The following is a 223,447-nucleotide window of genomic DNA, read 5'->3' on the forward strand; positions in this document are numbered from 1 at the left end:
GAAGCTGTGCACCAACATGCGGGCCGAGGACGTGACCGACACGCTGGACCTGGCTCTGGCGGCTTCCGGCTGCGACAGCGCCACGGTGCTGCACAAGCCCAGGCTGCTCAGCGATAATGGTCCCAGCTACATCGCCGGCGAACTTGCGGAATACATTGAGGCCCGGAAAATGAGCCATGTGCGCGGCGCCCCGATGCATCCCCAGACCCAGGGCAAGATCGAACGCTGGCATCAGACCCTGAAGAACCGCATCCTATTGGAAAACTACTTCCTGCCCGGCGATCTCGAGGCCCAGATCGAGGCCTTCGTCGAACACTACAATCACCAGCGTTACCACGAGAGCCTGAACAATGTGACGCCCGCCGACACCTACTTCGGAAGGGCTCCGGCGGTCATCCAACAGCGTGAAAGGATCAAGCGACAGACCATCGAACATCGGCGCTTGCAGCACCGCAAGCTCGCCGCCTAACATCAACCCCCAGACGAGGCCCGCACTCCGCTAATTTACCCCGCGAGTTGCGCCAAATGTTCTGACGACGGACAGGGTGGCTCGCCAGCGACGACTGTCTTCACGGCCACGCGAACCTGCTCCGCTTCCGGCCCTTCCTCAGCCAGGCGACGGGCAAGAGCGCGTATCAGCTCGCGATCGGATTCGAGCGCCATGATCTCGAATCGAGTGAAGCCACGCTGCGTCAGACGCGCGCGGTAATTCTGGATTGCTCTCTTCTGTGCAGCATTGCCCATGGCCATCCTCCATTCTATATCTGGATATATATTCCAGATATAATGTGCAGGCAAGCGAAGACGCAATGGCGAAACGCGTTTCAGGCAGGCTTGGCCAGACAGCGGATCGCCGCGCTATCCGACGCCGGTATTTTCCGTCTGCAGCGATGCGCCTTTCTACGCCAGACGACGCTAGCATCGGCAACAATATGCTGAATGCCGTCGAATACTATCCGTTGATTTCCGTTGCTTATACTTCGATTCATAGCAACGGTGAAGCCGATCAACTTGCAATCGGCATCGAACGGCGCAACGATGGATCAGGGCAATCGCCAGCAGCAAAGGAGTACGCTTCGGCTCGTCGAGCCGGAACTGTCGCTCGTACGCAACGGCGATGGTCCCGATCCGCGCTTGATCGAGTTGGCTCGCCTGCTCGCCCGTCGTGCCGCGCGGGAGGTGTTCGAAGAGCAGATGAAGGAACGCAGCACGACGCGCTCCTGACACCTCAGGAGAGTGCGCTTTGAAAGTCGCGATCTACGCCCGCTATTCGTCCGACAATCAGCGCGACGCCTCCATCTCCGATCAGCTCCGCATCTGCCGCCTCCATGCCGAGAAGCAGGGTAGGCAGGTGGTCGAGGAATATACTGACCACGCAATTTCCGGCGCCTCGCTTCTCCGTCCCGGCATCCAAGCCCTAAATCTCGGACGCGTCGCGCGGCCGCTTCCAGTACGTGCTGGCCGAGGCGATGGATCGTCTGTCGCGCGATCAGGAGGACATCGCCGGCCTCTACAAGCGCATGGCCTATGCGGACGTGAAGATCGTCACGCTCTCCGAGGACGAAGTCACGCATCTGCATGTCGGCCTCAAGGGCACGATGAACGCCTTGTTCCTCAAGGATCTCGCCGACAAGACCCGCCGCGGCCAGCGCGGGCGCGTCGAGATGGGCAAGTCCGGCGGCGGCAACGCCTATGGCTATGATGTGGTGAAGAAGTTCGACGCCAGCGGCGAGCCGATACGGGGCGACCGGACCATCAACGAGTTCCAGGCCGGGGTCATCCGCCGCATCTTCCGTGACTATGCGGCCGGAAAGTCGGCAAAACGAATCGCCTTCGAGCTGAACAGGGAGAGCATCTCCGGGCCGAGCGGCGGAGAATGTGCGAAGCGCAACGTCGGCCCGCCCGCCGCCATTGATCAGTTTCAAACCGCCGATGGCGCGGCGCTCATCATAAGCGCGCAGCACGATGCGGCGGGAGACGCGATCCCGTACGATCCGCAGAGACAAGAAGCTGACGCGCTCTCTGCTTTCCTCGAACGCAAAGGGAGCCTGTTCTTCGCGGACGCCGGTCAGCAACACATCCGCATCCGTGCGCGGCAGCAGCAGCGTGCGATCATCTAGGCCGCGCGCAATGATGGGGTCAGAATCCCCCGGTAAAAGCGGTCGAACAACCCATCGTGCCCGTGCGGACATGCCTCCATCCTCGCCCGGAACGCCGCGTTCGGTGGCGCCATCGTCGTCGAAGGGAAAACGAACGACCATGACAGGTGTGACAGCGTCTTTGCCTATGCGCGCCATCGCGGCGCGCGATCGCGCGCTGCATGTCCTGGAAATCCGCCGCACCAAGCGACACTGGGACGTAATCGTCCGGCGCCATTCTTCGTGACGATTGAGGGAGTTACGTCGCCGGGGGATAGGAACCCCAAATAGCCTGTCGCCGCGGGCTCTAAGGAGGTAACAGGGTAGACATCCGCGACCGTTTCGGACAGACTGGTCCGAATATTGGCGCCCTTGGATGCGGCAAGCCTAATCATCGCCGGGAGGCTGCATGACTGCGGGTGAAGATTGCCGTCGTTCTTCCACTGGCGCGGCGTGCGGCAGAGCCGTCGAGCTGCATCGACGTGCGAGGTTCTCAGCCGTTGGGCGGCGCGCGACAGTGTCTCTCGGCGCTTTGATGGCGTCCATGCTGCCGGCCCTTGCCGGTGAGGTTATCGATGGCGGCGAGACGGTCACCGTGCCGAGTCCCTCGCAACCCTCGCCCTGGAACATCACGGGATCGCTCACTGTCGGCGACACCGGCGCGGGCACGCTCAACATTGAAGAAGGCGGCAAGGTCACGAGCGCGAATGGCTATCTCGGCGCTCAGACCGTTTCGTCCGGCACAGTGGTGGTCACCGGAGCCGATTCATCCTGGATCGGGACGGGAGAACTCGGCGTCGGCCAGGGCGGCCAGGGGACCTTCACGGTTTCCGCCGGTGCCGAGGCGAGCTTCGCCTACAGCTATGTCGGTGTCCTCGCCGACTCGAACGGCACGGCCACGGTAACGGGAACGGACTCTATCTGGACCAGCACCAGCGTCATTAATGTCGGCTACAGCGGCACGGGCGCGGTGACGGTCGAGGCTGGCGGCACCCTGACTGGATCGACGGGCATTGTCGGCGCCGGTTCGGATTCGACCGGAACGGTGACGGTGACGGGGGAAGGTTCCAGTTGGACCGCCACCACCGAGCTCGGCATCGGCCAGTCCGGCACCGGCACGCTGAATGTGGCGGCCGGCGGCGAGGTGAGCACCGGTATCGGCTATATCGCCGTCAACGAGGGCGCCATCGGCACCGCCACGGTGACGGGCAACGGTTCCACGTGGACCAACACGGCCGAACTCCATGTCGGCTATGGTGGCATCGGCTCGCTGACGGTTGAGGACACCGGCCACGTGTCCACCGTCAACGCCTATGTCGGCTCCAATAGCGGGTCAACCGGGACGCTCACCCTCAATAGCGGCGCCACGGCCTCCAGCAGCTACGCCTATATCGGCGTCAACACCGGCTCCAATGGCAGCGTCACGGTGACGGGCGCGGAGACGCTGTGGACCAACAGCAACGACTTCGTCGTCGGCGGCTCCGGCGTCGGCCAGATGACAGTGTCGGCGGGCGGCGCGGTGAGCAGCGGCAATGGCTATGTCGGCCTGAATGCCCTTTCCACCGGAACGGCGACGGTCACGGGCGCGGATTCCAGCTGGAGCACGGGCAGCTTCGGCCTTTTCATCGGGCTGAACGGCACTGGCACGCTGAATGTCGAGGCCGGCGGCAAGGTTACGAGCGGCGACAGCTTCATCGGCTACAACGCCGGTTCGGAAAGCACCGCGACGGTGACCGGCGAGAACTCGACCTGGGATCTTGGCAACCGCTCCCTCAGCGTCGGCTACTCCGGCACCGGCACGCTCAACATCGAGGACGGCGGCAAGGTCACGAGCGCGCAGGGCTATCTCGGCGTTCAGGCCGATTCATCTGGCACCGCGACCGTGACCGGCGAGAATTCCGTCTGGGATCTCGGGAGCAGCGCGCTGAGCGTCGGCTACTCCGGCACCGGCACGCTCAACATCGAGGACGGCGGATCGGTCAAGAGCGGCGAGGGCATTCTCGGCCAGAATGCTGATTCCATCGGCACCGCCATCGTGACCGGGGAGAACTCGACCTGGGACCTCGGCACCAACGCCCTTTATGTTGGCCTCTCCGGCGGCGGGACACTCAATGTCGAGGCGGGCGGCAAGGTCACGAGCGGCGACAGCTTCATCGGCTACCATACCGGATCGGACAGCACGGCGACCGTGACCGGGGAGAATTCGACCTGGGATCTTGGCTCCCGCTCCCTCAGCGTCGGCTACTCCGGCACCGGCACGCTCAACGTTGAGGACGGCGGCAAGATCACGAGCGGGTATAGCAATATCGCCGTTGGATCCGACTCGAGCGGCACAGCGACTGTGACCGGGCACGATTCGACCTGGAATCTCGGCGGCGAAATCTTGGGCGTGGGCTATGAGGGCAATGGCACGCTTAATATTGAAGACGGCGGCACCGTGGAAAGCGGCGCTGGGGTCATCGGCTACAACGCCGGCTCGACCGGCATAGCAACGGTGACGGGCGCGGACTCGAGCTGGAATACGGGGAGCGAATACCTCTATGTCGGCCAGTTTGGCAGCGGCACGCTCACCATCGAAGATGGCGGCGAGGTCAGCAGCGCGAAGACCTTCATCGGCAACGAGGCGAATTCATCCGGCACGCTGAATCTCGATGGCGATGAGGACGGGCGGGGCGCGCTTGCCACGGGCAAGATCGTCAAGGGAGCGGGTACCGCCACGCTCAATTTCGATGGCGGCGTGCTGAAGGCAACCGACGACGAGGTGGACTTCCTCTCCGGCTTCGCCGCAGGTGACATCCAGATTGAGGCCGGTGGCGCCTTCATCGATACCAATGGTCATGATGTCGATGTCGACGCGACCCTTCAGGGCGCTGGCGCTCTTACCAAACAGGGCGACGGCACGCTGACGCTCACGGGCACGAGTAGCTATTCTGGTTCTACTTTCGTGGAGGCAGGTACGCTCGCCATTACCGATGGTGGCTCGGTCACCAGTGGCTCAGGCTTTATCGGGAACAGCCTGGGCTCGGCCGGCGCCGTTGCGGTAACAGGGGAAGGCTCGAACTGGAATCTCGGATTCCAGAGCCTGACGGTTGGCAATTTCGGCACCGGAGCGCTCACCATTGCGGACGGCGGCACCGTCGTGAATCGACACGGCTATGTCGGCTTCGACTCCGATGCGATTGGGACGGCAACCGTGACGGGGATGGACTCAGCCTGGAATATCAACGGTAGCCTTTATGTCGGCTACGACGGGACAGGCACCGTGACCATCGAAGACGGTGGGGTGGTGGTCACCAGGGGGCTGACCTACATCGGCAATGGCGTGGGCTCGTCAGGTACGCTGAACCTTGACGGCACGACGGACGGACGCGGTGTGCTGGAGACCAGCCAGGTGGTCGCGGGATTGGGGACCGCGACGCTCAATTTCGACGGCGGTGTGTTGAGGGCGACTGGCGATCAGACAAACCTCCTGTCCGGCTTCACAGCAGGCGACATCCAGGTCATGGCAGGTGGCGCGTTCGTCGATACCAACAACTATGACGTCGGCATCGATATCGCCCTACAGGGCGAGGGCGGCCTCACCAAGCAGGGCGAGGGCACGCTGACACTCGCGGCCGTCAACAGCTACGCGGGTGCCACCATCATCGACGCCGGCACCCTTGCCCTCTCCGGCTCAGGCAGCATTGCCGCTTCAAACGGAGTGACGGTAAACGGCACGCTGGACATTTCGGGCACCACCGGCACCACTATCGCCAACCTGTCGGGCACCGATGCGACCGGCACCGTGGCTCTGGGAAGCCAGACCCTCATCGTGAGGGAGACGAACAATACCACATTCGCCGGCACGCTCGCCGGCACTGGCAGCCTCATCAAAGAGGGCCTTGGCACGCTCACCCTCACCGGCGACAGTAGCACGTTCGACGGCAGCACGCAGGTTCAGACCGGCATCCTGTCCGTGAGTTCGGAGAGCGACACCTCCGCTGGCGTTCTGGGTGGGTCTGTGAGCGTGTCGTCAGGGGGAACCCTTCTGGTGGAAGGTGGCACTCTCACCGGACTGGTCACCCTGGAGAATGGTGGCCTGCTCGGCGGAAACGGCACCCTAGGTGGTCTCGTGGTGGATACCGGTGGCGTGGTGGCGCCCGGAAACTCGCCCGGCACCATTGCCGTCAACGGTGCCGTGGCCTTCAACGATGGCGCCACCTACCAGGTGGACACCACCGCCGACGGCCAGCATGACCTCATCACCGCGACCGGCATGATTACCCTCTCGGGCGGCGCTTCCGTCGAGGTGCTGGCCTCGCCCGGTGCCTATGACTGGCACACTACCTATACCATCCTCTCCACCGAGGCGACGGTGGACGGCACCTTCGGCTCCGTTACCTCGGACTATGCGTTTCTCATTCCCTCGCTCAGCTACGATTCCCAGAATGTCTATCTGACCCTCGTCAACAGCGACGTGCCGTTCGCCTCCTTCGCCCAGACACCGAATCAGGCGGGCGTCGCCGTAGCGGCGCAGGCACTCGGGCTCGGCAACAAGGTCTATGACGCCATCCTCGGGCTTCCGGAGCGGGCGGTCGCCGGAGCGTTCGATACACTCTCCGGAGAGGCCTATGCCTCCGCCGCGACGGTCATCCAGCAGCAGTCGGTCTATGTGCGCGAAGCCGTGAGCGCGCGCCTGCGCCAGTCCGTGACCGCGTCGTCGGTCGAGCCGCTTGCCTATGCCGCCAAGGCGCCGGCCACGGCCCGGCTCGGCGTGGACTACACCCCCACGCTCTGGGCCCAGGGCTATGGCGGCTGGGGCAACACTTCCGGCAACAGCGACGTCGCCTCCCTCTCCAACACGATCGGTGGCTTTCTCATGGGCGCGGATGTGGCGGTGGCGGACAATGCCCGCGCCGGCCTATTCGGCGGCTACAGCCGATCCACCTTCGATGTCGACGCCCGGTCGTCGTCGGGCGACATGGACAATTACGACATCGGCCTTTACGCGGGTGCCCGTTTCGACGCGCTCGCAGTCAGCGGTGGCCTCGCCTATTCTTGGCATGACGCGACCGTCGACCGCACGGCGGCGTTTCCCGGCTTCGCCGAGGTACTGAACGCCGACTATTCCAATGGAAGCCTGCAGGTGTTCGGCGAACTCGGCTATGCTATGACCTTCGGGGCCGTTGACGTCGAACCCTTTGTCGGTGCGGCCTATCTCAACATCGATGGAGCGCGCTTCAGTGAGACCGGCGGCGCGGCGGCGCTCGTCATGTCCACGACATCCATGGAAACGACCTACACCACGGTTGGTCTGCGGGCGGCGACGACGATCGACGTCCAGGGTCATGTATTGACGCCGAACCTGACGCTCGGTTGGCAGCACGCGTTCGGGGACACGACACCGGCCGCCACCATGCTGTTCAGTGGCGGCACATTGCCGTTCCAGGTGTGGGGCGTTCCCATCGCGGAAGACGCTATGCTGCTGCAAGCAGGGATCGGTTACTCGCTGTCGGACATGGCAGTGCTGTCGGCCAGCTACTCCGGCCAGCTCGCCTCTTCGGCCTCGCAGAACGCCTTTACCGCCCAATTCGCCCTCAGATTCTGAGAAGGGGCTTGGCGCGTCCCCGCAGAAGCCCCGCCTCAGGGTCTTCACGGTTAGGCCCTTCAGCGTATGTTGACCTGGCGCTCCTTGCCCCGGCCGACTTTGTCGACGGCCGTTCGCATGTTGTCGTAAATCCCCCGCCGCGGCACGCCGCCCAGCACCCGGAAGGCGTGGTTGTGGGCGTCGAACAGCATCTCGTGAGTCTGCAGCAGGTAGGCTCGAAGCGTTAAGGCGCGGCTGTAGGACAGCTCCTCCGCCGTGAGGGTGTCCGCGCCGGTGGCGATCACCAGATCGCCGAACTGCTGCACCTTGCGGGCCTTGAGCTCTCGTGCCTTGTCTTCAAGTGCCTTCAGTTCCGCGTCGAAGTCGCGTGGTTTGCGCATGGTTCTCTCCATCAGCAATCGATGGACGGATGATAGTTGAGCGTGTTCGCCGTGGCTGTAATGTTGCCGGGACAGACTGGGATGGGCTCGTCGCTCCCGAGATTTTTTCGAGGGAGGGCGCGCTTATACGTCGTTCCGACGTGCGCTTCGCCGTGCTGATGTTCGGATCGCGATGGCGATCTATCATCTTCACGTCAAAATCATCGGCCGCAAGGCCGGCTCCAGTGCGGTGGCCTCCGCCGCCTACCGCTCGGCCTCACGGCTGCGCGATGCGCGGATCGATCGTGTCCAGGACTTCTCCGGTAAGCGCGGCGTCGTGCATTCCGAGGTTCTGCTGCCGGACGGGGCGCCCGAGGTGTGGGGCGACCGCGAGCGGCTCTGGAACGATGTCGAAGCCTTCGAACTGCGTAAGGACGCGCAGCTCGCCCGCGAGGTCGAGTTCGCCCTGTCGCGAGAGATGAGCCAGGCGCAGGGGATCGCTCTCGCTCGCGACTTCGTCCAGTCGGAGTTCGTCGATCTCGGGATGGTCGCCGATCTCAATGTGCATTGGGATGTCGGTGAGGACGGCATGGCCAAGCCCCATGCCCATGCCATGCTCACCATGCGGTCGGTCGACGAGGACGGCTTCGGCCCGAAGGTGCGGGAGTGGAACGCGACCGAGATGGTCGAGCGCTGGCGCGAACGCTGGGCCGCGCTCGCCAATGAGCGGCTGACTGAGCTCGACATCGACGCGCGCATCGATCATCGCAGCCTGGAAGCGCAGGGCATTGCGCTAGAACCACAGAGCCAGATCGGTGCACCCGCTCAACGCATCGAGGGAGAGAGGATCGGGGCCGCCGATCGGGCGGAGGTTCATCGCGAGATCGCGCGCGGCAATGGCGCACGCATCATCGCTGATCCGTCGCTGGCACTGGACGCCATCACCCATCAGCAATCGACCTTCACCCGGCGCGACATGGCGCGGTTCGCGCACCGCCACAGCGACGGGATCGAGCAGTTCAACGAGGTGATGGGCGCGATGAGCCGCGCACCCGATCTCGTTGAGCTCGGCAAGGATGGACGCGGCGAGGATCGCTTCACCACCAAAGCAATGATCGAGGCCGAGCAGCGCCTGCACAAAGCTGCCGGGCTCATGGCGGAACGCAAACGCCATGCCGTAAAGGATACAGAGAGGGAGGCGGCTCTTCAGCGTGCCGAGCAGCGCGGACTTGTGCTCTCTGCTGAGCAGTCCGACGCGCTGGCGCACATCACCGGCACGCGCGATCTCGGCATCGTCGTCGGTTATGCCGGGACGGGGAAGAGCGCGATGCTGGGTGTCGCGCGCGAGGCCTGGGAGGCGGCCGACCTGGAGGTTCGCGGCGTCGCCCTGTCCGGCATCGCCGCGGAGAATCTGGAGAGCGGATCGGGCATCACGTCGCGCACCATCGCCAGTCTCGAACATGGCTGGGGACAGGGCCGGGATCTGCTCACCTCACGCGATGTACTGGTGATCGACGAGGCCGGCATGGTCGGCACGCGCCAGCTGGAGCGCGTGTTGCCCCATGCAGCGGACGTCGGCGCCAAGGTCGTGCTGGTCGGCGATCCGCAGCAGTTGCAATCGATCGAGGCGGGCGCGGCCTTCCGCTCGCTCGTCGAGCGTTACGGTGGCGCAGAGATCGGCGAGGTGCGCCGCCAGCGCGCGGACTGGCAGCGTGACGCCACGCGCGATCTGGCGACCGGCTGGATCGGCAATGCGGTTGAAGCCTATGAGAGGAATGGCATGGTCCATGCCGCTCAAACGCGGGAGCAAGCGCGGGGCGAACTGATCGACCGTTGGGACCGTGACCGGCAGGCCGCGCCGGACCAGAGTCGTATCATTCTCACCCACACCAATGACGAGGTGCGCGCTCTCAACCAGGCCGCCCGCGAACGGATGCGGGAAGCCGGTGATCTCGGCGAGGAGGTCCGTGTCTCCGTGGAGCGCGGGGCGCGTTCCTTCGCCCGCGGCGACCGGGTCATGTTCCTGCAGAACGAGCGCGGGCTTGGGGTGAAGAACGGCACGCTCGGCACCATCGAGCAGGTCAGCGCGCAGTCTATGTCGGTGCGCACGGATGACGGCCGATCCGTCGCGTTCGACTTCAAGGATTATGACCGCATCGACCATGGCTATGCCGCCACCATCCACAAGGCGCAGGGCATGACGGTCGATCGGACCCATGTGCTGGCCACGCCCGGCTTGGACGCTCATTCCAGCTATGTCGCGCTGTCGCGCCACCGCGAAGGGATGGAGCTGCACTATGGCCGGGACGACTTCGCGGATCAGGACCGGCTGGTGCGTACGCTGTCACGCGACCGGGCCAAGGACATGGCCTCGGATTACGAGCGATCAGACCCGGCTCAGACCTATGCCGAGCGCCGCGGCATCACCTTCCGCCAGCGCGTCGTGGAGATGGTGCGCAAGGTCCCGGAGAAGCTGCGCGACCTCGTCGACACGCTAAGGCCATCCGTGGATATGGCGCGGGAATCTCCAGCCCTGCGCGAAGAGCTCGGGAACAAGGTCGAGCCGCTCGCACAGGAGGCTCCCGAGTATCCGGAGGCGGCACTGCGGCGGGCGCGAACCCGCGCGCTCATCCGGCATGCTCGCGCGTGGGACGCGCTCCTCACCACGGCCGATGCGACCGGCCAGGGGACGCCCGAGCAAATCCGCGAACTCACTGACGCCCGCAAGGCCTTCGAGGAGGTGCGTCCCCATGGTTGGCGCGATGCGGAGGCCGCCTATGAGAAGAACCCGGAGCTTGTGCTTGAGGCCGCCGACGGCAAACTCAATCGCGCCATCCGCGCCCTCCAGCTTGAAACCGAAATCCGCACCGATCCGGAGCGCCGCGCCGATCGCTTCGTCGAGCGCTGGCAGAAGCTCGACCGGCAGCACCAGCATCTGTACGCGCAAGGCGACTACGCGGGCTACAAAGCCACCCGCGTCCAGATGGGCGACATGGCGCGGAGCCTGGAGCGCGACCCGCAGCTCGAATCCCTGCTCGCCGTTCGCAGGAAGGAGCTCGGCATCAGCTTTGAAACCGGCCGCAGTCTGGGCCGCGAACTCGCCCATAGCCACGGCATCGACTTCGACCGGAGCCGTGGCCTCGGCCTGTGATCCGTCCGATGTGCCGCCGCCGCTTCGCCACGCCCCACCCGCGCTGTTCCTCCTCTTGCCGGCCAGCGGCTCCATGCCTTGTCTTGCGCAGGCGCCCTCGGGCGCATCCAGCAGGAGGCACCACCGCCATGCAGACACCAGAGCGCATCATTCGACTGAAGACTGTCCTCGCCCGCACCGGCCTGTCCCGCTCCACCATCTATCGCAAGATCGCAGAAGGGACCTTTCCCGCCCAGCTGAAGATCAGCACCAACGGCGCGGGATGGCGGGAAACCGACATCAACCGATGGGTCGCAGATCCGCCCCGGTGGCGCACCACCAATGACTGACAAAATGGATGGGGAAGAATATCGCTCAGAGATCATCATCCAATGCGTCATCGTGGACCTCGGCGGCGCGCTGTTTTGCGTCGGCAATCAGGTCCTTGGCGGACTCGCCGCGCACCCAGGCGTCGAGCATATCCGCCCAGCACTGAAGCATGATCTTCCGCTCGGCGAGGTAGCGGTTCACGTTGTAGACGGCCGCGATCCGGTTCCTGGGCGCGTGGGCCAAGCTCATCTCGATCCAGCGATCATCGAACTTGGCGCGGTTCAGGCCGGTTGAGAATGTGCGGCGCAGGTCGTGAACCCCAAAGGTCTGAAAATCCGGGTCTTCCTCGCGGATACGCTCCACGACGGTATCAATCACTCGGTTGAGCGTGGCGTTGCTGATGGGAGTGTCACCGTCGTAACGGCCGGGATGAAGGTATCGGCTAGCGCCGAACATGGTGCGGAATGCCGTCAGAATATCGAGCGCCTGATCACTCAGCGGGACGACATGCGCTTTACCAGCCTTCATGCGCTCAGCCGGGATCGTCCAGCGCGCGGCGGCGAAGTCGATTTCCTTCCACGTGGCGTCGATAAACTCCGACTTGCGGACGCCGGTCAGGAGCACAAATTTCACCGCTGAACGCAGCGTGGGCGCCGCCGCCACGTGATCCAGTGCCGTCAGAACCGCGCGGACTTCGGACGGCGATAATGCTCGCTCGCGCGGCTCAAAGGTGGCGATGGCGCTGGTGCGGATCGACTCGGCCGGGTTGCTCACGTCCAGCCCACATCCTTGGGCGTGGCGGAACACCAACAACACGACCTCGCGGACATGCACTGCAACCGCTGGGCCGCGCTTGTCTTTGACCTCATCGCACAGGCGCTTGAGGCGCTGCCGCGTCACTTCCCCGAGCTTGAGCTTCGACAATTCTCCCGCGATGGCGCGGTCATAGACGGACCGGCGCATTGCCAGAGTGCTATCGGCCAGTCTTTCAGCCCCCGACTTGGGATCGGCTTTGTGCTTGAAATAGGCCTCTGCCCACCCGCCGAACGTGAACGCTTCCGCTGACGCTGTCCGCTTCTCGACCTTGGCCTTCGACGGCGACTCGCCCCGCTCGACTTGACGCCGAGCGCGCGCCAGAAGTGCCCTCGCCTCCGCAAGCGACACCTCCATTCCGTATTCCAGCGCCTCGGGCGCCCGTGTCAGGCTGCGCGCCGCAGCGGCGCTGTAGCGGCCGATGGTCAAAACCTCCTCCCGCCCGTTCACCCTGTACTGATACCGGAACGAAATAACCCCGGTCGGTGTGACGGCCGCGTGCATCCCGTCGCGGTCCGTCACCTTGTACAGCTTGGCCTTCGGCTTCAGATTTTTCAGTTCTTTATCAGTGAGATCGCCCATAAATCCGCATCCGGTCCGGGGGCGAACGGATACCAACAAGGGGGGTGTTGGTAGCGAAAGCCCGCTTCTCGACCATCCTGCGCCATACCAACATCGCTACCAACAAAGTGGCTAGGTTGGGGTGACATGCAGCGATACGGGATAGGAAGAATTATCCTTACCAATCATAGGGATCGTGCGATATGTGGCACGGCGCGGGATGGTCTGAAACCACCCTAGATCATTCCCACTCGATGGTCCCCGGCGGCTTGGACGTCACGTCGTAGACGACGCGGTTGACGCCCTTTACCTCGTTGACGATGCGGGTCGCGACGCGGCCGAGGAAGGCCATGTCGAACGGGTAGAAATCCGCCGTCATGCCATCCACCGAGGTCACGGCGCGCAGGCCCACCACATAGTCATAGGTGCGGTAGTCGCCCATCACGCCCACCGTCTTCACCGGCAGGATGACCGCGAAGGCCTGCCAGATCTCGTCATAGAGGCCGTGGCGGCGGATCTCTTCGAGATAGATCTCGTCGGCGAGGCGCAGAATGTCGAGCTTCTCGCGCGTGATCTCGCCCGGGCAGCGAATGGCGAGGCCCGGCCCCGGGAAGGGGTGGCGACCGACGAACACTTCCGGCAGGCCGAGCTCGCGGCCAAGCACGCGCACCTCGTCCTTGAACAGCTCGCGCAGCGGTTCGACGAGCTTCATGTTCATGCGCTCGGGCAGGCCGCCGACATTATGGTGGCTCTTGATCGTCACCGAGGGGCCGCCGGTGAAGCTCACGCTCTCGATCACGTCGGGATAGAGCGTGCCCTGGGCAAGGAAGGCCGCGCCGCCGACCTTCTTCGCCTCGGCCTCGAACACCTCGATGAACAGCTTGCCGATGGTCTTGCGCTTCACCTCCGGGTCGGTGACGCCTTCCAGCGCGCCGAGGAACATCTCGGAGGCATCCACATGCACCAGCGGGATGTTGTAGGCGTCGCGGAACAGGGTGACGACCCTCTCCGCCTCGCCGAGGCGCAGCAGGCCGTGATCGACGAAGACGCAGGTGAGCTGGTCGCCGATCGCCTCGTGGATCAGCACGGCGGCGACGGAGGAATCGACGCCGCCGGAGAGGCCGCAGATCACCTTTTCGGAACCAACCTGCTCGCGGATGCGACGGATCGACTCCTCGCGATAGGCCTTCATGCCCCAGTCGCCACGCGCCCGGGCGATCTTGCGCACGAAATTGCGGATCAGCGCCGCGCCGTGCGGGGTGTGCACCACTTCCGGGTGGAACATGGTGGTGTAGATGCGCCGCTCCTCGTCCACCGCGATGGCGAAGGGCGCGTTCTCGGAGGTCGCCACCACCTCGAAGCCTTCCGGCAGGCGGGTGACGCGGTCGCCATGGCTCATCCAGACGGGATAGCGCCCGCCGATCTCCCACACGCCGTCATAGAGCGCGCTCGGCTTGTTCACCGTCACCTCGGCGCGGCCGAACTCGGCGGCGTGGCCACCCTCCACCTCGCCGCCGAGCTGCAGCGCACAGGTCTGCTGGCCGTAGCAGATGGCGAAGATCGGCACGCCGAGGTCGAACGCCTCCTGCGGCGCGCGCGGGCTGCCTTCGTCCTTCACCGAGGCCGGGCCGCCGGAGAAGATGATGCCGACCGGCTTCAGCCGACGCACCGCCTCGGCCGCGCTCTGGAACGGCACGATCTCCGAATAGACGCCCTCCTCGCGCACGCGGCGGGCGATGAGCTGCGTGACCTGCGAGCCGAAGTCGATGATCAGGATCGTGTCGTGATGGGCGGGGGCGTCGACGGCGGAAGGAATATCGGTCATGAGCGGCTCTATCGTCTGGCGGCGGCGGGATCGATTGGGTTCATATAAGGCTCATGCGTCGCGCACCATCACGCTGACGAAGAATCCGTCGGTGGCGGTGCGGTGCGGCGTCAGCAGAAGCCCCTCGGGCCGGTCCAGCGCCGCCTCGCGCAGCGCCATGCCGCGCTCGCCGAGCGCCAGCACGGTCTCGGCCGGGGGGACGACGCGGAATTCCGGGTGACGGTCGAGGAAGGCGCGGACCTGCCCGACATTCTCCTCGTCGAGCAGCGAGCAGGTGACATAGGCGAGGCGCCCGCCGGGCTTCACGAAGCGCGCGGCGGCGTCGAGGATCTCGGCCTGTTCCTTCACCCGCTCGGCGAGCGCGCCGGGGCGCATGCGCCATTTGGCGTCCGGGTTGCGGCGCCAGGTGCCGGTGCCGGTGCAGGGCGCGTCGACCAGCACGAGGTCCATACGGGCGGCGAGGTCTTCGAGCACGTCCGGCCGGTCGGGGCCGCGGCCCTTCGGCGAGCGCACCTGCACATTGTGCGCGCCGGCGCGCTGCACCCGCTCGTGGATCGGCGCGAGGCGGCGCAGGTCGTCGTCATAGGCGTAGAGCTGGCCGGCGCCGTCCATCAGCGCGGCGAGTTCCAGCGTCTTGCCGCCGCCGCCCGCGCACAGGTCCAGCACCTGCCCGCCGCGCGGCGGGGCGGCGAGGATGGCGGCGATCTGCGAGCCCTCGTCCTGGATCTCGACCAGCCCCTTGAGGAAGGCCGGCTCGACGGTGAGCGGCGGCGCCTTGCCGTCGGCCTCCAGCGCGATTCGCAGGGTCAGCGGCGACCATTGCCCCGGCACGGGATGGAGGTGGGAAAGCTGCTGCAGCGCCTTCTCGACATCGCCCTTCAGCGAATTGATGCGTAGGTCGAGCGGCGCCCGCTCGGCCAGCGCCGCGCCCTCTTCCGCCCGCGCCTCGCCGAACACGGCGGCAAGCGGTGCGTCGAGCCATTCGGGGTAGTCGCCGCGCACATGGGCCGGCGCATCGTCGAGCGTCGCCTCCGCGAGGCGCGTGCGCTCCTGCTCGCTCAGCGGCTCGGGGGCGAAGCGCGCGCCGTCGCACAGCGCGGCAATGGCCTCGACGTCGAGACCGCGGGTAAGCCTGAGCATGCCCAGAAGCAGCGCGCGCGGGCTTTCCTCGCCCATGGACTGGCCCATCAGCCAGGCGGCCGAGGCGCGGCGGCGCAGCGTGTCGTAGACCAGCGAGGACAGCGCGGCGCGGTCGCCGGAGCCGGCGAAGCGGTGGCTGCGGCCCCAATCCTTCAGCACGTCGGCGGCCGGGCGGCGTTCGGCGAGCAACGTGCCGATCACCTCAATGGCGGCGGAAAGCCTGGCAGCCGGCGTCATCTCATCTCCATCATCAAAAAAACGGTCACGGCATCGCCGGCGCGAACAGGATCGCCAGCGCGAAGAATATCCACATCACGAGCAGCACCACCGCTCCGAAGGCGAAGGCGGCGAAGCGCCACCTCACATCGTTGCTCGTCACATGCACGAGCGCCTGGACGATGCGGCTCAGCACGAAAAGCCAAGACAGCACGATGAACAGATCATCCGCCTGCCGCGTCACCAATGCGAGAATGACCAGCGCATAGAACAGCACCGGCAGTTCGAACTGGTTGCGGAAGCAGTTGCTCGCCTGCCGCACCTTGAGCGGCCACGCCGTATCGTCGATGGCGACCTGGTCGCGCACCACCCGGCCCTGCCGGATCGCCTCCAGCCGGACCCGACCAAGCCGCACCAGCACCACGAAGGTGAGCGCGACCTGAACGAAGACCGGCAGCAGAATCGCGGTGACGTGCACGGCGCGGCACTCCTCCCGTCAGCGGAAGCGTCAAGCCGTGCGGCTCACACGCCTCCCGGATAGTTCGGGCTCTCGCGGGTGATGGTGACGTCGTGCACATGGCTCTCGCGCAGCGAGGCGCCGGAGATGCGCACGAACGTCGCCTTCTCGCGGAAGTCGTCGAGCGTGGCGCCGCCGACATAGCCCATGGCGGCGCGCAGACCGCCGGCGAGCTGGTGCAGCACGCCGCCGACCGGGCCCTTATAGGCCACCTGACCCTCGATGCCTTCCGGCACCAGCTTCAGCGTGTCCTTGACCTCGGCCTGGAAATAGCGGTCGGCCGAGCCGCGCGCCATGGCGCCCACCGAGCCCATGCCGCGGTACGACTTATAGGAACGGCCCTGGTAGAGGTAGACCTCACCCGGGCTCTCGTCGGTGCCCGCGAGCAGCGAGCCGACCATGGCGCAATCGGCGCCGGCGGCCAGCGCCTTGGCGAGATCGCCCGAGAACTTGATGCCGCCATCGGCGATCACCGGCGTGTTGCTCTTCCGGGCAACCTCGACGGCGTCGAGGATGGCGGTGAGCTGGGGAACGCCGACGCCCGCCACGATGCGGGTGGTGCAGATGGAGCCGGGACCGATGCCGACCTTCACCGCGTCGGCGCCGGCGTCGATCAGCGCCTGCGCACCCTCGCCCGTGGCGACGTTGCCGGCGAGGATCTGCACGCTGTTGGACAGCGTCTTGATGCGGCTGACCTGATCGAGAACCTTGCGGGAGTGGCCGTGCGCGGTGTCGACGACCACGAGGTCGACGCCCGCATCGACCAGCAGCTCGGCGCGGCGGTAGCCATCCTCGCCGACCGTCGTCGCCGCGCCGACCCGCAGGCGGCCCTGCTCGTCCTTGGCGGCGTTCGGGTTGGTGACGGCCTTCTCCATGTCCTTCACGGTGATCAGGCCGACGCAGCGGCCCTCATCGTCCACCACGAGGAGCTTCTCGATGCGGAAATGATGCAGCAGCCGCTTGGCCTCGGCCTGTTCCACGCCCTCGCGGACGGTGATCAGCCGCTCCTTGGTCATCAGCTCGGAGATCGGCTGGTCGGGGTTGGTGGCGAAGCGCACGTCGCGGTTGGTGAGGATGCCGGCGAGCTTGCCGGGGCGCCCGTTCGGGCCGCGCTCGACCACCGGGATGCCGGAAATGCTGTGGTTCTTCATCAGCGCCAGCGCGTCGGCGAGCGGCTGGTCGGGATGGATGGTGACGGGGTTCACCACCATGCCGCTCTCGAACTTCTTCACCAGGCGCACATGCTCGGCCTGCACCTCGGGATCGAGGTTGCGGTGAATGACGCCGAGGCCGCCGGCCTGCGCCATGGCGATGGCGAGGCGCCATTCGGTGACGGTATCCATCGCCGAGGAGATGATGGGAAGGTTGAGCGAAATGGTGCGCGTGACACGCGAGCGGATATCGACCTCGCCCGGCATGACATCGGACAGGCCCGGCTTGAGCAGCACGTCGTCGAAGGTGAGCGCTTCCCGCGCGAGGCCGTCGTAAACCGACATCGCCAACTCCCGAATTGGGGCCCGCGGAGCACCGGCTCCGGGTATGCCCGATGGATGGATGGACGAAGCGAGGCGGGGCGCCTGAGATCGCCCACTCCCTTCGAGTTGGCGAGGGCTCATACCATGGCCCGTCACGCTTTCCTAGGCGTCAATCTCTGTGTCCCGCGCAATGGAGGTGCGCGCTTGGCAGCCCCTGCGTAACCTCGCCGTGATGACGGAATTTTGCGTGCGATCAGGATCGCCCGACTGGCCCCATGGCGTTATAGCCCGGGCAAGCCCTGCAATGCCAAGACCGCCGAAACCCTCCCCTCGCCGCCGAAACCGGATGGGCCCGTGCGCTCCGAACGTCTCGTCCCGCTCATCGTCGCCTGCGCGCTGTTCATGGAGCAGCTCGATTCGACCGTCATCGCCACCTCGCTGCCGGCCATCGCCACCGATCTGCACGAGGACCCGATCTCGCTCAAGCTGGCGCTGACCTCCTACCTGCTGAGCCTGGCGGTATTCATCCCCGCCAGCGGCTGGTTCGCCGACCGATTCGGCTCGCGCACGGTGTTCCGCGCCGCCATCGTCATCTTCACCGGTGGCTCGCTGCTGTGCGGCCTCGCCCACTCGCTGCCGGACTTCGTCGCCTTCCGCATCCTGCAGGGCATGGGCGGGGCGATGATGGTGCCGGTCGGGCGGCTGGTCATCCTGCGCACCGTGCCGAAGGACGAACTCGTCTCGGCCCTCGCCTGGCTCACCATTCCCGCGCTGCTCGGGCCGGTGCTCGGCCCGCCGCTCGGCGGCTTCATCACCACCTATTTCGACTGGCGCTACATCTTCTTCCTCAACCTGCCGATCGGGCTGCTCGGTGTCGCCCTCGCCACCCGCTTCATCCCGGACATTCGCGAGCCGGACGTGCCGCCCTTCGACCTGCGCGGCATGCTGCTCTCGGGCACCGGGCTCGCCGGCCTGGTCTTCGGTTTCGCGCTGCTCGGCCAGCATGCCGTGGCGCCGTCCATCGCCTTCGCCGTCATCGCCGTCGGGGCGGTGGCGATGACCTTCTATGTCCGCCACGCCCGGCGCACCGAGCGGGCGATCCTCGACCTGAACCTGCTGAAGATCCCGACCTTCTTCGCCGGGGTCATCGGCGCTTCGCTGTTCCGCATCGGTATCGGCGCCCTGCCCTTCCTGCTGCCGCTGATGCTGCAGCTCAGCTTCGGCCTCACGCCCTTCGCCTCCGGCCTCATCACCTTCGCCTCGGCGGCCGGGGCGATGACGATGAAGTTCACCGCCGCGCCGATCATCCGCGCCTTCGGCTTCCGCCGCGTGCTGGTGGTGAACTGCGTCATCGCCGCCGGCTTCATCGCCGTCGGCGCGCTGTTCCGGCCGGACACGCCCTATCTGCTGCTGGTCGGCGCGCTGCTGCTCGGCGGCTTCTTCCGCTCACTGCAGTTCACCAGCACCAACGCGCTGTCCTATGCCGACATCTCGAACGAGGCGATGAGCCGCGCCACCAGCTTCGCCAGCGTGGCGCAGCAGGTGTCGATCTCCACCGGCGTGGCGGTGGCCGCGCTGGTGCTCGACGGCATGCGCGGCTGGCGCAGCGACGGGACGCTGCAGCCCGAGGACTTCAGCGTCGCCTTCCTCGTCGTTGCCGCGACCGCGGTATGCTCGGTGTTCTTCTTCATCCGCCTGCCGGCCGACGCCGGTGCCGAACTCGCGCAGCGGCGGGTCAAGCCGGCAGTGCCCGCCGAAACGCCGGGCGAGATGGGGAGTGCCGCTTAGGGTTCCGGCCGCTTAAGAGCTCCAGCCGCTCAGGGCTCCGACTGGGGCCGCCGGCCGCGGAACCCCGTCGCTACGACATAGAGCTCGGCGGAATCCGCCCGGCTCGCCTGCGGCTTGATGTGGCGCACGCTGGCGAAGTCGCGCTTGAGATCGACGAGCAGCGAGCCCTCCGTGCCGCCCTGGAACACCTTGGCGACGAACGACCCGCCCGGCGCCAGCACCTGCCGGGCGAAGTCGATGGCCAACTCCACCAGGCCGACGATGCGCAGATGGTCGGTCGCCCGGTGGCCGGTGGTGTTGGCGGCCATGTCGGACATCACCAGGTCGGCCTCGCCGCCCAGCATCTCCTTCAGGCGATCGGGGGCGTCTTCCTTCAGGAAGTCCATCTGTTCGAAGTCGACGCCAGTGATGGGATCGACCTCGAGCAGATCGATCGCGACGATCTTGCCCTGCCCCTCTTCCGCCTTCACCGCCTTGGCCGCGACCTGGCTCCAGCCGCCGGGGGCGGCGCCGAGGTCGACCACGCGCAGGCCAGGCTTGAGCAGCTTCACCTTCTCGTCGATCTCGATCAGCTTGAAGGCGGCGCGCGAGCGCCAGCCCTCGCGCTTGGCGCGCGCGACATAGGGATCGTTGAGCTGGCGCTGCAGCCATTTCTGCGAGGAGGAGCTGAGCTTGCGGGCCTTTTTGAGCCTGACCTTCAGCGGCCGTGCCTCGCCCCCCTTCTGGGGTTGGGGCTTGTCGATCACGTCGGCACTCCGGCCCTTTGCCGCCACACGCCGTCGGCGCGCATCAGCTCCACGAGAATGCCCTCACGCAGGCCGCGGTCGGCGACCCGCAGCCGGTCGCACGGGAAGGCGCGGCGCACCGCTTCGAGAATCGCGCAGCCCGCCAGCACGAGGTCGGCGCGCTCCACGCCGATGCAGGGATTGGCGGCGCGCTCGGCGAACGGCATGTCCAGCAGGCGGTCGACCACCACCCGCACCTGCTCGGCGCCGAGCCAGGTGCCGTCGACCTGCGAGCGATCGTAGCGCGGCAGGTCGAGATGGACGCCGGCAATTGTCGTTACCGTGCCCGACGTACCGAGAAGATGCAGCCGGCCGCAATTATGCGGGCCCACCGCCTGCACGAAGCCGGTGAGATGCGGGCTGAACTCGTTGACCATGGCCTCGAAGTCGTCGCGCGTGACCTTCACGCCGCCGTGGCGTTCGGCCACGGTGACGACGCCAAGCGGCACCGACACCCAGGCACGGATCACCGCGGCGGGCGGGCCGCCGTCATGGGTCTCCACCCGGTCGAGCCAGACCACCTCGGTCGAGCCGCCGCCAATATCGAACAGAACCGCGCCGTCCGAATGGGGATCGACCAGAGGCGTGCAGCCGGCGGCGGCGAGGCGCGCCTCGGTCTCGCGGTCGACGATCTCCAGCGCGAGGCCGGTTTCCTGCGTGACGCGACGGATGAACGCCTCGCCATTGACCGCCGACCGGCACGCCTCGGTGGCGATGAGCCGGCGATCGACGATGTTGCGGGCCTCGATCTTGGCAGCGCAGACCTTCAGCGCCTCGACCGCGCGGTCCATCGCCGCCTCGCCGAGCCGGCCCGAACAGATCAGCCCCTCGCCGAGCCGCACGATGCGCGAGAAGGCGTCCACCACGCGGAAGCCGCTGCCGGTGGGGCGGGCGATCAGCAGGCGGCAATTATTCGTGCCGAGATCGAGGGCGGCGTAGGAGGGGTCGTTGTTGCGCGGCCGCGGGTTCTGGCTGCCATTGCCGGGGGCGTCGTCCGTGCGCGGCGCGCCATTCTCGCGGCCGCGCCACTGGCGCTGGCGGATGCGCGCATGCGGTCGCTCGTCACGGGTGGACCTCTCCGTCACCCGTTCGCCGGCCCGGATCTGGGTCTCGTCGACCATTTCAGCTTCCCCGGCCGAAGCCGTCGCCCCGACCACCAACGCTGGGCGATCAGGATCGAATTGTTCAACATCTCGCGTGAAATGTAACATTCGCCAGCGCAGGCGCAATCGACTTCATGCCAGCCCGGCGTCAGGGGCAGGGCTGGCGGGGAGGCATCATGCTCCGGCGCAGGCCGGAGACGCGGCGCGTGGGGTGCTGGAACGAGGCAATGCCGCCGGCATTGCCCGCTCCCCGAGGACCCGAAGCGGCGAATCAGCCCTTCAGCGCGGGCAGTGCCTTGTCGATGCCGGCGATCGGCAGCGTCACGTTGACCGTCTGTCCGTTCGCCAGGACGAAGCTGGCGACCGCTTCCTTGGCGCTGGCCAGTTCCTTGCCGAAGGCGTCCTCGAACGGCGCCGTCGCCGCGCAGCCATTCGTGCCGCAGGAGACGAAGTCGATCTTGCGCGGCTTGCCCTTGCCGATGGTGATTTGCACGCCGTCCTTCAGCCGGACGCCGAGCGGGGCCCGAACGAGATAGGTCGGGACGCCGGCGGCGTTCTGGCCGATCTGCCAGAGCAGCACGATCTTCTTGGACTTGCTCTCCGTCACCTTCAGCGTCGCCACGCACCGCTTCTTGCTGCCCTTTTCCAGGCGATCGCGGCAGGTCACGATCCAGTTGTCGAACACGACGGTCTCGGTACGCGCGGGAGCGGTGCTCTCCGCCGGCGCCTGCTGCGCCGAGGCCGCCGGCGCAGCGGCGAGAACGAACGGCGCGAGCAGGAGCAGCGACGCGGCCGCGTTGGTGAAGAAGCGCATGGAATTCCTCCGGCAGGTCTCTGGTGCCCTTCCGATCAGGTGGAATCACCTGATCGGAAGGGCACCAGATTCAATAATTCGGCGCATTTTCCAGGTGCGACAGTCGATCGACTTTCGCGGAAGACGCTCCAGGCGAGAGCCAGCCCGGCCAGCGATGCGGCGCGGCGCGTCAAACGACGCGGCGTCGGAAGTCGCGGGCCAGACCCAAGCTCGAACGAGCACGAACAGCGCGCCAAAGCAATGGGCCGACCGCGAGGTCGGCCCATCTTCATCGATGTGTGGCGGCGTCGGCGCGCCGCCGGCCGTTCCGAGGGACGACGATCACCAGCGGACCTTCACGCCGCCGAGACCGGCCCAACCCTCGACGTCGCCGAAATTGTATTCGGCGCTGCCGAACAGCGCGACGCTCTCATTGAGGTTGGCGGTGAAGCCGAGGCCGGCATTGTACCAGGTGCCGTTGATGTCGCTGGTCAGGACGGTGCCCGCGACATTGGTCGTGTTGTCGCCCATGAACTCCGACAGCACGTTGAAGGTCGCATAGGGCGTGATCGTCTGGCCGGTCGACATGACGAAGGTCGACTGGATCTGCACACCGAGGCGGCCGACCAGCGATTCCGCGTCACCCGGCGAGACGTAGGTGCCGACCGAGTCGAAATAGGCATCCTGATTGGCGCTGACATAGGCGAGCTGGGCCTGGGGCTGGATGACCCAGCCATTGGCCAGCTCGAAGCCGTAGCCCATCTCGATCGAACCACCCCAGACGGTCGCGTCGGTGCTCGCCGTGACGTTGCTGCTCGCCGCGATATCGAGATCGAGCACATCCACCTTGCCGACCATGTCGGTGTAGAAGCCGGCGCCCGGCGCCAGGCCGGCTTCGCGGATCGAGGCGTAAAGACCCGCGGACCAGCCGTCGATGTTCATCGTGGAATTGCCGTACCAGGTGTTCCACGCGCCATCGACGTCCACATCCGACCAGCCGTAGCCGCCGAAGGCACCGGCGGTGATGCGCCAGTTGTTGTAGTCGAAGGTGTAGTCGCCGCCGGCCTGCAGGCCCCAGGTCTGCTGCGAGAAGTCCCAGCCGCTGCTGACGTCGTAGCTGAGGTCGGAACCACCGCCGCGGCCCCACATCTGGAACTTCGGCGCCGGCACCGGCTGGAAGGCCTGCGCCTTGGTCGGCATTTCGAGGTCCGCATTGCGGCCTTCGAGCTGCTCCTGCTGGCGCATCTCGCCGAGGCGCTTATAGAGCGTGTCCATGCCGGCGTAGAAGTGGCGCTGCATGGCGGACGGGGCAGTCGCGTAGGCCGCCGCCTGGCTGGTGTAGTTCGACCGCAGGTACCAGTCGCCCGCGCCCGTGTCCTCGGCCGACTTGTAGAGGCCGCCCTCGTTGGCCGGATCGTGGAACAGGCGGTAGGAGAATGCGCCGGCCATGATTTCGCGCTGGCCGCTGACCTGGTTGCGGGCGAGCTGGAAGCCGTCGCCCGGAGACTCGGCATACTCGGCCACGTCAACCACCTTGATGCCGGCGCCGGCTCCCAGGCCGGTCAGCGTGCCCGGACCGCCATTGGTGTTGTTGACGTAGATGGTCGTGGTCGCGTCCGACGCCACATTGCCGTTGATGACCAGAACGTCGGTCGGGCTCGCGGCATTGTAGACATAGGTGTCGAGCAGCAGGTTGCCGCCGCCGACATAGTCGCCATTGATGGTGAAGCGGTCACCGGCAACGTCGGTCGAGTGGCCGAGATCGTCGACCAGGCCGCTGTGCAGGGCAATCGTGCCCTGGTTGATGAAGGTGGCGTCCGGCAGGTCTTCCGACGGTTCGCTGCCTTCGGTGTCGGACAGCTCGACCTGGGTGTAGGCGACGCCGGTGAGGGTGTTGCCGGAGACGTCGAGCACGCCGCCGGTGTTCGTCAGCAGGCCGCCATCCGTGCCGGTGAAGATCGAACGGTAGCCGGCCTCGCCGTCCGAACCTTCGAGAACGAAGGTGCCGGTATCGAGGTCGGCATCGGAGTCCGACAGGCGCAGATAGGAGGTGGGATCCACCACCACCAGGCCGTCCATGCCGTCGCGGCCGATGAAGTTCGCGTAGCGCTGCGTCAGCTCGAGATAGGAGGTCTCGCTGACGCCGAGCTGCTGGAAGTGCTGCACATCGTCGAGGGAAAGCGTGCTGCCGCCTTCGACGATCAGCGTGTCGAAGCCATGGCCGCCATCCACCGCGCCGGAAATGGCGAAGTTGGAGTTCATGTTGTCGAGGCCCGACAATATGACGAGGTCGTCGCCGTCGCCGCCGCGGATGTTGTCGAGGGAAATCATGCTTCCCTCGCTGGTCGCGCCGACGAAGATGTCGTCGTCGCCGTCGCCGCCGTCGATGTCGTCGATGCTGATCGACCCGCCATCGGCAAGCAGCACGATGTCGTCGTGGCCTTCATCGCCGTTGACGTCGTTGCCCGTGATCGAGCCGCCGAGCGTCGCGGCCAGAACGATCTCGTCGTCAAAATCTTCCGGCACCGGCATGTACGTCTTGGGCGGGCCGTCCCCGTTGTCACCGTAGAGATTGTCGAAGGCGATGGAGCCGCCGGCCGCGACCAGCGCGATGACGTCGTCGCCGTCGCCGCCCTTGATGTCGTCGACACGGATGTCGCCGCCGGCCGCCGCGCCGAGAACGATGGCGTCGTTGCCGTCATTGCCCTCGATGTCGTCGCCGCGAATGTCGCCACCATCGGCCGCGCCAAGAGCGATGATGTCGTCGCCGTAGCCGCCCCTGACATCGTCGAAGCGAACGTCGCCGCCCGTCTCGGCGACGAGGGCGATGGTATCGTCGCCCTGGTTGCCGTCGATATTGTCGCCGCGCACATCGCCGCCCAGGGTCGCGCCGACGATGATCACATCGTCATTGGTTTCCGGAACATACATCTTGGCCATGCTGCCGTCGTCATCGCCGGAGATGTCGTCGAGGCGGACATCGCCACCGAGCGTCGCAGCGACGATGATCGTGTCGTCGCCCTCCTCGCCGCGAATGTCATCGACTTGGATGTCGCCGTCGAGCGCGCTGACCAGCGCGATGACGTCATTGCCCCAGCCACCCTCGATGTCGTCGCCGCGCACATAGCCATCGAGCGCCGCGCCGACGATGATGATGTCGTCGCCCCATCCGCCCTCGATGTCGCCGAAGCGGATACGGCCGTCCAGCGCCGCGCCGAGGGCGATGATGTCGTCACCGTCGTTACCCTCGATGTCGTCGACCTTGATCTGGCCATCGAGCACGCTGATGAGGCCGATGATGTCGTCGCCCTCATTGCCGCGGACATCGTCGCCCTTCACCTCGCCGCCGAGCGCGGCACCGAGGATGATGATGTCGTCGTGGGTGACCGGAGCCGCATCGGGAATGTCGTCAGCGTCGCCGTCGATGTCGTGGAACGTCGTCTTGCCGTCGAGCGCCGCGCCGACGACGATGATGTCGTCACCGTCGCCACCCATGATGTTGTCGGCCTTGACCTTGCCGTCGATCGCACCGAGCACGATGATGTCGTCGCCGTCGCCGCCCTTGACGTCGTCGACCTTGACCTTGCCGCCCAGCGCCGCGGCGAGAACGATGACGTCGTCGCCGTCATTGCCCTCGACGTCGTGCGCCTTGACCTTGCCGTCGAGCGCCGCGCCGAGAACGATAATGTCGTTGCCCGTGCCGCCCTTGACGTCGTGCGCCTTCACCTTGCCGTCGATCGCCGCGAGCACGATGACATCGTCATCCGCGTCGCCCAGGACGTCGCGAACCTCGACCGTGCTGTGGAGCGCCGCGCCGAGCACGATGATGTCTTCACCCGTGCCACCGTCGACATCCTCGACGAGCGTGACCTCGGAGTGGTCGACAGCGAACAGGCCGATGAAGTCGTCGCCCTGATTGCCCTCGACGGAGATGCCGTTCACCTCGCTGTCGGCGATCGCCGCCAGCACGATGATGTCGTCATTGGTGACGGGCTCGGGAGGCAGGGCACCAATCGGGTGCCCCCCATCGCCGTAGATGTTGCCGAACTCGACCGAGCTGTGGCTCACCGCGCCGAGAGCGATGATGTCGTCGCCGTCATCGCCGGAGATGTCGTGCTCGATGTCGACGGTGCCATGGTCGTAGGCGAACAGACCGATGAAATCGTCGCCCTTGTCGCCGTCGATGAACTTGCCCTTCACCTCACCGCCGTCGATCGCCGCCAGCACGATGATGTCGTTATTGCTGATGGGCTCGATACCGAGCGCGGTCGGGGGCCCGCTGCTGTCGCCATTGATGGCGTCGAACTCGACCGTGCCGTCGTCCACGGCGCCGAGCACGATGATGTCGTCGCCGTCGCCGCCCCGGACGTCCTCGACAGCGACGGAGCCGCCATCGTCGGCGAAGAGGCCGATGAAGTCCTTGCCGGCATCGCCGTCGATGTCCTTGCCGCTCACCTGGCCGCCATCGTCGCCGACGAGCTGGATGCTGTCGTCGCCGAGCCCGCCGTCGATGTCGCCATAGAGCGTGACCTTGCTGCCGGTCCCATCGGCGAACAGGCGGATATCGTCCTCGCCGGCGCCGCCGAGCACGTCGCCGCCCTTGTCGCCGTCGATCAGATCGGTGGTGCCGAGCGTCACGGTGCCACCGCTCTGGGCTATGACCGTGATGTCGTCGTCGCCGGCATCGCCGCCGATGTTCCCGTTGATCGCGATACTGCCGGCGCTCTCGTTGCCGAGTTCGTCCGAACCGGCGACGATGTCGATCGTGTCGTTACCGTCCACGTCGGAGAGGCCGTCGCCGCCGAACACGTTCTCCTTGATGACGATCTCGGCGCCTTCCGTCGCGGCGACATTGATGTCGTCGCTGTCGGCACCACCCATCACCGAGCCTTCGATCGTGATGTCCTGCAGGGACGCGTTGGTGACGTTGATCTCGTCGTCACCGGCGCCGCCGAGCACGTTGCCGCCGTCGTCGCCGACCTTGTTGATCCCGGTCAGCATCTCGTCGGAGGCGGTGATGTTGATGGTGTCGTCACCTTCATCACCACGGACGTCGCCGTTGATGTTGACCCAGCCGAAATCATATTCGGAGAGCGAGCCGCCACCGATGGTGATGGTGTCGTCGCCTTCGCCACCGGAGATCGATCCATCGATGGCGATGGACGATTCCTTGTCGGCATCGGGGTCGGGCCGGATCGTGATCGTATCGTTGCCGCCGTTGCCGTTCACATCGGTGCTCGGATAATCGCCGAGCGTATAGGAACCGCCGATGATCTCGATCGTGTTGTTGTCGCCGTTGCCGTCGACGTCGCCGCCCTGCTCGCCGCCGCCGTCATTGTCGCAGAACCAGTTGCCCGAACCGGACGAGGACTCGGTGCAGCCGGCGGGGCTCAGCGGGAACGCCACCGCCGGACCGGGAACCATCGCGACGCCGACGCGCCAGCATGGCGGCGAGGGCGAACACGGAAGCCGAGCCATACAGGGCGCGCCGACGGTGATCGATCCCGACCGAAGGCACCGCCTCCGACCTGCGAAGGGCGCGCTTCTTCCGACCCGCGATAGTTCGCGCGCCAACAAATTTCCCAGTCATTTAGGTAAGCCCCCAATCCCCGCTACAGGGCGAACCCGCATTCGCCCGTCAATACTTTTACCAACACGCTTCGGACTACGAATCCGGGCTTTGGTCTGTCGGTAATAGTAGATCCCGGTCTTTGCCGGCAGCAAGCCGACGACGCATTATTATACCGTCGCGCAGCCGCTCGCATAAATGCCGAAGCCATTCCGTTGCGGAATGCCGACAAACATCATGGCTCATGGAATAGTGCAATTAAATCAATGAATTATCGCGCGCGATAATTTATCGTTAATTTTCAGTATTTGCTTCATAATGTTACCGCTTGGAATTGGCGCTTTGCCACCGTGGCGATTGCCTTCCCATGTGCTATTTTTGTAACTCACGACAGGGGGAGGCCGCGGGAACGGTCGGGAAGACACCGACCGCGCGTTCCCCTGCGGAGAACGCACGGCCTGCAGGAAAGATGCTCATCGGCTATTGTCTATTGGAACCTGACGGCCACGCCGCCGGCAGGGCAGCGGGCGATACGGCGCGGCGCGCGCGGTCCGATCCGCCGAGCGAAGGGCGGCGCCAGCTTCATCCGGAAGCGGACGCGCTCAAGAAGCTCGGCTGCGAGCGCGTCTTCACCGATATCGAGGACGACCGACGGGCGGAACGCGCCGGCCTGCGCGCTGCGCTGGAATTCGTGCGCACCGGCGACATGCTCATGGTGCCGTCGCTGGAGCAGCTGGGGCACGATCTCGATGCGGTGGTGCTGCAGATAACGCGGCTCAGTGAAAGAGGCGTCACGGTCCGCCTTGCCGGAATGGTGGTCGACATGATGATTCCATCCGGCGAGGCGCTGGCGTTCGCCTGCCGGGCGCTGGCGCGGCTCGCCCATCCTGCCGTTGACGCCGCCGAGGGTGGCCATGGCGACGGCCCGCGCCGGCGCGGGCGTCCGCAGGCACTGTCGACCAAGGACATCGCCAAGGCGCGCCGCCTGCTCACCGGCGGCTCCACCGTGCCGGACGTCGCCCGGGTGCTCGGCGTGTCTCCGGCCACGGTGTACCGCATCTTCCCGCGCCGGGAGCGCAAGTCCGCCGAGGCCGGGGACGGTGCCCACCCGGCATCGGACTCGCAGGACTAGAGCACATCCGGCGGGCTCCGGTTCACCGGACATACTCTCGTCTTCTGTTTCAACGCGCTTTCTTCACGCGAACCGATATCCGCTTCGCCCGCGAGCGCTCCGGCGGACCGGCGCGCCTTGACGGGCACTTTCCGCTGCGCGCGATGTCCTGCGGCTTGTCGAAAGAGCCCCGCTCGGGCAGAGATTCACCGGTTGGTTGCCGGCCCTCGCACCCCCGCGAGCGGGCGCACCCCAGGAAACGTGCCATGGACGACATGGACCTCTTCCAGCGCATGGCCCTGGCCATCGCGATCGGCGCGACGGTCGGGGTCGAGCGCCACTGGCGCGAGCGCGACGAGGACGACGGCGCGCGGACCGCGGGGATCCGCACCTACACGCTGATCGGCATGCTCGGCGGCGTCGCCGGGCTGATCGAGCGCCACCTCGCGCCTTCCGGCGCCCCGTCGGGCCTGGTGCTGGTCGGCTTCCTCGTGACTCTCACAGCCGTCTTCGCGCTGTTCCAGTATCGCGAGGAAGTGGCGGCCCACACCTTCAGCGCCACCTCGGTCGTCGTGGCCATGCTGACCTTCTCGCTCGGCGCCCTCGCCATCCTCGGTGACCTCACCCTGGCGTCGGCCGGCGGCGTCGTGCTGGTTACGATACTGGCCAGCCGTGAATTCCTGCACGAGGCGATCCGCCGGCTGCGCTGGGCCGAGCTGCGCTCCGCCCTGATCCTGCTCGCCCTCACCTTCGTCATCCTGCCGATCGTTCCCTCCGCGCCCATCGGCCCGTTCGGCGGCGTCTCGCCGTCGAAGATCATGCTGATGGCCATCGTCCTGGCGGCGATCTCGTTCTGCGGCTACATCGCCGTCCGCCTGCTGGGCGCCGCACGTGGCGAACTGGTCGCGGGAACGATCGGCGGGCTGGTCTCGTCGACGGCGACGACCATCACCAATGCCCGGCACTCGGCGACGAGCGAGGCGACGCTGCCGCTCGCCGCCGGCGCCATCAGCGCGGGCGGCGTGTCGCTGCTGCGCACCGGCTTCCTGGTGTTCACCCTGCTCCAACCGCTCGCCGGCATGCTGATGGTGCCGCTGCTCGCCGGCGCCGCCGTCATGTTCGCCTATGCGTTGCTGCTGGCGCGGCGCGGCACCGCGCAGCACGGCGAGCGCACTTTAAAGAACCCGTTCGATCTGGACGCGGTGTTCAAGATGGCGCTGCTGCTCGTCGGGGTGGCCTTCCTCGCCCGTGCCGCCAGCGAGACCTGGGGCGACAGCGGCCTCTACCTCGCCTCCGCGCTGTCAGGCCTCGCCGATGTCGACGCCGTAACGGTGACGGTGGCGGGCATGCTGTCCACCCTCGCCCCGCCGACCGCCGCGACGGCGGTCGGCCTCGCCGTGCTGAGCAACATGCTGGCCAAGGCGGCCTACGCCACGGCGCTCGGCGCGCGCGGCTTCAGCCTGAACCTGTGGAGCGCCTCCGCCCTCGCCATCGCCGCCGCGATCAGCGCGCATCTGGCGTTTCCCAGCTGGTGACGAGCGGCATGGCGCGACGGCGCGTGCCCAGCGCTGGCGCGCCGCGCGAGCCGATGCAGGCGCCGCAGTCTTCGTCCGAATGAACCTCCGCTCACGTCGCGGCGGCTGCCCTGAAGAGGGACGTCTGTCGGGAGGTTGGTCGTGAGGCCCACGCCATTGAACTCAATGGCTCACTTCAGGTGGCTGGGGGACCAGGACACTCCGATTCGACCTCTCAAAGCCATATTCCATAAGGAAATCATTGCATTGGTGTAGCCGATGGGTGTATTCGGCGGGTGTATTTTTCTTCCCCAGCCGCCCAATCGGAGCCCTCCATGCGCTATGACCGAACGCATCTTGAGCAGCATCGGCGGCAATGGCGCGTCCGCATCGCGGTGCCCAAGGACATCCGAGCGACCATCGGCAAGCCTCATATTGTGGTGTCCTTGGGCACGGAGAGTCTGTCTGAAGCCGCCCGGCTGAAACACGCGGTCATCGCTGAAATCAGGCAGACCTTCGAGGAAGCGAGGGGCGGAGTTGTGAAGGCTCGGGATAGCCGCTTGCAGGAGGCTCTCCGCTGGAAGACCGCTGAGGTGCTCGGGAGCGTGCCCGAGGAGGAACGTGAGGGCCTCCTGCGGGAACTCATTTACCAGCGCGCGGAGACGATTGAGGCGAGCGAGGGTGAGATTGCCGCTGTCGAGTTCGCTTCCGTCGCGACGGGTGCGGCCACGCCCTTCCTGCCGCTGGTCGATCCGTGGCTTGATGAGCGCATCAGCATGAAGCCCCGGCAGAAGCACGACTACCGGCGCGCCATCACCAAGTTCGCAGCCTTCTGCACAGCGATTGAGGACGTGACGCGCCGCAAAGCCGGGCAGTACGTCACGGAGCACTTCATTCAGAAAGGCGTGCACCCCAAGACGATCAACAAGGACGTGTCCTGCCTGTCCTCTTTCTGGAGATGGCTAGAGAAGCGCGGCTATGTGGAGGGGGACAATCCTTGGCGCGGACAGGGTGTGAACGACCGAGACCTGGAGGTGGTGGCGACCACCAAGCGCCCCTTCACGGACGATGAGATAACGACCCTCATCAAGGGCACGGAACCTGCGACGATGCTGGGGGACGCCATCCGCATCGCGGCGCTCTCGGGAATGCGCGTGTCCGAGATTGCCAAGCTGCGGGTGAAGGACGTGCGCGAAGGTCTCTTCCACGTGCTGGACGCGAAGACCAAGGCCGGAAACCGTGCCGTCCCGATTCACCCCCTTGTGGCTCCCCTTGTGGTCGCGCGGACGGACGGAAAATCACCCGAAGACCGCCTCTTCAGCGAGCTTCCGGCTATCAAGGAGGGCAGCTCTATCGAGCCCGGACAGGCCATCACGAAGCACTTCGGCCGCCTGCGGACGACCCTTAAGGTGGACGAGAAGGCGCCCGGCGCGCGCCAGAGCAATATCGACTTCCACTCCTTCCGCCGCTGGTTCATCACGAAGGCTGAGATGGCCGGCCAGCCCCCTCACATCATTTCCAGCGTGGTCGGACACGCCCGGCAGGGGATGACGTTGGGGACCTATTCAGGTGGCCCTAGCGTGGACCAGTTGCGGGCCTGCGTGGTGGCCGTGCAGTTCCCGAAGGAGAAGCCGAAGCCTGATCGCAGCGCGGCGGCGGCCTGATACGACGCGCTCAGCTCGTTTTCGATTGTCCATCGCGCCATTGTCGACACGCTATATTTGGCTCGATATATCAGTGTGGGCTGTGATGGGGGCAAGCGTTGAAGCAGAGCAAACTCGGGGCGTTCGGCAGCGGTGCCTTGATCGGCACCCTGGGCGGCCTCATTGGCCTCGGAGGTGCAGAGTTCCGCCTCCCCATTCTCATCAGCATCTTCCGCTTTGTGGCGCTTGAGGCCGTCATCCTCAACAAGGCCATGAGCCTGGTCGTCGTGGCCACGGCGCTGCCGTTTCGCATGTGGGCGGTGCCCTTCGATCAAGTGGCCTCGCATTGGCCGATCATTCTGAACTTGCTAGCTGGTAGCCTGCTCGGGGCGTGGGTCGGCGCTGGATGGGCCACCAAGCTGCGCTCCGAAAGCCTTTATAGGATTATCGCCGTGCTGCTGGTGGGCATCGCCCTCGTGCTGATCTTCGGGCACGACATGCACGGGGGAGCGGCCCTCGTGACAGGCCCGGCTCAAATCGTTGCGGGCGTTTTGGCTGGCTTCTGCATAGGGGTCGTGTCGTCGCTGTTAGGCGTGGCTGGAGGCGAGTTGCTCATCCCGACGCTCATCTTGCTTTTCGGCGCTGATGTGAAGCTAGCGGGCAGCCTCTCACTGACAGTCAGCCTTCCCACTATGATTGTAGGCTTTGCCCGCTACAGCCAAGATCAAACGTTCAGCGTGATAGGTCGGAACAAGGCGTTCCTTCTCATCATGGCCGCAGGGTCGATTGTGGGGACGTTCGTCGGCGGACTGCTACTGAACGTCGTGCCCGGCGCGGCCCTATTGCCGGCACTAGCGGCGTTGCTACTGCTATCGTCGGTAAAGGTGTGGCGGCACAAGTGAGGCTCTCATGCCGCGCGCCATGGGCTCATTTTTCTGCCTGTTGTGCTCATGGGTAATATACCTCGCCAAACGCAAGCTGCCACAACACGAGCCCATGAAGGCTATCTCCCGGTGTCCTTCCTGAGACATCACCTCCAGCTCGTCGCCTCCACCCACTCCCGAGCTTCCTTCCGCTGCTTCGCCTGAACGCCCCGATACCGGCTGACGAGCTGCTGGGTGACATCAAGGATGACGGCCATGTCCTCCTGCGTGAGCCTCGGGAAGTGGTCGGACAACCAGCACACGGCCTCCTGCACCGGCATGTTCTCCCGACCACGGGACACCTGAAACTCCCTGAGGGCCGCCCCGGCCACCGCTACGGGTCCCCGCCCTCCCCGGTGGTTCAGCTTCGCGAGGGCATCAGCCCACCGCACACGGAGCCATGCCTGCCCTGCCGGGCTGATGACATCGAAGGGCGCGACCCCCTTCCTCCGTGACTCGATCCGCCTCCCGAGCCCCTGCCGAACGGCCCAGGACGATATCAGGTGCCGCTGATGCGTCCCGCCGCCTTCGACACCCACGAAGTCCAGCTCTCGCAGGACGGAGCGGACCTTCCGAGGGCCAACGCCCATGGCCTGCCCAAACTCCGTGACCGTGATCCAGTCGCCCTTGTCGATGGTGATGAGTTCGCCCGTGCGGCGGTCGAGGATTTCTTCCGTGTAGATCAAGGCATGTGTCTCCGTTCCCGCGTCGCAGTGAGGGCGAGCGGGTGTAGGCGGCCGCAGGGGGCCGCACTGGTGGCTGTGATGGGTGGGGTGAAGGTGCCCGGAAGGCCGCGCGGAGGGGGGCCGTGAGGGGCTCGTGAAGGGGCCGTTAGGCTGCCTCAAAAATAGATAGACGCCCCCTCACACGTACACGAACGAATATCCCCGCGAGGCCCTTGGCGGGGTCCGGGTTGAGGTCGTCCATGTGGTGCGAGGGTGCGCCTAGGAGCGGCAGGGAGTCGCCTCCGCGCTGGCCTCAGCTCTTCCTATAGTGAGGGCTTAGCGGCCCTCCGTGAGGCCGCTGGGGGCTTCCTATAGTGGGGTGTTAGCTATTCCCTTTTGGGAATAGGAAGCGCCGCTCTCACTCCTCCCAAGGCAGCCCTTCAGCCGGTACTTCCGGGGCCACTTCCGGGGCCGGCTTGGGCTTCCGCTTCGGGGCGCCGTTCTCCATCACATCCGCCATCCACGGGCCGAAAGTCTTGACCTTCTTCGCGGCAGCATTCGCCACCAGCTCGTCCAGCCCCGCGCGGGTGAGGAAGGTGGCCTTGGAGAAGGTCGGCTCGGGGCGGCCCTCGCTGGTGCCGAAGTCCTCGCGGGTGAGCGTGACGCGGTTCGCATCGGAGACCTTGAGGCCCGCAAGGATGGGCCGGGCGCCATACGGCGGCTTCGGGGTGTAGCCGATGGCGAGAAGGACATCGTGGGCCATGAGCATGCGGCCATGCGCGGGGTGTCGGGTTGCTCGGATGGTCTTCTCTCCGAAGCGCAGCTTGTGGAGGATGGGGGATGCAGGGGCGTGCGTAGGGGTGGCATCGATCATGATGCGGTGGTTTCCTTGTTAGAGCTAGAGTGAGCGGATGTCAGACGGCCACCACCTTGTGGCCGGGAGCACGAATGATGGCGCTAACAGAATTCCCCGAAAATCTGGGCAGTCTCCACCTTCAGGAGGAGCGTCTGCGCGCACGTGCTATTGAGATAATCGCCGAAAACAGCCAGTTAATGCTTCATCTTCATATCGCCGAACAGGCGATGAACGTGTCCGAAGCATTCCGTCGTTACGTTACGACTGATGAGGACATCAAAGTCGTTCAGATTATGTCTATGAGAATGTTCAACGCACTCGGAACAGCTCTGAAGTTGGCGCTGTCGGGCTACTCTCAAACCGCAACATTAGTAATGCGGGACGTATTGGAAACCGTCTTCCTTGTCGACCTATTCGGCAGCGAGCGCACCTTGATAACCGTTTGGCGGAATGCAAACAAAGCTGAGCGATGGAAGCGATTTAAGCCCGTTGCCGTCAGAGAGGCGCTCGACAGGCGGGATGGGTTCACCAGCCAAAAGCGGCGGGAAGCCTACGACCTTTTCTCTGATCTCGCGGGTCATCCGAACATGACTAGCCACCTCATGTTACGGCCGACCCCCGATGGAGATGCCGTTATCGGCCCCTTCATGTCACCGCGGACGCTTGAGGCCGTTCTCTCGGAGATTGGCCGCCTAGCGGTTCAGGTCGGCAATTGCATCGCGCCATTTTTCCCGGCGGGCTGGGCTGAGGGCGACGCCACCCGACAGCAGTTTGCTCGCACCTGCAATACGTGGCTAGTCGCCTTTTACCCCGAAGCATACGGCGAATTGGCAACTGCGGTATTACAACGATATACCGTACCCTGAGGTATGCCCTAGCGTACAGCGTGGACGAGACCCCAAGCCATGACCGCAAGGGTTGACATCGAATCTGCGTACATATTACCTACGGACATCACCCTTGCCGACACCGGAGAGGCCGATGTCCGTCATTCTCTACGCCCGCGTCTCGACTGCCGACCAAACCCTAGCTCACCAGCGCACGCAGGCCGAAGCGGCCGGCTACACCTTCGACATGGTGATTGCCGATGACGGCGTGTCGGGGGTCTCCATCCCCCTCAGGGAGCGCCCCGAGGGCCGTCGACTATTCGACGTGCTGCGCTCCGGGGATACCCTCGTAGTCCGCTGGGTGGACCGCCTAGGGCGCAACTATGCCGATGTCACCGAGACTATCCGCGAGTTCATGCGCCGGGGCGTGGTGGTGAAGACCATCATCAACGCGATGACCTTCGACGGCGCCACCAAGGACCCCGTGCAGATGGCCGTGAGGGACGCCCTGATAGGCTTCATGGCGGCCACCGCTCAGGCGCAGGCTGAGGCGACCAAGGAGGCGCAGAAGGCCGGCATAGCCCACGCCAAGGCCGCCGAAGGGGCGACCAAGTACAGGGGCCGCAAGCCGACCTTCACCCGGAACCAGTTCACCCGCGTGGGTGAGATGCTGGCGCAGGGCGCGGGCGTGAGCGACGTGTCCAGGCACACCGGCCTCACCCGGCAGACGGTCTACCGGATCAAGGACGACCCGGCCGGACAGGCGAAGGCGCTGGAGGCGTGGGGGCTCTGAGGTGGGGTTGATGGTGGAGGCCACCCCAAAGAACACCCTCCGGCCTGCACCAGCGCCGCATAGGTGTGAACCTTCCCTCCCTATACTGGACCCGTAAGCCCTCGCTCGGGGGACGCGGAAGGGCTCTCTCTAGGGACGGCTCTGCTCCATCTACAGGAGGCATAACTTCCCCAGCATCCTCAGTAGGTTACAGGATTTGTCATTCCGGGGTTCGTTCTGTGGGCCTGATGGTGCCTCGCGGTTTGCTGAGGTCTATTACCCGCGCCCACAACACGGCTGGAAATGAACCTATGCCGGCGCCTGCCGCTCCAGCCATCCCCTCAGATACTCGGCAATGGCCGCGTTCTGCGTGGCGATGACGCCCGCATTGTCCTTCCGCTTGCCCTTCTTGCGGCGCCGCTCTCTGAGCTGCCTGCGGAGCTGGACATAGCCCTCATCCGCCTCAGCCGAGCCTTGCCGCCAGCGGTTCGCCATGTCCTCCACTTCCTGCGCCACGACCATGCGCGCCTCCTCCCGCGTCAGCCCCTCATTGCCGCCGTTGATCCGCAAGAGGCGCTCGTAGTCCGTGCATTCGTGCCGGACATAGTTGCTCACGAGGATGCCCGCGACTTCCCCGAGGCGGCCGTAATGCCCCTTGTTCCGGGCGCGTCTGAGTATCCTGCGGCGGGTCCTGTAGCCCGCTGAGGGGTACATGGCCGCGAGGTAGGTGCGGAGCTGATCGAGGAAAGCCTCCCGCTGCTCGGGGGTGGGCTCGGTCGGTGAGCGTTGGGGCTGAGGTTCGGCGGGCGTGTCGGGTGTCATGGTGCCCTTGAGGATGCCTTGCGAGGCGGCACCGAGGAAGGCGCTCAGGGCGAGTCAGATTGACTCACCAGCGGCCGGAAGCGGCGCCCGGCAAGGTGTGGAGCGGCGGGACTGAGCGGCTGTGTAGGGGGCTCGCAGGGGCGCCCCTGAAGGGTGTCGAATGCGGGGCTGGAGGCCCCCGAGGGGGGAATCGCGCGCTTCTTCTAATTTAGATGGGCGCACAAATTTTTCCCGCATTTTATCCGGGCCCCTCTCGGGAAGCCGGGGACCATCACGACACATGGCGCAATGGTCCCCTCCATCTTCGCGCCATGGTGTCGCAATGTTCGGCTGCCCTCAGTCCAGCTATTGGCGCTTCACGGCGCAGCGCCAAAAGGGACCCTAGAGAGGGTCGCCGGGGTTCCGGGTCTTCCGGCCCTGCGCCGCCCACCGGGACTGACGCTTCTGCGCGGCCTGCCTCTCCTCCCGCTGCTTCTCGAAGGTCGTCAGCTCCCGGAGAATGGGCGCGCCGTCCGGCTTGTGGCCGATGACAGAGCGCGAGGGCGACATGCTGAAGCCCTTCAGGATGCGGGAAAAGTCGTCCTTATCCTCCCGAATTAGGCGATGCCTCTCGGCAGCGCGCGCCGCTGCGGCGTCCAGCTCGGCTTGAGCGGCTTCATCCGCCGCCACCAGCTTGCCTTCCATGAGCATGGCGAAGGCTTCGGACACGAGGATGAGGGCGCTATCGGCCTCCTTCGTCCCCGCTTTGGCAATGAGGAAGGTCGCCTGAGCTTTCGAGAGGTGGAACTCCGTCACCTCGCGGGATGCCCCCTTGCCGGTCTCGATCATCGCGCCACGGTGTCGCAATGATCCAATGGCCTCCAAGCTCGTCCGATGGCGCTTGATGAGCTTTCGGATATCGGCAAGGCGCTTGTAGCCGAGACGCTCGGCAAGCTGAAGGTCCTGCATGGTGGTCTCCTCCGTGGCCGGGAGGGCGGCTTCCGAGGGGGCGTTGGTGATGTCGTTCATTTGGGAGGCTCCTTTGTGATTGAGGCAGGACTCTTCGCTCCCACGGGCACAGGCCCGCGAGGCGCAAGATGGTCATTGATTGAAACAGGGAAGGCAGGCCGCCGCGCGGCTATGGGGTGGGCTGAGTGGTGGGCAAAGCGAGCGCGAAGCTGTGCCGCGCGCCCTTACTGCACCTGATACGCGCCCTTCAGCGGCCCCTTGGAGGCCGCCCGGATGGCCTTGTTCACCTTCTCAAGGTCGATCCGCTCCGGGTCGAAGGACCGCCCCGCCCATTTGCGCATGGCGCCGTGCTCGGGATGCTTGGGGTTCTTCCACGCGGTCAGGAACGCTTCATAGCCGGGAGGCCCGCCGACATCTTCGGGAGGCGCATTTCGGGCTCCCCCAATGCAAAGCGACACCGCCCCGGCCTCCTCGGAGACAAGGCCGCCGTTTACGACGACGCGGTGCTGCCAGTCGTCCCCGAAGTCGTAGACATAATCGAAGCTGAGCGGCTCGCCGTATCGGATGCGCAAATCCCGGAGCATGATGCCCGTGGCGTCGAGCGTCTGCCGGCCGGACAGGCCCTCGTTGTCGAAAGCCGTACTGCCAATGCTCAGGCCTCCCACCACGAACTCGTGCAAGTGGCAGTCCTTCCACCCGAAGGCAGCTTGAAGGACCGCGTGGAGCCGGGCGAAGCTGGTCCCGAGGGGGACGTGAAGACGCCTCCATATGGGCGGCTCGATGCCAAGGAGGGTGACGGTGATGTCCAGATGAGTGTCAGGTTGCCAGCCGGTGCTCATGAGGTCCCCGTAAAATGGCCGCTGGAGGTTTCCGAGGTACATTACCCACGCGCACAACACGCTGGAAGGAAGACTTCGGCAGCCCCCAAGGCCGCGCCTTCACACCGCCTTGGGGTCTTGTTCATCCCGCCCTCACCTCGCCTTGGGCGCGAAGTCGGGAAGGTCGCGGGACATGGCCCCGAAGAGCATCACCATGGGCAAGGTGTTCTGCCAGATGAGCGGCCGGAGGATGTCCCGTATCTCGCCGCGCGACATGCGGCGGGCATTCGCGAACGCCGCCATCAGCGCCCGCATGGCCTTCGGGATGTCGTCCGCGAGGCCGGTAGTGGGATTGCCGAACCACAGGTCCGAAGTTTGGTCCGTGGACCGGCTGTTGAAGACGCCTTTCTGCCCGAACCCGCGTGCGAACGTGTCCACCAGAAGCGGCAGAAGGGCCGTCATTCCCGTCCGCTGAAGGCCACCCATGGCGATGCCCTGGAGGGACAGGCGTTCTTCAAGCTGCCTCTCGGAGAGCATCGGGGCGTTCGCTACCGTCTGCGCGATATGACCGAGCTGCCCCGCGACCATCGTGCCGAGGAACATGGACACGCTCTCGCGGTCCCTCCAGTGCATGGCGTGGAGCATCTGCTTGGAGTGGGCCGCCACGACGAAGGTGCGGAACTGGAGCACTGTCGCCGCCACCGGGTGAGACATCCACGGCGCGAGGAGGCCGGGGCTGTTCGTCATCACCATGCGGCTGCCCTGCATGTGCACCGCGCGCTCGAAGTGAGCGGCGGCCTCAAGGTCGTCCCAACTGTCGAGGTTGAGCCGCGCCAGCTTGAAGGAAGAGCCGTCCTTCAAGGTCCGGTGCTGCTTCATCTGATCCATGACACGTGCCGCCATGGCATCGGAAAGCCCCATCTTGCGGAGCCGCTCCACCGGCACCGTGATTTCCCCCGAGGCCGCGCGGGAGAACCAGTGCACCACCGCAGAGGTGGACCAGCGGTGCAGCCACGTGTTCATGGCATTGAGCCCGGATATCTCCATCGTGCCGCGCTTGGCGACCCCGAGGACTTTCTCCACGCGCACCATGAGGGGGCTCCGGTCGAAGGCCGTTCCGAACTCCCCTTCCGTGGATAGGTTCCAGTCGCCGGCCGTGCGGATGCGTTCGGCACCTCGCCCGAAAACCCCCTCCAGTTCCGCCGCGAACGCGTCCTTGAGCTTGCCCGTGCGGGCGTCGCGAACCAGCATGCGATAGCTCGGCATGCCCGTCATCGCGGCCTTGAAGCCGGAGGAGAAGATGGCGCCCACCTCGGGGAACTGAGCGAAGCCGAGCTGTCCGCCCACGCGCGCAAGGCCATATTCGCGCCAGAGCCGGAGCCACTGCGCATAGGTGGCGCTCTGGTCGTACAACGGCACGCCCGCCGCGCTCTTGTGCAGGTACTCGATGCGCTGCTGATCCTTCACCAAGGCGGCTTGCGGCTGGTCGATTTCATCCGCAACGGCGGCCATCTTCTGGAGATAGTGCTCCAGCTTCCCCGGCCCCGCGAGGCCGTCAATGAGCAGATTGCGCTGACCCTCCACGACCTTCTCCACGAGCACCTGAGACAGGGCGACATGTCCGGCCATCTGGTGGTTATAGGACGCCATCAGCTTGCCCATGTCCTCCTCAAGGAGCAGTTCCCCGATGGTGGTCTCAAGGCCATCCGGCATCTTGATCCGCAACCCCTCGTCCAGAAGCACGCGGTGCTTGGCGCGGGTGACGGCCCCCTTGTCCAGCGGCCGGGTCATCGTCGCCATGACGCTCTCGACCACCTCCGGGTCGATACCGGAGATGTCCTGAAGGGCCGCCCGGAGACCCTCAAGGTCATTCGAGAAGAGACCGTCCGACACCCGCGCCTCCATCCCACGGGCCACCCTGCGGTGCGTGGTGAGCCATCCCCGACTGATGGCGTGGAGAAGCTTCGGGTCGATATCGGGCTGCACTTGGCGCATCGCTGCGGCAACCACATCGGCCACCCCGCCGTGACCGTAGCGGCGCAAGGCGTCCGCCATCTTCGTGTGAGACACGACGCGGTTCACATAGTTGGGCAGGGGTGCCACGGTGGGGTCGAAGCCGGGGACCGGGCGGCGCTGTCCGGCGAGACCTATGGCGCGGCCGGGGTCCACCGCGAGGGTGTGATAGTCGTCATACCATTTGCCCACATCCTTCACTGCCTTCATCACCTCCGGGTCGAAGGTGCGGGTGGGGTCCTGATTGCGCCGGGCGCGGGTGATTTCCTTCTGGAACTCGACACGCGCCTTCTCGCGGGCGTAGGGATTGAGGCCGCGCGCATCCGCCCACGCCTTCAGATGCGGTTCGATGGCGAGCGCCCGGCGCGTGTCCATGACCTGCTGAAGACGCGCGCGCTCCTGCGTGGCGCTCCACAGGGCCGGCACGTCCTTGTCCAGATTGCCGGTCCCGTCTTCACCAAGTGCGTTGCCGAGCATGCGGGTAAGCTGGTTCTCGGAAGCCTTGGTCCGGCCGGTGGCGTCGAAGCGCAGAGGTGACATGCCGGTCTTCGGCGCGTTCGTTCCATCGGCAAGGCGGATGAAGTCGTTCGCATCCTGCGCAAGGGGCACCTGCTCGATGCCCTGAGCGGCGCCCACGGAGCTGTCCTTCGGCCGCAGCGGGACGGCCCCATAGGCCCCCTCCACTTCCTCTACGGTGTCCTTGGAGAACTGCCTCAGGGAAGCCGCCTCCTCGGCCATATGCGGCATCTTGGAGAGCGCCCCGAAGGCCGCCCCCATGAACGCCCCACCGGCCCCGGCGAGGAGCACCGCGTCCCACTCCGGGTTCGGCTTGAGGCTCTCTTCAGCCCCCGCGAGGCCGGCATTGATGGCCGCGCCTGCCGCCCCGGCGCTGAGGACACGCTGGAGCTTGTTGAGCTTGGTGCCCCACATGATGGCATTGCCGGTGCCCGCCGTGGCGATGCCCACGCCGATGCCGATGGGGTCCCCGAGCGAGGCCCCTACGGAGAGCAGAGCGCCCGTGATGCCGGCCTCGGAAAGGGTCCGCTGGCGGTCCATCTGAGCGATAAGCTCGTCCCGGATGGCGTTCGCTTGGTCGGCCGAATAGGCGTTCTCGAAGGCGCTCCAGCGGTCGCTCGGGATGCCCTTGGTGAGGGCCTTGAGGCGCTCATCGGTCATCTGGAAGTCGGGGTCATCGGGCAGGAGCCACGGCTTGGTGAGGAGCCACCCCGTGAAGGAGTGCTCGCGGGCCGCTGCCACGACCGTTTCCCCGATGCCCGGCCCCGGAGCCGCCTCTGCGGCCATCTGCTCGGGGACCGTGATGGGCCTCGTGGGGGAGCGGTCGGAAGGAACGATGTCCGGCACCCCAAGGAGGGCCGCCGCCTTACTCCGGTGGTCCGCCATCTGCTGCTCCACCTTGTCCCTCACGGTGCCTGGAGCGCCGCCTGCATGGGCGTCTGAGGCGTCGTAACGGCCCACCCCGCCCGCGTTGATGGCGCTGTAGATGTCGAGGAGACCCATGCCTTTCGTCATCCCGGCGTCCTTCAGGTAGCGTTCGACGGCCTCTACCTGCGCCGTGATGGGCATGTCCTGCGACACGCCGTACTTGGCGCGCTGCGGCTCGCCCCACTGGATCAGGCCGCGATGTTCGCCCCACTTCGTGGTGGGGCCTTTCTTCCACGGGTCGAAGGTGCCGGCCGTCTCATAGGACATGGCCGTGGCGAGGTGGATCGGGTCCACCCCGAGGCGTTCTGAGGACGCGCGAATGGCGTCTGCGAGTTCGTTGCTCATGATGATGGTAAGGGGCTCGTTAGGCGGTCGCGAGGGGGGACCGGCCGGACATAGAAAAGCCCCCGCTCAGGGGTGCTGAACGGGGGCGTGAAGGGGACTTGAAAGAGTCGTCGGGGTGGTAGAGAAGGGCGGCGGGCGCCCCCTCTCAGCTCACGGAATGCTCGCCCGTCTTAGGATGGGACACGCATACGCGTGGTCGTGGCTCCAAATCTGTAAGTTGAGGTATTTTGGACGTTCTATTGTCTGCCCTTTCGTTCGCTATGAACCCAGAGGGGATGTTCTATTTTGCCCAAGTCGGCTTCGCGCTCTTCTGGTCTTGCAAGGGTCTGAGAGAGCTGCTCGGCTTGTGTAAGGACTTCCGCAACGGGTAACTAGACTGGCGAGGAGGGGGCGCCCACCCTTAGACTGCGGCAACCGCCCGCTCCCCCTCAGTGGCCCCGCGCTCGGCCAAGGCGAGGATTTTCAGGGCGTATTCGGCGTCCTCTCGGGAGAACGTTGCGGCGGCTTCGGCCTTCTTGCGGTCGTTCTGCGCGGCCTTGGTTTCCCCGTAGAGGAACTCGCGGAGCGTCATTCCATCCGAGAGGAAGGTACGGACGTCCGTACCTTTTCCAGCCGCGCGCATGTACTCAGCGGCTGTGGTGTACGGCACTCCCGTTTGCGGCCCCACCCATTCCTTGAAGGTGGGCAACGAGGGGTCCAGCTTCCGCTTCGCCTTCAGCTCGACCTTCGCGCGCTCCAGTGCCTCCCCCGCCCGGATGGCCTCGGCCACCATGGACTTGCCGTGAAAGAGGACTTGGCGGTGGGCATCGGAGATTTCGCGGGCGAGGAAGGGGCGGTTAGCAGACTGCCTCAGGGGTCATCCCGAACCCATTCGCGAAGCTGGCGAGCTTGCTTGAGGCCGCCGCCTGTTCCCCTTCCGTGGCGCCTCGGGTGGCGAGGGCGAGGAATTTGAGGGCGCGTTCAGCGTCCTCTCGGGTGAACTCGCGGGGCTCGGCGGGTTCGGGCTTGTGCGCGCCGAGTTCGAGGAACTGACGGATGCTCATGTCCGCGAAGTCCTTGAGCACATCGTGATGTGCGGTAGCCGCCTTGCGCGCCACCGCCATGTACTGCGCAGCGGTGTTCTTGTGACCGATGCTGGTCGCCGTCGCGCGCCACTGGCCGAAGAGCTTGTCGCTAGGGAACTTCTTACGTGCCTCAAGCAGGGCCTCGCCGGCCCGCTTGGCCTCCATCAGCATGGACTTGCCGTGGAACTGCACCTGCCGGTGGGCGTCGTTGATCTCGCGGGCGAGGAACGGGAGGTCGATGACAGGCACCGGAACGGTGCTGGAGAGTTCGATGGTGGTGTTCATGGTGAGGGCCTCACGTGGGGATACTGGTGGCGGGGCGGGCTATTCGCGCGCTGCGGGGGTGAGCTTGGCGCCAGAACGGAAGACGCCCGCCACGACCACCGAAGGGTTCGGCAGAAGGGCGGGCGAATGATCCGTAATTGCGATAGTGGGGGGTTAGCCTCGACACGGCCGGCGAGGCGGGCGATTGATCCGTAATCGCGATAGTGAGGGGTTAGCCTCGACACGGCCGGCGAGGCGGGCGATTGATCCGTAATCGCGATAGTGAGGGGTTAGCCTCAAACCTTTGTCAGCGAACGATTTGCACGAGCACGCTCACGGCCCCGAACCACGGCAGGATGAGCGACAGCACGACGCCCAAGAGCCAGCCCTTCGCGCCCCAATAGATCATCCCGAGGGGCGCGCTGGCGATGTAGCCGAGCACGAGGATGCAGGCCCCGAAAGACCCGAGGCGTTCCATGAGGTCCCTCATGGGTCACGCTCCAGCAGCCGCGAGGCGTTCAGCGAGGCGGCGCTCTACCTCGGCTTCAAAGGCCGCTTCGCGCTTGGCCTCGCGAGCCGCCTCGGACGCCGCGTACCTGTCCTCCCGCGTGCGCATGTACTCCGCATACGCTTCCTGCTCCACGCACCACAGCGCGGCGTCGCGGTCCATCCGATCCGGCGCGACCATCCACGCAAGGTGCAGCCCAAGGCGCTTCAATCGCCATACAAGCGGGGCCGCGAGTGCCGCGACGATGACCCGCGCGGAGAGGGCAACGAGCAGAATCGGCAGGCCCACCACGAGCCACGGCACCGCCCCCGCGAGCCGCACGTTGCCTGACCACTCGAATGCACCGTCCGGCATGTCCGCTTGGATGTTCGCTCGCCCGGACCAAATCTCGATTGAGCCCGGCCGATCCATTTGGAGGGACAGCACGTCGCCCCACCTCGCGAAGGCGCGCGTGCGCAAGTGGTTCCAATCGAAGAAGGCTCCTCCGATGCAGGGAATGAAGACGCCCACGCCGAAGCTGGCATCAGGCTTGGCGGTGTCCGCAATGTACGCGGCGCGCTCTTCGCGAGAGACGGCGCGGCCCGGAGGGACGGTAACAGCGCCGACAAGCGCACGCACGGTGGAACGGGAAGACATCGGAGGAGCCCTTTATGGAGACGTGAGGGCACCTGAGTAAGGGTGTCGAGAATCTGCCGTCCAATGAGTTTTTGGAATCCATCCGCCGGTTGGATTCATGAAACTGATGGATCGACGTCAGCTCCCCGCCATGCTCCTCCCGCTGCCGCCGCCCTCGATCTGCTCCAGCACCCGCCTCCCCACCTTGGTAAGGTGTATCGCCACGGCCCGGCCGTCCTCATGGGGGAGTGCCGCCACGAGGTTCAGTCCTGGCCCCGTGTAGTCGCCACTCCCGAGACGCTGAAGCTGCCGGAAATACTGCCGTCCTACGCCCACCAGTCGGCCTATCTCGGAGGACGTGGCGCCCTCCCTCTCCGCGACCGTGAGGAGCATTATCGCCAGCGGCAAGGGCATCTCTGAGAAGGTGTCACGGATTTGGATGAGGGACCGGAGAAGGTCATCCGTGGCTATCTTCGGCATCCCCGAGCGGCTCCCCTAGCGTGCCCTAACTGTATGAATCCAAGGGGATTCGGGGTCAAGGCATCGGATTGGAGGAGTAGCCGCCAGTGTCCTCAATGGCGACCACCACTTCCCCGGCGAGCCACTCTCGGAACTCCCCCGCCTCCGGCTTGGTGGACGCCATGAGGAGTTGATGAACGCCCACGCGGGTAAGGAAGACACCGGCCGGGCCTTGGAAGCGCGTACCCTGTGGGATTAACAGGGTAGACCGCTTCACCAACACGCGCCTCTCCCGCCTGCCCGCCTGCCCCTACGGCAGAGATTTGACTTTGGCGAGGGCTGCCCCCAATCTCCGGGGATGACTATCGCACGCGTACAGCATCAACACTTTCGGGTGTGTCCCATCGCGGGACACTAGTCCCCGGCTGGGCCGCCCTGCGCCCTAGCACCGGGGCGCGCGGTCTCAGGCTGTAGACCGCGAAGCCGCCTTGAGCGGCACAAATCAACATTATCAGGCCCATGCACGTGAAGCGCCCTCACCGCGCTTTGCGTCTATCGCAATTGGAGACTTCAATGACGCTCGCGAGCCGCAAGCCGGCCATCCTCATCACCCGCGACGACCATGCACGATTGACGAAGCTCGCGGACAGCTATTCCTCCAGCCATCCGGACCTTGCTGAGGAACTGTACACCGAGTTGGACCGGGCGCGGGTTGTCGCCACGGAGAAGGCCGGCTCCCCGTTCGTGCGCCTCGGATCACGGTTCAGGTTCACCACGGACGACGGGGACGACCGCACCGTGACGCTCGTTCTCCCCGGCGAGGCCGATATCGCGACGGGGAAGGTGTCCGTGATGACGCCAATGGGGGTCGCGTTGATCGGGCTTTCAGGGGGGCAGTCGATGAAGTGGACGGCTCGTGATGGTGCTGTCCATACGCTCACGGTCGTCAGCGTGGAGGCTGTCAGCGGCGCTTTGGCTGGAGCGGGCTCCTGAGGCGCGGATGGCCGGCCTTCCGGGGCCATCTGGAGGATGCGGGGTTGTCGTTGATATTGGCGATGGCGAGGGCGTCGCCCTCAGGGACAACCTTCCCTCCCTCTACAGGACCCGTAAGCGTGCCCACACGTCCGGCATCTCGGCCACCGTGCCCTCCGCCCACGGCCGCCCGGTCGGCGCCCTGAAGGACGTAGCCGCCCGTCTTGCAGGCGCCTCCGGCGCTCGGGGATGGTCGGAAGAACCTCGCGCGTCGCCCACTCTTGGAAGGCGCGCGCCTGCGGTTTGTCGCTGCGCATGATGAGCTTGTAGAGGCCGCTCTCGGAGATGCACTGAGCGCCACGGTTCGGGAAGCTAATGTCGATCCGATCCACATTAGCCCGGCCAACGTAGCGCCGCTCGTCCGCGCCGAGGTACTTGAGATAGCCCAAGGCTCCGCCCTTCACTTCGGGATGGAGGACGGACAGAACGTCGCGCGCGAGGAACCACGGGTTCCCCTCCAGCGGCACCACGCGGATGCGATAGGTGGTCGTTGCGTTGCCGTTGCGGGTGGTGAAGTCGAAGGTGTCGGTCCACCCGCCGCGCGCCGATGCCGGCCACTACTACGTATTCTCTATGCACAGCAGCGCAATTTGCCGGTATGATAGTCTTGCTAACGTAGGGAGAAACTCGTGATCACCGCGACAGGTAACATCAACCAGCCGTACGATGTCATCGGCGTGGTTCACGCCACCGTTGCCCGAAAATCAAAGAAGACCGGATGCGGGGGGAGCGGTGGGTTGCCCGTACAAGAAGCCTACAGAGATGTAACCCGTTTTCTTGAAGAGGCCGCGCATAATTCTGGCGGAGATGCCGTCATCAACATCGGGTATGACTATCGCGTCACCAGCTCCCCCATAGGATGCGGCGGGTCAACAGAACCGTATTTCGAGGTATACGCTTGGGGAACGGCAGTAATACTGAGGTGAGCGCTATCTCCATCGCCTGCAAGGCACTAATTTCATGCGCCGCGAAGGTTCCGGCGCTTCCAAGGTCAATTGATGCTGGCCTCGCAAAGGTTAGCATTCTTGCCATAACGGCCTATCAGAAGGGCCTCTCGCGCCACTCGGGTAGACAGTGCATGTTCGAACCTTCTTGTTCCCAGCACTCCAAAAACGCCTTTCGCGCCAACGGTTTTCGTGGAGGGGCTATCGCTACTCTCGACCGTCTCGACCAATGTGGCGGCGCGTACTCGCTTTTTGTCGCTCTTGATGGCGATGTAGTGCTGGTTACTGAGGCCGGACATCGCTATCGGGGCAAAGAGTTAGCACCAGCATTTAGACGAGAATCGACGAGGGCCTTACAGGGCCCGAAGCTCTGAACTCGAATAGGCCGGCTGCACGGGCGCCTTCAACTGCGCCTCCATGCGGTTGAACTCCTCCACGTAGCGGACCTTGAAGGCGAGCGCCGTCTTCCCGTTGAAGCCCATCGCGAGGAGCGTGAAGCCGTCGCGGGTCATCTCGTAGGCGGGCTCGTCTCGGAAGCCGCCGCGCGGCATCGCCACCTTGACTGACGTGGGCTCAAAATTGAGCGCACATGACGGGGCGTCCTCGATCAGCACCCGAATGTCGCGGACGACGTTCTTGTGCTGCTTCCCGAAGAAGGCCGCAACGTCTCGGCTGGAGGCGTAGACGGTGCCGTTTCGGGTGTACACGGCGGGCGTGGAGGTGAGGGCAACGGCGCGGCTACTTCTGCTCTCTTGCGATAGCTCCCTCGATGTCAGCGAGCCGGGCCAATTCCGCCATGCGGCGCGTGGTCATGAACTCCCCACCAAAGCCCAGCACGTCGCTTCGCATGTCCTCCGATATCTGCCGCACAAGGCCGGTTCGGACGAGAGCAAATGCAGTCAGCTCAAAATCTTCTTCGTCAGACAGAACAGTCGGGACTAGTGACTGCCGTGCGTGGGCATCGCCCTTATCCGGTCCGTGCTTGCCGCACTCTCGATGCAATACCGCCAGCAAACGAATTTCAGTTTCTGACAGCGAGTCTATGAGGTCGGCCCAGCGCAGAAAGTCGCAAGCATGGAGAGGCGGCGCCCCGTCCCGGCCGGCAAGGATCGAAGCCATCAAACGCAGATTCAAGCGCGCGCTCCCCTCTTCTGCTGCTCGTTGATATCTCCAGAGTATCGCAACCATTTCGTCCGCAGCCGGCGCATCGAGTGGAACGACACCCCGCCCATGTCTGATTTCATCGAGGGCAATCTCGCGAGCAGCTTCTAGGCGACGCCGGAGGATGCCGCGCAGTGTCCCCTCAGCGATCCGTGTCCCCGCCTCATCAGCGGCCTTCTCCAAGAGCCACGCAGACGTAATGACCGCTGCGACATCAACAACCACTTCCCCCTCCAGTTCCCCGCCCGCGTGCCGCTGAAAGGCCACGGCATCGGCCCTGTCAGCAAAGCATATGAGCACCTCCCGCACACCCCTCCTCGTGCGCCCCACGCTCCGCACGGCATGGGAGCGATAGAACCCCGCGCCCCGCATGTGGTCGCTGTTCACTTCCGCCTCGGAGAACACCACGCACCACGGGTGCAGCGTCAGAATCATTCCGGGGCTCAGCTCACCCTTCCGGCGCATCCTTCACCCGCCGCGAAGGCCGCCCCCTCACGTACCCCCAAGACGCCTCCTTGCGGGCCTCTTCAAGCGCCGCCTCTAGGAACTGCTGGCCTACGAGAAGGGCGCGTATGGCCGCCCTAGGGTCCCCTGAGCAGGTCTCTATGACCGCATCAACATCCGACTCGGTGATATCGAAGGCGGGAGCTTCGGGGTCGTCAGGCTGCTCTTCGGGGGTGGCGTCGGGTTTCGTCTGCATGGCCGTCTCTCCTCGTGCCCGGATCGAAGCATGAGAACGAAAAGAGAACAAGAAGCGATGTGGAAAACGGATAGAGGACACCAGTCCCCTAGGCGACCGTGGAGGCAGCCTGAGTCGGCGCGACAGACGCGTGCCGAGCTTCACGATGGGTGTATTCGTGGGTGTATTTGGTGGGTGTAGCCGCAAAATAAAACCTTTGATTTCAAAGGCTTATCTTGGGTGGCTGGGGGACCAGGATTCGAACCTGGACTAACGGAGTCAGAGAGTTCGTGCGGACATTGATCCTGCACGAGGATTCCGCCCCATGTCGCGTCTATGTCGCGTGGACCGCCATCAGCCGACTTTCCGCATCCGCCAAAGCCTGCGCTTCATCGGCGGCAGGGAACAGGTGCCCATAGGTGTCGAACGTGACCTGAATGCTGGAGTGCCCCATGCGCGCCTGCACCGCCTTCGGTGACAGCTCGAGGCCGCCATCGGCCTTGGAGTTGATGCACCACGAGGCAAACCAGTGCCGCAGGGCGTGCAGGCCGGTGTACTTCGCCGCCATGATTGGCGCCCCCTCCCCGTCCAGCTTGCCCGTCGGCACCACGACGCCGGCCTTGATCATCGCCGGCCATAGCCCGCGCTTGATGATGTTCGCGTGCCAGTCGACGTTGCCCTCCCCGTTCGGGAAGACGAGGTTCATGTCGCCCTTTGGGCAGGCGAGCCGCCATTCCTTCAGGGTGCTCACCACCATCGGCGTCAGGGGGATCGTACGTTGCCCTGCGTCTGATTTCGGCATGCCGAGCACATGGTATTTGTCGGCGCGCTGCCGGACGTGCACCTGCGCCTTGCCGAAGTCGACATCAGACCATGACAGGCCGCGCAGCTCAGAAGCCCGCATGCCGGTGAAGATGGCCGTGATCAGGAACGGCCGATAGCGGCCTTCAGCAGCGCCGAGGATAGCCCTCACCTCTTCCATGGTCGGGATATCCACCCCGTAGCGCAGGCGGGCCTTCTGGCGCTTCTCGGTCTTGCCCGCGCTGCCGCCGCGCCGCTTCGACATCTCGTGCACCGCGTTGCGCACGACCAGGCCGCGTTCCTGCGCGTCGGACAGGATCGAGCCCAGGCTGACCGTCGCCCGCTTGATCATCGCCGGCGATCGGCCGTCGTCGCGAAGCTGCTCCTGAAACGCGCGCACCACCGGCACCGTGATCTTCGATAGCTTCGTGGCGCCGATCGTCGGCGCGATGTGCAGGCGGAGGTGCTGCGCGTACTGGTCGAGCGTCGAACGCTCCAGCCCGGCCGCGTCGCAGCTCTTGAGCCAGAGGTCGCCGGCTTCCTTCACCGTCACCGTCTCGCGATCGGCGACATGGATACCGTCGCGCACCTCGACGCTCGCCGTCGCAGCGAACGCGTCCGCCTGCTTCTTCAGCTTGAACGTCTTCTGCCGCCGCTTTCCCTTGCCGTCGACATAGTCACACACCCAAGCGGACTTTTCCTCGCCTTTGGGCGTCGTCCATATGCGCTTGCGGACTGACATGGTCAGTCTCGCTCACGCCGTCCCGGACGAAGAACTTCGTCATGATCGTCGACCTTCTTGGTCAACCTATCAATATCATTCCACACCTCTCTCATGACCTCTTCCAAGGTCCCGTATTCGTCTTCGAAACCAATCGACCTTTCTAAGCGCAGCACAATCTCTGCATTCATAGATCTATTGTTTCTGTCTGCGATTGCTTTGATGCGGTCGCGCAAGCCGTCCGGCATGCGGAGCACATACTTGTCCTGAAGCTGTTCGGTCTGCTTTGCCATCATGGCTAGAAGCCACAAATTCTCGCTTGACACAATGATGGCTGATAGCCATTTGTGATGATGGCTAACAGCCAGTTCACATTTAGCGAGGATGTCATGACGAGTGGAAATGCGACGGACGCCGCAGCCGACATCATCTGGGAGGTGTCTGAGATCGCGAAGTTCATCGGGCGCACCGAACGGCAGACATTTCACCTGCTGGCGTCGGGGAAGTTGCCCGCGAACAAGTTCGGGGCGCGCTGGGTGGCTTCGCGGCGGAAGCTGCTTGCCGCCGTGCTCGGCGAAGAAGCCGCGTAAGGGGGCCAATCATGAACAGCGCGATCCGAAAGCAGGTTCTCGAGCAGCTCATTGACGAGATGACGGCAGCGCACGAGCGCGGCCACCCCGACCCCATGAAAGCAGCCGGCGAGACATTCCCCGGAACTCCGGGCTCGGTCTTGGTCGATGCCTGGTGTGAATTCGACCGGCGCCGGGATGAAAAATGGTGGGATCAGGTCGAGCGCACGATCGAGGGCGAGGTCATTCGCCGGGCGCTGGTCACCGCTGGCGATGGGGGCGCATCATGAGCGCCATCGAAACGCAAGGCCCCGCGGCTGCTGGCACAGCGCGCGGGGCAAAGGCGAATGGGCATCGTCAGGAGAAGCGAACCAAAACTAATCGGTCTGACAACTTTTCGCAAGCTCCGCTTATCGGCGTTTATAGCGGCCGCCAGCGGCTCGGGTCTATCAGGCAGGACGGCGAGCACGCCTTTACGGCGTTCGACCTCGACGGCGTTGAACTGGGCCACGCGCGGACGCTGAAGGCGGCAAGCCGCGCCGTCTCCCACCACGGGGAGACAGCGCGATGAAGCCCGCAATTTACACCTGGAGCGACGCCGAGCGCTGGTACTGTCGGCCACACCTTCCCCCGCCCTACGGCATGCTGCCGCTCCACTCCACGCCGTTGGAGGATGACCTCCCGGACCACGCGGAGATCATCGACCTCTATCAGCCGGAGTCGGTGCCGGATCTGGTGAGCGCCTACGACGTCGCCCAACGTCTTGCCCAGTATTTCGGTGTGCCGGTCATCAACCTGGACGTATACCGAGATGTCCCTGCTGACCTCTTCGAGGCACTGAAGGGGCCGGCGGCGCCCATATTCGGGGCGATCAACGGCGCCCCCGCGGTCGAGCCGATGTCTCTTGCCACGCTCGAGGCAGGGTTTGCGGCGCTTTACACCAGCGATGGGGGCGCGGCATGAGCAACGTCATCCGCTTGCACAACGGCCCCTATGTCGAGTTGGACGGCGGCGTGGTGACCGCCGGCCCCAATGCTGGCCTGTCTTGGTACTTCGTCTCGCTCGTCGATAAGGACGGCGGTCTCGCCTGTACTTGGGACGGCCCCTCCTACGATGAGGCCTGCGCCGTCCTCGCGGAGTATCGAAAAGAGGGCGAGCGGACTGTCAATCTCTTGTGGGAGTGGCGCGCATGACCCCGCGCGAGCGTTTCCAGTGGATCGCCGCCGTGATGGCGGCACCGGACCTCACCGCAGGCACGCGGCTCCTCGCCGCCCGTCTGGCGATGCACGTCAACGGTGAGGACGGGCGCTGCGACCCGTCGGTCGCCACGCTGGCCCGCGAGGTGGCGATGTCCACCAGGTGGGCGGCGAAGTCCATCGCCGACCTGATCGAGGCCGGGTGGATTGAGCGGCGAAGCAGCCGAGGGCGGCATGCAAATAGCTACACGCTGCGCCTCGATCTCGTCACCGCAGGCTGCCCCGATGAAGAACCCGCAACCGACGAAACGCTGAACGTCAGTTCAGGGATGGGCGCTTCAACCACGAAGCAGAGTTCAGGGTTAACCCCGTCCTCTGGTTCAGGGTTCGCGGCTCCAACCCTGAACCAGAGTGTCGTGAACCCTGAAGAATTCGACATCGAACCCGGAAGTACAGTTCATCCTAATATAAAGAGAAGAAGAGAGAATAGAGAGGGGACTCTCCCCCTCCCCCCTCAAACTCGATCTCTGAGCCCGGCGAAGGCATCTTCCCTTCCGGGCGTCTCAGATGACTTTGCCCGGTGGTGGCGCGCCTATCCGCGACATGAGGGCAAGGCAGGTGCACGGCGGGAGTTCGAGCGCGTCGTTGGCAGCGGCGAGGCGACGGCGGAGCAGCTGATCAACGGTGCGGCCAGGTATGCTGCGAGCCGTCAGGGCGAGGCGGAGCGCTACACGAAGTTCGCGGAAAACTGGCTCAAGGGCGGGCATTGGGCAGATCAAACTCCGGAGGCCGGCCATGGCGCGCCGGCTAGGAATCGCCGCGCCGGAGGCTTCAACTTCACCGACTACGCCCGGGCCACAATCGACCCAGATGAGCTGGAGCGAGAGATTTCCATGTGGGGGAGGCAGTTAGGGTGAATCTGCCAGCCATTCACAGCTCGCCCGTCATCATTTTCGATCCCGAGCGCCCCGACCGGGCCCGGAAAGCGCTGGCGCCGCTGATCGCCAAATATTGTCGCTCCCCAGACGCCTGCCGGGACATTCATGAGGACGCCCGGCTAACCGCACCGAACTGGAACATCGACGATGCGCCGCAGTTGCGGCGTCTCGCACTCCAGCGAATCTCGGACCTGCCAGATTGCGGAACGCTTCGGCACATCGCCAAGCACTTCGACGCAATATGGCGCGGCGGCCCGGCCGAAAACTTCACGCGATTGATCTTGGCTCGAATGCTCGACGCGATCCCGAACGCGCGACCGTCCTTCCCGGAAGCCTACGTCGAAGCTGTGATTGACGTGCTCGCTGATGTTGACGAGGTGCCTCCCTATCGGGGCTTCTCTCCGCCGGTTGTCGCCGCCGCAGTGCGCCAGGCGCTCCGGACGATCAAGTTCTGTCCATCGATTGCGGAACTCCACGAACTTTGCGTAGAGGCCCGGGTCACATACCGGTGGGCGGCCCGAGACGTGGACACGCTCGCCAATCTCCGCTGCGACGCCGAGTTGGTGCTCATCGAATTAGGTCTCTGGCCGAGCGACGGGCTGGACGACACCATCCCAGACCTCGGAGAGGGAGCGCCGCCATGAGCGCCATGCCCGCCGGCGGCGCCGCGCGCCGCGCCGCCACGACCTACGGAGACCAGCATCAGCCGGAGAGACCAGCCGTGACCGACACCGCGCCCAGCCGCGACTATCCTCCACGCACCCCGGTGAAATATCAGCCGGCGACGGTGATCGCGCGCGAGATCATCAACACCCACCTCGTGCGCTCCGGCCGTGACCCGATCCCGGTTGACGTCAGTGATCGAACCTTCGCCCTTGTGCTGGACGCCATGGGCGTGGCGAACGCCGCCACCCTCGGGTTCGTCTGGTCTGTGAAAGGCGCGTTCCTGACCAACCGAGCCGAGGGCGCCAAGGGCGAGAAGGTTGAGACCGGGCAATTCCTCGAAGGCGTTGCGCGCATCCTGAAAGAGAGAGATCGGCACGCGCGGCACAACCGCCAGCCGCTGCCGTCCGTCTTCCCGTCAGCCCCTCCGGCCGTCACCGAGGGCGCCAGCCCGACCGACCTCGAGACCGAGGGGGCAGAGTGATGCCGAAGGGCAACACCACGGCGGCAGGGTCCTTCCCGGGGAGATCAAGGGGGGGGGAACGCCGCCCCCGGAATACGCCCCGCCAAACGAAAGCCTGAGGGGGCTCCGCCGCCGTTTGGGGCGCCGCTGACAGCGGACGAGATGGGCGTTTTGCTGGGAATCGCTCCGCGCACGGTGCGGGAACTGGCGGGCCGTGGCGTCGTCCTGCGGGCCGGCAGAGGGCGATACGATGCGGCCGCGTCGGTGGCCACGTATTGCCAGCACCTGCGGGAACAGGCAGCCGGCCGCGCCGGCGATGCGCAGGCAGGCCTCACCGTGGAGAGGGCCCGGCGAGAGCGGGAGGCCGCCGACAATCTCGCGCTGCGCAATGCGGAGATCCGCCGCGAGCTCCTGCCGGCCGCCGAGGTCGAAAGGGCGTGGACTTCGGTGCTGCGCGACATCCGTTCCCGAATGCTCGCAGTCCCTGCGCGCTGCCTGGCCAGGCTGGGCCGGCTGTCTCCCTCCGAAGGCGCGATCTTGGAAGAGGAAGTACGCGACGCGCTGAAGGGTGCTGCTGATGCTACGTGAACTGGAACGCCGCGCCCGCGCCGCCCTCCGGCCGCCTCCGCGACTGCCGCTCTCCGAGTGGATCGAGAAGAACGTCGTGCTTCCGGCCGATGTCTCGGCGCTGCCCGGCCCAGTGCGGCTCTATCCGTTTCAGCGCGGAATCGCCGACGCGATCGGTGATCCAGCCATTGAGCGCGTAACGCTCGTCAAGGCGGTCCGCGTCGGCCTGTCCACGCTCATGGCCGGAGGGCTGGCGTCGTTCGTGGCGAATGAACCCGCGCCCATTTTGATGCTGCTGCCGACCGAGGGGGATGCGAGAGACGCCATGGTGAGCCAAATCGAACCCCTGTTCGACGCTAGTCCCGGCCTCACCGGCCTCCTCGCCCCTGATGGGGACCGCAACACGCTGCTGTCGCGCCGGTTCGCCGGTGGCTCGCTCAAGATCGTCGCAGCGAAATCGCCCCGCAACCTGCGCCGGCACAACGTCCGGGTGCTCATGATCGACGAGGCCGACGCGATGCTGCCGGGCCCGGAAGGCTCCCCGATCCTTCTCGCGGAGAAGCGGACGATCTCGTTCGGGAACCGCAAAATCATCATCGGGTCGACCCCGCTCCACGAAGAGACCAGCAACGTCCTGCGGGCCTACGCGGCCAGCGATCGGCGCGTTTTCGAGGTCCCATGCCCGCACTGCGGTCATCGCTTCGAGCTGCTGTGGCGGCAGATCCAATGGCCGGATGGCAAGCCGGCGGAGGCGCACGCGGTGTGCCCGGAGAGCGGCTGTGTGATCGACGAGGCCGATAAGCCGGCAATGGTCGAGGGCGGCACCTGGCGCGCCACGGCGCCGGAGATCCACGCCCACGCCGGCTTCCGCATCAACGCACTGGTTTCGCTCCTTCCGAACGCTTCATGGCCCAAGCTGGCCGCCGAATTCCTTGCCGCGAAAGGCGATCCCGAGACTCTGCAGGTGTTTGTAAACACGATCCTTGCCGAAGGTTGGAAGGATGGCGGCGACGAGGTAGACGATGCTGCGCTTCTAGCGCGCGCCGAGCCTTTCGGGCTCAATGCCATCCCTGCCGCGGTGCTGGCGATCACGGCCGGCGTCGACGTCCAGGACGACCGCCTCGAGGTGACGCTGGCCGGCTGGTCAGAAGCCGAAACATACATCTTGGGGCACGTCGTGATCTGGGGTAGCCCGGCCGATGACCTGACATGGGCCGAGCTCGACGCGCTGCTGAAATCGCGCTGGAAGCATCCCTTGGGCGGAAGCCTCAAGGTGGACGCGGCCGTCGTCGACGCCGGCGATGGCGACTGGACGGAACGGGTTTACTCGTTCTGTTTTCCTCGCGCCGTCCGGCGGATCATCGCGGGCAAGGGCGCCGCAGGCGGCCGCCCTCCCATCGCGGCGTCGAAGTCAAAGGTCCGCGGCGGGCGGATCTGGATCATCGGCGTCGACGGGGTCAAGGCCACTCTCGCCGCCAGGCTGGCGCGGGGGACCTCGATAAGATTCTCGAGCGATCTTGAGGCCGTCTGGTTTGAGCAGCTCGTCGCCGAGCGCCGGATCACCCGCTATTTTAAGGGCACGCCGATCCGGCGTTTCGAGCGCATCCCCGGCCGCCGCGCCGAGGCCTTGGATTGCGTGGTCTACGCCATCGCAGCGCGCCATGCGCTGCAACTGAACTGGGGGCAGCGGGCCGACGATCTCCGCGGCGCCAGCCCTGCGCCGGTGGCCAAGCCCACCGTCTACCGATCAAAGTTCATGGAACGTTAAAATTCGGGGCGCTTGACACCGAATTAAATCTCTGACTCATTGTATCCGGTATCGACGACACCGAAATGAGCAGGGCGCCAGATGATCTCCAAGTTCACGACCAGCACCGCCGGTGCCACCGAAGTTCTTGATGTCGGCTACGAGGCTTTCCGCTCGTGGATCAAGAAAGGCTTGTATGCGCCTGCGGATGAACTTGCGGCGATGACTTCGCCGTTGGCTCCGCAGAAGGTCCGCACTCCCGGTTGGAACACTTTTGATTTCGGCGCGCTCTGTCTCTTCGGCGTCGTCAAGCGCCTTCTCGACCTCGGCCTATCGATCGACACCGTCAAGGGGTTGTTCGATCACGGCGCCGGCCATGCGGCGCGCCGCGCCGCGCTTTCCGACCAAGCGCACGACGACCTCCATTCGGATGGCTCTGTCGCGGCCCGCAAGCCCGCGCCGGAACGCTTCATTCTGGTCGGTGCCGTCGCCGAGGCGCGGTGGTCTTCGCTCTGGACCGCGGACGACGTGGCGGGCCTCGCCGAGAAGCTCACCGGTTCCGATCCGGTGATCGTCGTGAACCTGTCGGCCATCCGCCGCGAGATCGCCGCGCGCATCGCCGAGCGGGCGGAGTGATCTGACGTGGCCCCTGGCATCCTCACCCGCATCGCCGGCCGCCTCCTCGGCCGCAGCTACGAAGCGGCCGGCGGTGGCCGTCGCTGGCGCGGCTTTCGGGGTATGCCGGACCTGCGCTCGGCGCAGCTTGCGGCGCGGGGACCGATCTCGATCCGAGCGCGGGCGTTGGTCGCAAATAACGCCCTCGCGGCATCCGGAGCGGAGGCTTGGACGAGCGCTCTTGTCGGCAGCGGCATCAAGCCCCAGAGCTCGCACCCCGATCCGGCCGTCCGGGCGGCGCTGAACGCCGCCTTCGAACGGTGGACGGACGAAGCCGACGCCGACGGGCTTACGGATTTCTACGCGCTGCAAGCCCTCGCTGCCCGGCGCCTGGTGGTGGATGGTGAAAGCTTCGGAGCCTTCACGATCGACGAGCGAGGCGCCCCCCGGGTCAGGCTTCTCGATGCTGAGCAGGTCGACGCCTCGCTGACGAGCTACAGCGCCGCAGGCGCCAGAATCGTCGCCGGTGTCGAATTCGATGCAACGGGGCGGCGGCGAGCCTACCACGTCCGCCGAGAGCGGCCGGGGATGCCGCTGGCCTCGCCGCTCGAGACGGTCCGCGTCGGCGCCGATGACGCCTTCCACCTGCTGCGACCCGAAGTTGCGGGACAGGTTCGGGGAGTGAGCTGGTTCGCACCGGTTCTCCTTCGCCTTGCCGACTATGACAGCGCCGCTGACGCACAGCTTACCCGCCAGAAAATCGGCGCGTTGTTGACCGGATTCGTCACCTCCACGGACGGCGAGGTGCCCTTCGAGGGCGAGGAGGCCGGCCCCGGGATGCTCGAGGGCGGGCTTGAGCCCGGCACGTTGAAGGTTCTCGCACCAGGGCAGGGCATTTCATTCTCCGACCCCGCTGAGATCGGTCAGGAGGCAATCGAGTTTATGAAAGTGACCGCGCGGGAGATCGCCGCTGGCCTGGGGGTGCCCTACGAAACCCTCACAGGCGACCTTTCCGGGGTGAACTACAGCAGCATCCGCGCGGGTTTGGTCGACTTCCGCCGGCGCGTCGAGGCGATCCAGTATGGCGTCCTCGTCTTCCAAATGTGCCGGCCGACGTGGCGCCACTTTGTGACCGCCGAGGTGCTGGCCGGCCGGCTGAACGCCCCCGGCTTCTTCACCGATCCGGCGCCGTATCTGGCGGCCAAATGGATCACGCCGAAGCGCGAGTGGGTCGATCCCAAAAAGGACGTGGAAGCGGAGATTTCGGCGATCGGGGCGGGGCTGATGAGCCGCCGCGAGGCCGTGGCCGCACGCGGCGCCGATATCGAAGCACTCGACGCCGAGATCGCCGGCGACAAGGCGCGTTCCGAGGCGCTGGGGCTGACCTTCACCGCGGGCCTCCCGCCTACCATAGAGGTTCCCGCCGATGTCGAATGAGATCGTCACGCGCTATGCCCCGCTCGCGGCGGCCGGCTCCACCACCTTCGATCCCCAGACACGGACCATGCGCGCCGTCATTGCCGCAGGCGCCGAGGTCGAGAGATACGACGCACGGGGGCGGTATGTGGAGGTGCTGGACCATCGCGGCATCGTCATCCCGCCGGGCGGCAGAGTGCCGCTGCTCAACTCCCACCGACGCTCCGATCTTGGCGATGTCCTCGGGAGCGCTACCGACATCGCCGCCGAGGGCGGCACGGTCGAAGCGACGCTGACCCTGTCCAGCCGCGACGACGTGGCGCCGATCGCCGCCGACATCGCGGCCGGGCACATCCGAGGTGTGAGCGTCGGGTATTTCGTCCTCGCACGCAACGAAACGACCGACGCGGCCGGCAGGCGCCGCGTGACGGCCACACGTTGGGAAATCTTCGAGATCTCCCTCGTCACTGTTCCTGCTGACCCGAAAGCCACCATACGAGAGGCACCGATGACGACGCCCACCGAAACGACCACGACCACGCCGATTGTCCCGGCCGTGATTCCGCCGCCCACCGAGACGGCGACGCGCGCGGCCATCAACCTCGAAATCCGCTCGATCGCCTCGGTCGCTGGCCTCGATCAGACGTGGATCGACAGCCAGGTCGACGCGAACGCGACCGCCGAGGCGGCCCGAGCCGCCGCCTTCGCCGCGATGCAGGCGCGCACCGCTCCGGCTGGCACCATCCGCACCGCCACCGTCGTGCATGACCACAACGATCCGGTAGCGGTTCGCGCGGCGATGTCTGACGCACTCGCGCACCGCATGTCGCCGAGCCTCTGCAAGCTCGAGGGCCGCGCCGCTGATTTTCGAGGCTTCCGGATCCTCGACATGGTCGGCGATCTCGCCCAGGCGCGAGGCGAACGCATAAACCTTCGCGATCAAGGCGCGCTGATGGAACGCGCGGTAGGCGCCCATTCGACTTCGGACTTTCCGCTGCTCCTCGCCGATGCGGCGAACAAGAGCCTCCTGGCCAATTACGAGGTCGCGGCGCCGACTTACCGACTTTGGGCGGCGCGGCGCACTTTCAACGATTTTAAGGATACGAGCTTCCTCCGCGTCGGCGATTTCCCCCGTTTCGAGGAGACGAACGAAGCCGGCGAGGTGAAGTTCGGCACGCTGTCCGAGAACCGTGAGAAAGTCCGGGCGAAGGAATTGAACGCGGGCCTCATCATCGGCCGCCGCGCGCTCCTGAATGATGACCTGGGCGCGCTGGCCGATTTCTCCAGCATGATCGCCCTGCGGGCAGCCGCCGACGAAAATAAGCGGGTGTACGACCTGCTCGCAGCGAATGCGGTCCTGTCCGATGGCGTCGCACTCTTCCACGCCACGCACGGAAACCTCGCGGGCTCGGCGGCGGCCATCAACGTTTCGTCGATCGGGGCGGCGGTGGCGGCGCTGCGGAAGCAGAAAAGCCTCGACGGCCTCCCGCTCAACCTCGCCCCCCGCTACCTGGTCACCGGCCCGGATAGCGAACTCGCCGCCCGCCAGGTGCTGGCGGCGATCACCGCCGCGAAATCTGGCGATGTGAACCCGTGGGCGGGCACGATGGAGCTGGTGGTCGACGCGAACATCGTCGCTACCGCATGGTATATTTTTGCGGACCCGGCGGCCGCACCGACGGCGGTCTATGGCTACATCAGCGGCGCCGAAGGCCCGCAGATCCGCACGGAAATCGACTTCGACACCCGCGCCGTAAAGGTCGCCGCGGGCCTCGACTTCGGCGCCGGCGTCATCGATTTCCGGGGCGCGCAGAAAAACGCGGGGGCCTGACATGGCGGGCTTCGACCCCTTCGCCTCCCATCAGGCCGACCTCACCGCGGTGGCGACGCACGCTGTCGAGGTCGCGCCCTCCGACACGGTCGACCTCGCCGTCATCCCCCGGGCCATCTGGCTCGGGACCGGTGGCAACCTCCGGGTGACCATGAAGGGCGGCGAGGTGGTGACCTTCAAGAACGCCGAGCCGACGTGGTTCGATATTCGCGTCACTCGGATTTGGGCCACCGGCACGACAGCCGCCGACCTTGTGGCGGTGTGGTGATGTCGGAGATCGTCGCCACGCTTCAGGCGCAGCTCGATGGCCTCCGCGAGGCGCGAGCCTCCGGGCTCCGCCGGGTGCGGTTCGATACCGAAGAGATTGAATATCGAAACGACGCCGACCTCGCCGCGGCCATCGCCGATCTTGAGCGCCGCATCGCCTCCTGTGGCGGCCGGCGCCTTCACACCGTGAAACTGTTTTCCAGCAAGGGTTTCTGACATGAAAAACTTCATTCAGCGCGGTGATGTCGTCACCGTCCCCGCCCCGACGGGCGGTATCCTCTCCGGTGCTGGCGTTCTCGTCGGCTCGCTTTTCGGCATCGCCTCCACCACGGCAGCCGAGGGCGCCGAGGTCGAGATCGACACCTCCGGCGTCTACGAGATGGCCAAGGCCTCGGCGCAGGCGTGGACCGTGGGCGCCAAGGTCTACTGGGATGCGGCCAACAAGTTGGCCACCACCACCGCCTCCGGCAACTCGCTGATCGGTGTCGCGATGGCAGCCGCCGCCAATCCGAGCGCCATCGGCCGGGTCCGGCTGAACGGTACGTCGATCTAACGAGCTTGGCGGGGCGAGGCATTGGGGGCTGTGGCCGGTCCTTAAAGCGCGCAGCGTGCCCCGCATCCGATGTTGCGCTGCGTGCTAGGCCAGACGGCGAGCGGGGGGGCCTGCTCAACGATCGGCGCCGTCGCGGGGTTTTCCTGGCCCTGCTCCTGCCGATCCCCGCCGGTCCGGGAACGAGCGCCTCGAGCGCCCCCGGGCCGGCCCTCGCATACAGCGGAGGAGCCCCGCATGATCTCGCTGAATCTCTCCGAGCCCCTCGATGTCGAGGGCGTTGCGATTTCCAGCGTCACCATCCGCGAGCCGAGCGGGCCAGCGATGATCGCGCTCTCGCTGCACGTCCCGGTTCTTCGAGCATGGGCGGGAGCGGATGCGGAAGCCAGAAAAGCCGGCGGGCGCGTCTTCCCGACCGCCGACGTGTTTCGGGCAATGGTCTATGCGGCCGGAGCCCTCACAGGCCTCGGCACCGAACGAGCGGGCAAGCTCCTATTCGCGGATATCGACCGCATCCTCGCCAAGGGCGCGCCCCTGATTGCCCAGGCCATGGCCGCAGAGCCGCCGCTGGCCCGGGCACCTCGTCACCCCACACCGCCCGCCGGCGCGGGCTGAGAGAGCCGCCATGACCGAACCCTTCCCGCCTGACGCTGCCGTAATCGACGAGCCCGCGCCGGTGGCGCCATCCGATGTTCCGCTGATGGACCAACTGCAGGCGGGCATCGCCCCCGGGACCGAAGCCGAAGCCCCGGAGCTGCACGGCGTGGTAGACCTGCCCCCCGACGATTCCCCGGCCATCACCTATTTGCGCCCTGCCGGCGTGACCGTTCGCTTGGCCCATCCCTTCAAAGTCGGCGACCGCTGGGTCGAAGAGATCATCCTCCCGCCGGTGGCGCTCGGCGTCGCGCTCGATGTGCAAGCAGGTCTCCATGAAACCTTGATGGACGTGCTCTGCGCCGCCACCGGCGAGCCTCTAGCCCTCTTCCGAGCCCTCCGCGGTGGCGACGAAGAAGCCGTGATCGGCGCCTTTCTCCCCATGCTGCCGGCATCGATCCGCGGCATCCTTGACGGGGCGCGCTGATGGCCTCGCTTACATCCATCCTCTCCGTCCGGCTCGTCGACGGAGTAACCGCCCCAGCTGCAAAAGCCGGTGCCTCCGTGCGGCGCCTTCAGGGCACGGTGGCCCGCGCCAGCGTGGCGACGGCTATGGCCGGCCGGGCAAGCGATGCAGCGGCGCTCGCCTCCACCCGCGTCCTCGGCGCCGTGGGCGGCATCGCTGGCGCCGCGATCGGCATGCGCGCTGCTATCACGTCGTTCGCCGAGTTGGAGCGCCAGATGACGAGGGTCGGCATCACGGCCGGCGCCAGCACCGGCGAGGTGAAGACCGCAACCACCGACATCGCGACCATCGCCGATAAGATCGGCGTCCCGCTCGACCAGGTGGTCAGCGGCCTCGAGGCGCTGGTTGCCGCCGGCCGGTCGCTGCCGGAGGCCATGGCGTTCTTGCCCGCGGTCGTCGCCACGGCCCACGCCGCCGGCGCCGAGACGAGCGACATCGCATCTACTGCAGATGCGCTTGCCACTTCCTTCAAGATTGCTGGGAGTGAAATGCAAAATGCATTCGACATTTTGGTTCAGGGCGGCAATCTCGGGAAATTCGAACTTAAGGACATGGCCCGCTATCTGCCAAGTCTTGCGGCCAATGCCGCTGCGGTCGGCCTGCGCGGGGAAGAGGGTGTCCGCAAGCTGGTGGCTATGCTCCAGGTTATGCGTTCGCAAATGGGCTCTTCCGAGGAAGCCGCGTCGTCGATGTCGAACATTTTTGCGAAAATGGAGAGCCAAGAGACCGCCAAACGCTTCATGAAGTTTGGCGTCAACCTGCGCAAAGAGATGGCGAACGCTCGGCGCGAGGGCAAAGACCTGCTCGAGGTCTTCGTCGATCTCGCGGCCAAGGCGACCAAAGGCGATCTTTCGAAGATTCCGCAGATATTTTCTGACATGGAGTTCGCCCGCGGCATGCGCGCCTTGCTGGCGCAGCGGGAGGAAGTCGGGCGGATCGAGGCGCAGCTCAACAATGCAACCGGCACCGTCGCCGGTGCGCTGAAGCAGTTGTCGATCGATTCGATGACGGAGCTCGATCGCCTTTCAAATAAGTGGGAAGAATTTGTGCGCGAGATCGGGGCGCTTACTGCTGCGCCAGGTGTCGGCCTCATGGAGGGAATACTTCAAGACATCCGCATGGCGAAAGGGGAAATGGAGGATTTTTCCAACTGGTTGAAATCCACCACCGGCATGTCGCTCAACGACATAATGACGGTTGCCCGCAAGGGTCTCGGGATCGCGACCCCGGACGAACAGAAGGCTGCAAACGACCGCCGCGACGCGGAGAGGGCCAATCCAGATTTAGCTCGAGCTCGGGAGATCGACGCACGAGATGCGGCACGTCAAAAGGAAATGGCCGCGATCGAGCAGAAGATTGCAGCGGCGCAAGCCGACTACGCCGCCCTCACTGCGACGGCGAGGGACCTCGGCTTCGGCGCCGAGATTGTCCGCGACATCGACAAGCTCAGCGAGGCGCTCAAGCGGCTGCGCGAGGCGTCGCAGTGGGACAAGATTGCCGCGGAAAACCTCCGCACCAAGCCGCCGCCGGTAGAGGTTCCGATCGACGCCGCTGCGGGCCGGGCATCGTTCCACAGCTGGCGGGCCCGTCAGGCTGAGAAGACGGCGCAGCCGGCGCCTTCGAACGTCCCCATGCCCGTTCCCAACCCGCTGCGCACCACCCCGGCCGTCACGGTGCCGCCGGCGGCGTTCGACGATCCGGCACCGCCGAAGCCTTCCGGCGATCGCTCCGACGCCTCACAGGGCGGCGCCGCGCTGCGCGAGCTCACCAACACCGCAGGCGAGGCGAAAGCCGCGCTGAACGATGTAGCGGCCACTCGCGTCGCACCGGCGATCGACAGCGGCTCGATCGACGCGGCTCTCGCCAAGATCCGCCTTCTCAAGTCCGAGATCAATTCGGTGAACTCCACCACCGTGGCGCCGCGCATGGGGCGCGGAGACCTCGGCCAGAACCTCCGCGGCATCCATGCTGACACGGGAATCGACTAGGCCTCCGCCTGGCCGGCCGCTCGCGCTCGGTCAGGGCACGCGGTGCAGGAACGACATCGGCCGGCGTCCATGTCGATTCAGACGGCGCGGGCTTCGGGTTGGCGCCGATGCGCGTCACGTTCATCTGCGCAACGGTGCCGTGCTTCGTCGTGTAGGTGCGGGCGGGTGGCTCACTTGCAACGGATGCAAGTGAGGGCGCGGGGCGAAGTTTGCTGACGAAGGTGTGCGATACTCCGCAGCGCCGCGATATTTCGTTGTCACTCCAAGCCGCCCATTCCTGATCGTCCAGCAGCCGGAGTACGGCGCGGCGCTTGTCCGCATTCGTGCGCCGCATGCCGTGGGAGGCATTGGCCACCCGCTCGACCTTTCCCTCAAATCTGAGGAATGTGCCTACACCGCAGCGCCCTTCTGCAGGGGCGAGGGCGCCGCCGCAGCGGCAGGCCTCAGGCGCGGTTGGCGTGCCCGCTGGGAGGCTTCGGCGGGGCGAGCACGCAAGGCGGCTGCAGAATCACGGACGGTAGCGAGCTTCGACCTTCACGCCCTTCAGCTGGCGGCGATCGACGATGAACTCTTGTTCCCCGAAGCTGTCGTCATCTTCTGGCACCATGGAGATGATCGCCTCCGCGGGGACATCTGCCGACAGTAGGACCGATCCCTCCTGATAGAGCGTGGATCGGGAGCGAGCAAAATCGTCGGCCACCGCTCGGTCTGAGCTCCAGCTCATTCCGTATGTCCGCCGCCGCCTGTTGGTGAACCCATCGCCCCGGAAAAGGCGAATCGATGGGCCCTCGTAGGGTGGCAACAGAACTCTCAACGCGTCTAGCAACACCAGATCGCTCGCTTCGGTGCGAAGCGCATCGCCGTCGTGCATCCAGACACCGAGAAACCATCGCCGGATTTCATCCGAGGCCGGAGGAAGCTGCGAGACTGCTCTCATGGCGGTGCGAAACTGGAAACGGTCGCAGGCCTGGCCAAACCCTTCGCTTGCGCGCTCGACATCGCCGGCGCGGACACCATCGGCGAAAAGACGGACGGCATCCCGATCCGCCTGCCGGTCCAGCTTGAGCAGGCGCCGAAATGCCTCAACGCTCATGCCCTCCGCCGCCATCGTCATCCCTCCTTCTTCAGCCTGACACCAGGCCCGCCGTCCTTCACGACCGGCGGTTCTGCTTCTTCGCCGCTTCGATCAATAGGTCGCGCACCCAATCGCTGAGGCTCGGGGCTCCGGCTGCGACTGCGGCCTTTGTGAAAGCTTCGTTCTCGGATTCGGTCAGCATCACGACGAGACGCTTTTCCCGCTTGAGATGCATCGGTACGGGCGGACGCCCCATGTCATGACCCTCGTTAGCATTTACCCGGAGGATAAACGGTAGCAGTTTTTACTTCAATAAATAAGGGCATCGATATTGACAGGGTTAATCGCTGGTGTTTTTATGCACATAGAAACATTCAACGAGGTGCCCAAGAATGTCGACCATTGTAGATGAAACCGCCCCTGAAGCCCCTGCCGTTCCCAAGAAGCTCCACGCGTATTCCTGCAGACAAGCGCGCCGGCACTTGGCGTGGACCCATGTGGAATTGGCCGGCAAGGCAGGCGTGCGCGTACAGATATTGAAGGATTTCGAGCGCCTGGATGAGATCACCGAAACCGATTGCACTGCCCTGCACGAGGCACTGCGGAAAGGCGGCCTTGAGAGGCTCCGGGAGCTCGCGGCTATGCTGGGATGCGAGTATCCCGAGATTGCCCCTGAGACGAACCGGAAGAACGTAGACGTTCAGCGCCTCACCCGCCTCACCGCCGCGATCGCCGCGACGATCAACCGCGAATTAGCCGGCCAATAGCGCCACCCATCCTACAATCTGGAGCTTCCCCATGTCGCGCACCACCGCGCCGGCAAACGCCGGAATCATGCCTACCGAACGCGAGATCCTCGAAGCCTACCGCGAATGGCTGCATTTCGAGGCTCAACTGCTGGGCGTCGAGCTCTACCCGAGCCTTCCGCCTGCGAACGCTGCGCGATGGGTGCCACAGGGCACGCTGGCAGCGGGCTTTCACTTCCCGCACTCCGACGCTGATGATCGGACCTGGCGCGACGTTCCCAAGCCGTCGACCCGCGCGGCGATGGTGCTGCGGGCGGTCGGCGTGCTGCCGTGACATGGCCGACCATGTCGCATTCCATGTCGCGTGGAGTTGCCGAGCCCCTCGGAAAACCGTTGGAAATCAACGAAACTGACTTGCAACACAAACGCGACATGAAACGGCAAAAGCGCCCCGCAGGGCGCCGCCTAACTGTCTGATTTTCTTGACTAATTGGGGTGGCTGGGGGACCTGGATTCGAACCAGGACTAACGGAGTCAGAGTCCGCAGTTCTACCGTTAAACTATCCCCCACCGAAGCGGCTGATTGCGCAGCGCTTTCCGGGGCCTTCCACGGCGACGCGGCAGCGTCGGCCGCGGGGGCGGCGGCAGTGGCGGGGTCTATAGCGCCTCCAGCCGGCGCGGTCTACCCCCCAGATGCGCAATCGGCGGACCATCCCCAGGCGTATCCTGCCCCAGGCGTATCCTGCCCCAGGTGTATCCGGCGCGCTCGCGCCGGCCATCCCGCCCGAGCGCCCCGCCGCCCGGGCAACGCCGCCGGCGCCCGCGTCCGCGGGAGGCCCCCGGCATCTCCCTCTTCCGCCGGCGTCCTCCCCTGCGCATCGCCGCGACGCTGCGCTAGGCTGGCGCGGTAGCGAGGGAGACGCCGATGATCACGCTGTATTCCTACCCCGAGCTTTTCGGGGTCGCCGACAATAATGGTTACGGGCTCAAGATCGTCGCTTTCCTCCGGCTGGCCGGCCTGCCGTTCGAGCACCGGCACGTCGTCGACACCTCCGCCGCGCCGCGCGGGCAGCTGCCCTATATCGACGACGATGGCGAGATCGTCGGCGACAGCGAGGCCATCATCGCCCACCTCACCCGCAAATACGGCGTGACGCTCGACGCCGGCCTGACGCCGGCCCAGCGGGACACCGCCCTGCTCGTCACGCGGATGCTGGACGATCTGTACTGGGTGATGTCGTATTCGCGCTGGAAGGACGCGGCGTACTGGCCGGCCTTCAGCACCGCGCTGCGCCGGGAGCACCCGGACATAACCGAGGAAACGCTCGGCAAGGCACAGGACTACAACGCCCAGCGCTACCACTTTCAGGGAATCGGGCGCTACGCGCCGGAGGCCGCCTATGCGCGCGGCCTGGCCGACCTGCAGGTGCTGGCCCATCTCGTGCCGGCGCAGGGCTATGTGTTCGGGCCCGCCCCGACCAGCCTCGATGCGGCGATCTACGGTTTCATCGCCAACATCCATTTCTACGCCATCGACACGCCGCTCCGGCTCTTCGTGGCCGAGCACGGCAATCTCGTGCGCCATTGCCGGGCGATCCACGAGGCGATCGCCCCCTCCCGCTGAGACGCGCCGGACCGCAGGAACTATCGCCGGTCGATTTGGACATGCCTTGAGCGAGAGCAAACGGCAAAACGGCGCACTTTTGGCCCCTTTTGAGGTAATTTAGCACCTTTTACCGCACCTTCATTCTTTTACCTTTCCCAGGATACCTCCCGCGAGCCATTGCCCCACCGAACTACCCATGCGTCATACTCAGTGCTGTCATGCAGCATTGGCGCTTTTGCAGTGCGAAAGATTCTCTATATTTCTGGCATACAGAATACCTTGGAGGCTCAGATGAGCACTGTCACCCTTACCCGCCATACCTCGCCGGACTTCTTCTCGCGCGTCGTCGATGGCTTCGCGAACTTCTTCGAAGCGGTCGGCGAAGGCCGTCGCATCGCCCAGCGCTACGAGGCCCTGTCCCGTCTTTCGGACGCCGCCCTCGCCAAGCGTGGCCTGACCCGTCAGGACATCGCCCGCGTCGCCGTCAACGGCCGCTGAGATGTCCGGCCGGAACGGCTGAGAGGCCGGCCGGCTCGCGAATACGCAAGGTGACGCTGTCGGACGATCCCGCGGCGTCCATCACGGTCAGGCGAACGAACCCCGCGCCCGCCGGCTGCCAGAAAAATGTGGCGGCACTGGCGGGCTCGCCGGCCGGAACGCCGTCGACGAATATGGTGAGCCGGCCGACGCCACCGCTCACCTTCAGCGCGAGCGGCTCCTCGCCGTCGCGCTCGAGACTCGCCCCGTCGGGCGGGAAGGCGATGTGCGGCCCCTCGCCCGTACCGGTCTGACCCGCCATCCGCCCGAAATATCGGAGCGGCGGCGGCAGCTCGGCATTTCGCGCTTCCAGCGCCTCGCGTGGCGCGGGGGCGAACGGCGCCGGCTTCGTCACCAGCCGCGCAAACGCCTCGAACAGGATCGGCGCCGCCGCCTCGCGGCCGATCATGCCCGGCACCGGCTGGCCGTCCGGCCGCCCCACCCATACCGCGATCGTCCGCCGCCCGTCGAAGCCGACCGCCCAGGCATCGCGGTAGCCGAACGACGTGCCGGTCTTGAAGGCGATCCGCCCTGCCCGCTCATTGCGCGGCGCCGGCGTGCCGGCCAGCGCCTGCGCGAGATACCAGGCCGCGACCGGGCTCATCAGCCGCCGCGCACCGTCGGCCTCGCGCGCGCCCTGCGTCGCCGCGTCGTCCAGTCGGTCGTGCAAGGCGTGCGCCTGCCCGCCATTGGCGACGCCGGCATAGAGCCCGGCCAGCGCGTCGAGGCTCATTCCCACCCCGCCGAGCCCCACCGCCAGCCCCGGCACCTCGCCGGGCGGCAGCTTGAGCGCGAAGCCGGACTGGCTCAGCCGGCTGGCGAGACGCTGCGGCCCGACCGCCTGCAGAAGCACCACCGCCGGCACGTTCAAGGACAGTTGCAGCGCCTGCCGGACCGCGACCGTGCCCTGATAGTCGCGGTCGAAATTGCGCGGGCGATAGGCGCCGAAGCGCGCCGGCCGGTCCTCGATCAGCGTCTCGGGATGGGCGACGCCGTCCTCGAAGGCGAGGCCGTAGATGAAAGGCTTCAGCGTCGAGCCGGGTGAGCGTATGGCGCGCGTCAGGTCCACCGCTCCGGCGCGCTCGGCGTCGAGCGGGTCGGCGCCGCTGACCCGCGCCAGCACCTCGCCGCTGGCATTGTCGACCATCACCAGAGCGAGCGAGACCCCTTTGCCGAGTTCGCGCACGCGCTCGCCCGCCAGTTCCTCCAGTCGCGCCTGCACGGAGGCGTCGATGGCGAGGCGGTGCTCGTGCGCCGCCGGCCGCTCGCGCCGCGCGGCCTCGGCCGCGTGGGCGGCGTGCATCGGCAGTGCGAGCCGGCGCGCGGGAATCGGCGCCCGCATCGCGAACTCCACCTCCGGCGCGCCGAACAACCCGGCCTCCTTCAGCCGCACCAGCACCGCCTCGCGCGCCCGGCCGGCGCGGGCCGGCTGGCGGTCGGGCCGGCGCGATTCCGGCGCCTGCGGCAGGGCGACGAGCAGCGCCGCCTCGGCCAGCGAGAGCCGCCGCGGCTCGCGGCCGAAATAGGCGAGGCTCGCGGCGCGCACGCCCTCGATATTGCCGCCATAGGGTGCCAGCGCGAGATAGAGGTCGAGGATTTCGCGCTTGGAGAGCCGGGCCTCCAGCTCGATGGCGCGGCGCATCTCGGAGAGCTTGGCGCCGAGCTTGGCGACCAGCCCCCGGCCCTCGCGCGGCTCCAGCAGCCGCGCCACCTGCATGGTCAGCGTCGAGCCGCCAGAGATGACGCGCCCGTGCAGCGCCATCTGCCCCGCCGCCCGCAGCAGCGCGACCGAATCGACCCCGCCATGGCGCCAGAAGCGCTTGTCCTCATAGGCGACCAGCATGTCGAGGAAGCGCCGATCGACCGTGCCGGCATCCGCCTTCAGCCGCCATCGCCCGTCGCCGAGCGCGAAGGGCCGCAGCAGCCGCCCCTCGCGGTCGAGCACCTCGACAGAGGTGGCAAGCCGGGGCGGCGGCGGCGCGGCGGCGCGCACGCCGGCGAGCCAGGCATAGGAACCGCCCGCCAGCAGCATGGCGCCGAGCAGCGCGATGCCCGCCCCGCGCCGCAGCCCGGCTTTCACCGCATCCCTCTCATCGCGCCGGACCCGTCACCTCGGTCCGGCCCGCCGCGGTGCGGGCGAAGCGGCCGGGGCGGTACATGTCCTCGATGATCGCCGGGGGGTGCGAATAGCTGCCCGGCGAGACCGCACGCACGATATAGGCGACGCGCAGCAGCTCCGGCTCCTCGGAACCTTCCGTGCGGTCGAAGGCGGCGGCGAAGAAGGCGTCGCGGAACTCGGCATGCGCCGGCTGGGTGGTGTCGCCCAGCCAGGACAGCGCGCCGACATCCGAGCCGACGGCAAGGGTCGGGTTGTCGATCTCGAACCCGGCCGGCAGATGGTCGACGAGCAGCACATGACTCGGCGCGGCATCGTCCTCCTGCGCCTCCAGCACCACGACGAGGCGCTGGTTCTGCGCCACCTTCGCCGGATCGGCCGGCGCGCCGCCCAGCGTGTAGTAGCTGCGCGTCAGCGAAAAGCCATTCGCCGAGGCCGGCTCGGGCGTGGTCGGCGGCCCGTCGATGGAGACCGCGACGTCGAGCGGAGCCGTGCCGCGATTGGTCAGCACGATGGGCTTGGCGAGTTCCTCCGGCGTCAGCGTACGCTCATAGATGCCGCTATGGGCGGCACCGTCGATGTCGAGCGCGATGCCGCGCCCCGCGCGCGCCGCGCGGGCGGCGAGCAGCAGCCAGGCATCCTCCTGCGTCGAGGTCGGGCCGGCATCGACAAAGGCCGTCGCCACCCGCAACCGCGCGGTGCGCGCGGTGCCGGTGAAGCCGGCCTCGGAGGCGAGCGTCGCCACGCCCGCCGCGTCGCGCAGGATCGAGCCGAAGTCCGGCCGGCCGGAGACGACCATCTCCGGCGCGTCCGGCAGCAGCTCCAGCGCCGCGCCGAACACCCGCTCGGCCCGGCCCTTGTCGCCCAGCATGGCCAGCGCGGCGGCGAGCTGGCCGCGCGCCATCGCGCTCTTCACCTCCTCGAGCTTGGCGTCGGCGACGTAGCGCAGGTCACCGAGCGGCGCCCGCCCGTTGCGCGCCAGCACATAGATCGCATAGGCCGCGCCGTCGTCGGTGGCGCCCTCGCCGGCATAGGAGAGCGCGTTGCGCAGCCGGTCAAGCGCCATGGTGAAGGGCTGTTCCGGCACCGCATGGCCGCGCTCGCGGGCCCGGGTGAGGAAGTCGGTCACATAGGCGTCGAGCCAGATGTCGTTGCCCCCGGCCTCCCACAGGCCGAAGGAGCCGTCCGCGCCCTGCCGGGCGACGAGCCGGGCAATGGCGCCGCTGATCGTCTCGGCCGGATCCTTGGTCAGCCGGAAGCGCGCGGGCGGGCCGAAATCGCTGAGATAGAGCAGCGGCAGGGCCCGGCTGGTCAGCTGCTCCGAGCAGGCGAAGGGATAGCGGTCGAGCGCCCCGATCAGCGCCGGCACGTCGAAGGCCGGATCGAGCCCGGCCGACACGCTGACGCCGCCGCGGCCCGGCACCAGATCGGCGACGAGGTCGCGGCTCAGGGTCAGGGCGGCGCCCGGCGCCAGCGTGTCGACGCTGCGGCGGGAAATCGCCGGATAGGCCGGGCGCACGTTCAGCGCATAGTCGCGCACGATGCCGAGGCCGCCGGGACCGGAGAGCCGCACCGAGACCTTGGCCGCGCCGATGCCGGTGCCGTTGATCTGCACGGCGAAGGACTGCCGTCCGGCCTTGGCGAGCGGCACGGTCCTGGGCGCGCTGGCGATCGCCACCGGCCCGTCCGTCACCAGTTCGAGCGCATAGTCGCCCGCCTCGCCGTCGACATTGGTCACGGCGAGGTTGAGCGTCGAGCGGTCGCCAGTGGCGAGGAAGCGCGGCAGGGTGGCGGTGATCACCACCGGGTCGCGAATGGTGACGTCGCTCTGCGCATGGCCCACCGCCGCGCCCGACCACGCCACCGCCATCAGGCGTCCCGTGCCGTCGAAGGGCGGGATGGCGAAATCGACGCTGCCCCGGCCCTGCGCGTCCAGCTTCACGAGGCCGGAGAACAGCGCGAGCGGCGGCTGGGTCGGCGGCTCGGCCTGCAGCCCGCCATCCATGGCGTCGCCGCCGGAGCGCAGGCGGCCGCGCGCGCCGAGCATGCCGTCGATGAGCTGGCCGTAGAAGTCGCGCACCTGCGTGCCCAATGCCCGCTGGCTCAGATAGAAGCCGTCCGGGTCGGGCGTCTTGAAGCCGGTCAGGTTGAGAATGCCGACATCGACCAACGCCAGCGTCACGAAGGCCTCGCCATTGCCGCTGCCCGACACGCTGACCGGCACCGACAGCGTCGTCTCCGGCCGCACCAGTTGCGGCGCCTCCAGCTTCACGTCGAGCACGCGCTGCGCGCGGTCGACACCGAACCAGGCAAGGCCGATGGCGCGGCCCGGATTGCGGCTCGCCGCCACGTCGAGCGGCCGGTGCAGGAAGGCGAGCGCATAGGCGCCCGGCGCCCAGGCGGACGTGGTCTTGAAGTCGACCGAGCTGTCGCCGGCCGGCACGTCGAGCGTTTTCGAGGCGAAGACACCGTCGCCGACGATCAGCACCGTGGCGGAGCCGGCATAGCGGCTGGTGAGGTTCACCTTCAGCGTCTCGCCGTCGGCGTACTGCGCCTTGTCGAGCCCGACCTCGAGGCGGTCGGGCGCGTCGGCGGTCGCCCCGCCGCCCCAGCCGGCCTCGAAGCCGACGGTGGTGGCGAGCGTCCCGCCGCTCACCTCCAGCCGGTAGCGGCCCCAGCCGACCGGCACGTCGAGCCGCGCGGCGGCACCGGCCGCCAGCTCCAGCTTTCCGTCGGCCACCTTGGCGATCGACTCGATCGGCTCGAAGTCCCAATTGCCGCCGAGCCGGTACCATTGGTAGCGCGTCTCGAGGCGGTAAAGCGCCCATTGCGCGCCCTGCAGCGCCACCGGCTTGCCGGCGGCATCGAAGGCCTGCACCTCGAAGCCGGCATTGGCGTTCTCGCCCGGCCCGGCCCCGTCGAACAGCGGCTTCACGCCGATGCCGTTGCCGGAAGGCCGCACCGGCAGGACCAGCGAGCGGCGCACCGCACGCCCGCCGCCCTCGTTCAGCGCGAGAAAGATCTCCGCCTCCAACGGCCGCGCGGTCGCCGGCAGCGACGGCAGCGCGACGGACAGCGCCGCCTTGCCCTGCGCATCGGTCAATGGCGCGTCGGCCAGCGGCTGGCGCACCGGAGTGAAGCCGTCATCGGCACGGCCGAAACGCCAGCCCGGCAGACCCGGCCGCGCGGTGGCGACGCGCACCTCGATCTCGCCGTCGACCTCCAGCCCGGCGGCCGGCGGGCCGAACAGCCAGCGCCCGTCCGCCGTGACGCTGACCGGCGCGCCGGGGGCAATCGCAGTGGCGGTGGTGGACAGGTCCAGCGCCAGCCGCTCCGGCACATAGTCCTCCAGCAGGAAAGTCGTCGCTCCGACCGGCGCCCCGCGCGGATCGACATAGGCCTCGACCCGCCAGGTGCCGGTCATGGCATCGCCCATCAGCGGATAGGCGACGGTGCGCCCTCCCGCCCCCTGGTCGTCGACGAGCACGCGGCGCTCCTCGACACCGTCGGGGCGCTTGAAGATGACGGTCAGCGGCACGCCGGTGACGGCCTTGACCTGCGGGTCGCGCAGCAGCGCGGTGACGTGCACGTCCTCACCGGAGCGGTAGACGCCGCGCTCGGTGGTCACGAAGGCGTCCATCCGTTCGGGCGCGGCGCGCCCGCCGACCCCGCGGTCGGTGAGGTCGAAGGCCTGGTCCTCCAGCGACAGGAAGGCGTAGTCGCCCTCCTTCGCCTGCGCCACGATCACCGCCGGCGCGAAGCCGTCCTTGCCGCGCATCACGCCGGCATCGAAGGTGGCGGCGCCGGAAGCGTCGGTGCGGGCTGTCGCCAGCACGTCGTTGGACTTGGCGAGCAGGCGCAGCTCGACGGCTTCCAGCGGCTGCGCCGTGCCCAGCGCGCGCACCAGTACGGTGAGCCCGTTGCTGCCCGACAGCGCGGTGAGGCCGAGGTCGGAGACGACGAACCACTGCGTCGAGCGCGTCGACCACTCGTCGTTCGGATCGGCGGCGTCGCCGCCCGGCCGCGCGGCAAGCACATAGACGCCCGGCGCCAGCGTGCCGACGGCCTCGTCGACCGGGAAGGAGGTGGTGACATCCTCGTTCAGCGGCGACGCCGTCTCCAGCTCGCCCTTGAACACCTGCTCGGCGCGGCCGTCCCTGAGCTGCTGCAGGTCGTAGCCGCCGAGGTCGCGGCGAAACTCGCCGTCGATGGCGGTCGGGATCAGGCTGCGGTCGCCGATGCGATAGAGCTCCACGCCGACGCGCGTGGTGTTCACCGACACCACCGGAATGCCGCGCGGGCCGGTGCGCGGCAGCACGTAGTTGCGCCCTGTGAAGCGCACGCCCGGCTTGCGGTCGCGCACATAGATGGTGAGTTCGGCGGTCTCGCGCAGCGGCTCCGCCGCGATGGAGGACGGCAGCCCCTGGCGAAGCGTGACGTCGTAGCTCTCGCCATGCTTCAGCCCCTCGACGCAGAGCTGGCTCCCCTCGGCCGTCACCGCCGGCTTGTCGACCGGTCCGCCCGGCCCGCGCAGCGTCACATAAGACGAATAGTCCCGCCCGCCGGTGGCCAGCGGCTCGGAGAACTGCACGCAGATGCGCGGATTGGAGGCGTCCGAATCGACGCTGTAGTCGAGGATGCGGAAGCCGCGCTCCTCGCGCAGCTTGTCGTAGAAGGCGCGCTGCTCCGGCACATTGGCATAGGTGAGCGCGGTGTCGAGCGTGTCGAGCGCGGGGCGCCAGAGCGAGCGCTGGTCGTAGAGATGGCCGATGGCGAACAGCGCCTCGGCCTGCTGCACCCGCGTGGTCGCGGCGCGATAGGCGAGGAAGGCGCTCGCCTGCGCCCGCTCAAGGAAGGTGTCGGCGCTCTCATTGTCGTTCGGCTTGATGCGCGAAAGCGCGCGCGAGAAGCGCTGCCAGGCCCCCGCGTCGGCGGGCGTGGCCTGCGCCAGCCGGCCGTAGATCTCGGCGGCGGTGCGTGCGTCGCCGGCCGCCAGCGCGGCGTCGGCATCCCTGCGCATCTGTGCAGCCGGTTTCGGCAGTGGCCCGCGCTCGCGAAGCAGCAGCGCCTGCAGCCGCCGCGCCGCCTCCACGAGGTCCTGCCGCGCGAAGGTCTTCGGCAGCGCATCCAGCACCGGCGCGGGTTTCGCGGCGGCCGGCTTCGGCGCCGGCGTGGGTGCGGGCTTGGCGATCTGCGCAGCGGCGGCAGCCGGATCGGCGGGTTTCGGACGAACCAATGTCTGCGCCAAACCGGGAGCGACGAGCCCTACCGCGAGTATCGGCACGGCAAGGCCGCGCCCAAGCCATGAAAAGGCCGAAGAAAACGGGACCATGGCACCTACTCCGAGACCGACGATACGTCCGAGCTGCGCACGATAGGACGAATTCGGCCACGGAGCCATGACGGTCCGTCAAGGCGAGCGCGCGTCGGGGCGCGGACGGCACGGATGTCACACAGGCGAGGATTGCCGCGCCGCCGCCATTGAATAGCCGTCCGCGCTTAGGTATACGGGCCGTCATCCATTTGGGGGCCTGCCGTCGTGGGAGCGCCGGGAGAACCCATTCAACCGTGGCCGGACGCGGCCGCCGAGACTAGAGGCATTTCATGTCGACCACGTTCGAGACCGTTGCCAACATCATTGCCGAGACGTGCGACATCCCGCGCGAGAACATCACGCCGGAAAGCCATGCGATTGACGATCTCGGCATCGACAGCCTGGACTTCCTCGACATCGCCTTCGCCATCGACAAGGCTTTCGGCATCAAGCTGCCGCTCGAGAGCTGGACGCAGGAAGTGAACGAGGGCAAGGCGACGACCGAGCAGTATTTCGTCCTCAAGAACCTCTGCGCGCGCATCGATGAGCTGATCGCCGCCAAGACCGCCTGATTGGCGGTACGGACGTCGTTTAAGCGGGACAGGTGATGCGGCTCGAATATTTTCAGATGATCGACAAGGTGATCGAGCTCGACCTCGACGCTCGCACCTTGAGAACGGCCAACACCGTCCCGGACGAGAGTCCGATCTTCGAAGGCCACTTCCCGGGGCACCCGCTGCTGCCGGGGGTGCTGCTGTTCGAGATCATGGCGCAGAGCTGCGGCATGCTGCTGCTGCGGCTGCACAATTACGACCGCATGGCGTTCCTCGCCTCGGTCGACAAGGGCAAGCTGCGTACCTTCGTGACGCCGGGACAGGTCATCGACGTGTTCGCGCGCATGGAACATGACGGCTCGGGCTTCGCCCGGCTGAAGGCCGAGGGGCGCGTCGAGGGCAAGCTCGTCTGCAACGCCGACGTGACGCTCAAGACGATGCCCTTCCCGGCTCCTGAGCTGCGCGGCTATCTGCTCTCCACCGCCGAGCGCATCGGCATGCCGATGGGCGACGCCGCCACGCCCAGTCTGGCGGAATGCGCAGGAAAACTCACGCATGTCTAATCGTCGCGACGTCTGGATCACCGGCATCGGGCTTGTCTCTTCGCTCGGTGAAGGCCTGGAGGCCCATTGGCAGGCGCTCTCCTCCGGCGCATACCCGGTGGTCGACGAGACCGGTTTCGCGCCGTACGTCGTGCATCCGCTGGCCAAGATCAGCTTCGACGAGCAGATCCCCAAGAAGGGCGACCAGCGCCAGATGGAGCCGTGGCAGCGCATCGGCACCTACGCGGCCGGTCTCGCGCTCGATTCAGCCGGCATCAAGGGCAACAGGGACATTCTCGGCACCACCGACATGGTGGTCGCGGCGGGCGGCGGCGAGCGCGACCAGTCGGTCGACGGCGCCATCCTCACCGAGATCGAGAAGCAGGCAAATCCCGAGGTCTTCCTCAACGAGCAGCTCCAGTCGAACCTGCGCCCGACGCTGTTCCTGGCCCAGCTCTCCAACCTGCTCGCCGGCAACATTTCCATCGTCCACGGCGTCACCGGTTCCTCGCGCACCTTCATGGGCGAGGAAAGCTCGGGCACCGACGCCGTGCGCGTCGGCTGGTCGCGCATTGCCGCCGGCACCAGCGAGATCGCCCTGGTGGGCGGCGCCTACAATGCCGAGCGGCGCGACATGCTGCTGCTGTTCGCACTCAAGCGTCTCGCCCGGCACGCCCCGTGGTCGCCGGTACTGGCCGATCCCAAGGGCGTGCCGACCGGCTCGGCCGGTGCCTTCCTGGTGCTGGAATCGCCCGAGCACGCCACTGCGCGCGGCGCCAAACCCATCGCCAAGCTGTCCGGTGTCTGGTCGGAACGGGCCCGGCGCAACGAGCCGGGCGCCGTCGAGGCCGTGCTGGAACAGCTCCTGAATACCGCTGAAGCCGGCATCACCGACAAGACCGCCATCTTCTCCGCCGCCACCGGCGCCCCCGACCCCACCGCCGCGGAAGCTGCCGTGCTCGCCCGCTCCGGTCTGCCGGTACGCTCCGTGACCGATCGCGTCGGCCATGGCCTGGAGGCGCAGATGCCGGTCGCGCTGGCGCTCGCGGCGCTTTCAGTCGCCGAGGGTCGGCTTTTCGCCCCGCTGGCCGGCGAACCGCTGGAAAAGCCTTTCGACGGCACGCTTTCCCGTGCCATCGTGACCGCAGTGGGGCATTGGCGTGGGGAAGGCGTCGCGCTGGTCGAGCGCGCCGACTGACCTTCACATGCGGAAGCGCCGCTTCCGAGGAGCAGATCATGGCTTCCTATACCGACAAGGCCGGCCGGCCGATCGTCGTCGTCACGGGCATGGGGCTCGTCACCTCGCTCGGACAGGGCAAAGAAGACAATTGGGCGAAGCTGACCGCCGGCACGTCCGGTATTCATCGCATCACCCGGTTCCCGATCGACGCGCTGAGGACCACGATCGCCGGCACCGTCGATTACCTTCCGAAGAGCAAGAGCACCGCTCCGGACCTCTCCGAGGAACTGGCGACGCTGGCGGCGGAGGAGGCCATCTCCGAATCCGGCATCGGCTCTCGGGGCAGTTTTCCCGGGCCGCTGTTCTGCGCCGTGCCGCCGATCGAGCTGGAGTGGCCGCAGCGCCGTATTCTCGCGCAGGAAGCCGCGCCCAACGCGCCCGTCTCCTATGACGACCTGCTGCGCGCCGCCGAGGCCAATGGCCACGACGCCTGGCACGAGCGCTTCCTCTATGGCTCCATCGCCGACCACCTCGCCGACCGCTTCGGCACGCGCGGGCAGCCGATCTCGCTGTCCACCGCCTGCGCCTCCGGCAACACCTCGATCCAGCTCGGCGTCGAGGCGATCCGGCGCGGCGACTGCGACGCGGCGCTCTCCATTGCCACCGACGGCTCGGTGACGGCCGAGGCGCTGATCCGCTTCTCGCTGCTCTCGGCGCTGTCGACCAACAACGAGTTCCCCGAGGCGGCCTCCCGGCCCTTCGCCAAGAACCGCGACGGCTTCATCATCGCCGAAGGCGCTGGCGCTCTGGTGCTGGAGAGCCTCGCCCACGCCATGGCGCGCGGGGCGCGGATCCTCGGCGTGCTCGAAGGCGTCGGCGAGATGGCCGACAGCTTCCACCGCACCCGTTCCTCACCGGACGCCAAGCCGGTGATCGGCTGCATGCGCGCGGCGCTCGCCGATGCCGGCATCACCCCAGAGGACATCGACTACATCAACGCCCACGGCACCTCGACGCCGGAGAACGACCGCATGGAATTCACCGGCATGAGCGCGGTGTTCGGCGAGCGGATCGGCTCGATCCCGCTCTCCTCGAACAAGTCGATGATCGGCCATACCCTGACAGCCGCCGGCGCCATCGAGGCGGTGATCTCGCTGCTGACCATGCAGAACGGCCGGATCCCGCCGACCATCAATTACGAGCTGCCCGACCCGGCGATCCCGCTCGACGTGGTGCCCAACGTGGCCCGCGATGCGACGGTCACGCGCGTCATGTCGAATTCCTTCGGCTTCGGCGGGCAGAATGTCTGCCTCATCCTGACCGGCGAGCCGGCGTGAGCGGGCGCGTCCTCGTCACCGGCGGCGGGCGCGGTGTCGGCGCGGCTATCGTGCGGGCACTGGCGCTGGCCGGCTTCGAGGTCGTCTTCACCGTCCGCACCGCCGAAGCCGAGGCCGAGGCGCTGATCGCCTCGATCCGGACGGAGAAGGCCGATGCCGTCGTCGAGGCACGTTCGCTCGATCTCGCCGACAAGGCCAGCGTGGACGCCTTCGCTGCCGTCCTCGCCGAGGAGCCGACCTATTTCGGCTTCGTCCACAATGCCGGCATGAGCTACGACACGCTCGCCGCCCTCGTCGACCAGGGCAAGGCCGAACAGCTCATGCAGGTCAATTACTGGTCCTTCGTGAAGCTGGTGGGGGCGCTGGTGCGGCCGATGACGCGCGCCCGCGCCGGCCGCATCATCGCCATCGGCTCGATCGCCGCCGACGTCGCCAATGCCGGCAACGCCATCTATGCCGGCTCGAAGGCGGCGCTCGCCGGCTATTGCCGCACGCTGGCGATCGAGAGCGCGCGGCGCGGCGTGACGGTCAACGTCGTCGCGCCCGGCTTCGTCGACACGGCGATGCTGGTGCCCTATGCCGCCTACCGTGCCAATGTCGAGAAGCAGATCCCGGCGGGGCGCTTCGCCCATCCCGAGGACGTCGCCTCCGTGGTGTCCTTCCTGCTGTCGCCCGGCGCGGCCTACATCACCGGCGCGACGCTGCCGGTGGATGGCGGGCTCACCGCCGCACTAGCCATACAGCGCTGATTTCGCTATCCACCCTCGTCCTTCCGCGGGCGGCATCCCTCCGCGCCTCTTCCCCGTACGCACATCGGGAATGAGGCCGGCCGACGCCGCCGCAGTTGCCCCGGAGTTGTTCATGCGCGCCCTTCAGCTGGTGTCCGACCGCGAACTGATCCTTACCGACCTGCCCGCCCCCGGCGCGCCGGAGCCCGGCGAGGTGAAGGTCAGCGTCAAGGCACTGGCGTTGAACCATATCGACGTCTGGGGCTGGCGCGGCATGGCCTTCGCCAAGCGCAAGATGCCGCTGGTCGTCGGCGCCGAGGCGGTCGGAGAGGTCACCGCCGTCGGCGAGGGCGTCACCCGCTTCAAGCCGGGCTCCAAGGTCGCCATGTATGGCGCGCTGACGTGCGGCCAGTGCAAGATGTGCCGGCAGGGCCGCGACAATCTCTGCGAAGAGGTCGCCGGCGTCATGGGCTTCCATGTCGACGGCTTCGCCCGCGAGGAGCTCAACATCAAGGAACGCCTGTGCGTGCCGATCCCGGAGGGCATCTCCTGGGTCGACGCCGCCTGCGCGCCCGTCACCTTCTCCACCGTCGAGCACATGCTGTTCGACAATGCCAAGCTCGAGCCGGGCGAGACCGTGCTGGTGCATGCCGCCGGCTCCGGCATCGGCACCGTGGCCATCCGCATGGCCAAGGAGATCGGCTGCACCGTCATCACCACCGCCGGCGACGACGAGAAATGCGCCAAGGCGCTGGCGCTCGGCGCCGACCATGTCATCAACTACAAGACCGATCGCTTCGAGCACGAGGTGCGCAAGATCACCAAGAAGAAGGGCGTCGACGTGGTGTTCGAACATGTCGGCGCGGAGACGTGGAACGGCTCGCTGCTGTCGATGAAGCCGGGCGCGCGTCTCGTCACCTGCGGCTCGACCTCAGGCGTCTCGGTCAACGTGAACCTGATGCAGCTCTTCCAGCGCCAGTACCGCATCATCGGCTCCTTCGGCGCGCCGATCCGCGCCATCGCCGACGGACTGAAGCGCATGGAGCGCGGCGTGCTGCCGGTCATCGATTCCGAATTCCCGCTGGAGTCCTTTGGCGCCGGACTGGAGCGGCTTGAAACCCGGCGCGTGTTCGGCAAGGTCGTCATCACCTTCTGAGAACGCCGGTGTCGCAGAGCCTCCCCCCTCATCCCGCTCCTCTCCCCGACGAGGAGGAGGAGCCGGCTGCGCGCAATCCTTCCCCGAAGGGAAAGACCAGCCGGATGGAGCGGGTGAAGGAGCCCTCCGCGCCCCGCCGTCCGTCCTGGACGATGCGGATGCGCGACGCTGCGCTTTCGGCCGGCGTCTGGGCGCTCATACGCGTCATGCGCCTGCAGCCGCCATGGTTCGCCTCCTGGCAGGGCGGCTTCTGGGCGCGCAAGATCGGCCCCTTGACCCCGATCCACCGCGTCGCGCTGCAGAACCTCAAGCACGCCTATCCGGAGAAGACGGACGCCGAGCGCCAGGCCATCGCCGTCGGCATGTGGGACAATCTCGGCCGCATGGCCGGCGAGTTCGTCCATCTCGACCGAATCTGGCAGTACAATATGTGGGAGCCGTCGAAGAGCCGGATCGAGACGACGGGCGTCTCCAACTTCGTCGCCATGCGGATCGACGGCAAGCCGGCCCTCGTCTTCACCGCCCATCTCGCCAACTGGGAGCTGCCGGCCATCGCCGCCGCGGCGCAGGGGCTCGACAGCGCGGTGCTGTTCCGTGCGCCCGACAACAGCTTCTTCGCCGATCTGCTGTTCGACATGCGCAGCAAGGTGATGGGCAATCTGGTGGCCGCCTCGCATGTGGCGGTGTTCGAGCTCGCCAGCGTGCTCGACCAGGGCAAGCATCTCGGGATTCTGGTCGATCAGGTGCGGCTCGGCGGGCCGAAGATGATGTTCTTCGGCCGCCCCTGCTCGGCCAATCCGACCATCGCCCGCCTCGCTCGGCTGTATGAGTGCCCGGTGCACGGCGTCAGGGTGATCCGGCTGCCGGGCGGACGCTTCCGCATCCAGTGCACGCCGCCCCTCGACCTGCCGCGCGACCCGAGCGGCAAGATCAACGTCAACAAGTCGATGCAGATGATCACCTCGGTGGTCGAGGACTGGGTGCGCGAATATCCCGAGCAGTGGACGTGGTTCTACAAGCGCTGGCGGCTGTGAAGCGGTGGCCTCGCCGCCGATGACCCGCTCAATGAAAAAGGCGCCCGGATGATCCGGGCGCCTTTCGTTTGTCCAGGCCTGTCGGCCCTGCCGGTTGCCGCTCACTTGCCGCGCTTGAAGTCGCTCCAGGTGCGGGTGACGACGCGCTGCACCTTCTGCGGATAGGTGGTGACGGTGAACAGCTTCTCCTGCGTCTCCTTGTCCGGGTAGATCGCCGGATTGTCGAGGATCGCCTTGTCGATGAACTTCTGCGACTCGAGGTTGCCGTTGGCATAGGAGATGTAGTTGGAGTTCTTCGCCGCGATCTCCGGCTTCATCATGAAGTTGATGAAGGCGAGTGCCTCGTCCGGGTGCGGGGCATCCTTCGGGATGGCGAAGTTGTCGAACCACATGAGCGCACCTTCCTTGGGGATGATGTACTCGATGTTGATCGGCGGCTTGCCGGTCTTCTCGGCGGCTTCCTCGGCGCGCGCCTTGGCCTGGAACACGTCGCCCGACCAGCCGGTGGCGAGGCAGATGTCGCCGCCCGCCAGCGCGTTGATGTAGCCCGACGAGTCGAACTTCTTGATGAAGGGGCGGATCTTGGCCAGCAGCTTGCCGGCGGCCTCGATCTCCTTCGGGTCCTTCGAGTTCGGATCCTTGCCGAGGTAGCGCAGCGCGGTCGGGATGATCTCTTCCGGACCGTCCAGCATGTAGACGCCGCAATCCTTCAGCTTGCCGAGGATCTCCGGCTTGAACACGATATCCCAGCTGTTGAGCGGGATGTCGCCGAGGCGCTCCTTGACCTTGTCGACATTCATGCCGATGCCGGTCGTGCCCCACATGTAGTTCACGGCGTATTCGTTGCCGGGATCGTAGACCGCGAGGCGGTCGGAGATCAGCGGCCACTGGTACTGCAGGTTCGGCAGCTTGGCCTTGTCCAGCTTCAGGAACACGCCGGCCTGAATTTGCCGCTGCAGGAAGGAGCCGGTCGGCACCACGACGTCATAGCCGGTTTTGCCGCCGAGGAGCTTGGTCTCGAGCACCTCGTTGGAGTCGAAGACGTCGTACCGGACCTTGATACCAGTTTCCTTGGTGAACTCCTCCAGCACCGACTCGTCGATATAGTCGGACCAGTTGTAAACGTTCACCACCTTGTCCTGCGCCGACGCCGGCGCGATGGCCAGCGCGGACAGAAGGCCTGCCGCGATTGTCGTAAGGAGGCGGGACATCCTATTCTCCTCGGGAAGTGGGTTTGTTTGAGTGCGGTGGGAAGCGTGTGGCGCCAAGGCTAAAGCGTCGGCGGTTTCTGCTCAAGCCATGACCGTGCTTACAAATAGGTCTCATACTCCAGCGGGTTGATACGCCGCTCGAAGGCGGCCAGCTCGGCCTCCTTCATGATCGCGAAGACGCGCTGATATTCCGCGCCGAAGGCCCGCGCCACGAAGTCGGAGCCGCCGAAGGAGCGGATCGCGTCGCCCATGTCGTAGGACAGGTGCGGCGCCTCCTGCTCATAGGCGTTGCCGGTCAGCGGCGGCGGCGGCTCAAGCCCGCGCTCGATGCCTTCCAGCATCCCCGCGAGGATCGCCGCCAGCACGAGATGGGGATGGGCGTCCGCCCCGGCGATGCGGTGCTCCAGCCGGCGCGCCTTGGGCGGGCCGTTCGGCACCCGCACCGCCACCGCCCGGTTGTCGTAGCCCCAGGAAATGCTGGTCGGCGCATAGCTCCCCGGCACCAGCCGGCGGAAGCCGTTATAGCTCGGCACGTAGAGCACGGCGGTGTCGGCCATGGTTTCCAGCAGCCCGGCCGCACACTGGCGCAGCAGCCGGTCGCCCGCCTCGCCGGAGCCGAAGGCATTGTGCCCCTCGCCATCGGTCAGGCTGACATGGACATGCATGCCCGAGCCGGCGAAGTCGAGGAACGGCTTGGCCATGAAGCTCGCGCGCACCCCGTGCTTGCGCGCCACGCCGTCGATCAGCCGGCGCAGCAGGATAGCGTCGTCCGCCGCCGCCATGGCGTCGCGGCGGTGATAGAGGTTCACCTCATACTGCCCCGGTGCCGCCTCGGAGATCACCGTGTCGGCCGGCAGCCCCTGGATGCGCGCGGCCTCGCGAATGTCGTGCAGCAGCGGCGCGTAGGCGTCGAGGTCGGACATGGAATACATGTTCTGCCGCGCCGGCCCGCCCGCCGAGGCGGGGAACACCGGCTCGGGCACGCCATTCGGCCCGGCCGCCGGCTTCAGCAGGTAGAATTCCAGCTCGAAGGCAACGCAGGGGTAAAGCCCGAGCGCGGCGAGGCGCCTGACCTGCGCTTCCAGCTTGTGGCGCGGGTCGAGTTCCCACGGCCGCTCGCCGCCGCGCGCGTCGGGCTCAAACATCGACAGCATCACCTGCGCCGCCGGGCGCGGCGACCACGGCACCGGCTTCAGCGTGCCCGGCACCGGCCGGCAGATGCCGTCACGGTCGCCGGTCTCGATATGGATGCCGGTCTCCTCGACTTCGCGCCCCCATATGTCGAGGCCGAAGATGGAAAGCGGAATGGCGACGCCGTCGCCCCAGATCTTGCCCCCCGCTCCACCGGGAATCCATTTGCCGCGCAGCACGCCATGGGTGTCTGGCAGCAGCACTTCGACGATTTCCGGCGCGCCATTTGCGGCGACATAGGAGCCGAATTCATCGATCAGCGGGACTGTTTCGCTCGCAGCGGCCGTGGCGTGTCCCACGGCTTCGGGCAATGGCATGATCCACCTGGTAAAAGTCGTCACGTCGATTTTGGCCACGGTGCCGGGGGGCAGGTCAAGCCGCTTCGTCAAGCCGCGTGCTCGCACCACCCCGGCGCGTACCTGACGCAGTTGTGCCATGTCGAATGGCTTGACGCACGCAAAATGTGATCACATTCTGCGCCACACCTCATCCCTCCCAGCCCGCGAGTGCGCCATGCCCCGTCCCCTTTCCACCGCTGAACTGCGTGCGCTCGATGCCGCCCATCACCTGCACCCCTTCAGCGACATGAAATCGCTCAACGCCGAAGGCTCGCGCGTCATCGTCAAGGCGGAGGGCGTGTGGCTGACGGATTCCGAAGGCAACCGCATCCTCGACGGCATGTCGGGCCTGTGGTGCGTGAATGTCGGCTATGGGCGGGAGGAAATCGTCGAGGCCGTCGCCGCCCAGATGCGCGAGCTGCCCTATTACAACACCTTCTTCAAGACCACCCACCGGCCGGCCATCGAGCTGGCCGCCAAGCTCGCGGAGCTGACGCCGCCGCAGTTCAACAAGGTGTTCTTCACCGGCTCGGGCTCGGAATCCAACGACACGGTCATCAAGCTGGTCCGCCGCTTCTTCCAGATCAAGGAGAAGCCGGAGAAGACGATCATCATCTCCCGCCGCAACGCCTATCACGGCTCCACCGTCGCCGCCGGCAGCCTCGGCGGCATGGCCCCGATGCACGGACAGAGCGCGCCGATCCCCGGCATCATGCACATCGCCCAGCCTTATTGGTGGGGCGAGGCACGCCAGGGCGAGACGCCGGAAGAGTTCGGCCTGCGCACCGCGCGCGCGCTCGAAGCCGCCATCGACGCGATGGGCGAGGACCGCATCGCCGCCTTCATCGCCGAGCCGATCCAGGGCGCCGGCGGCGTCATCATCCCGCCGGCCAGCTACTGGCCGGAGATCGCCCGCATCTGCCGTGAGCGCGACATCCTGTTCATCTCCGACGAGGTGATCTGCGGCTTCGGGCGCACCGGAAACTGGTTCGGCTGCGAGACCTTCGGTACCCAGCCAGACATTCTCGTCATGGCCAAGGGCATCACCTCAGGCTACATGCCGCTCGGCGGCGTGATGGTGGCCGACCGCGTTGCCGAGGTGCTGCTGGAAGGTGGCGACTTCAACCACGGCTACACCTATTCCGGCCATCCCGCCGCCTGCGCCGCCGCCATCGCCAATCTCGACATCATGCTGCGCGAGAAGCTGGTCGAGCGCGTCGCCAACGACGCCGGCCCCTATCTCAAGGCCCGCTGGAGCGCGCTGGCCGAGCACCCGCTCGTCGGCGAGGCGCCGATGGTCGGCCTCGTCGGCGCGCTGGAGCTGACGCCGGACAAGCGTGGGCGCACCAAGTTCCCCGATGTCGGCAAGGTCGGCACGCTGGCGCGCGATTTCTCGTTCGGAAACAACCTCGTCATGCGCGCGGTGCGCGACCGGCTGATCATCGCTCCGCCGCTCGTCATCTCGCATGAGGAGTGCGACGAGCTGATCGCCCGCGTCCGCAAGACGCTGGACGAGACCTCCGCCGAGATCAGGCGCCGGGGCTGGGTGAGCTGAGGCGTCGCTCGCCGAGGCGGGCGCGCGGCGTCATGGGCGGTGCCTCCGGCTGAAACGTGCTTATATGCGCATGAGAGCAGGAACGCGGGCGAGCCGGACATGAATGCCGTGACCTCGATCGTCGAAGGGCCGGGCGTCAGCCCCTCGCGCACCGTGGCGCTGCGCGCGGAGGCCGAGGCGCTTTATCTCGGCACCCGGCCCAACACCCGCGCCGCGGCCGGTGCCGCCGCCCACCTGCTGGACGGCGTGCCGATGCACTGGATGGTCGACTGGTCGACGCCGGTGCCGCTGGTCATCAGGGAGGCGACAGGCGCCCGGCTCGTCGATGTCGACGGCCACGCCTATGACGATTTCTGCCTCGGCGACACCGCCTCGCTGTTCGGCCACGGCCCCGCGCCGGTGGCCGACGCGCTCGCCCGGCAGGCGCGCCAGGGTCTCGCCACCATGCTGCCGAGCCCGGATGCCGCCATCGTCGGCGACCTGCTCAGCGCCCGCTTCGGCCTGCCCTACTGGCAGATCGCCACCACCGCGACCGACGCCAACCGCTTCGCCCTGCGTGCCGCCCGCGCCGCGACCGGCCGGCCCCGCATCCTCGTCTTCGACGGCGCCTATCACGGCGCGGTGGACGAGACCTTCGTCGAGATCGGCCCGGACGGGCGCGTCGGCAACCGGCCGGCGCTGATGGGCGAGCCGCGCGACCTCTCCCAGCTCACCCGCGTCGTGCCCTTCAATGATCTCGACGCGCTGGAGACGGCGCTCGCCGACAACACGGTGGCCTGTGTCATCGCCGAACCGGTGATGACCAACTGCGCCATGGTGCTGCCGCAGCCCGGCTTCCACGAGGGGCTGCGGGAGATCACCCGCCGGCACGGCACCTTGCTGCTGATCGACGAGACGCACACGCTTTCCACCGGGCCCGGCGGCTACACCCGCGCGCATGGACTGCAGCCGGACATGTTCGTCGCCGGAAAGGCGGTGGCCGGCGGCATTCCCGCCGCCGTCTGGGGCATGAACGAGGAAACCGCCGACCGCTTCCGCGCCGCCCGCAGCAACCGGCCGGACGGCCATTCCGGCATGGGCACCACCCTGTCGGGCAGCCCGCTCCAGCTCGCGGCGCTGCGCGCCAATCTGCAAGAGGTGGCGACCGACGACGCCTATGCGCGGATGAACCGCCTCGCCGACCGCATGGAGGTGGGGCTGGCCGAGGTGCTCGCGCAGGCGCGGCTGCCCTGGCATGTCGCGCGCTGCGGCGCCCGGGTGGAAGTGGTGCGCGCGCCCGCCCCGCTCACTGACGGCCGGCAGGCCAAGGCGGCGCACTACCCGGCTCTGGAGGCGACGATCCACCTCGCGCTGCTGGTGCGCGGCGTGCTGATTTCGCCCTTCCACGACATGATGCTGGCTTCGCCCGTCACCTCGCAGGCACAGGTCGATCGGCTGATCGAGGCCACGGCCCAGGTCGTCGGGCGGCTGACGGAGTAAGCCGGCGGCCTTGATGCCGCCTGGTCGCTCAGCCCTTGTCGGTCGGAAAGCCGGCTTCCTTCCAGGCAAGGATGCCGCCTGCCATGTGGCGGTGCAGGTCGAGCCCCGCGGCCTGCGCGGCGGCGGCCGCCTTCTGCGAGCGCTGGCCCGAGCGGCAGGAGAACACCAGCGTCCTGTCGCCGGGATCGGGCAGCGCCGCCGCGTCGAAGGTCGAGAGCGGGAACGCCACCGCGCCCGGAATGCGCTCGGCGTCGGTCTCGTTCGGCTCGCGGACGTCGACCAGAAGAAGGGTGCCGGCGTCGAGGCCGGCCTTGACCTCCTCGACCGTCAGATTCTCGATCACGCCACCGAAAGGATTGGGCTGCATTGTCGTGCTCCTTGGCTCCGGGGAGGAGGTAGTCCCACCACCCCGGCGGCGCAAGCACCATCGCGCGGAAAGCCTGCGGCCCCGGCCGGCAGCGGGCGAGGCTCAGCCCGGACCGCCCGGCCGGGCGGTAGCGACGCCGGCAACCACCAGCAGGCCACCGATGAACACCGTCAGGGACGGGATTTCGCCGAACAGCAGCGCCGCCAGCGCCACGCCCACCACGATCTGCAGCAGCAGGACCAGCGAGATCAGCCCGGCCTGCAGCCGGCCCAGCGCGAAGGTGGCAAGCCCCTGCCCGGTCGCGTGCGCGATCAGGCCGAGGCCGATCACCGCCAGCAGGCCTTGAAGGCTCTGCGGAATCAGCACTTCGCCCGTCGCCGCCGCCCAGCCGAGGCAGAGCGCGGCACCGGTCGAGGTGGCGATGAGCGAGGCCATACCGCCGCCGAGCGGCACGACATTGCCGCGCCCGGCACGGCGGACGGCGCGCGTCATCAGCATGTAGCCCGCATAGAACAGCGCCGCCGCAACGCATAGCATGTCGCCCATGACGCTGACCGGATGGCCACCGACGCCCTGCGTGCGCAAAGCGCTGGTGCCGATGATGAACAGCGTGCCGGTCAGGGCCATCACCAGCGCGATGACGAGCCCGCGCGTCGGGCGTTCGCGCAGGATCAGCCAGCCGAATATGAACACGAACACCACGGCGAGGTTGCCGAGCAGCACCGCATTGGCCGTGCTGGTCTGGGCGAGCCCCTTGTGGAACACGATGAGATCGCCGCCGAAGAACAGCCCCGCCAGCGCCACTAGGAGAACCTGTCGCAGCGACGGCAACGGTCGACGTCCGGTCGTGCCCGCCGCCATGCGGCGGGCGGCTGCGCGATACTCGGCATAGGCCCACACCGTGGTCGGCCCGAGGGCGAAGATGAGGCGCCAGAAGCCGATGGCGGCCGGGCCGGTATCGGCGAAGCGCACCAGCACCGGAGAGAAGCCGATGCACAGCGCCGCGACCACCACGGCCAGGAAGGCCTGGCGGCGCAACTGGGCTTCGGTCGCGACCGACGGCAGCGGTTCATGAACCGCCGTGAGCGGGGGGGCGATCACGGCGGCGGGAGGCGGAGACATTGCCGAACTCGACGAAAACGGGTGATACAGAAGATAGGTGATGCAGAAAGGAACAGTGCCGCGGCGGAGCCTCATGGAGCTCTCGCGGCCATGCGCGGTCAGGTCGCTGATCCTCGTATGGTCTCTCTACATCCGCATCTGACATCATGAAAGTGAATTTATTTTGTCAATTCATCGATAATTCTGATATGAAAACGCTCGGAGGCGCATGAGGCGCCACGATCCCACCCGGCGGGCCGGAGGCCGTGATGCGTCACCTCGACACCGAATCCCTTGGCATGCTGATCGCCATCGTCGATACGGGCGGCTTCACCGCCGCGGCCGATCGCGTGGGCCGCACGCAATCGGCTGTGTCGGCGCGGATCGCCCAGCTCGAGGACCATCTCGGCGTAAGGCTGCTGGAGCGTTCGCGGCGCGGCATCTCGCTCACCGAGACCGGCGAGCGCCTGGTCGCCCATGCGCGCCGTCTGCTCGCCTATGAGAGCGAGGCGCTGGCCGACCTCAAGGGCGGCACGCCGGAAGGCAGCGTCCGCGTCGGCATGCCGGACGACTATGTCGACGCCTATTTCACGCCCACCATCGCCCGCTTCGCCGCCGCCTATCCGCGAGTCGAGATTTCGATCCGCGCCGATCTGTCCAAGAACATCGAGCCCGAGGTCGATCGCGGCCACATCGACGTCGCCCTGCTCACCCGCGACATCTCGCGGCCGACCGGCGAACTGATCAAGCGCGAAAAGCTGCTATGGCTCGCGGCGCGCGGCTATAGGCCGGAGCGCAATTCGCCGCTTCCCCTCGCGCTGTTCCCCACCGGCTGCCGGGTGCGTCCGCACATCGCCAGCACGCTCGACAAGGCAGGCCTGGGTTGGCGCGTGGCCTGCACCTCCTCGTCGCAGGGCGGCATCCATGCCGCGGTCGAGACCGGCCTGTGCATCACCGCGCTGCCGGAATGCGCCGCGCCGTCGGACTGGCGCCGGCTGGGTCCCACTGAGGGCCTGCCGCCACTGCCGGATATCGAGGTCGCCCTGTTCCTCGCGCCGGCCGCCTCGTCCGCCGCGCGGCGGCTCGCCGACATGCTGCGCGCCGCCCTCGCCATGCCGTCGGCGGTCGCCGCCGCCTGAGCAAGCGCGACGACCCGGCCGTCATTGAAATTTCATATGCGATGGCACCGGCAAGAGGCTAAGGCTGGTCGCGCCATGACAGACGCGCATACTGATCCCGCCGCCTATCCCGGAACGCCGCGCGAAGTGTTCTTCGCCTTCCTGCGCCTGGGCCTCACCTCCTTCGGCGGGCCGGTCGCGCATCTCGGCTATTTCCGCGAGGAACTGGTGCGCCGCCGGCAATGGCTGAGCGAAGAGGCCTACGCCAATCTCGTCGCGCTGTGCCAGTTCCTGCCCGGCCCCGCCTCCAGCCAGGTCGGCATGGCCATCGGCCTGATGCGGGCCGGACCGACTGGAATGGCAGCGGCATGGCTCGCCTTCACCCTGCCCTCGGCGCTGCTCATGCTCGCCTTCGCCTATGGCGTGATGCACGCCGACGCGGCGGGCATCGGCGGCGGCTGGCTCGGTGGGCTCAAGGTCGCCGCGGCGGCCATCGTCGCCGACGCCGTGCTCGGCATGGCGAAGAACCTGTGCCCCGACAGGACGCGCCGCAGCCTTGCCCTCGTCGCGGCGGCGGTCGCGGCCCTGCTGCCGGGCGCCTTCGGCCAGATCGGCGTCATCGCCGGCGGGGCGCTGGCCGGGCTCGCCTTCATCCGGCTCGACGGCACGTCTGTTCAGGAGCCGGCCGGGCACCATCTGCCGGGCCGGGCCGCCTCGCTCGTCGCCTTCGCGCTCTTCGCCCTGTTGCTCGCCGGCCTGCCGGTGCTGGCGCAGGTGACCGGCAATGCCGGCCTTTCCCTGTTCGACACGCTCTACCGCGCCGGCGCTCTGGTTTTCGGCGGCGGTCACGTCGTGCTGCCGCTGATCGAGGCCGAACTGGTGCATCCCGGCGGCCTGACGCGCGAGGTCTTCCTCGCCGGCTATGGCGCGGCGCAGGCAATGCCCGGGCCGCTGTTCAGCTTCGCCGCCTATGTCGGCGCCATGATGCCAATGGCACCCAATGGCGCGCTCGGCGGCTCCATCGCCCTCATCGGCGCCTTCCTGCCCTCGGCACTGCTGGTCTATGCGGCGCTGCGCTTCTGGACCCGGCTCGCCGCCGACAGACGGGTGCGCGACGCCATGTCAGGCGTCAACGCCGCCGTCGTCGGGCTGCTCGGGGCGGCGTTCTGGGATCCGGTGGTGACGTCGAGCATCACCTCCGGCCAAGCCTTCGCGCTTGGCCTGCTCGCCTATCTGGCGCTGGCCCTGTGGCGCGTGCCGCCCTGGGCGGTGGTGATCGGCGCCGCGCTCGGCGGCGCCGTGCTGCTGTGACCCTCAGCCCCGCGAGACCTTGAAGGGCGAGAAGCTCTGGCAGGTCGCGAAGGCCTGGATGCGGTTGATGTTGACGCGCCGGGGCAGCGTGGCGGCGAAGAACACCTGTTCGGCGATATCCTCGGCCGTCATCGCCTGCGTGCCGGCATAGACACCTTCCGATTTCGCCGCGTCGCCGTGGAAGCGCACCAGCGAGAACTCGGTCTCCACCATGCCCGGCTCGATATTGGTCACACGCACTCCGGAGCCGGCGACGTCGGAGATCAGGTTGAGCGCAAATTGCTTCACGAAGGCCTTGGTGGCGCCGTAGGTGTTGCCGCCGGGATAGGGATAGTCGCCGGCCACCGAGCCGGTGAACAGGATATGGCCTTCCTTGCGCTCCACCATGGCGGGCAGCGTCGCCCGCACCGTGTAGAGCAACCCCTTGATGTTGGTCTCGACCATGTCGTCCCAGTCGTCGAGGCTGGCGGCCTGCGCCGGCTCCAGACCAAGCGCCAGACCGGCATTGGCGAACACCACGTTGAACGGCGCGAAAGCCTCCGGTACGCCGGCCAGCGCCGCGACCAGCGCGTCGTTGTCGCGCACGTCGACCTCAAGCGGATGGAAGTGGCCGCCCAGTTCGTCGCGCAGGGCGATCAGCCGATCGGCGCGGCGGCCAGTGCCGACAACCCGGGCGCCGGCCAGCGCGAAGCGCCGGGCGGTGGCCGCGCCGATGCCGGAGGTCGCTCCAGTGACAAGCACACGCAGGGTGGCGGGATCCAGCATCTGGTACATGGCACAGCTCCTCTTCGTTGCATCGCACATAGAACAGTTCGCGGCAAAACTGAACGGCCTTCGCGACATGCCCCCTTTTGGCGGTCGCTCCCCGGTCCGGCAATGACCGCATGTCGGCACTGCCACACTCTGTTAAGGTTTGATTGAGCATAAAGATGTCGGAGGCTGGCCGACGAGGTCTGCGCCATCAAGGGTGTCACGCTCATGCCATGTTCCTTGCGGAAACAGGGGTCTGTGCGGAACTTACGGGACATCCCGCCGCGTATTCTCGGTTAGACGCCCGGCGCCTTCGGCAAGTCGGGCGAGGAGTGCAGCGCCGATGAAGTTCCTGTCCATCGTGGCCACGACCGCCACCGCCCTGCTTCTGGGTGGCTGCAGCACCGTCCTCGATGGCTTCGGCAGCTCCGCCAGCGGTCCGGTCGAGACCAGCCAGATCACGCCGGCCCCCTCCGGCTCGGTCGAGAGTTCGCCCGTGTCCGCGCCGGGGGCTCCCTCCTACGGCGCCACCGCCACCACCGCCGCCGCCGCGGTCACTCCGCGCACGCAGGACACCCAGGTCTCCCTCGCTCCGCCGGCCGCCACCGCGCCGGGCGGCGTCGCCTACGCCGAGCCGGGTGCGGCCCGCACCCAGCTCGCCGGCACCTGGAAATACAGCTGGGACGACGGCCAGAAGAGCTGCAAGGTCACGCTATCGACCGAGCGCGGCATGTCCGGCTTCGCCGCCAATGCCGACGTCGACTGCCCGAACGACATCTTCATGACCAAGGGCTGGGACGTCTGGGGCAACGAGATTGTGCTGCAAAACCATGTCGGCAAGGTCACGGCCCGCCTCCAGCCGGCGGCCGACGGGCAGTATGACGGCGTTACCACCGGCGATGGCGCGAAGGTCACGCTGACCCGCTCCTGACGACATCCGGCCGAGAATGACTGGACCGATCCAGTCATTCAGCCAACATTTTGCCCGTTCGATACCCAAAACTCGCTTATTGAGCACCGACGCACCCCGTGCGATCGCGAAAATGCTGTTCGATATTCGAAATATCGACGGCTCGTCTTCGTATTGTCTCGGATGGCGACGACAGTGCGACTGTGAGAACTTCACCACATCGGCGTTCACAAGAACGGGAACGCAAAAATAGATCGTGCGTTACCGGATCATCCGCCTCATCTTATGCATGAGGAAAGGTGATTGATTCGCCCTGGCGATCGGAGGCTATTGTGATGCTGCAGGCAACGAGCGTGACAGTGAGTACCCCGTCCCCCGCCAAGCTGCGCGAGGGTGATGCCACGCGCATCGCCTATGCCCGGCGCGATCCGACCTCGGTCGCACAGCTCATGTCGCAGCATCTCGACAAGGCCCGGCCTGGCTCCGACGCCGAGGCCCTGCGCCTGTTGCGGCAGGCCTTTCCCGGCGCGTCGCTGACCGCACGCGTCGAGGCCATGGCCCACCGCGCACGCTGAGGCGCGCAGTTCCCCGATCATCAGGCAGCAGCAGCTTCGCCTTGCTCGGCGGACGCCGCCCCACCTCAGTTGAGGTGGCTCGGTCGATCGTCGTGGCTCTCGCCTGCCGGGCCGGCATGGACGTCGGCCCCTCCGGCCAATGCGTGCCGCTTCTCGTAATCGCGTGCCAGCTGGGCATAGCGCATCGCCGAGAAGGGCAGCGCCGCGAGATAGGCGGCGCAGACGATCGACAGCACCGTCCACGGCCACGTCACCAGCACGGCGACGAACAGCACCACGCAGACGAAGAGCGGCATCACCTGGTCGCGCGGAACGCGCGCGCCGAGCCGCTTGCCGGAGAAGGCGGGCACCTTGGAGACCATGAGCAGCGCCATGGCGAGGCAGTAGAACGCCGCCACCGCCGGCGAGGCGACGAGGCGCGGCAGCCCGATCAGTTCGAGATAGACCGGCAGCAGCACGCAGATCGCCCCCGCCGGCGCCGGAACGCCGGTGAAGAAGTCGGCGGCGAAGGGCGGCTTGTTGGGGTCTTCCAGCATCACGTTGAAGCGCGCCAGGCGCAGCGCCGCGCAGATGGCGAAGGCGAGCGCGGCGATCCAGCCGACCGAGCCCAGCGTCTCGAGGCCCCACATGTAGAGCACCAGCCCCGGCGCCACGCCGAAGCAGACGAAATCCGACAGGCTGTCGAGCTCCGCACCGAAGCGCGAGGTGCCTTGCAGCAGGCGCGCCAGCCGCCCGTCGAGACCGTCCAGCACGGCCGCGAGCACGATGGCGCCGAGCGCCAGTTCCAGCCGCCCCTCGATCGCCATGCGGATTCCGGTGAGCCCCGCACACAGCGCCAGCAGGGTCACGAGGTTCGGTAACAGCAGCCGCAGCGGCACCGCCTGGAAGCGGCGGCGGCGCGGTTCGGGCGCGTCGGGCTCGAAGGGAGGAAACAGGTCGGCCATCACTCGCTCGCTGCTTGTTGCTCAATCCACGCGGAAGGTAGGCTCCGCACCCTGCGCGGCAAGATCGGCCAGCACGGTCTCGCCTGCAACCGCCCGCTGACCCTCCGACACGGCCGGCCGGGCGCCGAGCGGCAGGTAGACGTCGACGCGCGAGCCGAAACGGATCAGGCCGAAGCGCTCGCCCGGCGCCAGGCTGTCGCCCTCGCGCACGAAGCTGACGATGCGCCGGGCGACGAGACCGGCGATCTGCACCACGCCGACCGGGCCGATGGCGGTGTCGAGCACCATGCCGCTGCGCTCATTGTCCTCGCTCGCCTTGTCGAGGTCGGCATTGAGGAACTTGCCCGGCCGATAGGCGATGCGGGTCACGCGGCCGGCCAGCGGCGCGCGGTTCACATGCACGTCGAACACGTTCATGAAGATGCATATGCGCGGCAGCGGCGCGTCGCCGAGGCCGAGTTCCGCCGGCGGCACGGCCGGGCCGACAAGGCAGACGCGCCCGTCGGCGGGCGAGACCACCAGCCCCTCGCGCACCGGCGTCACCCGCTCGGGATCGCGGAAGAAATAGCAGATCCAGGCCGTGACCAGCACGCAGATCCAGCCAAGCGGCGGGATCAGCCAGAGGAACAGCGCCGACGCCGCCGCCCCGATCAGGATGAACGGGTAGCCCTCGCGGTGAACCGGCGCGAGGCCGCTGCGGATCGAGTCGAACACGGACATCAAGGATTCCACGGTTGGTGACAGGCGAACATGGTTACGACATGCCGGTGTCGCGTGGCGGCGTCAAGGCACGCGTGGCGGCGTCACGGCGTGGCGAGGGCAAGCTCACGCCACGGCGTCGTCTTCCTCGACGAGTTGGCCGGGCTTGCGCGGTGGCTCGGCGTTCGGCTCCTGCGGCACCGGCACAGCCTCTTCGCCGACGGTGCGCAGCGTCTCGCGCGCCTGATCGGCCTCGCGCTGGCGCTCCCACATCGAGTGATAGAGGCCGCCGCGCTGCATCAGCTCGGCATGGGTGCCGCGCTCGGCGATGCGGCCGTGCTCCAGCACGATGATCTCGTCGGCGCCCACCACGGTGGAAAGACGGTGCGCGATGACCAGCGTGGTCCGCCCGCGCGAGACGCGCTCCAGCGCGTCCTGGATCTCGCCCTCGGTATGGCTGTCGAGCGCCGAGGTCGCCTCGTCGAGGATGAGGATAGGCGGATCCTTGAGGATGGTGCGGGCGATGGCGACGCGCTGCTTCTCGCCGCCGGAGAGCTTGAGCCCGCGCTCGCCGACTTCTGTGGCGTAGCCCTTGGGGGTACGCCGCACGAAGCCGTCGATCTGCGCAAGCTCGGCGGCACGGGCGACGTCTTCATCGGTCGCGCCGGTACGGCCGTAGCGGATATTGTAGCCGAGCGTGTCGTTGAACAGCACGGTATCCTGCGGAACCATGCCGATGGCGGCGCGCAGGCTCGCCTGCGTCATCTCGCGTACGTCCTGTCCGTCGACGAGGATGCGCCCGGCATTCACGTCATAGAACCGGTACAGCAGCCGCGAGATGGTCGACTTGCCGGCGCCCGAGGGGCCGACGATGGCGACCGTGCGCCCCCGCCGGCACTTCGAAGGACACGCCCTTGAGAATCTCCCGGTCGGGATCGTAGGAGAAGCGCACATCGTCGAAGCGCACCGCGCCGCCCTTGAGGTCGAGCGGCTGCGCGCCGGGCCGGTCCAGGATTTCCGGCGAACGGGCGAGGATGGCGAACATCGCCTCGATGTCGATCAGCGACTGCTTGATCTCGCGATAGATCATGCCGAGGAAGTTCAGCGGCTGGTAGAGCTGCACCATCATGGCGTTGACCATGACGAAGGAGCCGACCGACTGCCGTCCGGCGCGGATATCGAACACGCAGAGCACCATCACCGCCGTCAGGCCGAGGGTAAAAATCGTCGCCTGCCCGGCGTTCAGCCAGGCGAGGGAGGTGTGGGTGTGCACGGTGGCTTTCTCGTAGCGCGCCATGGAACGGTCGTAGCGCGCGGCCTCCCACTGCTCGGCGCCGAAATACTTCACCGTCTCGTAGTTCAGCAGGCTGTCGACCGCCTTGGCGTTGGCCTCGGTGTCGCTCTCGTTCATCGCCGCGCGGATGCCCATGCGGAACTCGGTCATCACGAAGGTGAAGACCGTGTAGGCGACGATCATGCCGACGGTGGCCGCCACATAGCGCCAGTCGAACTGCCAGAACAGCACGCCGATCACCATCGCGAATTCGAGAATGGTCGGCCCCAGATGCAGCACCAGCATGCGCACGATGGTCTCGATGCCCTCGCGCGAGCGTTCCAGCACGCGCGTCAGCCCACCAGTCTTGCGCTCCAGATGGAAGCGCAGCGACAAGGCGTGCATGTGCTCGAAGGTCTCCAGCGCGAGGCGCCGCACCGCATGGATCGCCACCTTCGCGAACAGGCCGTCGCGCCACTGCGTCAGTGCCGCCATGACGATGCGCGAGAAGCCATAGGCGAGCGTCAGCACCAGCGGCGCGGCGATCAGCAGGCTGATCGCGTCCGTCGAGATGCGGGCGCCCTCGCCCTCCGCCACCGCGTCCGTCGCCCATTTGAAGAAGAAGGGCGTCGACATGGTCGCGATCTTGGCGAGGACGAGCAGCAGCAGCCCCCAGACGACGCGGGCGCGCAGATCGGCCCGGTCGGCCGGCCAGAGATAGGGCCGGAGCCCCGTCAGGGCGACCAGCAGGCTGCCGCGCGGGTTGATCTCGGAGGCTTTGGAGGAACGCGCCTGCGCGGTTCCGCCCTCAGGTGCGGACATGCGACTTCCAGTTCATTTCTTACGCGGGCACCCGGCGCCCGTCAGTCGTCGTGCAAATGGTGACGGGTGGCGCTCAGACCAGTGCGCCCCCGCGCGTATCAGGGTTGCTTGGCTCGCCATCGCCGCTGGTCGCCATTGGCGTCGCGACAAGTAGCGAGAAGAGTGGCAGAAGCTCCCCCGCCAGGGTCGCAACCGTGTCTCGGTCGAGGCAGTAGCAGGAGCGCGGCCCCTCGATGGAGCCGGTGATGAGCCCCGCCTCCTTCAGCACCTTGAGGTGCTGCGAGACGGTGGACTGCGCCAAGGTGAGCCCGCGCACGATCTGCCCGCACTGGCAGCGATCGGTCCGCGCCAGTGCCCGCACGATGGCGAGCCGGGCGGGATGCGCCAGCGCGCGCAGGCGCAGGGCGAGCAGTTCGTCGGCGTCTATGGAGGACATAGCCGATCGCTTATCGTCGATCGACGATGATCGCAAGACAAATCCCCGCGATGCCGCCGTGAATTGCGGATCGACCCGCACGGCACGCCCGCGGCGATTTGCACCCGGCGCCGGGCAATGCCATCCATGTGGGTGAATCGAGAGTGCTTGAACCCGCCCGTGCTGCGGTGCAACATGGTATCCATGACAAAGATCAAGAGCATATGCGTCTATTGCGGCGCGGCTCCGGGAGCCGACGCCATCTACATGGAAAGCGCGATCGCGCTCGGCCGGACGCTCGCCGACGCGGGCATCCGCCTCGTCTATGGCGGCGGCGGCGTCGGGCTGATGGGCGCGGCCGCCCGTGCCTGCGCCGAAGCCGGTGGGAGAGTCACGGGCATCATCCCTGATTTCCTGATCGGCAAGGAGCAGGCGTTCGAGCACGCCCACGAGCTGATCGTCACCAAGGACATGCACGAGCGCAAACGGCTGATGTTCGAGCGGGCGGATGCCTTCGTCGCGTTGCCCGGCGGCATCGGCACGCTGGAGGAGCTGATCGAGCAGCTCACCTGGGTGCAGCTCAACCGGCATTCCAAGCCGGTAATGGCGCTCAACATCGCCGGCTTCTGGGACCCGCTGCTCACTTTGCTCGACCACATGCAGTCGACCGGCTTCGTCAACGTCGCCCGGCCGGTGAAGCTGCTGGTCGCGCACCATGTGCGCACCGTACTGCCGAAGCTGCAGGCCGCCGTCGTACATCTGAGCGAGGCGGAACTGCATGGCGAGGCCGAGGAACGCGTCCTCGACCGGATGTGAGGGCGAGCAGCCGTCGCGCCGGCGTTCGTCAAGCGGGAGAAATTCCTGCGTGCTTCGAGACCGGCCTCGGGGCCGGCACCTCAGCATGACGGAAGTGGCCATGGAGCGACGTCGTCCTGAGGTGCCGGCGCAGCCGGGCCTCGAAGGACAGCGCCAAGGATGCGACCGACCCCTCTCGCGAGAAGCTCCCGCCTCTTCCTCAGTGGGTAGTTTCCAGCGGGCCGAGTGGCTTTTCCAGCGTCGTGTTACCCAGCCACACCCCGCCGCGCGACACGGTGTTGCGCTGCTTGGGAACGAAGCCGCGCTTGCTGAAGAAGTCGAGCGCGGTGTCGCTGGCATCGACCGTCAGGCTCTTGGCGCCGCGCGCGCCGGCCAGCCGCTCGATGGCGTCATAGAGCAGTGAGGCCACGCCCTCGCCGGCCGCTTCCGGGCGGACATAGAGCATGTCGATCAGCTGGTTATCCACGAGCGAGATGAAGCCCACCGGTTCGCCGCCACGGGTGGCGACAAGGGTCAGCTGCTCGGTCAGCCGCGCCGCCAGCGCCTCCTCATCGGACGCGGCCGCCGCCCAGGCTTCCTGCTGGTCGGAATCATAATCCTCGCCGGTCAGTTCGAGAATAGCGGCCTCGGCAATGGCGGCGAGCATCGGCACGTCGCCCGGCAGCGCCGGGCGCAGCGCCGCGGCGGGCGCCCGATTCTCGCCCCCGCTCACCGCTTCGGCTCCCAGCTCGTGGTGCCGTCCTTGTTGTCCTTCAGCGCCACGCCGAGCGCCAGAAGCTCGTCGCGGATGCGGTCGGAGGCCGCCCAGTCGCGATTCTGCCGCGCGGCGATCCGCTCATTGATGCGCGCCTCGATCTCGGCTTCCGGAACCGACAGCTCCGGCACGCGCGCGGCGGCCCATTCCTGCAGCGGCGCCGCCTCGAAACCGAGAAAGGCGAGCGTTCCGGCCAGCGCCTTCTTGCCGGCGTGGTCCTTCAGGGCATGCATCTCGGCGATGGCCTTGGGGGTGTTGAGGTCGTCGGCCAGCGCCTCCAGTACCGCCGGGGCGGGACGCGGATAGGCGTCGATTGCTGCCGCGTCGAACCACTGTTCCAGCGTCTTGGCGCTCTCCTCCAGCCCCTTCACCGTCCAGTCGATGGGCTGGCGGTAATGGGTCTTGAGCATGTTGAGGCGCAGCACCGGGCCCGGCCAGTCCGCCAGCAGATCGCGGATGGTGACGAAGTTGCCGAGCGACTTCGACATCTTCTCGCCTTCCACCTGCAGGAAGCCGTTGTGCATCCAGACCTTGGCCATGATGCCGGTATGGAAGGCGCAGCGCGACTGCGCGACTTCGTTCTCATGGTGGGGGAAGACGAGATCGATGCCGCCGCCATGGATGTCGAAGGTCTCGCCGAGATGCTTCCACGACATGGCGGAGCACTCGATGTGCCAGCCCGGGCGCCCCGGCGCGGCGATTCCCGCCGGCGAGGGCCAGCCCGGCTCGCCGGGCTTGGACGGCTTCCACAGCACGAAGTCCATCGCGTCCTTCTTGTAGGGCGCGACGTCGACGCGGGCGCCGGCCAGCATGTCGTCCAGCGGCCGGTGCGAGAGCTTGCCGTAATCCGGCATCGAAGGCACCGAGAACAGCACATGATCCTCGGCAACATAGGCATGACCGGAGGCGACCAGCCGCTCGATGAGCTGGCGCATCTCGGCGATGTGCTCGGTGGCGCGCGGCTCGACGTCCGGGTGCAGCACGCCAAGCGCCTCGAGGTCGTCGTGGAACTGCGCCTCGGTGGTGAACGTCACCTTGGCAATCGCCGCGTTGAGGTCGAGACCGGGAAACTCGCTGGCGGCACGCGCGTTGATCTTGTCGTCCACGTCGGTGATGTTGCGCACGTATTTGACGTGGTCGGCGCCGTAGAGATGGCGCAGCAGCCGATAGAGCAGATCGAACACGATCACCGGACGCGCATTGCCGATATGGGCGAAGTCGTACACCGTCGGGCCGCACACATACATGCGCACATTCGACGGATCGAGGGGTGAGAACACCTCCTTGGCCCGTGACAGCGTGTTGTAGAGCTTCAGCTCGGGAATCGCCTGTGCGTTGGTGCCCGACATAAATTCTTGCCTTCCGGATCCTGCCGCCCGAAGTGAGGAACGGCGCCGCGTCTGTCGTCCGTTTGGCCCGCCGCGTCAAGCCGGCCGGCGGGAATGCGCCGGATAAGTACGCATTCGCACGCCGGCATGGGCAAACGCACGGCGGCATGCGCGACCATGGTTGACGCCGCACGCGGCGGCGCGTTATTTCCGCCGCGCCTCGCCAGTGTGCACCGGGGCGGAAACATTAAGGTTCGGTTCAAACCTTTTCGCCACATTCGCGTTGTCTTAACGCCATCAACCAACGACCCACGCCATGATCGCGATCCCGCGCGCCCGCCGCCGTCTCGGCGCGGCCATTCTCGCCCTCGCCCTATCGATGTCCCCCGGCCTCGCTTTTGCTGGGGAAGCCGATGGCAGGTTCCTGATCGACGCCTCCGACGGCTACGGCATCGACGCCTGCATCGCCTCCGGCGCAGCCTGCGGCCAGGCGATGGCGGATGCCTGGTGCCGCGTACACGATTATGAGCGCGCCATCGGCTTCGGCGCGGTGAAATCGGATGCGGTGCTCGGCATGGTCGGCGGCGCGCCGGTGCGCGCCGCCTGCTACGGCAGCAAGTGCCAGGACGCCGTCGCGATCACCTGCACGCGCTGACCGCACGCCTCCCGCCGCGTCGGCGTCACTTCAGATAATCGGCACATTTGGGCGCGTCGTTTGTCGCGCCCCACGGCATGATCGGCACGGTCGAGGTCGAGTTCTTCGGGCTGCCGTCGATCAGCTTGTCCGAATAGACCAGATAGACCAGCACGTTGCGCTTGGCGTCGCAGCCGCGCACGATCTGCATCTTCTTGAAGATCAGCGAGCGGCTCTCGCGATAGACCACGTCGCCCTGATCGAACTTGCCCTTGAAGGAGATCGGCCCGATCTGCCGGCAGGCGATGGAAATGTCCGACACTTCCTCGGCGACGCCGAGCATGCCCTTCACCCCGCCCCGCTCCGGCACGGTGTAGTGGCAGGCCACACCGTCGACCACCGGGTCGTCGATGCCGTAGGTGGCGAGCTTGTCGTCGGGGGTGAGGAAATTCCACACCGTCGATTTGCGGAAGATGAGATCCGGCTCCTCGGCCCGCGCCGTGCCGATGGCGAAGATGGCGGCGACGGTCAGGGCGATGAGCGGCAGGGCAATGGGCGGCAGGGCGCGCGTGGCGGATGTCATGCGACAGTGAACTCCGATCGTCTCCCACCGCATATGGGAACGCCACCTGCCACCGCAACGTCACCCGCAACGCCAATGACGGAGCGACCCGGTGCAGCACGGCCGCTCCGACGTCTCGGCTTGCATCGGCCGGCGAAAGCGGCTTCAAACTTTCGACAAGCTCACCGTGCTCATTGCGTCCAAGCGCTGATTCCGGCAAACCGCGCGTCAAGCGACGCCCGGCCCTCCGATTGCAGTTCCCATTGATGATGTTCCGACGCCCCCGTCTCGCCGCCAGCCTTCTCGCAACCGCAATGCTCGCCGGCTTTTGCGGCCTCGCGACCGCGCAGGACTATCCGCCCGGTAGCGTCGGCGGCGGTGGCGACCGCTCCGCCTGCATCAGACTCGAAGGCCAACTCGGCGCGCTCGACAGCGGACGGGGCGGCGGCCAAGCGGCTCTCGGCCCGGTCATCGCCCAGCAGCAGAAGGACGTCGCCGACCTCTCCGCGCAGGTCCGCCAGCTCGGCTGCGACAAGCGCGGCTTCCTGATCTTCCAGCCGCAATTGCCGCCGCAGTGCGACTCCCTCAACCGGCGCCTGACGCAGGCCCGCTCGGCGCTCGACCGCACCATGGTGCAGGCCCGTGGGCAGCAGAGCGGCACCAACGAGCAGCGTCGGCAACTCATCTACGCCCTCGCCCAGAACAATTGCGGCGCGCAGTATCAGGCCGCGCTCGGTCAGGGCGGCGGTCAGAGCGGCGTCTACGGCAACCTGAACCGCCGGCCGCGCAACTTCATCGAGCAGCTCTTCGGCGTGCCGCGCGAGGAGGCCGAGCCGCTCGACGTGCAGCCGCTGGAGATGCCCAAGGTTTCGACCTACCGCACCGTATGCGTGCGCACCTGCGACGGCTTCTTCTTCCCGGTCTCCTTCGCCGCCACGCCCGCCAAGTTCGGTTCGGACGAGGCGCAGTGCCAGCGCCAGTGCCCCGGCACCGAGGCGAAGCTGTTCGCCTATCGCAATCCGGGCGAGGACATCGCCCAGGCGGTCGGCATCAACGGCCAGTCCTACATGTCCCTGCCCAACGCGCTGCTGTTCAAGAAGCAGTTCGTCCCCGCCTGCACCTGCCGCCCGGCCGGCATGAACTGGGCGCAGGCGCTGAGCGGGCAGGAAGACCAGACGCTGCGCAAGGGCGACATCGTCGTCACCGAGGACGCCTCGCGCGAAATGGCGCAGCCCCGCCCGGCAACGCCGCCGCCCGCCAAGAAGCCCTGATCTTCTTCACCCGTCATCCCGGACGGCCAAAGGCCGATCCGGGAGCGTCGCCGCAATGGTGAGCGATCCCGGCTCGCCGCTGCGCTCCGGTCGGGACAGCGATGTTCGGGCCTACGCCCGCTCGCCCCGCAGCCGCGCGGCGGCCCGGGCGCGGCCAATCAGCGGCAGCAGCGCCTTCAGCTCCGGCCCGCTCTCGGCGCCGGTGAGCGCGAGGCGCAGCGGGTGGAACAGCGCCCGGCCCGCGCGGCCGCTCGCCGGCTTCACCGCCGCCATCCAGCGCTGATAGACCTCGCCGTCCCACGGCTCGCCGGGAAGCAGGGAGGCGGCGGCGGCAAGGAATTCCGCATCCTCGGGAGCGCGGACGGGATCGAGCGGCCCTTGCACGACCCGCCACCAGCCGGCCGCATCCGAGAGCCGCGCGAGATTGCCCCGCACGGCCAGCCAGAACGCCTCGCCTCCCCCGATGCCGAGCATGGCGAGGCGATCCGCCACCGCCGCGAAAGGCAGGTTGTGCAGCGTCAGGGCGGTCAGCGCGGACAGCTCCGCCGGGTCGAAGCGCGCCGGCGCGCGGGAGATCCTGGCGAAGTCGATCCGGGCGGCGAGCGCGTCCAGCGACGCCACCGGCTCGACCGCCATCGAGGTGCCGGTCAGCACGGCGAGCGACGCCACCGCCAGCGCCTCCTCCCCACCCTCGCGCAGCGCCCGCAGCGAAAGGTGGCCGAGGCGCTTGGACAGCCCCTCCCCGCTCGGCAGGGTCAGCAGGTTGTGGTGGCCGAAGATCGGCGGCGCGGCACCCATCGCCTCGATGATCTCGATCTGCACGCCGGTATTGGTGACGTGGTCCTCGCCGCGCACCACATGGGTGACGCCCATCTCGATGTCGTCCACCACCGAGGTCAGCGTGTAGAGATAGCTACCATCCTCGCGCACCAGCACGGGATCGGACAGCGTGGCGGTATCCACCGTCTGCCGGCCACGCACCATGTCGTCCCAGACCACCCGCCGGCCGTCGAGCCTGAAGCGCCAGTACGGCCGGCGTCCCTCCGCTTCCAGCCGCGCCCTGTCGGCGTCGGTGAGTTTCAGGGCCGCGCGGTCGTAGACCGGCGGCAGCCCGCGCCGGCGGAGGGACTGGCGCTTCGCCTCCAGTTCCTCCTCGGTCTCATAGGCGGGATAGAGGCGGCCGGCAGCCTTCAGGCTCTCCACCGCCGCATCATAGCGGGGCAGCCGCCGCGACTGGTGCTCTACCCGGTCCGGCACAATGCCGAGCCAGGCGACATCCTCGGCAATGGCCTCGGCGAAGGCCTGCGTCGAGCGCGCTGTGTCGGTGTCGTCATAGCGCAGGATGAAGCTGCCGCCCTCGCGCCGGGCATAGAGCGCGTTGTAGAGCGCCGTGCGCGCATTGCCGACATGGAGCAGGCCCGTCGGCGAGGGGGCGAAGCGGAGGACCGGCGCGCTCATCGCCGTCACTCCGTCTCGCGGAAGCGGTTGGTGATCGGGTAGCGCCGGTCGCGGCCGAAATTGCGTGCCGTCACCTTCACCCCAGGCGCCGCCTGCCGGCGCTTGTACTCGGCGATGTTGAGCAGGCGCTCGACCCGCGCCACCAGCGCCTTGTCGAACCCTTCGGCAACGATATCGGCGACCGGCAGCTCGCGCTCGACCAGCCGTTCGAGAATGGCGTCGAGCACCTCATAAGGCGGCAGGCTGTCCTGGTCCTTCTGGTTCTCGCGCAGCTCCGCCGTCGGCGGCTTGGTGATGATGTTCTCGGGGATCACCGCCCCGGCCGGACCGAGCGCATAGGCCGGTCTCCAGCGGTTGCGCAGCTCGCAGAGGCGGAAGACCTGCGTCTTGTAGAGATCCTTCAACGGATTGTAGCCGCCGTTCATGTCGCCATAGAGCGTGGCGTAGCCGGTCGACATCTCCGACTTGTTGCCGGTGGTGACGACCATGTCGCCGAACTTGTTGGAGATCGACATCAGCAGCGTGCCGCGCACGCGCGACTGCAGGTTCTCTTCCGTCACGTCGCGGGCGCGGCCGTCGAACATCGGCGCCAGCATGCGCTCGAGCGCCTCGACGCCCTCGGCGATCGGCACGATGTCGTAGCGCACGCCCAGCGCCTGCGCCACCGCCGCCGCGTCGGAGAGCGACTCGTTCGAGGTGTAGCGATAGGGCAGCATCACGCAATGCACGCGCTCCGGGCCCAGCGCATCCGCCGCCATGGCGGCCACGAGGGCGGAATCGATGCCGCCGGACAGGCCGAGCACCACGCCGGGGAAGCGGTTCTTCTCGACATAGTCGCGCAGGCCCATGACACAGGCGGCGTAGTCCGCCTCGTCGTCCAGCAGCAGCGGCGCCCTCGCCCCCTCCTCGCAGCGCCAGCCATCGGCCCAGCGCTCCCAGCGGGTGAGGCGCACGCGCTCCTGGAAGTTCGGCATCTGGATGGCGAGCGAGCGGTCGGCGTTGAGCACGAAGGAAGCGCCGTCGAACACCAGCTCGTCCTGCCCGCCCACCTGGTTGACATAGGCGAGCGGCAGGCCGCTCTCGACCACGCGCGCGACCGAGACGTTCATCCGCTCGTCATAGACGCTGCGGCGATAGGGCGAACCATTCGGAACGAGCAGCAGTTCCGCGCCGGTCTCGGCAAGGCACTCGATGACATCCTGCGACCAGACATCCTCGCATACCGGCACGCCGAGCCGCACGCCGCGAAACGCGATCGGCCCCGGCATCGGGCCCGGGGCGAAGACGCGCTTCTCGTCGAAGGGGCCGTAATTGGGCAGGTCCACCTTGTAGCGCGCCGCCGCGACCTTGCCGCCATCGAGCAGCAGCACGGCGTTGTAGAGCTTGCCGCCGTCGAGCCACGGCGTGCCGATCAGCAGCGCCGGACCACCGTCGGCCGTCTCGCCCGCCAGCTCCTCCACCGCCCTGCGGCAGGCCGCCTGGAAGGACGGCTTCAGCACCAGGTCCTCCGGCGGGTAGCCGGAGAGGAACAGCTCGGTGAAGACGACGAGTTCGGCGCCCTGCTCGGCCGCCTGAACCCGCGCCTCGCGCGCCTGGATCAGGTTGCCGGCGACATCGCCGACAATCGGGTTGAGCTGTGCGAGCGCGATGAGGAGCTGGTCGGCGGGTTCGGATGACATGGCGGTGGTTTAGCCTTCCCCTCGGGTCCCGGCAATCGGTCCGGGCGGCCGGTCGTTCGTCAGTCCCAGTCGGTGCCCGGCACCCGCACGGCGGCGACGCCGAAGCCCGCCTTGCGCACCGCCATCGGCAGGGTGCGCTCCAGCCCGTGCATGACGGTTCCATCGATCGGGATCGGCTCGACGGGATAATCGGGCCATTGCAGGTCCAGTGCCAGCACGGGCGCCAGCGCCGCCGGGCGGACGGCGAACATGTTGCCGACCGGGAAGTCGACATAGGCGCCGGGCAGTTCGGTCAATCCCATATCCTGCCGGAGTTCCTCGACCACGCGGGCATTGCGCGCCCAGTCGAGCAGATGGGTGTCCTCGGGGTAGACGAGCCCGACCTTCGGATTCGCCGCCATTTGGGCGAGCACCGCGTCGAGCATGGGATGCTCGCCGCCGATCAGGTTCTCCCACAGGAAGTTGCGCCAGGGATCGCCGATAGCGCGGCGCCGGCCCTTGGTCTTCTTGCCGTGCACATGGAAGAACACGTCATAGCCGCCGCCGGTGAGCGCATCGCGCAGGGCAGTGAGGAAAGGCCCGACGTCGCGGCCGATATTGGGCACCACGTCGATGCGCACCGCCGCGGGATAGGCCGCCGTCATCGCGCGCAGCTCCTCCGCCTTGGCCGGCGTGTCGGTGGTGAGGAAGAGGTCGGGACGGGACGTATTGACCTCAAGCCTTCCGAGCAGTTCCGGCAGCAGGTCGGGATAGAAGAAATGGCCGTGCAGCGCAGACCGGAGGCGGCTCGCCGCCGGCGCCTTCGGCGGCCCGACGACCGGCACCGCCCATGGTCCCTCGGGGCGCCCCTGCTCGATCCAGTGCGACAGCGGATAGCGCCGCTGGTCGAAGCAGGCGACCGGATGGTGTTCGGCATAGATCAGCGGGTGGAAGCCGGAATAGGGCCGGCGCAGCGGCGGACGATTGGGATGGCGCCTGAGCAGCGCCTTGCGCCGCCAGGCGGCGATGAGCGTGGCGAGCTTCGCCTCGACCGTGAGCTCGCCGGGCGGATCGTTCTCGCGCGGGATCGCCAGCACTTCCAGACGCTCGGGCTCGGTGGCGAGGACCAGTGCCAGCTCGTTGTCCAGCTCGTCGCCGATCTCCCGGCCGAGGGCGACAATCTGGGCGGATCCCTCGGCCAGCGGCGATGCGATGGCGACGCGGCGCCGGCGCCCGGCCAGATGCGGCAGGAGCGCCAGCGCGGCCTCCTTCGCGGCTGGCGAGGGAAACACCACCGCGCTCGCCCGATCCAGCGCCTGCTCCAGGGCCGCGCCCTGCGCGGAATAGCCGTCCGGCGCGCCGGCGAGGGCGACGACCGGGATGTTGCGCTGCTCCAGGAAATCGGCGGCGTCGGCCGTCTCCAAGCCGACGGCGATGGCGAAAAGCGGCCGGTAGTCGCACACGCGGAAGGCCAGCGCGTCGAGCAGCACCGCGCGCGGCGCGCGCGAACTGGCCACCTCGACGGCGACGACCGACGCCGGCAGGTCACGCGGCGCCGTACCATCGAGCTGCAGCAGGATCACCGCGTAGTCGCGTGCCAGCGCACGCACGAGCCCGGCGAGCGGGGCCGCGTCGCCCTCGGCCACGACAACGACATAGCGCCGGCCAGCCTCGGCCACGGCAGGAAACGGCAGATGCGCGACCAACGGCGGCAGCGTCTCGTCGGCATGGGAGAGCCAGCCGGCGAAGGGGCGCCGGGGGCGCCCCGGCTCCTTGAAAACCACGCCTTCGAGGCCGGGGCGCGGGCGCTGATAGGCATCGAACAGCAAGGCCCGCAGCCAGGGACGCGGCCGCCCTTCGGCATCGAACAGCAGGCGGCCCATGGAGCGGCCGGTCTTCTGGCTGGCGCCGGTGAGCCAGCGCCGCAGCCTGCTGCGCCGCCTGGGCTCGAAATAGCGCCGGCGCGCCGGCGCGCCATCGGCGACAGGCGGCTCCGGGTGGGTCTGCTCCGGGTGGGTCATGGCAATCCGAACGGACCGATGCGAAAACGGGCTCGCGCCGTTCCCGGACCAGCCTTCGACTCGAAGTGCTCATCCGCGATGCGACGCCATGCGGCGTTCTAATGAGCCGGACCGCCAATGGCCAGTCCGGGCGGGCGGAATGTCATTCTGCCGCGACATCGAAGGCCGGCCGGCGCCGGTTGCCCCAGCGGTGCAGTTCGAGCACCGCCGTCCGCAGCCGCTCGCCGTCGGCGGTGAGCTGGTAGCCGACCTGCGGCGGCACGGTGGGATAGACCGTGCGCGAGATCACGCCGTCCGCCTCCAGCTCGCGCAGCGCCTTGGCGAGAATGCGCGGAGTGACATTGGGCATCCGCCGGCGCAGCTCGCTGAAGCGCAATTCGCCGCTGAGCAGGTGATAGACGATGCCGCCCTTCCATTTGGCGCCGATGATCTCCAGCGCCGCCTCGACCGGGCAACCCTCGCCGCACGCATAATCCTGATGGCGCCTCGCCATGGCACGTCTCCGCTTCGGGCCGGGAGAATCTAGGTAGTTCGGGGCGTTCGCGAAAGGGACTTACATTTTCGATACCTGCCGACAATTTCGTGCGTTCTTGCACTTTCCGTCCGCATCGCGACATCTCCGGACAGATTGTCAACAAACGACGCAGGCGCCTCGGGCGCGGCGCGGGAGACCCATCATGAAGGCCATCGGCTACAGTCAGTCCCTGCCCATCGACGCGGAACGCGCGCTGTTCGATTTCGACACGCCGGCCCCCACGCCCGGTCCGCACGACCTGCTAGTGCGGGTGAAGGCCGTTTCGGTCAATCCGGTCGACACCAAAGTGCGCCGCCGCCGCGCCGGCACCGACGAGGCGCCGGTCATCCTCGGCTGGGACGCGGCCGGAATCGTCGAGGCGGTCGGTTCAGAGGTCACGCTCTTCAAGCCCGGCGAGGAGGTGTTCTATGCCGGCGACCTCAACCGACCGGGCACCAATGCCGAACTGCACCTCGTCGACGCGCGCATCGCCGGCCACAAGCCGGCATCCCTCGGCTTCGCGGAAGCCGCCGCGCTGCCGCTGACCTCGCTGACCGCCTGGGAGGGCCTGTTCGACCGGCTGCAGGTGCCGATGAAGGGTGGCGAGGGTGCCAGGCTGCTCATTGTGGGCGCGGCCGGCGGCGTCGGCTCGCTCGCCGTGCAGTTCGCCCGCCAGTTGACCCGTCTCACCGTCATCGGCACCGCCTCGCGCCCGGAAAGCCGCGCCTGGGTGGAGACCCTCGGCGCGCATGCGGTCATCGACCATTCCCGCCCGCTGAGCGAAGAACTCGGCGCCGCCGGCCTCGGACCGATCGACTATACCTACACCCTCACCAACACCGACAAGCACTGGACCGAGATCGTCAAGGCCGCGCGGCCGCAGGGCCGCATCGCCATCATCGACGACCCGGCGACGCTCGATGCCCTGCCGCTGAAGGGCAAGAGCCTGTCGCTGCACTGGGAACTCATGTTCACCCGCTCGCTGTTCCAGACCCCCGACATGATCCGCCAGCACGAGATCCTGGAAGAGGTGGCCCGCCTCGTCGACGCCGGCACGCTGCGCACCACGCTCGGCGCGAATTTCGGCACCATCACTGCGGCGAACCTCACGCGCGCCCATGCCGCCGTCGAAAGCGGCCGCTCGATCGGCAAGATCGTGCTGGAAGGCTGGAACTGACCCGCTCCCGCTCCGCCCCGGCGGAGCGGGTCTCAGACGGCGCTATCGGGCAGAAGACCGACCGGGTTCGACCGGTCCGCCGCGCCGAGGCGGCGCTCGAGCAGGCTCTCGATGAACATGTAGCGAAGGCGGCGGAAGATGCCGGTGCTCTTTCGCCGCCGGGTCTTCTGGTAGGTCGGCGATTGGACGCGCCGCTGCCACAGCCGGGTTTCAAAACGGGCGATGTCGAAGCGGTCTTCCGCGATGTCGAAGACCACGTTCTCCAGCATGCCGCACTCCTGCACATAGGCGATGGAAGCGTGGCCGCTGAAATAGATGCGCGTGAGTTCGAGATCGGCCTCGCGGCGCAGGCCGCGAATATGCCGCCGGTCCGTGTTCAGCGGATCATAGAAGACGTATTTCACCGCTTCCTTGCGCGGCAGCTCGCGGTCCCAGATCAGCGACGTGCTCTCCGAGCCCCAGCGCCGCTCCCACCAAACGCGCCAGCGGTCGATGCTGTATTGCGGCGAGAAGGCGATCACCACATCGGCGCGCAGCGGTTCGGAGAAGCGACAGGCCGCATAGGCGCCCATGCTCATGCCGTAGGTGATGAGCCGGACGCCGTCGGCGACATCGGCGCGCACGCTTGCCAGCGCCTCGGGCATTTCCGGGTACTGGTACCAGCAATTCCCGGTCGGCAGGAAATGATAGGCGGTGAAGCCGCGGCTCTCGAAGAACGGCTCGCCGAAGCCCTTTCGGCCCTCCGGGCGGTCCGGCCGCATCGATTCGAAAGTGACGAACGCAACGCCGTCTCGACGCCCCGGAACCTTGACGACCTGAAGGTTCTCGCTCTCGAAAATGACGTGACGCACTCTGCTGCTCCCGCGGGTCGCCAGTGGCGCGACGACCGTGAATTGCGCGAAACGCAGCCTAGCGAGGGGAGCACCCGGCGAGCAATCGGAATTTCCGAAGATTGCGGGAAAGAAACGGAAATGCGGCAAAAAGGCCGCACAAACATGCCCTTGGAAACACTCAGCCGAACCGGTCGATGAAGTCGGCCCGCAGCCGCCGGAGGAAGCGGTCGCGCTTGCGCGCCCGCTTGGCGAGATAGAGCGGGGAACGGTCGAGGCGGGTCTTGAGCTCGCGCTCGCAGGCCGCCGCGTCGAAGCGGTTTTCGGCGATGTCGAGCACCGCCTTGCCGAGCATGCCGGCTTCCATGAACACGGTGATGGTGGCGTGCCCGGCATAGGGCACGCGGATGCGCGTCACGTCCGCCTCGCGCGCCAGCAGGCGCACATGATGGCGGTCGCGGTTGTGCGGATCGTAGAAGAGATAGATCGGCACGCCGCGCGGTGTCGTCAGGTGTTCCCACAGGATCTGGCGCGGGCGGTCGAACAGCCGGTCCCAGCGCTTGTCCCAGGGGATCACCTTCTTGTCGATGCTGTATTGCGGCGAGAAGGCGATGACGCGCGCCGCCCCCAGCAATCCAGCGAAACGGAACGCCGCATAGCCGCCGATGCTGACACCGTAGACGACGATTTCAGGCCCCGGCCCGATATCGGCCCTCACGGCCGCCAGCACCTCTTCCATCTCGGGGTATTGGAACCAGAAATTATCGTTGGCCAGCAGGTGGTAGGCGGTGAAGCCGTTGTCCTGCAGGAATTTCTCGCCGAAGCCCTGGCGGTCGGGGGGACGCTTGAGCTGATGCGCCTCGAAGGTCACGAAGACCACATCGCGGCGCCGGCCGGGCGTGCGGACGACGCGAACATTCTGGCTCTCGAAGATGACCTGCCGCACTCGGCAGCCCCCCATATGAAAACACCGCGGCCGGCGGGCCGCGGTGCTTGATTATCGGAGGTGGCCTGGCGGGCAAAGGGCTTTCGCCCGGCCCGCCTGCGCTCACTCGGCGGCTTCGATCGCCGGACGCACGCGACCCGCCCGCTCCTGCTTGAGCAGCTCGGCGACGAGGAAGGCCATCTCGATGGCCTGCTCGGCATTGAGGCGCGGGTCGCAATAGGTGTGGTAGCGGTCCTTGAGGTCCGCATCCGAGATCGCGCGGGCGCCGCCGGTGCATTCGGTGACGTTCTTGCCGGTCATTTCCAGATGCACGCCGCCGGCATAGGTGCCCTCGGCCGCGTGGACGGCGAAGAAGTCCTTCACCTCGCTCAGGATCTTGTCGAACGGACGGGTCTTGTAGCCCGAACCGGCCTTGATGGTGTTGCCGTGCATGGGATCGCACGACCAAACCACGGTGCGGCCCTCGCGCTTCACCGCGCGCACCAGCGCCGGCATGTGGTCGGCTACCTTGTCGGCGCCGAAGCGGGCGATCAGCGTCAGCCGGCCCGGCTCGTTCTCCGGGTTCAGCGTGTCGATGAGACGGATGAGATCGTCCGGCTTCAGCGACGGGCCGCACTTCAGACCGAGCGGGTTCTTCACGCCGCGGCAATACTCGATATGGGCATGGTCCGCCTGACGGGTGCGGTCGCCGATCCAGATCATGTGGCCGGAGGTCGCGTACCAGTCGCCGGTGGTGGAATCCACCCGCGTCAGCGCCTGCTCGAAGCCGAGCAACAGCGCCTCGTGCGAGGTGAAGAACTCCGTCGAGCGCATTTCCGGATGATGCTCCGGATCGATGCCGATGGCGCGCATGAAGTCGAGCGCCTCGGTGATGCGGTCGGCGAGCGCCTGGTAGCGGCCGGACTGCGGGCTATCCTTGATGAAGCCGAGCATCCACTGATGCGCGTTGCCGAGGCTGGCATAGCCGCCATTGGCGAAGGCGCGCAGCAGGTTCAGCGTTGCCGCCGACTGGCGGTACGCCTCGATCTGACGGCGCGGATCGGGAATGCGCGCTTCCGGCGTGAACTCGATGTCGTTGACGATGTCGCCGCGGTAGGACGGCAGTTCCACCCCGTCCACGGTCTCCATCGGCGCCGAGCGCGGCTTGGCGAACTGCCCGGCGATGCGGCCGACCTTCACCACCGGCGAGGCGCCGGCATAGGTCAGCACCACCGCCATCTGCAGGAAGACGCGGAAGAAATCGCGGATGTTGTCGGCCGAATGCTCGGCGAAGCTCTCGGCGCAGTCGCCGCCCTGCAGCAGGAACGCCTCGCCGGTCGCCACCTTGGCGAGCTGGCGCTTCAGCCGGCGAGCCTCACCTGCAAAAACCAGCGGCGGAAAGGAGGCGAGCTGACGCTCCACCGAAGCCAGGGCTTCGGCGTCCGGATAATCCGGGACCTGCTGAACGGGCAGAGCCCTCCAGCTATCCGGCGTCCAGCGATCAGACATGACGGCCTCCAACAAAGATAACGCGCCGCCGGGGCTCGTCCCCGGCGGGAAAGGCGGGCCTTATACACCCAAGCATCCCGGCAAGACCAGAGGCTGGCGACGGTGCGTCATTGCACCTCCGCCCAAGCCTCCTTGCGGCTTAAAGCGCCGGCGTCGCCCCGGCGGAAGCCTCGGGAATCTGGTCGCTCGACGCGTGCTTGCTACGCAACGTCACCAGTTCCTCGGCGCTGGAGGGATGCAGCGCCATGGTGCGGTCGAAATCGGCCTTGGTGGCGCCGACATTCAGCGCGATCGCCGCCAGTTGCACCATCTCGCCGGAGCCCTCGCCGATGAGATGCACGCCGAGCACCCGGTCGTCGGCCTGGGCCACCACGATCTTCATGAAGACGCGCGAGGCCCGGCCGGAGAGGGTCGCCTTCAGCGGGCGGAAATCGGTCTTGTAGATGTCGATGCGCCGGCCCAGCGCCCGCGCCTCCTGCTCGGTGAGACCCACCGTGCCGATCTCCGGTTCGGTGAACACGGCGGTCGGGATGTTGTCGTAGGTCACGTGCCAGGGCCGCTTGCCGAACACCGTGTCGGCGAAGGCGTGGCCCTCGCGGATGGCGACCGGGGTGAGGTTCACCCGGTTGGTCACGTCGCCAACCGCATAGATGGAGGGAATGTTGGAGCGCGACAGGCCGTCCACCACGATGGCGCCGGCTTCGTCGAGATGCACGCCCACCGTGTCGAGGCCGAGCCCGATCGTGTTCGGCACCCTGCCGATGGCCAGCATCACCTCGTCGGCGAACAGGTCGCGCCCGTCATTGAGGCGCACGCGCTTGCCGGCGCCCGCCTCGTAGATGCCGTCGATGGTGACGCCAAAGGCGAAATCCACCCCGTTCTGCATCATCTCGTCGACGATGCGCGCGCGGATGTCCTCGTCGAAGCCGCGCAGCAGCTTGTCGCCGCGATGGACGACCGTGACCTTCGAGCCAAGACCGGCCAGCAGGCTGGCGAATTCGAGGGCGATATAGCCCGCGCCCTGGATGACGATGCGCTCGGGGAAGCGTTCGAGATGGAAGATCTCGTTCGAAGTAATGCCGAGTTCGCACCCCGGGAAGTCGAGGCCGTGATTGGGCCGCCCGCCAGTGGCAATGAGGATGAACCGCGCCGTCACCGACGTTCCGTCAGCGAGGCGCACCTCGTGCGCCCCCGCGATCGTTGCACGCTGCGGCACGATCTCGACGCCGGAGCGAAGGAGGTTGGCGCTGTAGGCGCCCTCCAGCCGGGCGATCTCCTTGTCCTTGTTGGCGATCAGCGTCGGCCAGTCGAAAGACGCACCCTCCACGCTCCAGCCGAAGCCAGCGGCATCCTCGAACTCATGGGCGAAGCGCGCGGCATAGACGAACAGCTTCTTGGGCACGCAGCCACGGATCACGCAGGTGCCGCCGACGCGGTACTCCTCGGCGATCTTCACCTTCGCCCCGTAGCCTGCCGCGATGCGCGCCGCGCGCACGCCGCCCGACCCTCCGCCGATGACAAACAGGTCGACGTCGAACTGGTCCATGAGAGGCTCCCCCCGCTGCGCGGCCGATGGTGACTGGCATGTCGCCCCGCCAGCCCCGCCCGTCAAGCCGGTGCATGGCAGCCTTGCGACTCCGGTGTGCGAAAACTCTCATCCTTCCGGGGAACTCGACATGGGGGGGGCCGCCGCTTTAGCTTCGTTCACCGCGTTGCAAGCGACGGCCAGCATCGAACGTGCCGCCGCCCTGTCCCTTGGAGGAAACCATGAAGCATCTGTTCAGCGGGGCGCTGCTCGCCGCCGCCGTCGCCGTCGCTCCCTTCGGCGCCGCCCATGCCGAGATCAAGGACCTGAAGATCATCGCCCCGGCGGCACCCGGCGGCGGCTGGGACCAGACCGCGCGTTCGATCCAGCATGTGCTGCAGTCCGACAAGCTGGTCGAGAACGTGCAGGTGCTCAACGTGCCGGGCGCCGGCGGCACCATCGGCCTCGCCCAGTTCGTGAATTCGAGCAAGGGCGACCCGAACGTGCTGATCGTCGGCGGCTACGTCATGGTCGGCGCCATCATCACCAACAAGTCACCGGTCAACCTCTCCATGGTCACGCCGATCGCCCGTCTCACCGGCGAGTATGAGGCCATTGCGGTGCCGGCCAATTCGCCGCTCAAGTCGCTGGCCGATCTCGTGGCCGCGCTGAAGGCGGACCCGCAGAAGGTGTCCTGGGCCGGCGGCTCGGCCGGCGGCACCGACCATATCGCCGCTGGGCTGTTCGCCAAGGCCATCGGCGTCGACCCGACCAAGGTGAACTACATCGCCTTCTCCGGCGGCGGCGAATCGCTTGCCTCGCTGCTCGGCGGCAAGGTCACCGTCGGCATCTCCAGCCTGTCCGAGTATGACGCCCAGGCGAAGGCCGGCAAGCTGCGCATACTCGGCGTGTCGAGCGCCGCCCGCCTGCCGGAAGCGCCCGACGTGCCGACCTTCAAGGAAGCCGGGGTCGACGTGGAGATCCAGAACTGGCGCATGATCGCCGCCGCCCCGGGCATCACGCCGGCGCAGAAGCAGGAGATCACCCAGACCATCGACAAGATGGTGAAGTCCAAAGCGTGGATCGACATGCTGGCGCAGAAGGGCTGGGCCAACACCTACCTGTCGGGCGAGGCGTTCGACACCCAGCTGGCCAAGGACATCGCCGCCACCCAGACCATCCTGAAGGACATCGGCCTCGCCCAGTAAGGGCGCGGTCCGCCGACCTCTCAGACGCTCCCCCGCGGCCAGCCGCGGGGGAGATTTTCGTTCCGACACCCCCGGAGCCCGCCGATGAGCGATTCCCGCCCCACCTCCGCCCAAGGGCCCGACAAAGCCCGCTTCGTCATCGCCTTCGCCCTCGCCGCCCTCGCCCTGGTGGTCGGCTGGGATGCCTGGCGGCTCTCCGGGATCAACACCTTTTCGGCCGTCGGGCCGGCGGCCTTTCCCACCATCATCGCCGGCGGCCTCGCCCTGCTGGCCTTCGCCAATGCCGTCGAGGCGATCCGCGAAGGTGCGCAGGAGCGCCCGCGCGACGAGATCGGCCCCATGGCCTGGGTACTGGCGGGGCTGATCGGCCAGATCGTCCTGCTGGGCTTCGGGGTCGGCTTCGCCCTCGCCACCGGATGGCTGTTCGCCGCCACCGCGAAGGGCTTCGGCAAGGGGCCGCTGTGGGGGCACTTCCTCGCCGGAGCCGTGCTCTGCTTCGTCATCTACGTGATCTTCGCGAAGGGACTGCAGCTCGCGCTGCCGGCCGGCCCGCTCGAACGCCTGATCTGAGGAGGCACCCATGGATACATTCGCCGCCCTCAGCCAGGGCGTGATGGTCGCCCTGCAGCCGATGAATCTCCTCTTCGCCTTCATCGGCGTCATGCTCGGCACCGCCGTCGGCGTGCTGCCCGGTATCGGCCCGGCGCTCACCGTCGCGCTGCTGCTGCCGATCACCTTCAAACTCGACCCGGCCGGCTCGCTGATCATGTTCGCCGGCATCTATTATGGCGGCATGTATGGCGGCTCGACCGCCTCCATCCTGCTCAATACGCCGGGCGAGAGCTCGTCCATCGTCACGGCGCTGGAAGGCAACAAGATGGCCCGCGCCGGGCGCGGCGGGCCCGCGCTCGCCACCGCCGCCATCGGCTCCTTCGTCGCCGGCACCATCGCCACGATCGGCCTCGCGCTGATCGCGCCGACCGTGGTCGACGTCGCCATCTCCTTCGGGCCGGAAGACTATTTCGCGCTGATGGTGCTAGCCTTCACCACCGTCTCGGCCGCCTTCGGCTCGTCGGTGACGCGCGGCCTCACCAGCCTGTTCATCGGCCTCGCGCTCGGCCTCATCGGCATCGACCTGCAGAGCGGACAGGCGCGCCTGTCCTTCTCCATCCCCGACCTGCTCGACGGCGTCGAGGTGACGACGCTGGCCGTCGCCCTGTTCGCCATCGGCGAGACGCTCTCGGTGGTCGCCGCCGGCAGCCGGGCGGAGGAAGTGATCGAGCCGGTGAAGGGCTCGGTGTTCATGAACAAGGAAGACTGGAAGCGCTCCTGGAAGCCGTGGCTGCGCGGGACGTTTCTTGGCTTCCCCATCGGCGCCATGCCGGCAGGCGGGGCGGAAATCCCGACCTTCCTGTCCTATGCGCTGGAAAAGCGACTGTGCAGGAAGCCGGACGAGTTCGGCAACGGCGCCATCGAGGGCGTCGCCGGCCCGGAGGCTGCCAACAACGCCGCCGCCGCCGGCGTGCTGGTGCCGCTGCTGACCCTCGGCCTGCCGACCTCGGCGACCGCCGCCATCATGCTCGCCGGCTTCCAGCAATACGGCCTCAACCCCGGCCCGCTGCTGTTCGCCACCGCGCCGGATCTGGTCTGGGGCCTGATCGCCAGCCTGTTCATCGCCAACGGCATGCTGCTGATCCTCAACCTGCCGCTGGTCGGGCTGTGGGTGCGCCTGCTCGCCATCCCCCGCCCCTGGCTCTATGGCGGCATCCTGGTGTTCGCCACCCTCGGCACGCTCGGCGCCAACCCCTCGCTCGTCGAGCTCGGCATGCTGCTGATCTTCGGCCTGCTGGGCTATGTGCTGCGCCGCTACGACTACCCGATCGCCCCGGTGGTGGTCGGGCTCATCCTCGGCCCGCTCGCCGAGCAGCAGCTGCGCCGGGCGCTGGCGATCAGCGTCGGCGATCCGGTGGTGCTGTTCCAGAGCCCCGTCGCGCTGACGCTCTACGCGCTTTCCGCCCTCGCCCTGTTCGGGCCGCTGCTGTTCTACGTCATCACCGGCCGCAAGGCGCCGGTCGGCGCCGACGAGGACTGACACCGCCGACAGCGAGCCGCCGCGACGACCGAAAACGAAAATGCCCGGCGCGAGCCGGGCATTTGTCTGTCGGGAGATCGCTCTCCGCCAGAAGATCGGGCGCGTCAGATGGTGAAGCCGCGCTTCTTCATTTCCTCGCGCACCCGGCCTTCCATCTCGCGCGCGAACACCGCGCTCCAGGCCTGGATGCTGCTGAAGCCAGCCTTGAGCAGTTCCTCTCGCTTGACCACCAGCTTGCGGCCGGCCTCCGAGCGGTAGAAGGCCAGCAAATCCTTCAACTCCTGCGTGGTGAACTCGGTCGCATAGATGCGGGCGAGTATCTGCACGATCTCGGACCGGCGGCTCTCATATTGCGCGGAGAGCTGCTTGGCCACCTCGCGCAGGTCGCGGATGAGGTCGGGATTGGCCTGCACGAAGCCGGCCGCCGTCTGCTCCACGACATTGGGAATGACGGCATCGAAGCTGCTCGCCTCGCCATTGGCGACGAGAAGCTCGTTCGCCAGCTTCATCTGCTCGGCGGTGGGCTCGGGCGCCTTGGCGGCGGCCTGGGCCATCTTGAACGGCGCGGTGTCCTGGGCGAGGGCGGGAACCGCTCCCGCGAGGAGGGACAGCGTCAGCGCCGTGCCGGCGAGCCGTCCTGCAATATCAAGCCGCATGAATGTCTCCCTGACGAACTTTGATCACGCGCGGTCGATGACCGTCACGCCGCCAGCGCCCGCGAGAATGACGCGGCTCGCCAGATTGATGAAGAGGCCATGCTCGACCACCCCGGCCACCTGGGAAAGCTCGGCAGCCAGCGCGGACGGGTCGGCGATGCTGTGATAGGCGGCATCGAGGATCAGGTGTCCCTGATCCGTGACGAAAACATGACCGTCGGGGCGGCGACGCAGTGTCAGCAGCCCCTGGCATCCGGCGGCGCGGGCCGCCCGGTCGATGCTGCGGCGAATCGCGGCGACGCCGAAATCCACCACTTCGATGGGCAGCGGGAAGGCGCCGAGCCGCTCGACCTTCTTCGTTGCGTCGGCGATCACGATCATCTGCCCGGCGGCCGTGGCGACGATCTTCTCGCGCAGCAGCGCGCCGCCGCCGCCCTTGATGAGGGCGAGGTCGGGGCCGATCTCGTCGGCGCCGTCTATGCACAGGTCGAGCACCGGATGCTCGTCCAGCGTGCCGAGCGGCACGCCCAGGCTTTCCGCCTGCGCCCGCGTCGCTTCGGAGGTCGGCACGCCGACGACCTCGAGCCCCTCGGCCACGCGCGCGGCCAGAAGCTCGACGAAATGCTTGGCGGTCGAGCCGGTACCGAGACCGAGCTTCATGCCGGAGCGGACATACTCCAGCGCCTGGGCGGCGGCCTGGCGTTTAAGGGTTTCGGCGTCGGACATGATGCTCGCTATGCTTCAGGCTTGAATTTTTCCAGTTCTCCAGCGTGCCTAGCGCCGTTGCGGTGCCGCGACAAGCCCGCGCTGGCCTTCGCCAGCGGACGTGTCACAGCGACGGCGCCGTGCAGACCACCGCGGGCTCGACGCCGCCGCCCTCCTTGGGCATGTCGCGCACGTAGCATACGCTCATCTTGCCGGTCAGCACGTTGACCCGGAAGATGCCGGTCTCGCCGGAATAGCGCGTCGACATCATGTCGTAGGTGCCCGGCTCGCCGGGACCGGCGCTGGCGTCGCGTCGGAAGCAGCGTGTGACGCCGACCAGGCTTCCCTCGGGACGCTCGAACTGGCAGGCGCTCACCTCGCCGGTGCGCACATTCACCGAGTAGATGCGGTTGGCCTGCGCCGAGGGCGGCGAACCGAACACATAGGGACCGGTGGCGGCGCTCGCCCCGCCCGTCGTGGCCGGAGCGGACGTCGAGGGAGTGGGCGTGGAGGGAGTGGCGGCCTCGGCGGCGGGCGGGCTCGTCGTCTCGCTCGTGCCCTGCGCGAGGGCCGGACCGCCCGCCACGAGACCGAGCATCAACGCGGCACCGGCCGCCATCGCCGTCGCACGCCGGATTCGCATAGTCAGCCTCATCGCAAAACACTCCCGAAACTTGGAACCAGTTACCACCGCCCCACCCCTTCCGCATGCGCCCGATGGACGCGGCACGCTGGACAGCAAAAGCGGCAGGATTGTAGGCCTAGCTATGTAAGCCCGTCTCGCGGCGGCGGGCAGCCACCGTTTACCGTAACAATCCACGGAAATCGTCATGACTGCATCCTCCCCTCCCGCCGTGATCGCCTTCGACCTCGACGGCACCCTCGTCGACACCGCCCCGGATCTGCTCGACACGCTCGACATCGTTCTCGACGAGGCCGGCGCCGCCCGCCTGCCGCGGGAGGACACCCGCAAGATGATCGGCGCCGGCGCCAAGGCGCTGGTCAATCGCGGCCTCAGCGCCGCCGGCATCGTCGTCGACCCGCCGGCCTTCGAGAAGCTGTATGAGCGCTTCCTCGCACATTACGCCGATCATATCGCCGATTCCTCGCGCCCCTTCCCGGGCCTCGTCGAGGCACTCGATGAACTTTCCGCGCGCGGCCATGTGCTGGCGGTGTGCACCAACAAGCTCGAATATCTCTCGCGCCTGCTGCTCGACCGGCTCGATCTCACCGACCGCTTCGCCGTCATCGCCGGGGCGGACACGTTCGCGGTCTCCAAGCCGGATGCCGGCCACCTGATCGGCACCATCGAGCGGGCCGGCGGCTCGCCCGCACGCGCCATCATGGTCGGCGACAGCATGACCGACGTGCTCACCGCCAGGAATGCCCGCATTCCCTCGATCGTCGTGCCCTTCGGCTATACCGAGACGCCGGCCGAGGAACTGGGCGGCGACGAGTTCATCGACCACTATGACCACCTGGTGGAAACGGTCGAGCGCCTTCTCATCCGTGGGTGACGGCGCGAGCGCGCTTGACACCTGGGAGGGCGGTACACTACATCCCGGCCGCGATGGACGCCGCCCACGGGGAAACCCGACGGGTCGACGGGCGATTAGCTCAGCGGGAGAGCACTCCCTTCACACGGGAGGGGTCGCAGGTTCAATCCCTGCATCGCCCACCATCGTCGCTTCCCTCCATGCGTTCTGTCTCGGTGCAAGATTCGCGTCGTGTGCGCGGTCGTCGTGGACGGCCGCCAGCGCGACGGTGAGCGGACTTCACGAAGCAGGCACGCCGCTCCATGGTGGGCGCATGTGCAACCTCTACAGCCACAACTCCAACGTTCAGGCGATCGCTGATCTCGTCGGCACGCTGACGAACCTCGCCGGCAACCTCCCGCCGCAGACCGGAATCTTTCCCGACCACCCCGCGCCCGTCGTGCGCATCGCCGAGGATGGCGTGCGCGAACTTGCCATGGCCCGCTGGGGCATGCCCTCGCCGCCGCAGGTCGGCGGGCCGCCGGTCACCAACATCCGCAACCTCGGCTCGCCGCATTGGCGCCGCTGGATCGGCCCGGCGCATCGCTGCCTCGTGCCCTTCACCAGCTTCTCGGAGTTCGCGCCCGAGCCTGATCCCGTCACCCGGCGCAAGGATGTCGTGTGGTTCGCGCTGTCCGAGAAACGCCCCCTCGCCTTCTTCGCCGGGCTGTGGACCCGCTGGAAGGGAACGCGCGGCACCAGGGCGAACCCGATCGAGGGCGAGCACGAGCTCTTCGGCTTCCTGACCTGCGAACCCAACGAGCTAGTGAAGCCGATCCACCCCAAGGCGATGCCGGTCATCCTGACCACCGCCGAGGAGCGCGAGCTGTGGCTGCGCGCGCCATGGGACGAGGCCCGCGCCCTGCAGCGCGCCCTGCCGGACGACGCGCTGTCGATCGTCGCGCGCGGCTCCGCCAGGGAAGATCCACCCGCCGCCTCTATGTCCGGCGGGCAACACCCCGGCGCAAACTGGACCCAGGGGAGCCTGTTCTAGCCCGCAGGCATGCCGCCGGCGTCGTCCACCGGTCATAATGGGCGGCATTTTCGCGTGAACGAGCCTACGGTCTGTCGTGCATCACTCTCTGCGTTATCGCGCCCATATCGACGGACTGCGCGCCGTCGCCGTCCTCGGCGTCGTGCTGTTCCATTTCGGCGCCACCTGGCTGCCCGGCGGTTTCGTCGGTGTCGACATCTTCTTCGTCATTTCCGGCTTCCTCATCTCGAAGTCGATCTATGCCGATGTCGTCGACGGCAGCTTCTCGATCTTCGGCTTCTATGAGCGGCGGATGCGGCGCATCGCGCCGGCCTTCTTCGTGGTGACGGCGCTCACCAGCGTCGCCACCTTCCTCATCCTGTTCCCGAACCAGCTGCTGTCCTATGCGCGCTCGCTGATCTGGTCGGTCCTCGCCTTCGGCAACGTCTATTTCTACCTGCGGGCGGATTATTTCGGCCCCTCGGCCGAAGAGCTGCCGCTGCTGCACTACTGGTCGCTCGGCGTCGAGGAGCAGTTCTATTTCCTGTTCCCGGCGCTCATCCTCGGCTGCCGCCGCTTTTTCCCCAAGGCGCTGCCCTGGGTCGTCCTCGCGCTTCTGGCGACGTCGCTGGCCGCCTGCGAGCTGATACGCCAGCACAACCCGGCGGCCGCCTTCTACCTGCTGCCCTTCCGCGCCTTCGAGCTGCTCATCGGCGCGGCGCTCGCCCTGCCCGGCGTGCGCTTCCCCGAGAACCGCTTCATCGGCAGCACGGCGGTCGTCGCGGGGTCGGCGCTGATCGCCGCCGCCATGCTGCGCATCACCTCGCACTCGCCCTTTCCGGGCCTGCTCGCGCTGCTGCCCTGCCTCGGCGTGGCACTGGTGATCTGGGGCGGCGAGCGCACCCAGGGCCTGCCGGCGCGGCTGCTCGGCCTGCGCCCGCTGCTGTTCTTCGGCGCCATCTCCTATTCGCTCTATCTGGTGCATTGGCCGATCGTGGTCTTCGCCCGACAGGTGGCGCCGGACCTGCCGGCGCCGGCCTTCCTCATTGGCGGCGTCGCGCTCTCGACCCTGCTCGGCTGGGCCTCCTGGCGCTTCGTGGAGCAGCCGGTGCGCTTCAACCGGGCCGTCTTCCCGCGCGCACTGATCTTTGGCGGCACCGCGGCCGGAGCGGCGGCGCTGCTCATCTTCGGCGCCGTCACCACAAGCAACCGGGGCTTTCCCGGCCGGCTCGATCCGGAGATCCAGCGCATTCTCGCCTACACCAACTATGCCTTCCGTTCCGTGGTGCGCGACGGACAGTGCTTCATCCGGCAGGGACAGAGCCCGGCCGATCTGGCGCCCGAATGCCTGCCGACGCACAGGCCCAGCATCGTGCTCTGGGGCAGCAGCCACGTCGCCCAGTTCGTCGGCGCCCTGCTGCCGATGGCGAAGGAACGCGGCTATGCGGTCGGCCAGATCACCGGCGCCGCCTGCCTGCCGCTGCTCGACTTCAAGAATCCGCACTCGCCGGTCTGCGACGAGCTGAACCGCTTCGCCTTCGACTGGCTGCTGAAGCACAAGCCCTCGATCGTCGTCATCGGCGGCGACGTCTTCGTGTCGCCCGATCATCTGACCCAGCTCGACAGCGCGATCGCGCAGCTCACCGCTGCCGGCATCAGGGTAGTCGTGCTCGGCCCGATCCCCATGTACAAGCGGCCGGTGCCGGAGATCCTCGCCGTGCGCATGTACCGGCAGAATGCCGATACGCGGGCGTCCGAGGACATGGACGAGGCGACCTTCCGCTCGGACCGCCTGCTGACCAAGCACTTCGCCAAGGACCCCAAGGTGCTCTACGTCTCGATCCTGCAGAACATGTGCCCGGACATGAACTGCCACATGCTGCTCGACGGCGAGCCGATGGAGTTCGACGCCACCCATTTCACCAAGAAGGGCGTGGCCTATTACGGAAGCCGGCTCGGCGACCTCATCTTCGGCACCGAGCCGCCCGCGACACCGGCCCCCTCGGCCGGTCCGTAGGATGGCGTCCCCTGTTGCCTTTGCGCCATAGCGCCCGGCAATCGCCATCCCTCACGCCTTAGTCAGTCTGCGCTTGACGAAATGCGCGGCATACTCGTGCCATCCGTCGATACCGACATGGCCTCGGCGGTTGTCCGGCACGGCTCCGCCAAGGGCACGGCAGGATGTATCTAACGATCGTATGGGGCTTACGATGCGACTGAAGACAATGGCGGCCACCATGCTGGCCGCACTGACGCTGGCGGGCACCGTTCCCGCCATGGCGCAGACCGCGACGCCTTCCTTCTTCAGCTTCTTTCCGCGTCCGTCGAATTTCGGCAACGGGCCGGTGAGAGGCGGCTCGTCGATCCGCCGGCAGGTCGTGCCATACGCGGCCAAATACGCACCGGGTACCGTCGTGGTGAACACCGCCGAACGGCGCCTTTACCTCGTGCAGGATAACGGCACGGCAGTGAAGTACGGCATCGGCGTCGGTCGCGACGGCTTCCGCTGGTCGGGCGTGAAGACCATTACCCGCAAGGCCGAGTGGCCGGGCTGGACGCCGCCGCCGCAGATGCTGCAGCGCCGCCCCGACCTGCCGCGCTATATGCCCGGCGGCATCGACAACCCGCTCGGCGCGCGCGCCTTGTATCTCGGCTCGACGCTCTACCGCATCCACGGCTCCAACGAGCCGGAGACCATCGGCCAGGCGGTATCCTCGGGCTGCTTCCGCATGACCAATGACGACGTCACCGACCTGTACAACCGCGTGCGCGTCGGTACCAAGGTGGTCGTGCTGAACTGACACCGACGCGCGAGCCCCCTTCGAGCGCCATCCCGGACGGTCGCAAGGCTGCCCGGAATCGGCGCCTCGGCCGGGGCGCGCCTACGCGCCGGACACGTCGCCTCGGCTTGGCTAAACGCCCGCGCAGGGCGCAAACCGCTCAGTGGCGGCGCACGGCGCCGGGGGCGTCGCGCGACAGGTTCTTGGCCGCCAGCTCCTGCAGATACCGCTTCCAGCGGTCGTCCTGCTCGCGACCGAGCTGGTGCAGCAGCTCCCACGTATAGATGCCGGTCGAATGCCGGTCGTCGAAGATCAGCCGTACCGCGTAGTTGCCGACCGGGATCGCCTCGTCGATCCGCACCTCGCGCTTGCCGGCGACGAGTTGGCGATCGGCCGGCGAATGGCCCTGCACTTCGGCGGACGGGCTCTCGACCCGCAGATACTCCGCCGGCAGGCTGAAGCTCGCCCCATCCTCGAAGGCGATGGTCAGCGCGCGGCGGTCCTTCTGGACCTTGATCTCGGTCGGCCAGGCGTCGGTCACGAGCATCTTCCCCTTCATGCGTCCGTCCCCACATAGAGAGGCGACGGGGTTTCGCCAAGCACCCCGAGCGTCGGGCATTCGTCCCCGGACACGGCGCGGCGGCCGCCGCGGACGCACGGCACCTTGCCGGAACGCACGTCACAAATGGTTTAGGCTATCGGTCGATAGGGGTCTGCGCCTTGGCACGGAGCTCGACCAACATTAGAAATGTCCTGAGCAAGTGGCGCCGCCCGGCGCATGGGAGCGAAAACGTGAGCAGCGACGAAGCCGTCATCGACCGGGTCCAGCGGGAAATTCCCCGCGCCCCGCTGGTCGACACGTTCGGCCGCGCGGTGACCTATCTGCGCGTCTCGGTGACGGATCGCTGCGACTTCCGCTGCGTGTACTGCATGGCGGAACATATGACGTTCCTGCCCAAGCCCGAATTGCTGACGCTGGAGGAACTCGACCGCCTGTGCTCGGCCTTCGTCGCGCGCGGCGTGAGGAAGCTGCGCCTGACCGGCGGCGAGCCGCTGGTGCGGCGCGACGTCATGACCCTGTTCCGCTCCATCGGTCGCCATCTCGATTCCGGCGCGCTGGACGAGCTGACGCTGACCACCAACGGCTCGCAGCTCGCCCGTTTCGCCCGGGAACTGGCCGATTGCGGCGTCAAGCGCATCAATGTCTCGCTCGACACGCTGGACCCGGCGAAATTCCGCGCGCTGACCCGCTGGGGCGACCTCTCCAAGGTGCTGGCCGGCATCGATGCCGCGCAGGAAGCCGGCATTCATGTGAAGCTCAACGCGGTGGCGCTCGCCGGCGAGAACGAGCACGAGATCCCCGGCCTGATCGAATGGGCGCATGGCCGCGGCATGGACGTCTCGCTCATCGAGGTCATGCCGTTGGGCGAGACCGGGGCGGAGCGCATCGACCAGTACCTGCCGCTCTCCACCGTGCGCGAGCGCCTCGCCCGTCACTGGACGCTGGAGGACATACCATTCCGCACCGGCGGCCCGGCGCGCTATGTCAGCATCCGCGAGACCGGCGGCAAGCTCGGCTTCATCACCCCGCTGACGCATAATTTCTGCGAGGGCTGCAACCGCGTGCGCGTCACCTGCACCGGCACGCTCTATATGTGCCTCGGCCAGGACGACGCGGCGGATCTGCGCAGCCCCCTGCGCGCCTCCGAGAGCGACGAGAAGCTGCACGCGGCGCTCGATGAGGCCATCTTCCGCAAGCCCAAGGGGCACGACTTCGTCATCGACCGCCCCGGCCAGCCCCCGGCACTGCGCCGCCACATGAGCGTCACCGGAGGCTGAGTCAGCCGGCCGGTCTCGCGCCGTTCCGTCTGCAGCGCATGCCTGCCACGCGCGGCCGTTTGTTGCTGCAATGCAACATAACGTGCATATGCTGCGTCGATTCACGCTGCTAATCCGTTAGCAATCCGAGCCCCTTCAAAAGCACGAGCCCTCCGATGCAGCTTCCGCTGTTGGCCCTCGCCATGGCCTCCTTCGGCATTGGCACCACCGAATTCGTCATCATGGGCCTGCTGCCGGAGGTTGCCACCGACCTCTCGGTGACGATTCCGGCCGCCGGACTTCTCGTCACCGGCTATGCGCTCGGCGTGGTCATCGGCGCGCCCATCGTCGCCATCATCACCAACTCCCTGCCGCGCAAGGCGACGCTGATCGGCCTCGCCAGCATGTTCGTCGTCGGCAATTTCCTGTGTGCCGTCGCGCCGGACTACTGGTTCCTGATGGGCGCGCGCGTCGTCACCGCCTTCTGCCACGGCGCCTTCTTCGGCATCGGCGCGGTGGTGGCGGCGAGCCTCGTGCCGCCGAAGCAGCGCGCCAGCGCCATCGCGCTGATGTTCGCCGGGCTGACGCTCGCCAATGTGCTGGGCGTGCCGCTCGGCACCGCGCTCGGCCAGGCGTTCGGCTGGCGCTCGACCTTCTGGGCGGTGGTGATCATCGGCATCCTCGCGGTGAGCGCCATCGCGCTGTGGGTGCCGCGCAACATTCCCCATTCCGCCGGCAACATCATCCGCGAATTCGCCGTGCTGAAGCGCCCGCAGGTGCTGCTCACCATGATGATGAGCGTGCTCGCCTCGGCGAGCCTGTTCTCGGTGTTCACCTATATCGCGCCGCTGCTGCGCGACGTCACCGGCCTCGCCCCGCACACCGTCACCTATGTGCTGCTGCTGTTCGGCGTCGGCATCACCATCGGCAATCTGCTGGGCGGCAGGCTCGCCGACTGGCGGCTGATGCCCTCGCTGATGGGCACCTTCATCGGCCTCGCCGCCGTGCTGGTGGTGCTGGTCTTCGTCAGCCCGTTCGAGGTCGCGACCGTCGCCACCGTGTTCTTCTGGGGCATCCTCGTCTTCGCCGTCGTCGCGCCGATCCAGATGCGCGTCGTCGACGCGGCGGTGGGCGCGCCGAACCTCGCCTCGACGCTCAATCAGGGGGCATTCAACCTCGGCAATGCGGCGGGGGCGTGGATCGGCGGCTCGGCGATCACGCTCGGCGTCAACTATGCCGACCTGCCCTGGCTCGGCGCGGTTCTCTCGGTCGGCGCCCTCGGCCTGTGCGTCGTCTCGCAGGCGCTGGAACGCCGCAGCGGCGGGCTGGCGCAAGCCGGGGCCACCGTCTGCGAGGAATGCTGAGGCTTCTTTCCCCCTCGCCGGCCGGGTCGACCGGCGGATGGCCGATCCGGCCGTGATTCCGTCTTTTTTCAGTGGCTTAAGAGCCGCCTCCTGTTCGGACCTCTTCCCATGCATGCCCCCATCGCCAACCGTCGCGGCATCCTCCTGATGATCGCCGGTTCGTCGATCTTCTCGACCAACGACGCCTTCTCCAAGCTCGCGCTGCAGCACATCCCGCCGTCGGAGATCCTGGCGGTGCGCGGCATCATCGCCGCCCTGCTGCTGATCGCCGTGCTCGGCTGGAAGGGCCAGCTACCGTCCCTGCGTCTCGTCGCCGATCGGCGGGTGCTGCTGCGCGCGGTGGCGGAAGCCTGCGTGGCGATGATGTTCATCACCGCGATCACCGTCATGTCGATCGCCGATTCGACCGCGATCCTGCAGGTCGCCCCGCTCGCCACCATGGCGGCGGCGGTGTTGTTCTTCGGCGCACACATCGGCTGGCGCTACTGGACGGCGGTCATCATCGGCTTCGCGGGCGTGGTCATGATCGTCAAGCCGGGCAGTTCGGCCTTCGACGCCATGGCCCTGCTGCCGCTCGGCTGCGCCCTTCTCATCGCCTTCCGCGACTTTATCACCGGCCGCATCGGCGCCCATGTGCCCACCCTCGTCGTCACCTTCGGCACCACGGTCGTCGGCATGAGCTTCGGTTTAGCCGGCAGCTCGGTCGAGCAGTGGCACGCCATCGACCTGACGACGTTCGCCTATCTGATCGGCGGCAGCGTGTCGCTCGTCATCGGCCACATGCTGACCATCGCGGCGTTCCGCGGCACCGATCCCTCGGTGATCGCGCCGTTCCGCTACGCCGCCGTCGTGTGCGCGGTGGGGCTCAGCGCGCTCATCTTCCACGACATGCCCGATCTCGTCTCGATCGGCGGCATGGCGCTCATCATGGCGGCGGGGCTGTACACCATGCACCACCACATGCGGATGCCCAAGCGCACGTCCACCACCAGACTGGCGCCCGGCGGCTAGTTCTCGAAGACGCGGGGAGGAAGCTTCGGATCGAGCACCTTGCGGGCGATCTCGGCGCCCCCCACCGGAAGTCCCGTCGGATCAAGCAGGCCGATCTGCACCAGCACGCTCGCCTGATCCCAATAGACGTGCTCGTGCGAGACCTTGTCGTCCTTGAAGCCGACGATCACCACGAGGGCTACTTCGACAGGCTTGCCGGTGGGCGCGACACCCGGCAGCAGCCAGTCGATCATCGTGGTGTGGGTGAAGCTGACCACCTGCTCCAGGACGAGCTGATGCTCGTCGACCGTCTCCGAGACATCGGTCATCACCACATCAGGCGGAAAGAACTTGCCCACCAGATGGTTGGCGTAGAAGTGACGCACGCCGTCGCGGCCGACGCCCCCCGCCATCGTCGGCACGCTGTTGAGATGCGGATCATCCGACATCGTCGCCATGGTGGTTTCGAGATCGCCGGCCAGCTCGGCGGCGACATGCTTCTGAAACGCTTCGATTTTCTTGTTCGTGGCCATTTCCGCTCCCCTTTCGAAAGAAGCGCGCGGCTCATCCTCGGGAGGCGCGGCCATGAGGGGAGCGGCAACGCGTCGCCGCCCGCCGTCCCGGCGCCGCCCTACCCCCGGGTGCGGGCGCGGATCATATAGCCATCATAGGGATACTCGCCGACCTGCCACCAGAGGTATTCCTCGTTGCGGAAGCCGAGCATCGATTCGTAGATCGTCTTGAACTCCGCGTTCTTGGCGCAGATTTCCGCCATCAGCGCGGTGTTCTCCTTGTACGAGGCGTCCATCACTTCCTGCGGGAAGGGGCGCAGTTGTGCCCCGCCGGCCACCAGCCGGCGCAGCGCCGCCGGGTTGCGCGCGTCGTACTTGGCCAGCATGTCGGAATTGGCATAGGCCGCCGCCGCCTCGAACGCCGCCTGATAGGGCCGCGGCAGTTCGTTCCACGCCTGCAGGTTGGCGATGAAGTGGATGGTCGGGCCGCCCTCCCACCAGCCGGGATAATAGTAATAGGGCGCGACGCGGTTGAAGCCCAGCTTCTCGTCGTCCACCGGGCCGACGAACTCGGCGGCGTCGATGGTGCCCTTCTCCAGCGCCGGATAGATGTCGCCGCCGGCGAGATTCTGCGGCACCAGCCCGAGCCGCGCCAGCACCTGCCCGGCGATGCCCGGAAGGCGCATCTTCAGTCCCTTCAAGTCGGCGACGGTCTTGATCTCCTTGCGAAACCAGCCGCCCATCTGCGCGCCGGTATTGCCGCCGGCGAAACCGATGACGTTGCTCTTGGCGAGGAAGGCGTTCTGCAGCTCCGTGCCACCGCCGTGATAGAGCCACGCCGTCTGCATGCGCGCGTTGAGCCCGAAGGGCAGCGTGGTGAAGGGCGCGAAGGCCGGATTCTTGCCGATATAATAGTAGAGCGCGGTCTGGGCGACCTCGACCGTGTGGTTCTGCACCGCGTCGAGCGCCTGCAGCCCCGGCACGATCTCGCCCGGCGCGAAGACGTCGATGGTGAAGTGCCGGTCGGTCGCCTCGCCGACATATTTCGACAGCAGCGTCGCCGCGCCGTAGATCGTGTCCAGCGACTTCGGGTAGCTCGACGTCAGGCGCCAGCGGACCTGCGGCAGGGTCTGCGCGATGGCGGGGGCGGCGATCACCGAGGCGGCGGTGGCAAGGCCGGCGCCCTTGATCAGGCTGCGGCGGGAGGTCGGGGTCGGCATCGGCGTTTCCTCTTTTCTTGTTACGGCGTCTTTGCGGCGTGGCGCGCGGCGGGCTTCCTTCGAGGCTCACTGCGTTCGCACCTCAGGATGACGTGGCTCTGGGACACGACATCATCCTGAGGTGCCGCCGAAGGCGGCCTCGAAGGATGTTCGGTAGGGTGCGCCCTACCCCCGCGAGCGGGCACGGATCATGTAGCCGTCATAGGGATACTCGCCGACCTGCCACCAGAGGTACTCCTCGTTGCGGAAGGCGATGAGCGAATCGATGATCTTCTTGAAGCCGGCATTCTTCGCCCCGATCTCCGCATACAGCTCATTGGTGGCCGTCCAGGAGGCATCGAGGAAGCTCTGCGGGAAGGTGCGCAACTGCGCCCCGGCCGCCACCAGCCGGCGCAGCGCCGCGGGATTATAAGCGTCGTACTTGGCCAGCATGTCGCTGTTGGCATAGGCGACGGCGGCCTCGAAGATCGCCTGATAGGGCTTGGGCAGCGCGTTCCACTTGGGCAGGTTGACCACGACGTTCATCGTCGGCCCGCCGTCCCACCAGCCCGGATAATAGTAATAGGGCGCGACGCGCACGAAGCCGAGCTTCTCGTCGTCATAGGGGCCAACCCACTCGCAGGCGTCGATGGTGCCCTTCTCCAGCGCGGCATAGATGTCGCCCGGGGCGATCTGCTGCGGCACCACGCCGAGCTTGGCCACCACCTGCCCGGCAATGCCGCCGATGCGGAACTTCAGCCCCTTGAAGTCGGCGAGGTCCTTCACCTCGCGGCGGAACCAGCCGCCCATCTGCGTCCCGGTATTGCCGCCGAGGAACCCGACCAGATTGTACTTGGCGAGGAACTCGTCCTGCAGCTCGCGCCCGCCGCCATGGTAGAACCAGGCGTTCTGCTGCCGGGCGTTGAAGCCGAAGGGCATGGTGGTGAAGCAGGCGAAGGACGGATCCTTGCCGGTATAGTAGTAGAGCGGCGTCTGCGCGACGTCGACCGTGCCGTTCTGCACCGCGTCGAGCGCTTGCAGCCCCGGCACGATCTCGCCGGCGGCGTAGTTCTGGATGACGAAGCGCCCTTCGGTGGCCTCGCTCACATATTTCGACACCAGCTCATTGGCGCCGAAAATAGCATCCAGCACCTTCGGCACGGACGATGTGAGCCGCCATCTGACCTGCGGCGCGTTCTGCGCGAGGGCGGGCGCGGCGAGAGTGGCGGCCGGTGCGGCGATGGCGGCGGTGCGGAGAAAGGCGCGGCGCTTCATGGGCAGGCATCCCTACGATACGGGCGGCGGATGTTTGCAACAGCCGGCCGCGCAGGGCAACCGCGAAGGCGCGGCGCGCCCTCCTCGCTCGTCGTCATCCCGGACCGCCGAAGGCCAAGCCGGGATCGCGCGCTAGGGAAGGAAAGCGATCCCGGCTCTCGCTGCGCGAGGCCGGGATGACGCCTCTGCGGTCCGCCTCAGCCGCGCGGGCGGGTGCGGATCTGGAAGCTGTCGAAGGTGTACTCCGCCACCTGCCACCACAGGTTTTCCTCGTTGCGGAAGGCCTGCATGGTGTCGATGACCTTCTTGAAGTCCGGGTTCTTGGCGGAAACCTCGGCCCAGAGCTCGTTGGTCGCCTTGAGGCAGGCTTCCATCACTTCCATCGGATAGGGGCGAAGCTGCGTGCCGTTGGCGACCAGCCGCTTGATGGCGGGCGGGTTCTGCACATCGTAGCGCGCCTGCATGATGGTGTTGGCATAGGTCGAGGCGGCAATCAGCGCCGCCTGGTAGTTCTTCGGCAGCTCGTTCCACTTGGCGAGGTTGGTGAAGGCGTGGATGGTCGGGCCGCCCTCCCACCAGCCGGGATAGTAGTAATACTTCGCAACCTTGTAGAAGCCGAGCTTCTCGTCGTCATAGGGGCCGACCCATTCGGCGCCGTCGATGGTGCCCTTCTCCAGCGCCGGGTAGATGTCGCCGCCGGCGATCTGCTGCGGCACCACGCCGAGCTTGGCCATCACCTGCCCGGCGATGCCGCCGATGCGCATCTTCAGGCCGTTGAGGTCGGCGACGGTCTTGATCTCCTTGGAGAACCAGCCGCCCATCTGCGTCCCGGTATTGCCGCAGGGCAGGCCGTAGACGTTGTATTTCTTGTAGAATTCGTTGAAAAGCTCGTTGCCGCCGTTCTGGTACAGCCAGGCGTTCTGCTGGCGGGCATTGAGACCGAACGGCACCGACGCGGCCACCGCGAAGGTCGGATCCTTGCCGACGAAATAATACGAGACGGTGTGACACATCTCGACCGTGTTGTTCTGCACGGCGTCGAGCACCTGCAGGCCGGGCACGATCTCGCCGGCGGCGAACACCTGGATCTGGAACTTTCCGTCGGTCAGTTCGGACACCATCTTCGACAGGACGTCGGCGCCGCCATAGATGGTGTCGAGCGACTTCGGGAAGCTGGAGGCCAGACGCCAGCGGATTTCCGGGGCGGATTGGGCGATGGCCGGGGCGGCGACGGCGGAGGCCGCAACGCCGGCACCGGCGGCGGCAAGGAACTGGCGACGCTTCATAGGGGGCTGTTCTCCTGAAGGGAATTTCCTCGACGGTGCGGTGAGGCGCATTTGCGCGCGTCCGCACACGAATTGCTTGCTTGTACGTAGTCCTACGTCAGGCATAGGGGCCGTGCAACCGCACCCCGATGCGCCTTTCGGTCAACGCCAGGGCCTTGCCTGAACCTGCCTGAGGGAAGACGGGACGTCGCCGCGACCGGGTGGTTTCGCCGTTTCGGGGGCTCATTTGTTCTTGCTTTGTTCGGCACCCATTGCTAGCGTCGCACCATATTTCGCGGAGACACACCGATGCTGGACAAGGCCGCCCGCTTCCGCGCCCTGCATGAGGGGCCCGGCGCGTTCATCCTGCCCAATCCGTGGGACGCCGGCACCGCCCGCATCCTCGCCGCCTGCGGCTTTCCCGCGCTGGCCACAACAAGCGCGGGCATGGATTTCTCGCGCGGCGTCGCCGAAGGCACGACCTCGCGGGAAGATCTGTTCGCCCATTGCGCCGGCATCGTCGCTGCGACGCCGCTGCCCGTGTCGGCCGATCTTGAAATGGGCCTCGGCGACAGCCCCGAGAGCGCGGGCGAAACCATCCGCGCCGCCGCGGCCATCGGGCTGGCAGGAGGCTCGCTGGAGGATCATACCGGACGACGCGACGCGCCGATCTACGAGTTCAGCCTCGCCGTCGAGCGCATCGCGGCGGCGGTGGAGGCGCGGCAGGCATTGCCGGGTGATTTCGTGCTGACCGCGCGGGCCGAGAACTTCCTGTGGGGCCGGCCCGATCTTGACGACACCATCCGCCGGCTGCAGGCCTTCGAGGCGGCGGGAGCGGACGTGCTGTACGCCCCCGGCTTGCCGGATCTCGACGCCGTGCGTACGGTCTGTTCGGCGGTCTCTCGGCCGGTGAACGTCGTCATCGGCATCGGTGGAGCCCGCTTCACAAGGGACGAACTCAGCGCGGCCGGGGTCCGGCGCATCAGCATCGGCTCCAGCCTCGCCCGGCTCGCCTATGGCACCGTTGCCCGCGCGGCGCAGGCGATGCAGCGGGATGGGCGCTTCGATTTCGTCGGCGAGGCCATGGGCTTCGCCGAGATCGAGGCCTTCTTCACGCCCTTCGAGGAAGGGGGCTGAACCGCCCCCTCACCCTTCCATCACGATGCGCGGGGCGGGCCGCGCGGCGGCGCGGCGGCCGGCAAGCGCCTCGCGCACCGCATTGGCGATCGAGCGGTAGATCTCCGCCTCCGGGCTGTCGGGACGCGTCGCCACCAGCGGCAGGCCGGCGTCCGAGGTCTCGCGGATCGACATCTGCAGCGGCACCTCGCCGAGGAAGGGCACGCCGAGACGCTGCGCCTCGTGCCGCGCGCCGCCATGGCCGAAGATGTCGGAGCGGGTGCCGCAATGCGGGCACAGGAAGTAGCTCATATTCTCGACCACGCCGAGCACCGGCACGTTCACCTTCTGGAACATGGCAATGCCGCGCCGGGCATCGATCAGCGCGAGATCCTGCGGGGTGGAGACGATCACCGCGCCGGCCAGCGGCACCTGCTGCGCCATGGTGAGCTGCGCGTCGCCGGTGCCGGGCGGCATGTCGACGACGAGGATGTCGAGCGGCGCCCAGTTCACTTCCTTCAGCATCTGGCTGATCGCCGACATCACCATCGGCCCGCGCCAGATCATCGGCGTCTCCTCCTCGACGAGGAAGCCGATCGACATGACCTTGAGCCCGAAGGCCTGCATCGGGTGGATCATCCGGCCTTCCACCTCGGGGCGGCCCTTCAGCCCCATCAGGCGCGGCACCGAGGGGCCATAGATGTCGGCGTCGAGCAGGCCGACCTTGAGGCCGAAGGAGGCGAGGCCGAGCGCGAGATTGGCGGCCAGCGTCGACTTGCCGACGCCACCTTTTCCAGAAGCCACGGCGATGATCGAGCCGACGCCCGGCAGGCCGGGGGTTTCCTTCTGCGGATCGGCCGGCGGCTGCGCATGCCCGGCGTGGGAATGGCCGGCATGCGAGTGCCCGGCATGACCCTGCCCCGACACCTTGACCGGCTGGGCGCCACCGGCCGGCGCGGAACCCGCCTTGCGCTCGGCGGTCAGCGCCACCAGCGCCGAGGTCACGCCCGGCGTGCCGCGCACGGTGCGCTCCACCGCGGCGCGCACCGGTTCCCAGGTCTGCGCCGCGCCGGCATCGACGGTGATCGACATGTAGACCTTGCCGTCCGACACGAGGATATCCGACAGCGCGCCGGTCTCGGTGACGGGCCTGCCGTCCGGGGCCGTAACCTGCGCCAGCCTCGCCCTCACATCGTCTGCGGTCGCCATCTCGCGCTCCTCTTCAATGACGTCCGCTGGTGAGACACCAGCACGGCGGCAGCGTCAACCCGTCCCGCGCCGTGGCCCGATCGGCCGCGCTTATGGCGCTGCACTGCACATAAATGGGTCAGTTCGACTTTCTGACTAGGGATATGGCACCCCCGTTGCGCAAGGTTCGGAAAAAGTGCCAGCATGGGTTGCCGGGAAACAAAGAACAGCCGGCCCAGGGCAACCTACCAGAGGGGAACATCATGAGCTTCACGACCCGTCTTGCCGCCGTGGCCGTGCTCGTCGCAGCGACGCTGGGCGGCGCTTCCGCCAAGGAGTGGAAGACCGTCCGCGTCGGCACCGAAGGCGCCTATCCGCCCTTCAACTATATCGAGCACGGTGAATTGAAGGGCTTCGACGTCGATATCGCCAAGGCCGTCTGCGAGAAGATGAAAGTGACCTGCACCTTTGTCGCGCAGGACTGGGACGGCATCATCCCCGCTCTTCTGGCCGGCAAATACGACGTGATCGTCGCGTCGATGTCGGCAACCCCCGAGCGTGCCAAGCAGGTGCTGTTCTCGGACAAGTATTACAACACTCCGGCCAGTTTCATTGCGCCGAAGGACACCAAGATCACCGACACCTCGCCCGCCGGCATGAAGGGCAAGGTCGTCGGCGCGCAGGGCTCGACCATCCATTCGAGCTACCTTGAGGACGTGTATGCAAAGGAAGGCATAGAGGTGAAGCTCTACGGCAAGCAGGACGAGGCCAATCTCGACCTCGCCAATGGCCGCCTCGACGCCATCCTCGCCGACAAGGTGATGCTGATGGACTGGATCAACTCGAAAGAAGGCGCCTGCTGCAAGTTCATCGGCCCGGAATACAAGGACGAGAAGTACTTTACCCCGGTCGCCGCCGCCTTCCGCAAGGACGATGCCGATCTGGCGGCGATGTTCAACAAGGGTATCGCCGAGATCGTCGCCGACGGCACCTACAAGAAGATCAACGACAAGTACTTCCCCTTCAGCGTCTACTGACGCTCCGCTCCGCAGCGCCGTTCCGGTGGGCTCCCGGGACGGCGTCTTTCCGCCGCTGACCGTGGGGCGCGCCGTCCATCATGCTGAATCTCCTCGAGCTGCTCTCCTTCGGCCCCAACGGCTGGGGCGACGAGATCGCGCAGGGGGCGCTGCTCACCATCGAGCTCGCTCTCGTCACCCTGCCCGTCGGCATCGCCATCGGGCTCCTGGTGGCGCTGGCGAAGGATTCTCATTCCGCCGTGCTGCGCGGCCTCGGCAATCTCTACACCACCGTCTTCCGCGGGCTGCCGGAGCTGCTGACGCTGTTCATCGTCTATTACGGCGGACAGATGCTGCTGACCAGGATCGCCGAGTCTCTCATCGAGGGCGCGCATGTCGAGGTGAACCAGTTCGTCGCCGGCGTGGTGGCGCTGGGCCTGGTGCTCGGCGCCTTCTCCAGTGAAGTTCTGCTGGCGGCCATCCGTTCCGTGCCGAAGGGCCAGAAGGAGGCCGCGGCGGCGCTCGGCCTGTCGGGCTGGAGCATCTTCCGGCTCGTGACCTTCCCGCAGCTCTGGCGTGTCGCGCTGCCGGGCCTGTCGAACAACTGGATGGTGCTGCTCAAGGACACGTCGCTGGTCTCGGTGATCGCCATCAGCGACCTGATGCGCCAGACCGCCATCGCGGTGGGCGTGACCAAGCAGCCCTTCTTCTTCTACCTCGTGGCCTGCCTGATCTATCTGGTGTTCTCCGGCGTCTCGAGCGCGGTGTTCTCCAGCCTGGAAACCCGGGCGTCGCGCGGCTTCAAGCGCGTGGGAGGCCACTGATGCAGGCGATCCTCGACACGCTCGGCTCCGGCTTCCTCTCGCTGATGTCACTCATCGGCCTCAACGCCGACCTGATGGACCGCTATGGCCTGCGCTTCCTCGACGGCGTGTGGGTGACGCTGAAGCTGGTCGGCATCTCGGTCTTCCTCGGCGCCCTGCTCGCCCTGCCGCTGGCGGTGGCCCGGACCGAGGGCGGCAAGTTCCTCGCGCGGGCGTCCTTCACCTATTCCTATTTCTTCCGCGGCACGCCGCTGCTCGCCCAGACCTTCCTCATCTATTACGGCGCCGGGCAGTTCCGCGAGCAGCTCACCGACATCGGGCTGTGGTGGTTCTTCCGCGACGCGTTCAACTGCGCGGTGTTCACTTTCACCCTCAACACCGCCGCCTATCAGTCGGAGATCCTGCGCGGCGGCATTCAGAGCCTGCCCGTCGGGCAGATGGAGGCGGCGCAGTCGCTCGGCCTCTCGCGCTTCCTCGCCTATCGCAAGGTGATCCTGCCGCAGGCCATCGCCGTCGGGCTGCGTCCGCTCGGCAACGAGCTGGTGCTGATGATCAAGTCGAGCGCCATCGCCTCGGTCATCACGGTCTACGACCTGATGGGCGTCACCCGCCTCGCCTTCTCGCGCTCCTACGACATGGAGGTCTATCTCTGGGCGGCGGTGCTCTATCTCCTGATGGTCGAGACCGTCCGTCGGGTGTGGGACGTGCTGGAACGCCGGCTGAACCGGCACCTGGCGGTGTCGCGTTAGACCGTTCCGTTCCCGGTCATCCCGGCCGAGCACGGCGAGGGCCGGGCTCGCTCGCCGGTTCCATCGACGCTCCCGGATCGGCCTGCGGCCGTCCAGGATGACGGCCAGCGTCTGGCCCCGACCCCAGCAGCCGCGCCACCTCTTGCCGCAGCACCGGCAGGATCTCCGCCTCGAACCAGGGATGGCGCTTGAGCCAGCCGGTGTTGCGCCACGATGGATGCGGCAGCGGCAGGAAGCGCGGCGCCGTCCGGGCCTCCCAGATCTCGCGCCAGCGCATCACCCGCTCGGTGAGGCCGCCGCCCGCGAAGCGCTCCAGCCCCAACCGCTTGAGGTGATAGGCCTGCGAGGCCGCGCCCACCGCCAGAACAAGATCGAAGGGCGGGCGCGCCGCGAACAGCCGGTCGTGCCACAGGGGTGCGCATTCGCGGCGCGGCGGCAGGTCGCCGCCCTTGGCGTCCTGGCCGGGAAAACAGAAGCCCATGGCGGCGATGGCGAACTTCTCGCCGTCATAGAAGCTGTCGCGGTCGATTCCCAGCCAGGCGCGCAGCCGGTCGCCCGAGGCGTCGTCGAAGGAGCGGCCGGAGGCGTGCACCTTGGTGCCCGGCGCCTGCCCGGCGATCAGGATGCGCGCCTTCGGCCCCACATGCAGCACAGGGCGCGGCGCGTGCGGCAGCGGCGTTCCGCGCGGATGCTCCACGCAGGCGCGGCAGGCCCGGATGGCGGCGAGCAGGGTTTCAAGGGTGTCCGGAGGCATGCGACGTAGATAGGCATGCCCGACCCATCCGTCATCCCGCCGGGACGACGGCGCGCTCACTCCGCCACGGGTCTGGGATGCCGCGCCCGCCAGTCGGCCGGCATCTCGAACGGCCCGGCCCAGACGCCGCGCCCGGCCTCGCGCGCGGCGCGCTGCTCGGAGGCATAGGCGAAACCGGTCGCCACCGCCCAGCCCTGCGCGACCAGCGCCGCGCCGATGTCGCGACCGTCGACCGCGCAGACGGAAACGGCGCGGCGGTAACGGTCCTCGTCCACGGGACGGCAACTTACCTTTCCCTGCGCGACGATTGCCGCCATTGCGGCGCGCGCCCGCTCGCCGCAGGGCCACGTCTTCTCCCCCTCGCCGCAGCTCTGGTGCAGTTCCGGTGCGTCGATCCCCTCGAGCCGCACCCGTTCGCCGTCGATTTCCAGGCTGTCACCATCCGCCACCCGCACCGCGCCGGTGAGCGCGGGAACGAACCGCTCGGCGACCAGCGCGACGACGATGAGCACCGCCGCGACGAGGACCGCGCGAAACGTGTCCGACCGCCAGCCGCGCGGGCGAGGCCGGCGCGGCCTCACGCTTCCGCCACGCCCGCTTCGGCGAAGGTCGACATACCGGCATGGCAGGCCACCGCCGCCTTGATGACACCGATCGACAGCGCCGCACCGGAACCCTCGCCGAGCCGCATGTCGAGATCGAGCAGCGGCGCGAGGCCGAGCCGCTCCAGCACGGCGCGGTGCGCCGGCTCGGCCGAGACATGGCCGGCGAAGCAATGGTCGAGCGCCGCCGGGTCGAGTGCCTTCAGCACCGCGGCGGCGGCCGCCACCACATAGCCGTCGAGCACCACCGGCACGCGCTGCAGCCGCGCGGCGAGGATGGCGCCGGCCATCGCCGCCACCTCGCGCCCGCCGAGCTTGCGCAGCACCTCCAGCGGATCGTCGAGATGCCCCTTCGAGCGGAGCACCGCGGCGCGCACCGCCTCGATCTTGCGGGCGAGTACATCACCCGTCGCTCCGGTGCCGGGTCCGACCCATTCCCCGGCCTCGCCGCCATACAGCCCATGGAAGATCGCCGCCGCGACCGTGGTGTTGCCGATGCCCATCTCGCCGAGGCACAGAAGGTCCGGCTCGCCGGCCAGCGCCTCCATGCCGAAGGCCATGGTGGCGGCGCATTCGGCCTCGGTGAGCGCGTCCTGCTCGACAATGTCGGGCGTGGGGATGTCGAGCGCGAGGTCGAACACCCTGAGCCCGGCGCCGAACACGCCGCAGATCTGGTTCACCGCCGCCTTCCCGGCCGTGAAGGTGGCGACCATCTGCTTGGTGACTTCCGGCGGATAGGGCGACACGCCGCGTCCCGCGACCCCGTGCGTGGCCGCGAACACGGCGACGGTCGGCCGGTTGATCGCCGGGATCTCCCGGCCCTGCCAGCCGGCGAGGCGGATGGCGATCTCCTCCAGCCGCCCCAGCGCGCCGGGCGGTTTGACGAGCTGGCGCTGGCGCTCGGCGGCGGCGCGGCGCGCGGTCTCGTCGGCGGCCGGCATCTGGGCAACGAGGTTGCGGATGTCGTCGAAGGGAAGGCCGGTGGCGGAGCGCAACATGGGACCTCTCGTCCGTGGAGCCCGGTCTGATGGCGATAGGGGTCGCATCGGGCGCGGCGGCGGGGTAGACCCTCGCTGAGGAGCGCGCAACCCTTAAATCCCGCAGCCTCGCCCCAAGGAGCATGCATGGCCGCGCCGCCCACCTTCGATGCGACCTTCCTCGAAGGGCTCGACCGGCTCTTCGCGTGGCGGCGCGATGTGCGGCGCTTCGCGACCGATCCGCTGGACGAGGCGACGTTCGCGGGCCTTCTGGCCGGCGCCTCGCGGGCGCCGAGCGTCGGCCTCAGCCAGCCCTGGCGCTTCGTGCGGGTGCGCGGGACGGAGCGGCGCGCCGCCATCCGCGCCCTCTTCGAGGCCGCTAACGCCGAGGCGCTCGCCCTTCAGCCCACCGAGCGCGCCGGGCTCTATGCGCGGCTCAAGCTCGCCGGGCTGGACGACGCGCCCGAACAGCTCGCCGTCTTCGTCGAGCCGGAGCCGGAGACCGGCCACGGCCTCGGCCGCGCCACCATGCCGGAGACGGTCGCCTATTCCGCCGTGCTCGCCATCCACACCTTCTGGCTGGCCACCGCCGCGCGCGGCATCGGCGTCGGCTGGGTGTCGATCCTCGACCCCGAGCCGGTGGCCCGCGCCCTCGACGTGCCGGCCCGCTGGCGGCTGGTCGGCTATCTGTGCATAGGCTATCCCGCCGAGCCCTCGGACGTGCCGGAACTCGAGCGCGCCGGCTGGGAGCATCGCCGCCCGGCCGCCGACTTCATCATCGAGCGGTGAACGAGGCCGAGGGAAGCCGACCATGCCCGTCCCCGTGATATCCGACATTCCCGCGGCGCTGCGCTTCCTGTCGCGGCTGCCGGTCCGCCTGCCGTCGGAGCCGGCGAGCGACGGCCCGCCCGACCTCGACCGCCTCGGCCCCGCCTTGCCGCTCGCCGGCGCGGTCATCGGGCTGATCGGCGCCGCGGTGCTGATCGTCGCCCATGGCATCGGCCTCGACGGCTTTCTCGCCGCCACGCTCGCCGTCGCCACGCTGGTCGTGATCACCGGCGCGCTGCATGAGGACGGCCTGTCCGATGTCGCCGACGGGCTCGGCGGCATGAGCGTCGCGCGGCGGCTGGAGATCATGAAGGACAGCCGCGTCGGCGCGTTCGGCGTCTGTGCGCTCATCCTCGCCTTCGCCCTGCGCATCGGCGCGCTGGCGGGCCTGCTGGCGATCGCACCGCTGGCCGCCGCCGCCGGGCTGGCCGCGGCGGTCGCCGTCTCGCGCCTCGCTGGGCTGTGGATGCTCGCCGCCCTGCCCTTCGCGCGTGCCGACGGCCTCGCCCGCAGCGCCGGCGTGCCCGGCGCGGAGAGCCGGCGCAAGGCCTTGCTGATCGCGCTTGTGATCGCGGCACTTCTGGTGTTCCCCATCCTCGGCGCGCTGCCGCTCGCCGGCGGCCTCGTCCTCGGAGCGGCGGCCTTTCTCGGTGTCGTCCGCCTTGCCCGCGCCCAATTCGGCGGGCAGACGGGAGACGTCGCTGGAGCCGCGACCCTGCTGGTCGAGATTGCCTTCCTGATGGGTCTGCTTATCTTCGCCCGGCATTCCTGAGCGTACCGATTCCGATGCCGAGCACCATCTCCACACCCTGCGTTTCCGTCTGCACGCTGGATGCCGCCGGGCGAACCTGCCTCGGCTGCGGCCGCAGCGTGGCGGAGATCGGCGCCTGGAGCACGCTCAGCGAGGCCGAGCGGCGCGCCATCATGGCCCGCCTGTCCGTCCGTGCCGCTTCGGGAGCCGTGCGATGAATGCCGACCGCCTGATGTGGATCGTGGTGATCGGCCTTGCCGGCGGCATAGGGCTGATCTTCTGGACGTCGCGGTTCGGCAATATCGCCGGCCTCGGGGCGGGCGATCTGGCACAGCTGGTCTTCTACGGTTCGCTGCTGCTGGTCGTCGGCGCCAGCGTCTTCGCCACCTTCACCGGACGCATCGGCGAGGCGCTGCGCGCCGCCGCGCTCTGGCTCGTCATCTTCGCCATACTGGCGGTCGGCTACACCTTCCGCTTCGAGCTGCACGCTGTCGCCTATCGCGTGCTGGCGGAGCTGGCGCCCGGCTATGCGGTGCCTCTGGCGCAGGACGGCGGCCCGGCCGTCGAGGTCGCGCGCGCCCGGGACGGCGATTTCAACGTGCGGGTCGAGATCAACGGCAACCGCATTCCGATGCTGGTCGACACCGGCGCCTCCAGCGTCGTGCTCACGCCGGAAGACGCGGTCGCTGTCGGGCTGCCGATCGAGTTTCTGCGCTACGACATCCCGATCGACACCGCCAATGGGCGCGGCCGGGCGGCGGCCGTGGTGCTGGACCGCATCGAGATCGCCGGCAGCATCGAGGAGCGCGACGTGCCCGCCCTCATCGCCAGCCCCGGCACGCTGAAGCACAGCCTGCTCGGCATGACGTTCCTGTCCCGCCTCGCCAGCTTCGAGATCCGCGGCGAGAAGCTGGTGATGCGGGCCAAGGTCGTCGAGTAGCCGGCGGCCCGGCGCCTCACTCGGCGATGAGCGCCACGACGAAGCGCAGGCCGACGATCAGCAGATAGAGACCGAAGCCGACTTCGAGCTGGCGCTTGGTGAAGGCGTGCGCCATCCGCGCGCCCAGCGGCGCGGCCAGGGTCGCGACGCCGCCCACCAGCACCAGGCCCGGCAGCGAGATGTAGCCGAGCGAGAAGGGCGGCAATTCGTCGAGATGCGACATGCCGCTGAGGATGTAGCCGATGGTGCCCGGCACCGCGATCAGCGCGCCGAGCCCGGCCGACGTGGCGATCGCGGTGTGGATAGGCACCCGGTAGAGCGTCAGCACCACCGTGGCGATGCCGCCTCCCGAGATGCCGATCAGCGGCGCCGAGGCGCCGATGCCGAAGCCGTAGAGCGTCATCGGCACCCGTCCGGGCAATGTGTCCGACAGCACCCAGCTGTCGCGGCCGAACAGCAGCTTGGACGACATCAGCGCCGCGAACAGGACGAAGGCGATCTTCAGCACCACGTCCGGCGACACCGCTGCCAGCAAGGTGCCCGCCACGACGCCGGCCACCAGCGGCACGGCCCATTGCCTCATGATGCTATTGTCGATCTTGGTGCGACGTCGATGGGCGAAGTAGGAGCGCAGGGCCGTCGGCACGATGATGGCCAGCGCGGTGCCGACCGAGAGATGCATGCGCTCGGAGTCATCCACCCCCACCGCACCGAACACCTCATAGAGCACCGGCACGATGATCGCGCCGCCGCCTATGCCGAACAGCCCGGCAAGGATGCCGGTCGCCAGGCCCGCCACCAGCAGGACGCCGGAAAGCCACAACAGATGTTCGAGGGGAATCGCCTGTACCATCACGCCACCACATCACGCCTTCGATCCGGACCACCAGGTGATGGCCCCTGTTTCATGCCACCATGGCACGCCGCTCCTCGGCCTTGCGCACCTCGTCGACGGCCGCGCGCAGCACGTCGAGACCGGCTTCGGCCTTCACCCCTTCGGTCGCGAGGTGGCGCCGGTAGGCGCGCGCGCCGGGACGGCCGGGAAAAAGGCCGAGCATGTGGCGGGTAATGTCGTGCAGCCTGCCGCCCGAAGCGAGATGGGCGGCGACATAGGGCTCGAAGGCCGCGACCGCGGCGAAGGCGTCGGCATGCGGATCGGCCTCGCCGAAGAACAGGCTGTCCACCCGCAGCAGCAGCTCGGGCTGCTGATAGGCGGCACGGCCGAGCATCACGCCGTCGACATGGGCAAGGTGGGCCTGCGCCGCTTCCAGCGTGCCTATGCCGCCATTGATGCTGACGGGCACGTCCCGCAGCCGGTTCTTCAGGCGATAGACCCGGTCGTAGTCGAGCGGGGGAATGTCGCGATTTTCCTTGGGGGAGAGCCCTTCCAGCCAGGCCTTGCGGGCATGGACGACCAGCGCGTCCGCCCCCACTGCGAGCACCGCGTCGGCCAGAGCGTCGAGCGCGACCTCCGGATCCTGTTCGTCAACGCCGATGCGGCACTTCACGGTGACGGGGATGGCGACCTCGGCCTTCATCGCCGCCACGCAATCGGCGACCAGCGCCGGATCGCGCATCAGGCAGGCGCCGAAATTGCCGCCCTGCACGCGGTCGGACGGGCAGCCGACATTGAGGTTCACCTCGCCATAGCCCCACTCGGCGCAGATCGCCGCCGCCTTGGCCAGCGCCGCCGGATCCGATCCGCCGAGTTGCACCGCGACCGGGTGCTCCTCGGCCGAGAAGCCGATCAACCGGTCGCGGTCGCCGAAGATCACCGCATTGGCGGTGACCATCTCCGTATAGAGCAGCGCCCGCCGCGACAGCACGCGATGGAACGCCCGGCAGTGCCGGTCGGTCCAATCCATCATCGGGGCAACGGAAAATCTAAATGATTTATTTTTCGACATTATATTTGTGACAACAAGGAACTGGGTCGCGTCGTGTACACTCGATTTTTGGCCACGATACGCCCCAGTTTCCGATTTTTCGACGCGTGCGTGCACACGGAGCGCACACGGATTGGCTACCTTCACTAAACTAAAATCCGGCTCCTGGAGAGCCCATATCCGTCGGTAGGGGCAGTACGACTACGAGACGCTCCTGCGCCGCAGGGATGCCGAGGAATGGGCGCTGGGCGAGACGCTCACCCCTCTCAAGATCGCCGAGTTCGACCGCGAGCGTCTCATCAAGTTAGGAAGGACCCCCGCAAAGGAAGGGGCAGGCCCGCTCACGCCCGGCATGGACTTCGGATCCAACAAGACCGTGCACTCCCACACTGCCGCCGTCCATGGCGTAACAATCTCGACGGAGCCACTCGATCTCGCGCGCATCGCACTCAAGCGGCTCGGTCTGATCGGGAAAGGCGGGAAACGCGATCGCCGGCCAACTCGGGACGAACTCGATCGTATCATCACCGCGCTGGACGAGAACCCTCGACATTGCCGCTAAACCGACAGATCCAGGCGAGAGGAAGCGGCCGCGCGAGTCGAACCTCTCGCGCGACGCGCCGAGCCTCTCCGCTGCAGAGCCTTCCCGCTACGGCGCGATCACCGCAGCGCATCCCGCAGGTCCGGCCCGGAGGTTCTCCGCCTTGCGGGAGCGCCGATGCCTGAACCGCGCTCCGGTACGGCATAGGCCGGGCTGGAAGTGCCGCGGCCTCACACCGTCAGAAGCGCCACTTCAGATTGGCCTGCACGGCGTTCACGGTCACGTCGTCGGCGAACTGGCCCACATAGGACAGGCCGACCCGCACCTGCTCGTTGATGTGCAGATCCGAGCCGATCTCAACCAGGGCGGTGTTTTCGGCGAGCGGCACGCCGGCCACGCTGAAATTTGCACCCGGCGCGCTGAGGAAGAACAGGCGCGCCTCCGGCGTCGTGTCGCCGAAGGCATATTGCCACGCGACCGAGGCATGGGGTTCCAGCGCCAGCCCGCCAGGCAGATCCATGGTTGTGGCGGCACGCAGCCCGAGCGAGGAGTAGCCGACGCCCATCGACGAGGACGAGCCCGCCAGCCCGGCGGAGGCGCCGGTCTCGGTGAAGCTGTCCGTATCGACATGGACGTAAGCGAGGCCGGCGAACGGCTCGAAAGCGAACTGTTGGACGGCGAAGCTGTAGCCAAGCTCTCCAAACACCTGCGCGGTGCCGCCGTCATAGTCCGCCTTCGCCTGCTCGGCATAGCCGGGATAGGCGATGGTGCGCTCGGCGTCGATCTGGTTGAAGGCATAGGTGGCGCCAAAGCGCAGCGCCAAGGGGCCGGATCTTGTGCCGGCATAGAGGCCCAGGATCAGGCTGTTCACATCGGACGAACTCGCCAGCGCATCGACATTGGCGCTCGACCGGGAATAGCCCACCGCCGCGCCGAGCAGCCAGTTGTCCACCTTCACATCCGCGCCGCCGACAATGCCGCCAATGGAGGCGTCGACGGACGACGTGCCCGCGTCGCCGTCATAATCGCTCCAGCCGCCAAAGGCCTGCGCCCAGATCGTCCCGTTGAACGCCGGCTCGGAAGAGGCCGGCGCCTTGGTGGGAAACGGAACGGCGGGCGTGGTCGGCGGGGCGTAGGCGAGCGCCGGCCCGCCAAAGCCGAGCGACGCGAGCGGACCCGTCTCGCCGGCATAGGCCCCCTGACGCAGGCGCCCGAGCAGGGCCTGCCGGCTGTAGAGGCTGTCGCCGATCAGCACGGATTGCTGGCTGGCATAGGCCTCGCCGGACAGCGCGTCGAGCGCGCCGCCCAGTTCGGCCGCACCGACGCCGTATAGGGGGGCAAGCGCACCCGGCAGACTGGTCAGCATATCGGCCGCGCTGTTGTTGATGATGCCGTCGATCGCGGCACCCACGGCGCGCTGGTTGCGCGTGTTGCCCGGCATGCCGGCAAGGTCGGCGGCGACACTCACCGACACGGTGGTCGGCGCGTAGTTCACGGTGGCGTCGAACAGCGCGGGAAGGCCGCTGGTGGTGAAGCTGTCATAGGTGCCGGTTATCCCCTCGGTCGCCCTGAGCAGCGTGGTGGTCTTGGCGAAGCTCGTGGCCTGGAAGTTCGCCTGCAACATGCCGGCGAGCCGTACCGTGCCCTCCACCACCAGCAAGTCATTGCCCGCGTCGGTCACCCGCGGGGCGAACCAGCCGGCGGAGGTCTGCACGAAGGTGCCTTTGAAGAAGCTGGTGATCGGCACGCCGGTGCCGGTCACGCCGATCCAGCCACTGTTCTCGAACCGCTTCTCGGCTCCCAAGGTCGCGGCGATGCGGCCATCGATGATGCCGGTGTTGACGATCACGCTGCCGAAGCTGTCGGCACCGGTGCGCAGCGCATCGGCCACTGCGGTGGCTTTCAACGTGCCGGAATTCAGCAGGGTGCCGTAAAGCCCGTGCATTTCCACCGCCGCGCCGGCGATGCCGGTCGCGGAGATGGTGCCGGAATTGGACAGCACGCCATAGGTCTCGCCACGGATGCCGAGGCCGCCATTGCCACTGACCTGGATGGTGCCGCTATTGATGATGTCGTCGCCCTTGATGCCGGAAAGGGCGGCGGCATTGTCATCCGTGAACGTCAGATCGCCAGTGTTCCGGATCGGGTTGTAGATGCCGGGAATGGTGGCGAGATAGCCGTGGATGCCGGTGTCGTCGACATAGATACCGATGACATTGTCGCCATAGGCGGAATTCGCCGACACGACGGTGCCGGGGATGTCGATCTCGTACCAGGTCACACGCCCCAGCGCATCGATATGCATCACGGCGGGATGGACGGCGCCATCGGCGGAAATCCAGTTGACGACGAGATTGTACTCGTTGGCCCGGCCAGCGCTGGTTATGCCCTCGAAATGCGTGGCGATCGCGCCGGGATGGTCATAGGTCTCGTAGGTACCGGTGGTCTGATCATAGATGTAGCCGTGTTCCGGGCCGAGGCCGCCCCCGATCTCGGCCATGGCATAGCCACCCGCAATCTTGTCGCCATAGATGCCATAGGCCGTGGTGCTGATGGCGCCGGTTATGTTGTTGGTCGTGTAGGCGCCGGTATTGATATTGTAGATGAAGGCGTTGCCGGTCGCGAGAGCGGTATCGTAATTGCCGACCACCTGATTGCCGAAAGTGCTGTGGGCAATGGTGAACAGCGTCCGCGCGCTGGAACTTGGATAGATCAGGGTGGTGAGCGTCTCTCCCGGCGCGGCGGCGGCGTCATAGAGATAGCTGTAGTCGTAGGGAGACGAATCCGCGGTCTGATAGCTGCCCACCGTGCGCAGGATGCCGCCCGGATTGCCGAAGCTCGGCCCATAGGGCGACGAGCCGATGGCGCCCGGGTAATTCGCGCCGTTGGTGGTCACCACCGGCATGACCGACCATGTCTGTGTGGTCATGTTGTAATAGATTCCGCCAGTGTCGGCGGTGCCGGGGATGATGTAATTGCCGACGATGTTGTCGCCGCGAATGCCGGTGAGGAACGTGTCGTGGGATCCAAAATCCAGCGTCTGATAGGTCGTCGGCGCCGGAGGCAAAGGCTCGGCATGGGCCGCCTGGGCGATGCCGCCGACGCCAAGACCGATTGCAACGACCTGGCGCAGGCGCGCGCCCGATATCCCACGAGAAGCCCACCCTGGTTTCATGCAACGCTCCGCACTCCCCCGGAATGTGGGGCAGCAATACCTATCGGTCGCTTCGTGCCATAGCGATGACATTTATTGGCTGCAATTCGGACAGCCCGCCCCGGTGCCGGCGCAGCGCCGCGGCTTCGAAGATTTTGGCGCCGTTCATCGCTGTCATAGGCGCGGTCGGCCATCCGAACGGTGCCGCCCCGCAAGATTTCGACGCTTACTCGGTCGATCACGATCCGCGTGGACGTCGAGCCTGCGCCGTCGCCCGGAGGATTTACCCCCGTGCCCGTTGCCTGTGGGATAGGTGACATGGGCGGTGACCGCGCCTTGCTCGTGCGGGCAGATCGTGACCTTCCGGCCTTTGGGCATATGGGAGGGCTGTAGCAGGTGCTTGTGCCGCAACGCCCCCCCGCGAAAGTGCTGCCCGATAAACGCGCGCGGCGCAGGATGCCGCCAACCGGCATCTTCTTGATGAGAAGAGCGCGATCGCCATTCGACCGACAAGAAATGTACCTTATCGGACAATTTCTCCCGCAAAAGGCGACATGCCATTCCATCATCGAACAATTATCGGATGAAGGGCGGCATGCATCGCCGGCAGCAGGTCGCGCATGACGCTACGACGCAGCCGGTCGCGCGAGATCGGCTCACCCCGAATATATTCAATAATATTCAGTAATTTAAATGATTTTCGACCAAATGAGCAGCCGTCAATGTTTGCAGCTGCAGCATGCTGCCCTGTCTCCGGCGGTGTATCGGGGGGGGGGCTGCCGCGGCGGCGCCTCCCGCGCGCGTGAGCATGTCCAAAGCAATACCAACAAGGCGCGTGTGTCTAAATGTTATCTAAGTGACATACTCATATGTGAAAGCAACAATCCTCGAAACAGCGCCGACCGAGATCCGGGGGCCCTGGTCCATGTGGATATGGGCCGGGAGCGGAAAACTGGGGCATATGGGGATTGGCAAGATGAATATCAGGAACACCCGCCGTCGGCGTGGCTTCAGCCTCGCCAGCATCACGTCGCGGCTCCTCTGCGGCGCCGCACTGACAGTCGTTGGAGCGAACGCCGGTCAGGCGGACGACGGAACGCTTCGCATCCTGACGCTGAACACCTGGGGCGACCAGTACGCCTCCAACCTCGGCGTCACCTCCGATTTCTTCATCAACGGCAATTACGACGTCATCGCTCTGCAGGAATCGCGCACCGACACGAAGTACATTCCGGGCCTCACCCAGATGCTGGGCGATGCCGGGCTCGGCACCTATGCCGGCACCCAGATCAGCGATGTCAGCGTGGTGAGCCGGCTGTCCGGCACGTTCGACGCTAGCACGCTCGGCGACGCGATCGCCTACCAGAAGATCGACGCGCAGAACGGCGTGCCGCAGACCATCATCGGTTCGGTTCATCTCAACTATTACGATGAGCCGAATGCCCGCCTCGACGAGGTGAAGGGGATCAACAGCTGGGCGGCCGACTCCGACACGCCGATCATTCTCGTCGGCGACTTCAATGCCGGCGACGTCTCCGAGCGCGGTCTCCACGGCGCCGAGCAGCAGTCCTATCTCTTCGCCCGCACCATCGTCGACGGCGGCAGTTCCGACCTGTGGAAGCAGCTGGCCAAGGAATACACGCCGGAGGGAAAGACGAGCGAATATGAGGCCTATGCCGCCTCGATGAAGGTGGTCGACGACAACGGCACGGTCCATTATCGCAACGTGATCCAGGACTATTTCGACGCCCATCGCTCGGAGTTTCCCGGCATCTCCAGTATTTCACAGATGAGCTGGCGGCAGTGGGAACAGATCATCGCCAAGGACATGGCGCAGAACGGCGTTACCTTCGAGGACGAGACCTATCCGGTGGCGTCGAACACGCCGGTGACGATGAACGTGCTCAAGAAGCAGTATATGCTGCTCACCACCCCGGCGGATCGGGAGCCCTTCGCGCCGCACGGACTCGGAGACGGCACCACGACCTGGCCCTCGGCCGGCGAGGACGACACCAATACATGGACCAGCTGGGACCGGGTGACGATCGACCATTTCATGGTCTCGCGCCCGTTCGGCAAATGGTACGTCATCGAGGACGATCCGAACGACGCCTATACCGGTGTTCTCGGCGAGGTCGGCAACATCAATGACGGCAGCGCGACGCTCTCCGACCATGAACCGGTCGCGCACACGCTGAAATGGATCGGCCCGGCGCTGGAGACCTATACGGAGACGGTCGACGACGCGACGGTCGAGAAGACCCGTCTCGTCTGGGGCGCGGACGCCCCGGTATTCGCCGACAGCAAGGAATTCTACCTGACGCGCAACAACATGCGCACCGACGTCTATCTCGGGCAGATCTCGGACGAGAACGGCAATCCGATCCTCACCGACCTGACGGAGGAGGAGAAGAAGACCTTGCTCGACTGCAAGAGCACGGATTCCCGCCTGCAGCAGGCGATCGTCGACTATTGCATCGACGATCACAGCTTCATCGGCCAGACGCTGGTGACCGATGGCGGCACCCTCATCGTCGACGAGGACGCCGCGCTCGGCACCTCCGCAGCGAGCCTGCACCTCGACAACGGAACGCTGCGCATCGCCGGCACCGACATGGCGGTTCTCGACCGCTCCGTGGTGCTGGAGGTCGGCGGCGGCGCCATCGAGATCGCCGATGCCGCCAACGCCGTCGCCATCGGCCGGGCGATTTCCGGCGAAGGCAGCCTGACCAAGCTCGGCGAAGGCGCGCTCGGGCTGTTCGGCACCAACACCTATACCGGCGAGACTTTCGTCAGGAACGGCCTGCTTGTCGTCAACGGTTCGATCGCGACTTCCGCGATGACCACGGTGCTCGATGGCGCCGCGCTCGCCGGCATCGGCACCATCGGCAATCTCAAGATCGCATCGGGCGGCATCGTCGCGCCGGGCAACTCGATCGGCACGCTCAACGTCGCGGGTAACCTCACCTTCGAAAGCGGCTCCGCCTATGAGGTCGAGTACGATGCCGAAGGCGCGAGCGACCTGATCGCCGTGACCGGCAAGACCACCATCGAGGGCGGCACGCTGATGAGCATCGGCACTGCCGGCGAATACAAGCCGGAAACCAGCTACACCATCATCAGCTCGGCCGGCGGGATCGAGGGCGCCTTCGGCGAGGTCTCCTCCAGCTTCGCCTTCCTTGACCCGACGCTGGATTATGGCGCGACCGACCTGGTGCTGACGCTGGCGCGCAACGATACCGCCTTCGACCGGATCGGCGCCACCTTCAACCAGCGCTCCGCCGCGCGCGGCGCCGAGAGCCTCGGCTACGGCGCCCCACTCTACGACGCCATCGTCATGCTCGACGAGGAGAGCGCCCGCTCCGCCTTCGCGCAGATCGGCGGCGAGGTGCACGCCTCGACCTACGGCGTCCTGATCGACAACAGCCGCTTCCTGCGCGATGCGGCGAATGAGCGCCTGCGCGCAGCCAGCGGCGAACTGGCGGGTCAGGACATGTCGGTGCTGGCCTACGACAAGGCCGGGCCGGAGCCGGTGGCCGCCGACACCGACCGCTTCGCGGTGTGGGGCCAGTCCTTCGGCTCATGGAGCGACGTCGACGGTGACGGCAACGCCTCGGGCCTGACCAGCAATGTGGGCGGCCTGCTCGCCGGCGCGGATGCGGCGGTCGGCGACGCCTGGCGGGTCGGCCTGCTCGCTGGCTACAGCCGGACGTCGGTCGAACTCGACGATCTCGTCGCCAGCGGTGACGCCGACAACTACCATATCGGCTTCTATGCCGGCTCGCGCTCCGGCCCGCTCGGCCTGAGCCTCGGCGTCGGCCAAACCTGGCACAGCATCGAAACCTCGCGCCAAGTGGCCATTCCCGACCTCAACGAGAGCCTCTCGGCAGACTATGACGCGTCCACCACGCAGGTCTTCGGTGAGCTCCGCTACCGGTTCGATATGGCACGGAGCACGATCGAGCCGTTCCTGAGCCTCGCCTATGTCCACTTCAGCAATGACGGCTTCGTCGAGGATGGCGGCGCCGCCGCGCTCGCCGGTGCGTCCGGCGATCTCGACACGCTGTTCACCACGCTGGGCGCCCGTGCCTCGACCAGCTTCGATATCGGCGCGACGGTGGCCACCCTGCACGGCACGCTCGGCTGGCAGCACGCCTCCGGCGATGTGGTTCCGCAGGCGGTAATGGCGTTCGCCGGCGGCGACGATTTCGGCATCCGCGGGACGCCGATCGCCGAGGACGTCGCCATCATCCGCGCCGGGTTGGACTTCGCGGCCACACCGAACACGACGCTTGGCATAAGTTACTCCGGCCAGTTCGGCTCCGGCCTCGGCGACAACGGCGTCACCGGTCGGCTAAGCATGAAGTTCTGATGCCACGCCGCCTGCCGGGACCGCACGCCCGGCAGGTCCCTAAACGGCTCGATCCATGGGGCGCCCTGATGGACGTCCCATGGATCGAATACTATTTTACGAGCACTATCGAGATTCGAGATGCAGATTCGAGACGAAGAGCGGGATGACGAGGGGAAGAAGGCGCGCCGCCGCGCCTTCCTGGTCAAATATCTCGAGCAGAACCGGCATATCTCGGTCGAAGAGATTGCGAGCCGCTTCTCCGTCACCACGCAGACTGCCCGCCGGGACATTGTCGCGCTGGAACTGGAAGGCAAGGTCCGGCGCCTGCACGGGGGCGCGGTCGCTTCGACGCCGATCGATCCGACCGTCTATCGCCAGCGCCGCATCGCCAATGCGCAGGCCAAGGACGCCATCGGAAGCGCCGTCGCCCGTATCGTGCCCGATAATGCGGCCGTTTTTATCGACACCGGCACGACCTGCGAGGCCGTCGCCCGCGCGCTCACAGCCCACAAGGGCCTGCGCGTCGTCACCTACAGCCTGCGCGTTGCCACGACATTGAGCGAGCGTACCAACTTTGCGGTCGCGGTGCCCGGCGGTTTCGTCCGCCAGGTGGATGGCGGCGTGTTCAGCCAGAATTCGGCCGAGTTCATCCAGGCCTTCAAGTTCGACTTCGTCGTCATCTCGGTCAGCGGCATCGACGAGGACGGCGACATCGGCGATGACGATTATGCCGAAGTCGCAGCGGTCCGGGCGGCCATGCAGCAGGCCGGTAGCGTGATCCTGGCGATCGACAGCAGCAAGTTCGGCAGGCGCGGGTTGGTCCGCCTGGGCTCGCTCCGCGACGTGAACATCCTCGTCACCGATGCCGCGCCGACCGGCAATCTTGCCGCCCTGACCGCCAAGAACGGCGTCAGGCTTCACCTCGTCGAACGCGCACTTGCCTGAGTACCTGCGCGACGAACGACCACGTCATCTCAGCTTCCAGGCTCGCGGATCCGCCACGAGGGACGCTACCTCGGCGAAATCTTTCCGCGCCGCGACGTCGCCCGTCGGAGGGCCCGCGCGACCGAAGCCAGGATCGACCACGACGAGACCTCGCCCCCGTTCTGCCTAGCCGGCCTCGCCCCTCAATGAGCTCATCGATCTTCCAATCGCCGACATGGCCGATGTCGGCAAGGATCCTCGCCGCTCGAAAACGGCAACGCCCGACGCGGTCGCTCGCGCGCGGATCGCGCTGTGCCAGCTTCACAAAATGCCTGCGAGACCGGCGGCAGGCCGGACATCGAAATTGTCGCAGGCTCCTCCCGGGGAAATCGATCCGGTCAAAAAACGACAGGGATTCAGCTTGCTAAGCGCCTCACGAACGGGTTGCATCACCTTGATCAAGCGAGCCTGCTGCCACCATACCCCGCGCTCCAGAAGAGGTTCTCCCGTGACCGAGATGCGCACTGAAACCGACAGCCTTGGCGAGGTCCAGGTTCCCGCGGACAGGCTCTGGGGCGCCCAGACCCAGCGCTCGCTGGAGCATTTCAGCATCGGCAAGGACCTGATGCCCCGCGAGATGATCACCGCCTATGCGACCCTCAAGAAAGGGGCCGCTGCCGCGAACCACAAGGGCGGGCGTCTCCCGGACGAGCCCTTCAGGCTGATCATCGACACTTGCGACGAGATCCTCGCCGGACAGCACCATGACATGTTCCCGCTGCACGTCTGGATGACCGGCTCGGGCACCCAGTTCAACATGAACGTCAACGAGGTGGTCTCGAACCGCTGCTGCCAGATCGCGGGCACCCCGCTCGGCTCCAAGACGCCGGTCCATCCCAACGACCACGTCAACATGTCCCAGTCGTCGAACGATTCCTTCCCGTCGGCGATGCACATCGCGGTAGGCGTCAACGCCACGACGCGCCTCATCCCTGCCGTCGCCGCGCTGCGCGACGCCCTCGCCGCCAAGGCGGAAGAGTGGAAGGACATCGTCAAGATCGGCCGCACCCACATGCAGGATGCGACCCCGCTCACGCTGGGCCAGGAATGGTCCGGCTATGCCGGCATGCTGACCGACGACCTGGAGCGCATCGACGACGCGCTGAAGGGCGTCTACCGCCTCGCCCTCGGCGGCACCGCGGTCGGCACCGGCATCAATGCCGCGCCGGGCTTCGCGGAGGCGGTGGCGGCGGAGATCGCGGCGCTGACGGGCCTGCCCTATGTGACCGCGCCCAACAAGTTCACGGTGCAGGGTGCGCATGACGCGCTGGTGCAGTTCTCCGGCACGCTGCGCACGCTGGCCGCCTCGCTCTACAAGATCGGCAACGACATCCGGCTGATGTCCTGCGGCCCGCGCGCCGGCTTCGCCGAACTGATCATCCCGGAGAACGAGCCTGGCTCGTCCATCATGCCCGGCAAGGTGAACCCCACCCAGGCCGAGGCGCTCACCATGCTGGCGGTGCAGATGATGGGCAACGACGTGGCGGTCGGCTTCGGCGGGGCCAGCGGCTATCTGGAGATGAACGTCTACAAGCCGCTGATCATCTTCAACATCTGCCACTCCATCACGCTGGCCACCGACGGCTGCACCAATTTCCGCCGCTTCCTGGTGGAAGGCGCCAAGCCCAACCTGAAGAAGATGGCCGAAAATGTCGCTCGCTGATGCTGGTGACGGCGCTGGCGCCGGTGATCGGCTACGACAAGGCGTCCAGGATCGCGCACCACGCCATGGACAAGGACCTCACTCTCAGGGAGGCCGCCCTCGAACTTGCCTATGTCACGGAGGAGGAGTTCGACCGCGTCGTCGATCCCGCCAAGATGGTGAAGCCCTACGTGGCGCACGAGAACAGCTGAGGCCGGAAATCGTGTCTCCGGCCGCCCGGGCCGCGGGAGTTCGCTTGCCACCGGCCCATGGCCACCCCAAGCCCAAGGACACCGTTCCATGACCGTCTCCGGCCCGTCCATCCTTCACGATCCTACGCTCAACCGCGGCAGCGCCTTCACGAGTGAGGAGCGCGCGCGCCTCGGCCTCGACGGCTTCCTGCCCCCGGGCGTCGATACGCTGCAGACCCAGATCGCCCGCGTGCACCTGCAGCTGAGCACGCTCGACAACGACCTGCAGAAATATCTCCTGCTGAGTGATCTGCAGGCGCGCAACGAGACGCTCTATTACGCCACGCTCATGTCCGACCCGGCGACCTTCATGCCGCTGGTCTACACGCCGACGGTGGGCGAGGCCTGCCAGAAATACGACCATATATTGCGGGCCACGCGCGGCCTCTATCTGCCCATCACCGCCAAGGGGCGGCTGAAGTCGCTCATCGCCAACTGGCCGAACAAGGATATCCGCTTCATCGTCGTGACCGACGGCGAGCGCATCCTCGGCCTCGGCGACCTCGGGGTGAACGGCATGGGCATCCCGGTGGGAAAGCTCGCGCTCTATACGGTGTGCGCCGGCGTGCCGCCGGAGATGACGCTGCCGATCACGCTGGACGTGGGCACCAACAACCAGATCTATCTGGACGATCCGCTCTATCTCGGCCTGCGCCAGCCGCGCGTGCGGGGGGCGGAGTACGACGCCTTCATCGAGGAATTCGTCACCGCCATCGGCGAGCTTTTCCCCAAATGCTGCCTCCAGTGGGAGGACTTCGCCAACATCAACGCGGTGCCGATCCTGGAGCGCTACAAGGACCGCACCTGCACCTATAATGACGACATCCAGGGCACGGCGGCCGTCGCCGTCGCCGGCATCTATGGCGCGCTGCGCATCTCCAAGCAGAAGCTGACCGACCAGACCTTCCTGTTCCTCGGCGGCGGGTCGGCGGCGACCGGCATCGCCGAACTAATCAGCGAAGCGATGGTGCTGGAAGGCGCAACCATCGAGGAGGCGCGCGCGCGCAACTGGCTGTTCGACGTCAACGGCCTGATGGTGGATTCCCGCACCGACATCGCCGCGTTCCAGAAGCCGTTCGCCCACGATCATGCCCCCCTCACTTCCTTCGTCGAGGCGATCGAGCAGATCAAGCCCACCGGAATCATCGGCGTCAGCACGGTGCCGAAACTGTTCAACCAGGCGGTCATCGAGGCCATGGCCGGCATCAATGAGCGGCCGATCATCTTCCCCTATTCCAACCCCACCTCGCGCTCCGAATGCACGGCGGAGGAAGCCTACAAATGGTCGGAAGGCCGGGCGATCTTCGCCTCGGGAAGCCCGTTCCAACCGGTCAAGCTGGGCGACAAGACCTTCGTTCCCGGGCAGGGCAACAACGTCTACATCTTCCCGGCCATGGGCATGGCGGTGCTGGCGACGCAGGCGACCCGCGTCACCCAGGACATGTTCATCGTCGCGGCGCAGGCGGTGGCGGAGCTGGTGACGCAGGAAGAGCTGGACACCGGCCTCATCTATCCGCCCCAGCACGACATCCGCGCCGCCTCGCTCCATGTGGCGGCGCGCATCGCCGCGCGGATCTTCGACAACGGCCTCGCCCGTGTCGAGCGACCCGCCGACATCGCCGCCCATATCGCGGAAATGGCCTATCAGCCTGCCTATCCGGCGGTCTGACATGGGGCAGCCGTCGCCCGCCGAGGAGGAGGCCATCGCGCTCCTGCGCGCCTGCGCCTTCCTTCTGTTCTGCAATGGACAGACGACGGAACGCACGGTGCGCAGCCTGACGCGTCTTGCCGCCCATTTCGGGCTGACGGTGTCCGTCGGCCCGCGATGGGGCGAGGTGGCGCTGCGCTTCGCCGTAACGGCGCAGGGGGAGCGGCTCGAGATCGTGCCCGCCACCCCGATCGGCGTGGAGATGCACAAGGTCATCGAAACGCTGAAGATCATGGATGCGGTGTGCGAGGGGCGGCTCACGCCGGGCGCGGCGCTGGGAGAGCTCGAGGGGGTGCGCCGCCTGCCTCCGGTCTCACTGCTGCGCTTCGCCAGCCTCGCAGGAGCCGGCGCGGCGGCGCTGGCCCTCATCTTCGGCGCCGCCAACCCCGTTACCCTGCTGCTGGTGTTCGTGAGTGCCTTTGCGGGCGCCTGCCTGCGGCGCGGCCTCGCGCGCCTGTTCCCCACGCCCCTGCCGCAGCCGCTCGGCGCGGCCCTGCTGGCCGGGCTGGTGGCCGTGGGTGCGGCCCACCTGATGCCGACGGCGGCGGTGTTCGTGATCGCCCTGTGTCCCTGCATGGTGCTGGTGCCCGGCCCGCATCTGCTGAACGGGGCGATCGACCTGGCGCGCATGCGTCTGCCGCTGGCGCTGGAACGCCTGTCCTATGCCGGCCTGCTGATGCTGCTGATCACGGTGGGCCTGATTGCGGGCATGTCCATCGGCGGTCAGAGCCTTCCGCTGGCAGGCGGCGGCAGCAGCGTCGCGCTCGGCGTGGACGTGGTCGCGGCCGGCATCGCCATCGCCGCCTACGGGACGTTCTTCTCCATGCCATGGCGGATGCTGCCCCTTCCCATGGCGGTGGGCATGGTGGGCCATGCGCTACACTGGGCGGTGCTCGCCATCGGTGGAGGCGCGGCGACCTCCTCCTTCATCGCCTGCCTGTTCGTCGGCGCGGTGGTAACGCCCCTCAGCAACCGCCTTCACATGCCCTTCGCCGCCTTCGCCTTCGCCTCGGTGGTCTCGCTGATCCCCGGTTCCTTCGTGTTCCGAATGGCCGACGGCCTGATCGGGCTCGCCGATGCGGGACCGGGTGCCTCCCCGCAACTGCTGACGGCGGCGGTGATGGACGGCACCATCGCCATCGCCGTCATGATCGCCATGGCCTTCGGGCTCATCCTGCCTAAAATGCTGATCGAACAAATCGAACCACCATCCGACACCTGAGGCGGACGCTCGTCATGTCCACGGGTGTGCCCCGGCCCGTGCGGCGTCCTCCTTCACCCTATCCCCGATCTCGCGCGACAGCCTGGTGTCTTCCGGCCCGACTCCATAGGAGAACCGACCATGAGCATGACCATTGCAGACCTTCTGGCGCACACGCTCGCCAATGCCGGCGTGAAGCGCATCTGGGGCGTGACCGGCGACAGTCTCAACGGGCTGAATGACAGCCTCCGGCGGCTCGGTCGCATCGACTGGATGCATGTGCGCCATGAAGAAACGGCGGCCTTCGCCGCTGGCGCGGAAGCCGCCATCACCGGCGAACTCGCGGTCTGCGCGGGGAGCTGCGGACCGGGCAACCTGCATCTCATCAACGGCCTGTTCGACTGCCAGCGCAACCATGTGCCGGTGCTGGCCATCGCCGCGCAGATCCCCTCGTCCGAGATCGGCCTTGGCTATTTCCAGGAGACGCATCCGCAGGACCTGTTCCGGGAATGCAGCCATTTCGTCGAGCTGGTGTCGAATCCCGCGCAGATGCCGGAGGTCCTGCACCGGGCGATGCGCGCCGCCATTGGCTGCCGGGGCGTTGCCGTCGTCGTTCTGCCGGGAGATGTGGCGCTGAAGCCGGCGCCCGCCGGAGCCGCGACCGGATGGCCGGCGTTGGCCGAACCGCGGGTGCTTCCGGCGGAGGCGGAGGTCGAGCGCCTGGCCGACCTCCTGAACGGATCGGAGCGCGTGACCATCCTGGCCGGCAGCGGCTGCGCGGGCGCGCATGATCAGGTCGTGGCGCTGGCCGATCGGCTCGCCGCGCCGATGGTCCATGCCCTGCGTGGCAAGGAACATGTCGAATGGGACAATCCGTTCGACGTCGGCATGACCGGGTTCATCGGCTTTTCCTCCGGCTACCAGGCGATGCTGGATTGCGACACGCTGCTGATGCTCGGCACAGACTTTCCCTACCGCAACTTCTATCCGGACAAGGCCCGGATCGTGCAGGTCGACCGCGACCCCGCCGCGCTTGGCAAGCGCGCGCCGCTCGCGCTCGGCATCGTCGGCGATGTGGGCGAGACGCTCGCAGCCCTGCTGCCGCGGCTGAAGGAAGGGCGCAGCCGCTCGTTCCTCGACACCGCCAGGGCGCATTATGCGAAGGCCCGCGAGGGGCTCGACGACCTCGCCCGCCCCTCCAAGGCGGGGCAGCCGATTCACCCCCAGTACCTCACCCGGATGGTCAGCGAGATCGCCGCGGACGATGCGATCTTCACCGCCGATGTCGGCACGCCGACGGTGTGGGCGGCGCGCTATCTGAAGATGAACGGCCAGCGCCGGCTGCTCGGCTCGTTCAACCACGGCTCGATGGCCAATGCCATGCTCCAGGCCATCGGGGCGCAGGCCGCTGCGCCGCGGCGGCAGGTGATCTCGCTCTCGGGCGACGGCGGCTTCACCATGATGATGGGCGACTTCCTGTCGCTCGTGCAGCTCGGCCTGCCGGTAAAGGTGGTGGTGTCGAACAACGGCTCGCTGGGCTTCGTCGCGATGGAGATGAAGGCCGGCGGCTATCTTGCCACCGGCACCGACCTGCAGAACCCGAACTTCGCCGCGATGGCCGAGACGATTGGCGTCAAGGGCATCCGGGTCGAGGATTCCGCCGATCTGGCCCAGGCGCTGCGCGATGCCTTCGCCCATCCCGGGCCCGCGCTCGTCGACGTGGTCACCGCCAAGCAGGAACTGGTGATGCCGCCGGAAATCAAAATCGAACAGGCCAAGGGGTTCAGCCTCTATATGCTCCGGGCGATCATCAACGGCCGGGGCGACGAGATCGTCGAACTCGCCCGAACCAACCTCCTCCGCTGACCATCGGGCCGGTGGTCAGCGTCCCGCAGGCATGTGCGGCGTGGAACACCCGTCGCTCTCGCCCGTTCTCGACAGGACGCGGCGCGTGGCAGGGGTGGTCCGGCGGTGACGAGAACGAGGAGCGCGGCCGGGAAAACCAGGGAGACGCCGCCGGACGTCGCGACGCATGGCGCGGCGACCCTCACGGCAGTGACGGTCGACAGCTTCAATGCGCAGCTGCGCGACGAGGACGGGTTCATCGGCGACCGCGCCCGGCGTGCCGCCTTCTTCGAGATTTTCGATCGCTGGCGCGATCTCGGCGACCGCAAGTTGTCCGTTCTCGGCGAGACGCCGACGGCGGAACTGTCGAAGGCGCAGATCGACCAGGCGCTGGCCGAGGGCAAGCCGCATGAGCAGGCGCTGATTCACAGCGCCATCGAGGAATACGCGCATGAGCTGTTCGCCATCATCCGGCGCCTGCTGCGCACGAAAGACTGGCGAGGCACGCAGCACATCGCCATCGGCGGCGGGCTGAAGGCCGGCCGCTTCGCCGCGATCGCCATCGCCCGCGCGGAACTGCTGGCGCGCCGCGACGGCATCGAGATCGAGCTGCGCCCGATCCGCAACGACCCGGACGAGGCCGGCCTGATCGGCGCCGCGCATCTGGCGCCGAGCTGGATGTTCGCGAACTTCGACGACATCCTCGCCGTCGACATCGGCGGCACCAATATGCGCTGCGGCATCGTCCGGCTCAATCTCGACAAGGCAGCGGATCTCTCAAAGGCGCGGGTGCGCGCCATGGAGCTGTGGCGCCACGGCGACGAGGAGCCCAAGCGCGAGGAGGCCATCGGGCGCCTCGTCGCGATGCTGGAGAAGCTCATCCGTCAGGCCGGCAAGGACGATCTTCGGCTGGCGCCGTTCATCGGCGTCGGCTGCCCCGGCTTCATCGCCGCCGACGGCTCGATCGAGACCGGCGCACAGAATCTGCCGGGCAACTGGGAAAGCTCGCGCTTCAACCTGCCCGCCGCGCTCTGGGAGGCAATTCCCTCCATAGACGGGCACGAGACGGCGGTGGTCATGCACAATGACGCCGTGGTTCAGGGGCTGAGCGAAGTCCCCTTCATGCAGGATGTCGCGCATTGGGGCGTGCTGACCATCGGCACCGGGCTGGGCAATGCCCGCTTCACCAACCGCGCCCACCCCGATGAGCCGGGCACGGCGCGCAAGAACGCGGCGCGCGCAAAGGACAAAGACGCCAAGGACAAGGACTGACCGCCCGGACAGGCGCCGGGCCGGTCGCCTGGGTGGTCATGCGCCGGAAGGCGGCGCGCGCTTCGGGGAACGGCCGGAGCCGCCTCGACGTGGACGGTGTTCGGGCGCGCCGTCCTCCCCGCCCTCGCGTTCGCGACGGGCGAGAGCCTCGTACTCCGACCGGATTTCCTCCAGGGCGTCGTCGTCAAGCTCTTCGAGATCGAGCAGCACCCGGCGCGTGCCCTCGGTCCGCGCGATCAGTTCATCGATCTTGATGTGGAGCGCCGCCGTGTCGCGGTTCTGGCTGTTCTGGATCACGAACACCATCAGGAAGGTGATGATGGTGGTCGAGGTATTGATGATGAGCTGCCAGGTGTCGCCGAAGCCGACGAAGGGGCCGGTGAGCGCCCACAGCACGATGAGGCCGGCGGCGGCGGCGAACGTCACCGGCTTGCCCGCCTGCATCGACACCCATTGCGAAAACCGCGTGAAGAACGAGCGCGTCGGCTGACCCGAGCGCGTGCTGCTGAGCGCCATCCGATAGCCCCACGAGGATCGTCGAACGAGGACGCCCGACCGTCCCGATGACGGCCGGGCTACGGCGTCGCCAGTGGTCAGTGACGGGTCTGCACCCGTTCCGGCTTGCCCTTGCGTCTTGTGCTGGCGAACTCTTCGAGCTGCGTCTCGGACATGGATTTCTCCATGGAGCGCGAGGCGCCCTTGAGATCGCTCTTCTTCGTCTCGCCGCGCTTGGCCGCGAGAGCCGCGCCGGCGGCCATCTGCTGGGCCTTGGATTTCGCGGGCATGGCTGTCTCCCTTGCGATGATCCGGCGCCGGTCTGCCATGGGGGAAGCATGGAGACCGGCGCCGCTGGATGCCGGCTTACTCGGCCGCGTGCAGATTGACCCGGGACTCCGCCAGCTTGGTCAGCTTGACGTCGGCGCTCTTCTCCTCGCTCAGGTTCTTGGCGAGGACGGCGGCGCAGTCGGGACGACCCAGCAGCTTGGCCCAGGAGATGAGCGTGCCGTAGCGGGTGATCTCGTAATGCTCGACCGCCTGGGCGGCGGCGATCAGCGCCGCGTCGAGCACCTGCTTGTCCGCCACGTCGCCGGCGACCTCATCGGCCTCGTCGAGGATGCCGTCAATGGCCGGGCAGTTGACCGCCTTCGCCTCGACGCCATGCATCTTGAACACTTCCTCGAGGCGCAGGATGTGGTTCTCGGTCTCGCCGAGATGCGCCTTGAAGTCCGCCTTGAGCTGCGGATCGCCCGCCTTCCTGATCATAGTCGGCAGCGACTTGGCGATCTTCTTCTCGGCGTAATAGATGTCCTGGAGCGTATGGACGAACAGATCGTCCATCGACTTGATGTCTTTCGAGAACAGACCCATGGTAAATTCCTCCTTCAGGAGCGGTATTCCTGTGAATGTTCGGTAACACGGTGCGTTCGACACGATCTCTGTGCCGTTCAGCACAGGGAAAACCGCTTAATCGAGGCAACGTTCCCGAATTTCTGCGTTTAAGACTGCGCCAGGGGCTGGAGCGGCGCCGGTCCCGGTTGGCGCGGCGGAAGCTCCAAGGGCAGCGGCAACGGCTCGTCCTCGGGTTCGCCGACATCGGGCGTGATGGCCGGATCGGGATCGGGTGGCTCCACCGGATCGTCGATGCCGGGCGGCGGGCGGTCGCGTGGAGGCGCGCGCGACGGCTTCGGAGCGGCGATCGGGTCGACGCCGCCCGCGCCATGCGCGCTCCTGCGCGGCGGAGGCGGCGCCGGCGGCGGGTCGCTGATGTCTGGCGGGTCCGGGTCGCGAATGTCCGGCACATCCGGGTCGCGCACCGGTGGCCGGACCGGATCGCGGATTGGCGCGGGAACGGGGACCGGATTGCCGTCCGGCATTGGCGGCACGCCCGGCGCGGGCGAAGGCGGTGTGTCGGGGGTCGGCTGGCTACGGGTCATGAGGTCTCCTCCCGTTCTGGCCGTGTCGAGGGTCAACGTCCCCCGCATGGCCGGGTTCCGGCGGAAGGGACGGCACACGGCCCGGAAGGCGGGAAAGCCGCACGGCCCTGTACATTCGCGCGACCGGCGCGCGGTCGGGTTCCCCGATATCGACGCCGGGCCCTGCCCGGCGGATGCGCGCTCAGGCGAGGTCGGCGACTTCGCTCCGCCAGGGCGGATTGGCGCCCACCCGCGTGACCGAGATGGCCGCCGCCCGGATGGCGAAGACCAGCGCCGGTTCGAGCGCCTCGGCGGAAAGCCCGGCGAGCGCTTCCGGCGTCGCCAGCCCGCGCTCGACCAGCGCGCACAGGAAGGCCGCGTTGAAGGTGTCGCCCGCCCCCACCGTGTCGGCAACCGTCACCACCTGCCCCAGCACGGCGACATCGAGGCCCGCGCCGAAGGCCCGCGCCCCATCCGCACCCAGCGTGATCAGCACGAGGCGCGGCCCCATCGCCTGCACCGCGCGCGCCTGCGTGGCGAGATCGCCCGGTCCGGTCAGCCAGAACAGATCCTCGTCGGAGAGCTTCACCACATGGCTGAGGCCTATGAGCCGGCGGATGCGGGCACGATAGGCCGCCTCGTCGCGGATGAAGCCGGGGCGGATATTGGGGTCGAGCATGATCAGCCGCCCCTGCCCGTCGCCCGCCGTCCTCGCCGCCAGCGCCTCCATGGCCGAGCCCACCGGCTCGCCCACGAGGCTGATGCCGCCGAAGAACAGCACGCCAATATCCGCCGGCAGGTCGGGGATGTCGGCCGGCGTCAGCATCCGGCCGGCGGTGTTCTCGTCGAGGAAGAGATAGCGCGCCTGCCCCTCGACCAGCGTCACGAAGGCGAGTGTCGAGGGCCGCTCGACCGGCGCGCACAGGCCGCTGTCCACACCGGCGGCATCGAGCGCGGCGCGGAGCTGCACGCCGAACATGTCGGTGGACAGGCCGTACCAGAACCGCGTGTTCACGCCGAGGCGGGCGGCCGCGATGGCGGTGTTGAACACCGCCCCGCCCGGCAGCGGCAGGAAGGCCTGCCCTTCCGGCGTCGGACGCGGCACCATGTCGATCAGCGCCTCGCCGGCACAGAGGAGAACCGGCGCGTGCGCCTGTGCGGGAGCGGACATGATCGAACCTCGTGACCGGATCGGGCCTCAGCGCGCGAGATAGTCGCCCAGCACCGCCCGCGTGCCCTTCGCCCATAGCGCGTCGAGCGCGCGCGCGAAAGCCGCCACGACGTCGGTGTCTCGGTAGAGTTCGCCATAGACCTCGCTCATGGCGAGCCATGCCGCCGGGTCGGCCTTCGCCTTCCGCGCCCGAACCGTCAGTTCGTCCCAGTTGGGGTCGTTCGGCTCGATCGCCGCGCCGCTGTCGCTCACCCCGGCGCAGTAGCGGCACCACAGCGCGGATTCGAGGATCAGTCCCTGCGGCAGGCGGCCGGCGGCACGGTTGTCGCGGATCGAGGGCACGATGAATTTCGGCTGGCGGTTCGAGCCGTCGAGGCAGAGCCGGCGCACCGTGTCCGCCACTTCCGGATTGGCGAAGCGCTCGCGGATGATCGCGTAATAGGCGTGAAGGTCGGTGTCCGGCACCGGCGGTACGATAGGAATGATCTCCTCGCGCTCCACCTTGTCGAGAAAAGCGGAGATGAGCGGCTCCTCCATCGCCTCGTGCACGAGCGCGACATCCATCAGTCCGCCGGGATAGGCGATGATGGCGTGGCCGCCATTGAGAATGCGGATCTTCATCGCCTCATAGGCGTGGACATGATCGGTGAAGACGACGCCGACCTTCTCCAGCGCCGGGCGGCCGGCGGGGAAATGATCCTCCAGCACCCATTGGCGGAACGGCTCGCAGGTCACCGGCACCGGATCGTCGAGCCCGAACGCCGCCGCCATGGCCCGCTCGCGCTCGCCGGTGGCGGGGGTGATGCGGTCGACCATGCCATTGGGGAAGGCGACATTGGCCTCGACCCAGGCGGCGAAGTCCGGATCGGAGAGCCGCGCCAGCCCTACCACCACCTGCCGGGTGACGTTGCCATTGCCGGGAAGGTTGTCGCAGGACATCACGGTGAAGGGCGGCAGCCCCGCGGCGCGGCGCGCCCTCAGCGCGGCGAGGATGGCGCCGAACGCGGTCTCCGGCGAGCCGGGATTGGCCGCGTCGGCCTTGATGGCGGGCGCCGCCGTGTCGAGCCGGCCGGCCGAATCCATGAAGTAGCCGCCTTCCGTCACCGTCAGGCTGACGATGCGAATCTCCGGCTTCGACATGGCGGCGATCAGCGCGCCATTGCCCGGCTCGACCGGCAGGAAGTCGATCATCGCCCCGATGCGGCGCGCGCGCCGGCCGGTGGGGTCGAGCTCGATCACGGTGGAGAGGCAGTCCTGCGCCTTCAGCGCCGCGCGCATCGCGGCATCGGCCGGGCGCACGCCGGCGCCGATGATGGCCCAGTCATGGCCCTCGCCGAGGGCGAACAGGTCGTCGAGATAGACCGCCTGATGGGCGCGGTGGAAATTGCCGAGGCCGATATGCACGATGCCCGGCGTCAGGCGGGCGCGGTCATAGGCGGGGAGCGCGAAGGCGGGGGTCGTCATGTCTCAGGTCTTCCGGTTGTCGCCGCGGCATCGGCGACGCTGAAATCGGCCGCGCGGGGGAGCGAGAATACGGCCGTGACGGCCGGGTCCCCGCCCGTCACGCGATGGCCATTCCCGTGGGGTCGAAGCGGTGGAGCTTGTCGGCCTGCGGGGCGAGGCTCACCCGCGCGCCGTGGCGCAAGGGAACGTCGCCGCCGACACGAACGTTGATCTGGCCGATGCCCTCCACGTCGACCTTCAGGAAGGTGTCCGAGCCGAGGTGCTCGCACAGCCCGACCATGCCCTTCCACGGCCCGTCCTCGACGAGGTCGATATGCTCGGGCCGGATGCCGAGCGTGTGGGCGCCATGCTTGGCCGCCTCCGCGCCCTCGACGAGGTTCATCTTCGGGCTGCCGATGAAGCCGGCGACGAAGAGGTTGGCCGGTGCGCGGTAGAGGTCCAGCGGGCTGCCGACCTGCTCGATGCGCCCGGCATTCAGCACCACGATGCGGTCGGCCATGGTCATGGCCTCCACCTGGTCATGGGTGACGTAGACCATGGTGGTCTTGAGCGTGTGGTGCAGTTCGGAGATTTCCTGCCGCATCGAGACGCGCAGCGCCGCGTCGAGATTGGACAGCGGCTCGTCGAACAGGAACGCCGCCGGCTCGCGCACGATGGCGCGGCCGATGGCGACGCGCTGGCGCTGGCCGCCGGAAAGCTGGCTCGGCTTGCGGTCGAGATAGGGGGTGAGGTTCAGCACCTTCGCCGCCGCCTCCACCTTGCGCTGCTGCTCCTCGGCCGGCAGACCCGCCATGCGCAGCGGGAAGGCGATGTTCTTGGCCACGCTCATATGCGGGTAGAGCGCGTAGCTCTGGAACACCATGGCGAGGCCGCGCTTTGCCGGCGGCAGCCTTGTCGCGTCCTTGCCGTCGATGGAAATGGTGCCGGACGTGGTGTCCTCCAGCCCGGCGATGAGGCGCAGCAGGGTGGACTTGCCGCAGCCCGAGGGGCCGACGAACACCACGAACTCGCCATCGGGGATGACGAGGTCGATCCCCTGGATGATCGACACGCCGCCGAAGGACTTCCTGACCTCGGAAAGAACGATCTCGCCCATGGGTCTCTCCCTATTTCACGGCGCCGAAGGTCAGCCCGCGCACGAGCTGCTTCTGGCTGAACCAGCCCAGGATCATGATGGGCGCGATGGCCATGGTGCTGGCGGCCGACAGCTTGGCGTAGAACAGCCCTTCCGGGCTCGAATAGCTGGCGATGAAGGCGGTGAGCGGCGCGGCGGTCGCCGCCGTCAGGTTCAGCGTCCAGAAGCTCTCGTTCCAGGCGAGGATGACGTTGAGCAGCAGCGTCGAGGCGATGCCCGGCACGGCCATGGGCGTCAGCACGTAGAGGATTTCCGACGACAGCGTGGCGCCGTCCATGCGCGCGGCTTCCAGTATCTCGCCGGGGATCTCCTTGAAGTAGGTGTAGAGCATCCACACGATGATCGGCAGGTTGACCAGCGTCAGCACGATGACGAGGCCGGTCTTGGTGTCGAGCAGGCCGGCATCGCGGGCCAGCAGGTAGATCGGTACCAGAACGCCCACCGCCGGCAGCATCTTGGTGGAGAGCATCCACATCAGGAGGTCCTTGGTCCGCCTGCCGGGCACGAAGGCCATCGACCAGGCGGCGGGCACCGCGATGATCAGCCCGACTACGGTGGAGCCGACGGAGATCACCACCGAGTTCCAGAAATGCGCGAGGTAGTCGGAGCGCTGGTTCACCGTCTCGTAATTCTCCAGCGTCCAGTCGAAGAACAGGAAGGAGGGATGCTGCGCGATCGCCTCGCCCTCCGTCTTGAAGGAGGTCAGCACCGTCCAGAGGATTGGGAAGAAGATCAGCAGCGCCACGCCCCAGGCGAGGACGGTGGTCGCGGCCTTGCGGCCCGTGGAAGCCTCGCGTGCCATGTCATGCCTCCAATTTCTTGCCGATCATCCGCATCAGGAAGATCGCGACGATGTTGGCGAGGATGACGGCGACGATGCCGCCGGCGGAACCGAGGCCCACGTCGAACTGCAGCATGGACTGCATGTAGACGAGGAAGGTCAGCGTGGTGGAGGCCGTGCCCGGCCCGCCATTGGTGGTGACGAGGATTTCGGCGAAGACCGACAGCAGGAAGATGGTCTGGATCAGCACCACCACCGTCATCGCCCGCATCAGGTGCGGAATGGTGAGATGCACGAAGCGCCAGAGCGGGCCGGCGCCGTCCATTTCGGCCGCTTCCATCTGTTCGCGGTCGAGGCTCTGCATCGCCGTGAACAGGATCAGCGTGGCGAAGGGCAGCCACTGCCAGGCGACGATGGCGATGATGGAGGCCAGCGGCGCGTCGGCGAAGAAGTCGATCGGCTCCAGCCCCAGTCCGCGCGCAAGTGCCGCGAACAGCCCGTTCACCGGGTTCATCAGCATGTTCTTCCACACCAGCGCGGACACGCTCGGCATGACGAAGAACGGCGCGATGACGAGGATGCGCACGATCCCCTGCCCCCACATGGGCTGGTCGAGCAGCACCGCCAGCCCCACCCCGCCGACCACGGTGATCAGCAGCACGCCGAAGACCAGCGTCAGCGTGTTGAGCAGCGCGGGCCAGAAGGCCGGGTCGGTGAAGAAATAGAAATAGTTCTCGAATCCGGTGAATTCCTCGGTTCCCGGCATCAGCAGGTTGAAGCGCAGGAAGGAGAAATAGACGGTCATGCCCAGCGGCACGATCATCCAGAGAAACAGCAGGATGACCGCCGGGGAGAGCATCAGCCGGCCGGCAATGCGTGAGGCTTGCGTCGCCATGGATGGTCTCCCTGGCCGGAGCACGCCGCGGGCGGCAGGCGCCACGGGCTTTGGGTTGACGGAACGGGTCGGGACTGGCGGGACGGAGAGCGGCGCAACCGCGGCGCGTCCACGTCGGGCCTAGTCCCGACGCGGCCCGGAAGCGGGAGATCCCGGGCCGCGTCGGGAACATCCGTCGGCGCGGGCGGGCGCCGGACGGACGAGGCGAGCCGCCCCTTCGGAAGGGGCGGTCCTTTGCCGGGCGCCTATTTCGGATAACCGGCGCGGGTCATCTCGCGCGCGGTCAGGGCCTGCGAGGCGGCGAGCGTCTGGTCGGCGCTGGCCTTGCCGGCGAGCGCGGCGGAGAACTGCTGGCCGACGGCGGTGCCGATGGCCTGGAACTCCGGGATGGCGACGAACTGTCCGCCCGTATAGGGCACCTTGAGATCGGACGGCTTCTGCGTGTTGGCCGCCTCGATGGCGGTCAGCGTCATCGCCGCGAACGGCGCGACCTTAAGGTATTCGGGGTTCTTGTAGAGCGAGGTGCGGGTGCCGGGCGGCACGTTGGCGATGCCGTCCTTCTCCGCCACCAGCCTGGTGTAGGCCGGCGAGGTCGCCCAGGCGACGAAGGTCTTGGCGGCTTCCGCCTTGGACGTGGTCGCCGGGATGGCGAGGTTCCACGACCACAGCCAGTTGCCGTGGTTCGAACCGCCCTTGCGCACCGGCGCCGGGGCGAAGCCGACCTTGTCGGCAACCTGCGATTCCTTCGGGTCGGAGATGAAGGAGGCGGCGACGGTGGCGTCGATCCACATGCCGCATTTGCCGGTCTGGAACAGCGCGAGGTTCTCGTTGAAGCCGTTGGACGAGGAGCCGGGCGGGCCGTAGTCCTTCATCAGCTTTAGATAGGTGTCGAGGGTCTTCTTCCACTCGGGCGCGTTGAACTGCGGCTTCCACTCCATGTCGAACCAGCGCCCGCCCATGGAATTGTTCATCGAGGTGAGGAACGCCATGTTCTCGCCCCAGCCGGCCTTGCCGCGCAGGCAGATGCCGTAGATGCCGGCGCCCTTGTCGGTCATCTTCGCCGCGGCGTCGGTGATGAAGTCCCAGTCGGGATTTTCCGGCATCTTCAGCCCGGCCTTCTGCAGAAGGTCGGTGCGGTACATCAGCATGGAGCTCTCGGCGTAGAACGGCACGGCGTGGAGCTTGCCGTTCACGGTGAGGCCCTGCGCCACCTGCGGCAGCAGGTCGGCCTGGTCGTAATCGGCGCCGAGATTCTCCAGCGGCATCAGCCAGCCCTGCTTGGCCCAGATCGGCACTTCGTAATTGCCGATGGTCAGCACGTCGTACTGGCCGCCCTTGGAGGCGATGTCGGTGGTCACGCGCTGGCGCAGCACGTTCTCTTCCAGCGTCACCCAGTTGACCTTGATGTCGGGATGCTGGGCGTTGAAGGCCGGCATGAGGCGCTGCATGCGGATCATGTCGCCATTGTTCACGGTGGCGACGGTGATGGTCGTCTCCGCCGCGGCGGCACCCGTCAGGGCCAGCACAAGCGAGGCGCCCGCGAAGGCGCGGAATGTCACGGTCATAGCTTTCCTCCCTTTCGGCGTTCTTTGAGCAAATAATCGCCGTATGGGCAAATACTCACGTTCACCCATGCGGGCGTCAAGTGAATTCGATGCTGCACACGCGAGCAGTCCGCCCATCATTGGTCGAAAAGGCGCCGGAAACGGTACTATAGTACGACGCCAGGCCGCTTTATTGTGCACGCGGCGCGCCGTTCCGGCACGCCGCCGGAGCGTCACATGCGCGTGTGCGTGGGAGGCCGGCCTGGCCGGCGGCTCAGGCGGCGAGAATGCCGGCGGCGGTCGGCTCGTCGGTCACGAGCCCGTTGATGATGCCGGAGGTGAGCGCCGCCGTGAGGGCGACGATCTTCGCCGCACCGGCGGCGATGCCGATCACCGGGCGCTCCGGCTGGGCGATCTCCACCCTCACGCCGGTGAGGCGGCAGTTGAGCGAGAGGTCGAGATAGCGCCCCTTGCCGTCATAGATCCAGCCGGCCACCTCGCCGGCCGCCCCCGCGCGCTGGATTTCGTGCAGTTCGTCCGGGGTAAGGAAGCCGTCCAGCATCAGCGGAGCGTCGTCGCTCATCTGGCCGACGCCGACGAAGGTCACGTCGGCGGCCTGCGCCAACCCGCGCACCTTGCGCACGGCCCCCAGCGCCTGCAGCGTCCTGTTCTCCTCGACCGTGTCGACCAGCACGGGAACCGGCATCGGGTAGTGCGGCGCCCTCACCTTCTCGGCGAGGCGCATGATGACCTCGAAATAGGACGCCGAGCCGTCGAGCGCGATGTTGCCGAGCAGCGAGACCAGCCGGTGCTGCGGCGCCTCCACCGGGCTCAGCGCGTCCACCATGCCGCGCAGCGCCCGCCCGGTGCCCAGCGCGATGACGCGCGAGCCGCTCTCGGCCAGTACCCGCTCCATCTCCTCGGCCGCCGCCGGCGCGATGGAGCGCACGGGATCGCGGCCCGGCCCGAGGCCGGGCATCACGCGGCAGCGCACCAGCCCGAAGCGGTCGCGCAACGCCGCCTCCAGTTCGAGACACCGGGCGAGGTGATGGTTGAGGCGGACATGGATCAGACCGGCCGCGACCGCCCGGCTGACCAGACGCTGGGCGCGCTGGCGCGACAGGCCCATCTCGCCGGCGATCTGGTCCTGCGTCAGGCCGCCGACATAATAGAGCCACGCCGCGCGGGCTGCCTGGTCGTCGATCGAGGCGTCGGTATCGGGCGTCATGCTCATGCCAGTCTCGCCGGGCCAGCCGGCGCATCGAAGAGGTCGGGCAGGGTCGCCCGGATTTCCGCAAAGCTCGCAAAGCGACGAAGCGGGCGCGACGCGTCGGGCAGCGGCATGTCCAGAACGGCGAAATGGCTGCCGCCGACGAAATGCCAAACCTCCATGCCGGCGGCAAGTCCCGCAGCAAGCCCGGCGGCGCTGTCCTCGACCACGACGCAGGCCGCCGGATCGGCCCCCATCCCCGCCGCCGCATGCAGGAAGAGGTCGGGCGCCGGCTTGCCGCGCGCCACCTCGGAGGCGGTGAAGGCGCGGCCGGCGAACTGGGCGTCGAGCCCGGCGATCCGCAGCGAGGCGGCTAGCCTTTGCGGGCTGGAGGAAGTGGCGACGCAGAACGGCACGCGCAGAGCCGCCAGTGCCGCCGCCGCGCCCGCCATGGCGCTCAGCCCGGTCTCGAAGGCGGCGAGCAGGCGGGTGCGATAATCCTGTTCGAACCGGGCGGGAAGCGCGATGCCGAAACGCGCCCGCACCTCGGTCAGGATCACCGGATAGGCGCGGCCGATGAAATGGCGCGCGACGAAGCCCATGTCCACGACGACGTCGTGACACGCAAGTTCGTCGATGAGCGCGCGGGCGGCGAGAACCTCGCTGTCGATCAGCACGCCGTCGCAATCGAAGATGATGAGCGCGGGAGGCATGGCTAGCGGTCTAGTCTTCCTCCCGCGAGCCGTCCAGTGACGGCGCGGGCCGGCGTTGATCCGCAGGCGCGCGCCGGCCGTAAGCCGTCACAGGCGCACGTGGTGCCACGGGGAAAGCGGCAATGGTCCATGTCATCAGCTATCTGGCCACGGGCCTCGTGTTCCTGGCCATCGACACGATCTGGCTGAGCCAGATGGCCGGCCGGCTCTACCGGCCGCGGCTCGGCGACCTCATGGCCGACCAGGTGAACCTGTCGGCGGCCATCGCCTTCTACCTGCTCTATGTCGCCGGCGTCATGATCTTCGTCGTCCAGCCCGCCCTCGCCTCGGGCCGCTGGACCACCGCGCTGGCGCTCGGCGCGCTGTTCGGCCTCGTCGCCTACGGCACCTACGACCTGACCAATCACGCCACCCTGCGCAACTGGCCGCTGGCCATCACGCTGGCCGATCTCGCCTGGGGAACCGTCCTCACCGCCCTGTCGGCCACCGCCGGCATGTTGCTCACCCGCGCTGCGATGGGCTGGCTCGAGAGCTGAACGCCCCGGCCACCCAGCCGCGCCGGCGGCGACGAGGCTCAGGATCCGGAGCCGCCGGACGGCGCGCGCCGGGGGCCGGGCCAGAAGGCGTTCACACGCCGCTGATAGGCGCGGAAAGCCTCGCCCCGCGAGCGCAGCATGTGCGCCTCCGTCGGCGGAATGCCGGAGGCGTGGACGAGCAGTACATAGATGAGCAGCGGAGCGAGCAGCGCGGCGAAGCCGTAGGGATAGCCACCCGCGAGGTCGATGGCGATCGCCGGATAGGCGAGCCAGCCGAGCCATTCGAAGAAATAGTTGGGATGGCGCGTCAGCCCCCAGAGACCCCGGTCGCAGACCCGCCCGCGATTGGCGAGGTCGGCGCGGAAGCGCGCGAGCTGCCGGTCGGCGACGCCCGCTCCGATGACGCCGGCGGCGAACAGCGCGAGGCCGAGGGCGTCGCCGGCATGCGGCTCCGGCAGCGGGTTGCGCGCCGCCGCGACCACAGCCAGCACCAGCACCCAGCCGGCCAGCGCCTGTATCTGCAGGAACCGGAACAGGCGGGCCGGCGCCCGCTCGCCCCATTGGCGGCGCAGCTCGGCATAGCGCGGATCGTCATGCCCCCGCAGCGTTCGCCGCAGGATGTGCAGGCCGAGCCGCAGCGACCAGGCGGCGACCAGCGCGGCGACCAGCATCTGCCGCCCCGGCCACGCGTCGGCACCGGCCGGCAGGAGCGCGCCCGCCACCCCGGCCGCGCCGACGGCGAAGGACCAGATGGTGTCGACCCAGCCATGATTGCCGCTGCGCTCGGCGACCGCCCACGCCAGCGCCATCGCCGCGCAAAGGGCGGCGGCGAGAATGGCGAGAAGCAGCGTGATGCTCATCAGGCCGGCACTCCCCGCTCACGCCCTGCCGGCGAAAGGGCGTCGCGCGAGGACGCCCTGGCCCTGCGCGATGCCCTACAGCCGCACGAAGGGCTGGATCAGCCGGCCGAACAGTCCGGTCAGCCGCATGCTGCCCTCCAGCGCGGCGAGGCAGATGCATTCGCTATCGGGATCGACCACCGGCTGGTGCTCGATCTCCGCGTCCACCTCGCTGAGATCGCCGGGTATGTAGCGCCCATAGCCGTCGGAGAAGGAGCCCGATATCACCTGGGTGAACTCGGTGCCGACATGGCCATGCTCGGGCAGCTTGCGGTTCGGGCCGACGCGCAGCAGCGTCGCCCGGGCCGAGGGATCGCCCGGCAGCGTCACCGCGCTGGCGCGGATGCCGATGCCGATCCAGCGCCACGGGCCGATCTCGCAGTCGCGCAGCGGTCCGGGCAGGGCGATGCCGCCCGGCAGGGTCGCCAGCGAGCGGCCGCCGGCATGGCGCCGGGCCGGCGCCGGGGGCGCCTGCTCGGCGGCGTCGATGGCGCGCATGGCGGCGGCGAAGGCGTCCGGGGCCATGGGCGCCGGCTCCATGTCTTCCAGAAGCGCCCCGCCGACCGCCTCGAACGCGGCCAGACGGGAGCGGCAGACCGGGCAGCCGGACAGATGGGTCGCGACGACCAGCGCCGGGCCGGCGGCGAGCGTGCCGGCGGCGTAGCGCAGGAGGGTTTCGTCGGTCGCGTGATGACGGACAGTCATGATTCGCCTTCGAGCAGCGCGCGCAGCTTGCCGAGGGCGAGCCGCACGCGCGATTTAACCGTGCCGAGCGGAAGGCCGAGCTCGCGGGCGATCTCGGAATGCGCCTTCTCGCTGAAGAAGGACAGCCGCAGCACCGTCGCCTGCTCGTCGGAAAGCGTCGCCAGGGCGGAGCGCACGCGGGCCTCGCGTTCGCAGGCCAGCAGCAGCGTCTCGCCCGAGGGCGCGGTCTCGCTCTCCTCCGGCATCTCGCTCGCGGCCGCGCCCGCCACGCGAAGCCGCCGCAGGTGGTCGATGCGCCGGTTGCGGGCGATGGTGAAGATCCACGTCGCCGCCCCGGCGCGCGCCGGGTCGAAATAGGACGCCTTGCGCCAGACCGAGAGCATCGTCTCCTGGGCGATCTCCTCGGCCGCGTTCGCGCTGATGCCGGATCGGCGCAGGAAGGCGGCGACGCGCGGCGCGAAATGCCGGTAGACCCGCGCGAAGGCCTGCCGGTCGCGCTCGGCGGCGATCTTGAGGATCAACCCGTCGAGTTCGTCTCCGGTCGGCATGATGGCGTCATCGCGAGGATGCGTCACGACCTGCCCCCGGCGCGCAGGGCGCGGCGCGTTGCCGTCGGCAGGTCGGACAGGTTCGAGCAAGGCATTCATGCCCCCTTCTACGCGCGGGCCTCGACACCGGATCATCGCGCCGACGGTGATCCAGCGGAAGCCCGGCACCGTACACCCTAGAGAACGCCGCCCCTTCGCTCCACCGCTCATCTCTCGACAGCCCCCGGAAGTCGCGCATGAACATCCGTCCGGACTTCACCCCCGGCACGCCGCTCAAGGTGTCCGTCGTCGGCAGCGGCATAGCCGGCCTTTCGGCCGCCTGGCTGCTGTCGACGCGCCACGAGGTGACGCTGTTCGAGGCCGACGGAAGGCTCGGCGGCCACTCCAACACCGTCGAGGCGGACGGCGTGGCCGTCGACACCGGCTTCATCGTCTACAACGAGAAGACCTATCCCAACCTCACCGCGCTGTTCGCCCATCTCGGCGTGCGCACGCGCGCCTCGGACATGTCGTTCGCCGTCTCGCTCGATGGCGGGCGGCTGGAATATTCGGGGTCGAGCCTGCGCGGTCTCTTCGCCCAGCCGGCCAACCTGCTCTCGCCGCGTTTCGGCGCGATGCTGCGCGAGCTGCTGCGCTTCTACCGCAACGCGCCGCGCGACCTGCCCGCCATGGGCACGGCGAGCCTCGACGACTACCTCGATGCCAAGGGCTATGGCGCCGCCTTCCGGCACGATCACCTCTACCCGATGGCGGCGGCGATCTGGTCGACGCCGGCGGCGGAGGTCGGGCGCTACCCCGCCGCTTCCTTCGTCCGTTTCTGCGAGAATCACGGCCTGCTCCAGATCGCCGACCGCCCGGCCTGGCGTACCGTGGTGGGCGGCAGCCGCGCCTATGTCGCGCGGCTGCGCGCGGCGACGGGCGGGCATGTGCTGACCGGCACGGCGATAGCGCGGGTGCGACGCGTGCCGGGCGGGGTCGTTCTCCTCGACGAGACCGGCGCCGAGCGCCGGTTCGACCATGTCGTGCTCGCCACCCATGCCGATCAGGCGCTCGCCATGCTCGACGCGCCGCGCGCGGCGGAAGGCGAACTGCTCGGCGCCTTCCGCTACAGCCGCAACGAGGCGGTGCTGCACCGCGACCCGCGCCTCATGCCGCGGCGGCGCGCGGCGTGGGCGGCGTGGAACTACCTGGCCGACCGCCGCGAAGGCGAGCGGCTCTGCGTCACCTACTGGATGAAAAAGCTGCAGGACATTCCTGCCTCCCGGCCGCTCTTCGTCACCCTCAATCCCATCGTCGCGCCGGACCCCTCGACCGTCGCCCATCGCGTGACCTACGAGCACCCGCTTTTCGATACCGGGGCGATGCGGGCGCAGGCGCGGCTCTGGTCGCTGCAGGGCGATGGCGGCGTGTGGTTCTGCGGCGCCTATTTCGGCGCGGGCTTCCACGAGGACGGGCTGCAGGCCGGGCTCGCCGTGGCCGAGCAGCTCGGCGGCGTGCGCCGGCCCTGGTCGGTTGCGGACGAATCCGGGCGCATCCCGCTGGCCGCCGCAGGCGCGCCGCGCAGCGAATGGGAGATCGCCTCATGAGCGGGCTTTCCTCCGCCCTCTACACCGGATCGGTGATGCATGTACGGCTCAAGCCGCGCCGGCATCGACTCGCCTACCGCATGTGCTCCTTCCTGCTCGACCTCGACGAGATCGACGCGCTGGCCGGCAAGCTGCGCCTGTTCTCGCGCAACCGCTTCAACGCGTTCAGCTTCCACGACCGCGACTATGGCGCGCCCGATGGCGGGGCATTGAAGGCGCAGGTCGAGCGCCTGCTCGCCTCGGCCGGCCTCACGCCGGATGGCGGGCCGGTCCGGCTGCTCACCATGCCGCGCCTGTTCGGCTACGCCTTCAATCCGCTGAGCGTCTATTTCTGCTACCGCCGCGGCGGGGCGCTGCTCGCCGTGCTCTGCGAGGTCAACAACACTTTCGGCCAGCGCCATTCCTATCTGCTGCCGGCCGACGCGGCGGCGGACGGCATCGTCCGCCAGCAGGCGCGCAAGTGCTTCTACGTCTCGCCCTTCATGGACATGGATCTCACCTATTCCTTCCGCGTCCATCCGCCGGGAGAGCAGCTTCGCGTGGCGATCCTCGCCAGCGACGCCGCCGGCCCGGTGCTGAGCGCGGTGCACAGCGCGGCGCGGCGCCCGCTCGACGACGGCCAGCTCGCCTACGCCCTCCTCGCCTATCCGCTGCTGACCGCGAAAGTGGTCGCGGGCATCCATTGGGAGGCGCTGCGCCTCTGGGCCAAAGGCATCGGCCTGCGCCGACGCCCGCCGCCGCCCGACCGCCCGGTCAGCATCTCGTCGTCCCCCCGCCCCTGAGGACCGTGCCGCATGCGCAGCGACGCCGATCGCCTCCATGAAATCCCCGCCACGATGGCCGAGGCGCCGGCCCGGCCGGGGCTGCGCGAGATGCTGCTGTCGCGCCTGCTCGACCGGCTGGCGGTCGGCGGCCTCGCCATCGTCACCCCGGAGGGCAAGCGTCTCGTCGGGCGGGCGCGGCTGACGGGGCCGGAGGCGACGCTGGTGCTGCACCGCTGGCGCGCGCTGCGCCGGCTCGTCACCGGCGGCGACGTCGCCTTCTCCGAGGCCTATGTCGCCGGCGACTGGTCGAGCCCGGATCTTCCCGCCTTCATCGAGCTCGCCGCCCGCAACCTGCCGCAGATCGCCGCGCGCCTCGCGGCGCTGCCGCCGGTACGACTGTGGAACCGGCTGCGCCACGCGCTGCGCGCCAATTCCCGCTCCGGCAGCCGGCGCAACATTTCCTTCCACTACGATCTCGGCAACGATTTCTACCGCCTCTGGCTCGACCCCGGCATGAGCTATTCCTCCGCGCTCCATACCCGGCCGGGACAGAGCCTGGACGAGGCGCAGCAGGCCAAGCTCTCCCGCATCATCGAATTGCTCGATGTGGCGCCGGGCCAGCGCGTGCTGGAAATCGGCTGCGGCTGGGGCGGGCTGGCGGCGGCGCTCGCCCGGCACGGCGCCGACGTCACCGGCATCACGCTGTCGCGGGAGCAGCTCGCGCACGGACAGGCGATGATCGCCGCCGACGCCACGCTCGCCGGTCGCGTCGAGCTGCGCCTACAGGATTACCGCGACATCGCCGAACGCTACGACCGCGTCGTCTCCATCGAGATGCTGGAGGCGGTCGGCGAGCCGTACTGGCCGGTCTATTTCGCCAAGCTGCGGGAATGCCTGGCCCCCGGCGGCACGGCGGTGCTGCAGGTCATCACCATCGCCGAGGACCGCTTCGAGGACTACCGGCGCAACACCGACTTCATCCAGCGCCACGTCTTTCCCGGCGGCATGCTGCCCACCACCGCCCACATCGCCAAGCATGCCGGACACGCGGGCCTGGAACTGGCCGGCAGCGAACATTTCGGCCTCAGCTATGCCCGCACTTTGGCGCAATGGCGCGAGAACTTCCTCGCCGCCCGGCACGAGGTGGAACGCCTCGGCTTCGGCGAGGAGTTCAACCGCCTGTGGGAATACTATCTGAGCTATTGCGAGGGCGGCTTCCGCGCCGGCGCCATCGACGTCGGGCTTTACAGGCTGAGGGGATGAGCGGGCCTATGCGGCGCCAACCGGCGTGGCCCTGTCCTGCGGAGCCGGGCTGAGGATCAGCCGGTCGTCCACCGCTTCACCATCCGAAGACAGCACGAAAACGTAAGGTCAAGCCGCGCCCGAGCGCCCGCGCCACGACCCGATGCACCGATTGAACTACGAAATTAAAATTGATCTGTTACGTAAGTCACAATATCACGCAGCTCCAACAACCCGTCGTTAACCTAGATCAGGTCGAGCTGAGAGTTCTGATGAGCGCGAGGGTCAGCATAACCCGCATCGTCGCGGCGTCGGTTACGCTCGTTGTGCTGATCTCAGCTTATTGGATTTACTCGGAATATTCGTTCGCCCAGGCGCGATCGGAGGTCATGGAGACCGGCCGGGTGCGGGCGACCCAGATCACGGAAGCTGCCCGCCAGCAACTGGCCGCAACCTTTCGTGGAGCCGACTACCTGCTCCAGGACGTCCGCCTCAACCTCGCGGCCGCGCCGAATGATGTCGTCACCTATGCGGCGAAGGCGCTCGCCCTTCTTCCCGCCTCGGCCGAAGCCCGGATCGCCCTCTATGACGGCGAGGGACGCCTGCTCAAATCCACCGACCCCGCATCGACGCCGGTGCTCATCGCCGACCGTTCCTATTTCGACAAGCTGAAATCGGCCGCCGGCCTCGACACGCTGGTGCTCGGCGAGGCGGAGCGCCGCATGGGCCGGGACGGCTGGTTCGTCCCTCTGGCACGCCCGGTCCTGAGCGGGGGAGGCATTACAGGCGTCGTCGTCCTCACGCTGTCGCCGCGCTTCCTGTCGGAAGAGCTGGCCCAGATCGTGCTCGGCGACCGTGATGTCGTCGGCGCGGCCCACATTCCGGACGGCACCTATCTCGCGCGCAGCGCCGGCATCGACCTTCTGCTGGGCAAGGCCGTCCCGCTCAGCCGCCCCTTTCTGGCGGCCGACGCGCCGAACCGCGGCAGCTTCACCGGCGTCGGCGTCGGCGTCGGCGAGCCGATCGAGCGCCTCTATGCGTGGTCGCTGCTGCCCGACCTCCCGGTCGCGGTGTTCATCGGGCTGTCCACGGCCGATCTCCTCGCCCCGCTCGACGCGGAAATCGCGCGGCACCGCCGGACCACCCTGATCGGATCCGTCGGCCTGCTGGGCCTCGGCGTGCCGCTGGTCATGCTCGCGCGGCGCGGCATGCGACAGCGTCGAAAACTCATGCGGCAGGCGGTGCAGTACCACGCGCTGTTCGACCAGAACCACTCCATCAAGCTGGTCACGGATCCGAGCGACGGCCGCATCCTGGCGGCGAATGCGGCCGCGGTCGCCTTCTACGGCTACACCCACCAGCAACTGGTGAGCATGAAGATCGCCGACATCAACTGCCTGCCGCGCGAGGAGATCGAGCAGCGCATGGCCGAGGCGCGCAGCGGGCGGAAGCATCCTTTCGTCTTCCCGCACCGCCTGGCCTCCGGCGAGGTCCGCACCGTGGAGGTCTTCTCCGGGCCGGTGCAATTCGGCGGACGCCTGGCGCTCTACTCCATCATCCACGACGTCACCGACCGCTTCGAGCTCGAACGGGCGCTGCGGGCCAGCGAGCTCCGCTACCGGACGATCTTCGAGAGCGTGCCGGCGGGCATCATGCTCGTGGACGAGAATGAGAGCATCGTCGCCTGGAACGAGATGGCCCTCGCCATCCTGCGCGTGGATGCCAAGAATCTCGTCGAACGCTCGATCAGCATCTATGACCGGCACGGGCAGGAGGTGCTGGAGGAGCAGCGCCCCAGCCGGCGGTGCCTCGGCGAGGACTTCCACGAGGAACTCTACGCCATACGCGACGAGCAGGGCCGCTATGTCTGGCTCAACATCAACGGCCGCCAGCTAAACCCCGGCCCCGACGGCGAACGGCGCGGCGGCGTCATCATCTTCACCGACATCACCTACGCCGTGCAGCTCGAAGAAGCCCAGCTCATCAGCGAGCGGGTCTTCGAGGCCGCCGCCGAAGGCATCATGGTCACCGACACGCAGGGCCGCATCATCCGCGTCAATCCGGCGTTCAGGGACATCACCGGCTATGCCGCCGAGGAGGTCGTCGGACAGCGCCCCGACATCCTGGCCCCCGGCCTGCATGAACCCGGCTTCTACCGGGCCATTCTCGAAAGCCTCAACTCGAAGGGAACCTGGGAAGGCGAGATCACCAACCGGCGCAAGGACGGCCGGCTGTTCTTCGAGCAGGCGGCGATCAGCGTCATCACGCGCCCGGATGGCCGGCACGCCGGTTATGTCGCGCTGTTCTCCGACATCACCCTGCGCAAGCGGAAGGAAGCGGAGACCTGGCGGCGGGCCAATTTCGACGCCCTCACCGACCTGCCCAACCGGACCCTGCTGACCGACCGCATCAACCAGGCCCTCGTGCAAAGCCGCCGCGAGGAGCGCAGGGTCGCCCTCCTCTTCATCGATCTTGACGAGTTCAAGCCGGTCAACGACCGCTGGGGGCACGCTGCGGGCGACGAGGCGCTCCGCATGGTCGCGCAGCGCATCGCCGAGACGGTGCGTGACGAAGACACCGTCGCCCGCATGGGCGGCGACGAGTTCGTCGTGCTCCTGCCGGTCGTCGCCAGCGAAAGCGCGGCCGTCCTCGCCGCGGAACGGATCCTCGAAAGGCTGCGTATGCCGTTCGACATCACCGCTGGCGCGGTCTCCCTTTCCGCGTGCATCGGCGTGGCGAGCGATCAGGGCGGCCTGCTGGATGCCGCGACGCTGATCAACCGCGCCGACATCGCGATGTATCGCGGGAAGGCCGAGGGCCGAAACCGCGTCGTGCTGTACGCCGCCGACGCGTGGACGGCGGAGTCCCCGGCCGCCATCTAGAGCGTTTTCTTGTCGATCGGTTGATTTCGCCTGATCGACAAGAAAACGCTCTGGACGCGGCAATGGCCCTCTTCGCGGGTCGGGGTCAGCGGGACGACTTCGCCAGCACGCGGGCGAAGACGGCGGCATCCTTCTGCACCGGCCGCCGCGCCGGCGCGGCCACGGGTGCCGCGGCGCGAGGGGCCGCGTCCGGCGCCTCGGCGGACAGGGCGGCGCCGTCGCCGAACTGCGTCTCGATGCTGCGCACGCAATGGGCGACCGAGGCGTCGGCGAGACGGTAGAACACCTGCTTGGCGGCGCGCCGCGTGGCGACGAGCCCAGCCCGCCGCAGTTCCGCCAGCTGCTGGCTCAGGGCGGGCTGGCCGATGCCGGTCGCCGCGTCGATGCCGCTGACGGTGAGTTCGCCGGTCTGCAGATGCGACAGGATCATCAGGCGCTGCGGCTGCCCGTAGGCCTTGAGCTTCTCCACGGCGAGAGTGGCCTGTTCGCGCGTCATCGGCACGGTCAGGTCTCCTTCACCCGCCGGCAGAACCAGTCGTCCCCCGGCTCGAACAGCGCCTGCCCGCCGCGCAGCGGCGCCAGCACCGGCGCGCCGGGCTGCCATCCCTCGGGCGTGACCACGTCGCCGGCCGCCACCCGTTTCAGCGCCGCGGCGAGGCGCAGCATTTCCTGGGCCGAGCGGCCGACCGTCATCGGGTACCAGCTGATGGCCTGCACGATGCCATCGGGATCGATGAAATAGCTCGCGCGGACCGTCGAGGAATCTTGCGCGGTCTCGTCGAGCATGCCGTAGGCGCGGCTGATCACCAGCGAGGGATCCTCGACGATCGGGAACGGCACCTCGACATCGAAGACGCCGTGGATCGCCCGCACCCAGGCCATGTGGGAGAACAGGCTGTCCACCGACAGGCCGAGCAGCGCGCAGTCCAGCGCCGCGAATTTCGGCGCCAGCCGGGCGAGCGTGACGAACTCGCTGGTGCAGACGGGGGTGAAATCCGCCGGGTGCGAGAAGAACACCAGCCAGCGGCCGCGAAAATCGGAAAGCTCCACCGGCCCATGCGTCGAGCGCGCGCTGAACAGCGGCGCCGGATCGCCGATCCGCAGCGGGCGCGGCGTCACGGTAGCGGAATCGGTCACGGAAATGAGTCCTCCAGCCATGCCGTCTGATTGCCTCTTGAATGAAATACGCGCAATCCGCATTTACAATTACACGATATATGTAATCATGAAACCAATGTTCGATAATTGGAGGACGCCATGTCTCAGTCCCTGTCTCAGTCCCTGTCCCAGACCATGTCCGAAACGACGCCCGACCTTCCTCTCGAGAACGCCGCCGCGCAGATCCGCGCGGCCCGTCAGGCCAACACCCGCCTTGCCGTCGAACCCTTCTTCGACGAGCCGACCAATACAGCGAGCTACGTGATCCACGATCCCGTCACCCGGCGCGGCGCGGTGGTCGACAGCGTGCTCGATTTCGACGCGGCGGCCGGACGCACCTCCACCGCCTCGGCGGACGCGATCATCGCCTATGTGACGCGCGAGGGGCTGACGATCGACTGGCTGCTGGAAACCCATGCCCATGCCGACCACCTGTCGGCGGCGCCCTACATCCAGCGCGAGCTCGGCGGCAAGCTCGCCATCGGCCGCGAGATCATCACCGTCCAGAACGTGTTCGGGAAGATCTTCAACTTCGGCACCGAGTTCGCCCGCGACGGCTCCGAGTTCGACAAGCTGTTCGAGGATGGCGACACGTTCAGCGTCGGCTCCATTCCCGCCATGGTGCTGCACGTTCCCGGCCACACGCCGGCGGACATGGCCTATGTGATCGGCGATGTCGTGTTCACCGGCGACACGCTGTTCATGCCCGATTTCGGCACCGCCCGCGCCGATTTCCCTGGCGGTGACGCCCGCCAGCTCTATCACTCGATCCGCCGCCTGCTGTCGCTGCCGGACGAGACGCGGCTCTTCCTCTGCCACGACTACAAGGCCCCGGGCCGCGACTCCTATGCCTGGGAGACCACGGTCGGCGCCGAGCGGGCCGGCAACATCCACGTGCGCGACGGGGTCGAGGAAGACGCCTTCGTCGACATGCGCATGCGCCGCGACGCCACCCTCGCCATGCCCAAGCTCATCCTGCCCTCGGTGCAGGTGAACATCCGCGCCGGCCACCTTCCCGAGCCGGAAGAGAACGGCAAGCGCTACCTCAAGCTGCCCCTGGACACGCTCTGATCCCGCTCTGATCCGACGGCGCCGCGCCCGGGCGACGCCGCCCGGCGGTGCGCGGCGCCGCGCACAACAATCGAGGAAACGCCAATGACGCCGAAACAGATCACGCCCGACTTCCACGTCACCGGCCCGCTCGACGATGTCGCGCTGGCCGAAGCGGCGGCGGCCGGCTTTCGCTCCATCCTCTGCGCGCGGCCCGATGGCGAGGATGCGAACCAGCTCGCCGCCGGCGACATGGCCGCGCTCGCCGAGGCGCTCGGCATGGCGTTTGTCCACATCCCGATCACACCCGGCCGGTTCGGCGACGCCGACGTGGCGCAAATGCGCGCCGTGCTCGACCGCGTTCCCGGCCCTGTGCTCGGCTATTGCCGCAGCGGCGCCCGCGCCGCCACCCTCTGGGCGCTGGCCGAGGCGGGGCGCCGTCCGCCGGAGGAGATCCTCGCCCTCACCAGCGTGGCCGGCTTCGATCTCTCGGCCCAGCGCCCGCGCCTCGCGAGCCCCGCGCCGTCGGGCACGGCACCGGCGGCGAAGATCTTTGACGTGGTCATCGTCGGCGGCGGCGCGGCCGGCATCGCCACGGCGTCGAGCCTGCTGAAGCGCCGCGCCTCGCTCGACATCGCCATCGTCGAGCCGGCCGAGTGCCATTACTACCAGCCGGGCTGGACCATGGTCGGCGCCGGCGTCTTCAAGCCGGAGACGACCTGCGTGCCCATGGCGAGCGTGATGCCCGCGCGCGTCACCTGGATCCGGCAGGCGGCCGCCGGCTTCGCGCCGGAGACGCGCGAGGTCGCGCTCGCCGACGGCTCGTCGCTGCGCTTCCGCGCGCTGGTCGCCGCCCCGGGGCTGCGCCTCGCCTGGGAGGCCATTCCCGGCCTGGCCGAGGCGCTCGGGCAGAACGGCGTCACCTCGAATTACCGCTTCGACCTCGCGCCCTACACCTATCGCCTCGCCAGCACGATGAAGCCGGGCCGCGCGCTGTTCACCCAGCCGCCCATGCCGATCAAATGCGCCGGCGCGCCGCAGAAGGCGATGTACCTGTCCTGCGACATCTGGCGGGACGCCGGCATCCTGCCGCGCATGGAGGTGGAATTCCACAATGCCGGCGGCGTGCTGTTCGGCGTCGCCAACTATGTCCCCGCGCTGATGGAATATGTCGAACGCTACGGCATCGACCTGAATTTCGGCTCGACGCTGGTCGCCGTGGACGGCGCCTCGCGCACCGCCACCTTCGAGCGCAAGGGCGCGGACGGGACGACGGAGCGGGTCGAGCGCGATTTCGACATGCTCCACGCCGTGCCGCCGCAGAAGCCGCTCGACGTCGTCGCCAACAGCCCGCTGGCCGGCGCGGGAGGCTGGATCGAGGTCGACCCGGCGACGCTGCGCCATGTGCGCCATCCCGACGTGTTCGCGCTGGGCGACGCCACCAACACGCCGAACGCCAAGACCGCGGCCGCCGCCCGCAAGCAGGCGCCCGTGGTGGCGGTCAACGTGCTCGCCGCGCTCGACGGGCGCGCGCCGCAAGCGCAGTATGACGGCTACGGCTCCTGCCCGCTCACCGTCGAGCGCGGCAAGATCGTGCTGGCCGAGTTCGGCTATGGCGGCGCGTTGCTGCCCACCTTCCCGCGCTGGATTCTCGACGGCACGCGCCCCACCCGCCTCGCCTGGTTCCTCAAGGACCGCATGCTGCCGCCGATCTACTGGCACGCCATGCTGAAGGGCCGCGAATGGCTCTGCGGGCCGGAGCCGATCGTGCAGCCGGCCCCCAACGAGGCTGCCTGATGCTTGAGCCGATGCAATACGGGCTTGGCGCGGGGGCCGGCGTTCTCGTCGGCTTCACGCTCGGCCTCGTCGGCGGCGGCGGGTCGGTGCTCGCCGTCCCGCTGATCGTCTATCTGGTCGGGGTGCGGGACCCGCACGTCGCCATCGGGACCAGTGCCTTCGCGGTAGCGATGAACGCCGCCATCGGCCTGTTCAACCATGCCCGCGCCGGCACGGTGAAATGGCGCTGCGGCGGCATGTACGCCACCGCCGGCGTGCTCGGCGCCCTCGCCGGCTCGACCGTCGGCAAGCTGGTCGACGGCGAGAAGCTGCTCTTCCTGTTCGCGCTGCTGATGCTCGTCGTCGGCGTGCTCATGCTGCGCGGGCGCGGCAATCCGGGCGAGCCCGGCGCCGAATGCAATCGCGAGAAGGCGCCGAAGGTACTCGCCTTCGGCCTCGGCACCGGCGTCTTCTCCGGCTTCTTCGGCATTGGCGGCGGCTTCCTCATCGTGCCGGGGCTCATCGGCTCGACCGGCATGCCGATCCTCAACGCGGTGGGCACCTCGCTGGTGGCGGTGACCGCCTTCGGCCTGACCACCGCGCTGAACTACGCCGCCTCCGGGCTCGTGAACTGGCCGCTCGCCTTCGTCTTCATCGCCGGCGGCGCGCTCGGCAGCATCGTCGGCATGAAGACGGCGCGGCACCTTGCCGGACGCAACGGACGCCTCGCCACCATCTTCGCGGCGCTCATCTTCGTCGTCGCCAGCTACATGCTGTACAAGAGCGCCGCGGCGATCCTCGCCTAGCTCACGCCCGCGGCGGCAGCAGCCGGCCGGCAGCCAGCAGCCACAGGCTGTGCGCGGAGGTGATCGCGACCACGCCGGTCGCAAGCGCCAGCAGCCACGGCGCCAGCATCTCCAGCGCCCCGGTCTCGCCGCGCTGCACCAGTTGCAGGCTGGAGGTGGCGAGCGCGGTGAGGCCGAAGGTGAAGGCCCAGTAGGCCGGCGAGACCGGCTGGCGCAGGATCCAGGGCAGCAGGCGCGCGATCAGCAACAGCTGCAACAACCCGTAGCCGATGAGGGCGCGGGCGAAGATGTCCGGCCCGCCCTGCGTCACGCTGAGATAGGTCACGGCGCCGACGACCGGCGGCGCGAGCTGGATGCCGAGCGTCGGCCGCTGCGCCGGCGGCATCGCCGCGCCGTGCTGGAAGCGGTTGAGCAGCACCGACTCCATCGCCAGCCAGGAGAACAGGCCGGCGCCGAAGGCAAGCTGTCCCCAGTCCCTGAAGCCGAGCACGCCGCAGGCCGTGCCGGTCACGTAGCAGCCGGCGACCAGCGGCAGGTACATCACCGGCGTCGCCGTCGCCAGATCGCGCTCGCCACGCCACAAGGCGCTGGTGCGCCAGATGCCGAAGCCGACCGTGAAGGCGGCCCCGGCCAGCAGCAGGACCAGCGCGGCGTTCCAGGAATAGGGCGCCGCCGCGATGCTGACGAGCAGCGTCGCCACCCCGGCGAGGCCGACGAAACCGGACTGCACGGGATGGCCAATCTCCTCCCGCGCGGCCGGGCGGGCGACGATCCATTTGAGCGCGTAGAGCGCCAGCACCGCCGCCCAGACCAGCGTGCCGGCCAGCATGATCGCCTCGGCGATGGCGGCCGGCACACCCCACAGCGCGTGCGCCACCCGCCAGCTTCCGCCGAGGCCGACCAGGCCCAGCACCATGCCGAAGAACGACACCGGCACGATCGGCAAGCCGCTTCCCGGCACGGTTCGTTCCTTCTCCCCCATGGCGCCGTCCCTTCAGCCCCGGGCCCGTGCCGACGCACGCACCGGCGCGGGCTGCGGCTGCCCCTTGGAGCGCGCCAGATCGTCCATCAGCTCGTACCACATGGCGTTGAGCACGGCGAAGGCCGCCGCCAGCGGCAGGCCGAGAAGCCAGGCGAAGTACCACATGTCAGTCTCCTTCTCGCGTCGGGCGCGTTTTCAATAGGCGTGGCTGCTGTCGTCCTGGATGGCGCGTGCGTCCACCTTGCCCCACAGCACCCGGTAGACCCACGAGGTGTAGGCGACGATGATCGGCACGAAGATCGCCGTGCAGATCAGCATGATGAACAGCGTCAGGTGGCTCGACGAGGCGTCCCACACGGTCAGGCTCGACCGCGGATCGACCGAGGACGGCAGGATGAACGGGAACATCGACAGGCCGACCGTCGCGATGATGCCGAAGATCGACAGCGCGCTCGCCAGCAGCGCGCCGACTTCCACCCGGAACCGCATCAGGCCGAGGCAGGCCAGCGCGCCGAGCAGGCCGAGCGCCGGCCCCGCCATCATCCAGGGATGGGCGGCATAGTTGGCGAACCACGCGCCCGGCGCCAGCTCCACCGTCTTGGCCAGCGGGTTGGACGGACCGGCGACGGGAACCACGCTGGTGATGGCGTAGCCGTCGGTGCCGAGCCACAGCCACAGCCCGCCGAGCGCGAACAGCGCGACCGTCAGCACGGCGGCGACGCTGCCGGCCGTGCGGGCGCGGGCGGCGACCGCGCCGTCGGTCTTGAGGATCAGCCAGCTCGCCCCGTGCATCGCCAGCATGGCGACCGACAACAGGCCGCACAGCAGGCCGTAGGGGTTGAGCAGCTCGAACAGCGTCGTGCCGTCATAGAAGATGCGCAGGTCGTTGTTCAGGTGGAAGGGCACGCCCTGCAGCACGTTGCCGACCGCCACGCCCATCACCAGCGCCGGCACCAGGCCGCCGATGAACAGCGCCCAGTCCCAGGCGCCGCGCCAGAGCGCGCTGTCGCGCTTGGAGCGGTACTTGAAGCCGACCGGGCGCAGGATGAGCGCGAACAGGATGGCGAACATGGCGAGGTAGAAGCCGGAGAACGACACCGCGTAGAGCGGCGGCCAGGCGGCGAAGATCGCGCCGCCGCCGAGGATCAGCCACACCTGGTTGCCTTCCCAGACCGGGCCGATGGAGTTGATGACGACCCGGCGTTCCAGATCGCTCCTCGCCACGAAGGGCAGCAGCATGTCGGTGCCGAGATCGAAGCCGTCCATCACGGCGAAGCCGATCAGCAGCACGCCGAGCAGCAGCCACCAGATGACGCGGAGCGTGTCGTAGTCGATGAGCGTGTGGAGGATCATGGGTCCTACTCCGCGGCGACGAGGTTGGCGGGAACGAGTTCGGCGTCGGGCTTCTCGTCCGGCTCCGGCCCCTTGACGATGGCGCGGACCATCAGCGTCATCTCGATGATGATGAGCACCGTGTAGATCAGCGCGAAGCCGACGATGGTGGTGAGCACGGTGGCCGCGCCGAGATTGGAGACCGCCGCGGCGGTCGGCAGCACGCCCTCGATGATCCAGGGCTGGCGGCCGAATTCCGCCACCACCCAGCCGAGCTCGGCGGCGATCCACGGCAGCGGGATCGCCAGCACCGCCAGCCACAGTAGCGGCCGGTAGCGGTCGAGCACACGCCGCGCCGACAGGAAGAAGAAGGTCGCGGTCAGCACGATGAAGAAGAAGCCGAGCCCGACCATGATGCGGAAGGACCAGAACAGCGTCGGCACGCTCGGCACGGTGTCCCATGCCGCCTGCTCGATCTGCGCGGGCGTGGCGCTGCGCGGATCGTCCACGAAGCGCTTGAGCAGCAGCGCATAGCCGAGATCGGCGCCGTTGTCCTCGAAGGCCTGCTTCACCTCCGGCGTGATTGCCGCGGTGCTGCCGGCCGCGCGGATCTTCTGCAGCGCGTCGAAGGCGACGATGCCCGACTTGATGCGCTCCTGCGCCTGCCCGACCAGTTCCACGATGCCGGGCACGACCGTGTCGAGCGAGCGGGTGGCGATGAGGCCGAGCGCCCAGGGAATCTGCACCGCGAAATGCGTCTCGCGGTCGGTCTGGCTGGGGAAGCCGAACAGGGTGAAGGCCGCCGGCGCCGGCTCGGTGTCCCACATCGCCTCGATGGCGGCGAGCTTCATCTTCTGATGCTCGGTGGTGAGATAGCCGCTCTCGTCGCCCAGCACGACGACCGACAGCGACGCGGCGAGCCCGAAGGAGGCAGCCACCGTCATGGAACGCTTGGCGATCTCGATGTGCCGGCCCTTCAGCAGGTACCAGGCGGAAACGCCGAGCACGAAGATCGACGCCGTCACATAGCCGGCCGAGACCGTGTGCACGAACTTCGCCTGCGCCACCGGGTTCATCACCACGGCGAAGAAGTCGGTGATCTCCATGCGCATGGTCTGCGGGTTGAAGGCCGAGCCGATCGGGTTCTGCATCCAGCCATTGGCGACGAGGATCCACAGCGCCGAGAGGTTCGAGCCCAGCGCCACCGCCCAGGTGGTGACGAGATGGCCGACCTTGGAGAGCTTGTCCCAGCCGAAGAAGAACAGGCCGACGAAGGTCGCCTCCAGGAAGAAGGCCATCAGCCCTTCGATCGCCAGTGGGGCGCCGAAGATGTCGCCGACATAGTGGCTGTAATAGCTCCAGTTCATGCCGAACTGGAATTCCATCACGATGCCGGTGGCGACGCCGAGCACGAAATTAATGCCGAACAGCGTGCCCCAGAACTTGGTCATCTGTCGCCAGATGCGCCGGCCGGTCATGACATAGACCGTCTCCATGACCGCCAGGAGCACGGAGAGCCCCAGCGTCAGCGGCACGAACAGGAAGTGGTAGAGCGCCGTCATTGCGAATTGCAGGCGCGAGAGGTCGACGACATCGAGTTCCATGGTCGGTTCCGGTTGCTTTCCGGTCTCCTGTCTGTGCGCGCCGCGCCGTCGCGACGTCGCGAAAGGGGTCTCAGTCGGGTCGAAGGGCGGCGAGCGCGGCGGCGAACGCCGGCTCGCCCTTGTCGGCAAGGGTCTGGATGCGGCCGTCGGCGAGGACGGCGATGCGGTCGGCGTACTCCGCCTCCCGGCGCAGATGAGTGGCGAAAAGCGTAGCGTTGCCCTGCGACGACGACGCTACACGCGCCAGCACGTCGCGCGCGGTGGCGCCGTCCAGCCCCTCGGTCGGCTCGTCGAGCAGCCAGAGCGGCGGCGCGCGCAGGAACAGCCGCGCCAGCGCCAGCCGCCGCGCCTGCCCGCCCGACAGGCCGAGCCCGCCCTCGCCGAGGCGGGTGTCGAGCCCGTCGGGCAGAGCGGCGACGACCTCGCCCAGCCCGGCCTCGGTGAGCGCCGCGCGAAGGCGCGCGTCGTCGGCGCGAGGATCGGCGAGCAGGAGGTTGCCGCGCAGGCTGTCGCGGAACAGTTCGGTGCGCTGGGTGAGCAGCGCGGCCGGCGCGGCGGAAAGCTGCCCGGCGGCGACGCCGATCTCCCCGGCCAGCGCCGCGAGCAGGGTCGACTTGCCCGCCCCGCTCGGACCGACGATGGCGAGGCTCTCGCCCGCGCGGACGACGAGGTCGAGCCCGGCGAGCACGGGCCGGATGGCACCGGGATGCGCCAGCGTGACGGCGTCGAGCCGAACCACGACGCCGGGTTCCGGCGATTGCGGCATCCGCGCGCCCGTCGCCGCCGCCAGTCGCGGCGCCACGCGGCGGGCGGCGATGAGGGCGCGCTCGCACTCGACGACGCCGCGCCGCAGCGCGACGAAGGGGTCGAAGGCGGCCAGCGCGACGAGCAGCAGCAGCGCCGCCAGCGGGGCGTCGAGCGTGCCCTGCCCGCCCAGCGCGGCGACCGCCACTAGCGCCAGCGCCAGCAGCACGCCACTGGCGGCGGACAGGCCCGCGCCGACGAAGGTCTCGACGCGGTTGAGCGCCTCGTCGGCCTCGGCCTGCCGCTCGTCGGCCTCGGCGAAGGCCCGGCATCGGGCGGCAAGCCGCCCGGCCATGATCAACTCGGTCTGGCCGGCGACGAGATCGACCGCGCGGCAGCGCAGCACCTCCAGCGCGTGCAGCCGGCGGCGGGCCGGCCGGCGGGCGGCGCGCAGGCCCAGCAGCGGCAGGCCGAGCCCGACGCCGAGCACGAGGCCGGCGAAGGCCAGCGCCGCGCGGATATCGATGAGGCCGATCAGCACGCTCGCCGTCAGGGTGACGGCAAGCGCCGCCACCACCGGCACCAGCACGCGCAGATAGAGCGAATCCAGCGCGTCGATGTCGAGCGTCAGGCGGAACAGCAGCCGTGCCGGCCGGTCGGCGAGCCGGCCCGCCGCCTCCGGCGCCGCCCAGCCGCGGAACAGGCGCTCGCGCAGCCCGGCCAGCACGGCGAGCGCCGCGTCATGCGTCACCAGCCGCTCGCCATAGCGCGAGGCGGTGCGGGCGAGGGCGAACAGCCGGATGCCGGCGGAAGGCGCGAACACGTCGAAGGCCAGCGCCGTCGCGGCGGAAAGACCGGCGATGGCGGTGGCGGTGATGAACCAGCCCGACAAAGCGAGCAGCCCCGCCCCGGCGACGAGGGTCAGCGCCGCCAGCGCGATGCCGCCGAGCAGGGCGCCGCGCCGTTCGGCGAGGAAGAGGCGCAGGATGGCGCCCATGGACCGGACCCTGCCGCTCATGGCGCCACCTCCCCGGCCGTGGGCGCGAGGCGGATCACCCGGTCCATCCGCGCCGCCAGCGCCGGATCATGGGTGGCGAGGATGAGGGTGCGGCCCTCGGCGAGCTGCATCAGCGCCTCGCTGACCTCGCGCGCGGTGGCGCTGTCGAGATGGGCGGTCGGCTCGTCGGCGAGGATGAGGCCGGCTTGAGGTGTCGCCGCCAGCCGGGCCAGCGCGAGGCGCAGCGCCTCGCCGCCCGACAGGCCGCGCCCGCCCTCGCCGATCGGGGCCGGGCCGCGCGCCGCCGCGACCGTCTCCAGCCGCGCGGCCTGCAAGGCGCGGGAAACCTCGGCCGCATCCACGTCCGGGCGCCCGAGCCCGACATTGCCCCTGAGCGTGCCGGCGAAGATGTGCGGCTGCTGGCCGATATAGGCCATGCGGGCGCGCAGCCGGGCGGCATTGGCCGCGCCCAGCGTCTCGCCGTCGATGATCACCCGGCCGGCCTGCGGCGCCGCGAGGCCGGCGATCAGCGCCAGCAGCGTCGACTTGCCGGCGCCGCTCGGGGCAAAGAGCGCGACATGCTCGCCCGGCGCGACGGCGAGGTCGAAGCCCTCGAACAGCGTCGCCGCCTGCCCGGCATGGGAAAAGCCGATGGCGGCGAGCGCGACGCCCGGCGCGGCGCGGCTGCGCGCCGGCGCCGGCGCGTCCGTGCCCACCACGCTCATCCCGCCCGTGCCGAGGCGCTCCAGCGCGGCGAGCGCCGCCTGCCCGGCGGCCCGGTCGTGCCAGGCGGCGGAGAGATCGCGCAGCGGCTCGAAGAAGGCCGGCGCGAGGAGCAGGACGAACAGTCCCTCGCCGAGGCCGAAGGGGCGCCCCCAGCTCCCGAAGCCGAACGTGCCGAGCAGATGGAAGCCGACATAGACCGCGACCATGGCGACGCCGAGCGCCGAGAACAGTTCGAGCACCGCCGAGGAGAGGAAGGCGATGCGCAGCACCGCCATGGTGCGCTGCCTGAGGCTTTCCGCGTCGGCGCGCAGGCGCCGGGCGGTCGCCTCCACCGCCCCGAAGCTGCGCAGCGTGGCAAGCCCGCGCAGCCGGTCGAGTAGGAAGGCGTTCATGCCGCCCATCTCGACGAGCTGCTCTTCGCTCGCCGCCTTGGCCCGCCAGCCGATCAGCGCCATGAAGAGCGGGATCAGCGGCGCCGCGACGGCGAGGATCAGCGCCGCCGTCCAGGAGACCGGCAGCACGCAGGCGAGGATGACCAGCGGCACGACGACCGCCCGCCGGCGCGCCGGAAGAAAGCGCGCGAGATAGGGAACCACGGCCTCCGCCTGCTCGGCCAGCACGCTGGCGGCAAGACCGGAGGCCGGGCGCGCGGCATCGAGCGGCGAGCCCGCGGCGAGTGCCGCCACGGCCTCGGCGCGCCGCCGCGAGAGTTCGGCCCGCGCGGCGCGGAAGGCGAGGCGCGCGCCGGCCGCCTCGGTCGCGGCGCGCGCCAGGCCGAGCGCGGCGATGGCGAGGGCCGGCAGCAGCACCGCGTCGACGCCGGTGCCGGCCGCGAGGCCCGTCGCCGCATGGGCCAGCAGCGCCGCCTGCGGCAGCCAGAGCAGCGCTGCGGCGATCTGCAGTCCGATGGCGGCGCGCAGGCCGAACCGCGTGCCGCCCGCGCGCACCACGGCTTCGCCCCGGCGGGAAGCCGGACTGGCGGCGGGGGCGTCGGCACCGGCCGGTGCGATGGCGGAGGCGGCGCTCATGTCACCCGGGCCCTCCGTCGGCATCCGAGACGGGCTTGGGCTTGCGGCGGCCGAGCGAGACGATCTTGTCCTTGGTCTCCAGCAGCCGGCTGATCTTCGAGCCGAGGCTGAGCAGGTTGGCGAGCCGCTCGGTCTCCAGCCGCTTCACGTCGTCGTACCAGTTGGTGAGTTGCTCGATCAGGCCGTGCATCTCGGCCATGCGCGCCTGGGCGAAGCGTTCGGTGTCGCTGCCGGGCTGCTGCATCAGGATCTCGCGCAGCACCGAGAGCGTGGGGTCGACCTCGCGCTTCTTGCGCTCCTCGGCGAGGGTGCGCAGGATCTGCCAGACATCGTCCGGCGTGGTGAAGAAGTCGCGCCGGTCGTTCGGCAGATGCTTCAGCACCACGAGGTTCCACGCCTGCAGTTCGCGCAGGCTCATCGACACGTTGGAACGCGAGATGCCGAGCGCCTCGACGATCTCGTCGGCGCAAAGCGGCTCGGGCGAGACATAGAGCAGCGCGTAGATCTGCCCGACGGTGCGGTTGATGCCCCAGCGGCTGCCCATCTCGCCGAAATGCAGCACGAAGGACTGGATGAGAGGCGGCAGATCCACGGGATTTTCCTTACGGAAGTTTCAGAAATTTCTGAAATCACTGCCCGTCATATAGGTCCGTCTTGCGCTGCAGCATAGCCGGACAAACCCGCATCCAGGGCGTTTCGAGGCGGACAAAACGTCCAAGCCCGGGGGCCGCGCCGGCTCCCGGCCGGACCCTCTATGCGAGGCGGGCCCGGCCCTTGCGCTCAGCCGTTGCGTTCAGCCCTTGCGCTCAACCCTTGCGTTCGGCCAGCAGCCGGGCGGCCCACATGCCCGCCAGCATGATCGGGACGAAGACCAGCGTTCCCGGCGCGCCGAGGCCGAGCGCGGTGAAGGCCGGGCCGGGGCAGAAGCCGCCGAGCCCCCAGCCGATGCCGAACAGCGCCGGGCCGACGATCAGCCTTGCGTCGATGTCGGTGCGCGTCGGCACCTGGAAGCGCGTGGCGAGCAGCGGCGCCGGCTGCGCCAGCACCAGCCGGAAGCCGATGAAGGCGACGATCACCGCCCCGCCCATGACGAAGGCCAGCGAGGGATCGAACGTGCCGAACAGGTCGAGGAAGTTCAGCACCTTGGCCGGGTTGCTCATGCCGGAGACGACGAGCCCGACGCCGAACAGCAGGCCGAGGCAGAGATTGACGAGGATCGACATGGCGTCAGGCTCCGACCACGTGGCGCATGACATAGACCGTCGCAAAGCCGGTAGCCATGAAGACCGCGGTGGCAATGAACGAGCGGCGCGACAGCCGCGCGAGGCCGCACACGCCGTGGCCCGAGGTGCAGCCCGAGCCCCAGACCGAGCCGAAGCCGACCAGCAGGCCGGCGACCGCCATCAGCGGCAGATTGGACGACACGGTCTGCACGACCGGCCCGCCGGTGGCGGCCGCGAACAGCAGCGGCGCGGCGACGAGGCCGGCGACGAAGGCGAGGCGCCCGCCGAAGCCGCTGTCGCCATAGGGCGGGAAAAGCCGGCTGGCGATGCCGCTGATGCCGGCGATGCGCCCTTCCAGCAGCATCATCAGCACGGCGCTGAGGCCGATGATGACGCCGCCGAGAAAAGAGGCGACGGGAGTGAACTCAGTCATGATCTTCCTGCCTTCCGCTGGCCGCCCCTGGCGCGCAGAACAATGCATGCATGGTGGTGATGAAGGTCTCGACGCGCGGATCGGCCAGCCGGTAGAAAACCTGCTTGCCCTCCTTGCGGCCGATGATGAGCCCCGCCTCGCGCAGCGCGGCGAGCTGCTGCGACAGGCCGGGCTGGCGGATGCCGAGAAGCTCCTCCAGCTCGCGCACGGAGCGCTCGCCGTCGACCAGCGCGCAGGCCACCAGCAGGCGGTCGGGGTTCGACAGTTTCTTGAGGAAGGCCGAGGCCTCGTCGACCCGCGACTTCATGTCGGCGGCTTCGCAGGTGAGCTTGTCGAGCATCGTCAGTCCCAGGCGGCGCCCTTCAGCAGGTCGAGCGGGATCTTGAGATAGCGGACCCCGTTCGATTCCGGCTCAGGCAGCCGTCCTCCGTTGGTGTTGATCTGCAACGACTGCAGGATCAGCTTGGGCATGGCAAGGCTGCGGTCGCGCGCCTCGCGGATGGCGACGAACGTCTCCTCGGTCCTGCAGCGCGCCAGGTGAATGTTGTGCGCCTTCTGCTCGGCCACCGTCGATTCCCACATCGGCTCGCGCCCGCCCGGCTGGTAGTCATGGCCGGTGAAGATGCGGGTCTCGTCGGGCAGCGCCAGAATGTCCTGGATCGACGCCCACAGCACCTTGGCGCTGCCGCCGGGAAAGTCCGCCCGCGCCGTGCCGCTGTCCGGCATGAACAGCGTGTCGTGCACGAAGGCGGCATCGCCGATCACATAGGTGACCGAGGCCAGCGTGTGGCCGGGCGAGAACATCACCCTGGCCTCGATGTCGCCGACCTTGAAGCGGTCGCCATGGGCGAACAGGTGGTCCCATTGCGACCCGTCGGCGGGGAAGTCGGGCCAGTTGTAATAGCCCTTCCACAGCGTCTGCACGTCCTTCACCCGCTCGCCGATCGCCGTCGGCGCGCCGGTCTTCCCTTTCAGGTACCGGGCGGCCGAGAAATGATCGGCGTGCGGATGGGTATCGAGGATCCACTCGACCGTGTAGCCCTTGGCCCGCACGAAATCGAGAATCCGGTCGGCGTTGAGCGAGGCGGTCTGGCCGGATTTCTCGTCGAAATCATAGACCGGGTCGACGATGGCGCATTTGCCGGTCGCCGGATCGGCGACGACATACTGGATCGACCAGGTGCGCGGATCGAAGAACCCGGTCACTTCGGGCTTCTGGATCATGGCTTGTTCCCGTACGGCCGTCACTTGCGCCCGGTGAGCGGGCAGGTGGAAAGGCCGAGGATCGAGTAGAGCGGGCAGTTGCCCATCAGCGCGGTCAGCAGCGGCACGAGGCCGACGAGGCCGATCCAGCGCAGATTGCCTTCCAGGACGAAGATCAGCGACAGCAGGACGAGGCCGAGGACGATGCGAACGGCCTTGTCGACGGGTCCGATATTGCGGGTCATGGCTGTGTTCCCTGGGCGCGGCAGGTCCATTCCCGCCGCTTCTCCAGATAATATGATTGCAAAAAAATGCAATCGTAATGTTGCAAGTATAAATGCGTAGGCCGCCCGGCGAGGGTCGCCCCGTTTGGCGGCCCGCACGGCGCCAAGAGCACCTCTGTCACAAATTGAAACATCGCCGAGACAGCCCGGCGACTGCCGGCGCCTAGCAAGGAGGCTGGACGAAACCCTGCGCCGCGCCGCGGCGTCACCCCAAAGGATTCCGCCATGCTCAGGAAGCACGCCATCGCCGCCGCGACCTTCGTCGCCCTGGCCCTTGCCGGCGCCACGGCCGGCAGCGCCGCCACGACGGCGGTCGCCACCGCCAACGTCAATCTGCGCGCCGGCCCGTCGACCGCCTACCCCGCCGTCGCCGTCGTGCCGGCGGGAACGCCCATCACCACCTTCGGCTGCGTCACCGGCTACAGCTGGTGCGACGTCGGCTTCGGTCCCTATCGCGGCTGGGTGGCGGCGAGCTACATCCAGGTCGTCTATCGCGGCGCGCCGGTGGTGCTCACCGCGCCGGTCGCCCCCGTGCTCGGCATCACCGTCATCAGCTTCAACCGGGGCTACTGGGACACCTATTACCGCGCCTACCCCTGGTATGGCCGCTGGGCCGCCTATCCTCCCTATGGACCGCCGCGGATCACCTCGGCCAACCGCTCCGTCACTTGCGCCGGCGGCGCCTGCGTCGGCATCAGCGGCGCCACCGGCCGCTATGGCGGCTCGACGGCGCAGACCCGCGCCTGCACCGGCGGCGCCTGCACCTCCACCCGGATCACCGAAGGCCCCAATGGCGGCACCGCGGCCCGCACGCGCAACTGCGCCGCCGGACAGGGCTGCACCACCAACCGGGCGGTCATCGGGCCGAATGGCGGGGTCCGCACCGGCTCGCGCAGCTTCCATCGCTGATCGCCGACCCGGGCACCTGAACGACGAAGGCCGGGAGCGTACTCCCGGCCTTTTTCTCATGCGCCACGCGTCGCGCCCGCCCTCAGAGCGGGGCGCCGAAGCTCTCGCCGCGCCGCCATTCGATGACATGCGCCACCCGCTCGACCAGCCGCGCCTGCATCTTCGCCACAAGCGCCAGTTGCTCGGACGTGAGCGTCGCCTTGAGGGCGTCCGCCGCCTCTTTCAGCCGCTTCGCCCTGTCGGCCCGTTCGAGGGCGGCATCGGCGATGTCCCGCACCAGATCGAACGCCTCGGCCTTGGCCCGCTTCTCCGGGTCGAGCCAGCGCTGCACCCGCTCGCCGGACGGCACCATGGCGACCAGCGCGCTGGCATAGGCGCGCCACGCCTCGGCCTGGTCCGGCCGGATGCCGAGCACGGTCTCCTGCGCCGCCAGCAGCACGCCGGCCATGATGCGCACCCCGACCGGATCGAGCATCGGCCCCGGGCCGGCATCGAATCCGGGCGGCTCGCAGGACCATGGCCCGGCCGGCTCGGCGACGGCGTCCTGCGCCGCGGCCCGGCCGGGCGCGCCGGCGAGGCCCGCCGCCGCGAGCAGCGCGGCGGCGACCGTACCGGTGCCGACAAGCCTCGCCAGCCGCGCGGGAACCAGGGGCTTTCGCTTCGGGAACGGCTCTCTCATGGCTTTCATCCTTCTGCCGTTGAGGAGCCGGCACATTGCGCGGCCAAGGTCTCGCGCATCGCGCGGGAAGATGTCGATTTGTATCAGCCGGCGTTTCGCCCGGCCGTCGGCAGGCGGACGTGCACGGCAAGCCCGCCATGGCGGCTGTCGGCAAGCGCGATGCTCCCGCCATGGCGCTCGACGATGCGCCGGACGATGGTCAGGCCGAGCCCGGTGCCGCCGCTCTCGCGGTTGCGCGAGGCGTCCAGCCGGTAGAACGGCTCGAAGACGCGCGCGCGCTCCACCGCCGGAATGCCGGGCCCCTCGTCCTCGATGACGAGAACCGTCGCGTCCGGCCCGGCCTCGATCCGCGCATGGGCCCGCTCGCCATAGCGCAGCGCGTTCTCGACGAGATTGGCGCAGACGCGCTGCATCGCCTTCTCACTGAGGGCGACGGCGACCGGTGCCTCCGGCAGGTCGAGCACGATGCGCCCGGCCGCGTCATGGCCCGCCCGCTGGCGTCGCAGCACGCCGGCGAGGTCGCACGCCGCCGGCCCGGACGGCGCGAAGGAATCCTGCGCGAAGTCGAGCGTGTCCTCGATCAGCGCCTGCATCGCCTCGACATCGGTGATGGCGCCGGCCCGGTGCCGGTTGTCGGGCATCATCTCGACGCGCAGGCGCAGCCGCGTGAGATAGGTGCGCAGATCGTGCGAGATCGCGCCCAGCGTCAGCGTGCGGTTGCGCAGCAGGTTGGCGATGCGCTGTTGCATGGCGTTCACCGCGCGGATCAGGGTGCGCAGCTCCGGCGCGCCGCGCTCGGGAACGACCACCGGAGCGACACCCTCGCCCACCTTGTCGACCTCGCGGGCGAGGCGGGTCAGCGGCTTCATCTCGCGCGCCACCGCGATCAGCGCCGCCACCGCCACTAGCACGCCGAACAGCCCGGCGAAGAAGCCGATCGGCACGCCGAGCAGGCGCACCGTCACCCGGTCGCGCACGTCGAGCCAGAGATAGCCGCCCGAAGCGAGTTGCACATAGACGCTGAGCGTGTCGCCCTGCCCGCTCTCGACATGACCGTCGCGGCGCACCCGGACATCCCGGTCCGGCATGCCGCGCAGGCTGAGCGCCGCGCGGATCGACCGCTGCACCCTCGCCAGCTCGCCGGGGCCTGCGAGGCCCGTCGGCAGCTCCGGCACGAGGGACACGGTGCGCCCGTTCTCGGAGAACGCCTCCAGCACCGCCGGGCGCAGGGACGCGGGCGCCTCGTCGACCAGCCAAACGAGCGAGGCGACCTGGCGCGGCAGCGAGGGCGAGCGTTCATCGAACTCGCCGCGCCCGCCCGGAAAGCCGAAATAGAACGCCAGCACCAGAAGCTGGATCGCGAACAGCGCCAGCGCGACGATGAGGACGATGCGTGCGAGCAGGCCGAGGCGCATGGCTACCCCCGCTCCTCACGCGTCGCGCACGTCGGCGGAGAACAGATAGCCGACATTGCGCACGGTGGTGATCGGCTGCTCGTCCTCGGCGAGGCACTGGGCGAGCTTGGCGCGCAGCCGCGACACGGTGACGTCGATGGTACGGTCGAACGGTTCCGCCGTGCGCCCACGCGTCCAGTCGAGAAGCTGGTCGCGCGAGAGCACCCGGCCCGGCCGTTCGAGGAAGCAGACGAGCAGGTCGAACTCGGCGGTGGTGAGATTCACGCGCTGGCCCGCCGCGTCCTCGACGATCCGGGCATCGAGATCGGCGACCAGCCGGGCGAAGCGCCGCCGCCGCCGCTCGGGAATGCCGGAGGCGAGCGCGCCGGAGGAGCGGCGCAGCAGGGCGCGGATGCGCGCCAGCAGTTCGCGCGGGTTGAACGGCTTGCCGAGATAGTCGTCGGCGCCGATCTCCAGCCCGACGATGCGGTCGATGTCGTCATGCTTGGCGGTCAGCATCAGGATCGGCACGCGCGAGCGCACCCGCAGCCGCCGGCAGATCGACAGCCCGTCCTCGCCCGGCAGCATGATGTCGAGGATGAGAAGGTCGGGCATGCCGCGCAGCAGCGCGCGGTCCATCAGCGCGCCGCTTTCCACCGCCTCCACGCTGTAGCCCTCGGCAGTGAGGAAATCGACGAGAAGGCCGCGAATGTCGCGGTCGTCCTCAACCAGCAGCAATCGTTCCGCAGTCATGGCGAAGGCATGACAGGGGCGGAGGCCACCGGCAAGGGGCGCCGGGCCGGCGGATACAAACTGTAACGAAATGGCCCCGCGCCGAGACATCGGCGCAAAGCGGGCGGCGCATCTTCCCGTCGTGCCGCCGTGACCCACACCCCTCGGCGGCCTGCGGGGAGCCACCCGCCCGCGCACTGGAGCCCTCCCGGCCGACCGCCCCAAACCGGGCGGGCTCCAGTGCCAGCCCTCACTCAGATAAGGAACCGACATGATGGACCGTGGCTTTTTCATGCGTGCCGCGCTGGTTCTCGTCTTCGCCGCCATCGCCGGCACCGCGTTCTCGCAGAATCTCTCGCGCGCGCAGATGCAGGCGCTGCGCAATGCCTGCGCGGCGGACATCAAGGCGGTGTGCCCGGGCGTGCAGCCGGGCGGCGGACGCATCCTCGCCTGCATCAAGGCCAATCCGGACAAGATCTCCCAGCCCTGCATGGACGCGCTGATGACCGCCAGGGCCGCGCAGGCGCAGTAGCGCGGCCGGCCATCGCGGATCGAGAGGGTTGCGGCAGGCAGGCGATGAACATCCAGCCCGATCTCGACCAGTTGCTGGCGCTCGCGCCGCCGCCCGCCCGTCCACGCTCGCACCGACGCCTGCGCCGCGCCCTTCTGGCCGCTCTGCTCGCCGCCCTCGCCGTCGCCGGTCCGCGCTATCTCTATCCCTATGAGGTGAGAGGCGAAACCATGCGGCCGGGCAGCCTCGTCATCGAGCTCAGCGGACCGGGCACGCTGGACGCCCTGACGCAAGCCGCCGTCGGCAGCCGCATCCAGGCCCGCATCGAGACGCTCGCGGTCGACCGCAACGACGTGGTGGCCCGGGGCGACGTGCTGGCCCGCCTCGCCTTTGACGACCTCGCCGGCGAGCTCGCCGCCGCCGAGGCGAGCGCGCATGCCAGCGAGCGGGCGGTCGAGACGGCGCAGGCCGAGCGCGACCACGCCCGCGCGGCCCTGGACAAGGCGCGGGCGACGCATGAGCGCCAGGTCGCGCTCCTCGCCAAGGGCGTGGCCAGCCAGGCCGGGCTCGACGATGCCGCCGCCGCCTTCCGCCAGGCGCTGGCGGATGTCACCCGTGCCGGGCGCGCCATCGCGCAGGCCGAGGCCGAGCGCGAGGCGGCGCATGCCCGCGTCGCGGTCGCGCGGGCCCAGCTCGACGACAGCGTGCTGCGCGCGCCCATCGACGGCGTCGTCGTCTCGCGGGTGCATCATGCGGGCGAGGTGCTCCCCGCGGGAGCGGAGCTGTTGCGCATCGTCGACCCGGCGAGCCTCGTGCTCACCGCCCGGCTCGACGAGAGCGCCATCGCCTCGGTGCAGCCCGGACAGGCCGCTCATGTCCGCTTCAGCGGCTCCGGCGCGCCGATCGCCGGCCGTGTGCTGCGCCTCGGCCGCGAGGTGGACGAGGAGACGCGGGAATTCGAGCTCGACATCGCCCTCGACCGCCTGCCGCCCAACTGGGCGCTCGGGCAGCGCGGCACGGTGCGGATCGCGGTCGAGGAGCGCCGCGACGTGCTCACCGTGCCGCAGGCCTTCCTCGCCCGCCGCGACGGCGTGCCGGGGCTCTGGATCGCGCGCAACGGGCGGGCGCGCTGGCAGGCGGTCACGCTCGGCCCTGCCGGCGCCGCGCGCGTCGAGGTGAGCGGCGGCCTTCAGGCCGGCGACACCGTGCTCGCGCCGGAGGGGCTGCACCCCTTCATGCGCCTGCGCATCGCCGGAGCGACGTCATGAACCTCGCCTTCAAGGATGCCGTCCATTCGCCGGCCCGCTTCGCGCTGACGGCGTTCGGCGTCGCCCTGCTGATGACGGCGGTGATCGGCATGACCGGGCTCTATCGCGGCGTGGTCGAGGACGCCCTCCTCGTCATCGAGCGCATCGACGCCGATCTGTGGGTGGTGCAGGGCGAGCGCGCCGGCCCGTTCGCGGAAGGCTCCGCCGTCGCGCCGGATATGGACCGCCGCGCCGCAGGCGTGCCGGGCGTGGCCGATGTGCGGCGCTTCGCCCAGTTCAGCCAGCAATTCACCGTCGAGGGCGCGTCGCGCCGCGCCACCATCACCGGCATCGACACGCCCGCCGACGACGGGCGCTGGCTCCCCCTCGCCGCCGGCCGCTGGCTCGGCGCCAGCCGCTACGAGGCGGTGGCGGACGAAAGCACCGGCCTTGGCATCGGCGACCATGTTGAGCTGGCGCACGATGTCTACGAGATCGTCGGCACGACGCGGCACATGGTGGATTCGGCCGGCGACGGGCTGTTCTTCGTCGGCATCAACGATGCCACCGCCATCGCCCAGCGCCGCACGTCCGAGGCCGTGCACCTCGCCCGCGCCGCACGCGACGAGGCCGGCGCGGCGCGCGGCGGCAGCTCGGTCGCGCAGGAGAGCAAGATCGCGGCGGTGCTGGTACGGCTCGATCCGGCGGCCGACCCGGCCACCGTCAGCGCGGCGATGCAGCGCTGGGGCGACGTCCGGGTGCTGACGACGCAGGAGCAGCGCGACCTGATGCTGAACGCGCGGCTGTGGAAGCTGCGCCTGCAGATCCTCGCCTTCACCGGGCTGATCCTGCTCATCACCGCGATCGTGGTGTCGCTGATCGTCTACACGATGACGGTGGAGAAGCTGCACGAGATCGCGCTGCTCAAGCTGATCGGCGCGCGCGAGAGCGTGGTCGCGGCCATGATCGGCCAGCAGGCCGGGCTGATCGGCCTCGCCGGCTTCGTGCTCTCCATCGGCGCCGCCTGGCTGCTCTTCCCGCTGTTTCCACGCCGGGTGGTGATGCTGCCGGGCGACCTCGCCTGGCTCGGCCTCGCGCTGGCGCTGATCTGCGCGGCGGCGGCATGGATCGGCATCGCCCGCGCCTCGCATGTCAGCGCCCGCGAGGTGCTGTCATGAGCGCGCCGGCGGTTCTTTCAGTGCGCGGGCTGGCGCGCCATTACGCCAGCCCGGCCGGGCTGGTGCGGGCGCTCGACGGGGTCTCGCTCGACATCCATGCCGGCGAGTTGGTCGGCATCTTCGGGCCGAGCGGCTCGGGCAAGAGCACCTTCCTGATGCTGGCCGGACTTCTGGAGACGCCGAGCGCGGGAGAGGTCTGGCTTGCCGGGGAGCGCGTCTCGCACCCGGCGGCCGATCTCGACCGGCTGCGCGCCGTCCGCCGGCACCGCATCGGCTTCGTCTTTCAGCGCGCCAACCTCATTCCGTTCCTGTCGGCGGCGGAGAATGTCGCCCTCGGCCTCGAACTCGCCGATGTGGCGCCCGCCGACGCGCTCGCCCATGCGCGGCGGCTGCTCGCCGCGCTCGATCTCGCTCCTCGCGGCGACAGCCCGCCCGCGCGGCTGTCCGGCGGCGAGCAGCAGCGCGTCGCGGTGGCGCGGGCGCTGGCCAACGGCCCGCCGCTGATCCTGGCGGACGAGCCGACGGCCGCGCTCGACAGCGTGCGCGGCCGGCAGGTGATGGAGCTGTTCCGCCGCATCGCCGCCACGCAGGGCACCGCCGTCGCCGTGGTGACGCACGACCCGCGCGCCATGGAACTGTTCGACCGCGTGATCCGCTTCGAGGACGGACGTATCGTCGGGGCGGCCGGCACCCCGGCCGCCCCGGCGATCACCGCGCCATGAGATGCGCCGGCGCGCCCTAGAAGGCGATGGTGAGGCGGGCGTTGAACGAGCGGCCCGGCCCGGCGACGCCGTAGCCCCATTCCGGCGACGTGCCCATCATCGAGGACACCTGGTAGTTCACCAGATTGGCGCCGCCGAGCGGCAGGTCGTATTCGGTGTCGAAGACGTTCTCGACGCCGAGATCGATCTTCATCTGGCCGAGTTGGTAGCTGGCGCGCAGGTTGAACAGGGCATAGGCGTCGGTCTCCAGTTCGTTGTGCACCTCGCTCACCTCGGTCTTGGCGCCGACGAGCTGCACTTCCGCGCTGGTCGTCCAGTTGCCCAGCACATGGTCCAGCGCCAGCGTCGCGTTGACCGGCATGATGTGGTAGAGGTTCACGCCGTCGACCCGCTGCCCGCGCACGAAATTCAGATTGCCGCGGAACTGGCCCTGGCCATAGGTCGGGCTGTCCCACAGCGCCAGCTTGCCGTCGATGTTCACGCCATAGAGATAGGCGTCGTAATTGGCGAACTGCAGATAGACGAAGCCGTCGGTCGCGGTCAGGTTGTCCGGCAGGGTCTTCAGGCACCCCGGCAGCGCGCAGCGGCGCACGTCGATATAGTCCTGCACATAGCTGTAATAGGGCGAGACCCTGACTTCCCACGCCTTGCGCACCGGATCGCGCCACGTCGCCGTGAAGGCGGCGGTGTGGGCCTTTTCCGGCTCCAGGTCGATATTGCCGACATAGCCGTTGCCGTCGCCGAACCAGCCGATCATCTTCATCGCCATGGCGCTCGTCGACCACGCATAGCGCTCGTAGAGATTGGGCGAGCGGGTCTTGCGGGCGAGCCCCAGCTCGAACTGGCTGGCCTCGTCCGGCTGGTAGCGCAGGATGGCGGAGCCGTCGATATTGACGTCGGTGCGGGCGTGGTCGAGGGCGTTGAAGGCGGCGGCGTTGGCGCCGTACATCATCTCGTTGTAGCCCTGCACGTCGCCGGTGTTCATCCACACCACGTCGTTGCGCACGCCGAGAATGCCGGTCCACTGTTCGGAGAACTGGCGCTCCCACTCGGCGAAGACGCCGACGCGCAGGCGCTGGCCGTCATTGATGTTCCAGAAGGTGTCGGGGCCCATCATCATCGAGCCCTCCACCGGCGGCCACCAGTCGTCGAGCGTGTTGTAGTAGAACTCGTTGCCGATGCGCACGGTGTCGATGCCGGTCGGGGTGAGCGTGCCCGCGATGCGGTAGCCCATGTCGGAGCTGCGCGTGTCCATCGGCATGTCGCCGTCCTTGTCCGGCTCGATGAAGCCCATGGTGTGGCGCACGCGGTTGTAGAACGCCGTCGCCTCCAGCTGGCCCCAGTCGAAGTCGCCCTCATAGGCGCCGTTCACGAAGAAGCTCTTGTTGTCGACCATGTCCATGTACTGGTTGACATAGCCCTGGTAGGGAATGAACTGCCCGCCCAGCTGGAAGGTCACGAGCCCCTCGTCCAGCTTCTTCGACAGGCTCAGCGCGTGGTTCTGGGTCTCGTACATGGTCGACTTGATGGTCGTGCCGTTGCCGGACTGGTAGTCCTCGGCGCGGACCCAGCCGCCGGTATAGTTGACGCTCGAATCCTCGTTCGACGCGCTGGCGTTCACATCGACGCCATAGGCGTTGCCGTTGCTGCGGTAGAAGCCCGACACGCTGCCCGAGAAGGTCACTTCCTGCCCGGGCGTGAAGGTCGGGGGCGCGAGGGTGACGTCGATCTTGGCGCCGGTGTAGTCGCCGCCCACGCTGACCGGCGCGGTGCCCATATAGACCTGCACCTGCGAGATCATCGCCGGATTCACGTAGGAAAGCGGCGGATTCATCATGTTCGGGCAGGCGGGGCCGAACAGCATGCCGCTGATCGACACCTGCACCTGGTCGGCGCTCATGCCGTTCACCGAAGGCAGGCTCGACACGCCGCCCGCACCCCACGAGGCGCCGCCCGGAATGCCGTCGATCAGCGCGCCGGAATCGCTCGTCCACAACGTCGCATTGGCCGCCTCGATGTGGGAGATCGTCGCGGTGTCGGCGGGCACGAAGCCCTCATAGGACACGTCCAGCGGCCCCGTTTGCGCCGTGCCGTCGGCCGGCCGGACCACGTTGATGGTCGGCAGTTCGTCGGCCGCGGCAGCCGCCGCGTCCTGGGCGGGGGCATCCTGAGCATGGGCGCGCGAGGCGAGCGCCGGGGCGAGGCACAGCAGCGCCAGCGCCGGGCAGACCAGCGCCGTCGACCGGCGCAGCAGCGGGCGCCACGACGGCGCGCGGGTGGAGAAGAGGTGAGAGTTCATGGCGTTTCCATCGGTCGACGGATGTCCGGGACGGCGCGCGGCACAGGCGTGCACGCGCGCGGCGCCGCGACGGGCTCCGGTTTTTCGAGAAGAAGCGGCGACGCGGCGGGTCCGCCGCCACGCGCCGTTGCGTCAGGACGTCGAGGAAACGGCGGGTGGCCCGCGCGGGCGATGCGCGGCGCGCGCGACGAGGGCGGCGCGGGCGGGACGCGCCTCGGGCCGCCAGGCGATGGCGAGCGCGGGACGCTCGGAAAGGGCGAAGGACAGCGGCGGCGGTGGTGGGGCGATGTCGGCGCGCAGCGTGCAGAGCGGGCAGTGGGCGACCGTCCGGCCGCCACCCTCGCCGTCATCGGCAGGCCCGGACGAGACGGCGGCGTTCAGGCAATATTGCGCGGCGGCCAGCGGCGACAGCCCGACGACGCGCGCCGCGAACATGCTGGTCAGCAGCACTTGCAGGACAAGCGCGTACGCGACCGTCAGCGCGACGGCCCGCACAGCCAACAGAACTCGCCCCGAGCGCACAGCCATCCCACAGAATCCCCACGGGGATAATGCCACCTGACGCACGGTCGCGACAGCGTTAACAGGTGGTTACCGGCCACCTTGGACAATTTGTCCAAGGTGGCCCAACCCGGACGACTTCGTCGCGCGGGGGGCGCCGGCGCTCACTTCACCGGCCGCTTCTCCAGCTTGCGGGCGAGCGTGCGCCGGTGCATGCCGAGCCGGCGGGCGGCCTCGGAAATGTTGAAGTCGGTCTCCACCAGCGTCTCGTGGATACGCTCCCATTCGAGGTTCTTCAGCGAGGTCGGGCGCCCGTCCAGCGGCACCGACACATCGCCCTCGACCCGCTCGAACGCCTTCTCGATGTCGTCGGCATTGGCGGGCTTTGGCAGGTAATGACAGGCGCCGAGCTTGATCGCCTCCACCGCCGTGGCGATGCTGGCGAAGCCCGTCAGCACCACGATCCGCATGGCAGGATCATGGGCGTGCAGCGCCTTCACGCAATCGAGGCCGGATTCGCCGGCGAGCTTGAGGTCGACCACCGCATAGGCCGGGTTCGTCGCCTGCAGCAGTGCCGTCACCTCGGCGAGGCCGGCGCAGTGCATCACCTCGTAGCCGCGCCGTTCGAAGGAGCGCTTGAGCGTGCGCGCGAAGGTGCCGTCATCCTCGACGATCAGCAGCGGGCCACCCCTCATGCGGCCTCTCCCGACAGCGCCGCCAGCGGCAGGCAGAGCTTCACGCAGGCGCCGCCCTCCGGCCGGTTGCCGGCTTCCACCGCGCCGCCGAGCCGGCGCAGCACGTTCACCACCAGGAACAGCCCGAGCCCGGCGCCCGCGCGCGCCTTGGTGGAGCGGTAGGGCTTGCCCAGCTCGGCGCGGATGTCGGCGGAGAAGCCGGGGCCGCGGTCGCTCACCTCGACGCACAGAATGCCCTCGCATCGCTGGGCGCGCAGCCCCACCCAGTCGGGCGAGGCCTCAAGGGCGTTGTCCAGCACGTTGAAGAGCACCTGCTTCAGCGCGAGGTCGGAGACCACCGGCACGTCCGGCTCGAAGGCGTTGTCGTAGTCGAACGCCGCCGGCGAGCGGATCGCCCGCCAGTCGGCCACCGCCTCGTCGAGGAAGGCGCGCACGCTGGTGCGGATCGTCCCCTCCCCGCGCGCCTCGCCGGAGGAGAGCAGGATGCCGGTGACGATCGACTTGCAGCGGGCGAGCTGGTTCTGCATCTCCACCATGTCCTGCATCAGCTCGCCGTCGCGGGCGAGCGTGGGCATCTTCTCCCAGTCGTTGAGGATCACCGAGAGGGTGGAGAGCGGCGTGCCCAGCTCATGCGCCGCGCCGGAGGCGAGCAGGCCCATGCGCACGATGTGCTCCTCCTCCGCCGACTGCTGGCGCAGCTCCGCCAGACGCGCGTCGCGGGCGCGCAGATTGGCGTTGATGCGGATGATGAACAGCACCAGCAGGCAGGCCGACAGCACGAAGCAGATGAACATGCCCTGTATGTGCAGGTTCCAGAACCCGCCGAGATGGCTGTGCGTCATCTCGATGTCGCGGTGGAACGCGGTGAGGCCGACGAAGCAGAGGCTGGTGATCGCCACCAGCGACCAGACCGACCACGCCTCGAGCAGGATGGCGCCGAGGATCACCTGCAGCAGGAACAGCGAGATGAACGGGTTGAGCGCCCCGCCGCTGAGATAGAGCTGCACGGTCAGCGCGGCGACGTCGAGCAGCAGTTCGAGGAACAGTTCGGTGTTGGTCACCCATTCGCGGCGGCGGTAGCGCAGCAGGCTGACGAGGTTGAGCCCGACGAGGAAGGCGATCACCGCCAGCATCGGCGCCAGCGGCAGCGCGATGGCGAGCTCGAAATGGACGACCCAGATCGTCACCAGCTGGCCGATGGCCGCGATCCAGCGCAACTGGATCAGCAGCAACAGGTTCTTCCTGTCGCTGGTGTCGCCTGTCGAAACCGGAGCCAACCGAGACGCCTCCCGCTGCGCCGATCAGCCCCTCAATCAGCCTGTGACGCGACACTGCCCTTCTACCACGGCGGTTGTCCGCCCGGCAGCGGGCACACTCTTACCCGCATGCCGCTTCTAGGACGAGCGTGCATTGACGCCCATTGGGCATTCTGTCCAAGGGCGCGCTGCCCGGCATGCTGCTACGTAGTTTCACCGAACCACCTGACACGCCTGTCCTCCGACCGGCGTGAGGACGACTTATTGCGCCCGTTCGGCGTCGATCCGGGAAACGCGCATGTATTCGCTCCGCGCGCCTTGCCGCGCACCTGCCGCCAATACCCGTCGCCCGGCCTACTCAGGGTCGGAGAACGACGCGAGGACTGCCCTCCTGCGCCCCTTTTCCGGCGCGTATCCGCGCGAATACCGGACGCAGGAACGGACGCGGCGTGCGGCGGCGGCGGCCGCCCTCCGGCCCGTCCTTGTCCTCGCCCAGCAGCATGATGGCGAAACCCATCTGCACGCTGCCGAAGGTGATGCCGACCGCGCAGGTCAGCGCCACCAGCGCGACGAGGCCGGAGGAGGACTGCGTCACCAGCGTGCCGAGCCGCGCCACGTCCAGCAGCACCAGCGCGCCGACGAAGAGGATCGCCAGCCCGAGGCCGATCAGCGCGTGGCGCATGAGGAAACGAACGAGTTGGGGCATGGCAGCCTCCCCCTGTCAGGAGCGCACGGCCGGACGGCGCATCAGGCTCACCGCCTCCGCCGCGCACATGCCGCCAGCATAGACCGCCAGCAGGCCGGTGAAAACGGCGAAGCCGGTGTCCCGCGCGGCGGCGAAGCCGGCCAGGGCGAGCAGCGCCAGCCCGCCATGTGCGATGCCCAGCCACCAGCCGACCGCTTCGCCGCGCCGGCCGAGCGCCGCGTAGCCGCCGACCACGGCGAGCAGAGCGAGGCCGAGAAATCCTGCCGAAGACATGCCAATTCTCCATTGCGCATCGAAGTATCAACAAATAATTCCACCGCAAACAGCACCATGTCAATGAGTATATCTATAAATACTCAAACCAATACATACGAATACAAGGACGCTTTCTGAAATGGACGCGGTCGCAAGCTGGGCGCCGGCCGCCCGCTCCCAGACTATTCCGCAATATAACGAGGCGATCATCCGCCGCTTCGCGGTGGCGACAGTCGCCTGGGCGCTGTTCGGCTTCTCCGCCGGCGTCATCGTCGCCGCGCAGCTCGCCTTTCCGCATCTCAATTTCGGCGAGTACCTGACCTTCGGCCGGCTGCGGCCGGTGCACACCTCCGGCGTCGTCTTCGCCTTTGGCGGCAACGCGCTGATGGCCGCCTCGCTCTATGTCGTGCAGCGCACCTGCCAGGTCGGACTGTGGGGCGGGCCGCGCCTGGCCAACTTCCTGTTCTGGGGCTACCAGGCGTTCCTCGTCATCGCGCTGTCGGGCTACATGCTCGGCATCACCCAGAGCCGCGAATATGCCGAGCCGGAATGGTACGCCGACATCTGGCTGACGCTGGTGTGGGTGACCTATCTCGCCATTTTCGTGGGCACGCTCGCCCGCCGGCGCGAGCCGCACATCTATGTGGCGAACTGGTTCTTCCTCGCCTTCATCATCACCGTGGCGGTGCTGCACCTCGTCAACAACCTCGCCATGCCGGTCTCGGTGGTGGGAACGAAGAGCTATTCGGCCTTTTCCGGCGTGCAGGACGCGCTGGTGCAGTGGTGGTACGGCCACAACATCGTCGGCTTCTTCCTCACCGCCGGCTTCATCGGCATCATGTATTATTTCGTGCCGAAGCAGGCGGGGCGGCCGATCTATTCCTACCGGCTGTCCATCGTCCATTTCTGGGCGCTGATCTTCCTCTACATCTGGGCCGGCCCGCACCACCTGCACTACACCTCGCTGCCCGACTGGACGCAGACGCTCGGCATGGCGTTCTCGATCATGCTGTGGATGCCCTCCTGGGGCGGCATGATCAACGGCATCATGACGCTGTCCGGCGCGTGGGGGAAACTGCGCACCGACCCGATCCTGCGCTTCCTGGTCGTGGCGGTGGCGTTCTACGGCATGGCCACCTTCGAGGGGCCGCTGATGGCGCTGAAATCGGTCAACTCGCTCAGCCACTACACCGACTGGACGGTCGGCCATGTGCATTCGGGCGCGCTCGGCTGGGTCGCCTTCATCTGCTTCGGCGCGCTCTACTACATGGTGCCGCGCCTGTGGCAGCGCCCGCTCTGGTCGCACCGGCTGGTGGAATGGCACTTCTGGATCGCCTCCATCGCCATCGTCCTCTACATCACCGCCCTGTGGGTCGCCGGCATCGCCCAGGGGCTGATGTGGCGCGCCTATGACGCCTTCGGCTTCCTGCAATATTCCTTCGCCGACAGCGTCGCCATGCTGCACCCCTATTACGTGATCCGCCTGGTCGGCGGGGTGCTCTACCTCGCCGGCGGCGTGCTCATGGCGATCAACTTCGTCATGACCATCCGCCAGCCCGCCACCGTCCGCGAGCGCCCCGCGCCGCAGGCGGTGCCGGCCACGGCATCGTGAGGGAGGCGGGCATGGCATCGCATCCGCACAAGGCCCCCGGGGATCACGCCCCGACCGGCCACGCCATCATCGAGCGCTCGACCACGCTGCTCTTCGTGTTGACGCTGCTGGTCATCCTGGTCGGCGGGCTGGTCGAGATCGTCCCGCTGTTCAAGCTGGAGACCACGGTGCAGCCGGTAGAGGGCGTGCGGCCCTATTCGCCGCTCGAACAGATCGGCCGCAACATCTACACGCGCGAGGGCTGCTACACCTGCCACAGCCAGCAGATCCGCCCGTTCCGCGACGAGGTGGAACGCTACGGCCACTACTCCGTCGCCGCCGAGAGCATGTACGACCACCCCTTCCTGTGGGGCTCGAAGCGCACCGGGCCGGACCTCGCCCGCGTCGGCTCGAAATATTCCAACGCCTGGCACGTCGCCCACATGGTCGACCCGCGCAGCGTGGTCACCGTGTCGATCATGCCGGCCTACCCGTTCCTGAGGGACCGGGACATCGACGCGGACGGCTTCGCCGCCCATATGCGCGCGCTGCGCGAGGTCGGCGTTCCCTACACCGACACCATGATCGCCCGCGCCGGCGACGACATCCGGGCGCAGGCCAGCGGCGAGGACGCGGACGGGCTTCTGGCCCGCTACCCCAAGGCGCGCCTCGGCGATTTCGACGGCCAGCCCGAGCGCATCACCGAGATGGACGCGCTCATCGCCTATCTGCAGGTGCTCGGCACCATGGTCGACTTCTCCAACGTCAAGCTGAGCGGGGGCAACTGACCATGCCCGAGAGCCTCATCGTCTTCGCGCTGAAATACTGGCTCGTCGCCGCCGTCGCGCTGTTCCTCGCCATCCTCGTGCGGGCCTTTCGCCCCGGCGCGCGCGCCGAGATGGAACGCCATGCCCGCATTCCCTTCGCCATCGAGGAGGACGGCGATGGCCGCGCCTGAACGCGATCCGCTCACCGGCTACCACACGACCGGCCATGAATGGGACGGCATCAAGGAACTCACCACGCCCATCCCGACCTGGTGGGTGACGGTGTTCCTCGGCTCCTGCTTCATCGCCATCGTCTATATGTGGCTGTTCCCCTCCTTCGCCACGCCGACGGGCTACTTCAAGGGCCAGCTCGGCTGGACCAGCCGCGGCCAGCTCGCCGAGGAGATGGCGGCCGGCCGCGCCGCGCAGGCCGACTGGCGGCGCCTGCTCACCGACACGCCTCTGGAAGAGGTCGAGAGCAACCCGGACCTGCGCCGCTTCGCCATTGCCGGCGGGCGCGCCGCCTTCAACGAGAACTGCGCGCCCTGTCACGGCGTCGGCGCGGGCGGACAGATCGGGCAGTTCCCGGCGCTGGTCGACGACGACTGGCTGTGGGGCGGCACGCTCGCCGACATCCACCAGACGGTGCGCTTCGGCATCCGCTCCGGCCATGAGGAGACGCGCGACAGCATGATGCCGGCCTTCGGCGAGATGCTGTCCCCCGCCGAGATCGACTCCATCGCCGACTATGTGCTCGCCCTTTCCGATCCGGGCAGCGAGGCGACCCGCGCGGCGCTGCCGGGCGCCGCACTGTTCGAGACCAATTGTTCGGCCTGCCACGGCGTGGCGGGCGAAGGCGGGCGCGACTTCGGCGCACCGAAGCTCAACGACGCCATCTGGCTCTATGGCGGCAGCAAGGACGCCATCAAGCGGCAGATCACCACTCCCCGGATGGGGGTGATGCCCGCCTTCGCCACCAAGCTCGATGCCGAGACGCTGCGCATGCTGGCGCTCTATGTCCACTCGCTGGGTGGAGGCGAACGCTGATGCCGGCAACAGCACTCCAGGGCCTCGCCCCCGCCCGCGACATCGTCCGGCCGGAGATTCCTCACGCCGTGCGCGGCCGCTTCCGGAGCGTCAAGACGGCGCTCACCTGCGGCATGCTCGGCTTTTTCTTCCTGATGCCCTGGCTGCGCTGGGACCGCGGGCCCGGCCTGCCGGGACAGGCCATCCTGTTCGACCTCCCGGGCCGGCGGCTGTTTGTCTTCGGGCTGGAGTTCTGGCCGCAGGACCTGCCGATCGCGGTCGGGATGATGATCTTCGGCGCCCTGGCGCTGTTCTTCGCCACCACGCTGGCCGGCCGCGTCTGGTGCGGCTTCGCCTGCCCGCAGACCGTCTGGTCCGATCTTTTCTTCGCCGCCGACCGGCTGATCGTCCGTCTCGTCGGCAAGGGGCCGATGGAGCGGCGCCTGCGCACGGCGGCGTGGCTGCTGATCGCGCTGGCCACCGGCTTCGGCTTCACCGCCTATTTCATCGACGCCCCGACACTCCCCGGTCTCGTGCTGGGCGGGCGGGCGCCGGCCATGGCCTATGCGACGATCCTCGTGCTCACCGGCACCACATGGCTGCTCGCCGCCTATGCCCGCGAGCGCGTGTGCCTGCACATGTGCCCGTGGCCGCGCTTCCAGGCGGCGCTGCTCGATCCGCAGAGCCTCGTCGTCACCTATCAGGACGGACGCGGCGAGCCGCGGGGCCGCAAGCGCACGCCGCTGCGTCCCGATCTCGCGGATCTCGGTCTCGCCGGCACGGGGCTCGCGGCCCTGACCCGCGAGGCCGCGAGCTACTCCGGCGAGGTGCGCGGCGACTGCATCGACTGCACGCGCTGCGTCACCGTCTGCCCGACCGGCGTCGACATCCGCCGCGGCCTGCAGATGGGCTGCATCGGCTGCGGCCTGTGCATCGACGCCTGCAACGAGGTGATGGCCCGGCTCGACCGGCCCGCCGGGCTGATCCGCTTCGATGTCGAGGACGCGCTGCGACGCCCGGGCTTCGCCGCGCCGCGCCTCGCATGGCTGCGGCCCAAGGCGCTCGCCTTCGGCCTTGCCGCGCTGTTCGCGCTCGGCCTGTCGGGCTACGGCATGGCGACGCTGGCGGATGTCACCGCCCATGTCGAGCCGCAGCGCAACCCGCCCTTCGTGCAGCTCTCCGACGGCTCGGTGCGCAACGACTACGCGCTGCGCCTCGCCCATCGCCGCGGCGGGTTGGACGCGGTCGCCCTCCATGTCGAGGGGCTGGAGGGGGCCGAGCTGCGCCTCGGCACGCAAGGGGGCGCCCCGGCGCGCGCGCTGCGCGCCTCGATCGGCGCCGGCCGCAGCCTCGACGAACGGCTGCTGATCAGCCTGCCGCGCCGGGCCGCGCCGCAGGGCCGCGCCGACATCGAGGTGGTGCTGACCGACCCCGCCAGCGGCGAGGAGCTGGGACGCGTCGCCACCTATTTCTGGGGGCCGGAACGGTGAGCGATCCCCGGACGGACGCCGCGCCGCGCCGCGACCTGTGGATCCCGGCCTGCTTCGTGCTGTTCTTCGTCGCCCTTGCCTGCCTGCAGCTGTGGTTCGTGCTGCTCGCCAACCGCAGCTTCACCGGGCTCGTCACCGATCCCCGGACGCCGGCCGCCTCGCATGCGCCGGTGCACGATCCCGGCTGGTCGTCGCGCCTCGCCTTCACGCCGACCGGCCCGCTGGCGGGGCGGCTGACGCTCATCCTGCGCGAGGCCGGCGGCGGCGCGCTGGAGCCGGAGCGGTTGATCGCCACCGCCGAGCGCACGACGCGCTTTCCCCAGCTCCTGCCGGTCGATTTCGAGCGCCGGGCGGACGGCGCCTACACCGCAGACCTCAAGCTGCCGCTGGCCGGCGACTGGGCGATCCGGCTGACGCTGGTCAAGGGCGGCGAGCGGGTCGAGCGCATCGAGATGGTGGAGGTCCTGCCGTGAGCCTCGCCTGTGCCGGCGACCTGCCGGGCGTCCTCGCGGCCACGGCGGACATGCGCTCCATCGCCGGCTTCGTCGAGCCGCAGGGCGAGGAGGCCGGCCACCAGCGCCTCAACCTCGTCGTCGACGGCGCCCATTGCGCCGCCTGCATCGCCGCCATCGAGGACCGGCTCCATGCCGACCCGGCGGTGACGCAGGCGCGGCTCAATCTCAGCCTGCGCCGCCTCAGCGTCGAATGGCGCGGCGAGGCCGGCCATGCCGACGCGCTCGCGCGCTCGGTCGAGGCGCTGGGCTACAAGGTCGCCCCCTTCGATCCCGCGCATCTGTCGCGCATCGACGAGGCGACGGGGCGCGAGCTGCTGCGCGCGCTCGCCATTGCCGGCTTCGCCGCGTCCAATGTGATGATGCTCTCGCTCGCCGTCTGGGCCGGGCAGGCGCAGGACATGGCCGCCGCCACCCAGCATCTGTTCCAGTGGCTGGCCGGGCTGGTGACGCTGCCGGCGGTCGCCGTGGCGGGGCGTCCGTTCTTCCGCTCGGCACTCCGTGCCGTGCGCGCCGGGCGCACCAATATCGACGTGCCGATCGCCCTCGGCCTGCTGCTGACCACCGCGATCAGCGTCATCGAGCTCGCCCGGCACGGGCGGGACGTCTATTTCGACAGCGCGGCGGCGCTGCTCTTCGTGCTGCTGATCGGGCGCTATCTGGACTTCCGCGTGCGGGCCCGCTCGCGCGGCGCGGTCGAGCGGCTGCTGATGCTCAAGGCGCACGGCGCCGCCATCTGCCGCGCCGATGGCGGCATCGAGGTGCTGCCCGCGCACCGGGTCGTGCCCGGCATGATCGTGCAGGTAGCGCCCGGCGAGCGCGTGCCGGTGGACGGCTTCGTCGTCGCGGGCCGCTCCTCGCTCGACGTCGCCATCGTCACCGGCGAGAGCCTGCCGGTCTCCGTCGGCCCCGGCGCGCGGGTTCTGGCCGGCAGCGTCAACGGCGCCGCGCCGCTGCGCCTGCGGGCCAGCGCCGGCGTCGAGGACAGTCATCTCGCCGAGATCGTGCGGCTGGTCGAGGCGGCCGAGCGCACGCGCGGGCCGGCGGTGACGCTCGCCGACCGCGTGGCGCGCATCTGGACGCCGCTCGTCCACGCCGCCGCGCTGGCGACGCTGCTCGGCTGGTGGCTGCTCGCCGACGCCGGCTTCGCGGCGGCGCTGCTCAACGCGGTGAGTGTGCTCATCATCGCCTGCCCCTGCGCCATCGGCCTCGCGGTGCCGGCGGTGCAGGTGGTGGCGACCGGCGCGCTGCTCCGGCGCGGCGTGCTGCTGCGCGCGGGTGACGCGCTGGAGCGGCTCGCCGCCATCGACCTCGTCGCCTTCGACAAGACCGGCACGCTGACGCGCGGCGAGCCGCGCCTCACGGCGATTCCCGAGGACCCCGAGGCGCTCCGCCTCGCCGCCGCGCTGGCCGCCGCCAGCCCCCACCCGGCGGCGCGGGCGCTCCATGCCGCCTGCCCGCAGGCCGCGCCGCGCGCCGGCTGCGAGGAAGTGCCGGGCGAGGGCCTCCGCGCCCTCACCCCGGCGGGCGAGGTGCGGCTCGGCCGCGCCGCGTTCTGCGGTGTGGCGGACGGCGAGGACGCGGCCAGCGAGATCTGGCTCGCGCGCCCCGCCCATGCCCCCGTGCGCTTCACCTTCGAGGATGCGCCGCGCCCGGAAGCCGCCGCCGTCATCGCCGCCTTCCGCCGCGCCGGCATGGCCTGCGCCATCCTCTCCGGCGACCGCCCGGCGGTGGTCCGGCGGGTTGCCGGGGAGCTCGGCGTCGAGCGGGCGGAAGGCGGCCTGCGGCCCGGCGACAAGCTCGCCCGGCTGGTCGCGTGGCGCGCCGGGGGGCGGCGCGTGCTGATGGTCGGCGACGGGCTCAACGATGCGCCGGCGCTCGCCGCCGCCCATGTCAGCGCCGGCTTCACCCATGGCGCGCCGGCCAGCCAGAGCGCCGCCGACATCGTGCTGCCGGGCGGCGACCTCGCCGCCCTTACCCACGCCTGGCGGGCCGGACGGCGGGCGCGCCGGGTGATCCACCAGAACCTCGCCCTCGCCGCGCTCTACAACATCGCCCTCATCCCGGTGGCGATCCTCGGCCTCGTCTCGCCGCTCGGCGCGGCCATCGCCATGGCGGCAAGCTCGCTCACCGTCACGCTCAACGCGCTGCGCGCCGGCGAGCCCGTGGCGCGGAGGCCCTGATGGACGCCCTCCTCTTCCTCGTCCCCATCGCCCTGGCGCTCGGCGGCTTCGGCCTCGCCGGCTTCTTCTGGACGCTGCGCGCCGGCCAGTATGACGACCTCGACGGCGCCGCCGTCCGCATCCTGCTCGACAATGATTCCACGAGGCCACCCGATGACCCTGTCCGTTCACGATGATGCCGCCATCCCGGGCACGGCGGCCGGAAGCGGGGCCGCCGGCATCGACCTGCCGCGCGTACTGCCCTTCCTCCTCAACCTCGCGCTTGTCGGCGCGCTCGGCTTCTATCTCGGCGGATGGCCGGGGCTGGCCGCCGGGGTCGGCGCGCTGCTCGCCCTGTTCGGCTTCTTCGTCCTCGCCCGCCGCATCGGGCGGCAGCGCGAACAACTGGCCGGACGGGCAAGGACGGTGGCGCGCTTCCTGCGCCCGGTGGTCGGGCTGGCGCTCCTGCCCTTCGTCGCGCTTCTCACCATCGCCGTGACCTTGGCCCTGTTCGCCTTCGACCGAACGCTCGGCCGGCTTGCCCTGCCGGACGCCATGCCCTCGTTCTCGCCGCGCGCGCTGGCGCGGCGCGGGCTCGGCTTCGCGGCCGGCTTCTTCTCCGCCGAGAGCCTGCCGATGACGGCGGTGAATGCCCTGCTGCTGCTGGTGCTCGGCTGTCTGGCGGTCGGCATCGAGGTGGCGTTCTACGCCGCGCTGGCGGCCGTGCCGGTGATGATCTGCACCATGATGATGGTGGCGGTGGAATCGAGCCGCGAGCCGGAAGACGGCCCGGCCGGCAGCTGAGCGACGCGATGACCGACCTCTCCTTCGTCGGCGGCCTCCTGCTCGGCCTCGCCAGCAGCCTGCACTGCGCCGGCATGTGCGGGGGCATCGCCTCCGGCCTCGTCTTCGCCTTCGATCCGCAAGGCGGCCGTGCCCGGCAGGCGAGCGTGCTGCTGGTCAGCCAGATCGGGCGCATCGCCTCCTATGTGCTGGCCGGCACGTTTCTCGGCGCCGTCGGCTCGGAATTCTACGGCGCCTTCAACCACGCGGCCGCGCATCTCGTGATGCGCTGGGCGGCGGCGGCGGCGCTGGGCTGGATCGGCCTGTCGATGCTCGGCCTCGCCCCGCCGCTGACCGTCGTCGACCGGCTGACCGGGCCAATCGCCCGGCTGGCGCGCCATCCCGGAAGGCTGGCGCTGGCGGGCGGCTATGCCGGGCCGCTGGTCGCCGGCGCGGCCTGGGGCCTGCTGCCCTGCGGCATGGTCTATGGCGCGCTGTTCTACGCCATGCTCACCGGCTCGGGCGGCGGCGGCGCCACCGTCATGGCCGGCTTCGGGCTCGGCACGCTGCCCGCCGTGACGGCGACCACGCTCGGCGTCGCCTCGCTGCGCCGGCTCGCCTTCCTCCCGAGGATCCGCATCGCCGCCGGGCTGGCGCTCATCGCGCTCGCCGCCGCCAGCGCGCTGCTGCCCGCCGCCGCGTGGGAAGGGCTGTGCCTGACATGAAGATTCCGCCATCGCAGGAGAGACGGCCGTGACCGACATGACGCTGCACCCGCTGGCGCAGTTCGCGCTGACCTTCGCCATCGGCGCGCTGGCGGGGGCGGTCTTCATGGCCGGCGTCGCCGCGCTCGGCCTGGAGGCCGTATCCGGCTTTCTCGACATGTCGGGAGGCGGGCTCGACGCCCGCGACGTCACCGCCGTGCTGTGGATCGCCGGTCAGCTGGCGGTGTTCGTCCACCACATAGTGCCGGGCATGCTCAGGGCCTGAGAGGACGCCGGGGAGCCGCCGTGGCGGCACCCCGGAAGAATCGGCATCACGCCGTGTGGTAGAGCCGGCGCTCGAAGATCGGGCTGCCCTTGAGGCCGTTGAGCGCCTTGGCCGCCGCCAGCACGGCGAGGTCGACCAGCGGCTCGACGATGATGACGAGCATGTAGGCGGCGCCGAAGGAGGCGATGGACTGCGCGTTGTCCACCGTGAAGCCATGGCCGTAGAACGCCCAGAACGCCACCCACACGACGATGCCCGCCTGATAGGTGGTCGAGAGCGCCAGCGCCTGGCGGTACTTCAGCTCCACATAGGGGGTGTTCGGCGCGATGACGCGGCTCGCCAGCGCGGTCAGCGCGAACAGCGGCACCAGCAGCGTGGTGACGTTCATGCCGTATTGCGGCAGGTCGAACGGCGCGAAGAACACGCCCTGTATGGCGAGGCCGGCGGCGAGGCCGATGGCGGCCGGCGCGACGCCGAAGATCAGGAACAGCGTCGAGCCGAGGATGAGATGCACCTCGGACACGCCGACGGGATGGTGCGGCAGCAGCTCGAAGAAGGCGAAGACCAGCGCCGTCGTGGCGATGCTGCGCGCCACCAGCGAGACGGCGCCGCGCTCGCGCACCGCGTCGGCGGCGAGCTTGAGCGTGTAGGCGCCGGCGCCGGCGGCCGTCACATAGCTCAGCCAGATCTTTCCTTCGGCCACGAGGCCGGGCTCGATATGCATGGGGTTCTCCTGTGCCGTCTCACCCGACGGCGTGCGGTTGGACCTGTGCGCATGGCCGGTCTCCTGACTCGCGGGTCGCTGCGCGCCTTCCGCCTTCCCGGTCACTCCCCTTTCGGGTCGGGTCCAGTGGCATGATGGAAGGCCGCTCGCCGCTCACAGTCGCGGGGGCGGTTGGGGCTTGGGGCCGGCAGGCCCTTCCCCATTCCCATTTCATCCGGGCGGTTTCCCACCCGGACACCATGTGCGCGGCTACCACGCGCCGGAAGGCCTTCCCTGTCAAGCAATCGCAAGGCGCTATCCGCAGCCGTCACGGCGCGGCGGGCGTCTCCAGCAGCGGCTCGTAGCGCGCGTCGGTCAGCGTCCTGAGGAAGGCGACCAGCGCGTCGATGCGCCGGTCGTCGAGCGCCGGGCCGCTCTCCAGCTCCTTCAGCGACAGCGTTCCGGCGACCTCCGGCCTGTCCCACACGGCGCCGGTCTCGGGGTTGATCTGCCGCGCGGGGGCCGAGGAATTGTACTTGTTGTAGAAGAGGATGACGGTCTTCAGATCCTTGAAGACGCCGTTGTGCATGTAGGGGCCCGTCACCGCCACATTGCGCAGGCCCGGCACCCGGAACTGCCCGTCATGGCGCTTGCCCCCGATGTCCTTGCGGGCGCGCAGGCCACGGTCGACCGGCACCTTCAGCGCGGCATTGGCCGGCGTGCCGATATTGTGGAAGCGGTAATTGGAGAACGTCTCCCCGGCGCCGCCGTTGGGCGTCAGCTTGTGGCACTGGCCGCAATTGGTGAACTGGTTGGAGAAGAACAGCACCCGCCCCAGCTCTTCCTGCGGCGTCATCGTGTAGTCGCCGCGCAGGTAGCGGTCATATCGGGAATCGAACGGCGAGACGGCCGGGCTGCGCTCATAGGCGGCCAGCGCCTCGGCGAGGGCGGCGAAGGCGCGTTCGTCGTCGCCGAACACGTCGGGTCCGAACCGGGCGCGGAAGGCCTCGACATAGGCCGGCTTCTCCTTCAGCCGGGCGACGACGCTGGCCTTGTCCGGCATCGCCATCTCGACCGGGTTGAGCAGCGGCTGGCCGGCCTGCTCGGCCAGCGTCGCCGCGCGCCCGTCCCAGAACTGCCCGCCGACGGGATTGCCCTTGGCATCCTTGCCGAAGCGCGGGATGGAGGCGGCATAGCTCGCGCTCGGCGCGTTGCGCACGCCGTGCGAGACGCCGTCATCGCCGAGCGAGACCGGCCCGCCGCGCGGATCGGCGAAGCCGTGCGCGGGGTCGTGGCAGGTGCCGCAGGACTGGGTGCGGTTGCGCGAGAGGTCGGTGTCGAAGAACAGCGTCTCGCCAAGCGCCGTCAGCGCCGCATCGTCGGCCGGCGGCGTCTCCCCCGCCGGCGCGCCGGAGACGAGAGCCGAGAGAGCGAGAAAGACCGCCGCGAGCGGCGCTGCATGCCTCATCAGGTGCCACCATCGAGCCCGGCGTCGGGCGCGGCGGCCTTTTCCCGCCAAACGCCGGCCCGCGCCATTGGACACCTTGCCCTAGGCCAAACGGCGCCCGCCGTCATCGGGAAGAACACGGCTCCGGCACGCCCGGCCCGGCTCAGCCCTCAGGCTCGAAGATCGCCTTGGCGACCTTGGCATGGACGCCCCAATTGCCGTCCGCCACCTGCGTCACCCCGAAATCCACGGCGACCGACATCAGCGAGATCGCCTCGTCCTCGTCGAGCCCGTAGCGCTCCATGAGGAATTTTCGCGTGGCGCGGAAGGCGCCGCGCAGCGCCCGGCTCAGCGAGGAGCGCTTGAACACTTCCGACTGCGCGTTGCGGCCGAGCTCGCGCAGATAGTTGGTGTAGCTGAAGCCGTGCAGCAGCCAGGCGTCGGGCGTCTCGATCAGCGGCGCGCCGAGGCCGTTGAGATAGGCTTTCTCGGTCTCGCCGCGCTTGTGCAGCACGAGGCGGATGTCGCCGGTGAGCGAGCATTCCAGCGCGGTGCCGCTGATCTCGCCGTCGCCCTGCGCCAGATGCGGGTCGCCGACCGAGAGCAGCGCGCCCGGCACCGTGACCGGCA

At 68.0% G+C, this 223,447-nt stretch carries 209 protein-coding genes, 2 tRNA genes, 6 pseudogenes and 1 riboswitch (2 of these 218 running past the window's edge); of the genes and pseudogenes, 106 read left to right on the forward strand and 111 right to left on the reverse strand.

All coding sequences use genetic code 11. The features are described 5' to 3' along the window. The gene (locus tag AC1PZ7_RS17205) for an IS3 family transposase (RefSeq protein ID WP_482359592.1) occupies positions 1–469 on the forward strand (it extends 895 nt beyond the left edge of the window). Within the gene, positions 1–469 belong to an annotated coding region that runs on past the window's edge; the region does not span the whole gene. Between the two features lie 74 nt (positions 470–543). On the opposite strand, the pseudogene AC1PZ7_RS17210 reads toward AC1PZ7_RS17205, so the two are convergent. Then, positions 544–744, reverse strand: a pseudogene (locus tag AC1PZ7_RS17210) (hypothetical protein); the annotation flags it as partial. Between the two features lie 252 nt (positions 745–996). Here AC1PZ7_RS17210 and AC1PZ7_RS17215 point away from each other — a divergent pair. The 3 genes and pseudogenes from AC1PZ7_RS17215 to AC1PZ7_RS17225 all read left to right on the forward strand — a co-directional run bounded on the left by AC1PZ7_RS17215 (position 997) and on the right by AC1PZ7_RS17225 (position 7,725). Continuing rightward, positions 997–1,224, forward strand: coding sequence for a hypothetical protein (locus AC1PZ7_RS17215; protein ID WP_482356415.1), 228 nt, complete (start codon positions 997–999; stop codon positions 1,222–1,224). A gap of 19 nt (positions 1,225–1,243) precedes the next feature. Beyond that, positions 1,244–1,874: pseudogene (locus AC1PZ7_RS17220) on the forward strand (recombinase family protein); the annotation flags it as partial. An 808-nt stretch (positions 1,875–2,682) separates the two neighbouring features. Further along, positions 2,683–7,725, forward strand: a complete 5,043-nt coding sequence (locus AC1PZ7_RS17225; RefSeq protein WP_482356416.1) for an autotransporter domain-containing protein — start codon at positions 2,683–2,685, stop codon at positions 7,723–7,725. Positions 7,726–7,787: 62 nt separating this feature from the next. On the opposite strand, the pseudogene AC1PZ7_RS17230 reads toward AC1PZ7_RS17225, so the two are convergent. Together AC1PZ7_RS17230 and traD are read right to left on the reverse strand one after the other, a co-directional pair. Beyond that, a pseudogene (locus AC1PZ7_RS17230) lies at positions 7,788–7,973 on the reverse strand (IS21 family transposase); the annotation flags it as partial. Then, positions 7,965–8,105, reverse strand: a pseudogene (gene traD, locus AC1PZ7_RS17235) (conjugal transfer protein TraD); the annotation flags it as partial. The pseudogenes AC1PZ7_RS17230 and traD, both read right to left, overlap by 9 nt. Positions 8,106–8,277: 172 nt before the next feature. Here traD and traA point away from each other — a divergent pair. Then, positions 8,278–11,235 (forward strand): Ti-type conjugative transfer relaxase TraA, encoded by a 2,958-nt coding sequence (gene traA, locus AC1PZ7_RS17240; RefSeq protein WP_482356417.1) that lies wholly within the window; start codon positions 8,278–8,280, stop codon positions 11,233–11,235. A 128-nt stretch (positions 11,236–11,363) separates the two neighbouring features. Further along, the gene (locus AC1PZ7_RS17245; RefSeq protein WP_482356418.1) at positions 11,364–11,564 is read left to right on the forward strand and encodes a helix-turn-helix transcriptional regulator; all 201 of its coding nucleotides are present in this window, start codon (positions 11,364–11,366) and stop codon (positions 11,562–11,564) included. 25 nt (positions 11,565–11,589) lie between these two features. Here the strand turns inward: AC1PZ7_RS17245 and AC1PZ7_RS17250 are convergent, their stop codons facing one another. The 5 genes from AC1PZ7_RS17250 to guaB all read right to left on the reverse strand — a co-directional run bounded on the left by AC1PZ7_RS17250 (position 11,590) and on the right by guaB (position 18,112). Beyond that, positions 11,590–12,939 (reverse strand): tyrosine-type recombinase/integrase, encoded by a 1,350-nt coding sequence (locus AC1PZ7_RS17250; protein WP_482356419.1) that lies wholly within the window; start codon positions 12,937–12,939, stop codon positions 11,590–11,592. 220 nt (positions 12,940–13,159) lie between these two features. Beyond that, entirely contained in the window at positions 13,160–14,743 is a 1,584-nt protein-coding gene (gene guaA / locus AC1PZ7_RS17255; RefSeq protein ID WP_482356420.1) for a glutamine-hydrolyzing GMP synthase, read from the reverse strand. Between the two features lie 51 nt (positions 14,744–14,794). Next, positions 14,795–16,120, reverse strand: coding sequence for an RsmB/NOP family class I SAM-dependent RNA methyltransferase (locus tag AC1PZ7_RS17260; protein WP_482356421.1), 1,326 nt, complete (start codon positions 16,118–16,120; stop codon positions 14,795–14,797). A 25-nt stretch (positions 16,121–16,145) separates the two neighbouring features. Then, the gene (locus tag AC1PZ7_RS17265) at positions 16,146–16,577 is read right to left on the reverse strand and encodes an MAPEG family protein (protein ID WP_482356422.1); all 432 of its coding nucleotides are present in this window, start codon (positions 16,575–16,577) and stop codon (positions 16,146–16,148) included. Between the two features lie 44 nt (positions 16,578–16,621). After that, the gene (guaB, locus tag AC1PZ7_RS17270; RefSeq protein WP_482356423.1) at positions 16,622–18,112 is read right to left on the reverse strand and encodes an IMP dehydrogenase; all 1,491 of its coding nucleotides are present in this window, start codon (positions 18,110–18,112) and stop codon (positions 16,622–16,624) included. Between the two features lie 333 nt (positions 18,113–18,445). Here guaB and AC1PZ7_RS17275 point away from each other — a divergent pair, with 333 nt between their 5' ends. Beyond that, entirely contained in the window at positions 18,446–19,879 is a 1,434-nt protein-coding gene (locus AC1PZ7_RS17275; RefSeq protein ID WP_482356424.1) for an MFS transporter, read from the forward strand. A gap of 29 nt (positions 19,880–19,908) precedes the next feature. On the opposite strand, the gene AC1PZ7_RS17280 is transcribed toward AC1PZ7_RS17275, so the two are convergent. The 4 genes from AC1PZ7_RS17280 to AC1PZ7_RS17295 form a co-directional block, all read right to left on the reverse strand. After that, the gene (locus tag AC1PZ7_RS17280; protein ID WP_482356425.1) at positions 19,909–20,625 is read right to left on the reverse strand and encodes an RlmE family RNA methyltransferase; all 717 of its coding nucleotides are present in this window, start codon (positions 20,623–20,625) and stop codon (positions 19,909–19,911) included. Next, complete coding sequence (locus AC1PZ7_RS17285; protein ID WP_482356426.1) at positions 20,622–21,785, reverse strand: Ppx/GppA phosphatase family protein; 1,164 nt, start codon at positions 21,783–21,785, stop codon at positions 20,622–20,624. The genes AC1PZ7_RS17280 and AC1PZ7_RS17285 overlap by 4 nt, the downstream gene beginning before the upstream one ends. Positions 21,786–22,038: 253 nt before the next feature. Then, the gene (locus AC1PZ7_RS17290) at positions 22,039–22,581 is read right to left on the reverse strand and encodes an invasion associated locus B family protein (protein WP_482356427.1); all 543 of its coding nucleotides are present in this window, start codon (positions 22,579–22,581) and stop codon (positions 22,039–22,041) included. Between the two features lie 321 nt (positions 22,582–22,902). After that, positions 22,903–27,984: an autotransporter outer membrane beta-barrel domain-containing protein gene (locus AC1PZ7_RS17295; RefSeq protein ID WP_482356428.1), complete on the reverse strand. Its 5,082-nt coding sequence runs from the start codon at positions 27,982–27,984 to the stop codon at positions 22,903–22,905. A gap of 614 nt (positions 27,985–28,598) precedes the next feature. Here AC1PZ7_RS17295 and AC1PZ7_RS17300 point away from each other — a divergent pair. From AC1PZ7_RS17300 to AC1PZ7_RS17315, 4 genes are all read left to right on the forward strand, one after another. Then, complete coding sequence (locus AC1PZ7_RS17300; protein ID WP_482356429.1) at positions 28,599–29,261, forward strand: recombinase family protein; 663 nt, start codon at positions 28,599–28,601, stop codon at positions 29,259–29,261. Between the two features lie 245 nt (positions 29,262–29,506). Next, positions 29,507–30,775: an MgtC/SapB family protein gene (locus AC1PZ7_RS17305; RefSeq protein WP_482356430.1), complete on the forward strand. Its 1,269-nt coding sequence runs from the start codon at positions 29,507–29,509 to the stop codon at positions 30,773–30,775. A gap of 314 nt (positions 30,776–31,089) precedes the next feature. Next, positions 31,090–32,418 (forward strand): DUF6538 domain-containing protein, encoded by a 1,329-nt coding sequence (locus tag AC1PZ7_RS17310; protein WP_482356431.1) that lies wholly within the window; start codon positions 31,090–31,092, stop codon positions 32,416–32,418. Between the two features lie 98 nt (positions 32,419–32,516). Next, complete coding sequence (locus AC1PZ7_RS17315) at positions 32,517–33,299, forward strand: sulfite exporter TauE/SafE family protein (RefSeq protein WP_482356432.1); 783 nt, start codon at positions 32,517–32,519, stop codon at positions 33,297–33,299. Positions 33,300–33,427: 128 nt separating this feature from the next. Here AC1PZ7_RS17315 and AC1PZ7_RS17320 read toward each other — a convergent pair whose 3' ends face one another. After that, entirely contained in the window at positions 33,428–34,006 is a 579-nt protein-coding gene (locus tag AC1PZ7_RS17320; protein ID WP_482356433.1) for a hypothetical protein, read from the reverse strand. Between the two features lie 397 nt (positions 34,007–34,403). After that, positions 34,404–34,859, reverse strand: a complete 456-nt coding sequence (locus AC1PZ7_RS17325; RefSeq protein ID WP_482356434.1) for a hypothetical protein — start codon at positions 34,857–34,859, stop codon at positions 34,404–34,406. Positions 34,860–34,933: 74 nt separating this feature from the next. Between AC1PZ7_RS17325 and AC1PZ7_RS17330 the strand changes: the two genes are divergently transcribed. Continuing rightward, positions 34,934–35,707, forward strand: a complete 774-nt coding sequence (locus AC1PZ7_RS17330) for a hypothetical protein (RefSeq protein WP_482356435.1) — start codon at positions 34,934–34,936, stop codon at positions 35,705–35,707. Positions 35,708–35,822: 115 nt separating this feature from the next. Beyond that, entirely contained in the window at positions 35,823–36,461 is a 639-nt protein-coding gene (locus AC1PZ7_RS17335; RefSeq protein ID WP_482356436.1) for a recombinase family protein, read from the forward strand. Positions 36,462–36,749: 288 nt separating this feature from the next. Here AC1PZ7_RS17335 and AC1PZ7_RS17340 read toward each other — a convergent pair whose 3' ends face one another. From AC1PZ7_RS17340 to AC1PZ7_RS17385, 10 genes are all read right to left on the reverse strand, one after another. Then, positions 36,750–37,262 (reverse strand): DUF2293 domain-containing protein, encoded by a 513-nt coding sequence (locus tag AC1PZ7_RS17340; protein WP_482356437.1) that lies wholly within the window; start codon positions 37,260–37,262, stop codon positions 36,750–36,752. Between the two features lie 381 nt (positions 37,263–37,643). After that, positions 37,644–38,270: a hypothetical protein gene (locus AC1PZ7_RS17345; protein ID WP_482356438.1), complete on the reverse strand. Its 627-nt coding sequence runs from the start codon at positions 38,268–38,270 to the stop codon at positions 37,644–37,646. 164 nt (positions 38,271–38,434) lie between these two features. Beyond that, a complete protein-coding gene (locus AC1PZ7_RS17350) occupies positions 38,435–39,049 on the reverse strand; it encodes a plasmid pRiA4b ORF-3 family protein (RefSeq protein WP_482356439.1) in 615 nt (204 codons plus the stop codon). Positions 39,050–39,181: 132 nt separating this feature from the next. Beyond that, positions 39,182–42,829 carry a hypothetical protein gene (locus AC1PZ7_RS17355; RefSeq protein WP_482356440.1) on the reverse strand — a complete coding sequence of 1,216 codons (3,648 nt, stop codon included), beginning with the start codon at positions 42,827–42,829 and terminating at the stop codon, positions 39,182–39,184. Positions 42,830–43,229: 400 nt separating this feature from the next. Further along, the gene (locus AC1PZ7_RS17360; protein ID WP_482356441.1) at positions 43,230–43,601 is read right to left on the reverse strand and encodes a hypothetical protein; all 372 of its coding nucleotides are present in this window, start codon (positions 43,599–43,601) and stop codon (positions 43,230–43,232) included. 64 nt (positions 43,602–43,665) lie between these two features. Next, entirely contained in the window at positions 43,666–44,178 is a 513-nt protein-coding gene (locus AC1PZ7_RS17365) for a hypothetical protein (RefSeq protein WP_482356442.1), read from the reverse strand. 286 nt (positions 44,179–44,464) lie between these two features. After that, the gene (locus AC1PZ7_RS17370) at positions 44,465–44,647 is read right to left on the reverse strand and encodes a hypothetical protein (RefSeq protein ID WP_482356443.1); all 183 of its coding nucleotides are present in this window, start codon (positions 44,645–44,647) and stop codon (positions 44,465–44,467) included. 3 nt (positions 44,648–44,650) lie between these two features. Continuing rightward, positions 44,651–45,301 carry a hypothetical protein gene (locus AC1PZ7_RS17375; protein WP_482356444.1) on the reverse strand — a complete coding sequence of 217 codons (651 nt, stop codon included), beginning with the start codon at positions 45,299–45,301 and terminating at the stop codon, positions 44,651–44,653. A gap of 117 nt (positions 45,302–45,418) precedes the next feature. Beyond that, positions 45,419–45,760 carry a hypothetical protein gene (locus AC1PZ7_RS17380; RefSeq protein ID WP_482356445.1) on the reverse strand — a complete coding sequence of 114 codons (342 nt, stop codon included), beginning with the start codon at positions 45,758–45,760 and terminating at the stop codon, positions 45,419–45,421. A gap of 55 nt (positions 45,761–45,815) precedes the next feature. After that, the gene (locus tag AC1PZ7_RS17385) at positions 45,816–46,022 is read right to left on the reverse strand and encodes a BRO-N domain-containing protein (protein ID WP_482356446.1); all 207 of its coding nucleotides are present in this window, start codon (positions 46,020–46,022) and stop codon (positions 45,816–45,818) included. A gap of 290 nt (positions 46,023–46,312) precedes the next feature. Between AC1PZ7_RS17385 and rnk the strand changes: the two genes are divergently transcribed. Continuing rightward, positions 46,313–46,732, forward strand: coding sequence for a nucleoside diphosphate kinase regulator (rnk, locus tag AC1PZ7_RS17390; RefSeq protein WP_482356447.1), 420 nt, complete (start codon positions 46,313–46,315; stop codon positions 46,730–46,732). 80 nt (positions 46,733–46,812) lie between these two features. On the opposite strand, the gene AC1PZ7_RS17395 is transcribed toward rnk, so the two are convergent. Beyond that, complete coding sequence (locus AC1PZ7_RS17395) at positions 46,813–47,241, reverse strand: BRO-N domain-containing protein (RefSeq protein WP_482356448.1); 429 nt, start codon at positions 47,239–47,241, stop codon at positions 46,813–46,815. 159 nt (positions 47,242–47,400) lie between these two features. On the opposite strand from AC1PZ7_RS17395, the gene AC1PZ7_RS17400 reads away from it, so the two are divergent. Further along, a complete protein-coding gene (locus tag AC1PZ7_RS17400; protein ID WP_482359716.1) occupies positions 47,401–47,697 on the forward strand; it encodes a hypothetical protein in 297 nt (98 codons plus the stop codon). After that, on the forward strand, positions 47,631–48,089 hold the full coding sequence (gene yidD / locus AC1PZ7_RS17405; protein ID WP_482356449.1) for a membrane protein insertion efficiency factor YidD: 459 nt from the start codon (positions 47,631–47,633) through the stop codon (positions 48,087–48,089). Before AC1PZ7_RS17400 ends, yidD begins: the two co-directional genes overlap by 67 nt. Here yidD and AC1PZ7_RS17410 read toward each other — a convergent pair. From AC1PZ7_RS17410 to AC1PZ7_RS17430, 5 genes are all read right to left on the reverse strand, one after another. Then, positions 48,069–48,422 (reverse strand): Rha family transcriptional regulator, encoded by a 354-nt coding sequence (locus AC1PZ7_RS17410; protein WP_482356450.1) that lies wholly within the window; start codon positions 48,420–48,422, stop codon positions 48,069–48,071. The genes yidD and AC1PZ7_RS17410 overlap by 21 nt on opposite strands. A gap of 31 nt (positions 48,423–48,453) precedes the next feature. Next, a complete protein-coding gene (locus AC1PZ7_RS17415) occupies positions 48,454–49,311 on the reverse strand; it encodes a hypothetical protein (RefSeq protein WP_482356451.1) in 858 nt (285 codons plus the stop codon). Positions 49,312–49,324: 13 nt separating this feature from the next. Continuing rightward, complete coding sequence (locus AC1PZ7_RS17420; RefSeq protein WP_482356452.1) at positions 49,325–49,576, reverse strand: hypothetical protein; 252 nt, start codon at positions 49,574–49,576, stop codon at positions 49,325–49,327. Positions 49,577–49,889: 313 nt separating this feature from the next. Beyond that, positions 49,890–51,098, reverse strand: coding sequence for a tyrosine-type recombinase/integrase (locus AC1PZ7_RS17425; protein ID WP_482356453.1), 1,209 nt, complete (start codon positions 51,096–51,098; stop codon positions 49,890–49,892). Between the two features lie 2 nt (positions 51,099–51,100). Beyond that, entirely contained in the window at positions 51,101–51,373 is a 273-nt protein-coding gene (locus AC1PZ7_RS17430; RefSeq protein WP_482356454.1) for an Arc family DNA-binding protein, read from the reverse strand. A 54-nt stretch (positions 51,374–51,427) separates the two neighbouring features. On the opposite strand from AC1PZ7_RS17430, the gene AC1PZ7_RS17435 reads away from it, so the two are divergent. The 19 genes from AC1PZ7_RS17435 to AC1PZ7_RS17525 all read left to right on the forward strand — a co-directional run bounded on the left by AC1PZ7_RS17435 (position 51,428) and on the right by AC1PZ7_RS17525 (position 65,007). After that, positions 51,428–51,667 carry a DNA-binding protein gene (locus tag AC1PZ7_RS17435; protein ID WP_482356455.1) on the forward strand — a complete coding sequence of 80 codons (240 nt, stop codon included), beginning with the start codon at positions 51,428–51,430 and terminating at the stop codon, positions 51,665–51,667. 11 nt (positions 51,668–51,678) lie between these two features. Then, the gene (locus tag AC1PZ7_RS17440) at positions 51,679–51,936 is read left to right on the forward strand and encodes a hypothetical protein (protein ID WP_482356456.1); all 258 of its coding nucleotides are present in this window, start codon (positions 51,679–51,681) and stop codon (positions 51,934–51,936) included. Next, positions 51,933–52,217, forward strand: coding sequence for a hypothetical protein (locus tag AC1PZ7_RS17445; protein WP_482356457.1), 285 nt, complete (start codon positions 51,933–51,935; stop codon positions 52,215–52,217). Before AC1PZ7_RS17440 ends, AC1PZ7_RS17445 begins: the two co-directional genes overlap by 4 nt. Beyond that, complete coding sequence (locus AC1PZ7_RS17450; RefSeq protein ID WP_482356458.1) at positions 52,214–52,609, forward strand: hypothetical protein; 396 nt, start codon at positions 52,214–52,216, stop codon at positions 52,607–52,609. The genes AC1PZ7_RS17445 and AC1PZ7_RS17450 overlap by 4 nt, the downstream gene beginning before the upstream one ends. Then, positions 52,606–52,839 carry a hypothetical protein gene (locus AC1PZ7_RS17455; RefSeq protein ID WP_482356459.1) on the forward strand — a complete coding sequence of 78 codons (234 nt, stop codon included), beginning with the start codon at positions 52,606–52,608 and terminating at the stop codon, positions 52,837–52,839. Before AC1PZ7_RS17450 ends, AC1PZ7_RS17455 begins: the two co-directional genes overlap by 4 nt. Then, entirely contained in the window at positions 52,836–53,759 is a 924-nt protein-coding gene (locus AC1PZ7_RS17460; protein ID WP_482356460.1) for a helix-turn-helix domain-containing protein, read from the forward strand. Before AC1PZ7_RS17455 ends, AC1PZ7_RS17460 begins: the two co-directional genes overlap by 4 nt. Then, positions 53,756–54,424, forward strand: a complete 669-nt coding sequence (locus AC1PZ7_RS17465) for a hypothetical protein (RefSeq protein ID WP_482356461.1) — start codon at positions 53,756–53,758, stop codon at positions 54,422–54,424. Before AC1PZ7_RS17460 ends, AC1PZ7_RS17465 begins: the two co-directional genes overlap by 4 nt. Further along, on the forward strand, positions 54,421–54,927 hold the full coding sequence (locus tag AC1PZ7_RS17470) for a hypothetical protein (protein ID WP_482356462.1): 507 nt from the start codon (positions 54,421–54,423) through the stop codon (positions 54,925–54,927). The genes AC1PZ7_RS17465 and AC1PZ7_RS17470 overlap by 4 nt, the downstream gene beginning before the upstream one ends. 141 nt (positions 54,928–55,068) lie before the next feature. Further along, on the forward strand, positions 55,069–55,494 hold the full coding sequence (locus tag AC1PZ7_RS17475) for a hypothetical protein (protein ID WP_482356463.1): 426 nt from the start codon (positions 55,069–55,071) through the stop codon (positions 55,492–55,494). Further along, positions 55,484–57,241 (forward strand): phage terminase large subunit family protein, encoded by a 1,758-nt coding sequence (locus AC1PZ7_RS17480; protein WP_482356464.1) that lies wholly within the window; start codon positions 55,484–55,486, stop codon positions 57,239–57,241. The genes AC1PZ7_RS17475 and AC1PZ7_RS17480 overlap by 11 nt, the downstream gene beginning before the upstream one ends. 81 nt (positions 57,242–57,322) lie before the next feature. Continuing rightward, positions 57,323–57,856, forward strand: coding sequence for a hypothetical protein (locus AC1PZ7_RS17485; protein ID WP_482356465.1), 534 nt, complete (start codon positions 57,323–57,325; stop codon positions 57,854–57,856). 6 nt (positions 57,857–57,862) lie between these two features. Continuing rightward, positions 57,863–59,272: a phage portal protein gene (locus AC1PZ7_RS17490; RefSeq protein WP_482356466.1), complete on the forward strand. Its 1,410-nt coding sequence runs from the start codon at positions 57,863–57,865 to the stop codon at positions 59,270–59,272. Beyond that, positions 59,262–61,082 carry a prohead protease/major capsid protein fusion protein gene (locus tag AC1PZ7_RS17495; RefSeq protein ID WP_482356467.1) on the forward strand — a complete coding sequence of 607 codons (1,821 nt, stop codon included), beginning with the start codon at positions 59,262–59,264 and terminating at the stop codon, positions 61,080–61,082. Before AC1PZ7_RS17490 ends, AC1PZ7_RS17495 begins: the two co-directional genes overlap by 11 nt. A 1-nt stretch (position 61,083) precedes the next feature. Next, entirely contained in the window at positions 61,084–61,350 is a 267-nt protein-coding gene (locus AC1PZ7_RS17500) for a spike base protein, RCAP_Rcc01079 family (protein WP_482356468.1), read from the forward strand. After that, positions 61,350–61,565: a phage head-tail joining protein gene (locus AC1PZ7_RS17505; RefSeq protein WP_482356469.1), complete on the forward strand. Its 216-nt coding sequence runs from the start codon at positions 61,350–61,352 to the stop codon at positions 61,563–61,565. Before AC1PZ7_RS17500 ends, AC1PZ7_RS17505 begins: the two co-directional genes overlap by 1 nt. A 1-nt stretch (position 61,566) precedes the next feature. Further along, positions 61,567–61,902, forward strand: coding sequence for a DUF2190 family protein (locus tag AC1PZ7_RS17510; protein ID WP_482356470.1), 336 nt, complete (start codon positions 61,567–61,569; stop codon positions 61,900–61,902). Positions 61,903–62,136: 234 nt separating this feature from the next. Beyond that, positions 62,137–62,514: a hypothetical protein gene (locus AC1PZ7_RS17515; RefSeq protein WP_482356471.1), complete on the forward strand. Its 378-nt coding sequence runs from the start codon at positions 62,137–62,139 to the stop codon at positions 62,512–62,514. A gap of 10 nt (positions 62,515–62,524) precedes the next feature. Continuing rightward, positions 62,525–62,980, forward strand: coding sequence for a hypothetical protein (locus tag AC1PZ7_RS17520; protein ID WP_482356472.1), 456 nt, complete (start codon positions 62,525–62,527; stop codon positions 62,978–62,980). After that, complete coding sequence (locus tag AC1PZ7_RS17525) at positions 62,980–65,007, forward strand: phage tail tape measure protein (RefSeq protein ID WP_482356473.1); 2,028 nt, start codon at positions 62,980–62,982, stop codon at positions 65,005–65,007. Before AC1PZ7_RS17520 ends, AC1PZ7_RS17525 begins: the two co-directional genes overlap by 1 nt. 508 nt (positions 65,008–65,515) lie before the next feature. Here AC1PZ7_RS17525 and AC1PZ7_RS17530 read toward each other — a convergent pair. Together AC1PZ7_RS17530 and AC1PZ7_RS17535 are read right to left on the reverse strand one after the other, a co-directional pair. Beyond that, positions 65,516–66,115: a hypothetical protein gene (locus AC1PZ7_RS17530; RefSeq protein ID WP_482356474.1), complete on the reverse strand. Its 600-nt coding sequence runs from the start codon at positions 66,113–66,115 to the stop codon at positions 65,516–65,518. A 43-nt stretch (positions 66,116–66,158) separates the two neighbouring features. Then, a complete protein-coding gene (locus tag AC1PZ7_RS17535; protein WP_482356475.1) occupies positions 66,159–66,338 on the reverse strand; it encodes a hypothetical protein in 180 nt (59 codons plus the stop codon). 136 nt (positions 66,339–66,474) lie between these two features. Here AC1PZ7_RS17535 and AC1PZ7_RS17540 point away from each other — a divergent pair, with 136 nt between their 5' ends. Beyond that, positions 66,475–66,849, forward strand: a complete 375-nt coding sequence (locus AC1PZ7_RS17540; RefSeq protein WP_482356476.1) for a hypothetical protein — start codon at positions 66,475–66,477, stop codon at positions 66,847–66,849. 31 nt (positions 66,850–66,880) lie between these two features. Then, a complete protein-coding gene (locus AC1PZ7_RS17545; RefSeq protein WP_482356477.1) occupies positions 66,881–67,162 on the forward strand; it encodes a hypothetical protein in 282 nt (93 codons plus the stop codon). Positions 67,163–67,324: 162 nt separating this feature from the next. Here the strand turns inward: AC1PZ7_RS17545 and AC1PZ7_RS17550 are convergent. Beyond that, a tRNA-Gln gene (locus tag AC1PZ7_RS17550) sits at positions 67,325–67,398 on the reverse strand. Between the two features lie 355 nt (positions 67,399–67,753). On the opposite strand from AC1PZ7_RS17550, the gene AC1PZ7_RS17555 reads away from it, so the two are divergent. Both AC1PZ7_RS17555 and AC1PZ7_RS17560 read left to right on the forward strand, forming a co-directional pair. Then, positions 67,754–68,452: a glutathione S-transferase C-terminal domain-containing protein gene (locus AC1PZ7_RS17555; protein WP_482356478.1), complete on the forward strand. Its 699-nt coding sequence runs from the start codon at positions 67,754–67,756 to the stop codon at positions 68,450–68,452. A gap of 273 nt (positions 68,453–68,725) precedes the next feature. Further along, positions 68,726–68,932 (forward strand): DUF1127 domain-containing protein, encoded by a 207-nt coding sequence (locus AC1PZ7_RS17560; protein ID WP_482356479.1) that lies wholly within the window; start codon positions 68,726–68,728, stop codon positions 68,930–68,932. Here AC1PZ7_RS17560 and pbpC read toward each other — a convergent pair. Continuing rightward, entirely contained in the window at positions 68,919–71,051 is a 2,133-nt protein-coding gene (pbpC, locus tag AC1PZ7_RS17565; RefSeq protein WP_482356480.1) for a penicillin-binding protein 1C, read from the reverse strand. The two genes, AC1PZ7_RS17560 and pbpC, sit on opposite strands and share 14 nt — an antisense overlap. Positions 71,052–71,061: 10 nt before the next feature. Continuing rightward, positions 71,062–76,419 (reverse strand): alpha-2-macroglobulin family protein, encoded by a 5,358-nt coding sequence (locus AC1PZ7_RS17570; protein WP_482356481.1) that lies wholly within the window; start codon positions 76,417–76,419, stop codon positions 71,062–71,064. Positions 76,420–76,691: 272 nt separating this feature from the next. Between AC1PZ7_RS17570 and AC1PZ7_RS17575 the strand changes: the two genes are divergently transcribed. The 7 genes from AC1PZ7_RS17575 to AC1PZ7_RS17605 all read left to right on the forward strand — a co-directional run bounded on the left by AC1PZ7_RS17575 (position 76,692) and on the right by AC1PZ7_RS17605 (position 82,932). Continuing rightward, a complete protein-coding gene (locus tag AC1PZ7_RS17575) occupies positions 76,692–76,973 on the forward strand; it encodes an acyl carrier protein (protein ID WP_163074070.1) in 282 nt (93 codons plus the stop codon). A 35-nt stretch (positions 76,974–77,008) separates the two neighbouring features. Then, positions 77,009–77,518 carry a 3-hydroxyacyl-ACP dehydratase FabZ family protein gene (locus AC1PZ7_RS17580; RefSeq protein WP_482356482.1) on the forward strand — a complete coding sequence of 170 codons (510 nt, stop codon included), beginning with the start codon at positions 77,009–77,011 and terminating at the stop codon, positions 77,516–77,518. Further along, entirely contained in the window at positions 77,511–78,695 is a 1,185-nt protein-coding gene (locus AC1PZ7_RS17585) for a beta-ketoacyl-ACP synthase (protein ID WP_482356483.1), read from the forward strand. Before AC1PZ7_RS17580 ends, AC1PZ7_RS17585 begins: the two co-directional genes overlap by 8 nt. 38 nt (positions 78,696–78,733) lie before the next feature. Next, on the forward strand, positions 78,734–80,014 hold the full coding sequence (locus AC1PZ7_RS17590) for a beta-ketoacyl-ACP synthase (RefSeq protein WP_482356484.1): 1,281 nt from the start codon (positions 78,734–78,736) through the stop codon (positions 80,012–80,014). Then, on the forward strand, positions 79,984–80,763 hold the full coding sequence (locus AC1PZ7_RS17595) for an SDR family NAD(P)-dependent oxidoreductase (protein ID WP_482359666.1): 780 nt from the start codon (positions 79,984–79,986) through the stop codon (positions 80,761–80,763). The genes AC1PZ7_RS17590 and AC1PZ7_RS17595 overlap by 31 nt, the downstream gene beginning before the upstream one ends. Before the next feature lie 112 nt (positions 80,764–80,875). Further along, positions 80,876–81,898: a zinc-binding dehydrogenase gene (locus AC1PZ7_RS17600; protein WP_482356485.1), complete on the forward strand. Its 1,023-nt coding sequence runs from the start codon at positions 80,876–80,878 to the stop codon at positions 81,896–81,898. Positions 81,899–81,906: 8 nt separating this feature from the next. After that, positions 81,907–82,932 carry a lipid A biosynthesis lauroyl acyltransferase gene (locus AC1PZ7_RS17605; RefSeq protein WP_482356486.1) on the forward strand — a complete coding sequence of 342 codons (1,026 nt, stop codon included), beginning with the start codon at positions 81,907–81,909 and terminating at the stop codon, positions 82,930–82,932. 101 nt (positions 82,933–83,033) lie between these two features. Here AC1PZ7_RS17605 and AC1PZ7_RS17610 read toward each other — a convergent pair whose 3' ends face one another. Both AC1PZ7_RS17610 and AC1PZ7_RS17615 read right to left on the reverse strand, forming a co-directional pair. After that, entirely contained in the window at positions 83,034–84,143 is a 1,110-nt protein-coding gene (locus AC1PZ7_RS17610; RefSeq protein ID WP_482356487.1) for a polyamine ABC transporter substrate-binding protein, read from the reverse strand. Positions 84,144–84,241: 98 nt separating this feature from the next. After that, positions 84,242–85,651 carry a glutamine synthetase family protein gene (locus AC1PZ7_RS17615; RefSeq protein ID WP_482356488.1) on the reverse strand — a complete coding sequence of 470 codons (1,410 nt, stop codon included), beginning with the start codon at positions 85,649–85,651 and terminating at the stop codon, positions 84,242–84,244. Between the two features lie 196 nt (positions 85,652–85,847). On the opposite strand from AC1PZ7_RS17615, the gene AC1PZ7_RS17620 reads away from it, so the two are divergent. Together AC1PZ7_RS17620 and AC1PZ7_RS17625 are read left to right on the forward strand one after the other, a co-directional pair. Further along, entirely contained in the window at positions 85,848–87,227 is a 1,380-nt protein-coding gene (locus AC1PZ7_RS17620) for an aspartate aminotransferase family protein (protein WP_482356489.1), read from the forward strand. 99 nt (positions 87,228–87,326) lie between these two features. Beyond that, the gene (locus AC1PZ7_RS17625; protein WP_482356490.1) at positions 87,327–88,706 is read left to right on the forward strand and encodes an aspartate aminotransferase family protein; all 1,380 of its coding nucleotides are present in this window, start codon (positions 87,327–87,329) and stop codon (positions 88,704–88,706) included. 28 nt (positions 88,707–88,734) lie between these two features. On the opposite strand, the gene AC1PZ7_RS17630 is transcribed toward AC1PZ7_RS17625, so the two are convergent. Next, positions 88,735–89,073 carry a rhodanese-like domain-containing protein gene (locus AC1PZ7_RS17630; RefSeq protein ID WP_482356491.1) on the reverse strand — a complete coding sequence of 113 codons (339 nt, stop codon included), beginning with the start codon at positions 89,071–89,073 and terminating at the stop codon, positions 88,735–88,737. A 102-nt stretch (positions 89,074–89,175) separates the two neighbouring features. Continuing rightward, entirely contained in the window at positions 89,176–90,195 is a 1,020-nt protein-coding gene (locus AC1PZ7_RS17635) for a DMT family transporter (protein ID WP_482356492.1), read from the reverse strand. Between the two features lie 248 nt (positions 90,196–90,443). Between AC1PZ7_RS17635 and AC1PZ7_RS17640 the strand changes: the two genes are divergently transcribed. After that, positions 90,444–91,313: a LysR substrate-binding domain-containing protein gene (locus tag AC1PZ7_RS17640; protein ID WP_482356493.1), complete on the forward strand. Its 870-nt coding sequence runs from the start codon at positions 90,444–90,446 to the stop codon at positions 91,311–91,313. Positions 91,314–91,388: 75 nt separating this feature from the next. Continuing rightward, the gene (gene chrA, locus AC1PZ7_RS17645) at positions 91,389–92,603 is read left to right on the forward strand and encodes a chromate efflux transporter (RefSeq protein ID WP_482356494.1); all 1,215 of its coding nucleotides are present in this window, start codon (positions 91,389–91,391) and stop codon (positions 92,601–92,603) included. Between the two features lie 3 nt (positions 92,604–92,606). On the opposite strand, the gene AC1PZ7_RS17650 is transcribed toward chrA, so the two are convergent. Then, positions 92,607–93,377, reverse strand: a complete 771-nt coding sequence (locus AC1PZ7_RS17650) for an SDR family NAD(P)-dependent oxidoreductase (RefSeq protein WP_482356495.1) — start codon at positions 93,375–93,377, stop codon at positions 92,607–92,609. Positions 93,378–93,696: 319 nt separating this feature from the next. On the opposite strand from AC1PZ7_RS17650, the gene AC1PZ7_RS17655 reads away from it, so the two are divergent. After that, a complete protein-coding gene (locus AC1PZ7_RS17655) occupies positions 93,697–94,284 on the forward strand; it encodes a protease inhibitor Inh/omp19 family protein (protein WP_482356496.1) in 588 nt (195 codons plus the stop codon). Between the two features lie 314 nt (positions 94,285–94,598). Beyond that, positions 94,599–94,838, forward strand: a complete 240-nt coding sequence (locus AC1PZ7_RS17660) for a transferase (RefSeq protein WP_482356497.1) — start codon at positions 94,599–94,601, stop codon at positions 94,836–94,838. A 65-nt stretch (positions 94,839–94,903) separates the two neighbouring features. On the opposite strand, the gene pssA is transcribed toward AC1PZ7_RS17660, so the two are convergent. The 4 genes and pseudogenes from pssA to AC1PZ7_RS17680 all read right to left on the reverse strand — a co-directional run bounded on the left by pssA (position 94,904) and on the right by AC1PZ7_RS17680 (position 99,012). Continuing rightward, positions 94,904–95,782: a CDP-diacylglycerol--serine O-phosphatidyltransferase gene (gene pssA, locus AC1PZ7_RS17665; RefSeq protein WP_482356498.1), complete on the reverse strand. Its 879-nt coding sequence runs from the start codon at positions 95,780–95,782 to the stop codon at positions 94,904–94,906. Positions 95,783–95,803: 21 nt separating this feature from the next. After that, a complete protein-coding gene (locus AC1PZ7_RS17670; RefSeq protein WP_482356499.1) occupies positions 95,804–96,502 on the reverse strand; it encodes a phosphatidylserine decarboxylase in 699 nt (232 codons plus the stop codon). A 105-nt stretch (positions 96,503–96,607) separates the two neighbouring features. Continuing rightward, a pseudogene (locus AC1PZ7_RS17675) lies at positions 96,608–98,576 on the reverse strand (ABCB family ABC transporter ATP-binding protein/permease). 73 nt (positions 98,577–98,649) lie between these two features. Next, positions 98,650–99,012 (reverse strand): ArsR/SmtB family transcription factor, encoded by a 363-nt coding sequence (locus tag AC1PZ7_RS17680; RefSeq protein WP_482356500.1) that lies wholly within the window; start codon positions 99,010–99,012, stop codon positions 98,650–98,652. A 183-nt stretch (positions 99,013–99,195) separates the two neighbouring features. On the opposite strand from AC1PZ7_RS17680, the gene AC1PZ7_RS17685 reads away from it, so the two are divergent. Further along, positions 99,196–99,807 carry an LOG family protein gene (locus AC1PZ7_RS17685; RefSeq protein ID WP_482356501.1) on the forward strand — a complete coding sequence of 204 codons (612 nt, stop codon included), beginning with the start codon at positions 99,196–99,198 and terminating at the stop codon, positions 99,805–99,807. Between the two features lie 199 nt (positions 99,808–100,006). Here the strand turns inward: AC1PZ7_RS17685 and AC1PZ7_RS17690 are convergent, their stop codons facing one another. Both AC1PZ7_RS17690 and cysS read right to left on the reverse strand, forming a co-directional pair. Further along, positions 100,007–100,534 (reverse strand): GNAT family N-acetyltransferase, encoded by a 528-nt coding sequence (locus tag AC1PZ7_RS17690; protein WP_482359667.1) that lies wholly within the window; start codon positions 100,532–100,534, stop codon positions 100,007–100,009. Beyond that, a complete protein-coding gene (gene cysS, locus AC1PZ7_RS17695; RefSeq protein ID WP_482356502.1) occupies positions 100,516–101,910 on the reverse strand; it encodes a cysteine--tRNA ligase in 1,395 nt (464 codons plus the stop codon). The genes AC1PZ7_RS17690 and cysS overlap by 19 nt, the downstream gene beginning before the upstream one ends. A 295-nt stretch (positions 101,911–102,205) precedes the next feature. On the opposite strand from cysS, the gene AC1PZ7_RS17700 reads away from it, so the two are divergent. Beyond that, entirely contained in the window at positions 102,206–102,544 is a 339-nt protein-coding gene (locus AC1PZ7_RS17700) for a hypothetical protein (protein ID WP_482356503.1), read from the forward strand. Positions 102,545–102,569: 25 nt separating this feature from the next. Here the strand turns inward: AC1PZ7_RS17700 and AC1PZ7_RS17705 are convergent, their stop codons facing one another. Continuing rightward, positions 102,570–103,106, reverse strand: coding sequence for a CreA family protein (locus AC1PZ7_RS17705; RefSeq protein ID WP_482356504.1), 537 nt, complete (start codon positions 103,104–103,106; stop codon positions 102,570–102,572). Positions 103,107–103,351: 245 nt separating this feature from the next. On the opposite strand from AC1PZ7_RS17705, the gene AC1PZ7_RS17710 reads away from it, so the two are divergent. Beyond that, positions 103,352–104,356, forward strand: coding sequence for a DUF2865 domain-containing protein (locus AC1PZ7_RS17710; RefSeq protein WP_482356505.1), 1,005 nt, complete (start codon positions 103,352–103,354; stop codon positions 104,354–104,356). A gap of 111 nt (positions 104,357–104,467) precedes the next feature. Here AC1PZ7_RS17710 and AC1PZ7_RS17715 read toward each other — a convergent pair whose 3' ends face one another. The 4 genes from AC1PZ7_RS17715 to AC1PZ7_RS17730 form a co-directional block, all read right to left on the reverse strand. Next, entirely contained in the window at positions 104,468–105,814 is a 1,347-nt protein-coding gene (locus AC1PZ7_RS17715; RefSeq protein WP_482356506.1) for a glutamate--tRNA ligase, read from the reverse strand. A gap of 5 nt (positions 105,815–105,819) precedes the next feature. After that, positions 105,820–107,493 carry an NAD+ synthase gene (locus AC1PZ7_RS17720; RefSeq protein ID WP_482356507.1) on the reverse strand — a complete coding sequence of 558 codons (1,674 nt, stop codon included), beginning with the start codon at positions 107,491–107,493 and terminating at the stop codon, positions 105,820–105,822. Positions 107,494–107,552: 59 nt separating this feature from the next. After that, positions 107,553–109,493: a rhamnan synthesis F family protein gene (locus tag AC1PZ7_RS17725; protein ID WP_482356508.1), complete on the reverse strand. Its 1,941-nt coding sequence runs from the start codon at positions 109,491–109,493 to the stop codon at positions 107,553–107,555. A gap of 142 nt (positions 109,494–109,635) precedes the next feature. Continuing rightward, positions 109,636–109,986 (reverse strand): winged helix-turn-helix transcriptional regulator, encoded by a 351-nt coding sequence (locus AC1PZ7_RS17730; RefSeq protein ID WP_482356509.1) that lies wholly within the window; start codon positions 109,984–109,986, stop codon positions 109,636–109,638. 184 nt (positions 109,987–110,170) lie between these two features. On the opposite strand from AC1PZ7_RS17730, the gene AC1PZ7_RS17735 reads away from it, so the two are divergent. After that, the gene (locus tag AC1PZ7_RS17735) at positions 110,171–111,184 is read left to right on the forward strand and encodes a zinc-binding alcohol dehydrogenase family protein (RefSeq protein WP_482356510.1); all 1,014 of its coding nucleotides are present in this window, start codon (positions 110,171–110,173) and stop codon (positions 111,182–111,184) included. Between the two features lie 32 nt (positions 111,185–111,216). On the opposite strand, the gene AC1PZ7_RS17740 is transcribed toward AC1PZ7_RS17735, so the two are convergent. The 4 genes from AC1PZ7_RS17740 to gor form a co-directional block, all read right to left on the reverse strand. Continuing rightward, complete coding sequence (locus AC1PZ7_RS17740) at positions 111,217–112,035, reverse strand: alpha/beta hydrolase (RefSeq protein WP_482356511.1); 819 nt, start codon at positions 112,033–112,035, stop codon at positions 111,217–111,219. Between the two features lie 160 nt (positions 112,036–112,195). Continuing rightward, complete coding sequence (locus tag AC1PZ7_RS17745) at positions 112,196–112,960, reverse strand: alpha/beta fold hydrolase (RefSeq protein ID WP_482356512.1); 765 nt, start codon at positions 112,958–112,960, stop codon at positions 112,196–112,198. A 102-nt stretch (positions 112,961–113,062) separates the two neighbouring features. Further along, on the reverse strand, positions 113,063–114,448 hold the full coding sequence (locus AC1PZ7_RS17750; RefSeq protein ID WP_482356513.1) for a class II 3-deoxy-7-phosphoheptulonate synthase: 1,386 nt from the start codon (positions 114,446–114,448) through the stop codon (positions 113,063–113,065). 139 nt (positions 114,449–114,587) lie between these two features. Then, positions 114,588–115,994: a glutathione-disulfide reductase gene (gor, locus tag AC1PZ7_RS17755; protein ID WP_482356514.1), complete on the reverse strand. Its 1,407-nt coding sequence runs from the start codon at positions 115,992–115,994 to the stop codon at positions 114,588–114,590. Between the two features lie 221 nt (positions 115,995–116,215). Here gor and AC1PZ7_RS17760 point away from each other — a divergent pair, with 221 nt between their 5' ends. From AC1PZ7_RS17760 to AC1PZ7_RS17770, 3 genes are all read left to right on the forward strand, one after another. Continuing rightward, entirely contained in the window at positions 116,216–117,181 is a 966-nt protein-coding gene (locus AC1PZ7_RS17760; RefSeq protein ID WP_482356515.1) for a Bug family tripartite tricarboxylate transporter substrate binding protein, read from the forward strand. Between the two features lie 84 nt (positions 117,182–117,265). Beyond that, a complete protein-coding gene (locus tag AC1PZ7_RS17765; protein WP_482356516.1) occupies positions 117,266–117,751 on the forward strand; it encodes a tripartite tricarboxylate transporter TctB family protein in 486 nt (161 codons plus the stop codon). A 10-nt stretch (positions 117,752–117,761) separates the two neighbouring features. Beyond that, positions 117,762–119,273, forward strand: coding sequence for a tripartite tricarboxylate transporter permease (locus AC1PZ7_RS17770; protein ID WP_482356517.1), 1,512 nt, complete (start codon positions 117,762–117,764; stop codon positions 119,271–119,273). Positions 119,274–119,377: 104 nt separating this feature from the next. On the opposite strand, the gene AC1PZ7_RS17775 is transcribed toward AC1PZ7_RS17770, so the two are convergent. The 3 genes from AC1PZ7_RS17775 to AC1PZ7_RS17785 all read right to left on the reverse strand — a co-directional run bounded on the left by AC1PZ7_RS17775 (position 119,378) and on the right by AC1PZ7_RS17785 (position 121,277). Further along, a complete protein-coding gene (locus AC1PZ7_RS17775; protein WP_482356518.1) occupies positions 119,378–119,929 on the reverse strand; it encodes a DUF2059 domain-containing protein in 552 nt (183 codons plus the stop codon). Positions 119,930–119,953: 24 nt separating this feature from the next. Then, on the reverse strand, positions 119,954–120,655 hold the full coding sequence (rpiA, locus tag AC1PZ7_RS17780; RefSeq protein WP_482356519.1) for a ribose-5-phosphate isomerase RpiA: 702 nt from the start codon (positions 120,653–120,655) through the stop codon (positions 119,954–119,956). Between the two features lie 103 nt (positions 120,656–120,758). After that, positions 120,759–121,277 (reverse strand): hypothetical protein, encoded by a 519-nt coding sequence (locus AC1PZ7_RS17785; protein WP_482356520.1) that lies wholly within the window; start codon positions 121,275–121,277, stop codon positions 120,759–120,761. Between the two features lie 187 nt (positions 121,278–121,464). Between AC1PZ7_RS17785 and AC1PZ7_RS17790 the strand changes: the two genes are divergently transcribed. The 5 genes from AC1PZ7_RS17790 (at position 121,465) to AC1PZ7_RS17810 (ending at position 125,943) form a co-directional block, all read left to right on the forward strand. Continuing rightward, positions 121,465–122,151 carry an HAD-IA family hydrolase gene (locus tag AC1PZ7_RS17790; RefSeq protein ID WP_482356521.1) on the forward strand — a complete coding sequence of 229 codons (687 nt, stop codon included), beginning with the start codon at positions 121,465–121,467 and terminating at the stop codon, positions 122,149–122,151. Positions 122,152–122,240: 89 nt separating this feature from the next. After that, positions 122,241–122,315 (forward strand) — tRNA-Val (locus tag AC1PZ7_RS17795). 128 nt (positions 122,316–122,443) lie between these two features. Next, on the forward strand, positions 122,444–123,163 hold the full coding sequence (locus tag AC1PZ7_RS17800; protein ID WP_482356522.1) for an SOS response-associated peptidase: 720 nt from the start codon (positions 122,444–122,446) through the stop codon (positions 123,161–123,163). Between the two features lie 76 nt (positions 123,164–123,239). Then, entirely contained in the window at positions 123,240–125,159 is a 1,920-nt protein-coding gene (locus tag AC1PZ7_RS17805) for an acyltransferase family protein (RefSeq protein ID WP_482356523.1), read from the forward strand. Between the two features lie 259 nt (positions 125,160–125,418). Beyond that, positions 125,419–125,943: a L,D-transpeptidase gene (locus tag AC1PZ7_RS17810; RefSeq protein ID WP_482359668.1), complete on the forward strand. Its 525-nt coding sequence runs from the start codon at positions 125,419–125,421 to the stop codon at positions 125,941–125,943. A gap of 139 nt (positions 125,944–126,082) precedes the next feature. Here the strand turns inward: AC1PZ7_RS17810 and AC1PZ7_RS17815 are convergent, their stop codons facing one another. Then, positions 126,083–126,481, reverse strand: coding sequence for a gamma-butyrobetaine hydroxylase family protein (locus AC1PZ7_RS17815; protein WP_482356524.1), 399 nt, complete (start codon positions 126,479–126,481; stop codon positions 126,083–126,085). A gap of 233 nt (positions 126,482–126,714) precedes the next feature. Here AC1PZ7_RS17815 and moaA point away from each other — a divergent pair, with 233 nt between their 5' ends. The 3 genes from moaA to AC1PZ7_RS17830 all read left to right on the forward strand — a co-directional run bounded on the left by moaA (position 126,715) and on the right by AC1PZ7_RS17830 (position 130,115). Beyond that, entirely contained in the window at positions 126,715–127,761 is a 1,047-nt protein-coding gene (moaA, locus tag AC1PZ7_RS17820) for a GTP 3',8-cyclase MoaA (RefSeq protein WP_482356525.1), read from the forward strand. A 155-nt stretch (positions 127,762–127,916) separates the two neighbouring features. Then, a complete protein-coding gene (locus AC1PZ7_RS17825; RefSeq protein ID WP_482356526.1) occupies positions 127,917–129,104 on the forward strand; it encodes an MFS transporter in 1,188 nt (395 codons plus the stop codon). A 108-nt stretch (positions 129,105–129,212) separates the two neighbouring features. Continuing rightward, complete coding sequence (locus AC1PZ7_RS17830; protein WP_482356527.1) at positions 129,213–130,115, forward strand: DMT family transporter; 903 nt, start codon at positions 129,213–129,215, stop codon at positions 130,113–130,115. On the opposite strand, the gene AC1PZ7_RS17835 is transcribed toward AC1PZ7_RS17830, so the two are convergent. From AC1PZ7_RS17835 to AC1PZ7_RS17850, 4 genes are all read right to left on the reverse strand, one after another. Next, complete coding sequence (locus AC1PZ7_RS17835; RefSeq protein WP_482356528.1) at positions 130,112–130,627, reverse strand: nuclear transport factor 2 family protein; 516 nt, start codon at positions 130,625–130,627, stop codon at positions 130,112–130,114. The genes AC1PZ7_RS17830 and AC1PZ7_RS17835 overlap by 4 nt on opposite strands. 98 nt (positions 130,628–130,725) lie before the next feature. Next, on the reverse strand, positions 130,726–131,826 hold the full coding sequence (locus AC1PZ7_RS17840) for a TRAP transporter substrate-binding protein (RefSeq protein ID WP_482356529.1): 1,101 nt from the start codon (positions 131,824–131,826) through the stop codon (positions 130,726–130,728). A gap of 165 nt (positions 131,827–131,991) precedes the next feature. Then, positions 131,992–133,080 (reverse strand): TRAP transporter substrate-binding protein, encoded by a 1,089-nt coding sequence (locus AC1PZ7_RS17845; RefSeq protein ID WP_482356530.1) that lies wholly within the window; start codon positions 133,078–133,080, stop codon positions 131,992–131,994. A 197-nt stretch (positions 133,081–133,277) separates the two neighbouring features. Beyond that, on the reverse strand, positions 133,278–134,366 hold the full coding sequence (locus AC1PZ7_RS17850) for a TRAP transporter substrate-binding protein (protein ID WP_482356531.1): 1,089 nt from the start codon (positions 134,364–134,366) through the stop codon (positions 133,278–133,280). 288 nt (positions 134,367–134,654) lie between these two features. On the opposite strand from AC1PZ7_RS17850, the gene AC1PZ7_RS17855 reads away from it, so the two are divergent. Next, complete coding sequence (locus tag AC1PZ7_RS17855) at positions 134,655–135,482, forward strand: isocitrate lyase/PEP mutase family protein (protein WP_482356532.1); 828 nt, start codon at positions 134,655–134,657, stop codon at positions 135,480–135,482. Positions 135,483–135,491: 9 nt separating this feature from the next. Here the strand turns inward: AC1PZ7_RS17855 and AC1PZ7_RS17860 are convergent, their stop codons facing one another. Next, positions 135,492–136,670, reverse strand: a complete 1,179-nt coding sequence (locus AC1PZ7_RS17860) for an Mrp/NBP35 family ATP-binding protein (protein WP_482356533.1) — start codon at positions 136,668–136,670, stop codon at positions 135,492–135,494. Between the two features lie 242 nt (positions 136,671–136,912). On the opposite strand from AC1PZ7_RS17860, the gene AC1PZ7_RS17865 reads away from it, so the two are divergent. From AC1PZ7_RS17865 to AC1PZ7_RS17875, 3 genes are all read left to right on the forward strand, one after another. Continuing rightward, complete coding sequence (locus tag AC1PZ7_RS17865) at positions 136,913–137,686, forward strand: transporter substrate-binding domain-containing protein (protein WP_482356534.1); 774 nt, start codon at positions 136,913–136,915, stop codon at positions 137,684–137,686. Positions 137,687–137,766: 80 nt separating this feature from the next. Next, complete coding sequence (locus AC1PZ7_RS17870; protein WP_482356535.1) at positions 137,767–138,489, forward strand: ABC transporter permease; 723 nt, start codon at positions 137,767–137,769, stop codon at positions 138,487–138,489. Further along, complete coding sequence (locus AC1PZ7_RS17875; RefSeq protein WP_482356536.1) at positions 138,489–139,238, forward strand: ABC transporter permease; 750 nt, start codon at positions 138,489–138,491, stop codon at positions 139,236–139,238. Before AC1PZ7_RS17870 ends, AC1PZ7_RS17875 begins: the two co-directional genes overlap by 1 nt. A gap of 16 nt (positions 139,239–139,254) precedes the next feature. Here the strand turns inward: AC1PZ7_RS17875 and AC1PZ7_RS17880 are convergent, their stop codons facing one another. The 3 genes from AC1PZ7_RS17880 to cobT are packed head-to-tail and all read right to left on the reverse strand — an operon-like array spanning position 139,255 to position 141,592. Beyond that, on the reverse strand, positions 139,255–139,992 hold the full coding sequence (locus AC1PZ7_RS17880; RefSeq protein WP_482356537.1) for a uracil-DNA glycosylase family protein: 738 nt from the start codon (positions 139,990–139,992) through the stop codon (positions 139,255–139,257). A gap of 56 nt (positions 139,993–140,048) precedes the next feature. Then, a complete protein-coding gene (locus AC1PZ7_RS17885; RefSeq protein WP_482356538.1) occupies positions 140,049–140,573 on the reverse strand; it encodes a thermonuclease family protein in 525 nt (174 codons plus the stop codon). Further along, the gene (cobT, locus tag AC1PZ7_RS17890; protein WP_482356539.1) at positions 140,570–141,592 is read right to left on the reverse strand and encodes a nicotinate-nucleotide--dimethylbenzimidazole phosphoribosyltransferase; all 1,023 of its coding nucleotides are present in this window, start codon (positions 141,590–141,592) and stop codon (positions 140,570–140,572) included. Before cobT ends, AC1PZ7_RS17885 begins: the two co-directional genes overlap by 4 nt. 126 nt (positions 141,593–141,718) lie before the next feature. On the opposite strand from cobT, the gene bluB reads away from it, so the two are divergent. Genes bluB through AC1PZ7_RS17910 form a run of 4 tightly spaced genes read left to right on the forward strand, consistent with a single transcriptional unit; the run spans position 141,719 to position 144,090 of the window. Then, a complete protein-coding gene (bluB, locus tag AC1PZ7_RS17895) occupies positions 141,719–142,360 on the forward strand; it encodes a 5,6-dimethylbenzimidazole synthase (protein WP_482356540.1) in 642 nt (213 codons plus the stop codon). A gap of 22 nt (positions 142,361–142,382) precedes the next feature. After that, on the forward strand, positions 142,383–143,171 hold the full coding sequence (gene cobS / locus AC1PZ7_RS17900; protein WP_482356541.1) for an adenosylcobinamide-GDP ribazoletransferase: 789 nt from the start codon (positions 142,383–142,385) through the stop codon (positions 143,169–143,171). 14 nt (positions 143,172–143,185) lie between these two features. Then, entirely contained in the window at positions 143,186–143,368 is a 183-nt protein-coding gene (locus AC1PZ7_RS17905) for a DUF1289 domain-containing protein (protein ID WP_482356542.1), read from the forward strand. Next, the gene (locus AC1PZ7_RS17910; RefSeq protein ID WP_482356543.1) at positions 143,365–144,090 is read left to right on the forward strand and encodes a retropepsin-like aspartic protease family protein; all 726 of its coding nucleotides are present in this window, start codon (positions 143,365–143,367) and stop codon (positions 144,088–144,090) included. The genes AC1PZ7_RS17905 and AC1PZ7_RS17910 overlap by 4 nt, the downstream gene beginning before the upstream one ends. Before the next feature lie 16 nt (positions 144,091–144,106). Here the strand turns inward: AC1PZ7_RS17910 and AC1PZ7_RS17915 are convergent, their stop codons facing one another. From AC1PZ7_RS17915 to AC1PZ7_RS17925, 3 genes are all read right to left on the reverse strand, one after another. Then, a complete protein-coding gene (locus tag AC1PZ7_RS17915) occupies positions 144,107–144,943 on the reverse strand; it encodes a sulfite exporter TauE/SafE family protein (RefSeq protein ID WP_482356544.1) in 837 nt (278 codons plus the stop codon). A gap of 52 nt (positions 144,944–144,995) precedes the next feature. Then, complete coding sequence (gene dusA, locus AC1PZ7_RS17920) at positions 144,996–145,997, reverse strand: tRNA dihydrouridine(20/20a) synthase DusA (RefSeq protein ID WP_482356545.1); 1,002 nt, start codon at positions 145,995–145,997, stop codon at positions 144,996–144,998. A gap of 758 nt (positions 145,998–146,755) precedes the next feature. Further along, positions 146,756–149,692, reverse strand: a complete 2,937-nt coding sequence (locus AC1PZ7_RS17925; protein WP_482356546.1) for an autotransporter outer membrane beta-barrel domain-containing protein — start codon at positions 149,690–149,692, stop codon at positions 146,756–146,758. 955 nt (positions 149,693–150,647) lie between these two features. Here AC1PZ7_RS17925 and AC1PZ7_RS17930 point away from each other — a divergent pair. From AC1PZ7_RS17930 to AC1PZ7_RS17960, 7 genes and pseudogenes are all read left to right on the forward strand, one after another. Beyond that, a complete protein-coding gene (locus AC1PZ7_RS17930) occupies positions 150,648–154,043 on the forward strand; it encodes an autotransporter domain-containing protein (RefSeq protein ID WP_482356547.1) in 3,396 nt (1,131 codons plus the stop codon). A gap of 120 nt (positions 154,044–154,163) precedes the next feature. Next, positions 154,164–154,970 carry a DeoR/GlpR family DNA-binding transcription regulator gene (locus AC1PZ7_RS17935; RefSeq protein WP_482356548.1) on the forward strand — a complete coding sequence of 269 codons (807 nt, stop codon included), beginning with the start codon at positions 154,164–154,166 and terminating at the stop codon, positions 154,968–154,970. A 496-nt stretch (positions 154,971–155,466) separates the two neighbouring features. Beyond that, positions 155,467–156,863 (forward strand): annotated as a pseudogene (fumC, locus tag AC1PZ7_RS17940) (class II fumarate hydratase). 88 nt (positions 156,864–156,951) lie between these two features. Continuing rightward, positions 156,952–158,571, forward strand: a complete 1,620-nt coding sequence (locus tag AC1PZ7_RS17945) for an NAD-dependent malic enzyme (protein WP_482356549.1) — start codon at positions 156,952–156,954, stop codon at positions 158,569–158,571. Position 158,572: 1 nt separating this feature from the next. Then, positions 158,573–159,832, forward strand: a complete 1,260-nt coding sequence (locus AC1PZ7_RS17950; RefSeq protein WP_482356550.1) for a threonine/serine exporter family protein — start codon at positions 158,573–158,575, stop codon at positions 159,830–159,832. A gap of 120 nt (positions 159,833–159,952) precedes the next feature. Further along, positions 159,953–161,677 carry a ubiquinone-dependent pyruvate dehydrogenase gene (poxB, locus tag AC1PZ7_RS17955; RefSeq protein WP_482356551.1) on the forward strand — a complete coding sequence of 575 codons (1,725 nt, stop codon included), beginning with the start codon at positions 159,953–159,955 and terminating at the stop codon, positions 161,675–161,677. Positions 161,678–161,782: 105 nt separating this feature from the next. Beyond that, positions 161,783–162,928 carry an ROK family protein gene (locus AC1PZ7_RS17960; RefSeq protein ID WP_482356552.1) on the forward strand — a complete coding sequence of 382 codons (1,146 nt, stop codon included), beginning with the start codon at positions 161,783–161,785 and terminating at the stop codon, positions 162,926–162,928. 36 nt (positions 162,929–162,964) lie between these two features. Here AC1PZ7_RS17960 and AC1PZ7_RS17965 read toward each other — a convergent pair whose 3' ends face one another. From AC1PZ7_RS17965 to AC1PZ7_RS18020, 12 genes are all read right to left on the reverse strand, one after another. Then, positions 162,965–163,444 (reverse strand): low affinity iron permease family protein, encoded by a 480-nt coding sequence (locus tag AC1PZ7_RS17965; RefSeq protein ID WP_482356553.1) that lies wholly within the window; start codon positions 163,442–163,444, stop codon positions 162,965–162,967. A gap of 77 nt (positions 163,445–163,521) precedes the next feature. After that, positions 163,522–163,713, reverse strand: a complete 192-nt coding sequence (locus AC1PZ7_RS17970; protein WP_482356554.1) for a DUF3008 family protein — start codon at positions 163,711–163,713, stop codon at positions 163,522–163,524. Between the two features lie 76 nt (positions 163,714–163,789). Continuing rightward, complete coding sequence (locus tag AC1PZ7_RS17975; protein WP_482356555.1) at positions 163,790–164,296, reverse strand: YciE/YciF ferroxidase family protein; 507 nt, start codon at positions 164,294–164,296, stop codon at positions 163,790–163,792. A 128-nt stretch (positions 164,297–164,424) separates the two neighbouring features. Beyond that, the gene (locus AC1PZ7_RS17980) at positions 164,425–164,862 is read right to left on the reverse strand and encodes a hypothetical protein (protein WP_482356556.1); all 438 of its coding nucleotides are present in this window, start codon (positions 164,860–164,862) and stop codon (positions 164,425–164,427) included. Between the two features lie 181 nt (positions 164,863–165,043). After that, positions 165,044–166,012: a carbohydrate kinase family protein gene (locus AC1PZ7_RS17985; RefSeq protein ID WP_482356557.1), complete on the reverse strand. Its 969-nt coding sequence runs from the start codon at positions 166,010–166,012 to the stop codon at positions 165,044–165,046. 27 nt (positions 166,013–166,039) lie between these two features. Further along, a complete protein-coding gene (locus AC1PZ7_RS17990; protein ID WP_482356558.1) occupies positions 166,040–167,476 on the reverse strand; it encodes a mannitol dehydrogenase family protein in 1,437 nt (478 codons plus the stop codon). A 97-nt stretch (positions 167,477–167,573) separates the two neighbouring features. Next, a complete protein-coding gene (locus AC1PZ7_RS17995; protein WP_482356559.1) occupies positions 167,574–168,572 on the reverse strand; it encodes an ABC transporter ATP-binding protein in 999 nt (332 codons plus the stop codon). Positions 168,573–168,582: 10 nt separating this feature from the next. Continuing rightward, on the reverse strand, positions 168,583–169,413 hold the full coding sequence (locus tag AC1PZ7_RS18000; RefSeq protein WP_482356560.1) for a carbohydrate ABC transporter permease: 831 nt from the start codon (positions 169,411–169,413) through the stop codon (positions 168,583–168,585). A gap of 1 nt (position 169,414) precedes the next feature. Further along, positions 169,415–170,287, reverse strand: coding sequence for a carbohydrate ABC transporter permease (locus tag AC1PZ7_RS18005; protein WP_482356561.1), 873 nt, complete (start codon positions 170,285–170,287; stop codon positions 169,415–169,417). A 245-nt stretch (positions 170,288–170,532) separates the two neighbouring features. Then, positions 170,533–171,846 carry an ABC transporter substrate-binding protein gene (locus AC1PZ7_RS18010; protein ID WP_482359669.1) on the reverse strand — a complete coding sequence of 438 codons (1,314 nt, stop codon included), beginning with the start codon at positions 171,844–171,846 and terminating at the stop codon, positions 170,533–170,535. Between the two features lie 259 nt (positions 171,847–172,105). Then, positions 172,106–173,065: a sugar-binding transcriptional regulator gene (locus AC1PZ7_RS18015; RefSeq protein WP_482356562.1), complete on the reverse strand. Its 960-nt coding sequence runs from the start codon at positions 173,063–173,065 to the stop codon at positions 172,106–172,108. Continuing rightward, positions 173,062–173,754: an HAD-IA family hydrolase gene (locus AC1PZ7_RS18020; RefSeq protein ID WP_482356563.1), complete on the reverse strand. Its 693-nt coding sequence runs from the start codon at positions 173,752–173,754 to the stop codon at positions 173,062–173,064. The genes AC1PZ7_RS18015 and AC1PZ7_RS18020 overlap by 4 nt, the downstream gene beginning before the upstream one ends. A 122-nt stretch (positions 173,755–173,876) precedes the next feature. Between AC1PZ7_RS18020 and AC1PZ7_RS18025 the strand changes: the two genes are divergently transcribed. Next, positions 173,877–174,290 carry a DUF2177 family protein gene (locus AC1PZ7_RS18025; RefSeq protein WP_482356564.1) on the forward strand — a complete coding sequence of 138 codons (414 nt, stop codon included), beginning with the start codon at positions 173,877–173,879 and terminating at the stop codon, positions 174,288–174,290. Between the two features lie 38 nt (positions 174,291–174,328). On the opposite strand, the gene AC1PZ7_RS18030 is transcribed toward AC1PZ7_RS18025, so the two are convergent. The 3 genes from AC1PZ7_RS18030 to AC1PZ7_RS18040 all read right to left on the reverse strand — a co-directional run bounded on the left by AC1PZ7_RS18030 (position 174,329) and on the right by AC1PZ7_RS18040 (position 176,442). Next, positions 174,329–175,150: a DUF1295 domain-containing protein gene (locus tag AC1PZ7_RS18030; protein WP_482356565.1), complete on the reverse strand. Its 822-nt coding sequence runs from the start codon at positions 175,148–175,150 to the stop codon at positions 174,329–174,331. A 75-nt stretch (positions 175,151–175,225) separates the two neighbouring features. Next, a complete protein-coding gene (locus AC1PZ7_RS18035) occupies positions 175,226–175,894 on the reverse strand; it encodes a ChrR family anti-sigma-E factor (protein ID WP_482356566.1) in 669 nt (222 codons plus the stop codon). After that, a complete protein-coding gene (locus AC1PZ7_RS18040) occupies positions 175,891–176,442 on the reverse strand; it encodes a sigma-70 family RNA polymerase sigma factor (protein ID WP_482359670.1) in 552 nt (183 codons plus the stop codon). Before AC1PZ7_RS18040 ends, AC1PZ7_RS18035 begins: the two co-directional genes overlap by 4 nt. Before the next feature lie 236 nt (positions 176,443–176,678). Here AC1PZ7_RS18040 and AC1PZ7_RS18045 point away from each other — a divergent pair, with 236 nt between their 5' ends. The 4 genes from AC1PZ7_RS18045 (at position 176,679) to AC1PZ7_RS18060 (ending at position 182,916) form a co-directional block, all read left to right on the forward strand. Further along, on the forward strand, positions 176,679–178,028 hold the full coding sequence (locus AC1PZ7_RS18045) for an NAD(P)/FAD-dependent oxidoreductase (protein ID WP_482356567.1): 1,350 nt from the start codon (positions 176,679–176,681) through the stop codon (positions 178,026–178,028). Further along, positions 178,025–178,810 carry a DUF1365 domain-containing protein gene (locus tag AC1PZ7_RS18050; protein ID WP_482356568.1) on the forward strand — a complete coding sequence of 262 codons (786 nt, stop codon included), beginning with the start codon at positions 178,025–178,027 and terminating at the stop codon, positions 178,808–178,810. The genes AC1PZ7_RS18045 and AC1PZ7_RS18050 overlap by 4 nt, the downstream gene beginning before the upstream one ends. Positions 178,811–178,822: 12 nt before the next feature. After that, on the forward strand, positions 178,823–180,055 hold the full coding sequence (locus AC1PZ7_RS18055; protein WP_482356569.1) for a class I SAM-dependent methyltransferase: 1,233 nt from the start codon (positions 178,823–178,825) through the stop codon (positions 180,053–180,055). Between the two features lie 251 nt (positions 180,056–180,306). After that, positions 180,307–182,916 (forward strand): PAS domain S-box protein, encoded by a 2,610-nt coding sequence (locus AC1PZ7_RS18060; protein ID WP_482356570.1) that lies wholly within the window; start codon positions 180,307–180,309, stop codon positions 182,914–182,916. A gap of 85 nt (positions 182,917–183,001) precedes the next feature. Here the strand turns inward: AC1PZ7_RS18060 and AC1PZ7_RS18065 are convergent, their stop codons facing one another. Together AC1PZ7_RS18065 and AC1PZ7_RS18070 are read right to left on the reverse strand one after the other, a co-directional pair. Further along, entirely contained in the window at positions 183,002–183,412 is a 411-nt protein-coding gene (locus AC1PZ7_RS18065; RefSeq protein ID WP_482359671.1) for an ArsR/SmtB family transcription factor, read from the reverse strand. A gap of 8 nt (positions 183,413–183,420) precedes the next feature. After that, the gene (locus AC1PZ7_RS18070; RefSeq protein ID WP_482356571.1) at positions 183,421–184,074 is read right to left on the reverse strand and encodes a peroxiredoxin; all 654 of its coding nucleotides are present in this window, start codon (positions 184,072–184,074) and stop codon (positions 183,421–183,423) included. A gap of 135 nt (positions 184,075–184,209) precedes the next feature. On the opposite strand from AC1PZ7_RS18070, the gene AC1PZ7_RS18075 reads away from it, so the two are divergent. The 3 genes from AC1PZ7_RS18075 to AC1PZ7_RS18085 all read left to right on the forward strand — a co-directional run bounded on the left by AC1PZ7_RS18075 (position 184,210) and on the right by AC1PZ7_RS18085 (position 187,706). Further along, positions 184,210–185,145 carry an MBL fold metallo-hydrolase gene (locus AC1PZ7_RS18075; protein ID WP_482359672.1) on the forward strand — a complete coding sequence of 312 codons (936 nt, stop codon included), beginning with the start codon at positions 184,210–184,212 and terminating at the stop codon, positions 185,143–185,145. A gap of 84 nt (positions 185,146–185,229) precedes the next feature. Then, complete coding sequence (locus tag AC1PZ7_RS18080) at positions 185,230–186,921, forward strand: bifunctional protein tyrosine phosphatase family protein/NAD(P)/FAD-dependent oxidoreductase (RefSeq protein WP_482356572.1); 1,692 nt, start codon at positions 185,230–185,232, stop codon at positions 186,919–186,921. After that, positions 186,918–187,706, forward strand: coding sequence for a sulfite exporter TauE/SafE family protein (locus AC1PZ7_RS18085; RefSeq protein ID WP_482359673.1), 789 nt, complete (start codon positions 186,918–186,920; stop codon positions 187,704–187,706). Before AC1PZ7_RS18080 ends, AC1PZ7_RS18085 begins: the two co-directional genes overlap by 4 nt. 1 nt (position 187,707) lies before the next feature. Here the strand turns inward: AC1PZ7_RS18085 and tehA are convergent, their stop codons facing one another. The 12 genes from tehA to AC1PZ7_RS18145 all read right to left on the reverse strand — a co-directional run bounded on the left by tehA (position 187,708) and on the right by AC1PZ7_RS18145 (position 198,223). After that, entirely contained in the window at positions 187,708–188,688 is a 981-nt protein-coding gene (gene tehA, locus AC1PZ7_RS18090) for a dicarboxylate transporter/tellurite-resistance protein TehA (RefSeq protein WP_482356573.1), read from the reverse strand. Between the two features lie 12 nt (positions 188,689–188,700). Further along, positions 188,701–188,853 (reverse strand): cytochrome bd-I oxidase subunit CydX, encoded by a 153-nt coding sequence (cydX, locus tag AC1PZ7_RS18095; RefSeq protein WP_482356574.1) that lies wholly within the window; start codon positions 188,851–188,853, stop codon positions 188,701–188,703. A gap of 30 nt (positions 188,854–188,883) precedes the next feature. Continuing rightward, positions 188,884–190,041, reverse strand: a complete 1,158-nt coding sequence (cydB, locus tag AC1PZ7_RS18100; protein WP_482356575.1) for a cytochrome d ubiquinol oxidase subunit II — start codon at positions 190,039–190,041, stop codon at positions 188,884–188,886. Positions 190,042–190,046: 5 nt separating this feature from the next. Then, positions 190,047–191,624 carry a cytochrome ubiquinol oxidase subunit I gene (locus AC1PZ7_RS18105; RefSeq protein ID WP_482356576.1) on the reverse strand — a complete coding sequence of 526 codons (1,578 nt, stop codon included), beginning with the start codon at positions 191,622–191,624 and terminating at the stop codon, positions 190,047–190,049. A gap of 70 nt (positions 191,625–191,694) precedes the next feature. Further along, a complete protein-coding gene (cydC, locus tag AC1PZ7_RS18110) occupies positions 191,695–193,386 on the reverse strand; it encodes a thiol reductant ABC exporter subunit CydC (protein ID WP_482356577.1) in 1,692 nt (563 codons plus the stop codon). After that, entirely contained in the window at positions 193,383–195,119 is a 1,737-nt protein-coding gene (gene cydD / locus AC1PZ7_RS18115; protein WP_482356578.1) for a thiol reductant ABC exporter subunit CydD, read from the reverse strand. The genes cydC and cydD overlap by 4 nt, the downstream gene beginning before the upstream one ends. 1 nt (position 195,120) lies before the next feature. Continuing rightward, positions 195,121–195,711 (reverse strand): GbsR/MarR family transcriptional regulator, encoded by a 591-nt coding sequence (locus tag AC1PZ7_RS18120; RefSeq protein ID WP_482356579.1) that lies wholly within the window; start codon positions 195,709–195,711, stop codon positions 195,121–195,123. A 214-nt stretch (positions 195,712–195,925) separates the two neighbouring features. After that, positions 195,926–196,342, reverse strand: coding sequence for a DUF6691 family protein (locus tag AC1PZ7_RS18125; protein ID WP_482356580.1), 417 nt, complete (start codon positions 196,340–196,342; stop codon positions 195,926–195,928). 4 nt (positions 196,343–196,346) lie between these two features. Next, positions 196,347–196,775 carry a YeeE/YedE family protein gene (locus AC1PZ7_RS18130; protein WP_482356581.1) on the reverse strand — a complete coding sequence of 143 codons (429 nt, stop codon included), beginning with the start codon at positions 196,773–196,775 and terminating at the stop codon, positions 196,347–196,349. After that, positions 196,768–197,115 (reverse strand): ArsR/SmtB family transcription factor, encoded by a 348-nt coding sequence (locus tag AC1PZ7_RS18135; protein ID WP_482356582.1) that lies wholly within the window; start codon positions 197,113–197,115, stop codon positions 196,768–196,770. Before AC1PZ7_RS18135 ends, AC1PZ7_RS18130 begins: the two co-directional genes overlap by 8 nt. Positions 197,116–197,117: 2 nt before the next feature. Beyond that, entirely contained in the window at positions 197,118–197,999 is an 882-nt protein-coding gene (locus AC1PZ7_RS18140; RefSeq protein WP_482356583.1) for an MBL fold metallo-hydrolase, read from the reverse strand. Positions 198,000–198,019: 20 nt separating this feature from the next. Then, on the reverse strand, positions 198,020–198,223 hold the full coding sequence (locus AC1PZ7_RS18145; protein ID WP_482356584.1) for a YgaP family membrane protein: 204 nt from the start codon (positions 198,221–198,223) through the stop codon (positions 198,020–198,022). Positions 198,224–198,487: 264 nt separating this feature from the next. On the opposite strand from AC1PZ7_RS18145, the gene AC1PZ7_RS18150 reads away from it, so the two are divergent. Continuing rightward, on the forward strand, positions 198,488–199,171 hold the full coding sequence (locus AC1PZ7_RS18150; protein ID WP_482356585.1) for an SH3 domain-containing protein: 684 nt from the start codon (positions 198,488–198,490) through the stop codon (positions 199,169–199,171). Between the two features lie 82 nt (positions 199,172–199,253). Here the strand turns inward: AC1PZ7_RS18150 and AC1PZ7_RS18155 are convergent, their stop codons facing one another. The 3 genes from AC1PZ7_RS18155 to AC1PZ7_RS18165 all read right to left on the reverse strand — a co-directional run bounded on the left by AC1PZ7_RS18155 (position 199,254) and on the right by AC1PZ7_RS18165 (position 201,997). Next, positions 199,254–199,850: a hypothetical protein gene (locus AC1PZ7_RS18155; RefSeq protein ID WP_482356586.1), complete on the reverse strand. Its 597-nt coding sequence runs from the start codon at positions 199,848–199,850 to the stop codon at positions 199,254–199,256. An 83-nt stretch (positions 199,851–199,933) separates the two neighbouring features. After that, entirely contained in the window at positions 199,934–201,265 is a 1,332-nt protein-coding gene (locus tag AC1PZ7_RS18160) for an ATP-binding protein (protein WP_482356587.1), read from the reverse strand. Between the two features lie 15 nt (positions 201,266–201,280). Beyond that, a complete protein-coding gene (locus AC1PZ7_RS18165) occupies positions 201,281–201,997 on the reverse strand; it encodes a response regulator (protein WP_482356588.1) in 717 nt (238 codons plus the stop codon). A 253-nt stretch (positions 201,998–202,250) separates the two neighbouring features. Here AC1PZ7_RS18165 and AC1PZ7_RS18170 point away from each other — a divergent pair, with 253 nt between their 5' ends. From AC1PZ7_RS18170 to AC1PZ7_RS18185, 4 genes are read left to right on the forward strand one after another with little or no spacing between them, the layout of a single operon-like run. Beyond that, positions 202,251–202,508 carry a cysteine rich repeat-containing protein gene (locus tag AC1PZ7_RS18170; protein WP_482356589.1) on the forward strand — a complete coding sequence of 86 codons (258 nt, stop codon included), beginning with the start codon at positions 202,251–202,253 and terminating at the stop codon, positions 202,506–202,508. 44 nt (positions 202,509–202,552) lie between these two features. After that, positions 202,553–203,755, forward strand: coding sequence for an efflux RND transporter periplasmic adaptor subunit (locus tag AC1PZ7_RS18175; protein ID WP_482356590.1), 1,203 nt, complete (start codon positions 202,553–202,555; stop codon positions 203,753–203,755). Next, positions 203,752–204,912 (forward strand): ABC transporter permease, encoded by a 1,161-nt coding sequence (locus AC1PZ7_RS18180; RefSeq protein WP_482356591.1) that lies wholly within the window; start codon positions 203,752–203,754, stop codon positions 204,910–204,912. Before AC1PZ7_RS18175 ends, AC1PZ7_RS18180 begins: the two co-directional genes overlap by 4 nt. After that, entirely contained in the window at positions 204,909–205,634 is a 726-nt protein-coding gene (locus tag AC1PZ7_RS18185) for an ABC transporter ATP-binding protein (protein WP_482356592.1), read from the forward strand. Before AC1PZ7_RS18180 ends, AC1PZ7_RS18185 begins: the two co-directional genes overlap by 4 nt. A 16-nt stretch (positions 205,635–205,650) precedes the next feature. Here the strand turns inward: AC1PZ7_RS18185 and AC1PZ7_RS18190 are convergent, their stop codons facing one another. From AC1PZ7_RS18190 to AC1PZ7_RS18215, 6 genes are all read right to left on the reverse strand, one after another. Next, entirely contained in the window at positions 205,651–207,933 is a 2,283-nt protein-coding gene (locus AC1PZ7_RS18190) for a TonB-dependent receptor (RefSeq protein WP_482356593.1), read from the reverse strand. A 132-nt stretch (positions 207,934–208,065) separates the two neighbouring features. Next, positions 208,066–208,461: a DUF2946 family protein gene (locus AC1PZ7_RS18195; RefSeq protein WP_482356594.1), complete on the reverse strand. Its 396-nt coding sequence runs from the start codon at positions 208,459–208,461 to the stop codon at positions 208,066–208,068. A 137-nt stretch (positions 208,462–208,598) separates the two neighbouring features. Next, on the reverse strand, positions 208,599–209,129 hold the full coding sequence (locus AC1PZ7_RS18200) for a response regulator transcription factor (RefSeq protein WP_482356595.1): 531 nt from the start codon (positions 209,127–209,129) through the stop codon (positions 208,599–208,601). After that, a complete protein-coding gene (locus AC1PZ7_RS18205) occupies positions 209,126–210,406 on the reverse strand; it encodes an ATP-binding protein (RefSeq protein ID WP_482356596.1) in 1,281 nt (426 codons plus the stop codon). Before AC1PZ7_RS18205 ends, AC1PZ7_RS18200 begins: the two co-directional genes overlap by 4 nt. Before the next feature lie 337 nt (positions 210,407–210,743). Next, positions 210,744–211,091, reverse strand: a complete 348-nt coding sequence (locus AC1PZ7_RS18210) for a hypothetical protein (RefSeq protein ID WP_482356597.1) — start codon at positions 211,089–211,091, stop codon at positions 210,744–210,746. 15 nt (positions 211,092–211,106) lie between these two features. Further along, positions 211,107–211,364, reverse strand: a complete 258-nt coding sequence (locus AC1PZ7_RS18215) for a hypothetical protein (protein WP_482356598.1) — start codon at positions 211,362–211,364, stop codon at positions 211,107–211,109. Between the two features lie 121 nt (positions 211,365–211,485). On the opposite strand from AC1PZ7_RS18215, the gene ccoN reads away from it, so the two are divergent. Genes ccoN through AC1PZ7_RS18270 form a run of 11 tightly spaced genes read left to right on the forward strand, consistent with a single transcriptional unit; the run spans position 211,486 to position 220,667 of the window. Further along, entirely contained in the window at positions 211,486–212,958 is a 1,473-nt protein-coding gene (ccoN, locus tag AC1PZ7_RS18220) for a cytochrome-c oxidase, cbb3-type subunit I (RefSeq protein WP_482356599.1), read from the forward strand. An 11-nt stretch (positions 212,959–212,969) separates the two neighbouring features. Continuing rightward, a complete protein-coding gene (gene ccoO / locus AC1PZ7_RS18225; protein ID WP_482356600.1) occupies positions 212,970–213,725 on the forward strand; it encodes a cytochrome-c oxidase, cbb3-type subunit II in 756 nt (251 codons plus the stop codon). A 2-nt stretch (positions 213,726–213,727) separates the two neighbouring features. Further along, positions 213,728–213,895 carry a cbb3-type cytochrome c oxidase subunit 3 gene (locus AC1PZ7_RS18230; protein WP_482356601.1) on the forward strand — a complete coding sequence of 56 codons (168 nt, stop codon included), beginning with the start codon at positions 213,728–213,730 and terminating at the stop codon, positions 213,893–213,895. After that, a complete protein-coding gene (ccoP, locus tag AC1PZ7_RS18235) occupies positions 213,882–214,751 on the forward strand; it encodes a cytochrome-c oxidase, cbb3-type subunit III (protein ID WP_482356602.1) in 870 nt (289 codons plus the stop codon). The genes AC1PZ7_RS18230 and ccoP overlap by 14 nt, the downstream gene beginning before the upstream one ends. Then, positions 214,751–216,220, forward strand: a complete 1,470-nt coding sequence (gene ccoG / locus AC1PZ7_RS18240) for a cytochrome c oxidase accessory protein CcoG (protein ID WP_482356603.1) — start codon at positions 214,751–214,753, stop codon at positions 216,218–216,220. The genes ccoP and ccoG overlap by 1 nt, the downstream gene beginning before the upstream one ends. Beyond that, positions 216,217–216,693, forward strand: a complete 477-nt coding sequence (locus AC1PZ7_RS18245; RefSeq protein WP_482356604.1) for a FixH family protein — start codon at positions 216,217–216,219, stop codon at positions 216,691–216,693. The genes ccoG and AC1PZ7_RS18245 overlap by 4 nt, the downstream gene beginning before the upstream one ends. Next, complete coding sequence (locus AC1PZ7_RS18250; protein ID WP_482356605.1) at positions 216,690–218,915, forward strand: heavy metal translocating P-type ATPase; 2,226 nt, start codon at positions 216,690–216,692, stop codon at positions 218,913–218,915. The genes AC1PZ7_RS18245 and AC1PZ7_RS18250 overlap by 4 nt, the downstream gene beginning before the upstream one ends. Beyond that, positions 218,915–219,091, forward strand: coding sequence for a cbb3-type cytochrome oxidase assembly protein CcoS (gene ccoS, locus AC1PZ7_RS18255; RefSeq protein WP_482356606.1), 177 nt, complete (start codon positions 218,915–218,917; stop codon positions 219,089–219,091). Before AC1PZ7_RS18250 ends, ccoS begins: the two co-directional genes overlap by 1 nt. Beyond that, positions 219,069–219,698 carry a hypothetical protein gene (locus AC1PZ7_RS18260; protein WP_482356607.1) on the forward strand — a complete coding sequence of 210 codons (630 nt, stop codon included), beginning with the start codon at positions 219,069–219,071 and terminating at the stop codon, positions 219,696–219,698. Before ccoS ends, AC1PZ7_RS18260 begins: the two co-directional genes overlap by 23 nt. 8 nt (positions 219,699–219,706) lie before the next feature. Further along, on the forward strand, positions 219,707–220,402 hold the full coding sequence (locus AC1PZ7_RS18265) for a sulfite exporter TauE/SafE family protein (protein WP_482356608.1): 696 nt from the start codon (positions 219,707–219,709) through the stop codon (positions 220,400–220,402). A 28-nt stretch (positions 220,403–220,430) separates the two neighbouring features. Next, positions 220,431–220,667 carry a hypothetical protein gene (locus AC1PZ7_RS18270; RefSeq protein ID WP_482356609.1) on the forward strand — a complete coding sequence of 79 codons (237 nt, stop codon included), beginning with the start codon at positions 220,431–220,433 and terminating at the stop codon, positions 220,665–220,667. A gap of 46 nt (positions 220,668–220,713) precedes the next feature. Here AC1PZ7_RS18270 and AC1PZ7_RS18275 read toward each other — a convergent pair whose 3' ends face one another. The 3 genes from AC1PZ7_RS18275 to AC1PZ7_RS18285 form a co-directional block, all read right to left on the reverse strand. Continuing rightward, positions 220,714–221,391, reverse strand: a complete 678-nt coding sequence (locus tag AC1PZ7_RS18275) for an energy-coupling factor ABC transporter permease (RefSeq protein ID WP_482356610.1) — start codon at positions 221,389–221,391, stop codon at positions 220,714–220,716. A gap of 36 nt (positions 221,392–221,427) precedes the next feature. Next, positions 221,428–221,648: riboswitch (cobalamin riboswitch) on the reverse strand. 50 nt (positions 221,649–221,698) lie between these two features. Continuing rightward, positions 221,699–222,838 (reverse strand): cytochrome-c peroxidase, encoded by a 1,140-nt coding sequence (locus tag AC1PZ7_RS18280; protein WP_482356611.1) that lies wholly within the window; start codon positions 222,836–222,838, stop codon positions 221,699–221,701. 142 nt (positions 222,839–222,980) lie between these two features. Beyond that, positions 222,981–223,447, reverse strand: the 3' end of a protein-coding gene (locus tag AC1PZ7_RS18285) for an acetamidase/formamidase family protein (RefSeq protein ID WP_482356612.1). 1,873 nt of this gene lie beyond the right edge of the window; 467 of the gene's 2,340 nt are visible here — the last part of the coding sequence; its start codon lies off the right edge, out of view — the gene reads right to left on this strand; it ends in the stop codon at positions 222,981–222,983.

Source organism: Ancylobacter sp. TW_SC_1 (assembly GCF_056836805.1).

Coding starts and splice junctions, on each gene's coding strand:
- AC1PZ7_RS17225 (WP_482356416.1), top strand. CDS start 2,683: ATGCTGCCGGCCCTTGCCGGTGAGGTTATCGATGGCGGCGAGACGGTC.
- traA (WP_482356417.1), top strand. CDS start 8,278: ATGGCGATCTATCATCTTCACGTCAAAATCATCGGCCGCAAGGCCGGC.
- AC1PZ7_RS17245 (WP_482356418.1), top strand. CDS start 11,364: ATGCAGACACCAGAGCGCATCATTCGACTGAAGACTGTCCTCGCCCGC.
- AC1PZ7_RS17250 (WP_482356419.1), bottom strand. CDS start 12,939: ATGGGCGATCTCACTGATAAAGAACTGAAAAATCTGAAGCCGAAGGCC.
- guaA (WP_482356420.1), bottom strand. CDS start 14,743: ATGACCGATATTCCTTCCGCCGTCGACGCCCCCGCCCATCACGACACG.
- AC1PZ7_RS17260 (WP_482356421.1), bottom strand. CDS start 16,120: ATGACGCCGGCTGCCAGGCTTTCCGCCGCCATTGAGGTGATCGGCACG.
- guaB (WP_482356423.1), bottom strand. CDS start 18,112: ATGTCGGTTTACGACGGCCTCGCGCGGGAAGCGCTCACCTTCGACGAC.
- AC1PZ7_RS17285 (WP_482356426.1), bottom strand. CDS start 21,785: ATGGTCGACGAGACCCAGATCCGGGCCGGCGAACGGGTGACGGAGAGG.
- AC1PZ7_RS17290 (WP_482356427.1), bottom strand. CDS start 22,581: ATGCGCTTCTTCACCAACGCGGCCGCGTCGCTGCTCCTGCTCGCGCCG.
- AC1PZ7_RS17295 (WP_482356428.1), bottom strand. CDS start 27,984: ATGGTTCCCGGTCCGGCGGTGGCGTTCCCGCTGAGCCCCGCCGGCTGC.
- AC1PZ7_RS17300 (WP_482356429.1), top strand. CDS start 28,599: ATGCTCATCGGCTATTGTCTATTGGAACCTGACGGCCACGCCGCCGGC.
- AC1PZ7_RS17305 (WP_482356430.1), top strand. CDS start 29,507: ATGGACGACATGGACCTCTTCCAGCGCATGGCCCTGGCCATCGCGATC.
- AC1PZ7_RS17310 (WP_482356431.1), top strand. CDS start 31,090: ATGCGCTATGACCGAACGCATCTTGAGCAGCATCGGCGGCAATGGCGC.
- AC1PZ7_RS17325 (WP_482356434.1), bottom strand. CDS start 34,859: ATGATCGATGCCACCCCTACGCACGCCCCTGCATCCCCCATCCTCCAC.
- AC1PZ7_RS17330 (WP_482356435.1), top strand. CDS start 34,934: ATGATGGCGCTAACAGAATTCCCCGAAAATCTGGGCAGTCTCCACCTT.
- AC1PZ7_RS17335 (WP_482356436.1), top strand. CDS start 35,823: ATGTCCGTCATTCTCTACGCCCGCGTCTCGACTGCCGACCAAACCCTA.
- AC1PZ7_RS17340 (WP_482356437.1), bottom strand. CDS start 37,262: ATGACACCCGACACGCCCGCCGAACCTCAGCCCCAACGCTCACCGACC.
- AC1PZ7_RS17345 (WP_482356438.1), bottom strand. CDS start 38,270: ATGAACGACATCACCAACGCCCCCTCGGAAGCCGCCCTCCCGGCCACG.
- AC1PZ7_RS17350 (WP_482356439.1), bottom strand. CDS start 39,049: ATGAGCACCGGCTGGCAACCTGACACTCATCTGGACATCACCGTCACC.
- AC1PZ7_RS17355 (WP_482356440.1), bottom strand. CDS start 42,829: ATGAGCAACGAACTCGCAGACGCCATTCGCGCGTCCTCAGAACGCCTC.
- AC1PZ7_RS17360 (WP_482356441.1), bottom strand. CDS start 43,601: ATGGTGGCCGAGGCCATCCGGGCGGGGGAGGCACTGGAGCGCGCGAAG.
- AC1PZ7_RS17365 (WP_482356442.1), bottom strand. CDS start 44,178: ATGAACACCACCATCGAACTCTCCAGCACCGTTCCGGTGCCTGTCATC.
- AC1PZ7_RS17370 (WP_482356443.1), bottom strand. CDS start 44,647: ATGAGGGACCTCATGGAACGCCTCGGGTCTTTCGGGGCCTGCATCCTC.
- AC1PZ7_RS17375 (WP_482356444.1), bottom strand. CDS start 45,301: ATGTCTTCCCGTTCCACCGTGCGTGCGCTTGTCGGCGCTGTTACCGTC.
- AC1PZ7_RS17380 (WP_482356445.1), bottom strand. CDS start 45,760: ATGCCGAAGATAGCCACGGATGACCTTCTCCGGTCCCTCATCCAAATC.
- rnk (WP_482356447.1), top strand. CDS start 46,313: ATGACGCTCGCGAGCCGCAAGCCGGCCATCCTCATCACCCGCGACGAC.
- yidD (WP_482356449.1), top strand. CDS start 47,631: ATGCGGCGGGTCAACAGAACCGTATTTCGAGGTATACGCTTGGGGAAC.
- AC1PZ7_RS17415 (WP_482356451.1), bottom strand. CDS start 49,311: ATGATTCTGACGCTGCACCCGTGGTGCGTGGTGTTCTCCGAGGCGGAA.
- AC1PZ7_RS17420 (WP_482356452.1), bottom strand. CDS start 49,576: ATGCAGACGAAACCCGACGCCACCCCCGAAGAGCAGCCTGACGACCCC.
- AC1PZ7_RS17425 (WP_482356453.1), bottom strand. CDS start 51,098: ATGTCAGTCCGCAAGCGCATATGGACGACGCCCAAAGGCGAGGAAAAG.
- AC1PZ7_RS17430 (WP_482356454.1), bottom strand. CDS start 51,373: ATGATGGCAAAGCAGACCGAACAGCTTCAGGACAAGTATGTGCTCCGC.
- AC1PZ7_RS17435 (WP_482356455.1), top strand. CDS start 51,428: ATGATGGCTAACAGCCAGTTCACATTTAGCGAGGATGTCATGACGAGT.
- AC1PZ7_RS17440 (WP_482356456.1), top strand. CDS start 51,679: ATGAACAGCGCGATCCGAAAGCAGGTTCTCGAGCAGCTCATTGACGAG.
- AC1PZ7_RS17445 (WP_482356457.1), top strand. CDS start 51,933: ATGAGCGCCATCGAAACGCAAGGCCCCGCGGCTGCTGGCACAGCGCGC.
- AC1PZ7_RS17450 (WP_482356458.1), top strand. CDS start 52,214: ATGAAGCCCGCAATTTACACCTGGAGCGACGCCGAGCGCTGGTACTGT.
- AC1PZ7_RS17455 (WP_482356459.1), top strand. CDS start 52,606: ATGAGCAACGTCATCCGCTTGCACAACGGCCCCTATGTCGAGTTGGAC.
- AC1PZ7_RS17460 (WP_482356460.1), top strand. CDS start 52,836: ATGACCCCGCGCGAGCGTTTCCAGTGGATCGCCGCCGTGATGGCGGCA.
- AC1PZ7_RS17470 (WP_482356462.1), top strand. CDS start 54,421: ATGAGCGCCATGCCCGCCGGCGGCGCCGCGCGCCGCGCCGCCACGACC.
- AC1PZ7_RS17475 (WP_482356463.1), top strand. CDS start 55,069: ATGGGCGTTTTGCTGGGAATCGCTCCGCGCACGGTGCGGGAACTGGCG.
- AC1PZ7_RS17480 (WP_482356464.1), top strand. CDS start 55,484: ATGCTACGTGAACTGGAACGCCGCGCCCGCGCCGCCCTCCGGCCGCCT.
- AC1PZ7_RS17485 (WP_482356465.1), top strand. CDS start 57,323: ATGATCTCCAAGTTCACGACCAGCACCGCCGGTGCCACCGAAGTTCTT.
- AC1PZ7_RS17495 (WP_482356467.1), top strand. CDS start 59,262: ATGTCGAATGAGATCGTCACGCGCTATGCCCCGCTCGCGGCGGCCGGC.
- AC1PZ7_RS17500 (WP_482356468.1), top strand. CDS start 61,084: ATGGCGGGCTTCGACCCCTTCGCCTCCCATCAGGCCGACCTCACCGCG.
- AC1PZ7_RS17505 (WP_482356469.1), top strand. CDS start 61,350: ATGTCGGAGATCGTCGCCACGCTTCAGGCGCAGCTCGATGGCCTCCGC.
- AC1PZ7_RS17510 (WP_482356470.1), top strand. CDS start 61,567: ATGAAAAACTTCATTCAGCGCGGTGATGTCGTCACCGTCCCCGCCCCG.
- AC1PZ7_RS17515 (WP_482356471.1), top strand. CDS start 62,137: ATGATCTCGCTGAATCTCTCCGAGCCCCTCGATGTCGAGGGCGTTGCG.
- AC1PZ7_RS17520 (WP_482356472.1), top strand. CDS start 62,525: ATGACCGAACCCTTCCCGCCTGACGCTGCCGTAATCGACGAGCCCGCG.
- AC1PZ7_RS17525 (WP_482356473.1), top strand. CDS start 62,980: ATGGCCTCGCTTACATCCATCCTCTCCGTCCGGCTCGTCGACGGAGTA.
- AC1PZ7_RS17530 (WP_482356474.1), bottom strand. CDS start 66,115: ATGGCGGCGGAGGGCATGAGCGTTGAGGCATTTCGGCGCCTGCTCAAG.
- AC1PZ7_RS17535 (WP_482356475.1), bottom strand. CDS start 66,338: ATGGGGCGTCCGCCCGTACCGATGCATCTCAAGCGGGAAAAGCGTCTC.
- AC1PZ7_RS17540 (WP_482356476.1), top strand. CDS start 66,475: ATGTCGACCATTGTAGATGAAACCGCCCCTGAAGCCCCTGCCGTTCCC.
- AC1PZ7_RS17545 (WP_482356477.1), top strand. CDS start 66,881: ATGTCGCGCACCACCGCGCCGGCAAACGCCGGAATCATGCCTACCGAA.
- AC1PZ7_RS17555 (WP_482356478.1), top strand. CDS start 67,754: ATGATCACGCTGTATTCCTACCCCGAGCTTTTCGGGGTCGCCGACAAT.
- AC1PZ7_RS17560 (WP_482356479.1), top strand. CDS start 68,726: ATGAGCACTGTCACCCTTACCCGCCATACCTCGCCGGACTTCTTCTCG.
- AC1PZ7_RS17570 (WP_482356481.1), bottom strand. CDS start 76,419: ATGGTCCCGTTTTCTTCGGCCTTTTCATGGCTTGGGCGCGGCCTTGCC.
- AC1PZ7_RS17575 (WP_163074070.1), top strand. CDS start 76,692: ATGTCGACCACGTTCGAGACCGTTGCCAACATCATTGCCGAGACGTGC.
- AC1PZ7_RS17580 (WP_482356482.1), top strand. CDS start 77,009: ATGCGGCTCGAATATTTTCAGATGATCGACAAGGTGATCGAGCTCGAC.
- AC1PZ7_RS17585 (WP_482356483.1), top strand. CDS start 77,511: ATGTCTAATCGTCGCGACGTCTGGATCACCGGCATCGGGCTTGTCTCT.
- AC1PZ7_RS17590 (WP_482356484.1), top strand. CDS start 78,734: ATGGCTTCCTATACCGACAAGGCCGGCCGGCCGATCGTCGTCGTCACG.
- AC1PZ7_RS17600 (WP_482356485.1), top strand. CDS start 80,876: ATGCGCGCCCTTCAGCTGGTGTCCGACCGCGAACTGATCCTTACCGAC.
- AC1PZ7_RS17610 (WP_482356487.1), bottom strand. CDS start 84,143: ATGTCCCGCCTCCTTACGACAATCGCGGCAGGCCTTCTGTCCGCGCTG.
- AC1PZ7_RS17615 (WP_482356488.1), bottom strand. CDS start 85,651: ATGCCATTGCCCGAAGCCGTGGGACACGCCACGGCCGCTGCGAGCGAA.
- AC1PZ7_RS17620 (WP_482356489.1), top strand. CDS start 85,848: ATGCCCCGTCCCCTTTCCACCGCTGAACTGCGTGCGCTCGATGCCGCC.
- AC1PZ7_RS17625 (WP_482356490.1), top strand. CDS start 87,327: ATGAATGCCGTGACCTCGATCGTCGAAGGGCCGGGCGTCAGCCCCTCG.
- AC1PZ7_RS17630 (WP_482356491.1), bottom strand. CDS start 89,073: ATGCAGCCCAATCCTTTCGGTGGCGTGATCGAGAATCTGACGGTCGAG.
- AC1PZ7_RS17635 (WP_482356492.1), bottom strand. CDS start 90,195: ATGTCTCCGCCTCCCGCCGCCGTGATCGCCCCCCCGCTCACGGCGGTT.
- AC1PZ7_RS17640 (WP_482356493.1), top strand. CDS start 90,444: ATGCGTCACCTCGACACCGAATCCCTTGGCATGCTGATCGCCATCGTC.
- chrA (WP_482356494.1), top strand. CDS start 91,389: ATGACAGACGCGCATACTGATCCCGCCGCCTATCCCGGAACGCCGCGC.
- AC1PZ7_RS17650 (WP_482356495.1), bottom strand. CDS start 93,377: ATGTACCAGATGCTGGATCCCGCCACCCTGCGTGTGCTTGTCACTGGA.
- AC1PZ7_RS17655 (WP_482356496.1), top strand. CDS start 93,697: ATGAAGTTCCTGTCCATCGTGGCCACGACCGCCACCGCCCTGCTTCTG.
- AC1PZ7_RS17660 (WP_482356497.1), top strand. CDS start 94,599: ATGCTGCAGGCAACGAGCGTGACAGTGAGTACCCCGTCCCCCGCCAAG.
- pssA (WP_482356498.1), bottom strand. CDS start 95,782: ATGGCCGACCTGTTTCCTCCCTTCGAGCCCGACGCGCCCGAACCGCGC.
- AC1PZ7_RS17670 (WP_482356499.1), bottom strand. CDS start 96,502: ATGTCCGTGTTCGACTCGATCCGCAGCGGCCTCGCGCCGGTTCACCGC.
- AC1PZ7_RS17680 (WP_482356500.1), bottom strand. CDS start 99,012: ATGTCCTCCATAGACGCCGACGAACTGCTCGCCCTGCGCCTGCGCGCG.
- AC1PZ7_RS17685 (WP_482356501.1), top strand. CDS start 99,196: ATGACAAAGATCAAGAGCATATGCGTCTATTGCGGCGCGGCTCCGGGA.
- cysS (WP_482356502.1), bottom strand. CDS start 101,910: ATGTCGGGCACCAACGCACAGGCGATTCCCGAGCTGAAGCTCTACAAC.
- AC1PZ7_RS17700 (WP_482356503.1), top strand. CDS start 102,206: ATGATCGCGATCCCGCGCGCCCGCCGCCGTCTCGGCGCGGCCATTCTC.
- AC1PZ7_RS17705 (WP_482356504.1), bottom strand. CDS start 103,106: ATGACATCCGCCACGCGCGCCCTGCCGCCCATTGCCCTGCCGCTCATC.
- AC1PZ7_RS17710 (WP_482356505.1), top strand. CDS start 103,352: ATGATGTTCCGACGCCCCCGTCTCGCCGCCAGCCTTCTCGCAACCGCA.
- AC1PZ7_RS17715 (WP_482356506.1), bottom strand. CDS start 105,814: ATGAGCGCGCCGGTCCTCCGCTTCGCCCCCTCGCCGACGGGCCTGCTC.
- AC1PZ7_RS17720 (WP_482356507.1), bottom strand. CDS start 107,493: ATGTCATCCGAACCCGCCGACCAGCTCCTCATCGCGCTCGCACAGCTC.
- AC1PZ7_RS17725 (WP_482356508.1), bottom strand. CDS start 109,493: ATGACCCACCCGGAGCAGACCCACCCGGAGCCGCCTGTCGCCGATGGC.
- AC1PZ7_RS17730 (WP_482356509.1), bottom strand. CDS start 109,986: ATGGCGAGGCGCCATCAGGATTATGCGTGCGGCGAGGGTTGCCCGGTC.
- AC1PZ7_RS17735 (WP_482356510.1), top strand. CDS start 110,171: ATGAAGGCCATCGGCTACAGTCAGTCCCTGCCCATCGACGCGGAACGC.
- AC1PZ7_RS17750 (WP_482356513.1), bottom strand. CDS start 114,448: ATGTCTGATCGCTGGACGCCGGATAGCTGGAGGGCTCTGCCCGTTCAG.
- gor (WP_482356514.1), bottom strand. CDS start 115,994: ATGGACCAGTTCGACGTCGACCTGTTTGTCATCGGCGGAGGGTCGGGC.
- AC1PZ7_RS17760 (WP_482356515.1), top strand. CDS start 116,216: ATGAAGCATCTGTTCAGCGGGGCGCTGCTCGCCGCCGCCGTCGCCGTC.
- AC1PZ7_RS17765 (WP_482356516.1), top strand. CDS start 117,266: ATGAGCGATTCCCGCCCCACCTCCGCCCAAGGGCCCGACAAAGCCCGC.
- AC1PZ7_RS17770 (WP_482356517.1), top strand. CDS start 117,762: ATGGATACATTCGCCGCCCTCAGCCAGGGCGTGATGGTCGCCCTGCAG.
- AC1PZ7_RS17775 (WP_482356518.1), bottom strand. CDS start 119,929: ATGCGGCTTGATATTGCAGGACGGCTCGCCGGCACGGCGCTGACGCTG.
- rpiA (WP_482356519.1), bottom strand. CDS start 120,655: ATGTCCGACGCCGAAACCCTTAAACGCCAGGCCGCCGCCCAGGCGCTG.
- AC1PZ7_RS17785 (WP_482356520.1), bottom strand. CDS start 121,277: ATGCGAATCCGGCGTGCGACGGCGATGGCGGCCGGTGCCGCGTTGATG.
- AC1PZ7_RS17790 (WP_482356521.1), top strand. CDS start 121,465: ATGACTGCATCCTCCCCTCCCGCCGTGATCGCCTTCGACCTCGACGGC.
- AC1PZ7_RS17800 (WP_482356522.1), top strand. CDS start 122,444: ATGTGCAACCTCTACAGCCACAACTCCAACGTTCAGGCGATCGCTGAT.
- AC1PZ7_RS17810 (WP_482359668.1), top strand. CDS start 125,419: ATGGCGCAGACCGCGACGCCTTCCTTCTTCAGCTTCTTTCCGCGTCCG.
- AC1PZ7_RS17815 (WP_482356524.1), bottom strand. CDS start 126,481: ATGAAGGGGAAGATGCTCGTGACCGACGCCTGGCCGACCGAGATCAAG.
- AC1PZ7_RS17825 (WP_482356526.1), top strand. CDS start 127,917: ATGCAGCTTCCGCTGTTGGCCCTCGCCATGGCCTCCTTCGGCATTGGC.
- AC1PZ7_RS17830 (WP_482356527.1), top strand. CDS start 129,213: ATGCATGCCCCCATCGCCAACCGTCGCGGCATCCTCCTGATGATCGCC.
- AC1PZ7_RS17835 (WP_482356528.1), bottom strand. CDS start 130,627: ATGGCCACGAACAAGAAAATCGAAGCGTTTCAGAAGCATGTCGCCGCC.
- AC1PZ7_RS17840 (WP_482356529.1), bottom strand. CDS start 131,826: ATGCCGACCCCGACCTCCCGCCGCAGCCTGATCAAGGGCGCCGGCCTT.
- AC1PZ7_RS17845 (WP_482356530.1), bottom strand. CDS start 133,080: ATGAAGCGCCGCGCCTTTCTCCGCACCGCCGCCATCGCCGCACCGGCC.
- AC1PZ7_RS17850 (WP_482356531.1), bottom strand. CDS start 134,366: ATGAAGCGTCGCCAGTTCCTTGCCGCCGCCGGTGCCGGCGTTGCGGCC.
- AC1PZ7_RS17855 (WP_482356532.1), top strand. CDS start 134,655: ATGCTGGACAAGGCCGCCCGCTTCCGCGCCCTGCATGAGGGGCCCGGC.
- AC1PZ7_RS17860 (WP_482356533.1), bottom strand. CDS start 136,670: ATGGCGACCGCAGACGATGTGAGGGCGAGGCTGGCGCAGGTTACGGCC.
- AC1PZ7_RS17865 (WP_482356534.1), top strand. CDS start 136,913: ATGAGCTTCACGACCCGTCTTGCCGCCGTGGCCGTGCTCGTCGCAGCG.
- AC1PZ7_RS17870 (WP_482356535.1), top strand. CDS start 137,767: ATGCTGAATCTCCTCGAGCTGCTCTCCTTCGGCCCCAACGGCTGGGGC.
- AC1PZ7_RS17875 (WP_482356536.1), top strand. CDS start 138,489: ATGCAGGCGATCCTCGACACGCTCGGCTCCGGCTTCCTCTCGCTGATG.
- AC1PZ7_RS17880 (WP_482356537.1), bottom strand. CDS start 139,992: ATGCCTCCGGACACCCTTGAAACCCTGCTCGCCGCCATCCGGGCCTGC.
- cobT (WP_482356539.1), bottom strand. CDS start 141,592: ATGTTGCGCTCCGCCACCGGCCTTCCCTTCGACGACATCCGCAACCTC.
- bluB (WP_482356540.1), top strand. CDS start 141,719: ATGGCCGCGCCGCCCACCTTCGATGCGACCTTCCTCGAAGGGCTCGAC.
- cobS (WP_482356541.1), top strand. CDS start 142,383: ATGCCCGTCCCCGTGATATCCGACATTCCCGCGGCGCTGCGCTTCCTG.
- AC1PZ7_RS17905 (WP_482356542.1), top strand. CDS start 143,186: ATGCCGAGCACCATCTCCACACCCTGCGTTTCCGTCTGCACGCTGGAT.
- AC1PZ7_RS17910 (WP_482356543.1), top strand. CDS start 143,365: ATGAATGCCGACCGCCTGATGTGGATCGTGGTGATCGGCCTTGCCGGC.
- AC1PZ7_RS17915 (WP_482356544.1), bottom strand. CDS start 144,943: ATGGTACAGGCGATTCCCCTCGAACATCTGTTGTGGCTTTCCGGCGTC.
- dusA (WP_482356545.1), bottom strand. CDS start 145,997: ATGTCGAAAAATAAATCATTTAGATTTTCCGTTGCCCCGATGATGGAT.
- AC1PZ7_RS17925 (WP_482356546.1), bottom strand. CDS start 149,692: ATGAAACCAGGGTGGGCTTCTCGTGGGATATCGGGCGCGCGCCTGCGC.
- AC1PZ7_RS17930 (WP_482356547.1), top strand. CDS start 150,648: ATGAATATCAGGAACACCCGCCGTCGGCGTGGCTTCAGCCTCGCCAGC.
- AC1PZ7_RS17935 (WP_482356548.1), top strand. CDS start 154,164: ATGCAGATTCGAGACGAAGAGCGGGATGACGAGGGGAAGAAGGCGCGC.
- AC1PZ7_RS17945 (WP_482356549.1), top strand. CDS start 156,952: ATGACCGTCTCCGGCCCGTCCATCCTTCACGATCCTACGCTCAACCGC.
- AC1PZ7_RS17950 (WP_482356550.1), top strand. CDS start 158,573: ATGGGGCAGCCGTCGCCCGCCGAGGAGGAGGCCATCGCGCTCCTGCGC.
- poxB (WP_482356551.1), top strand. CDS start 159,953: ATGAGCATGACCATTGCAGACCTTCTGGCGCACACGCTCGCCAATGCC.
- AC1PZ7_RS17965 (WP_482356553.1), bottom strand. CDS start 163,444: ATGGCGCTCAGCAGCACGCGCTCGGGTCAGCCGACGCGCTCGTTCTTC.
- AC1PZ7_RS17970 (WP_482356554.1), bottom strand. CDS start 163,713: ATGCCCGCGAAATCCAAGGCCCAGCAGATGGCCGCCGGCGCGGCTCTC.
- AC1PZ7_RS17975 (WP_482356555.1), bottom strand. CDS start 164,296: ATGGGTCTGTTCTCGAAAGACATCAAGTCGATGGACGATCTGTTCGTC.
- AC1PZ7_RS17980 (WP_482356556.1), bottom strand. CDS start 164,862: ATGACCCGTAGCCAGCCGACCCCCGACACACCGCCTTCGCCCGCGCCG.
- AC1PZ7_RS17985 (WP_482356557.1), bottom strand. CDS start 166,012: ATGTCCGCTCCCGCACAGGCGCACGCGCCGGTTCTCCTCTGTGCCGGC.
- AC1PZ7_RS17990 (WP_482356558.1), bottom strand. CDS start 167,476: ATGACGACCCCCGCCTTCGCGCTCCCCGCCTATGACCGCGCCCGCCTG.
- AC1PZ7_RS17995 (WP_482356559.1), bottom strand. CDS start 168,572: ATGGGCGAGATCGTTCTTTCCGAGGTCAGGAAGTCCTTCGGCGGCGTG.
- AC1PZ7_RS18000 (WP_482356560.1), bottom strand. CDS start 169,413: ATGGCACGCGAGGCTTCCACGGGCCGCAAGGCCGCGACCACCGTCCTC.
- AC1PZ7_RS18005 (WP_482356561.1), bottom strand. CDS start 170,287: ATGGCGACGCAAGCCTCACGCATTGCCGGCCGGCTGATGCTCTCCCCG.
- AC1PZ7_RS18015 (WP_482356562.1), bottom strand. CDS start 173,065: ATGAGCATGACGCCCGATACCGACGCCTCGATCGACGACCAGGCAGCC.
- AC1PZ7_RS18020 (WP_482356563.1), bottom strand. CDS start 173,754: ATGCCTCCCGCGCTCATCATCTTCGATTGCGACGGCGTGCTGATCGAC.
- AC1PZ7_RS18025 (WP_482356564.1), top strand. CDS start 173,877: ATGGTCCATGTCATCAGCTATCTGGCCACGGGCCTCGTGTTCCTGGCC.
- AC1PZ7_RS18030 (WP_482356565.1), bottom strand. CDS start 175,150: ATGAGCATCACGCTGCTTCTCGCCATTCTCGCCGCCGCCCTTTGCGCG.
- AC1PZ7_RS18035 (WP_482356566.1), bottom strand. CDS start 175,894: ATGACTGTCCGTCATCACGCGACCGACGAAACCCTCCTGCGCTACGCC.
- AC1PZ7_RS18040 (WP_482359670.1), bottom strand. CDS start 176,442: ATGCCGACCGGAGACGAACTCGACGGGTTGATCCTCAAGATCGCCGCC.
- AC1PZ7_RS18045 (WP_482356567.1), top strand. CDS start 176,679: ATGAACATCCGTCCGGACTTCACCCCCGGCACGCCGCTCAAGGTGTCC.
- AC1PZ7_RS18050 (WP_482356568.1), top strand. CDS start 178,025: ATGAGCGGGCTTTCCTCCGCCCTCTACACCGGATCGGTGATGCATGTA.
- AC1PZ7_RS18055 (WP_482356569.1), top strand. CDS start 178,823: ATGCGCAGCGACGCCGATCGCCTCCATGAAATCCCCGCCACGATGGCC.
- AC1PZ7_RS18060 (WP_482356570.1), top strand. CDS start 180,307: ATGAGCGCGAGGGTCAGCATAACCCGCATCGTCGCGGCGTCGGTTACG.
- AC1PZ7_RS18065 (WP_482359671.1), bottom strand. CDS start 183,412: ATGACGCGCGAACAGGCCACTCTCGCCGTGGAGAAGCTCAAGGCCTAC.
- AC1PZ7_RS18070 (WP_482356571.1), bottom strand. CDS start 184,074: ATGGCTGGAGGACTCATTTCCGTGACCGATTCCGCTACCGTGACGCCG.
- AC1PZ7_RS18075 (WP_482359672.1), top strand. CDS start 184,210: ATGTCCGAAACGACGCCCGACCTTCCTCTCGAGAACGCCGCCGCGCAG.
- AC1PZ7_RS18080 (WP_482356572.1), top strand. CDS start 185,230: ATGACGCCGAAACAGATCACGCCCGACTTCCACGTCACCGGCCCGCTC.
- tehA (WP_482356573.1), bottom strand. CDS start 188,688: ATGGGGGAGAAGGAACGAACCGTGCCGGGAAGCGGCTTGCCGATCGTG.
- cydX (WP_482356574.1), bottom strand. CDS start 188,853: ATGTGGTACTTCGCCTGGCTTCTCGGCCTGCCGCTGGCGGCGGCCTTC.
- cydB (WP_482356575.1), bottom strand. CDS start 190,041: ATGATCCTCCACACGCTCATCGACTACGACACGCTCCGCGTCATCTGG.
- AC1PZ7_RS18105 (WP_482356576.1), bottom strand. CDS start 191,624: ATGGAACTCGATGTCGTCGACCTCTCGCGCCTGCAATTCGCAATGACG.
- cydC (WP_482356577.1), bottom strand. CDS start 193,386: ATGAGCGGCAGGGTCCGGTCCATGGGCGCCATCCTGCGCCTCTTCCTC.
- cydD (WP_482356578.1), bottom strand. CDS start 195,119: ATGAGCGCCGCCTCCGCCATCGCACCGGCCGGTGCCGACGCCCCCGCC.
- AC1PZ7_RS18125 (WP_482356580.1), bottom strand. CDS start 196,342: ATGTCGATCCTCGTCAATCTCTGCCTCGGCCTGCTGTTCGGCGTCGGG.
- AC1PZ7_RS18130 (WP_482356581.1), bottom strand. CDS start 196,775: ATGACTGAGTTCACTCCCGTCGCCTCTTTTCTCGGCGGCGTCATCATC.
- AC1PZ7_RS18135 (WP_482356582.1), bottom strand. CDS start 197,115: ATGCTCGACAAGCTCACCTGCGAAGCCGCCGACATGAAGTCGCGGGTC.
- AC1PZ7_RS18140 (WP_482356583.1), bottom strand. CDS start 197,999: ATGATCCAGAAGCCCGAAGTGACCGGGTTCTTCGATCCGCGCACCTGG.
- AC1PZ7_RS18145 (WP_482356584.1), bottom strand. CDS start 198,223: ATGACCCGCAATATCGGACCCGTCGACAAGGCCGTTCGCATCGTCCTC.
- AC1PZ7_RS18150 (WP_482356585.1), top strand. CDS start 198,488: ATGCTCAGGAAGCACGCCATCGCCGCCGCGACCTTCGTCGCCCTGGCC.
- AC1PZ7_RS18155 (WP_482356586.1), bottom strand. CDS start 199,850: ATGAGAGAGCCGTTCCCGAAGCGAAAGCCCCTGGTTCCCGCGCGGCTG.
- AC1PZ7_RS18160 (WP_482356587.1), bottom strand. CDS start 201,265: ATGCGCCTCGGCCTGCTCGCACGCATCGTCCTCATCGTCGCGCTGGCG.
- AC1PZ7_RS18165 (WP_482356588.1), bottom strand. CDS start 201,997: ATGACTGCGGAACGATTGCTGCTGGTTGAGGACGACCGCGACATTCGC.
- AC1PZ7_RS18170 (WP_482356589.1), top strand. CDS start 202,251: ATGGACCGTGGCTTTTTCATGCGTGCCGCGCTGGTTCTCGTCTTCGCC.
- AC1PZ7_RS18175 (WP_482356590.1), top strand. CDS start 202,553: ATGAACATCCAGCCCGATCTCGACCAGTTGCTGGCGCTCGCGCCGCCG.
- AC1PZ7_RS18180 (WP_482356591.1), top strand. CDS start 203,752: ATGAACCTCGCCTTCAAGGATGCCGTCCATTCGCCGGCCCGCTTCGCG.
- AC1PZ7_RS18185 (WP_482356592.1), top strand. CDS start 204,909: ATGAGCGCGCCGGCGGTTCTTTCAGTGCGCGGGCTGGCGCGCCATTAC.
- AC1PZ7_RS18190 (WP_482356593.1), bottom strand. CDS start 207,933: ATGAACTCTCACCTCTTCTCCACCCGCGCGCCGTCGTGGCGCCCGCTG.
- AC1PZ7_RS18195 (WP_482356594.1), bottom strand. CDS start 208,461: ATGGCTGTGCGCTCGGGGCGAGTTCTGTTGGCTGTGCGGGCCGTCGCG.
- AC1PZ7_RS18200 (WP_482356595.1), bottom strand. CDS start 209,129: ATGAGGGGTGGCCCGCTGCTGATCGTCGAGGATGACGGCACCTTCGCG.
- AC1PZ7_RS18210 (WP_482356597.1), bottom strand. CDS start 211,091: ATGCCCCAACTCGTTCGTTTCCTCATGCGCCACGCGCTGATCGGCCTC.
- AC1PZ7_RS18215 (WP_482356598.1), bottom strand. CDS start 211,364: ATGTCTTCGGCAGGATTTCTCGGCCTCGCTCTGCTCGCCGTGGTCGGC.
- ccoN (WP_482356599.1), top strand. CDS start 211,486: ATGGACGCGGTCGCAAGCTGGGCGCCGGCCGCCCGCTCCCAGACTATT.
- ccoO (WP_482356600.1), top strand. CDS start 212,970: ATGGCATCGCATCCGCACAAGGCCCCCGGGGATCACGCCCCGACCGGC.
- AC1PZ7_RS18230 (WP_482356601.1), top strand. CDS start 213,728: ATGCCCGAGAGCCTCATCGTCTTCGCGCTGAAATACTGGCTCGTCGCC.
- ccoP (WP_482356602.1), top strand. CDS start 213,882: ATGGCCGCGCCTGAACGCGATCCGCTCACCGGCTACCACACGACCGGC.
- ccoG (WP_482356603.1), top strand. CDS start 214,751: ATGCCGGCAACAGCACTCCAGGGCCTCGCCCCCGCCCGCGACATCGTC.
- ccoS (WP_482356606.1), top strand. CDS start 218,915: ATGGACGCCCTCCTCTTCCTCGTCCCCATCGCCCTGGCGCTCGGCGGC.
- AC1PZ7_RS18260 (WP_482356607.1), top strand. CDS start 219,069: ATGACCCTGTCCGTTCACGATGATGCCGCCATCCCGGGCACGGCGGCC.
- AC1PZ7_RS18265 (WP_482356608.1), top strand. CDS start 219,707: ATGACCGACCTCTCCTTCGTCGGCGGCCTCCTGCTCGGCCTCGCCAGC.
- AC1PZ7_RS18275 (WP_482356610.1), bottom strand. CDS start 221,391: ATGCATATCGAGCCCGGCCTCGTGGCCGAAGGAAAGATCTGGCTGAGC.
- AC1PZ7_RS18280 (WP_482356611.1), bottom strand. CDS start 222,838: ATGAGGCATGCAGCGCCGCTCGCGGCGGTCTTTCTCGCTCTCTCGGCT.